Origin of the sequence: Metallibacterium scheffleri, from assembly GCF_002077135.1 — a bacterium.
Lineage (GTDB): Bacteria > Pseudomonadota > Gammaproteobacteria > Xanthomonadales > Rhodanobacteraceae > Metallibacterium > Metallibacterium scheffleri.
In genome coordinates, this window is sequence record NZ_LDOS01000005.1 from 1 (window position 1) to 230,686 (window position 230,686).

A 230,686-nucleotide genomic window follows, 5' to 3' on the forward strand; every position below is an offset into this window, starting at 1 on the left:
GCAGGGCAAGCCTCCGCATAGCCCCTATGCACCATGTAGCTTGGATGAGCTGAAGAACAAGGGCTATGCCTACTGGGCCCTTGGGCATGTCCACCAATACGAGATCCTCGCGGAGGATCCGTGGATCGTGTTCCCTGGGAACCTGCAAGGTCTGCACGTCAACGAGCCCGGCGCGCGCGGCGCGGTCATCGTGCCAATCGATGATGGTGCCGTGGGCCGGCCCGAAAGACTGTGCGTGGACGTTCTGCGCTGGACTACGGTCGAGGTCGATGCCGCGGGGGCTGCAGGCATCGACCAAGTGGCGCCGTTGATTGGACAGGCGCTGCGAAAGACTGTCGGCGAAGCAGAAGGTCGATATGTCTGCTGCCGGGTAGTTCTGACCGGCCGCACTGCCGCACATGGCGAATTGTTCGCTCGCGGCCAGCAGTTGGCGGCCGAGGTCAAGGCACAAGCCATCGCGGCAGCACCGGACAAGCTCATCATCGAAAAGATCAAGGTTCAGACGCAGCCGATGCTGAGCCCCGAAATCGCGGCACGCGGCGACGCCGTGGCGGAGCTGCAAAAGATCTTCGACGGCGCACCGACGGACCAAGCTTTCCTGGAATCGCTCAGGAGCGATCTCGAGGTCTTGGTTGGCAAGTTACCGCCGGAACTCGCCGACCAGGATCTGCCGGCGGTCCAGTGCGTGAAGGAAGGGCGGCTTTTCGATCTGATTGCAACGGTGGCTCCTGGTGTGCTCGATCGCGTTTCACGGGAGAGCTAAGGATGCGCATCCGCCGGCTTGACCTGACTCGTTACGGCAAGTTCACCAACCAGTCGCTAGATCTGCCTCGCGGCGAGTCCGACTTTCATCTGATCTATGGCTCCAATGAGGCCGGCAAGTCCACAATCCGCAGTGCTGTTGTGGACCTGCTCTACGGGATCAACCGTACGTCACCGTTCAACTTCGTCCACGAATACTCCGAGATGTGTATCGGCGCATTGGTCGAGACCAACGGCGGGTCCTTGGATTTCCGGCGCCTGAAGCGCAACAAGGGTTCGCTGGTGGATCCGGGGGCAAGCCCTTGCCCGATAATGTCTTGGTGCCATTTCTGGGCGGGACCGATCAGGACTTCTTCTTGCGCATGTTTGCGCTAGACCACCAGAACATGGTCAGCGGGGGGCGCGACATATTGAACAGCTCCGGCGACCTGGGTCAGATGTTGTTCCAGGCCGCCGCAGGCCTCGGCAGTCTTCAGGCCATCAAGGAAAAGCTGGAGGCCGAAGCTGAAGGCCTCTGGGGCCCAAGAGCTAAGGAAAGTAGGGCGTATTACCAAGCGCTCGGCCGAATGGATGAAGCCAAGTCCCGGTTGCACGAGGTCCGCGTCACCAGTCTCAAATGGACGACGGCCCGGCGCGCATTGGACACCGCCGACGGCGAGCTAGCCGCAGCGGAAGGCCGGCGCGGGGAACTCCAGAGCTTGTGCAACCGGTTCGAGCGGGTGCAGCGCGTATCGCCCCTGCTGGCGCAGTTGCACGATGCCCAGAAGCGCATCGATGCCATGGGGCCGGTCATTCGGCTGCCCGTCGACGCTGCTGCGACGCTGGCCGCCACCGAGATCGTAATCCAGACGGCGGATGCCCAGGTGCAGATTCACCGGAAGACCGGCGAAGACGCCACGCGCGATCAGGCGAACTTCGCGCCGAACGCACCGATCGTGGCTCACGATGCCGAAATCCGGCGTCTGGCGGGGCTGGTCGCGAGCGTGCAGCTGGCAGAGCGCGACATCCCCAAGCGGGAAGGCGAAGTCACCGAACAGGAACAACTGCTCCTAGATGCGGCGGCCCAGGTCGGGTGGCGAAATATCGCACGAGAAGACGTACCTGGACGGCTTCCGAGCAAGCTCCTGCGCGCTGAGATTGAGGAGTTGCTTGCGCGCCATTCGAGCCTCAGGAATGCCATGGATCTGCGAGCCCACGACTTGACACAATCGCAGACGGTGCTGCAGGCGATTGACGAAGAGGAAGCGGCGCTCCCAGATGCTACTGAGTACCCCGCGTTGGCTGCTGCGCTGAAGCCGGCACAGTCCCTTAACCCTGATGAGCGCAACGATGAACTCGTCGGGGAGGTAGCTGCCGCAACACGCAAACTCAACGAGGCGCTATCGGATCTTGCGCCGTGGAGCGGCGATGCTGCGGCTCTTGCCTCAATGCGACTCCCTGAAATTGCCGAGATACAGCGACTGCTGGATACCCGCAAGCGACTCGAAGCAGAGTTAGACAAAGTGCAGCAGGGTATCGATGATCGGCAGCTCTCCCTGGCAGGACTGGACACCGAACTGATACAGGAGCGGCGCGATCACCGTATCGCGACGGCTAAAGAGTTGTCTATTGCGCGCCAGCAGCGTGATGCCACCTTCGGCCGGATCGTTGTCGGCGAGTTGACCCCTGCATCCCCGCGACAATGTACGGCAAAGAAGTGGAGGCAGCTGACGTCTTGGCCGATCGACGCTACGAGGACGCCGAAGACACGGCGAGGGTCCAGGCGCTTGCCAATCAGTCTGAGAAACTGCGCGCCGAGATCGATCGGCTCATGGAACAGGGCGGACGCTGTGCACGGCAGTTGGCAGACCTGCTAAGTGACTGGGAAGCCCGTGGCTCGGAGCTAGGTTTGGCCGAGATCTCACTGGACCGCGTCACCTCCTGGACACAGCAGCGCACCGTGGCCCTGACCGTCGCTAGTGAACTGGAGGTATCCCGCGGTCGCGCAGCGACGTTCCACACGCGCGGAGGATTGCGCGGCCGCCCTGCGCGCTGAGCTGGGGAAGACAGGCGCCTCGGTCCCACAGGCGAGCGACCTGCCCGGGCTGATTACCCTAGCGGCCGACGTCCTGAACGCCCAGGTACAGAACCGTACCCGCCGCGACTCTGTCGACAAACGACGGCGCGATAGCCGTGCCAAACATCTAGTTGCGCAGAGCGAGGCTCAGCGGACTCGAAAGGACATGGACGGTTGGAAACTGGAATGGGAAACGAAGCTTGCCGAAGCCAAACTTCCAGCTAGTTCCAGCCAGTGGCTGTATCGAAGGCCATGGATCTATTCCGCACGATGGACAGTCATCTGGAGAAGATCCGCGACCTGAAACAGGGACGTATCGGCCCGATGCGCCGCGACATCGGCCAGTTCGATGCCGGGTAGCAGCTCTAGTCGCAGCCTGCGCCACAGATCTCGTTCAAAAGTCATCTACAGACGCGGCCGTCGAACTGGCCGCAAGGCTCGCCAAAGCCCTAGCTGATGGCGCTGAACATGAGCGCTTGAGCGGTGCGATCGCGACTGCCAAATCCAGTTTAGAAGAATCCACTCGAAAGTGCGTCCTTGCACAAGCGAAGCTAAAGCCATTGTTCGATCAAGTGGCCGTGTTCGAAATTGAGGCCTTGCGCAAGGCTATTGAGAAATCTGACAGCGCTCTCGCGCTGGACCGGGAGGTGCACGAATACCGTTCGGCCGCGATCGCCGGTGGCGGCGGTATGGCGTTGGAAAATCTTGAAGAGGAGGTGGCCGGCGTTGATCTCGCACAACTGGAGACGCAGCTTGATACGGCCAAGCGTCAGTTCGCCGACGTCACCGAGGAGAGGGATGATCGCCTACAGCATCGCGCGTTGGCCCATGCCGATTATTCAAGGATCGCGGGTACTGACGAAGCTGCGAAGGCCGAAGCACGAAGGCAGGCGGCGCTGGCGAGATGGGCGCTGCGGCTGACGAGTACATCCGCGTCTGGGCCGGCTCCCGCTTGCTTAAGTGGGCGCTTGAGCGTTACCGCGAGGAAAAGCAGGGACCGCTGCTGGTCACCGCTAGCCAGTTCTTCTCGCACCTAACCAACGGCCATCATGCCAAGCTGCTCGTCGACCCGGGCGACACCCTGCGCCTAATTTCACGCAAGGCGGACGGCTCGAAGGTCGGCGTCGAGGGTATGAGTGACGGCACGAGCGACCAGCTTTACCTTGCGCTACGGCTCGCGGCGTTAGAGCTGCATATGGAAAGCGGCACGACGTTACCCGTCATTGCTGACGATCTCTTGATCAACTGCGACGACGAGCGGGCCGCGTCCAGCCTGAAGGCCTTTGCGCGTCTCGGGCAAAGACTCAGGTGCTCTACTTCACGCACCACAAGCACCTAATCGATATTGCCCGGCGCGCTTCGGATAACCGGGTCAACGTCGTCGAGATCGGATAACAGGCCAAAGGCGCCATCTTGAGACGGTGGCCATCCCGCGCGAGCCGGTGTCGTTTAGCAAGAGCGTCGATCCAAGGGTAAGCGCTCGGCCACTGCACCTGTTATCTGACGGAGTTGCTGTTGCACGCTCGCGTGGGATCACGACGAGGTGCAGCGATGGCGGCGAGCGAGGCGGCGCGGCGGTGGGCGGTGCATGTGCAGCGGTGGCGTGAGAGTGGTCTGACGCATGGTTTGGATGGGTGATTCTCTGCTTCAAAAGCGCGCATCAATCAACCGCTTTCCTCGACACGGATCCGCTCCTCGACCAGGCACTGCACGAATGCATCGCGCGCTGCGGCGTAGTCCAAGCTGGCAGGCCCGTGTTGGAGCGCGGCCTGATGCAGAACCCGAAGGATCTGATCCAGCCGGGTTCCCTCGATACCGATCACATCGAGGTAGGACCGCACCCGACATGGCGTGTGAACGATTCGTTCGACCATCGCAGGATCGTCCATGAACATCCGCAGCCGCTCGTCCCGGAGTATGAAGTCCGCCAGTGCTCCGAGTGCGGTGCGAGGCACCATGGGATCGCACGCCCAGCGGAAGCTTCTGCACCAGTCCGCGACTTCGGCGCGCGGCATCGGGCGCGAGAGAGCATACCCCTGACCCAGATCCGCGCCGAGAATCATCGCCGCTTCCACCAGGCCCGGAGTCTCCATCCCCTCCACGACGACCTTGACGCCGAGATCGTGTCCCAGCCGCGTCAACTGGTTCACGAAGCGCAGCGTCCGCAGCGGTTGCCGCGCGATCTGGCGCACCAGCGTCTGGTCGATCTTGACGCGATCAAAGGAAAGGTGGCGCAGCCGGCTCAACGTGCTGTAGCCCGAGCCCAGATCGTCCTCGGCAAGCTGGACGCCCAGCGCCTTGAGCGCCAGCAGGCCGGACTCGGCCTGCGGACTCTCTTCCAGCCACTCCGACTCGAGGATTTCGAGGACCAAGGTTTCGGCTGGACAGGGATATCGCTCCAGCGCCTCCCGGGTGATGCCCACATAGCGCCGGTCGAGCAGTGCGCGCGACGGGAGGTTGACGGCGATACCCAGCGGCAGCCCATCGGCGTCCCACTCCCGGCGCGCCGCGAGCGCCTGCGCCAGCCCCTGGCGATACAGGATCAGCAGGTCGTCCTCGCCGAATGCCGACAGGAAACGGGCCGGCAGGATCAGACCGTCGTCCTCGCGGATGCGGGCCAGCGCCTCGACCTCGACCGCCTGGCCCTGACGCAGATCGATCACCGGCTGGTAGTACATCACCAGGTCATCGGTCGCCAGCTTGGCGCGCCAGCGGTCACGCAGAAGGTAGGGGACCGCCTCGACACCCTCGAGCTTGGGCAGCAACCGCGCCAAGGCAAGATCCAGCAGGCTCTGCACGTGCAGCAGGAACGCCTGCTGACCCGCGCTGGAGAAGCCGCCCACGAACGGCGAGTACAGGGTCAGCACAGTTTCGGTGGTGCCCTGCGGCATGCGCAGCGGGAGGGCTGCATTGGACCGAATGCCCATGCCCAGCGCCACCTCGCGCCACGTGATCGTGACCGGATCGGTGGCATAGTTGAGCGTGCGCTGGATCTCGCCACTGCGCCAGGCACGGCCCATCGCCACGCCGCCCTCCACGCGATCGGCCTCGGCCCGAATATCCGGGGGCACGCCGCGCTCAACCGCTCGCAGATAGTCGACGAAGGCCTCGCTGCCGGCCACCGCCTCAAACTGAAACCGGCCACTTGCATCCGGTCGCCCGATCGCGCACCCGGCGACTTCGTCGAGGGTGAGCAGGGTATCGGCCACACGCTGGATCAGTTCGAGGTAGCGATCCGCTGACCAGGCGATGGTGCTGATGCGTACGAGAATGCCATCGCGGGCGAGCTGGGCCGCACGCGACCCTTCCAACTGCCACTGGTAATCGAGTGCGAGGCGTCGGTGCATGACCAGCAGCGTGCGTCGGTCGCGACGGGTCAGCGGCGCCAGTTGTTCATCGAGCTGTGCGCGCAAGAGCGCGACGCTCTCGGCAACCCAGGCGTCTTCGATGCCGGCCATGCCATGGATGCGGCCCGCGCGGGTTGCCGCCTGGCGATGGCCATCTTCGCTGAGCGCCGGATCGAGCAGCAGCGTCAGGTGCTCGCGCTGTTTGGCCTTCAGGTGCTCGAACTCCTGCGTGGTGAGCGCGTCCAGGATCTGCGCGGGTCCTGCGTGCTCAGCCAGACGGGCATAGAACGCATCGACGAAGGACTCGGCCCACTCGTGGTGGATGGACTGGATCGGCCCGAGCATGCGCTGTGCCAGCGGTCCATAGGGCAGCAATTCGCTGATGTCGACTTCGACGGGCGACAAGGCAGCCGGCGGCTGCTCAGACACGGGAAAGCTCCACCACTGTGCGCGGGGGGGCTTCTGCGACTTGATCCGATACAGGGCTTGATCGGCCAGGCGCAGCAAGTGACCCGTGTCGGCGCCCTCGTGCAGCGGATAGACCACGATGCCCAGGCTGGCGTGCAGACCCGTGGAGTAGGTGCCGATCACCATGGGCTCGGCCAAGCGCACCCGCATCCGCTCCAGCAGCGGCGTCAGATCGTCGAGGCTCGCGACGTCCTCGAGCACGACGACGAACTCGTCGCCGCCCAGACGGGCGACATAATCGTGGTCGCGCAGGGCGCCTTTCAGGCGCTTGGCCACGTCGATCAAAACCTGATCCCCGGCTTCGTGGCCGAAGCGATCATTGATCGGCTTGAAATCGTCGAGGTCGAGCATGCCGACCGCGAGCAGCAGGCGATGGCGCCGCGCGCGTGCCAGCGCGCCCTCCAGATGATGCTCCAGCGCGCGCCGGTTGGGCAGTTCGGTCAGCGGGTCGTGCAGCGCCAAGTGCTCCTGGCGCTCGTGCTCGAACACCAGTGCCTGCTGCTGATGGAACTGGCGCAGCGCAAGACCCGCCGCCTCGGCAATCTCACCGATGAGGACGCGAAGCTCCGCGGTGAAGGTATCGGGATCGCTTACAACAACCGCGAACACGGCCTCGGGCTCCGCATCCGGCGTGTCGAAGACGGGCCATGCGCCCACCGCGCCGACCCCCTCGAGCACCGCGCCGCGCCATTGCGCCGGAATGGACGCATCGCGCGCGGGATGCACCCGGATCACCGCGGTCCGCGCACTGAAGGCCAGGGTGACCGTGGCACTGGTCGTCCCCTGCGGCTGCTTGGGGGGCAGCGGCAAGACACGGGCCGCTTCAGCCAAAGGCCCCATCAGCATGACGCGACGCAGCGTCGGACCTGGATCGCCTGCGCTGAACACATCGACCGCATCGGCGCCGGCATGGCGCACCAGCGCCTCGGCCAACACCCGATAGATCGACAGCGGGTCGGGCTGCTTCAGCAGCGCGGCCTGGATCTCGCGCTGGGCAGCCTGATAGCGCACCAGCCGGTCCTGTCGATGGAGCAGATCCTGGTGGTTCCAGAAAGCAGCCAGCTCCCGCGCGAGACGCTGGGTCCAATCGAGCAGATCGGGGGTGAAGTGCTCCGTCTCCGACGCATAGACGGACAGCGCCACGTGTCCTCCGTCCTGCGTTCGTGCCGCGGCGACGATGCTGGAGCCAAGCCCGCAGCGCCGCGCCCGATCCGCCCAGGGCGCGAACAGCGGATCGCTAAACGCAGTGAGCAATGCCTCGCCCGTGCGCAGCGCCCGCCCCATCGGCCCTTGCCCTTCGGGTCGTGCGGGATCGGCGGTGAGGGCTAGCGTCGTGACGTAATCGCACGCCGGTCCCGCAACCCCGACGACCTGCACCCAGAGGGCCTCCGGTTCGAGCCGGCCGACCCATACCAGCGGCAGGCCCATGATGTCCGCCAGCGTCGAGGCGACCTGCCCCATCACATCCGATCGCTCACGCGGTGCGTCGGCGTGGAGCAGCGGCAGCGTTTCGGCCACGCTGCGGTAAAACTGGTCGCGCGTCTGCCGACCGGTCTCGGCGCGCTGGCGCTCGATGAAATGGCCAATCAATGCCGCGATCGATTCGGCCAGGCCGATCTCGTCCGCGGCAAACGGCGTCGCGCGTGCCCGGGTGTCGCTGAAGCTCAGGGAGCCGAAGACGGCGCCATCCACCACGATCGGCGTACCAATGTACGCCTCCAGCTGCAGCCCGCCATAGGCCGGATGGCTGCGCATCGGCTCGATCGCGTCGGTCCCGGCATGGGTCAGCGTCTGGCGCGAGGTGACGACCGCCGCGCACCAAGTATCGCCCAGTGGATAGCGATGGCCCGGCTGGATCTCGATCAACGGCGAGTGTCGGTCGAGCACCTCGTAATCGTCGCCCCGGATCCGGCCCACGATGCCGGTCGAAAGCCCGAGTACCCGACAGCCGACGTCCAGGCATGCGGCCATGAAGGCATCCCGATTGTCGAAGTGCTCCACCAGCAGGCGGTGCAGCGCCGACAGGCCCCCATGCAGCGCAGCATCAACAGGGATTGGGGGGCGAGGCATCCGTGGATACTCCCAGAAGTGATCGCACCATCAGGCGGCTTCAAGTCCAGAGTACAAAAATTCACCGGCGATCGCCCGAGCACATGCGCGAGCGCTTCGTTGCGCGCCGGGTATGGATACCGCCTCATGGAATCGGCGCGAGCATGCGATCGCATCGAGATCAGCGGTCAGTGCGCCAGAACGATCGATTCTCGTCGATCACATCCACTACGGCGTTGCCGCCGCCCACAGGCCTGACAACTGCTCCGCCTGCTCCAGCACGGTTTGCGTGGCCTTCTCCTGCATGTCGGGCGGGTAGCCGTACCGGCGCAGGATGCGTTTGACCAGCACGCGCAGGTTGGCGCGCACGGTCTCGCGCCGGGTCCAGTCGATGGTGACGTTGGCGCGCACGATCCTGACCAGCTCGCGGGCGATCAGGCGCAGGTTGTCGTCGCCGAGCACCTTGACCGCGCTGTCGTTGGTTTCCAGCGCGTCGTAGAAGGCGACCTCGTCCTCGGTCAGCCCCAGCTGCTCGCCGCGCTGGCCGGCGGCGCGCACGTCCTTGGCGATTTGAATCAGCTCCTCGATCACCCTGGCCGTCTCGATGGCGCGGTTGTGATAGCGGCGCAGGGTCTGTTCCAGCATCTCGGTGAACGACCGTCCCTGCACCACGTTGCGCCTGGCGCGGCTGCGGATCTCGCCCTTGATCAGCTTCTGCAGCAGCTCCACGGCCAGGTTGCGCTGCGGCATGTCGCGCACCTCGGCGAGGAAGTCGTCGGAGAGGATGGAGATATCCGGCTTCTTCAGCCCCGCCGCCGCGAAGATGTCGACGATCGCGTCCGTGGCCACGGCCTGGGAGACGATCTGGCGGATGGCGTGATCGAGATCGGCCTCGCTGCGGCGGTCTTCGTCGGGTTCGCGGTTGGCCAGCGCCGTGCGCACGGCCTGAAAGAACCCCACCTCGTCGCGCAGCGCCAAGGCGTCGGGATGCGGCACCGCCAGCGCGAAGGCCTTGGTCAGATCAGCGACCGCGCGCAGCAACCGCGGCTTGCCGTCCTTGAGCGCCAGAATGTGCTCCAGCGCGAACGGCAGCAGCGCCAATCGTTCCTGCCCGCTGGCCCTGGGATCGAGCCAGCGCCGGTAGTCGAAGCCATGGAACAGCCCGCGGCAGATCTCGACCTTCTCGCGCACCAGCGCGACGGCCTCGCTCTGGTCGATGGCGGTGCGGCCGGTGCCGCCGGCTTCGGTGTAGGTGGCCAGCGCCTGCTTCAGCTCGTCGGCCAGGCCGAGGTAATCGACCACCAGGCCGCCGGGCTTGTCCTTGAACACCCGGTTGACCCGCGCGATGGCCTGCATCAGGCCGTGGCCGCGCATCGGCTTGTCGATGTACAGCGTGGTCAGGCTGGGGCAGTCGAAGCCGGTCAGCCACATGTCGCGCACGATCACCAGCTTGAACGGGTCCGCGGGATCGCGGAAGCGCTCGGCCAGGTCCTCGCGGCGCGGCTTGTTGCGGATGTGCGGCTGCCAGTCCAGCGGATCGGAGGCCGCGCCGGTCATCACCACCTTGATCTCGCCCTGCGCGTCATCGTCGCTGGCCCAGCCGGGACGCAGCGCGGTGATGGCCTGGTACATCTCCACCGCGATGCGCCGGCTCATGCACACCAGCATCGCCTTGCCTTCCGGAAAGATTTCGCGGCGCTGCTCGAAGTGTGCGACCAGATCGCGGGCGATCGATTGCACCCGGCTGTCGGCGCCGACCACGGCCTCGAGCTGGGCCCAGCGCGACTTCAGTTGCTCGCGGCGCTCGATTTCCTCGCCTTCGGTCACCTCGTCGAAACCGGCGTCGAGCTGCGGGCGCTCGCTGTCTTTCAGCGCCAGCTTGGCCAGGCGGCTCTCGTAGTAGATCGGCACGGTGGCGCCGTCGGCCACCGCGCGCTCGATGTCGTAGATGCTGATGGTGTCGCCGAACACCGCGCGCGTGCTGGCGTCCGCCCGCTCGATGGGCGTGCCGGTGAAACCGATGAACGAGGCCTTGGGCAGCGCATCGCGCAGGTGGCGGGCAAAGCCGTCGATGAAGTCGTACTGGCTGCGGTGCGCCTCGTCGGCGATCACCACGATGTTGCGGCGCTCGCTCAGCACCGGGTGCGCCTCGCCCTTGGCGTCGGGCAGGAACTTCTGCAGCGTGGTGAACACCACGCCGCCGGCGTCCACATCCAGCAGCTTGCGCAACTGCGCGCGGCTTTCGGCCTGCACCGGCGGCTGGCGCAGCAGATCCTGGCAGCGGGCGAAGGTGCCGAACAGTTGCTGGTCGAGATCGTTGCGATCGGTCAGCAGCACCACGGTGGGGTTTTGCAGCGCCGGATGCAGGATCACGCGGCCGGCGTAAAACGCCATGGTCAGGCTCTTGCCGGAGCCTTGCGTGTGCCAGACCACGCCGATGCGGCGGTCGCCGCGCTCGCCGCCCGGTTGATGGCCCGCGCTGAAGCGCCCCGCGGCATCGGCCTGCTGGTTGAATTGCGCGGCGCGCAGGGTTTCCGACAGCGCCACGTTGACGGCATGGAACTGGTGATAGCCAGCGAGCTTCTTGACCGGCAAGCCGTCGCCGCGCTCGAACACGATGAAGTGGCGCAGCAGTTGCAGCAGGCGCTGTCGACTGCACACGCCGGCCAGCAGCACCTCGAGTTCGGTCTGCGTCGCCGGCGCATCCGCCTCGCCGCTGATGGTGCGCCAGGGTTTGAACCACTCGCGCCCCGCGCCCAGCGCACCCAGCCGGGCCTGCAAGCCGGTGGCGATCACCAGCACGGCATTGCTGGTGAACAGCGCGGGGATCTGCTTCTGGTAGGTCTGCAACTGGCGGAAGGCGTGATCCAGCGTGGCCTGCGCATCGGTGGGGTTCTTCAGCTCGATGACCACCAGCGGCAGGCCGTTGACGAACAGCACCACGTCGGCGCGGCGCTCGATGCGCTGCTCGACCACGGTGAACTGGTTGACCGCGAGGAAGTCGTTGCTGGCGGCAGCGTCGAAATCGATCACCCGCGCCTGTGCGCCGCGGATGCTGCCGTCCGCGCCGCGGTACTCCACGGTGACGCCGTCCACCAGCAGCCGGTGCATGGCGTGGTTGCGCTCGATCAGCGAGGGCGCATCGAGGCGCAGCAACTTGCGCAGCGCGTCCGCCAGCGCCTCGGCGGGGAGTTCGGGATTGAGCCGCGCCAGCGCATCACGCAGGCGGCCTTCCAGGATCACGTCGCGGTAGCCGGGATCGCTGCGCTCCGCCTCGGGCATGCCACAGGCAAGATCGGGGCCGTACTTCACCTGCCAGCCCAGGCCGCGCAGCCAGTGCAGCGCGATCTCCTCGACGTCGGCTTCGCTGAGGCCCCGGGTCATGGCGAGCGACCGCGAGTGCACGCGAAGCTACAGGGATCTCTGAAACGCCCTAGGTGTGGCGCGCATGCGTGCGACTTGTTCGATCTCTGCAGGCGGCACTCGGTGCGCTCCATCCTCTGATCTCCGCCTCAGCTCGTCTCAATGATGCCGCAGCCGGAGCCTCGCAGGCACACTCGTCCATCCGGCTGCTGCGAAGGTTTGCCCAAGACGCGCTTTCTGTTCGCGGACCATACCTGCTCCTTCAGGGTCAGGAGAGCATCACGAACCCCCTCCGCATGATTGCGACGATGCCCTGTCTTGAGCGCTTCAATCGTGCCCTTGAGGATCGGCAAGTTCTGCTTGTAGTCAGCAGTGCCCTCGACACCAAAGTAACGAAAATCGTCGCTCAACAGCACCTTGACCCGTGTGTAGCGCGGCGGCTTTCCGAGGTCGTGCTCAAGATGTCCGGCATCTGTGTGGAAAAGTGAACCACGTCGAAGGTGATAGCCCGAACCACGTCGTTCATAGATGCAATCACCCCGCGACCGGTACTCGTCTGTCCAGTATTCACCGTTCCGCACGACCTGCGTAACCAGCGCGATGTAGATCAGGCGGTTGTCAACGTGCAGTGAGTTGGCCGCAAAACCGAAGATCAGGTCGTTCTCGATTGCGCAAGACCGAATCATCGGCTTACAGATCGCCAGCGACAGCAAATCACTCGTGACGCAGGGCGCGCCACCGGAATCGACAGTCATCTTGTAGAAGTAGATGCTGGACATGTCACAAACCTATCGTCAGTTGTTGGTGCGCAAGAGCTCGGGATCCTGCTTGGAAATCCAGGAAAGGAAGCGCGGCGGATCGAGAAATCGTGGCAGGCGGGCGCTGCGCTGCAAGTATCCGTCTTTCACGGACAGGCCACCCCAGACACCCAACAGGTCGCGCCGAACGCGATAGGCTCCGTCACGCCATTCGCCGATCGGGAGGCAGCGCTGCAGCCGGCCCGAGCGGTCCGCTTGTCCGGTCACCACCAGATCGTCGGCGTTACCGGCCAAGATTCGCCGACTGTGTGCGTTGACGTCGCGTCGATCTAGCGGCAGAGTGCGCGCGTCGATCAACTGGTCGACACAGAGCAGCCCGATCAGCGCATAGATAAGGCGCCCCTCCGCGAGTACGTCACGCAGCGCTGCGTAGAACACGACCCAATCGTCGCGCTGTAAGTTCTGGCGGAGCTGCACAGCACGTTGCCCCTGGTCTCCGTAGGTCAGCTGCGCAAAGTCGGGGTCAAGGTGCATGTGTCGATCAGCAAGATGCGCGGGCAGTACGACGTTCCATGAGCTGAGAAGCGGCGTGATCGCTTGATAGGGCTTCTCGTAGCCAGCGTGGACTGGCTTCCCTTCGGGGATTGCCACATACACGAACTCGCCAGTATCACTGCGCATCGGGCCGTTCCATCGGCCCCCGCCCTCACTCAAGTCTGCGCCGACGCGAACAAGAAGGGCGTTCACTTCCGCATGCACAGATATGGGGCACCCATGCTCAGATCACCCATCCGATTTCACGCAGCAGCAAGCCCATCGCGGCGAGAGCGTACTCGGCATCGGCCTCCATTACGGGGCGCGTATCGCGACGCTCCTGTTCATTCGGCTTCGCCCGCGAATGCAAGCGCGCCAGCCCACGCGCACTCCAGATCGCCATCTCGGGCTTGCACTCACAAGAGCGCTTCTCCACCTCGGTAGCGAGCTGAGCCAGATCACTCGTGAGGAGCCGGTCATCCTTGAATTTCGCAGCAGCCCATGTCGCAAAACACCACTGCGCGGCGGCGCGTGCACGATCAACGATGGATTCAGGGGATTCACGATAAGCCGCATTGATCAGCGTATCGATGGTTTCGATCGCCTTGACTCTTCCAATCTCGGGAATCTTCGCCCGATCAACTTCCGGCAGCACGCCGAGTGCGTGGCGAGCCTTGAGTGTTACCAGCCACTCGCCAGTGATGATGTGTTCGCTGGCGATCAACCGCCATGCGGACTCCCACGCGCCGATGGCAATCGGTCGCGACTTCCAACCCGGATGCGCGAGCGGATTGAACTGGATCTGCTCGTACTTGAAGCAGCGCCGTTCGACCCAGGGAGAATCCGCGGAAATGCGACGTCCACCCCACGCGCCCCAGGTTGGATGAGGGGTAACGTTCAGTTGTGCAGGCTGGCACTCAGCGCAGCGCTTGTAAAACCGCCCCCTACGAATTCGCGTGACCGCGTCGAAGGTGTCCTCGCGGAACACAAGCGGTGCATAAGGCATGGCCAAGCTCTGATCGGACTCATCACTCGGGTCGGCATGTGATGCAGCTGCGATAAACGGTGGCGGGTAGATCGCAACCCAAGCCCCACCGTTGCCCTCATACGGATGTTGCATTGCTTCATCGATGGCCAGGAACTTCATGGTGCACGTTCCTTCTTAATCGTGCTGATCACGCGCTACGTGCAGCTCGCCGGAAATCAGCTTGGGCAGCAAGGTGTCGCGAAGGGTGGCGAGGGTGCGGGATTGATGAATGCCCGCAGTGATCCGATCGATGGATGGTTGCATCAGCTCGGCGAATGCTTTGGCGACTGGCTTTGGCGGCAGCACGAGCTCATAGCGTGCCATGTCATTCCAGCTTGTCCGAGGCATCTTCGTTCCAGTCGAGCCAGCGTTGGTGTATTCGACAAACTCGCTGCTCGACACGTGACCGAGGACGAACCCAAACCAATCGCTGCTTGTCGCAGTGAGAACCACAATGTCTGTGGAGCACACGCCGTCGACGGGAGCGACTCCGACTTTGTGGAAATACGGCCGGAGCTTGCCGAAGAGAATTTCTCCCTGCTTGAACACGAACTTGTTGCTTTCCAGCACATCCGCTGTGCCCCACTCGGTCAGCGCTATGCGGCCCTTGGGCATGTGCTCCAGTGCGATGTAAGGGGTGCCATTCTCGATGTCGTTCGGCTGAATGCCCCGCCGCTGGTGATCGGCGACATCCCCGAGGCAGCCAACTCCCCACCCCTCTGGAATCTCGCCAAGATCGGAGTCAACGAAGCGGTCGGGGAAGAGGTCGTAGAAGTGGACGGGCAGTCCGGGCAGCGACTGACCGCGCTGCCAGCGTCCTTCGATCTTGGCGCGCACGGGCTCGAAGTCCACGAACCACGCCTTGAACAGCGCGCGCGCCATGGCCTCGAGCGTCTCGCTCATGCGCCGGTTGAGTTCAATCTTGTCATCCAGCGTGCCGAGGATGTGGGCGATGGCGCGTTGTTCGGGGAGCGGCGGCACATCGAGGTCGAGCATGTAGACGGCAGCCCGAGTGGTAGACGGAATCGGGGAGCCATCGTCGACTTCACCGAGCTTGTAATGCTCGATCGCATAGTAGAGCCACCGCATGTCGAGTTCTGATTTCGGCACGACGTAGTAGGCGGTATCGATGACGAAGAACGGCTCGCGTGAGTACTGCACTCCGCGATATGCCCCCTTGCGCCCGAGGATCACACCTGGGCCCGGCGCCAGTGGTTTAGACGACCAGCCGATCGGGCCATTCGATCCAAACACCCGATATCGTCCTTCGGCTACGTCATGGCCGCGAAGCGCCTTCCCGTACTCCAAGGAAATCTCGTCGCCCCACGTCGAAGCTCGCCACTCACCCGCCATACCCAAGCTCCCTTAGGTTGGCCGCGATGACCGCATCCAGCATCGCCGCCTCGGCCTGTTGCTCGCGCAGTTGTGCAGTGAGCCGCTGCATCTTGTCGGCGAAAGGCTCGCCATCGTCTTCCTGCGCCACGGCGCCGACGTAGCGGCCTGGCGTGAGCACGTGGCCGTGCTTGCGGATGTCTTCCAGCTCGGCGGACTTGCAGTAACCGGGGATGTCTTCGTAAGCGCTGCGCCCATCGACGTCTTCTGGATTGACGTGGGTCTCGCCCCTCCACAGATGGTAGGTGCCGGCGATACGCGCGATATCGGCGTCGGTGAGTTCGCGGTGGGTGCGATCGGCCATGCGCCCCAGCTTGCGTGCGTCGATGAACAGCACCTGCCCGCGGCGGTCGGTAGCCGCGCGCGAGGCCGAACCCTCACTCCCAGCCCCTCTCCCGGCGGGAGAGGGGAGTCTTGATTTGTCGCGGCGCAGGAACCACAGGCAAGCGGGAATCTGCGTGGAATAGGACAGCTGCCCCGGCAGGGCGATCATGCAGTCGACCAGATCGGCCTCGACCAGGGCCTTGCGGATCTCGCCCTCGCCGGACTGGTTGCTGCTCATGCTGCCGTTGGCCAGCACGAAGCCCGCCACGCCCGCGGGGGCCAGGTGGTGGACCATGTGCTGCACCCAGCCGAAGTTGGCGTTGCCCGGAGGTGGCGTGCCGTAGCGCCAGCGCGGATCGTCGCGCAGGCGCTCGCCACCCCAGTCGGAGATGTTGAAGGGCGGATTGGCGAGGATGAAGTCGGCCTTGAGGTCGGGGAAGCGATCGCTGTGGAAGGTGTCGCCCTGTGCGATCTGACCGTCGATGCCGCGGATGGCGAGGTTCATCTGCGCCAGCCGCCAGGTGGTGTAGTTGCTCTCCTGACCGTAGATGCTGATGTCGGCGCGGGCTCTGCCGCCATTGCCGTTGCCATTCGAGTGCGCGCGGATGAACTCGACCGACTGCACGAACATGCCGGACGATCCGCAACACGGGTCGTAGACGCGGCCGTGGTAGGGCTCGATCATCTCGACCAGCAGCTTGACCACGCAGCGCGGGGTGTAGAACTCGCCGCCCTTCTTGCCCTCGGCGCCGGCGAACTGCGACAGGAAATACTCGTACACGCGGCCCAGCACATCCTTGGCGCGGCTGGCCTCATCCCCGACCTTGATGTTGCTGATCAGGTCAATCAATTGACCCAGGCGCGCCTTGTCCAGCGCGGGCCGCGCGTAGTCCTTGGGCAACACGCCCTTGAGCGCGGGGTTGTCGCGTTCGATGCCGGCCATGGCGTCGTCCACGAGTTGGCCGATACCGGGCTGCTTGGCCTGCGCCTTGAGGTGTGGCCAGCGCGCTTCCGGAGGCACCCAGAAGATGGCGTCGCGGCGGTACTCGTCCGGATCCTCGGGATCAGCGCCCTGCGCGCGCTCGGTCTCGAGTTGGGCGTGGCGTTCCTCGAAGGCGTCGGAGATGTACTTGAGGAAGATCAGGCCAAGGACGACGTGCTTGTACTCGGCGGCGTCCATGTTGTTGCGCAGCGCATCGGCGGTCGCCCAAAGCTGGGCCTCGAAGCCGACGGTGGCACCGTCGTCGGCCTCGCGACTGTTGCGGCTGCGGCGGCGCGCGGCGGGCGACGCAGCCGCGGAAGGCGGGGGCGCAGCGCTCCCCGAGGGAGAGCGCACGCCATGAGCTGCGGTATCGTCCGCGTCATCGCCCGGCGGAAGGTCCCCGATGGAGCCGGACGCCAGCGCCGAACGCATCATCGCGGCCACCCGCAGCGAACCCCCGCGGCCGCGACCTCTCTCCACCACACCGGCGGCAACCAGCGATTCGCGCGCGGCCTCGTACGCCGAAACGTCGACGTCGCGTCCGAGCTTCTCGGACAGGCGCCGACGCAGGGTCTCGTTGCCCAGACTACTGCCATCGGTGGGCAGCAGCTGCAGCAGCGCCGTGGCGAGGGGATCGGTGGCTGCGACCATGCGCGGGAATCTCCTGAAGGGATGCGCGCAAGGATAGTCACTCTGGTCGCAGGGGGTGCGACATGCGCATTCTGATCAAGCACGACACCGATTCCACTCTCAAGCCGGCCGCCGGGCATTGGACTGCTTGGGTCGGAAGCGGCATCCTGCCAAGATGCAGGCTTGAGCGCCTCACAGCGCCGGGCCAGACTCCCTCGGTGGCACCAGCAGAGTGTTCAGCGCTCGCCGGAATCGGTGTTCAGCCTGACCGGAACCCGCACTTGTTCTAGTCAGCGTAGCGATAGCTCGGCTAATGTTGGGATCCCGCTAGAGCGCGCACTCCGGTCCGCACATGTTCGTGTTCACCCGTCGAGCCATGCAGCAGATGCTGGACGACATTGCGCCATGGATGCCAGAAAAGCCGCTGAGGGAGCTGCTTGGGCGGCTTAATACCGCTCGAACCAACCGCCTGCCGCAGATGTGGGAGCTGGTTTGGCTCTCCGCGTTGGGGGCGGTTCTGCCGGTCGAGCACGAGCGCGCACTTCCCAATGGAAAGCCTGACCTCTGGTTTTCGGTTTCGGCCGGAGACGTGCTTGTCCCCGTGATCGCAGACATCACGACTCTTTCGGATACAGCGCTGCATAAAGCCAATCCGTTCGAACGGCTAACCGAGGCTGTGCATCATCAGGCGCGTAAGGCCGGCATACATGGAGGCGGATTTCACGTTGCGGTGTCGCATCTGGAAGCGGATGCGAGTGGTACGAAAAAGGTGAAACTCTTGATACCGACCGGCACCGCATTCGAGCAGCTTAACAAGCGATTTCTCGAGCCGTTCGTCCGAAGGGTAGCTACGGCCCCGACGGCGCCACACATGCTAGAAGTGGACGAGCCCGACGCCAAATTTACCGTCGAATACAAAGGGCCAAGCCAGTATTCCGGCGGCTCGCATCGCGCCTACGACGGCGTTTTGAGTCTCGAGAACAATGTCTTGTTCAATCGGCTCACCAGCAAGACCCGTCAGCTCCGAGGCGCCCCTGCAGGCGCCGTCCGAATGCTAGTGGTCTGCGATGGTGATTGCGCGTTAATGCATCGCGACCACCTGCTCGAAGGGTTCAGTGCCCAACAGGTCGCCGAGCACTTCCTACGTGGAAGTCAGACCATCGATCTTGTATTGCTGGTGAGCGTATTCGAGGAAAACGTATCGAGCTTCGCTCGGCGTGGTCAGAGATGCGTGCAGTGCAGCCTGGTTGCCGCACCTTCGGGGCGACCGGCTCATCTCACTTCTGGTGTTGTCGAGGCCGTGAGGCGCGTGTTCGAGGATGCCGTCAAGAAGCTGCCGGAGCCGCGGATGATGCCGAACAATGCTCTGCGGCGTAACCTGGACTCAGAATGGAGCGCGAGTATGGAAGGGGGCTTCGAGGCGGCTGGGGATCGGATCAGGGTGTCGGCGCGCGCTGTGCTTGAGCTGCTGGCAGGTGCAATGACCTACGAGCGATTCGCCGACGTCCATGGGTGGACCGAAGGCCGGTTCGACGTGTTCAGGTCGCGCCTCGCGTCGGGCCAGCTCTTCAGGTCTGCCCGGATCGAATGCTTAGGACCAGGCCATGACGACGATTGGCTGGAGCTCGAATTCGGGCCACCCGACCCAGCTATCAGCGCATTCCGGTTGCCTCGGCGTTGGGATGAACCGGATATCCGCTGAACGTTTGCGATACAGCCTGCACTTTCCAGCAATGGGTACGATTGCCGGTTGGGAAGGATTCGACCGCGGGCTGCAACAATTGGCCGGATTGAGAGCATTTCGGGTGGCCGGTTTGGATCATTAGGGGTGGGCGGTTTCGAATGGAATATGCGCCTTACGCGTCTTCGCGGGTACGACTCGCCAGGCAGTACACGAAGTAGTCCATGGCCAAGAGCACCACAAAGCTGATGAACCCGATCAGCAGGCCCTCGGCTAAACGGTCCGGTGGCCCAAGTCCCCAATGCAGGAAATAAAAGAAGGAGAGGAAGGCAAACGCCAGGAGCACGCGCCCGAAGTCGCGAAGGAACCGGCGGGTGAGTCGGAGCTTGGCGCGCATGGAAGGATTACCTGCTGTGAGCATATAAGAGGACTGCCTGTGTCTTACCGTCAGAATGCCCCGTCGTGCAGAACTCCGACGCTAGGCATCCCAAGCCACCGGTCAGCGCTGTTCAACTGGGTCAAGGCGAGGCAGCAAGGTCGGCTCATCAGCGACGACTGCGCCCTGTCCTGCCTCATCCTTCCGTATGTGGATCGCGGTGTCGCTGCCGGAACTGCTCTGCAAAGCGATCGATGAAATCATCCATGGGTCCCCTGAAGCGCAGGGCTTCCGCCGGCAGCGCGATGCCGAGTTCGCGCGCAATGCTGGTCGCGTACTGGACCTTTGCATCGCTCGGCCGCTTGAGGTCCGCATCGAGGCATTCCGCCAAGCTTGTAGCAAAGGACGTGGCAAGCCGATCCATGAGGCTTTCCATTCGGCCCGAATTCAACGCACGGATGTACTGGAGGGTCCAGGCTTCCAGGGCAAAGTTGTCCAACGGAATCGGGATACCGGTGTCTTCATCGAGCATCAGACGCACTGACATGCCAGGGTCCTCACAGGTCAGGCAGCAAGGTCGCTTGCCACCCATGCTACGAAACTCGTAGTATCGCGCGCAAGGCAAAGTTACGAATCTCGTAGGATCCTCACCTGCGCAGGTTTGCAACGTGCCGCGACGGACCGACGTCCGACTGGTCTTCCAGCGTCGCCTCAAGGAGGCGCGGATTCGGTGCCATCTCTCCCAGAAGGAACTTGGCGTACAGGCAGGCTTGGACGCGTTTGTGGCCAGCGCTCGCATCAATCGCTATGAACTGGGGGTGCACGAACCCGACATGGGCACGATCGCCCGCTTGGCGAGCGCCTTGTCAGTACCCGTCGCCTACTTGTTCGCTGACGATGACCGGCTGGCCAGAATGATCCTGGCGTTCGAACAGCTTCCCGCAATCGAGAAAGACCGCTTGCTGCGGTCCATGGAGCCCGGCGAGTGAAGCCATGACTGTAGCGGGTAGTACGAGGACCCGGGGTGCGCTCCGCGCCACCGCGGCAGGTGCTGCAGGTAACCCTTGCTGCTGGGCGCCGCGGTGGCCGACGGAACGTGCTCGAGCATGCCGAACCAAACGATCCGCCAGAACCCAGGCAACAACGCCGCTGAGTTACCGGTTACGCAGCAAAAGGCAACCACTGCAACAACTTCATCGGTGCACCGCACCACGCGATCGGTCAGGCCGCGTGTGGCGACTTCAAACAGGTTTTTCAAACTGCTCATATACAGCTAGTCGGCCTCATTTAGCAATGCTCTTGCCAGTTGATGGTCGGGCCATCAGTGGGCCATCTTTGACCTGGTAGGCATGCGAACGACCTTTCCCTCAGAAAGCTCGCGCCTCAGTTCGAGTGCCTCAGCCTCAAGCGCTGCAATTCGAGTTCGGGCCTTCGCAAGCGCCTCATCCTTCTTGCGCAGAGTTACTTCAAGATCAGCAACCTCAAGCCTGCTGATGTTGTAGTGGGTGGCCAGCTGCACGTACTCGTGCTTCCAATGATCGACGCGTTCCGTGACCTTGGACCTGACAGACCGACGACCGGTCACCATGAGCTTTCGAATGCGCTTGAGCCATGCATTTACTTCTATGAGCGTTGTGGATTTGTGACTTGCGTTCTGCAGTGTTTTTTGAGAGACGCCCGCTCGCCGACATAGTTCGGCCTGGGAAAGCCGAACACCGGGATAGATTCCCTCATTGGCGTCGATCTCCGCCTCGATCGCAGCCATCGCCTTTCTCAGTGCGGCGACGATTCGGTTGGAGCGAAGATGGGCGTGCTTGCTCGGCCCGGTGGCTGTCTTGCTCATGACGACCCCTTTTTTGCGTTGATGCGCACCAGCTCCTCGACCACTAGAGGGTGCGTCTCCCATTTCGCAAGAACGTCCTTGAATCGCAAAATGTGTGCGACGAGCTGGCCACGCCATTGCTGCTCCGCCATCGGCTCGTCGTCTGCAATTGCGTTCTGCAAGTGCGTGATGATGCGAGCAACCGTGCGGTCAACATTCGCCTTCTCGGCAGCCATCTCCAGGCGATGGTCGCAGTTGGATCTGCAATGTGTGGGATCTGGTGCGCCTTGCTTGCTGTTGCACACACCAACCTGACCCGGCAGCTTTGTGCAAATGACGCCGGGGCGAACCAGTTCCCAATAAAGACCGCCTTCAGTACGATCCCTAGCAAGCTCATCGATACTTTTTGCATCAAGCTTGGTGAGACCACGCAGGCGCGCAAACGTCAAAACGTCGCTCTTGAGAGTCTCTGCGGCCGGTCCGCCAAGCCCATCGACATGACTAATTGCTTCGGCCGCAAACATAATGGTTTGCGCCTGAGCCACTGCCTTTGCCTCTTCGGCGATATCCCGGTTTGAAAGAAGGTAGCCAACAGTCATCTCTGGGTCTTTGTGACCGAAAAGGTCCATCAGCACTTGAACGGCATTAGTGAGAGCAAGCCCGACAATTCTGCCGGTTGTCTTTCTCATGCGGTGTGGGTGGACATTTCGCTCCCGAATCGAATCGTCTGGAAGCAAGTGTTGTAGATCAAATGCCGCCACAAGCCGCTTTAGCCCACCGCCCAAGCCATTCAGGGGAAGGCCTACAATCTGCTGCTTCTGAGTCGGCATCTGAACCCAGAGGTTTCGACCATTGTTCGCAAAGCCGTATGACTTGGAGGCCTGCTGTGCCAGTTGGGCTAGCTTTACCTGTTGCAGCACAGCGACGACCGTCATCTTGGGGGCCGGCCAGTCTCGCTGCTCGCCGTCCTCCCTGAAGATCAGCTTGTAGGTCTTACCCTTGATGCGCCATCCACTGGGATCCTCGACCAGTGCGTCCTGGGTCTGACCCAGTATCTCGCCTTCCCTTGGGCCGCCGCTGACCCCGACTACGAAGACGTGAGCATCCTGGATCAGCGAGATCAACCTCCAACAGTCATTGAGCGCCTTGGGCGGCCACGAAAGCGGACTTCGCTTGCCGTTGAATCCCGCCTTGTATTGCGACTTCAGCCGTAACTCGAACGGGGGTTCGAGCGCGCGCTGGCTATCGTCGGCGAACCACTTCCAAGCGGAAAGAAACTCGCTGCTTGCCGGTCCGAAATGCTTCATTGCTGCGTGGCGCGTGATGTGCGCACGGTAATTGACCGTCGTATAGAGATGCTCAAGCGCCGACAGGAGTACTGGAGCAAGGGTGTTGATGAGCCAAAGGCAACGCCAACCGCATTCGCCGACAAATTTGTCCGGAAGGGCAAGGTAAGGCTGAACCAGCTTAATGTCGGACCGAAGCGCCTCTCGTCCCTTCCTGACCTTCTCAACCTCTATCCGGTCGCGCCGTATGGGCATCCGCACAACATCGGTCAGGAGCTTTCGACGCTGCAGCGTTTCAAAGATGCGGGCGAAATCCCGCTTGCCCGTCCTCGGTACGACTTTGTAAAGATCCGCCAGACTGAGTCTCGCCCAGAAGCGCTTTGAGCCTTCCGCCGGCTTTGCCATCGCCACTGCTGCGAGCCGACGCAGGCAGGATAGGTTTTCGCTGAGCGTAGACGCCGTGCACGGAGCGGTCGTGTTGCCAATCGGGACGAGCCAGCGCAACAGCGTGACGCGCGTAATTGCTATTAGCGCTAAGTCGTTTCCGTTCGTAACTTCACGGAAGTCGGTAATCCGTCTGGACGTCTTCTGAAACGACCCGGCCGGCATGAATTGAGGGGGGATGGCGATCACACCCCATGTCGAACCAAATCCAAGCGCCGTTTGCAGCTTGAGCAGGTTACGGCGCCCCATGAACTGAATCTTCGTCATATCTGCAAGGCGCGCCTGCACCGCTGAGCGCCGCACTTCGGCATCGCTGAACACGAGGCGTCTAGCCTGCGACATGCATCCCCTCCCATTCCAGGGGTTGGTGTCGACCAGCCAAGATTTCCTTGCGCCAGTGCTCGAGATGGCTGGCGCGCTCTATCTGGTCAAACTGCGCGAGTGTTCCGTGGAGTCGAAATTCCTCGTCCTGCAGGTCTTCCGAACGCTCCCAGGCAACGAGTGACATTGCTATGCGCAATGACTCAATCTCAGCCTCTCTCTTGCAGAGGTCGGTCAGACTTTCTGGAAGCACGATGCCCCGCTCGCAGATAGTGCATCGATGCTGGTTCCGGCAGGGATGTGTGCCATCGTTGGTAGGGTCAATATATTTCGGGGGATTCATGCTGTTGACGCAACCCATCCCGAGGTATGTCTTATCTTTGCCACGCGCCCACCGTTCACGCTGCTGTTCGGTGATAACGCCGCGATCGCATAGCGCCCGCAGAATTGCCGGGTCGCAGATTCGGTGTGTTTCGATCTCGCCCCAGAGATGATCCATGAGCTTGCGAACCGAGGCTTCGCTATGTCGCCGCCACGCGCGCGTTGCCAGGTAGCGACGTATCGAACTCATGTTTGAGTGACCGGCCGCTAGTTTCGCAATGACCAGGTTGTAGCCTGACTGGAGAAATTCGTTGCCGATGTAGATGTCGCGGAAATCCGATGCCGTTACATTTCCGATTGGCACCGGCGGCTCCGGAGCGGCCTCATGTGCTTCCTTGGCTTCGTGACATTGCATTTCGTACTTGGCACGATCCGACCGGTTGAGCTCGTCAACCAAGGTCGATAGATAGCTGCTATCCCTGTGCGCGGTGTCAGGGTGATAGTTTTTTTCGTGCAGCAGCTCGACGCTAATTCCACGCAGACTCAACACATAGAGCCACGGGGACCGATGGGCAATTTTTGGCTTGCTGCAGGGAATCAGGCCGGCAGCGATGCCATTGCGAAGTGGCCTTGTTCGCTCGTGCAAACGTGTAATTAGCTGATAGGGAAAGTGGGACGGCTTGCCTCGGCAAATTGTCGTCTGCCACTCTCCGGAGCGGACTTTGAAGCTAATGAGTCTGTAGATGTCCGCTTCTGGTCTGCCAATTCTCGTGGCCCACGCCGCGGTTGAGACATCAATATCGAGCAAGACCTGTGGATTCCATCCGGTCTGAATCAGGAACAGATGGAAGAAGTCCTGAAGTACTGACTGAGTTGGATACAGCCCTGCAATTAGATCCGATATGCCTGTGCCCCTTAAGCTGTAGACCGAACCCAAGGCTCGCTTGCGCCCGTACTTCGTGAACGGCTCGTGTCCAAGCGCCACGAGCAAATCTGCTGCGCTCGGTACCGGATTCCCTGACGCAGTGATCAGTGCTCTGTACGTGGCATGCAGGTCCGCGGCCGTTACGCCGGAATGAGGGCATCGCTCTTCCTTGGGAACTTCGAGCAGATTTCTTCCGGAAGCTGCCAGCTCATCTGCATTACGCCACCTATCGTACGTTGCGTAGACCCGCCTCTTGAGCGCGTGATAGATCCGATGTGCCTGCTCTCTGGTCGCAACGTCACCGAGCTTCTTTTCCGTTTTCCTCAATGTCATCCAGGCGAGTGGATCCAGCCCTGCAAGCTCTCTCGCCGTTTCAAGGGCTATACGTGCGGTCGCGTAATCGGAGTAGGCAGGGGGCTGCTCGGAGCGAAGCCAGAGAGATCCGTGCGCCATTTCCACGTCGGCCAGCGCTTCGATCGGCTCAAGCCCCGCGTTTTCTAGCCTGTCAAACAGCCTCCAGAGGCCTCGAAATGATGCGATCCGCCTAGCGAAGGCGTGGGGCTTGTTGGCTCCGAAATGGAGCGAGATAGCCTCTCTGAGCTGGAGAGCCAGTACGGGCCTTCCGCGAAAGCCGCCAAGCCATTTGGCCGCACCCTTTCCGCGGATCTGGTGAGGCGCGCCGTGGGCAATCTCGGCGAAATCGAGCGGCTCTCCGGCGTAGTCTGCGTGTCGACAGGCTAGAAGAAAGCGACTCTCGTTGGCATTTTGCGGAGGCTTATGCATCACCTGAGCAGCCTTTCTCAAGGTAATCATGCCACCTCAATGGCCCCTGGCCCGTTTGCGCTTCAAACCACGAACGCAGCCAACCCAGATAGCCATTCGTCGTTTCATCAGATATGTGTCCCAACATCGGGCGAATGACGAGCGTAATGTCGTTGTTCGCAGAACCGGTAAGCCAGTCCGCGTTGAGCTTGCCGAGGTCGACACCCGCTGCCTTGATCTTCTCCAGAGTGATGTCAATCAACTTCTGCCCAGCGCAGAAGTGGCGCCCAAGATGGGGTCTCCAGCCTTTCGGGCAGCCCGGGGTCTCGGTCCACGCTCGGTGCAGCATCCGCGTACCAAAGGGCCTGTTTGAGCCCTCGCCAAGGAACAGTTGAGGCGGAAGTCCCATCCGCCTTCTTCGCGACTTTTCATCGGGCGTTTTTGCCGCGCGAACCCATCGTGCGTGTTGCGATGGGCGCTCCTCCAATCGATAGCTGTGGAGCCTCTCCGCAAACGAAATTGGGAGTTTCACCCAGCGGGCAGGTCCGTCTATATCGCTTGGCTGCGCGCGCTTTCCCTTCGTGCCAGCGCGAATGAGGACGTGTACCTTGTCTCCGCGAACGATCCAGTCTTTTCGATCGATCGGAAGCAGGTCCGCGCGCCATTCAACGCACTCCCTGTTGCGAATTCCCGTCTCGAGGATCAGCTCACAACAGAGGCCTTTGACCTTCCCTTTCACTGAATAAACATTCCGAAGCCAACAGCCGACTTCCTGTTGGGTCGGCAGCCAGAACAAGGGCGGGTCCATAGATACGCTTCCTGCGCGCGAGTCGATCTCGGCCACCTTTCCGCGCCCAGATCCTCCTTCCTTTTTGCTTGCCTTCTTGCGACGTCGCGGCACCGCAAATGGTGGCGCGCTCGGATTGCGAACTCCTGCTTGCGAGGTCCAGGCGAGGAAAAGGGTGGCTTCGCTCGCGCGCTGGTTTATGGTCTTTCCATCCAAGGGGCGCCCGGTTTGGCTCCATTCTCCCGTGGTCATTTGCGCTTGGTACCCGCTGATGACGTGCGCCGTGTATTCCGCTGACCGCCAGTCAATTTTTTTGCTCGCACACCATTCAAGGAAGTTTTTGAGTTTTTCTCCCATCGTGCGCAGCGACGCAATCGTCGGATAGCTGAGAGAGCCGCCCAAGCTGGAACTTGCAAGAACAGGAAGGGCGTCTTCGGGTAGCCACTCCAGCAGCGCACGCTCGCGCAGGTATTGGCTTGGGCCGTCCAGGTACTGTCCCGAGTCGTCCAGAAAGAACGGCACGTACGCGACCGACTGAAAGTCGTTTTCGAACATCAACCTGGTGTCGGGAAAGAGCAGCCTCATGGCCCGCGTTCCGCTCCGAATTGCACTACTTCATAGATTGGCAACTTACCCTCTTGGGACCGGCCGTCAACCTTAAAAAGCATGATTTGGCACTGTTCCTAAATCGATCCCGTGCACGCCGGCATGACCATCGGCGTAGAAGGTGATGCACAAGGCCCTCGCCCCGTCCGCAACGGCTTCCTCGGCCATCTCCAACGCGCGTTCGAGCAGCGCAGCCTGGATCGCGCGACGCTCGGTGTTCGCTGCATCCAATGCGTCCACCCAGGACTGCGCCGTGGCTTCATCGGTGCTGCACAGCGCGGCAACCGCCTGGTCCGCATGGCGCACCCGCGAGGCCGCGTTGACCCGCGGGCAAATCTGGTAGGCCAGCGCCTGCGAGTCGAACCGGCCCCGCGTGTACTTCGCCATCGCCTTCCACACCGGCAGCGAACTGGCGCGCATGTGCCGGATCGCGCACTGCACCGCGAAGCGGTTGACCCGGCTGCGCCCGAGGTCCACGCAATCGGCCAGCGTTCCGAGGCCCGCATATTGAAGCGCGTCCAGCATGGAACCGCCCACCGCCGCGCCGCTCTCCCGCAGGACCTTCGCGGTCATCGCCATGACGCACCAGGCCACCATGCAGCCCGCGATGGTGCGGTCGGGGTACGCACTGTCGATCCGCGCCGGATTCACGCAGGCCACCGCGTCTTTCGGACACCCTTCGTCCGGGATCAGGTGGTGATCGGTGACCACGACATCGCTCCCGGCCTGCTTCAGGCGCGTGATGCGGGGGCCGTCGGCCGATGCCTGGTCCGCCGTAATCACCAGTGACGGTCGCGGTTCGAGCGCCAGAATCCGGTCCACCACGTTGTCTGACACCCCGTAGCCGTCCGCAAGGCGGTGCGCGATCACGATATGAAGGCGCTCCACCGGGACCGCCAAGGCCCCGGTCAGCACGGACCACAGGACCGCCGAAGACGACGCCCCGTCGGCATCGAAATCCGTCGCAATGGCGATGATCTCTCCGGTCGTAACGGCACGTGCAATGCGCGCCGCCGCAACATCAATGTCGGGAAGCTGCCCGATGGCCGGCAGATCCCGTAATGACGGCCTGAGCAGCGTCTTGATCCGATCAGGATTCGGCTCGCTAACGCGGCCCGCGAAAAGACGCGCCTGCAGGCTGGACAAACCCGCTTCCCGCGCCGCTTCCGCCGTTGCGCGCTCCGTGCTCCGCTGTCGCCATTGCCTTTTCATGTCCTGAATCCGAACCCGTCCACGGCCGCTGTCTCACCTCCTGAGACTGACATGAAAACCCGATATGGCAAGCCCCATTCGACGCCTTATCCGGACGCCATCCCGGCGTCTTGCCACACGGCAAACATGGTGTATTTCGATTGTCTCGCCCACACCGAGACAACCCCGATGCAAAGCGCTGCCGTTGTCGCTGCCGATTCGCAATTGGATCTTTTCTCGCAGATGATTCTTGACGTACTTGCCGCGCCCAGTGGCGACGCAACAACGGCTCGCGTCGCGCCTGCGACGGCGCCTGCGCCATCCGCAGAGCCGTCGAACTATCACATCCCTGGATCGCTTCGGCTTGGGCATGGCGGCGCCAAGACCAAGTTCCGCTGCAATGTTGAAGCGATCGCGCTGTTGCGGGCGTTGCAGCGTGACTCACGCACCGCGACGGACGAAGAGAAAGCGACGCTGGTCCGCTATGTTGGTTGGGGTGGCCTCCCGCAGGCGTTCAGGCGCCCGGATGGCGGCGTGGCCGATGGCTGGGCCGCAGAGGTCAGCGAACTCGAATCGATCCTGAGTGATGATGAACTGGCCGCGGCACGCCGCTCGACGCAGGATGCCCACTACACGCCCCGTGCCGTTATCGAGGCGGTCTACGCGGCAATGGCGCGCTTCGGCGTCGCAGCGGCCAGCGTTCTCGAACCAGGCTGCGGCGTTGGGCATTTCGTCGGGCTGGCCCATGACGCCCTGCGCGCTTCGCGGTGGACGGGCATCGAACTCGATCCCCTGTCCGCGGATATTGCCAAGGCGCTGTATCCGAAGGCCCGCATCGTCAACGCCGGCTTTCAGGAGGTCAACCTGCCGCGCGGCGGGTTCGACCTCGCCATCGGCAACCCGCCGTTCGGCTCGCAATCGCTATTCGACGCGGACAACCGCGATTTGCGCGGGTTCTCGATCCACACCTTCTTTTTCGCCAAGAGCCTGCGCGCACTGCGCGCGGGTGGTGTCCTGGCGATGGTGGTCAGTCATTACCTGCTGGACAAGCGCGACCCATCGGAGCGCGCGTGGCTGGCTTCCCGTGCACGGTTTCTCGGCGCCATCCGCCTGCCTGCCGGCGCGTTCCGGGACAACGCCTCGACGGATGTCACCACGGACATTGTGTTTCTGCAGAAGGCCGCGCCCAACGAAACCCCCGACGCATCGGCATGGTCCGACGTGGTGCCTGTCGATGACCCGGAAGGCGGTGAGCCGATCTCTGTCAATCGCTACTTCATCGACAACCCGCACATGATGCTTGGCCGTATGGCCCGCGTCGGCGGCATGTATCGCGCCGACCATGCGGCATGCGTCGCGCCGGACGGTTTCGATCTTGCTACGGCCCTTGATGCGGCGGTGGCGCATCTGCCGTCCGCAATCTACAACGCAACGCATAACGTCCCGGAGTCGGCGGCGTCTGCCGCGCAGATCCCGCCTGGAACGCCGGTGTTCGGGCACTACTTCGGCACGGATGGCGCGCTCTGGCGCCGCCTGCCGGATGCGCTGGACGAACTGCGCGCCGAGCCTGTCGATGTAGTAGGGCGCGACCGTGATCGGCTGGCCGGCCTGATGGACCTGCGCGATGGCCTCAAGGCGCTCATGGGCGCCGAGCGCGACGACGCGAACGAGGCGACGCTGGTTTCGCTGCGCGCGCGCCTCAATAGTCGCTACGACGCCTTCTGCCGCAAGTTCGGGCTGCTCAATAGCAACGCGAACGTCAATGCGTTTCGTGACGACGCCGATGCCTTTCTTGTTCGTGCCATGGAGGTCAATTACCAGCGCCTTGACGCCGCAGAGGCCGCACGCGCCAGCATCACCATGCCGAAAGGCCGGAAGACCATCGAGCGCGCCGACAAGGCGGCGATCTTCACCAGGCGCGTGCTGTTCCCGACCATTGAGTCAAAGGTGGATTCGCCGGCAGACGCGCTGGCGGTGTGCCTGAACCAGCGTGGTCGTGTCGAGATTGACGTGATGTCCGACATGCTCGGCATGACCCGCGAGGCGGTGATTGAAGCGCTTGGCGACTGCGTGTTCGAGCGCCCGAACGGTTCCTGGGCGGTCGCTGACGATTACCTCAGCGGCAATGTCAAGAAAGCGCTCGCCGAGGCCAAAACGGCGGCGGCTGCCAATCCACGGTTCGAGCGCAACGTAAAAGCGCTTGAGGCGGTGCAACCCGCCGATCTTGAGCCTGGCGCCATCCATATTGCTGTCGGCTCGCCCTGGGTTCCAGGCGCGATCTATGCGGCGTTTGGTGCCGACAACCTTGGGTTGCAGGATGCGGTCGTAACCCTCGTGGCCGCCGTGCAACACATGGTGCTGACCTGCAACACCAAGGGCTTCGAGCGCTTCGGTACTGCTCGCATGACTGCATCCGAAATCTACGCGAAGTTGCTGAGCCGTACACCGATTATCGTCCGCGACAAAGTGGATGAAGGGAAGTACGTCACCAACCACGCCGAGACAGAAGCGGCGCGCCAGATGGGCGAATCCATCAATGAGGCGTTTGTCGATTGGGTTTGGAACGACGCAGCGCGGCGCGATCAACTCACGCGCATCTACAACGACACCTTCAATACCGACCGTCCGCGCGCCTACGACGGCTCGCACCTGACTTTCCCAGGCAAGTCCGCCGAAATCTCGCTGCGCGTGAATCAGATCAACGCGGTCTGGCGCATGATCCAAGATGGCGTGATGCTGGCCGATCAGGTCGTTGGCGCTGGCAAGACCTATCTCGCCATTGCCGCCGTCATGGAAATGCGGCGCATGGGGCTGGTCAGCAAACCGCTGATCGCTGTCCCTAACCATCTGGTGCAACAGTGGGCGTGCGACTTCATGCGGCTCTATCCCGGTGCGAACATCCTGGCCGTGACGGATGCCGATTTCAGCAAGGACCGCCGCAAGCTGATGTTCGCGCGCATCGCAACGGGCGATTGGGATGCTGTCATCGTCGCCCATTCGCAGTTCACACGCATTGCAGTGCCGCCCGCGTTCGCGGTTTCCTACATGGAACAGAAGGTGTTTGAGTTCCAGCGCGCCATTACCTCGTTGAAGTCCGCAAGCGCTGACGGTCGTATCATCAAGCGCACGGAAAAGCTCATCGAGAGCTACCGCGAGCGCATCAAGGCCAAACTCGCGTCCATCGAACGCGATACGGACGTGACCGACATGGATTCCATGGGAATCGATTGTCTGGTCGTTGACGAGGCGCACGCATACAAGAACCTCGGCTTTGTCACAGCCAAGCGCAATGTGTCCGGCCTGGGGAACCCGGAAGGCAGCCAGCGCGCCGAGGACTTGTTCATGAAGGTGCGTTTCCTGTTCGAGAAGAATGCCGCGCGTGGCGTGTTCTTCCTGACCGGAACACCCGTGTCGAACAGCCTTGCTGAAATGTTCACCATGCAGCGCTACCTCGCGCTGGACGTGCTCGATGAAAAAGGCGTGGGCGAGTTCGATCTTTGGGCGAACACCTTTGCCGAGGAAACTGTCAGCTTCGAGCTGGATTCCTCGGGCCGCGGCTTGAAAGCGAAGACGGTCCTCAAGCGCTTTCTCAATGTCCCCGAAATGATGGCGATTTACCGTCGTTTTGCGGATACGGTCACGATGACTGACCTTCACGTGATGCACCGCCGGGCGACCGGCCAGGAGTGGCCGGTGCCGAAGGTCATGGGCGGCAAGCCAGAAAACGTGATCTGCCCGCCCTCGCCGGCTCTGCTGGGTTACATCGAGAAGTGCGTCATTCCGCGCATGAATGCGGTGTGCGGCGAAAACGGGGCCAGACCCGATCCGAGCGTGGATAACATGCTCAAGATCACGAACGATGCCCGGCTCGCGGCACTTGATGTGCGCCTGCGCCTGCCGAACGCCGCCGACCACGCGGATTCCAAGGTCAACACGGCGATGCGTCGGATTCTTGCGATTCACCAGCAGTGGGCGGGCCGGCGCGGCACGCAACTGGTGTTCTGCGACCTGTCCACGCCGACCGGCGCCGTGGCGAGCGAGCGGACGGCCTACCTGGAACTGGTCGCGCGCGCCAACCAGGGTGACGACGCGGCAATCGCCGCGCTGGACGCCATGAGCCAAGACGTGATTCTGTCGCTTTCCGGTTCGTTTTCCGTTTACGACGATCTCCGCGCCAAATTGATCGAAGCCGGCGTCGCCGCGCATGAAGTTGCTTTCATCCACGATGCCAAGACCGATCTGCAGAAGCAGGCGCTATTCGACAAAGTGAATCGCGGTGATGTCCGCATCCTGATCGGAAGCACATCGAAAATGGGCGCAGGCATGAACGTACAGCGGCGCCTCGTCGCCCTGCACCACCTTGATGCGCCGTGGCGCCCGTCCGATCTTGAACAGCGTGAGGGCCGCATCCTGCGGCAGGGCAATGCCTTCTACGAAGCCGACCCCGGTTTCGAGGTTTGCGTCATTCGTTACGCCACCGAGCGCACATACGACTCGCGGCTCTGGCAATTGCTTGAGCGCAAGGCAACCATCGTCGAGCAAATCCGCAAAGCGAATTCAGACTTGCGCGAGGTCGATGATGTTGTGGGCCAGGCCGCAAGCGCAGCCGAAATGAAGGCCGCAGCAACCGGAGAGCCCCTTATCATGGAGCAGGTCGAGCTTGAGCACAGCATCAGACGCCTCGAAGCATTGAAGCGTGCGCACACGAACCGACTCTATGACGCCGACCGTTCCCTGAAATGGCTTGAACGCGATGGTGGCCCGGATGCGCGCATGGCGGCTGTACTGCCTCGCGTCGCTGCTGCCGAGTCCTATCTTGCGTCAGCGCCGCGTGACCCGTTCGAGATCACTGTAGGCGGAACCCGCTACACCACGTTCAAGGATGGCGCAAACGCACTTGCGCATGCGCTCGCCAAGTCCATCGGCTCGCGCGGTTACTCGAATACTCGAACCCATCTCGGCACGTACCGACAGGCTGAATTGACCCTCGTTGCCACTGCATTCGATCCTGAAATCGAACTTTCCATCGGCGGGGATGTTGGCGTGATCGGCACGGTTTCTGCGGCACCCGACAAGGAAGGCCGCATCAGCGCGGCTGGCATGATCGCCCGTCTTGACCACGCGATTGCCGCGATTGCAGGCTGGCGCGATTCCAAGCGTGAGCTGTGTGCACGCGAGAACGCGCAGATTGCGGACTTCCGGGCGTTGCTGGCGCAGCCTTTCAAGCAGCAGGCCGATCTCGTTGCCGCCAAGGAACGGTTAAACATCGTCATGCGCACGCTGATCGCGCGGAGCGCACCGCGCGCCATGGCTGATGCCGCTGATGCCCCCGAGGCTTTCGAGCATGTCGATCCTGCCGTGATCGCCGCCTGATCGAAGTGCTGGCGCCGCCGATTCTCTCGGCGGCGCCACGCATGCGCCGAGCGCGACTTGCGCGAACGCGATCATGGTGTATGCGTGGGGTGTCCACACCGCACCACTCACACCGGAGTTGCCCCATGAACACGACTGCCGCCCGTGGCGAAACAGCCACGATCCCCGTTGCTTCCATCCACGTCGTTGAAGGATTCAACCCGCGCCGCGCGTTCCGCGAGGACGCGCTGAATGAACTCATCGCCTCGATCAAGGCGGACGGTTTGATTCAGGCGATCACGGTTCGCCGGCTCGATGACGAGTCCTACTCCCTGATCGCCGGAGAGCGGCGGTTGCGCGCCTGCAAGGCCATCGGCTTCGCGGCTGTGCCGGCGCTAATCGTTGATTGCGACGAACACACCGCGCGCACAATGGCCCTCAAGGAGAACACGGTACGCGACGATCTGTCGGTAGCCGAGGAAGCGCTGGCCGCACGCGAGGCAATGGACCTATGCGGCGGCGACCTGCAGGCAACTGCAACGCAGTTGGGCTGGTCGCTGACCCGACTGCAGTCCCGGCTGCTCCTGCTGACCGCATCACCCGACGTTCTGGATGCCGTCGCCCATCGCGCCATCACGGTTGCTCACGCGGAACTGCTGGCCGGGCTTCCGTTCGAGGCGCAGGACAAGCTCTGTACGCGCATCATCGAGTCGAATGTCAGTGTCGCGGACTTGCGTGAGCAGTTGAAGGGCGTGCTCATTCCGCTGTCCCGCGCAATCTTCGACCGCTCCGGCTGTGCCGGGTGTCCGCACAATACCGAGCACCAGCGCAGCTTGTTCGACAACGGCCTGGACGGCTCGTTCTGCAAGAAGAAGGCATGCTTCAATGAAAAGACAATTTTCGTTTTGGAAACGAAGCGTGCGAGTCTGAAAGACGATTTCCAAACAGTTGCGTTCGACAGCGAAAAAGACCCGGCCACCTATACGCCGCTGTCCACCGATGGCGCAACCGGGGTGGGCACGGAGCAATTCGCTGCATGTCGCCAGTGCATGCACTACGGCGCGCTGGTGCACGACAAGCCGGATGGCCGCCAAGGCACGGTTTCAAAACCCGTGTGCTTCTCGGTCGCGTGCAACCGCCAGAAGATCGAGGCGGCGCGTGCGGCCACGGTCGCAGCGGAAGGTCCCAAGGTTGCGCCGGCCAATGACGCAGTTCCCGCTGTGAACGGCCAAGCGCCGGCCAAGGCCGCTGCTGCGCCAAAGAAGGCCGTCGTGCCCTCTGCTGCAGGCGTCGCAAGCGCCACGCGCAAACTCATGGTCCCGGCCTACGAGGCTGCGGCCAAGCAAACGCTGACGCAGGACGCGCGCGTCCCGATTGCCCTCTCGATTCTCGCCATCGAGGACTTGATGAAGGCATCGGGCATGCCGTTCGCCAACCTGCACGGGGCTGGCGCAACCAAGGACCACATCAAGCGGTTGTCCGAGTACGTCTCGAAACCGATGAATGAACTGCTGCCGCTGTACCGGGCGCGACTCGAACAGATGGTGTCGCTGCACCCTGCGAACAGCTATGCGGCCCGCAGCGGCTACAGCGCTGCATCCGCCGCTGCGGCGATCTGCCATGCGTGCAGTGTCAGCCTGTCCGATCACTTCACGATGACCACCGATTACCTGCTCTCGCTGACGCGGGAGGGTATCGAGGCGGTCCTGGACGAAAGCGGCTTCGCCAAATGGATGCAGGCGCAGCCTGACGGCACCAAGAGGCTGAAAGGCATCCTCGCTGAGAAGAAAGCGGCAAGCGTAACGTCGATCATGGCTGCCGGTTTCGACTGGAAGCACTACGTACCGTCCGCTGTTCTGAGTGTTTCCCCAGCAGCACTTGCGGACGCAACGTAACGACTTGCGCCATTCGATTGCTGCTGTAGCTTCAAACCACTCTTTCTACATCGGAGCTTTCCATGACCCTGCTTGCGCAACTGCTTTCCGTGATTCGACCTGGTGACAGCATCACGCTGACACTCAAACGAATGTCCGATAACGTGGAGGTTATCGTGCAGCCCGTGATCGCCAAGGCCGACGATCCCGACCCGCAACTGGCGGGACTCCGCACACTGCTCATCACACCGTTCTACTTCACCGTCGCCAACGGTGGTGATGTGGATGCTGCGTGGGATCAGCATGTCACGGCCAAGACTGATTCCCGCATCGCGGTCATCAGCGCTGAGGATCACTACCTGGCGGCGGTCAATGCAGCGGTCGAGAGCAGCCGAAAAGCCGCGAGCGAGAAAGCCGCGAAGCCCGGCAAGGCATCGGGTGGCAAGAAAGCTCCTGTCGTCGTTACTGAGGCCGGCGAATCCGATGGTGCGGATGACAGCCCCGGCGATGATGACGCCGTGCCCGCGCCAGCAGCGACTTCAACTCCGCCCGTAGCGTCCGCCGCACCTGCTGGGGCTGCGCCAAGCCTCCTTTCCGACCTTGACCTGTGAGTCCCGCCATGACCGAGATCATCCGCGCACGCCGTGTGTTCCGCCACAACTCCACGACATTTCAAGACCCGGCCCCCGATCTGCCGCCCGAGCAGGCGGTGAGGCTCTTCGAGCGTGCGCGCCCCGATATTGCTCACTGCACGCTCGAAGGCCCGGTCGCCGAAGGCGACACGCTGGTCTTCACGCTGGTCAAGCCACCGGCGCAGACCAAGGGCGCGCAGGGCTGATGTCATGTCGCGCCCAAAGTCCGCGTCCACAACCAAGAAGCGCGCCGCGCTCAGCGCAGCGTCCACACCCGCACTCGCAGCAGAAAAGGTGGATGACCTCGCCGCGCTTGATGCTTGGGCTGATGCCTTTCAAGGTGTGCGCTTCGATGAAGCGCTGCACAAGGTGATTGGCCTGTTCATCGTTTCTGCCACCGAACGTCGCAGTCTGCTCGATCCGTTCCAGGTTCCGTTCGCATGACGTGGTTTATCCAGCTACCTGATGCTGCGCTCCGCAAGACTCACTCATCGGTTTACGCGGCCATTCCGCACTTCACGCCGTTGCAGCGATACGCGCTTTCGAGCCGCATGAAAAACCTTGCCCGTGACGGCGTGATCCCAGCGCGCCGCTTGCGGTCGCTGTTTGCGAGCAAAACGACTGGCGCTGATGCGGGCGTGAAGCGCCTTGGTGCCACGACGCTTCGCAACTCATGGTCCGCGTTCGAACCCCGCCCCAAGATACCCGTGCAAGCCGTCACCGTGTTCGATCCACGCTTCGATTCTGCATCCGTGCGACATGATCTGGCTGACATGGCCAAGGCGCTTTATCGACGCGGGTGCCTTGATATTGATCTCGCGCGTCTGAACGCATTGACTGGCCATGCCCTGCATGGTGCCCTTGTGGATGGATTCGACCGCGACCAACTCAATCAGGCGCGGCGACTGCTCGACGCAAGCCCGTTCTCCGTTGGTGCGCTCACTGCCGATTCGCTGCACTGGGAGATCAATTCGGCAGGATCCTGCCTCCTGGATGATTCCGAGCGTGAATCCGATGTACGTGACCGACTATCGTCCTTGGTGATGTTTCCACGTTCCGGCACGCTGGGCGCAACATTTTCCTGCATCGATCTGTCGCAGCCTTGGGCGATGAAACTCTCTGCTGCGTTGGTTCGCTTCTGCGTGCCGTTCTTCTCCATCGGCGCGCCACATGAGTTTTTCTCAGGCTCGTTTTGGGGCAACGCACTCATCGAGACCGTCACGGCGTTTTCCGGGTCGTGTGCGATCACGGAGGACGGAAGCGTTGCGCTTGACCCCGACCTCGTTGAGCACCTGGGCCTTGAGTTTGGTTTTGATGCGCTCGACTTCGATGGTGAAATAGGCGAGCGCGTGCGTGAACAGGTGCGTTACATCAAGACGGTCGGCGCAAGCCCGGCTCTGTTCGATTCCGATCTTGAAGCGGTCGCGTCGCTGCGCGACGAGGCTGCGCGACTCAGTGGTGTCAATGGCCTTGTTTTGCAGTCTGTCGCCTCGCTGCTCGAACGATTCGGTTCCATGCGTGACTCGTTGGCGTGTGACGCCGAATTCGCCGCAGAGTCTCTCAACGAAGAGGTTCCGTTATCTGGCATCCACCTGTTCCCATCGTCCAGCTACGGATTCCATTCGGAATGCGTTGATGAAATCCATCAGCACATGATGGAAATAGGCGGCGATGCTGGCGTTGTTGTGCGCTCCGAGAACGCGGATGCGCTGGCGGGTCTTGCCTCACTGCAGGGCGGGTGTATAGCTGCGTTGTCCGCGTTGCTCGCCAATCTTTCTCAGGAGTCACCATGAGCGCTTCCATCCGCCCCGTCTGCGCATTGCTGGTCCACAAGCAGCGTGATCTCGGAGGCCCAACCGTTGTGACGGCCCACCCAATTCGCGCCGCTGATGACTCGCAGCCGCCGATGCTGGACGCAGGTCGCATCCTTGGCCGCGACGATGTGGAGGAACTGATATGCCTGCTACGCGACCCGGATTCCGGCACGCAAGGCCGTGCGACCTTCTTCCCGCCGAATATCTTGCTGGCATCGCCGTACCGCCTGGTTTGGTTCCAGCCTGCTGCGCGATCCAGGCAATACTGGCGCCGGCCCAATGAGGTTGTACACATCGATGCTGTGCTGCCGCCGCTGGTGTTCACGGCAACCCGCCACGGCCTCTTCGTGGTGGCGCTTGGCAGTAATGACTATCCACGCGAGCACGACGCTGCGTTTCATGCGCCGCTCGGCAATGTTCACGATCACACGGGTGTCTGCTTCGGGAGCGCACGTATTCCGCGAACGCTCGCACCATCCTCGACTCGGGACTGGACCTACGTACTGCTGGGAACCAACTACACCCATGTCAACCACGGGAACACACTGGCTGGCGGCGCGACGACGGATGAACTGGTGGCCTTTTGGAAACGCCGCGAACGTAGCGGGTCGCCCCCTTCTAAACGCTTTCTTGCGCCCACCGGCATGACCCTCGGCCAATGGATCGAGCGTGTTTCCAACCCTGATAGTGACCGCGCATGAGCCTGATCTACGCTGCTGCCGGCATCAGCGCACTCGAAACAGCAACCGCGATGGGCATGCCCGTCGCCCTCGCGCCCATCGACAGTGCGTTCGAGCGTCTACACGAAAACGGGTTGCGCCTCATCGTGGCCGCTGACGGCCTCTACATCGAGGCGCGTTCGTCTCGTCTGTATGCCCTACGCCGTGTTGCTCCATGCGTTACACCGTTCGGATCGGTTGCGGCGCGGCTGCTGCTACGCGCTGGCCCGCTGCCACGCGCCTTGCTGGATACGTTCAGCCAGATGGCGCAGACGGCGCACCCGCGCGAAGCGGCGGCGCTGGCGATCTCACGTGACGGGTCAAGGTATGAACTACACGTCCCGCCAGCGAACGGTCAGGCTGGACGTATCACCTACGACGACACCGGCTATGCAGACGATGACATGGTGTTCGATCTGCACAGCCATGGTCCTTTCTCCGCCGTGTTTTCTGCCACGGATGATGCGTCCGACCGCAGCCGTGGCGTGCCGCATATCAGCATCGTTCTCGGGAATTGCAAATCCCCTTCAACGATTGCGTGCGCGGCGCGCTTGTGCGCCGGGCCGTATCTGCTAAATCTGTCGAAGCAGGACATTTCGGAGATTCTGCAATGAGTTCGCCCTTCTTCATCACGCCACAGAACTTCGCATCCGACCGGAAGGTCCGCGTTGTCGTGGCCGGCGCTGGCGGCAACGGCTCGCAGTTGCTGGACGGCCTTGGTCGACTCGACCGCGCCATCCGGGCGCAACTCGGCGCCGGCCTCGAAGTCACCGTGTTCGATCCCGACACCGTTTCCGAGGCCAACCTGGGTCGCCAACGCTTCGGTGTTCATGACATCGGCTTCAACAAGGCCATTCTCATGGTCCACCGGATCAACGGGTTCTATGACCTCGATTGGCAGGCAGCACCCAGGGCGTTTAACCCGAGCACCCATGCGTCGTTCGATTTGTTGATTGGATGCGTGGACAGTGGCCAATTCCGCCACGCTCTCGGCAAGTTCTGGCGCTCACGGCTCAGCGATTCCCTGTGGCTCGACCTTGGCAATGGCGCAGACTCCGGCCAGGTCGTGCTTGGACATATTGGGAAAGCTGGTTCACGGAGTGACCTGCGGCTACCAAACGTGTACGACCTGTACGGCGACCAGCTTCTCGCTGGCGACCACGACGATATGCCGTCCTGCTCGCTGGCCGAGGCGCTACAGCGTCAACGCTGGTCGGTGAACCCGATCACGGTCAGCGCCGCGTTATCACTCCTTGACGGCCTGTTCCTGCGCGGTGGATTGCAACATCACGGTGCGCTAGTCCGCATTGATCCACTCAGCATCGTACCGTTGCTTGTTGACCCCGAGCAGTGGGGCGCAATGGGCCTGTAGTTCAAAGGTTTCGCTTCGCACTCATCTAATCGCTATAGGAGGTTTGCGCCATTCAATCATTGTGTTTCAATTCTCTCAGCACCATCCCGTATTTCAACCAAGGAGTTCATTATGGAGTTCAGCAACATGACCGATGAGCAGATCGAAGCGTCCATCGCCGCAGGCAAAGCCGAAAAGGATCGGCGCGAGGCCGAGCGGAAAGAATCGGTTGTCAAGCGCATCGTCGATGATGTCGTCAACTCGGGCGCGAACTTCGATGATGTCATCAGGGCCCTGCGTGACGCCAAGGCGGCCATCAAAGCTGCTGCCGGCAACGAGGCGCCGTATCGTAACCCAACCACCGGCGAAACGTGGTCCGGGCGCGGCAAGCATCCGAAATGGATTTCCGATCATGTCGCCAATGGCGGCAACGCTGATGATTTCAAGGTCGCGGCCTGACTTTATTTAGTCATTCATAGATGCCGAAAAGCCCGCTTTGTGCGGGCTTTTTTCGCTCTTGCACGAATTCGACTCTATGGCATGGTGCCTGTGCCTAACGGATGGAGTCCACCGCCATGCTGCACGCGCTTACTACTTTTTTTCTCGCGTACGTCTTCGGCCTGTTCCTGTTCGGAATTGGCTTTCGCCTGATTCCGCGCAGCACCGGGTTTGTGCTGCTTTGCATCGCGCTCTCTGTACTCGCCATAGCGATTCACGGCATGCCGTCGAGCATCGCCTCGCACCGTGCATCTGGTGCGATCGCTGATGGCTTTCTGCTGCTGTCATTCGCCATGAGCCTGGCCGGCATCTGGCAAAGCGCGCGCCACTCGCGCAAACGCTCGCGCTAGCGGTGGATGATTGCCGCTGCGGCGTGGACGTAACTGCTTCCGATGGGCGGCAGATCAGTATCGAGTTCCACGGCCTTGCTGATCATGTCTAGTACCATGTCGTAATAGCGGTGGACACCGGCTGGGTGATAACGTTCTCGCAACACGGGATCACGCAGCGCGCCGATGCACGCAAGGCGTGCCCCCGCCGGCGTCGCCACTTGCATCGCCAACATGTCTCTGCTTGCTGCCGAGACGATCCATTCATCCAGAGCCTTGACCATCAGCCTGACCGCATCGCTCTCCGAATCCTTGATGATGCCCGTCGCAATGGCAATTCGCGCCAGCATGGTCCCGATCTGCTGGATGATCGCTTCCGGGTTCACCTTCTCTCCGAGCGCCCGCAGCGCCTCGATCTTCCCGATACGCCAGGTTTCGGCCTGGGCAAGTTGGGCAGCGATGCCTGTGGCTCGCTGCAGCAGCGTTGCGCACGCGTCGACCGTGCAAAAGCCGGTTCCATCCGATAGCTGCACGCAGGCTTGATCGAACGCCCATTGATCGACCGGGGTAATCACTCCGACATGGCTGCGCAGACGATGGTCGAGAATCAGCAGCATGGCCGCATGGATGATCCGATTGTTGATGCGCCGAGCGTACCGCGAGAATTCACCCGCCAAATCGACGATGGGCACTATCTGCTGGCCCGCATCGAAATGTGCCCAGGTGAGGCTGCGCGTGAGTAGCGCGAACGCGTGCGCGTCGCTGGTGAAACCGCCCACGTTGACCCATCGGGTCGTGATCGATGCGCTGGAGGCATGCTTCAATACCACCGCGAGCGCGATCATGTCCTTGTAGACGCCCATGGCAACGGCGGGCATGCGCTGCCCGTCAATCAGCACGGTCCCCGACTCGGGTTCCGCAGGCGTGACTTCCGCAGCTTTCGCGCCACGCTTTGATTGCACCGGATGCGGTATCACCGGCGCCTTGCAGGCCAGGTGCGCGTGCATGTTGACCTGCACGCAGTCGGGCGCTGCGGCCATATGCTGCGTAAGGAAGGCCTCAAGTGAGGGCGCGCTGATCGCAGCCAGGCTGGCCATTGACTCGTACCGCAGCCGTTCGCTCGGCATGCAATCCGGTGAGATGGCCGTGAGTTGCGGCGGCATCCCCGTCTGAAGCAGCGCGAGCACGCGGTTTCCGACCGTGGATGGCGCTCGGGAGGACAGGACAGTCCAAACCTCTCTTTGCGGCATCACCATCGATAGAAAGGCTTTCGCCCCCAAATCCTGCATCGAAATCTTTTCCATGAAGTAATACCTCCTATTAGCCTAGCGTATCGGATGGAACTGGTTTTGCAAGGCTGTTCCAAGTTGGCTCAATCTGCCTTTGAGAGGCGGATTCGCCGCGTCGCGACTCCTTCGTTCATTGCATGATCCACCGTGGACCCATCCCGGTGACTAGCAATGCGTATGGAAGCTGCTCTTGTCTCGGCGCGCGTGGCCGCCCTTCTTGGCCAAGGTGAATCACTGCATGACGTGCGCGCAAGAATCCCCGGTGCAACCGATCCGGCTTTCGACGCACGTCTGAAGTATGGACAGGCGTTGCTCCGTCGTGCCCCAGGCCTGTTCCGTGGACGTGCCGGCCAAACAACGCTGCGCATACTGGATGCCATCGACCGTCTCCCCTGTCGCAAGCGTCATGTCGCGCTCGCTGCGCTTCTCATCGGCCCCGTCCTGATCGCCTTCTTCGTGCTTCAGCCTTTGATCGAGCACTACCACGACATCGAATGGGTGCGCGCCGCTGCGCCTGAGTCCGCCGTTGCGCAGGGCCTTTCCGACCGGCTGCTCCTGCTTCAGCAGGATGTTGGGGAAATGCCGGCAATGCCGGACGGCATCGCGCGACACGCCAACGCGGCACTGCAATCCGTTCGATCCGCAGAGCATGACCTGAATGGCCTCCAGGTGTGGGGCGGCCCCGGTAGTTCCGTGCATGACACGTATTGGAGCCTCGGAGAACTATCCGGCTCACAACTACACGCCGCCCTTGTGCACGACCGCCCTTTGTTGACCGACGCGCAATACCAGGTTGCCCGCGCCGACAGCGAACTCGCGCTGGCGCGTGAACTGGCTTCGACCAGCAATACGTGGGACGGCGTCAGCAACAACATCCCCGCGGATTTGCCTTCGGATCTGATCCCTGCCTGGACGCAAGCCGCCGGCCAGTTGCATGCGAGCCTCGAAAGCGGGAACGTCAATGCGGTGCACACCGCAGTCGACTCCCTGAAAACTCTCCAGCAGGCAGGCTCGATCGAGCAGACCATCGCCAGCGACCAGAACGCCCTGAGCGGTCCTGCGGCATCGATTGCTGCGCCGATCATTGTGTCAATCCGCAGGGACATCGCCAGCGGTGATGCGTCCGGTGCGAATGCCGGCCTCGCAATGCTTAATGCGTTGGTTGCCCGCGTGCGGTCATCCTACGTGCTGCACATCGCCAATCATGCCGGGATTGACACGGGCATCGTCAGGCGTGACCGACAGAATGGGAAAACGGCCTGCTACGTGGTGGTCGAGGCGCTCAGTGCTCAAGGCGCCCCCGTTTCCATCCCGGTCTATGACAGCGAGCTGTCCAAGTGGGCTGTCGCTCACACCTATGGCGTACAGGTTTCGCTCGCGCAGTACCGGACGTTCATGGATGACAAGGCCACCGGCGCACTTCCTGTCATGGCAGGAACGAAACCACCTGGCGCGCTGAATGCGGCCTATGACTTCCCCGTCATGCGCGGTCGTATCACGGTCTTTTGAGGCTTGCCAAATCACGCTCTTGTTGTAGGTTGGCTCTACACATACCTACACTCTAGGAGCGCGTAATGAATGGCGTTAATCGCTGCATAATTGCAGGCAGGCTTGGTGCTGATGTCGAGTACCGCACGACTGCGTCAGGGTCCGGAATTGCATCCCTGCGCGTCGCCACTACGGCGCGTTGGAAGGATAAGCAGACCGGCGAAATGCAGGAACGCACGGAATGGCATCGGATCAAGCTTTTCGGTCGCCAGGCCGAAATTGCCAAGGAGTACCTGAGTAAAGGTAGCGTCGCCTACTTCGAGGGTTCATTGCAAACCGACAAGTACACCGGCAAGGATGGCATCGAGCGCTACACCACAAGCATCATTGCCAGCGACATGCAGATGCTCGGGAGCCCACAGCACAAGAACGATAGCCGTGAATCCAGCCAGCCGCGTAACGCCGCATCAGGCGGTGGATCGCGCGGTGCCGCCCCTGCTGCTGATGGAACCCGGCGTCAACAGACGGCGACGCGCACGCCTGTTGGCGCAAGTGATGACGATGGCGAATTCGATGACATTCCGTTTTTTGTACGACGCAACACCGAGCGCGTCTAGCCGAATACCTGCGCCGCCGGATGTGCGCGTCCGGCGGCTACACGTTCATCCACGACGCCCGGCAACAATCATCGCTGCCGTCGCCGCGCCAGTTCCGATGCCCAGCACTATGAGCGCGTCGATCGACGGCTTCCTCGTCAGTACAGCGCCTGCCGCGGTCATCGCGCTGGTCAGAAATATGAAGCCAACCAGTATCGCGATACCTCGGCCATAGATACCTGGCACACCCGATCCTGGACCGAACGCACGCGCTGCGATTCGTGCCCTGATTCCGGTGAATAGCAGCGCCACGTAACCAGCAATGATGAGCACCGCCACTTCCGGGTGGCCGTCGACCGCCGTCATTCCCAGCATGAACCCGGCATAGGCGACGGCAAGTGGCACTGCGAACGCTTTCACGATTGGATTCATGCGCGCGTGCTCATGGGTGAAATGCAGGCCTCCGCTGATCGTACTTGCCACTGACTGCGCTCATGCAAGACTCAAGTGTACCCCACCACGGAGACATCCTATGGACTCATTTGCTCGTCGCGCGCTCCCTTCGTGCGAGTCATGCCTACATGAAGTGCAAGAAAGGCTTTATGAGGTTCGCAATGCTCGTGGACAGATTGTTGCGCTGGCCTGCGACCGTTGTTACGCAGCCGCGAGTGCTGTCGTTGCGTCCGTCAACCGCCGCTTCGGCGCCCATTACGTCGATGGCGTCTGTGTGGTTGGACCCATTGGGTCGCCGTCGTACCGAAGTCTGGATGAAGCCAGGTTAATTCTTTCGCGATTGGAGGAATCGGAAAATGGTTAGTTGCGTTTTCATTATCCCGGTGTCAGATTCTGTCACTCCACCCCAACCACTGGAGACGCGACATGGCACTCCCCAATCTGAAAGGCATGACCAAAGCACAGCTCGATGCTGCGATGAAGGAAATCTCCGAGCGGCGCGCCGAAATCGAAAAGGAAACGTTGTCCAAAGTGCGCGAACAGATCGATGGCGTACTCAAGAAAAACGGCTTGAAGCTGGAAGATGTTTTCCCACGCCTTGCCAGGCAGCGCAAAGGCGCTGGATCTTCGGCCGCGGCGAAGTTCAAGTATCGCGACCCGAAAGATCCATCCAAGGTCTGGAGCGGCCGCGGCAAGCGCCCGCAGTGGTTCAAGGACGCGCTGGGTTCAGGCGTGAAGCCCGAGAGCTTGCTCGCGAAGTAATTGCGCGCGCGCCAAGTCGCGCACCTGCAATGGGTGCGCGACTTGGGTCGTCGATATGATCGGCACGGAGCGCTGGGATGTTGCCCGATACCGGGCCTACATCGCGGGTAGCTGCGTCGATGCCACTGGCGTGAAAACCACGCCTCCTCGCCGGCGCTCGCTGGAACTGGACGAGCAAGTGCGATTCTTCGGATTCGTCGATCTTCTTGGCGAACGCAATCCGCAACTTGCCGACGCCTTGCTTGATGTCTATGCGACCGCCAACGGCGGCAAGCGACCCCGTGGCGAGGCTGGGAAACTGCGTGATAGCGGCGTGCGGCGTGGCGTGCCTGACATCGAAATTTGGGCTATTTGCAAAAGGTGGTTGGAATCAGCACTTGGGTCAACCCAACTCGCCTTCCTCGGTCATCTCGACCAAGGTTGGAATGTGGGGTCCGTATTCCACCTGCCGTTGGAGGCCGGTGGTTGAATCTGCGGGCCTTGCCCCTGGCACCCCGGGGGCACTGCCCACCCAGCGTGCATGCTTTGCATACAAGGTCTTGGCCCGAATGACTTCGTAGCTGTAGCCACGACCCATGCGATTCGCAACCTTGATCAGCCCGTTCTGACACTCCGTGAAACCGTTGGTGATGGGAACCGGCGCATCCCAGTAGGCGAAGATGTCCCCGTAGTGGTTGCGAACCGTTCGGGCGAGAGCGTGGAAGGCAGGCAGCCTTCCCGGCGGCAGTGAGTTCTCCCACGCTTCGAACGCCCGCATCGCCTCCGCCTTGCTGGCCTCGTCGTAGATGGCGTAGAAGGCCTCCTTGAAGTCGTAGGCCTCAGCCAAAGCAGGGATGTACTCACGGAGCGCAGCAAGCGCCAACGCCTCATCGCCGCTGAGGGATGCGGGCCGCTTGAGGGTCAGCCAGCGAATCGACTTCTTCACCTTCAGCCGCTCATTTCGGTCGAGCGTTGCCTGATGCTTCTTGCGCTCCGCTTCCAGGGCTTCCGAGGCCATTTTGAGTACATGGAACTTGTCGATCACGAGGCGCGCATTGGGAAAGTAGGGGCCAAACGACTCCTTGAAGGGCCGCCACATGTCCGTGCAAACCCATTCCACCTTCTCTCGCCCTGGCAGATTGCGGAAGTACGGCGTCAGGTGCGCCTTGGTGCGCTTTTCGAGCATGTCGAACACGCTCTTGGTAGCGAGGTTGGTGATGACGCAGCGGCAGCCTTTGGCCAGATTAACTTCGTCGATGCCCATGATCACCGGCGTCTCGTAGCGGACGGTGCTCTCGAGTTCCTTGATCAGATCCAACGCGATGTTGCGGATTGAGCTCACGGCGAGTCCCGTCTGCTGGGCAAGCCCGGTAAAGGTCATTCCCAGGCAGCGGGCGCGCACGGCGTCGACCAGTCGCCGGGTCGCGCGCCTGCGCTCGTCCATGAAAGGCAGCTCCAGCGTCAGGGTCGTGCCGCAGCTTTCGCATCGGTAACGCGGGCGATCGATCTGCAGGCGCACGGGCTGCATCTGCAGGGGGGTATCGGCAAACGCAATCTCCCGATGTCCATGCCGATACAACGGCTTCCCGCAGCTTGGGCATGCGGGCTGGCCCGCCTGGATGACTTCGGCAACGATGACAATGACGCCTTCCTCGCTCCGAAGGTCCACCGGCCGAATGCCCGGCAGGTTCAGGAGGTCAAGCATCGAGGTCGTCCAGCTGGATGGTCTGTCGATCGCGGATCAGCTCGTAAATCAGGTCCGTCAGCGCCGCCATCGCCTGGCGATCGGCCTTCAGCACCTGGGTGGCGAGCTTCTGATGCGAGCTGAGGGCGCGAACGACACCCTGCTGCACGGCCCCCGGCAGGTTGCCCTTGAGGGCTTGCTCGCGGGTGTTGTTCTCCACCTGCGCCATGACCACATCGCTCTCCTTGGCGATCGCGGTGATGTGGTTCACGAACGCGGCCTGATCCCGAAGTGGCGTGGCATCTCCGAACAGCCGATTCAGCCGGTCGATGATCTCTTTGAGATAATGGCGGTCGTCGTCCTTCTTGCGCCCGCCAGGGCCGACCGGTTTGAGGAGCGGTTTCGATCCGGGGTCTGATCCTTCGCCGCCCGCCACGCGAGCCTTGATGTCGAATCCGGACAGCACCAGACCGCGCAAATCGACATGGTCTGGCGGCACACCCTCCAGGCGCTTCTGGAGCAACCGTGCGAACGCTGCGAAGTTTTCGAGCTCGGGGTCCCCGAAATCGATCAATTGCGCCACGTAGCCATAGGTGCGGCAGAACCGGCCTAGGCTGCTCTTGAACCCCATCAGCACGGTGAGTTGCTGGGCGTAATCCTTGCGCTGGTGCTCGGCGGACTTCATACCATGCTCGTCCTGGTTCGCGCGAGCTTTCTCGAAGGCCAGCTCCCAGGTCACGATGGCCTCGCGCAGCATCCTCAGCTTCTGGTTGAACAGCCGGGTGGGCCGCTCGGTGGCCGCGTACAGGGCCTTGTGCTGCGGTTCCTGGGCCTGGGTGATGTCGCGGATGGTTCGGAAGCGCGCCTGCTTGAAGCTCGCCAGGTCCTCGGCCTCGTAGAAGCCCTGGGCGTCGAGGGCGTCCTTGATCTCGTAGACCACATTGGGATCCTGAACGTCCTCCAGGGCGGCGCCGTCGTCGTACTTTGCAAAGGCCGCCCGCACGGCGGCCGGATCGTTGATGAAGTCGATGACAAAGGTCTCGTCCTTGCCGGGCGCCGTGCGATTCAGGCGCGAGAGGGTCTGCACGATCTCGACGTCGTTGGCGATCTTCTTGTCAACGTACAGGGCGACCAGCCGGGGCTGGTCGAATCCGGTCTGGAACTTGTCCGCGACCAGCATCACGCGGTATTCGGGCTTCTCGAAGGCCTTGGCCAGGTCGCCCGCGGCGCCCGGGTTCATCGACTGCTCGGTGAATTCTTCCTTCGGATCCACCACGAAGGCATCCCCTGCCAGGCGCTCATCGTCGGCGTGCATGACCTGCTTGCCGGTGAGCTTGCCGGAGAAGGCCACCAGCGAGCGGATGCCGGCATGTTCCGGGTGCTTGGCGATGTAGGCGTCGAAACCCTTCTTGTAGCGCACGGCAGCGGCGCGTGAACTGGTCACCACCATGGCCTTGGCCTTGCCGTCCAGCCGCTGCGCCACGTTGGCGCTGAAGTGCTCGATGATGAACTGCACCTTTTGGGTGACATTGGTGGGGTGCAGGCTCATCCACTGGGCCAGCGCCCGCTTGGCCACCTTGCCGCTGACGCGCCGCGTGTCCTCCAGCTGCTTGGCGAGGTTAAAGGCCGTCTTGTAGGGCACGTAGCCCAGCAGCACATCGAGAATGAAGCCCTCCTCAATGGCCTGGCGCATCGGATAGCGGTGGAAGGCCTCGGGGGGGTTGTCCTTGCTGGGCTTGCGGCCGCCCCGCGTGCGTCCGAACAGCATGAACGTTGCATGTTTTGGCGTCGCGGTGAACGCGAAGTGGCTGAGGTTCTTCGGCCGCACCCGGGATTTCTGCAACTGCTCCAGCAGCTCATCGACACTCAGCGCGGCTGTGCCGCCTTCCGTAGTCATGGACAGGGCCGTCTGCAGCTTGGCGGCGTTCGTGCCAGTCTGGGATGCGTGCGCCTCGTCGATGATGACGGCAAAGTGCCGATCCCTCAGCTTCGGCTCGGTCACGATCGCTTCCAGCGCGTAGGGGAAGGTCTGGATCGTCACCACGATGATCGGCGTCCCGGCGATCAGCGCCTCGGCGAGCTGCTTGCTTTTGGACTTCGAGGACTTCTGGCGATCGATCGCCGCGATCACCCCGAACTGGTGGTCGATCTGCTTCACCGCGTCCTGCAGCTGGCTGTCCAGCACCGTCCTGTCGGTCACGATGACCACGCTGTCGAAGACGGCCTCGCCGTCGTCGCTGCGCAGCTTGATCAGATCATGGGCCGTCCAGGCGATGGTGCTGGTCTTGCCGGATCCGGCGCTGTGCTCGCACAGGTAGGACAGACCGGCGCCGTGGGTCTTGGCATCCGCGACCATCCGGTTCACCGCATCCCACTGGTGGAAGCGAGGAAAGATCAGGGTTTCCTTCTTGGACCAGTTCCCGTACAGGTCCACCACATCCTTCTTCTCGATGTAGACGAAACTGTGGAAGATCCGCAGCCAGGCGTCGCGCTGGCAGACACGCTCCCAGAAGTAGGCGACGGGGTACTCGCCGTCGGCGCGCGGCGGGTTGCCAGCGTGACCATCCTGGCCCTGGTTGAAAGGCAGGAAGAACGTGTTCTCGCCATCCAGCTTCGTCGTCATCTGGATATCCGAGTCCGACATCGCGAAGTGCACGATGGCGCCGCGCTTGAACGTCAGCAGCGGCTCCCGTCGCCGGGTCTTGGGATCGAGCGGCAGCCGGTCGGCCTTGTACTGCTCCACGGCGGTTGCAGCCGACTGGGTGAAATCGGTCTTGAGCTCGACGGTCGCAACCGGCAGGCCGTTGATGAAGAACCCCAGGTCGATGGCCAGCTCGCGCGCCGGGTGGTACTTCAGCTGGGGCACCACGCGCAGGATGTTCGCCGCATAGCGCTTGAGTACGTCGGCGTTGCGCCGGTCCTCGGGCGCGGCTTCGGAAAGGTCGATGTGGCCGCAGCCAGCGATGGAGAACCCGCGCCGCAGGGCGTGCACGGTGCCGTCCTTCTCCAGCACCTTGGCCAGGCGATCCATCAGCGCACCGCGCGGATCATCCGGATAGTCCTTGCACAGCTTGGCCCACTTGTCCGGCTGCGTGGCCTCCAGCCAGGCGACCAGATCATCCGGGTACAAAGCATGCTCCATGTCGTAATGCCGGGTGTCGCCAAGGAGCCAACCCCGTTTTTCGAGCTGGGCGACGAGGTAGTCCTCGAAGTGTTTCTCGTGGTGTGCGGCCATGGCGCTGCTCCGGATCAATGCAAGGTCTGCGGTCTACCGCAGCACTGTTTGAACTTCCTGCTCGAACCGCACGGGCAGAGATCGTTGCGGCCCACCTTCGGTGAGGCGCGCCGCGCGGGTGCACTGGCCCGCCCGCCCGCGGGGCTCTTCTTGTGTTTCGCCCAGTAGGCATGGATGCCCACCAGTGCCGGCACGATGGCATCCACCCACCGCTGCGGGTCGCCTTCCTGATCCGTGATCTCCATCCCAGTTGCATCGCCCAGGCGCAGGAAGGGCGTCACCAGGCTGGTGCCGTCGGCATCACCTATGGCTTTGAAAACATCCATGGCCCAAAGCGCGGCCCAGGCCTCGGCGTCGAAAAGCTGCGTGGCCTTGAGAAAGCCCTCGCACCACTCCGGCGCACCCCACGCCACGCGGCGGTAGAAGACCGGCTCGAACGATGCGGGATCCTGCTGGAAGGTTCCGATGATCCGGTTTGATAAGCCCATGAGGGTGCTCAACACCTCGTTGGCCTGCTGCTCGCTCTGAAAGGTCACTGCCTCCTGACCCTGCTCGAAGTCCCAGACCCAGGGCAGCCAGGCGGAAGGCAGCACCAGGCCGGGGCCAATCGCCAGCGCGGTCAGCCAGCCTTCGAGCGTGGCGACATCCATGGCTTTCGGCGCGTCATCCGCGGCGAGAAATTCGCCCAGGCGCTGCAGGTCGTCATCGGTGACGGTTTTCATGGGCTGCATCGGTCGTTTTCCCTGTCGGTCAATGCCACGTCGCGCGGGTCGATCTGACCGGTGACGGCGGCAGTAATGAGGGCGGAGCGGCGTTCATGGCTCTTCCACCTGATTGGGGTTGGCGTTCAAGATCACCGTCACCCCAGGCGCCTGAAAAGGCGTCATCCAGCTGAAATCACTTGCAGGTGGATTCAAATAATTCATCGTGATGCGTGGCGACGCTGCATCGATCTCGCTGATGCCATTTCCTATCATTGATTGAAAATAGAAAACATTTGTATTGAAGAAGGCAGCAAACCAACGCCACTTCTCACTGACGCGCTGCTCCTTGTGAGCCAGATTTGACACGATGATTTCTCGATAGTGCCCGTAATATTCCGCCACCGACTTTGATTTGGTTGGCATGTAGTCTGCATGCGGATAAATGGAATCCAGTAGGACCTGCCCTAACTCGTTTTGCGCAAAAATCGCATAACGTGGGCAGTTGGGGTCTCTAATCAATCTGTCCAGCTCTTGCTTTGCCGACTCGGTCAATGCGATCTGTGGATTGTGCGCTGCTTTTTCGCCGTTTACCGCTTCCTGGTAGCCGGTTCCGAGGATGTTGGAATCGGTGCAATAAACATTGCCGACAGCAACGGCGCCGCGCACCAGAAACCCCATGTCCAGCAATGCGTGCGCAATCTGAATGGCCTTGATCGACACGGCAATCAAGGCAGGGTAACTCGAATCATCGGATATTGGAGCCGAGACCACCATACTGTCCGAACAACTCAAACACTTGAGACACAGATCAGCCGGATACTCGGAGTTTCTGCCTTCCGTTGCTATCTCTCCCGGGATCACCTCGTTAAACAATCTGCCCAAGGCGTCCAATTTATCCTTGCAGTTTTCAGCTCCTTCAACAAATTTGGAGAACCCCAAAATATCCAGATAGGCAACTGCATATTTCTGGAATTTCATGCGTTATATCCGCATGCCAAATCAATCTTCCCCGTCACGGCGGCGGTGATGAGGGCGGAGCGGCGTTCTTTGAGGAGGGTGATGCTGCGCTCAGTTGTCTCGCCGAGTCTTTCCATTCGCGCACCACGATGAGATAGGTCAACCAGAATCTCGTCCTGCTCATCAAGTGGCGGCACGCAAACATGCAGATCCCGGAAGTACTCCCAGTACAGTCGCATCCGGAAGTCTGCGATACCTCGCGAGAATCGGCGCATTTCTTCGACAGCCATGGGCGTGCGAAGTAGATTCTCGATATAAGTGCTGCGCAGTTCGCCTGATGGTTCGGCCACGACATAGGCTGGACTTACCAAGCCATCAACTGCGACGGCACCAAACGCGCCCTGCCACGCACGCATCATGTTGTAAGCGAGATCATTTGGCCGGACTCGCTTGTACTTGGTGCGGTCTTCGATCTGGTAGATCTGCCGGTCCCGGTCCTCGGGCGCAAGCTCGTCATCCGTGATCCCGTCGTGGATCGAGATTGAGAGGATTGGCAGCGACGGATCACCGGTTCGTACAGCCTCCCGATAGAGCGACCCAAGCCGGCAGACCTCCCAATGCTCCGGCACCTCCCCGATCCACTCCACGCCGGAATCCTTCATCTTCACGTTCGGGTCGAGGCCCTTGGTGACGGCGTGCGTGATCAGCGCCTGACGCTTTTCCTTCAGCAGCTCGATGAAGCGCGTCTTCTTCGCGATCAGCGCGTCGATGCGGGCGGTTTCGCGGTCGAGGCCGGCGGCGATGGCGCATTGTTCCGCGATGGGCGGGATCGCTGCCCGGTAGTTACGCACAAACTCATCTGGTACGCGCTTGAGTCCGCCGCTGCCGAGCATTTCCGAGGCGCCTGGCCGCCTGAAAGAATCGGCAAACGTCAACGCGTACAAGTAGTCGCGATCAATCGCGGTTGCCCGCAGTACCGTCAGCTCGGTCGTGCCGAAGCCATGACCACCCTCCAGACCACGAATGACAGCGCCTTTACCATTCTCGAAGCAGGGCGTGACCTTGGCGTAGACAACATCGCCTTCCGCGAAGTAGGTGTATCCGCTGCGGCACTCATCGAGCGGCTTGCGCCCGTTGACATCAAGTTCGCCTGCCTCGCCAATAGCCTCCATCGGCAGGAACGGATACTCCGTCTGTTGTCGCTCAAGCTCCCGCCATTCCGGCGCGGGGTTCAGCGCCGCGGCGTGTCGCAGCCGCTTCACTTCCCAATGCTCCGGCACCTTTCCAATCCACTCCACACCGGAGTCCTTGTAGGCTGGATAGCGCTTGTAGTGGCTCATGTCGCGCCCCAGCCAATGTCGCGGAGCAAGAAGCCCACAAGCTGCACCGAGGCCTCCGCGTCCTCCATGCACACCGGCTGCAAGTCTTTACCTTTGGCAGCCTGTCGCTCCCTCTCAGAGGACTTCCCGCGCGCGTGCAACCGATTGATCACCGTAGCCGCACCTGTCAGCCCTTCGCGTTTGTCGGAGTCGTCGGGAATCTTCTTGATCACGTCCTTGAGATCCTTTGCGTTGGCTGCCGTGCCAGTCCAGGCAGCGAGGATGACGCGAGCCGTCTCCCGGCAGACGTCCGCAACGGGTACCGGCTGCTGCCGATGAAACGCGTCGGTCAGTTGGTCCAGTGCCTCCTGAATACGCGCGGCGGCGACGGGGCTGCCGTCACGCGCCAACAGGGTGTCCGCAAGTATCGGCAAAGCTCCAAGGGATGAGCGTGCGCGCAGGGTGAACAGCAGCTCGCCGCTGGAAATGCGCTCAACGGCCACTATGCGCCAAAGCGTGGTGTCTGGAGCTTCGCCAAGCACCAGTTCCATGCTTTCAATGCGTTGTGCGTCCGGGAAATCACCGATTCGAGCTGGCCTGTAGTAGTCGTCGGCCTGCCAGCCACCACCTACGCCAATGTGGGGCCCATAGGGATAGTTGTGCACCCGGTCTGGGCTCAGGATGAGGCTGGACGGATTGGTCAGGACGTACAGGCGGCCTCGCCGGATCCGTGTCACCGGATCAAAGGAATCTTCCCGGAAGAGAGGAGACGGGCAACCCGGCGCGTCATGGGATGGCGGCGACCCCGCCCACGTCGCACGCGTCAGGACGGGCGTCGGGTGGATGGCGCGAAAGAAGTTGCCATCCCCTTCATAGGCCAAGTCTCTACGTAGCGCAAAGTACGAAATCATGGCGTGCCCTCCCGCCAGAGGTCGAAGTTCTGCCAGCCCTGCGGGAACCCCATGTCCTCCCAGAGATCCGGGCGCTCCGCGATCAGCATGCGCATCCGTTCGCGCCAGGTCGATCGTGGGCTGATGATGCGCATCAGCCAGGCCAGCACGGTCAAGGCGTTGTACAGGCGTCTCGCTTGCGCTGGATCGTGCTGGAGTTGCGCGACGAGCTCAGACGGCTTCTTCGGCAACGCGAGAGCGGCCACCACAAGTCGCCTGTTCCACAGCCGAGCGTGATGCGCGCAAACATTGCGGATGTAGGCGAGGTGCTCGACGAAGGAGCCAAAGGGCCTTTCGTGGAGCCCATAGGCGTCAGCGATGGCCTGACGATCGGGGTGGTGCTTCAGGGACCGCAACCACTTGGACAGATCACCCAGCGACAGCGCCTCGCACAGGGCCCAGATCGGCGGTTCCTCATCGCGGTCGAGGTAATGCCGCAGGAAGACCTCTTTCCGGTCGTTGTAGAGCGTTTCAACGCGCCGCAAAAGATCCGGGTGGCTGGCATTGAACAGTGTCGCGTTGCGATGCGCAATCGGCCCGTCCCGGTGCCCCAGGACATAGGCCCAGTGGGTACGAAGGGACACCTCGAAGCGCTCGATCACGTCGTTGATCTCCAGCCGCAGGCGGCGGTCGAAGTCGTAGAGGTCGATGACCGCCTCGAACGTGGTGCCCGGCCGGAATGGATGCTCTCCGACACCGTCGGGCTGCTCGTAGCCCATCCAATAACCGCGCAACCGGTAGTAGTTGATGTGCCCGAGATAGTGCCGGGCCCGGTCCTCGTCGACGATGGTCATGCCGCGCCGACGCAGCAGAGCGATTTGCTCGTCGAGCGTGGTGGCAGGCTTGGCCGGGGCTTTGCGCGGCGTGTTCACGCGCCGACCCAAAATGAAAAACCCGCCAAAATGCGCTTGCCGACCGAAGTCGGTAGAGGCGAGGCGGGCATGGTTAACGGGAAGCATACCGCACTCGTTGCCAAGCGCAAGACCGCGCCGCGAGGCGGTTCAGGCCTCACTCGGTCACCTCGCCCAACAAGGCTGCGATCTCGGCTTCGACCTGCTTCAGGTCAGCGTCGATCTCCTCGAGCTTTCGCGGCGGAACGTACTTGTAGAAGTAGCGGTTGAAGTTGATCTCGTAGCCGACGCGGCCCATGCCCTTGTCTTTGTCGTCGCGGAAGGTTTCGTCGATCCAGGCATCCGGCACATGCGGCAGCACTTCGCGCGCGAAGTAGTCCTCGACGCACTCGGCGAGAGGGACATTCTCGTAATCGGTTAGATCGGGATCGGCAACGGCCTTGTCGTCCGAGTCAAGGACGGGTTCCCCTTCCCGGTCCCGCACGCCAAGCGCGCGGACCAGGGCCTTGACGAAGGTCTTGCCGACCTTGCCCACCTCGGCATCGGCACGCGCCACGTCGGCCACCAGGCGCTCGGCCCAACTGAACGGCTGGACGGAGCCAAGGTGCGCGGCCAGCACGTCTACCCATGCGGCTTGCTGCACGTGCTTGAGCTTCAGCCAGGCTTTCTCCTCGCGGAGCTTGGCTAGGCCTTCTTCGGTGACATGCAGGCGCATGCGCAACGGGCGCAACACCCGGATGCGCCGGTAGCCGAAGGTCCGGTAGTCGAGTACCCGGCTCAGCTCGCCCGGCTCGGCGGCCGCGTACAGGTCCGCAATCTGCCGGATCTGCTCGTCACTGATCTTGCGGCGCTTATTGCCCTCGTTCCGGATGGAGGTCCACAGACCGGTGGCATTGATCAGCTGGACTTTGTGCCGGCGGTGGTCGGGCTTCTTGTTGGAGAGGATCCAGAGGTAGGTGCCGATCCCTGTGCGGAAGAAGATCTCCGTCGGCAGGGCGACGATGGCCTCGACCAGGTCGCTCTCCAGCAGCCAGCGGCGGACCTCTGATTCGCCCGATCCGGCGCCGCCGTTGAACAGGGGCGAGCCGGACAGCACGATCGCGGCGCGACCACCGCCTTTCTCCGGCAGCTCAAGCTTGCTGGCCAGATGCAGCAGGAACAGCATCGAGCCGTCGTTGATGCGGGGCAGGCCCGGACCAAAGCGTCCGTCGAACCCCCTGTCCTTGTGCTCGGCCTCGACCGCCTTTTGATCCTTCTCCCACTTCTTGCCAAAGGGCGGATTGGCCAGGCCATAGTGAAACCGCTCGCCGGCAAAGGCATCGCGTGACAATGTGCTGTAGGGGCCTGCGATGTTCTTGGAGAGGTCGCGGCCGGGATCGCAAGCCAGGGTGCGCAGCAGCATGCCGGCCAGGCACACCGCATGCGTCTCCGGCTCCAGTTCCTGGCCGTAGGGAACTAGTACCGGCGACACCTTGAACCGGTTGCCGTATTCGGCAACATGGCTCACGGCATCCGAGAGGAAACCGCCCGTACCGCAGGCCGGGTCATAGAGCGTGCGGATCAAGCCCGGATTGGCCTCGAACAGCGCGTCGTCCGGGTCGAGCAGCAGCGTGGTCGCCAGATGAACCACGTCCCGCGGGGTCATGAAGTCCTCGGCCCCTTCGTTTACTTCCGCGCCGAAGCGGCGGATCAGGTGCTCGTACAGGTTGCTCATCACCCGGTCGGGGACGACCTCAGGGTGCAGGTCGATGCCGGCGAAGTTCGTGCAGATCTTGAACAGCAAGCCAGCCTTGTCCAGGCGAACCACCGTATTGCTGAAGTCGAACTGCTCGAAGATGACGCGGGCATTGTCCGAGAACCGAGCCACGTAGTCCTGCAGGTTCTGCCGGGTCTTTGTGCCACCCAGCGTGCCCAGCGTGTAGTCGGACGTGTTGTAGAAGGGGTAACGGGTGATCTGGCGCAGGATCAGGTCCGTATCGATCCCGCTGCCCTTGTGGGTCGCATAGGCCGCGACCACGTCTTTTCGAGTCGGATCCAGTACGCACTCCAGACGGCGCAGCAGCGTGAACGGCAGGATGACCTTGCCGAAGTCCGTGTGCTTGAAGTCCCCCCAGAGGTCTTCGGCGTTCTTCCAGATGAAGTCCGCCAGCGAAGCGCCAGAACCGTTGCCCTCGACCATCCCGCTCTCCAACCACTTCGTGTAAGCAAGAGCATAGCAGTCGGGTAGGCGCTGTCAACCACATCTTGCATGTTACGGGACTTAATCTTGGTGCCCGCACACTCTTGCGTTTCTACCACTTTTTGCAAATAGCGGAAATTTGGATCCCGTGCGGTGGCTATCACGGCATGGTGATCGAGATGAAAGCTTTGCGGTCCGGGCGTGCTACGCCAGAACAACGGACTAGGATCGAGCGCTTGCGCGCAAGAGGCTATCGGGCCGAGATTTGTCATGGCTGGATTGCTGCGGCCCGTAGCCTGTGTGACTACCTGTCCATTGCGCCTCCGGATGACGCAGAGCCTGCAGTCGAGCGTCGCTTGGCCGTCGCGCGTGCAACGCGCAAGGAACGCCGGCGAGAACGCCTCAATCGACCTCTTGCAGGAATTGCGTCCTGCGCTAGCTTGATGGCGCCTTCCACTTCTGCGGGGACACCCTGATGTGCGACGAAATCGATACGTCAGTCGAGATCCAGGCGGCACAACTCGACGACGCCATTGCAGCACACCAACGCGCCGTTTCAGCTTCCCAAGCGTCCGAGTTCTGCACTGAATGCGGCGAACCGATCAGCCCACTGCGACAGCGGTTGGGTGCCCACCTGTGCATCGATTGCCAGCATGAATTCGAGGCTGCGGACCGTCTTTACCGCCGCTGACAACGGCGTGGATCAGCTGGATGGCAGGCTCGGAGCGTTGCAACCGACGCTGCCCGGGCTCCGTCCTGCCGGGTTCCTCGCTGTCAGCGACCTTCTGCGCCGCGGCTGGACGGACGCGATGATCCGAGACCTGCTGGGCGCTGCCGACGCCACGGCACGTAACCCGCACTGCGCCCATGGCCACCCCATGCGGCTTTACGCTGATTCGCGCGTCGCGTTTGTCGAACGCGGGCCATCATTCCGTGAACGACTCGCAGCGGCGCATCACAAGCGCGCCGCCGGCAAGGCCGCCGCGCACCGCCGCCGCTCGGAACTGCTGAAGTGGGTCGCGCGCCTGCGCATCGTGGCGCCACCGATCCAGATGCCGCGCCTGCGGCGGATCTGCGCTGACTACTTCAACGCGCTGTCGGACATGGATATCGAGTCTCTTCCCTTTGTCGTCGACCGCGTGGCTTCGGATCGCGATGCGCTGCTGGTGATCTACCTCGCCCTGCAGATGGCGTGCCACGAAGAAGCGCTGGCGCCCTTCATCGGCGCGCCAGGCTACCCCGAAGCGATTTCAGCGATCCGCCTACGGACACTTGATGCCATCGCGACCGCCTACCCGGTGCTCGGCGAGGCGGTACAAGGCGTCCGCCTACGACGCGTAGATCGTGAGATGCTCCGGCATGGAGCCGACGACGACGACGTGCCGCTCGTCGTCCCACGCGAAGTACAGCCGGAACCCGCGCTCGCGCTCGCGCGCTGACGATCCTTGCACGTGCAGGTCAAGGCGATAGGTTCGCTTGCCCCAAGCCACACGGTACTCTTCTCCGTAGTTCCTGCTTGTGGGCGCTTCACCGCATGGCCCAATCTTCACGCCCAACTGCGCCTTGCGCGCTTCGGTCTTCTCGTACGCGCCAGGCTTACCCATGCGCATGTCGCGATAGTCCGTGCCCAGGAGATCGATGACGTCAGCGGCAAAATCGAAGTCCCGGTAAACGGAGCGCTTTGCGGCGGCCATTGCTTTCTTGGTCAAGACCACCCGGGCTGACATTGCCTGGATGACCCATTCTTCAAGATCACCCCATGATTCGACGCTGGGCCGCATGTTTCTCACCTTGGTTTCCAGTTCGGCATTTCGCTCAAGCAAACCTTTGATCTGAGCGTCCGCGACCATCTTGGCGCCGACCCAATCCGCGCGCTCCTGCTTGAGCGTCTGCAACTCCATTCCGAGCTGTGAAACGATGGCTTTTGCGGCCTCGAGTTCTTCCAGAGTGCCCCTAAGCGCTTGTGCGTGAACGCCATCATCGCCATTCGATTCGTTGGTCGGCACCGCCCATATGCGGCTGGCCTGACCCGCGGTCTCACGGTTCACCCTGGACACCGCAACAACACTCGAGATTTCATCGAGGTCCAGTCCATACGTTTGCATCCGCAGCCTGCCCGACTCGATTCTGCTGTAGATGACTACGCTGCCCTCTTGCTGTACGGCCCCCTGCCCCGTCACTTCCGCGCACTTCGCGGCCACAGCATGCGTCCGCACGATGGTCACGTGCGCCCAATGGCCTGAGCGGCTTATCCATTTCTCCACAGCCGTCTGGCGCGCTGCGGCGGCGCGGATGACGATCACCGGTGCGAGCCTATCGGCTGAACAGATCAGGGCCGCCATGTCATTGACGGTGGTTCCATCGGGGTAGTGACCGCCGCACTTGTGAATGCGCCGATCGCGCAGCACGGTGCCACTCTGATAGATCGCCGCAAGCAGCTCATGAGCCATATTGTCGATTTGCTCCCCCACTGACCTCATTGGTTGCGACGCTCGCAGGTGCCACTTTGCTACCACGTCGAAGATCCCTGCGCAGGTCCCCGCGGTGACCTCAACGGTTGTACGCATTGACACAACATGATCGATCGGCTCGACACGTTCGATCACGCTTGCGCCGCCAGCCAACCGGATGCGCACTCTGCGGCGCTGTTCTTTGTCTTCCCAATCGACCTGTGTGTCTGCGAGCGGTTCATTTGCCCCCTTGACCAAATTCAGCGCCCAGGCCGTACATCCGGCGAGTAGATCCTGATCTTCGCCGACGATGACTTGGCCACACCATGAAGCCGCCTCGACCCACGCGCAGGTCAGATGAATCTCCTGCCCAGTCTGCCCAACGGGCACTTGCCGTTCGATGGCTGGCGTTTGAACCGCCTGCAGTTCCGATTCGCTGCCTGCCTTGGCAGAGGCGGTGGATTTCATCTCGCAGGGTTTGGGCTTCCCCCACCGTGTTTGGCGTTCCGCAGCGACCTGCTCGACGCGCTTTTGATCGCTTTTGGCCTTTTGCAGTGCGCGCTCGTGCGCCTGCTGCGCCTGATCTGCGTGCTTTTGCTCGGCAGATCCCGTGATTCCCTTTAACACCTCGGCAAAGGCGGCCTCGTTGAGGCGATCCTGTTCTTCAAGCTCAAGGCGAAGCGCTTCCCGTTTTTCGAGGCTTGGTTCGACAGCTTCCAAGGCCTCAGCGCGCTTCTTGAAGATCAAGGTTGCCATGGCGAAGTGCGCCTGTTGCGTCTTTGCATCATCGCCATAAATCGCCATCCTGATGGCGCTGACGGCGTTCATTCTTATGGTGCTTCTCACCGCGTAACTGTTCTTAATGGAGTCAGGCTCTTGTGCTGCATCGAGAGACCTTGCTGGCTTTACACCATCGGCGCCGAATATCGCCAGGATGTAGTTTTGTTGATACTGCTCGCGCGGGCCGAACCAGGTAATGTTGCTGCATCTGCAGAGCGGTGCTCCATGGCGCTCTATTGGCGATAATTGAGTTATCGCGACTCCAATTGCCGCTGTGAGCTGTTTCACGATGGCGCTTTGCCTGATCTCAGCGACTTCATGGTCTGTTTTTTCGTGCGGAATCGCACCGGCGCAATCCATGTGCGCCATGAGTTCTACCGCCAGATTGTCGGCATCAAGAACGAGATCGTTTCGCAGCTTGGCGAATCCCCTTGCGCTGGTGATGCCGTCCACCAGGGCCGCCATTCTGGCAAAACCCGATAGTCCAGCTTCGTCCTGCGAATTCTTGCCTTGTACTTTTTGTAACGTCGCCGCGACGAGATCAAGGCTGTGCTCGGAGATCGCGATCGTGCGTTCTGTTTGCGCCATGGGCGTGGCTCCTTGTCGTTGCATCGGAGTCTACCCATGCGCGGCTGTGTGGCAACGCCGCAAAAAAATGCCGGCGAAGTCTCCCTCGCCGGCGCCTCGATTCTTCGAGCAGAGCAGCATCGTGATCATAGCATGACCTTGGTTCACCGCCGCTGCTGGCTTGCCCGGCAATGACACAGCACGGAGCGGCCCTTCGACGCCGGCATGCACTCCGTAGATACTGCTGTTGCCCTTTGGCGCCAAGTCTCTTTTCGCCTCTGAGAGGCTTTTCTGGGGTCAGTGACCAAGCTGGTCGGTTCTAAGCTTGGCCGAGGTTTCTTGAAGTGGGTCTCAATGTCTTCAGCCGACACATGGACGGGGCGACTGTTTCTCTTCGACAGGGCGCGGGCGCGGCTTGATCTGCTGCCTCGATCGGCAGCGATGCCGGCAGACATTGGCACGAGCGCGTTCGCACGAGGTCTGGTGGTGCCGTTCAGTCATGAGCCGCTACGCGCAGAGGAAGACGAACTGCTTGAACTCGCTCCGGAGGCCGAAGGGCTCGCTCTGGTCGCCGCCGCCGAGGCACGCAAGACCGTCACTTTGAAGCAGCTCCATGCGCGACTTCGATCCCGCTTTGGTGACCGCGCGACGACCCATGCGGAGCAAGACCTCGCGCGGGACGAACTGCTGACGGAAGCCGATACCAGCATCACCGGACATACGGGGCTGTTCGATCTCCGGCTTGGGATCGCCCTGCTCCCGGATGCGCTGGCGCGTGATGAATGGATCCGCGGCATCCTGCTGAACGCGTGCGCGCTCACGCTTGAGGGTCTGACGCCTCGACTCATTCCCGCGCTGCTCGCATCCTGGGTTCTTGGCGAGACACCGATACCGCCGCCATTCAAGCCTGGACGGTCGATCGCTCTGGAGAGCCCTCTGGATCGGTCGGCATCGTCATTTGATGGATGCCTGGCGACCGCTGACGATATCCAGGCACAGATCGTCGAACACCGCCGCCTGCCGGTCCGAATGACTCTGCGGGATGCGGAGATTGAGTTGGAGCTGCGAGACCCATTCTCGGTTCGCGTTTCCATCGACCACAGTGGATTAAGGACGCTGCGCAAGGAGGCGTCCAGCGCATCCAGTGCTGCGCAGCATCGCGCGTACTTGCAAGCGCTCGCCTCACGACTGCGCACCGTGCTGACCTGGGTCGTCACTCACGTCAGCGCTTCCCCTGACACAGCTCGCTGGCAACACCCTGCCAGCCAGCGTGATGACCTGTTACGCATGATCGGACACCAACATGACGAGATCCTCTGCCATGACGCTTGACCGTTTGTCATCGCACGCCAGCCGCAGCATTGACGCGGTGATTGATTCGGACCAGAGCATCGATGCGGTGAAGCTGTGGAGCTGGCCCGTCATGAAGGCACTCGAGCAGGCGCTGATCGGCGCTTGCAATCCGCTCGCGGCGACGCTGTTCGAGACGTTCCATGCCAACGAGGTGGTGTTCTCCTACGTTGGGCAAAAGGATGGCGGGTCCTGGGTCGAAGTCAGCCATTCCGGCGATGGGATTCTGAAGGCGCTTCCTGCATACGCGTCGCGGCTCTGTGTGGACACTGGCAACGCACTGGGACGTGAACTGACCGCGCTTTCGGTGCGCGTCTCACCGAAATGCGGCTTCATCACCACAGCCACCACGCCAAATGCCGATGCTGGTGACGCTCGCATTGTGGTCGAGTCCTTTTACCGGACCTTCGTTCTGCGGCATCTGTCGTTCATGTGCGGAACGCCACCACCCGTTGGGCAGGGCCTGGTGCTCACCTATGGGCTCGGTCGCATGCGCATCGAGCATGTTCACGCGCCAGAGCACATGGCTTGCGGTCCGGTTGCCGAATGCCTGTGGATCGATGAGATCCAAAAATCCCAACGCATCACACTGGATTGAGTGCGCGCCATGATTCCTATCCTTCTGTACCTGACTTCCCTGCTGCTTTCTTTGGCCGGGCTTGGCTACGCCATCCTATGGCTGCGGCGTTTATCGAAAGCTCTGCGGGAGGCAGCCTTACGTGACGCTGACCTCACTGCCGAGGCGAATCGCATGCAGAAGGCTTCCCGCGTGTCCGCGCTCGAAGCCAGGGCCGCATGGGTGGAGGTCACTGCCGCCATGAGCGAAGCACAACTCATTCGCTGGCTTGATGCATCGCAGCCGGCCAAAGATGCCATGTTGAAAGTTGAGGTTCGGCTATTCCGAGCCATGCGCTACCTCGAGACACACCTCGCGCGCGAGCCGTCGGTTCCACTCTGCCAGGAGATCACCCTGGAGTCGTTGACCACCGAAGATCATCGTGACGCGCGGATTATCACGCTCGATATGCAGCCTGCGCAGACCCCGTCCATCCAGAGCAAGGCCGTCGCACCCATCCGGGTTTCCGCCAGGCGCGTCCCCTTGCTGGCGAAAACCCAGGTGTCCTGATGGTGTGCATACATGGCCCTGGCCGAGACAACGCCGCGGCTCAACGGGTGTCGTCTGCGATGATCGTGTGCCTGCAGCACCTGCAGACCCATCTTTACGCCGATCGGGTTCGGATGGGATTCACGCCATGGCGCACCGCTTGCGCGCTTTCGATCGATCTGCGTGTGAATCAAAGCGCCGTCGGTGAACTGGTCCGCTCGGCATGTCGTTCTGCTTTGAGGCGCGATCTTCCGAATTGCTCCCTGGCGGAGCTGCAGGTTCGTTTCCTGATCCGCTCAGCGCATGCCGTGCCCGATCACGCCTTCATCGGGGCACCGGCGACCGCGCTGGGCTTGCCCTGCACTCAGGTGTTCTGCGCGTTGCCTCCGCCTGAGCGCGCCTCGATCGCGACGGCGTTGCACTTTCGACACTTCCACGCGATTCGTCGCGTGGCGGCCAGTGTCGAGCGACTGCGTGCTTTTGGCGTGATGCTGCACTGGGACTCGCTTCGCGAGTCGATTTCCATTGGCACGCTGCGCGCGGATGACTGTCGCGTAGCGACCCGAACTTCCCCTGAAAATGTCTTTGGATGATAGCTCATGGATGCTTCAACTGTTCGCTCGCAATGCTTTTACACCGATGATCTTGGCGGCGTCTTGTATGTGCTGGCGATGACCGGTCGCGCGGTTACGTGCGTCTGTCACCAGCCCAGTCGCCGCATCCCGCTCGATGTTGGCGCCCGTCGAGCGTTGCTGACCGAATCATTTGCCCAATGGGCGATGCGCGAGTGTCGGTTGGATGAAATCCCTGTTCGTGAGGCGCGCGTCTCGCGCGACCCGACGCATACGATTCATCTGGTGCGAGGTTACGACCTTGCCGCCCTGTGCTCTGCGTCTCCCGCCGTGCCGACTAGCATGACTGCGGCACGCGATGCCACACGGTGTCCGTTGTGCATGCAGATCGCCGCAAGTGCTGGCCAGGCGCCACTACGTGGCGCTGCCGCATGAGTGCGCGGCTCAAGCCATCTGAATGCTCCCAGGATGATGTCGTGGCGGTGGCGTCCAATTGCATGGAAATCAGCCGCGCGTTCGGGCTGGAGCTACTCCAGCGCTTTCATGCGCTCGAGGTGTGCCTGTTCGTCAATACGGCCGGCGGTGTTGTGCTGACGGCGAATTATCGCCGGCCGATCCTGAAGGCGGTTCACGCAATGGCGTTGGCGCTACCGAACATCATGCCATCAGCGCACGTGCTGCCCGAGGCTGTTCTGAATGCCGCCGGCGCACATGTGCTTGCCGAGTGCCATGCGGCGCCAACCAGCTTTGTTGCCTATGCTCATCCGCGCCGGTCGGTGCTCATTTCGGCTCAGGCGCTCGGGTTCGACTACCGACTCATCGAGTCCTTCCTGTCGCGCTGGCATGAGGCGTGGCTGCTTGATCGACTTGCCGGTGTGCGTGAAATCTGCGCGCTTGCACCCTCAGTCCGCTTCCGCATCCGTTTTGCTGGTGATCGCGCGCAATTGTGGTTTGGGCATGCTCATGAGCCTTTTGACGCGGGGTTGTCGCACTGATGAGCAAGCGGTCTGCTACTACGCGGGAGCGCGCGTTCCGCAATTTGGTGCGCGGGCCGAAAAGTGGTACGCTGCGCCCATGGCGTAATTCAGCGACCGCCCGATTGAGGGGCAACAAGATGGCGTTGCAGTCGAACAGTCGACCAAGGCAAACCTACGGCTTTGAAGAGATCGCCGCCCGGGCGGCCCGGATGGCTGAAGTCTTGGAGACCGTCAAAGAGGCTGCGTTACGCCCCGATTCCAAGAAAGTTGCGCCGCGCCTCAATCAGGCACAAGTTGCGAATGTCCTTGGCATCACCAAGTCAGCTTTCCTGCATGGCGTTGACTCGAAGAAGTACCCTTCCGGTCACGCCTTGCCTGGCAAGACGATGTACGACATGGCCGACATGCAGGGCATGGCGCGTGCCGCCGGTCTGCGCCATCAGTACGCGCCTGGTCATGGCATCGTCATGACGGTGGCCAATTTCAAGGGCGGCGTTGCGAAGACATCCACGACCGTGACGTTGGCGCAGTACTTGGCGCAGCGCGGTCTATCCTGCGCAATCCTCGATATGGACCCGCAAGCTTCGGCCACCACGCTGTTCGGCCTGTCCCCCTACCTTGATGTCACCAGTGATGAATCCGTCGCGGCTCTTTTCTATAACGACCCGCCTGATCCCGTGACATTGGCCAGACCCACCTACTGGCCTGGCATCGACATCATCCCGTCCAATCAGCACCTCTACGGCAAAGAGTTTGCGCTCGCCGCAGCTGCGCCTGAGTGGGGCGGCCAGATCTTCGAAGTTCTTGCCGAGCGCATCGAGCCGCTCCGCAGACGCTATGACGTGCTGCTGATCGATACGCAGCCCTCGCTCGGCTTCCTCACGTCGACCGCGGTGTTTGCTGCTGACCACCTGGTGGTGACGGTTCCACCGTCTAACCTCGACTTGGCCAGCAGTGTCATCTTCTGGAGCCTGCTGCGCGACGTCATGGAGCAGGCGCTCAAGGCTGATGGGCACGCGAAGCGCTGGGAGGGCGTGCATGTGCTGCTCACCCGTGTGGACGATACTGACAAGAGCACGCACTTCATCCGCAAGCTGCTCTTGATGGGCTGCGAGGACTGGCTGCTGCCCGATGCAATCCCTGCAACCCGCGTTGCCACAACGGCTGCGAGTGAGTTCGCCACCGTTTACGACATTGAGCGCTACGAAGGCTCTTATCGAAGCATCAAGCGAGCGAGGGAGCTGTTCGACAAAGCCTATGGCCAGTTCACTCATATCCTGAACGACACTTGGGATGCTTGGGAAGCGAATGCTTCCTCTCAAGCTGCTGTTTCTGCACCCGTCGCAGATCTCTCTGAGACAGACGCATCGGTGGAGCATTCCAATGTCGCTGCAGCGTAAGGCAGATGAGCGCATGTTGGAGATCGAGCGCGGCTTGATTGCGCCGAAGCCCAAGCGCCCTGCCCTGCCCGACGGCAGCGCCTCGACCGCCGTCGGTATGATGGTCGGTGAAGCAAATGCCAGCATCCGCGAGCGCATGCATGAAGCGGTTTCGCGTGCGAGCGCACTCGAGATCGAAGTGCAACGGCTCAAGGATGGCACCCCGATTTTTGCGATCAACGCTACTCGCGTCCGACCAAGCCGGTTTGCGGATCGCCACCCAGCCGCGTTCGTAGACGCTGACTTCGAGGATTTGTGCGAACGAATCCGTCTCACGCAAGGCAATTCACAACCCGCCAAGGTTCGCCCTGTCGAGGGCGATCCTGGCCATGACTACGAGATCGCGAGCGGCCACCGCCGTCATGCCGCGTGCCTCAAGTTGGGCCTCCCGTTTCGCGTCATCGTGCGACCGTTTACGGACGATGAACTCTTGCATGAGATGGTCGAAGAGAACATTGGCCGATCCGATCTCACAGCGTTTGAGCGTGGCATTCACTATGCCTCGCTCATCAAGGCCGGCAAGTATCCGTCCGGCCGCGACTTGGCTGCCAAGCTGACATTGTCGGCATCAAGCGTGCAACGTCTCTTGCGTTATGGCGAGCTAAGCCCAGCCGTGATTTCCGCTTTTCTGGACCCGCGCGAAATTCGCACACAGTGGGTCGAGCCTCTGATCAAGGCATATGAGCTGGACCCTGCCCGGATTGAGACTGAGTGCCGAGCAATTGCCGCCCAAGATCCGCACCCTCGCGCTGCCGACGTGTTTCAGCGCCTGGCGGGCGGCAGCTCACACAAAACGATCATTGCGACCGGCGATGCCGTCATCGCTCGCGTGCGAACCATCAATGGTTGCCCAGCCGTCATTTTGCGCAAAGGTGCGCCACAGGCTTTGTTGGATGAGATCCGCGGCGTCATCGAACGATGGGCTAAAGGATCCGGGCCATGATTGGCGCCCTTCCCCATCGTTTGAATACGAACCGAAGCCCAGGCCCAACGCCTGGGCTTCGCCGTTATGGGGTCCGCGAATCACGCCTGATGTGTTCTACACATGCGTTTCAGCCGCGCACTTGCAAACGGCCCTCATCGGCGACAGGCAGGCACTGCAGCGCGGAATGCATTCACTCGGTTTGTCTAGCCTTTGCTGGCGTTCTTCATCCCATGCCCGCTGCTGCGGCTTTGTTCTTGCCCATGACCCAAGCTGGGTCAACGCAGGCAACCAACTCCGCGACCGATCTTATTCGGCCCGTCTCTGACCCAACCTGGGTCATGGCCCATGAATACAGCCCCGTGGCTTTCGCATGGTCTGTCCGCCTGACCCAACCTGGGGCACTACAGCCGCATGGCGCTGCGCCAGCACTTCGTTTCATGGTCGTGTGGCCCAGGACGCGCGGCTTTCACGCCCCTCATCCACTGTCTTCGACCGTGACCCAACCTGGGGCACGCATGTGGCTTGACCCAATGATCTGGGTCACGTCGGGTAGGTTCAGCGCGCAGCTCCTCACGCGATCCATTCGCATGGCCCAACCTGGGTCACTGCACTTCGTGAGCCTGCTGGCCACGGAATGGGGGTGCGTCATGACTTAGCGAGCACGGTCAGCACAGCCATCGCGTGCCCAGAAAGCACGAAGCCCAGCGTTGGCGCGCTGGGCTTCGGGGATGACAGGTCACCAAGCAAATGCGAGGCGCCCGCTTCAGACGGACGAACTCTAAAACGCTTGGCGGACGTCGTCAATGGGTGCGCTTGTCCCAGCGTTTTGGAGTTTCGTCATGCAAACCACCCCGCATGTGATGAACCGCGCACCAGCAGCGCGCACGCACCAAGAGGATGCACAACCATCGTGGAGCGAGCGCTTGCTTCACGTCGCCAAGCTCGATTTGAGCGCCGCAGGAATGCGCGTCCTTCTTTTTCTGTTCGCCAAGGCTGAGGCCACGCAACGCACAGACTGGACGTTCCCTGTGGAGTTCATCGGCGAGGCCCTTGGACTTCACCGCAATACGGTCAGCCGGGCGCTGCTCGAGTTGCAGAAGGCTGGCTATGTCCGCAGGCGGGCAGGGCTCGCGCGTGGCGCGCCTACCCGCACCTATCTATTGCGCACGCTACAGCCTGCTTGCGCTCCTGCAGATCATTGCGTGACCCAGATTGGGTCGCGCCGGATCTCGCTTACGCAGGAAGTCGATCAGAGCGCGCTGATGTTGACCCAGCCTGGGTCACCTCACACAGAGGTTTCCTTGCCTACGCAAGACCCCAGCGCCACCGACCGACAGAGCAACACGCCTGGCGACCTCTCGGACACTGGTGCAGAGCCGAACAGAGACCATGCGCTCTCGCGGGACGAACTGCTTGCGATGCAGGCGTTTTTCATGTCGCTGCCCGCTTGTGTCTCAGATGCTCTTGAGACAGCCAAGTCCCATGCCGACCCGTCCGCACTCAAGATCGATCCTGCCTGGGCGCTGACCGGTCAGCAGGTTCGCTGGCTCGAACGCGCTGTACCAAGGCGCGAGCCCCTGCAGACCCGCGCTCCGAACGCCACGCCACGGGTGGCCAGCGCTGGAGAGTCGATCAAGCCGGAACTCGCAGCCACGCTCCTGGGGTTGCTGCCTGTCTTGCGCGCCTGCGCCGGATCGCACTCTCGCGGCGCTGAATTGCTCGACGAGATCGCGTGCATGGTCGTCGTGGGGGGGCTCGGCCGCGGAGACCCACTTGGCGGCGCCAGGGCCGGCGTGGCGTTGGTGAGGGCAGGGCGCTGGAAACGACCCAAGATGATGTCCGAAGCCTGGCGCGGCGCTGTTCTGCGCAGCGTGCATGGCATTCCGGCTGCGCATTGAGGACGGTGCCATGCACCAGATCGTGTGCGCTAAACCTTACCGCTCTTCGCACTTGAAAGCTCTCTATCCTAAAACCAACCTTCGCGCATGTGCGCGCGTGGAACATCGCTGGTTAGTTGGATATTTAATTGTTCGTAATCATGCACTTAGTAATCCGTGGAACATCCTATCTCGTTGTTCCACGATCAATGCATGGCACTGGCTCTGTTCCGTCATTGGTGCGTCACGACGATCATATCTATTTGGTTATAAAGGCTTTTCGTGGCTTTTGCTTGCACCGCTCCCTGATGGCGCTCCTTGCACCCCGCTCCCGTTGCGTACGCGCACAGTACCCATCTGTTACTCTTGGAGTAGGCCATGAGTAATACCCATGTTGTCCGACCGCGAACACGCGAGCGCGTCCTGCTTGCTCTACAACTCGCAGCACTCGACATCCCACGCTTGTCGTTGATGCTCCAGGTTCACAGAAACACCCTCGAGCGCGAGCTGGACGAACTGGCCTCGCAGGGACTTGTGAAGCGCTTGGGCGCAATCAGGACCCAGCCTCGCCGGCGTCATGCCGGCCGTCGGCCGTATGCCTGGACGTTGGTGGAGCAGGGGCTTGCACGACGGTAATATCATGGTATTACGCTGTTACTCACCAATCTGGACTTTGCCATGAGCAAGAGCGCCGTCATTCCTTCCGCCGATTTCTCGGTCAACCTGGTCTCGGGCCGCGTCAAGCAGGTCAAGCTGGCGCATCGTCGTAACGACTCGCTGAGTTGGGTGGATCCCGCCACGATCAAAACGATTCCCGGCTTCAATGCGCGCGTGCGCACACCCGACTACGAGGCCTACACCGACGCGCTGGCCAGCGACATGCTGGAAAATGGCTACAGGATCTCGAAGCCGGTCACCGCGTTCGTCGCTGACGAGGGTGGCGAGGACGTGATCTACGTCGTCGGCGGCCATACGCGTTTGGAAGCGGTTCGGCGCGCCATCGACCGCGGCGCGGACATCGCCGAAATTCCGGTCCTCTTCCTGCCCAAGACCACCAGTGTCGATGACCTGACGGTCGACCTGATCAAGGACAACGAGGGGCGCCCGCTCTCGACCTACGAGAAGGCGCTGGTGATCAAGCGCCTGGTCAATGCTGGCCACGGCGAGACCGAGATCGCCAAGAGGCTCGGCATGACTGCGACTCAGGTGAGCAACCTCGAGGTCCTGGCTGGCGCGCCGAAGTCCATGGTCAACCACATCATCGCGGATGAAGTGTCCGCGTCGATGGTCATCGAGCTGCTGAAGACCCACGGCTCGAAGGCACCCGAGGTGCTGGAAGAAGCCCTGCAAAAGGCAAAGAACTCCGGCAAGACCAGGGCCAAGCCTGCGGATGCCACGACGCCGGAGAAGCTCTACCTCAAAGCCGTCCGCAAGCAGGTGCCGCGATTGATGGCGGTGGCGACGACTGTCCGATCGGACCCGGGATACGCTTCACTCAGTGGTGAAACCAGGGAGCAGATCGAGGCCCTGTTCGTTGAACTCGAATCCATCAAACAGAGCGCATCCTGAATCATGCCAAGAACCGTCAAGCGAACATCCATCACGGTCGGCAAGACGCTGGCCTCATTCTTCTCGACCGGGCGCGTTCGAGCGCCGAGCGCGTCCGGCCGAATCGAGCGCATGGTGCAGCGCTACGTCTGGATTGCTGATGATCTTGCATCGCGCTTGCCGAGCATGTTTTCGCCAGACGAATGGCGCGTGATATTGCAGACGCTCGAAGGCATCGACCTTGCCGCCAAGGAGCGACGTGACGATCTTGCAGCAGCGCTGCGAGAACGCGCCCGACCGGCGCGCAGCGGTGCGCGTATTGACATGGGATCGCCCGGCTGCGACTTGACCGCGCTTAGTTCGCGCGTCGATGTCATGCGCCAAGCCGAGCAGCTCGCATTGCTGGACATGGCTGAGCGCTTGCTTGCTGACCACGGTGCATCGCCGACGGACGAGGCGCTCCGCGGCTGGCTGGCTCAACAGGGAAACTGACGTGCGGATCGCAAGGGTTGGCGCGTGATGGCGCATTCCATTCTTCGACAGAACGACCAGCGCAAACGGCTCTTGGCCGTGCGCGTCATCGCAGGGCTGGTGATGGCTACCGGCTTCATGGGCTTCATTACGCTACTGACCCTCGGCGCTCCCGGTGCTCACTTCATTCCTGCCGTGATCCTGATGCTGGTGGCCGGTGCGGCGTTGACCGTGCTGCGGCATACCGACCGCGCCGCCGCCGGCGCGCGTGGTGAGGCGATTGCGTTGCGCACCGCGTTGCAGCTGCCGTCCGATTTCACGGTCTTCAACAATGTCCTGGTGCCGGGCAGGGCAGGCGGCCGTCCTCGCGAACTGGATCTTGTTGCCGTCGGCCCGCATTGCGTCTTTGTTCTCGAGGTCAAGCATTACAAAGGCGAGATCATGGGGTCGCGCGATGCGCCGCAGTGGAAGCTCCGCAAGGTCGGCCGCGGCGGCACGGTGTACTACTCGACGGTCTCGAACCCACTGCGTCAGGTCGCCAGCGCGTCGGCTGCCCTCGCGTCCTACCTGAAGTCGCACGGTGTCCGATCCTGGGTGCAGGGCGCGGTGTGCTTCACGCGTAGCTATCCACCACCGCCGATCGCGCCCGGCGCAGACTCCATTCTGGTCACGGCCCCGGAAACGCTGCGCGGACTCCTTGAAAACTGGAAACCGGCACGCGCTGGCCACGACGCCAATGCCGCCGCTGACGCACTGCGGCCCCTGATGGCCCCGGCATGGGTCAATCAGGCTTTACGTTCTCGCCCAGAACTTCGCTGAGAATGGATTTCATCGATGAGTCAATATAGAAAGCTTCCCTCCGCCAACGGTTACCTGGCAGGGCTCGATTGTAACGATGCTTTGTTTGCAGCTGCGGTCAACCTCGTTGCCGATCGTCAGCATAGCGATGCCCTGACTGTTCCTTCGGAGCAGTGGGATTATTTCATGCGCGCCGCTGTGTTTCGTGCCGGGGCTTTCTCTGAACTTGTCTTTTACCTTGGCAACGCCAGGTGCCGCGTGAACACGCAGGGTCGAACCGTCGACTGGCGTGATGGCGATGTTGGACGCTACACCGCCGCAGCGCGCGGCCTATGCACATGCGAGGACCACAACCTGCTGTTCCGCGGGCTGCTTGCGTATCGAGACGCCTTGCGCCGCAATCGCAAGCTCGGTGACCTGATGGAACGGGCGTCGTCTTCGTGGGTCGCCTTGGCTGATCGCACAGGCCATCCGTACGCGGATCTTGCACGGAGGCCACGTTTTCGCATCGTCTGCATCCTTGAATGTCTTGCCGAGTGGTCTTTGCAGCCTGGTATCTGTGAGGACACCGGTGGCTCTGACGGCAGAATGCGTTACTACTCACATCTTGGCCCTGATTTTGTTGAGCAGAGCAAGGACGCTTTTCAAGCCAATGACCTCGTGTTGCACCATCTGTTCCAACCCGGCCATGTAAACGCTTCGAGGTATTCGATTCACAAGGCCGCCTCCGAGGAAGGGGAGTTCGCACTGTCGTATATTCTTGAGCATGGTGTGCTTCTGGATTCAGAGCTGAAACCTATCCATCGTGGACACGACGCCAGCGCCATGTTCCGCTGGGTTCCGAATGATGACGGCACACAGCAAATCCTTGATTGCTATTGCGCCGACTCCAACGGCGTCATGGGCGAGTTGCTTTTCACGCGTCGTAACGCCTGGTTCCTATCGAGCGATCCACAGCTTCTGTATTGCCTCCCTGATCGCAACGGCGGGATTGCTTTTGCGCAACGTGTTCAGCCGATCAGCCATCGCGAAGCTTCCGTTTCCAACGCGGCAGAGCGGCGCCTTGCTGAGCTTGGGATACCGCTGCCGCACAAAGTGCTGGACGCACCTGCCGTTGAGTCGTTCTCGAGCGTACTTCTATCAGTTGATGCAGATGGCGAGCAATTGGTTGGCGCCGTCGCCACATGGGTGGATGGTGAAGGTATTGATCTACTTCCGTCCGATTGCCCGCACTGGCGCACTGATGATGGCGCTACGGTCATCAGAACCAGCAAAGGTCTTGCTCGTTTGACCAATCTCGATCCGTCATGCGATCCGACAGTCGTCGCCCAGGAACTTCGGAAACGCGGTGTGCGCGTCGTTCCTGCGACCGCACTGGACGACCCACAGGTGCCGCTGACCGGAGAGCGTGCAGCGAAGATAAGCAACAAAGTCGAAGTGTTGAAGCGTTTTTTGCCTCAATCGATGCCCGTGTCCATGCTTGATTTGCCTGAAGCCGAATTGTGCTTCGCTGATGGCTCTGCACTACGCCTCGCCATGTTGCCTGACGGCACGGATTCATTCTGGAGTATTGGCGTGGCCTTGGATGTTGGTGGCGAGCGCGTTGAACTTCCTGACCTCGTTGAATCACTTGTTTCTGATCACGCCTTCATGGAAATGATGCGCTCCGACCATGGTGATCTCCCTTGGAGCGTTGCGCTTGCCGATGGCCGGCGCATTCAGATGCCCATGCGCGCCTTCGCGGAGTTGCTTCGTCCTGTCATTGAATGGGTGGAAAGCCTTTCTGCCCGCAGACACCCGCGCATGACGCGCGTGCAGGCCGCGGTTCTCGCGGAGTCTTTGGGTTTGCATAGTGCGCCATCGTTGGACAGCATGCGCAGTGCTCTGCGCGCGGTTATGGATGCCGCGTTGCGTCCGCTCGAGGCCGCGCCGCCTGGGTTCACGGGTGAACTTCGCCACTACCAGCAGATCGGCGTGCACTGGCTGAATAGCCTCGCCAGCGGCGGGTTTGGCGGTGTCCTAGCTGACGACATGGGCCTCGGGAAAACGGTACAGGTGATCGCGCACATTGCATCACAGCGCTGGACCGACCCCGATGCACCGCCATGCCTGATCGTTGCGCCGAAGACGGTCCTGTTGAACTGGAAGCCGGAGTTCGAGCGCTTCGCACCTGGTTTGAAGGTGTTGCTGCTCGATGGCTTTTCGCGCGATTCGCTGTTCGAGCAGATCCCCGCGCATGATGTCGTGCTGACGCATTACGCGCTTCTGCCCCGTGATCGAGAGTTCCTGCGGAAACATCGGTTCTCGCTTGTGGTGCTCGATGAAGCACAGATGGTGAAGAACCCCGCGACGCTTGCCGCCGAGACGCTGCGCAACCTTGATGCGAGCCGGTTCTTGCCTGTCACTGGCACACCGCTCGAGAACCACATGAGTGAGCTCTGGACGCACCTGAGTCTGGCTGTGCCATCCCTGATGCCTGAACTCAAGCAGTTCAGATCCATCTATGAATTGCCCATCACGCGCGGCGCAGACCCTGAGAGGCTCGCCAATCTGAAGCGCATGATCGCACCGTTCATTCTGCGCCGAACAAAGGATCAGGTAGCCACCGAGCTTCCGCCGAAGACCGAGATCGTTGAGTGGGTCGAATTACCTGGCTCCACGCGCCGCCTGTACGAAGTGATGCGTGCGGCGCAGCGGGCAAGCGCTCTGGAAGCCGTTCGCAACATGACCACTGGCCAGGCACAGGTGTTCATCCTGACCGCGTTGATGCGCCTGCGGCAAGTCTGTTGTGATGCGCGCCTTTGCGCCGCGGCCATGCCGCCCGGCCACTCCTTGCCGAGCGAAACGCCGAAGCTTGATGCGCTGATCTTGCTGCTGCGAAAGGCCATCGAGGACGGGCGCAAGATCCTTGTGTTCTCTTCTTTCGCGGAAATGGTGCATCTGATCGCCGACCGCCTCTCGCGCGAACGCATACGCCACGCCTCAATGACCGGTCAAACCACTGACCGCGCTTCTGTGCTCAAGTCGTTCCGCTTCGGTGCTGCGGACGTGCTGGTGATGACGACGCAGACGGGTGGGGTAGGGCTGAACTTGACGGAAGCGGACACGGTGATTCACTACGACCCATGGTGGAACCCAGCCCGTGAGGCACAAGCAACTGATCGCGTGCATCGCATCGGCCAGGATAAGCCTGTGTTCGTGCACAAGCTGGTGTGCTCGCAAACGATCGAGGATCGCATCCTGGTCGCGCAGCAAGCCAAGTCGCAACTGGCACACTCGCTTCTTGATGAAGGCGCCACCATTGCCGACGAGCGCAAGTTGACTGACCTGATTGACCTGCTGGGCGCCAGCGAATCGCCTGACACTGAGGACGTTGCCGCATGAGCCAATTCGTCTGCCGTTTTTGGTCGCTGCCCGGCGCGCCCGGGAAGGGCAGGGTGCACGTTCATGGACTTCCAACTGATGGCACAACGCACGGCTAGATTCAAGATCATGGCGTAGTGGCTTCCTCTCTCTAATCACTTTTCGTCGAGGCCCTTATGAAGCTTTCCCCAGCGTTACCGCCAACGGGCGATGTTCTGATTTATGAATACGGCGCCCGCGTCGATGGCGACTGTTTGCCTGCTGTTGGCGATCAGATCGCGAAGGCGCGACGTCTCTATAACGATCTCGTTGCGGTGATTCGAGGGATCGTTGACGAGATGCGCGGTTTTGTTCTGAAGCATGCTGGCTCCGAAGCATTGGCACTACAGGCACGCATTGACGGGTTGAGCGAAGCCTTCGATGCGGCGCGTGCCGCGAACGACGAAGACCGCATGAAGCAGATCGCTGGAGAGCGTCGCGCGTTGTGGGCTGAGTTGGGCGAACAGGTTAAAGCTGTACGCAAGGCGCATCGCGCCGAGATTCAGGAGCTGTTTCTGAGCCGCATCGGAAAGAAGTCCACATGCGACACCTACCAGATGCGCTGCAAGGCGGTGGGCGACGGCCTTGGATGGGCAACGGCGAATCAAGTGCTGGATGCTGCGCTACAGGCGTTCAAGACGTCATTTCAGCGAGGCCAGGCACCGCGCTTTGCGCGTGGTGAAGAGAAGATCCAGGACACCCTGACGCTGCAATTCACGGCAGCAGGTGGTGTACCGGTGGCGGCGCTGTTGAGTGGCGATCATTCGGAATTGAGCATGGTTTCGAGTTGCGGCCGTCGGAAGTACGGGAGTTTTTCATTCAGGCTCGGCTCGGCGTCGGCTGATACCTATGCGAACGGGACGTGGCAATACCACCGCCCGTTACCGGATGGCGCTACGGTCGGGCTGGCGCGTTTGGTGCGCCGGAGCGTGGGCAAGGACTTCAAGTGGGCACTGCAGTTGATGGTGAAGCGACCTGCGACTGAGCCTGCGATGATGGAGGGGCGCAAACCCTTAGTAGCCGTTCACTTTGGCTGGGCGGGCGACGCAAGTGGTCGGCGTGTGGCCGGGATCACCGATGGCGCGGACCCAGGTGTCGCACGCGTACTGCAACTGCCGGTCGAGGTAGAGGATGGAATCAGGCGCGCAGCTGAATTTCAGTCAGCGCGCGATGAGGCACGCGATGTGATCATGACCACGATCAAGAACATCGCATGGGGCGATGCGGTGGCCTGCCTCGGTGAATCTTCGCAATTCATGCATGGATCCGAGCCGTGGCTTCGCGCTCGCCTGAGCGAGGAACTGAGCACGATCCGGCGCCTACCGGCACAGCACGTGGCGCCGCGTCGCCTGCACCGCCTGTGCGGTCTGCTGCGCGCCACCAACCAGATGCATGACGAACTGGAGGCTTGGCGCAAGCAGGATCGTCTGGCGTGGCAGGCATCGGCGCACATGGCGCGGCGCGCTCGCAATTTGCGCAAGGATTTCTACAGGCGCGTGGCGATTGATCTGGCGCGCCGGTACAGCGCAATCGTTCTGGAGCCGCTCGATCTGGCAGCGGCTGCGCTCAAGGTCAACGAGATCACGGGGGAGAAGACCGAGTTTGCGAAGAAGGCCAGATCGGGGCGCGTCGTTGCAGCGATCTACGAACTGGAGTCATCGATTCGTTGGGCTGCAGCGAAGAGCGGCACGGCGCTACTGGATCTGTCCGGTGCGGAGACGGCAGCCCGTTGCGGGATCTGCGGTGGCGCGTCGCAATCCGACGAATCCAACAGCCAAGTGCTCCACTGCGTCGAGTGTGGCGCGGAGTTGGATCGCAAGAAGAACGGTGCGGCGATAGCGTGGCAGTTCGCGCACGAAAACCTTGATGAAGCGGTCACTGACTTCTGGGCTGCGGTGATCGCGCAGCGCTGCGAGCACGCGGAGAAGACCCGCGAGAAGAAAGCCAAGATGGCTGAAGGACGCAGGCTTGCGCGAACCCTGTCCGCCGGCGTAAGTGCCGTAGGTTCGCGCAATGTTTAACACATTGATCAGCTTTGAAAAACAGATCGGTGTTGGCGCGCACGTCTCGCCCCGAGCATTGCTTGGCTTTGGGTTCGCGGATTCCATGTCCACGAACGAGCGTAGACAACCACTTAACGTGGTAGAGTTTCATCGGCCATCGCGGCGGCCTCGTAGCTGCGACTCAGTGCAGCTTTCATTTAATTTCTCCCGCGCTTGTTTCATCGGCCATCGCGGCGGCCTCGTAGCTGCGACCATGTCGCGATGATCGTAGGTTGCACGAGCGCCGAGTTTCATCGGCCATCGCGGCGGCCTCGTAGCTGCGACCGAGCAGGCCGTGCGCGCGAGGCTGGCGCAAGAGTTGTTTCATCGGCCATCGCGGCGGCCTCGTAGCTGCGACCGGTTGGCTGGCGGCGCAAGCGTGATCGAACGTGTCGGTTTCATCGGCCATCGCGGCGGCCTCGTAGCTGCGACTCGGTTGCGGACATGGGTTCGGTGTCGCTGAAGGGTTTCATCGGCCATCGCGGCGGCCTCGTAGCTGCGACCTTCCAGCCTCTTCGCTGCCTGCCGGAGGCTTTCGAGTTTCATCGGCCATCGCGGCGGCCTCGTAGCTGCGACCCAGAGATGATTATATTGCGACGGCGGCCAGATGCGTTTCATCGGCCATCGCGGCGGCCTCGTAGCTGCGACATTATGTTGTTCGGATTATATTGCGGCAATTGGAGGTTTCATCGGCCATCGCGGCGGCCTCGTAGCTGCGACATTAGTCCATGCCGTGTGCGTGCGCGGGTGATTGGTTTCATCGGCCATTGCAGCGGCCTCGTAGCTGCGACTGAAAATCCGGTGCCGCTTGCGCAGCTCCTTGGGAGTTTCATCGGCCATTGCAGCGGCCTCGTAATTGCGACGTTATAGTTCGAGTTATATTTTGCAGTGAGTTTTGGTCTCAACGCACCGACGTGAGCAGCCGTCACGCCCACGTGATATCCTCCCAATGCGCTGTAGCGCCGGTATCCCCGACCGATTCCGGGTGACATCTACAGGGCGCCACGCGCCGTGTCGTTTCATCCCGGCGCACGCCATGCGTCTCTTTTGCCGTTGTGCGGCCGTTTGCGCATGCGCTCGCCCTTAGAGAGCCCATCCGCAAGCGGTGCTGCGCGTCTTACTGCGGCCTACTCCCGAATCCAGGCGCCTTCCGCCTGCATCGCCACCCGGAGCGATTCCGGGATTTCAGGAGCACATCATGGATACTTTGTCTTTCCCGGCATCGTCAGCCCGGAACCTCCCGATCGCACGCCGGCTGGCTCGCCTGGACGCTGCGATGCGCAAACCCAGTCTCCGACCACGAGCCGCGGTCAACGCTCGCGTCCGGTTCTTCGTCGAGACGATCCGCTGCGGCGTCCGGTCCGATTGTGAACTGAACTCTCTCGGTGGTTTGGTCGAGTCGCACGGTGCGGACACCCTGCTGAGTGAGCGGAGCTACAACATCGTCTTTGAGGATGGCGACATCAGCAACTTGGTCGTGCGAGAGATCGTTCGCATGGCCGACCAAGACCCTTCATTCGAGGCATCCTTGATCGCCACTGGCCATCAGGCATCCCTCGCATACTGGCGTGTGCGCCGGCTCGAGGAGGCGACTGCATGAAGACCACACGCGAGGTGCGCTGCCCGTCATGTGGCAGCCGGCTCATCGCTCACGTTCAAGGCTACCAAGTGATGTCCCTGGTATCCGAGTGGGTGGTCGACGACAACGAGGATGGCGAGCTTGTGCCAAAGTCGTTCGTTGACCTTGGCGTGCCCGACTTCGAGGCCGACTTTGGCGATTCCTGCTTTTGCTGCATGACGTGCAAAGCGGAGTTTGCGTGCGCTGATGAGCTTCGTGTCACGCTGGACATTCGTGTCCCGACGTTCGAGATCGCCGATGTGCTCAGCATTCGCGAAGCGGCCCGTTTGGCGCTCTGCGCATGGCGTACACGCGACTTCCGCGTGCACGAACTGATGGACCAGCTGGCCAAGGCAATCGGCGACCTGGGCGACGACGAAAAGCCGCTCACCGGTTTCGAGTGGCCGGACGCCAAGCTGCAGTCGTTCGATGTCACTTACAGCGATCCAGAAACGCCGGATCTGTTCGAGGTGTTCTGCTGTCGAGCCGAGTCCGAAGAGCACGCGCGTGAGCAAGCACTCAATGCTTACCCGAACGCCGTCGTTCGCTTCCTCACGCCGGTCCGAGAATCCCGCATTGATCTGCGGTCTTCGCGGTAAGCCAGCTGCCGCAGCCGATGAGCCGGTAACGTAAAGCTAAAGCACACATCAACCTTCAACGCCACCCTTACCCGGGCGGCGTTTTTTTTCAGCCCAATCCCGGCAGTCATTCGGCTGGTACGCGAACAGCACTGCGTGCCCACGGCCGCAAGCGTGCACACCGGCCTCAGATGTCGCTGGTTTCTCGATCTGGAACCGGCACGTTCCGCAGCACGTTGGCGGTCGCGGTACGTCCATGCCGCGCTGTGTTCTCGCGCACCACGGGCAGGTTTCGACACGGCTCGGTGAGCTCGCGGCAAGGTACACTGGACCGCACTGATTGCACTGGCAGATCTTGGCCCATTCCGGTGGTCGTTCACCTGATTGAATCAGTCCATTGGCGCGTTTCTTGAACAGCCATGCGATCCTATCTTGATAGGGCATAGCAGCGATCCTTGCCTGTTGCTCTGGCGTCCATCGATCAATGATCGCATCGTCAATTCCTGCTGTGACCAAGCAGCGCCTCAGCTCCTGTTTGCCTGCATGATCGATCATTTGCCTAGCTTTCTCCATGGCTTGCACAAGTCTCTCGCAATGCTATCTTCATCTATGCCAATGACTTGCCATGAGACCTTATGCGATCGGCGTTTTCTGTCAATGACCGCGTGTTGTGGTTCAGCCACGCAAACGTAGCGACCAAGACCAAGAGGCAGCCATGAGCAAGCACTTCCGGATTCACGTTCGCCATGCGGGAACGGCTGACCACGGATGGAGCGAGGAGTACACCAAGGACGTCGTGGACCACGAGTCATGGGCGCGCGAAACGATCAGGAACTTCAACGCAGGGCTGCGCCCAGGCGAGTGCGCGCGCGAACTCCTGCGTGTCGAACTCATCAACAGCACGGCGCGCCCCATCGCGCATGCTTGGTCCAAGCAGAATCTCGTGACCGTGGATCACCATCGTCTGCCGTTCGATCGCATGCAATGCACGCAATGCGGAATTACCGGCAAGCGCTACGGCCTTGGCGTGGGTGGCATCACCCGCGACAGCGCATTCCGGGCGAAGGTCTATGCGCGGTGCGACACCACGCAGGAGCACGTGGAGAAACGCCGTGCGAAGGCCGCATCCGGCCATGGAGAGGGCTGACATGGCCGCCGATGGCATGCTCGCCACGAATGACGGCCAACGCAAGACGCTTGGCCAGTGGATGACGCCGGCATGGGCGGCCGAGGAGCTGATCGCGCGTTACTTCAGCGACCTCTCCGCCTCCGATCATGTGCTCGAGCCCAGCTGCGGCGATGGCGCCTTCCTGTGCGCCGTACCCGATAGCGTGCCGGTCACCGGCGTAGAGATCGATCCTGTCCTTGCCCATCGCGCTGCGGTGCGCAGCGGGCGTGAAGTCCTCGTTGGCGACTTTCTCGAGATCCCGCTGTCATGTTCGCCAACACTGATTTTGGGCAACCCGCCGTTCCAACAGGAGATCGTCCGAGCATTTCTGCGTCGCGCTTGGTCGCTTCTGTCCGTCGACGGCCGCTGTGCCTTCATCCTGCCGGCTTACGTGTTCCAGACGGCCTCGGTCGTAGACGCGCTCGCGGAACAGTGGTCGATCCAGCAGGAGATGATCCCGCGCAACCTGTTCGGGCGCATCAAGCTGCCCCTGTGCTTCGCGCGATTCACGAAAAGCGGTCAGCGCGGGACGCTGGTCGGCTTCGCCCTGTACGGTGAAGCGAACGCCGTTACCTGCCTGAAGCGCCGCTACCGTGCTCTGCTCGCCGGCGGGGAGCGCTCCGTGTGGGCGGCGGTGACCCGTGCCGCCCTTGAGTCTCTTGGTGGTCACGCCGCGCTTGGTGCGATCTATGCCGAGATCGGGGGCGCTCGCCCGACGCCGAACGATTACTGGCGCGAGAAAGTGCGCCAGACCCTGCAGCGCATTGCTTGCCGCGTCGCGCCTGGCGTATGTGACAGGAACATCGAAAAGTGATATTTGATACAGCGCTACGTGATACGTACAAGGAAAAAGCGATGCCAAGCAAGGCCACTTTACGGCGCTGGCTGCCTGAGAAGGGCACTCTCTTCGAGGGATCCACCCGCGTCATCGGTCCCAGCCGGTATGCTGTGACGGGCAGGATTGCGACGCGCAAATCTCCGGCCTCGCAAGATGCCGAGTCATCCTTGGAGCATGACTTCATGCTCCTCGTTGACTTTGATTCGCGTGTTGAGACCTTCTCTTCCCAGCCCATCACTCTTCGATGGGAAGATGATGGTGGCAGACATCGGTACACACCGGATGTCGCTATCCGCTACAGCGCCGCTGCCCTGCGCTGCGACCCCCTTCTGCGGACTACGCTCGTCGAGGTGAAACCCCGAGACGTACTCAAAAGAGACTGGACTGAACTGAGACCGCTGTTTCGTGGAGCCGTGGCATGGACACGCAACCGCAGCATGGCCTTCAAGATACTGACGGAGCGGGAAATCCGCACAGTCTATTTGGACAACGTGCGATTCCTGCAGCGGTTTCGCAGATCCGACTTCGCAAGCAAGCAGGCCCTCGACGGCCCCGTACCACGTCGTGTCAGGACGATGCTGGCTGAACTCGGCGCCAGTACGCCTCAAGCACTGCTGAGAGCCATCACTTCGTTAGAAGGCGAGCAAGCACAGTATCTGCCATGGCTCTGGGCTCACGTTTGTACCGGTTTGATCGGATGCGATCTGAGTCAGCCGCTCACCATGGCTTCCGGCATCTGGCCACTCGAGGTGCAGGGTGTTGTCGCGAGGAATGAAACATGAAAGCGATCACCAACGTCGGACCAGGTGCCATCGTGAGTTCAGGCGGCAAGGCTTACTGCGTCAAGCGTTTCGAGTCCTCAGACAGCATACTGGCGCGTGACCTCACGACGGGTGCAGATCTCACGCTGCAGCTTGCCGATCTCGCATCGAGTTCGATTGACGACAAGGAAACAACGCGCGAAGACCTCGGAGAAATGCCTGACGAAGCATGGGAACGCGCCTGTGAGCATTATCAGATCATCGCCCCGCTGCTTGAGGCGCCCGGTGAGGTCGAAGCCATCCGCTCGGCAGCCCGGACGCACGAAGTCAGTGTCCCGACGCTGTATCGCTGGATGAAGGCTTTCAGGGAGTCTGGGTTGGTATCGTCACTCGTGCGCAAGCGGCGGAGTGATGCCGGATCAGCCAAGATCGACCCGAGAGCAGAGGAGATCATCAGCACAATATTGCAAGAGCGGTTTTTGAAGAGCCAGAAACTCAAGCTCAAGCGGACGTACATGGAAGTCAGCGTGCTATGCCGGAAGGCTGGCGTACGCATCCCGCACGCCAACACCTTTGCGCAACGAGTGCATGCGATCGCGCCTGAGGTTAAGGCTCGCACACGCGAGGGTAGAAACGCTGCCCTGAAGTTTCGTGCTCAGCGCGGGTCTTTCCCTGGCGCTGACCACCCCTACGCCGTATTGCAGATCGACCACACGCCCGTTGACATCATCCTCGTCGACGAAATCCATCGATTACCGATTGGCCGGCCATGGATCACGGTGGCCATCGATGTCTTCAGCCGACTCGTGGCGGGTTGGTACATCTCGTTTGATCCCCCTGGGACGCTGGGCACTGGAATGTGCATCGCAAATGCGATCCTTTCCAAGGAGCAACGGCTGGCAGAGTTGGATCTCGCGTTCCCCTGGCCATGCCAAGGTCTGCCAGTACTTATCCATCTTGACAACGCCAAGGAGTTCCGTGGTGAGACCCTGAGCAGCGCCTGTCAGGAATGGGGGATCCATCTCAAGTTCCGCAAGGTCAAAAAGCCCAACTACGGCGGACACATCGAGCGACTGCTGGGAACGTTGTTGACGGAGATCCACGCGTTGCCAGGCACGACGTTCTCGAAACCTGACAAGAGGGAAAACTACAACTCCGAAGCACACGCGGCCATGACGCTCAAAGAGTTCGAGCAATGGCTCGGTAACCTGATCCTGGGTATTTACCATCAACGGGTTCACTCCATCCTCAATGTCTCGCCGCTCAGGCGCTACCAGGAAGGCATCCTGGGTTCGAAGACACTTCCAGGTATCGGTCAGCTTCCGATCGTCAGCGACCCGGAGAAACTGCGCACAGACCTCTTGCCCTTTGAACGCCGTACTGTGCAGACCAAGGGGATCCAGATCGACAACATCTTCTACTACGCTGATGTACTGCAGCGCTGGATTGGTGCGCGCGAGCCGGGCAAGCTTCGCAAGAAACGCAAGTTCATCGTGCGCTGCGATCCACGTAACATCAGCTCGCAGCTCTTCTACGACCCAGAGCTCAAGCGCTATTTCAGGATCCCCTATCGGGACGTGAAGCATCCCCCGATGAGTCTTTGGGAGCTGCGCGCTGTGCAGCGCCACCTTAGAGAACAAGGAAAGAAGGACGTGGACGAGGACACGATTTTCGCTGCGTTCGAAAAGATGCTGCAGATCGAGGAGTCCGCGAAAACATCGACACGCAAAGCACGTCTCGGGCAGGAGCGGCGACGTCATCATGCTGCAGCTGCGCCGATCACCATTCCAGAGCCAGCCGAATCGCCGCGAGTTGCGGATGCACCATACGACCTCGATCAGATCAGCGCATTCGATGAAATCGAGCGGGTTTGAGTGAGATGACGACCAGCGACGTTGCCGCGCCAAGCCAAAATGAGGAACGCATCCGCGCGATCCAGCAGCGTACTTGGATCGGCTATACGCGTGCGCGCGCCATCCGAGAGCAACTGGAGAACTTGCTGAGCTATCCACGGACGCACCGGATGCCGAACCTCGCAATCATCGGAGAGACCAATAACGGCAAGACCATGCTGCTGCGTAGCTTTGGGCGACGGCACGGACCACCTGAGGATCCCAATGTCGACCACACGACGTTGCCGGTGCTGTTGCTGGATACCCCTGCTGAACCCGATGAGGGGCGGCTGTACCGCAAGATGCTGGAGCGGCTTTTCATGACCACGTCCAATCGCGAGCCGGTCGACTCCATGTTCGCAAGGCTCAAAGTGGTCCTGCGGCATCTCGAGACTCGCATGATCATTCTCGATGAGTTCAACAACGCCGTGGCGGGCACGCCTGTGAAACAGCGACGTTTTCTCAATGCGATCCGCCTGATGGGCAATGAGCTACAGATGCCGATCGTCGCGGCCGGTACACCGGAAGCTTTGGCCGCCATCCAATCCGATCCTCAGCTGGCTAATCGCTTCGAGCCGATATTCCTGCCGAAGTGGAAGCTGGACGCTGAGTACGCGCGCTTCCTGGTGACTGTTGAAAAGACGTTCGCACTGGCGAAGCCCTCGCGCCTAGCGGATCCCCAGTTCGCGCAGCGACTGTTGGATCTCTCGGAAGGTGTCATCGGCGAATCGATGGAGGTTTTGAGGCGCTTGGCCATCCATGCGATCCGCAGCGGCGACGAGTGCATTTCCCCGGATATGCTGAAGCTTGATTTTTTGGCTTCGCTCGGATGGGTGGAACCATCAAAGCGGACTCGGTACCCGGTCTAGGCTAGTGGTGACACAGCTTTTGCTGATACGTCCGCGGCCACAGGAAGACGAGTTGTTCAGCTCGTGGCTAGTCAGGCTTGCCTGGAGCAACGGTGAAAAGCTGCACGTCTTTTGCCGCAACCGGCTCAAGATGAGCCGAGGCACTTGGTATCGGGATCCTGACCGTCTCGCAGGACCAGAGACAATCAAGCTGTCTGCCGCGGCTACAGGTCTCTCGGAAGATTGCCTTCTTGCCACCACGCTTTCCAACTACGAAGGCGCCCTCTACGAGCGGCACGTACGCGACGGTGTTGCGCGTTGGATCATGCCCATTGGCGTCAAGAACCGCAGCCGCTACTTGCACGGGCAACAATGCTGTGTGGATTGCTTACGAGAGGATGCTGCTCCGTACTTCAGGCGATTCTGGCGAGTTGCCTTCATGGTGGCGTGTCCTCGTCACGGGCGCTTGCTGCTGGATGCCTGTCCATCATGCGGCGCGCCGGTCTCATTTCACGAGGGTGATTTCGCGCGACGGTTCACCAGTGATGCCTGCCTTATTACGCGTTGCAGTCACTGCCTGATGGATTTGCGGCAACATGTCGCGCCTGCGGCGGAGCCAGAGTTCGTCCGATTTCAGAGCGATCTGGCGGCGGCGATCACGACACGCTGGTCGGTCCTGCCTGGCGACACCGCCATCTACAGCCTCGCGTTTTTTGATGGCTTGCACCACCTGCTGCGAGTGCTTTCGTCGAACACGAAGACCCGGCATATTCGGACTCTGCTATTGCATGACGAATCGCAGTTTGCGTTCCCGACGCCCTTCGCAACGAGCGCGATGCGCTTTGAAAACCTGCGCGTACACGACCGTTACGTGCTGATGAAGCTGCTGGTACGTGTCATGGCCGACTGGCCATGGCGGTTCTGTGAATACTGCCACCGCGCGCACCTGTCTCGCTCGGAACTTATGGACTACAGGCGACCGTGCCCGTACTGGCTTGAATCTGAAATGAAATGGCATCTCAACAACCACAGCTATCACCCCTCTGTGGCCGAAAGACAGGCGGTGAAGGGTTATCTGTCAGCACATGGGATGTCGTGTTCGACCAATAACGTCGCTCGCTGGCTCGGCGCCTGGTACGTATCGCACGGGAAAGAACGGGGTTTGGCGGAGAAGCCCGCCTGCTGACCACTCCGATCGTCCGCGACGCCCATGGCACGCCGTCATCGCCGCCACGCACCCACGCGCACATCCGCGGCGGCGATTACTACGACGCCCATGGAAGGGCGAGTGTTGCGGGCGGCAGGACGCCTGAAGCGCCCAGCACGTCACACCTCGGCGGTGTTGCCATCGAACACCTGGTGATACAGGGGGATGCCCTCGGCGGTCTGCACCACGCCCAGCAGGAACTGACGGGCGATCAATCCTTCCTTGGCCATGCCGAAGTGGCGCACCTCCCGAGTTCGTCGTCCAGTGCTGCAAGTGGTTGATGTGGCGTGGAGACGATTTGATTTTGACACTACACGGCGGCGGCAGCGGGTTGTGGTGTGGAGGGAGGCTGTCGCCGCCGCTGACGCGTGCGTGGAGACGGCAGCGCCTGCGCATCGGGCAGTGACAGCTCCAGTTGTTCGCACAGCGTGCGGTGCTCGGCACTGATCGCGCTGGTGGCGTGATGCAGGGTGCCGTCCACGGTGACCTGGTGCGCCTGGATCCGGCGCAACTGCTGCAGCACGCGCTCGGGACTCTCCGGACGCTGTCTGGCGCGCAGCCGTGCGCGCAGGTGGCGATGCAGCACCAGGGCCAGAAAGCAGATCGCCGCGTGCGCGCGGATGCGTTCCGGCAGGCGGTGATACATCGGCGCGATCTCGATCTCCTGCTTGAGCACGCGGAAGCCGCGCTCGATGTCGGCCAGCGCCTTGTAGCGCTCGACCACGGCGGCCGCATCCAGGGTGTCGATCCGGGTCACCAGAATCAGGGTGCCATCGAGCGCCTCGGCGCGGGCCATGGCCGCCTCGTCGAGGCTGTAGGAGAACAGCCCGTTGGCGATGTGCGTCTTGACGATGCGCCCGAGCCCGGCGTCCTCGATCAGGCTCCGGATCTGGTGGTAGACCCCGCCGTCGCTCAACGCGCGGCCGCGGGTGCGCTCCCCGCGCTCCTGCGCTTCGAGCGTGCCGACCCGCTCGGCCGCCAGCGTCTCGATCTCCGCCAGCGCCGCCGCGCGGTGTTCGCGCATCGACTGTGCTCGCTCGGCATCCCGGGCCACGATCAGGCGGCGTCCGGCGTGATCCCGGGTCTCCCGGATCCCCGTGGTGTCTTCGGCAAAACCCAGGGCCTGGACGTGGCCGGCATATTCGCCATAACGGCGCGCCGGCACCGCCATGATGTAGTCCACCGCCAGCTCCGGCGCCTCCAGCTGGTCGAGCTGGTCGTGATTCATCAGTCCCCGATCGGCCACGATCACGACCCGCTTCACGGCCAGTCGCGCCTTCAGCGCCTGCACCATGCCCAGCAGGGTCGAGGCTTCCGATACGTTGCCCTTGTGCACGGTATGCAGCAACGGCAACCCGCAGGCGCTCTGCACCACGCCAATGACCACCTGGCGCGCCGGTAGATCCCGGTCCTTGGAGTGACCGACCGCGCGCAGATCGCCCGGCAGATCGCTCTCGCCCTCGGCCCGCACCGTCGTCAGGTCGTAGAACACCACCGACAACTCCTGATCCAGCAGCGGACGCAGCGCTTTGAGCACCTGTGTCTGCAGCGCGTCGGTCACTTCGTCGAGGGCATCCATCGCGCGCAGAAGTGCCGGATGATTGGCCTGCTCGGTGGCGATGCCCGGCATCACCGCCGTCTCCAGCCAGCGCAAGGTGCCCAGCTTGGAGCCTGGATCACACAGCCGATGAAACACCATCGTGCGGATCCAGGGCTCGTGCACAGCACGGCGCGCGCCCAGCGCCCGCCGCAGGGCCGACTCCAGGCCCAGGGATTTCCACAGCTGGGTCAGCACCCAGGTGTCGCCCAGGCTGCGGGCGGGCGCACAGGCGATGCGTGGAGACGGCGCCGGCAACGCCGTGCGCTCCTCGCCACCCACGCGTTGCAAGCCGCGCACCAGGGTCTCGATCTGCTCCGCCGACAGCTGATCGATGCGACCGAAGGAGAACAGCACGCGCTGACGGACGCCGGCGGGCGTGCGGTAGCTCTCGGCGAGCTGCAGGTACTCGCGGGGACCGGAACGGGTTCTGCGCAGGAACATGTGCGCACATTACACGACATCAATCGCCAATTCAATGTCAACTATATAAATGACGTGACACTACACGCCTTTTGCCAGAAAACACCCCGGAAACCCGCGAAACTCCGTCGTTGCCGCGCCAAAAACCGCTCATTTCAGGCCCCAAACTGACGAACTCGGGGCACCTCGCCCAGCTGCTGCGACAAGCCCTCGCTGCGGATCGTCGTCAGATCGTAGAACACGACCGCCAGATTCTGATCCAGCAACGGCCGCAGCAGCGTGCTGAGGACCGCCTCGACGGCGTCCTGGTGCTCGACCAGCGCGTCCATGGCGCGCAACAGGTGCTGGTGCTCGATGGCCTCGACGGAGAATCCCGGCAGACTGACCGTCTCCAGCCAGCGCAGGACGCCCAGCTTGGAATCCGGGTCGCAGAGCCGATTGAACACCATCACCCGCAGCAGCGCCTCGACGTCGATGGCGTGACGGGTGCGCGCGAACACGCGGCGCAAGCGCGAGAACCCCAAATCATTCCACAACTCGGTCAGCGCCCAGGTATCGCCGAGCGCGCGCGGACTCGAAGGTGATGGGCGGCGGGGATGCAGCGGGTAGCGCACGGCCACTCAGGCGCAGCAGGCCGGCGATGACCGATTCCAGCTGGGTGTCCATCTGATCCAACCGCCCGAGGGTGGCGACGGTACGTTGCCTGGGGTGGCCGTCGTCATCGCGGTAGGCCTCGACGAGCTGGACATAGCGTCGGGGGCCGGAGCGGGTGACCTTGATGAACATGCCGTTACTTTACATGCGCATATAACCATGTCAATAGATACATCAATCGAGCATGACGTGCCAATTGTCAGGCTCCGTGTGATTGATGTGGATCCGTTAGAACGGATCACGGTCAGGCTGACCCAAGCGGTCTCCGTGACCTGATTCTGCGTGCCGGCGGCTCGATGACTGACAGTTCGATACCCAGCATTGGGATCGCACGCTAATCAGGTTCGGCAAAGGTCAGATTGGTGGTGATGATGACGCGGAGCTCACTGCATCCACACGAAACGTCATGGGCCCAGAAATCTCGGCTCACGGAGCTTTTGGACACGTAGTATACCAAAGAACGCCATCGCTCTTATAATCCCAACAGGCGATAATTCCCGTACTTTGACCGAGCATCAAAGAGTAACCGCCACCATTCATAGGCGTCACATAATTAGAGCCATTTGAAAAATCGCCATTTATGCTAAGGAAATTGCCGCTTGCGTCCCTAGCACTGCCTCTTTTAAAAGTAAGTTTATTAGTATCCCAATGGGAGAAGCAGAATTGGCCAACGGACCCATTGGCAGCTACCACAGTACCTTCGGTTGGACACCCTCCAAAGTATAACGAAACAGCGTCGTAGACATAACTCTGAGCCTCAGCGAGGTCATTAATGGGAGTACTATTACTTGGGAACATCATATTTGCAGATTCTTGGATTGCAAAGTATAAAGCTTCATTTTTTCCCCATGCATTATCTAGCAGGTTCCAGACATTTGCTTCGTTGTTTCCAACACCCCAATCGGATACCTGATTAGCGACGACGCTCAGCCATGAAAATTGTCGACGGCGCGCAATTTCGGCTCTGGCCAAGGCTTGCACAGCGTCATGGCGCGCGCCAGTCGCGGCAGCATCTCGGCGAGGCGAAAGCGGCGGTTAAAACGGTAGGCGGCCTCGGCCAGATATCGCCGCGCGTACTTGGCCTGTCGCATGGCGTGGTCCCTTGGGGACTTCCGTTGGTCGTAGCAGCCGCTGATCGCCCGTTTGACGTTGCCGAGCACGACGTTGACCCAGCGCGCGCCCTTGACCTCGGTGGCGGCGCGCCCGCCCGCGGTTTCCAACACGGTGTGCGCGTGGTTCAGTTCAACCACGCGCCGGAAGCAGCCCAGGCCGTCGCTGAAGACCTCCGCATCAGGTGCCAGGCGCCGCTGGCCCCAGTCGGTGAGCGAAGCGCTGTCGAAGCTGCGCACCGGTTCGATGACCGCGAAGGTGGGATGCTCCAAAGTCTCGTCGGTGGCCACGGCCACCACGAACGGCTGCTTGTTCTCCGAGCCACGTCCCGGCTTTCCACCGTTGCGTTCGCCACCCAGGTAGGCATCGTCGATCTGCACGAAGCCCGCGAGCTGGCGTGGCTCTTCGCGCTCGGTCATGGTCTGCATGATCTTGTGTTTGAGCTTCCAGGCGGTGTCGTAGCACACGCCAAGGTGCCGCTTCAGTTCCAGCGCGGACATGTTGGTCTTGCTGCCGGTCAACAGGTGCATGGCCAGGAACCATGTTGTCAGCGGCAGCTTGCTGCCCTCGAACACGGTCCCGCTGGTCAGCGTCGTCTGGTGCCGGCAGGCGCGACACTGGTAATACACCCGGCCCGCGCGACGAAACCGCGAGCGCGGCCGACTTTCGCACTGCGGGCAGCGAAACCCCTGTGGCCAGCGCGCTCGGTACAGCGCCCGGTAGCACTTCGCTTCGGTGCCATACCGCTGGATGAACTGCGCCATCGACAACCCCGCCTGGAACTGCACCTGGTTCATGGCCATGTCGGCTCTCCGTCCCGCAACATGACCCAGAGGTTGCGCTCGGTACGTCTCACATCACGCGACAGCCGGCTGAGCGTCGTCGCTAATCAGGGAGGATGATGGATGATCGGTTCACTCGAGCAATGTCGTGCTGAGGATCCTGCTTCGACATTTCCTTGTTTTTCTAAGATCCCATACAACCCAAGCTATGCGCGTCAACTACACCGCATCGAATATGCACGTCAAGTTTTCGATGTATACGATTTCGCAACCAGTGCGGCAATTTCGAACCTTTAGCGCACAACATATTGGATATGCGGCAGATGTATCTCGCTCGGCGCGCGGATCAGCGTGACGGCGCATGGATCACTGCGCGTCAGCCGCGGACTACACCGCGTCGGGGAAGTCCTATGTGTGCGCCGACGCCGATTTGAGCCACGCGCCGGGTTTGCGGTGAGCCGGTTGGAACGCGCAGAAATTCAAGCCTGGCGCCGTGCGCAACTCGTTTGCGATGGCTCAGTCGCCGATCGGCATGTGGCTCAAATCGACGTCGGCGCCAACACGTGTGGAGGGAGGTTGGCGCCGCCGCTGACGCGTGCGTGGAGGCGGCAGCGCCTGCGCATCGGGCAGCGACAGATCCAGTTGTTCGCACAGCTCGCGGTGCTCGGCACTGATCGCGCTGGTGGCGTGATGCAGGGTGCCGTCCACGGTGACCTGGTGCGCCTGGATCCGGCGCAACTGCTGCAGCACGCGCTCGGGACTCTCCGGGCGCTGTCTGGCGCGCAACCGTGCGCGCAGGTGGCGATGCAGCACCCCCGAGTTCGAGCCGTTCCACAAAGGTGTTGAGTCGATACAACCGCCCCCGACCATTCGGGGGCGGTTCTTCTTTGGTGTCCGGAATATGCTGTTGAAGCGACGATTGCACGCGAGCAAAATTCTCAGCATACGCATGGCGAAGCATCGCGACCGTACGGATGCGGGAATTTGGCGTTGGAGCAGCTACGCAGGGAAGGCCTCCTTGCCGTTTGCACGTACATAGGTCAGTGGCACCTTCGGGTTGTTGATGTCCTTGCCGCCGTCGGCGTCACCGATGCGGTCATGGCCGAGGTGAGCGCCTGGCAGGCGCGGCCCCTGGAGCCGCAGTACCCAGAGTGATGTGCTTGCGGCGCAATCGCTCGACCGCAAAGGGTTGGACCCAAGCGGCGGCTGATCAGCGGCGCCATCGAGCTGGCCCGGAGGCACTGCCAAGTCTTCAACCTTTTCGGTTTGCGCCCTGCGGCGGATGGGATGGCACGCCTGCGGATGAATACCGCACGCTCAGCAACCAGTGGCTTGCCTGTTTGACCCAGACATCGACGATGAACCGATCGTTCGCGACGTGGGCAGCGCCCAGCACATCGTGCTGATGAAAACTGACGACCGCCACCGTGCCGTAATCGTGAACCGCCATGCCATCGATGCGCGCGTCCATCGGCTTGTCATGCAGCATCCACTGGATCCACTGCGCGCGCGGAATCGGCTTGCCGGGATCCGCAGCGGCACGCACTTCAAAGTTGGGGGCCAGCATGCCCTCAGCGGCTTTGGATTGCCCCGCCTCCAGCGCTTGCGCGAGCGCCTGCTCGCGATGATAGAACTCGGCCATAGGCCGGGTAAGGAGGGCCACTCGCCCCGGCGATTGAGTGACTGACGCGAATGTAGGAGCCGTGCAAACCAGTACGCCGAGCATCAGCCCCGTCAGGGCCGCCCCCGCGCGTGGTCGATGAAGTCGACGTTCGGCTCGGCGGAACCGCAGGATTACGGGTTGTTTGCTTGATGCATGCACCATAACAGGCCTCCAGGATTTTCAGACGATCAGGACATCGGTGTGCTGCTGCGCCTCAGGGTGACGCCAGAACGATTCGTTGGCGAATCGGCGGAACAGATCCGGCGGCAGGATGGTCTTGCGCGTGGTGGGGCTGACCTTGGCGCGCACGTCATGCAGCCCTGGCGTGCCCGCGCGCTGGTCGAAGGATGCGCCATCATCGAATGCCACGTGCTCGAAGTCATGCTCGAAACGGGGTTCGCCGATGAAATCGTACACCGCGCGCAGTGCGCGCACAGGGTCGCTCACCAGCGTTTCATACTGCAGGAGCATCAGGCGCTGGGTGTGCTCGCCGAAGAAGGCTTCCTTGAGCGCGCGATAGGCGAAGCCGACCAGGCCGTCTTTTTCGGCCAGGTGGTCCACGCGGGCGTAGATGGTGCCGCCCGCCTGGTAGTTGAAGATGGATGAGGGTTGATACTTGTTCTTGCGGACCAGGCGTTCCACGCTGTCGACGATCCAGGGCACCTCGCGCACGCACGCGATGATCCCGGCATCCGGGAACAGCTCATTCAACACAGCGATCTTGGTGCACCACAGGCGGTGGGTATCGAAAACGATGGGCGCAGGGGTCTGTATGTCGTAGTAGTTTTCGATCAGCCCCTTGAGCATGGCCTTGCGATGCGCGTCCGTGATGAACACGGAAAACTCGTTCTTGCCGCTCATCTCCGTCTGCAAGGTGTTGAACAGTCCGGCAACCGGCCCTGTCATGCCGGCGTAGAGGCATGGGTTCTGCCGGAGAATGGCCGAAAGCAGCGTCGAGCCCGACCTTGGAAGACCCGAGATGAAATGGATCTTGCGCTCCATGAATTCCTCGCTTGCGGCATTCTCGAGAAAGCTCGGCGCGGGGGGCCACGGTCGATTGCTGACCGATGCGACGCCGAGCGAAGTGGTGCTAAGGATGGTTCAAATCACAGAATCGTGTGCGTTGGCGGCGGCCATTGCATCATCCGCCGTAGCCACCATAGCCACCATAGCCGCCATAGCCGCCATAGCCGCCGCCGCTGGGTGGCGGAGCGCTTGAGCTGAGGGACAGGGCGCAATAACCACCCGCTGCATTCACCCAATTTTGTTGAATCAGATAGTCGCGGCCGCCCAAGTTCATGTTTGCCGTCGCGCCGTCAGCCGTCGTATAGGTATTGCCGGCCGATGCTCCGAAGTGCCACGCGCACTTGTCGGCGTTCTCCATGCCCTGACTGTCGTACCACGCGTTGCCGTCCGGATCGGTCGTCGCCTCCTCCAGTTCATGCGAGAAGATGCTGGCCATCGCATCGGCACCCGGGTTCTGGTTCGGACTGGTGGTCTGGTTCTGCTGCGGTTCGCAAGAGCTGGCGCACTGCGTGGCCGGGTCGCCCACGAAGGCGTACTTGATGTTGGAACTGCCCACCGTGGTGTTGTTGTGCCAGCCGCAGTACTGCGTGCAGAAGCCCGAGGTTTCATTGACGTCAGGCGACGTCATCACGAAGTAGACCCCGTTGGGATCGTTCGGCAGCGCGCCCGAGGAGATGGCATTGCTGACGACGCTGGCGACGTTCGCGTCCGACAGTTGCGTGCCGAAGGAGTAATTGTCGGTGGTCGAACCGGAGTAGGCGATGGCGTTCTGGATGGGGTTGCCGCTGCCATCCGTGTAGGTCGTGTTGATGTTGAAGTAGGGCGAGCCGCCCAGGTTCTGCGCGAGGTTGGTCAGGATGGTCGAAGCGGTGTTGCCGCTCCAATTGCCGTACCAGATGAAATAGACATCCTTGGTACCCAGCATGACCGGGCCACCGTTGTAGTTGATGCCGTTCCCGGTCGGGACGGCGGCCGAAGACGCCAGTGCCGATGTGGCCTGCGGCTTGCGACAAGCTTGCACACCCCAGCCCTTGCCGCTGGGTACCCACTGATGGGTCTTGCCCTGGCTGCAAAGTGTGCTGGAACTGGTGACATGGGCGATGGCAGCGCCACCGGTGCCCATGAGGGCGAAGCCGATCGCTAAGGCGAGAACACGTTTCCGCTGATTCATGTGACCTCCGATCAAGTTAAAGAAGTTAAAGGAAAGGGGGATTCACGTCCTTGGTCTTGGGTGTAGGTGCGGATGCGGCTTTGGCTTGAGGTGTTGCTCACAGCCGCACGCTGACGGCGCACTGCGACGGCTTGACATCACGACAAGCCCAACAGCCCGATCAATCACCTGAACGCGGACGAAACCCCGAGGCCACTTGTAACGGAACATTGCTGAATGTGACGACATATTGCGAAAAAGTAAATTCGGCGTGATGTGCTGTTAGGTGCGCCCTCGATCTTGGCATAGGCATTTGGCCTCACGGCTGCCTGTCGCGCCTCGATGCCAAGGGGCGTGCTGTAAATCGTGCAACGCACCATACGTTTCATGCGGGGGGTGGTGCACGGCGGCTGGCCCCAAACGCGTTCGCCGTCCCCAAGTGCTGCAGATCCTCCTCGTATTCGCGGGTGATGGCCCGTGCTCGCGCACGATTAGGAATCACATGGGGCGTGATCAGGAGAATCAGTTCGGTGCGGGCATGGGTGTTGTTGGTGCTGCCGAACAACTTGCCGAGGACGGGAATGTCGCTGAGCAGCGGAACCCCGTTGTCGGTCTGCGCGGTGTTCTGCTGGATCAATCCGCCCAGCAGCAAGGTCTCGCCGTCGCGCAGCGCAACCGAAGTCGTGAGCTGCCGGTTCAAGATGGTGTAGTTGCCCACGGCATCTTGCGTACCTGGTTGGCTGACGATCTGGTCGAGATCGAGATAGACGCGCCCACCTGGATTCACGCGCGGACGGACATCCAGCATGATGCCGGTGTCGATGTACTGGACTTCGCCGACGCTTAACGCGCCGGACGTCGAAGTCGTGCCGGTCGTAGGAAGGAGACCGCCGCTGATGTAGTTCTGGATCACCGGGATCTTGTCGCCCACGGTGATGGAGGCCTCATGGTTATTCAGAACGACCAAGGTGGGCGCAGACAGGACGCGCGTGTTGCCAGTTGACTCGAGTGCCTGAACGATGCCCTGGACATTATGCGAGACGAACGAGTAGTAGAGCGCGTCGCTGGCGGCGTTGTACGCCGCGCCGCCGAAACCCAGTGCCGCCGAGTGCTTGCGCCCCAGTTGCGAGCCGGTCGGCGGCGAGCCTGGCTGGGTGCCGACCAGGCCGCCCAAGTACCATTGCACGCCGTATTGCAGATTCCCAGTCAGTTCGACCTCCAGAATCCGCGTTTGAATCTCGACCTCGAGCGGCGCGACATCCAGGCTCTGAATGGCCGGCAGGAGATCCTGCCACTGGCTCTCACTGCACCTCACCAGCAACTGGTTGCTGTCGCGGATCGCGGTGATGTGGATGCCGTTGGCTGTCGAGACCGATACCCGTGCCGGCGTCGAGAGCGGGTTGAGGCCTTGGGCGCTATTCAGTCCGACGCCACTGCCGCCCATGCCCTGCCCCGTGCCGGCCGCGCCGTAGCTGGCGGTGGCGCCCATGGGGCTCCCCAGTTGGACGGGCTGCAGTCCCGGTGCGACCTGGCCGGACGGTGCCGACGTGCCGTTCGTGCTGCCGTAGAGTGAGCTGAGGTCCTCGGCCAGCGAGGTCGCCTTGATGTTCTGGACCTGATACACGTGCAGGGTGGCGCTGTTGGCCGCGCGGTCCATGCGCCGGATCCAGCGGTGGATCTCGGTGAGATAGGCCGGCTGCTGTGAGATGACGACGATCGCGTTGGTGCGCTCGATCGGCAGGAAATGCAACATGCCCGCCATCGGTGTGTTGCTCTTCGAACCGAAAGCAGACTGCAGCTCGGGGAGCAGCGTCTTGACTTGGGCGTGATGCAGCGCATAGACGCCGACCGACATGCCCTTGAACCAGTCGACATCGAAGATGTGGATCGTGCGTGCGTAGTTCGCCAGTTCATCGGGCGTGCCTTGCACGACCAACAGGTTGTGCTGCGGGTCGACCAGCAGTACGGCATGGGGCCGCGCAAACGGAGCCAGCAACTTGGCCATCTCCGCAGCGGCGATGTAGTGCAGCGGAAACAGCTCCGCCTCGGCACCGCTGCTCGGTGCCGGCGCCAGAAGACTGGGGGCGAGCACACCGGCCGATGCGCCGTTCGCAGGGGCGACGACGAAAGTGCCGCTCTGCTCGACCAGGGTGTTGCCGGTCCAGCTCAACAGCATCTCGAGGATGGGCAGCGCTTGCTGGGGCGTCACCGGCGCGGCGGTCGCAAAGGTGATATGGCCATGCACGCCCGGTGCGATCGAGTAGTTGCGCTTGAGCACCTTGCCCAGGATGACCTGTACGACGCCAGCAATGGGTTGATCGTCGAAGTTGAAGATGATCGAACCGTCGGCTGCGGGCGTTGCGGAAGGCAAGGCGCGCGCCGCGGCCGTGTCGATCAGTCCGCGGGTGCCGACTTGGACGTCGGCAGGGTTCGCGGCAGAGGCGCGCTGGATCGCCTGTGGCATCGGCGCGAAGGACTGCTCGGTCGACCGCAGTTCCAGATTCCGAGCGGTCGATGCCGAAGCGGGCTTGGGTTGCGCCCGGTGCGTGGCGGTCGCGCAGCCAGCGAGCGCCAAAACCAGAATCGGCAGGGCAAGGCGGAGTGGTTGAAATGGGCGCATGGGGCGTTGAGCTCAAAGGCGTACGGAGGACGGAATAGGGCGCGAGGACGCGGGCGCGACGCGGGCACCGGGTCGCACGGCGGTCGGGTGCGGCACAGGCGGAGCCTGGAGCTTGGTCACGGGTAGCCGGATCGCGAGGGGATGCGGCGGGATCGGTGGCCGCATCGTCGCGATGGGGGCTGCAGGTGTTTCGGCCGCGTCGGCCGGCGCAGCCACCTTCAGGGCCAGACGCAGGCGCTGGCCGCCGTCATCGAGATAGACGTGATGGGGTTGGATGCCCTGCACCAGCCAGTTCGTTCCTGGAACGAGATCGCCTTTGGACAAAGCAGTCGCACGGTGTGTCCCTACTTGGATCAAGGCCAGCGACAGCCCGGGGGCCTGGACGACGCCGGTCAGGATCGGCGTTCCTCGCATCGTCGGCGCGGAGGCGGTTGCCGCTGACCTTCGATCAGGCTTGCGATCGGAATTGAACAAGGGTGCGCGCGCGTACGCACCACGCAGAGCCAGAGGCATGGGTGCATCCGTCAGCGGCGCGAGCCGGATGGGCCGAACCGGCGCTGGCGAGGGCACCGGGAGGGGAGGCAAAGGCCGCTTTGCCCACCATGCGATGCCGATGAGCAGCAGCACCAGCGCGGCATTGAGGGCCACGAGGCCAAGACGAAGACGTGGGCGGGCCGTTTCACTCATGGGTGCGCGGATGGCTGCCAGAAGCCTTCGACGATCAAGTGCGCCTCGAGCGGACGCGGGATGGTCGCGGGTGTGGTGTCGACCACCGGCGCCTGGTAGGCGTCCAGAGTCGTGATGATCAGCAGCGGATGACTGCCCTCGATATGGGCCAGAACCTTGGCCAGGGCATCGGTGCCGCAACTCATCACCACCGAGAGTCGTGCGGTGCGGTAAGGTGACGATTCGGGATCCTGGGCGTGCAGCGGCGATTCCGAAAGGCTGACGCAGCCCGATCCCTGTCGGGTGGATACCAGCAGGATGCTCTGTACGGTCTGCAACAGCTCGGCTGCAGCGGCATTGCTGGCGTGTGCGGGCAACTCGACGCCCTGCATCACCAGATCGGTGTTGGCGGCTTGACGCATGTGGGCGAGCGCCTGTCCGTGGGCCACGGCCTCGATCGCTCGACGTTCTTCTCGCGAGATGCGCGCCTGCTCGCGGTGGTCGTACCGCAACGGCGCAATGAACAGCGGATCGATGATCCCCAGCATCAGCAGGAGCACGACCCCGAACAGTGCCAGCCAGGCCAGCACGTGCGCCTCGGTGGGCCGGAGCTTACGCATGCCCTGGCTCGGCCAGCGCGCGCAGCGCCGCAACGATCAGAAAGCGTTCCTTGCCGGTCTGGGCATCAGGCTGGACGGTGCCTTCCAGCGACGGATGACGCAGGTAGGGTGAGGCTTTCAGCACGTCGATCAGCGCCGGCGGATCCGGGCTTTCTCCCTGCAGCGTGATGCGACCGGAGTCGTGAATGCTCAGATGCTCGATCCAGGTCGAGCGCGGCAGCCGGTGGCTGAGGTCGTTCAGCAACACATCCATGCGCGGTTGCCGATGCAGGCGCTGGCGCAGAGCCTGCAGGGCCGCCTGCTGTGTCACAAGCGCGTGTTCTGTGCGGCGAATCTGCGCGGCATGCGATTCGAGGCGGTGCAATCGCGCTTCGCTCAAGGCCAGCCGATGGTCCACGGCATGGTGGAGCTCGATGCCCACCGCAAGCGCCAAGCCGATCGCTAGAAACCCGAGGCTGCGATCAATCCGCGCGCGAGGATTCGTCGCGCAGGCCCGCTCCAGATGCGGCAAGAGATTGAAGCCGTGTCGACTCGTGGCGCCCAGGGCGAAATCCACGCCATCGAGCCCAATGCCGTCGGCGCGCGCGCGTTCCAGCCATGGCGTCAGCGCGCTGCGTGGGAGCACAGCCAGTTCGATGGCGACCTTGCCTGCGGGCATGGGCTCCCGGACCTGGACGTCCCACACCACCTGCTCGGGTGTGAACGGGGTCAGGTGCTCGATCTGCAAAGGCATCGCGGAGGACAGCTGGCGCACGGCCGCAGCGGGCCACAACAGGCGCCGGCGCAGGCCCGACGATTCCGGCAAGATCAGGATTCGCCGCACATCGGGGGCATCGATGCTTGTCGCATCCACGTCACGTGTCGAGGTCGGGACGATGCGCACCTGATCCGAGGGATGCGCTGAACCGGGCGCGCAGATCGTCAGCTGGTCCTCGACCGGGACGATCCATGCTTCTCGCGAAGGCGGCAAGAAGCGCCGTCGCAGTGCGACAGGGAGCGGGGCAACGAGGTGTCGGCGCCATGCGTGCAGCAGCGCCGGGCCACGCGAGTGGCGCCAACGCATGGCCAACATGGTCACCCAGCCCTGTGCCGCACCCAGCCCGGCGCGCACGCGCGATCCCTCGATCATAGCCCCCTCTCACGGCCCTCGGCACTAGCCTACACGATGACGACGAAGTTGCGATGCTGCATCGCTGCAAGCGTGGGACTTGAGCCTGAGGCAATTGTCACAGGCTGTTTCGATCGAGCTGAGAGCCTTGACAGGGGTTGACGGCACCATTTAGCGTGCATTTAGAGTGTAAGCACGCGCGCAGTTCAGCACCTTACAGGGGGGTGTCATGAGGCGGATGCAGGGACGCAGATTCGCGTCGGTCTGGGGATTTCTCGCACTGGTTCTGGTCGCGGGCGCTGCGTGGGCATTGGCCTCGTGGGGTTTGCCTGAAAGCGCACAAGTCTGGCTGTCCTCGGACACGGGCGTGGCTCAGTTGGGCGTTTCGTCCGATGGCACGATGGCTCTCTCCACGTTGTTGGCGGGCGGCGGCTGGTTGACGACCGATGCTGCTTCAGGCGGGTTGTGGCTGCTCAACGGCCAGGATCATCTGGTCGCCCTGGGTCCCGATGGGGCGCTGGGAAAACCGCTCGATCTGGCGCCTGCGCTGGGGTCGGCGCAGCCGCTGGGTTTTGCGGTGGATGGCGCGGCGGACGCGGCCTGGGTGGTCACCCCGGACCAGTTGATCGCCGTCGCGCTGGGGTCGGCGCAGATCCAGCGGACCCCACTGCCTGCGGGCGTCGTCGCATGGACCCAGGATGCCGCACAGCACACGCTGTGGCTGGCGAGTGACCATCGCTTGACCGAGTACGACGTGCGCGGCCGGACCATGACGTCGTTGGTGTTGCCCGAAGTGCCGACCGCGATGGCCTATGACGCGAGCTCCGCCCAGATCTGGATAGCGTTCGCGAACCAGGTTGCGCGCTATACCGCGAGCGGGCGGCAAACCCTGCTGACACCGCGGCCCACCTTGGCGGCCGGCCCGATGGCCGCCGATGGCGCGGGCGGGCTGTGGATCGCCGGTCGAACCCACGTGGTCCATCTGGATGCCGAGGGCTACGTGCGCGTCCGCACGGCGGTGATGCCGGAGACTGCTGCATCGGCCGCCTCCACGTCGACGGCGAGCATCCAGGCCTTGGCAGTCGATCCGATCTCGCATGGCGCCTGGGTCAAGACCCCGACCGCGCTGGTCGCGTTGGATGCGGCCGGACGCATCGTGCAATCCGTACCGATCAACGGCCCGATGTCGGCGGGCACCTTCCGCAGCTTGGTACTGCGGGCTGTGCCGCCGACCGGTCCGCCGGCAAACCCAAGCCCCGTCCAGCCGACTCCGCCAGGCGGCATCCATACACCCGCCCTCGCCAACACCCCGGCCCATTCCAGCACCAACCTCACCTCGAACACCGCACAAGATGCCCGCTCTGCAGCGCTTCAGCCCTGCACGCGCGGATCGAGTGCATTGACCTGTGCGCCGAGCACGGCCGGCGCATCCTCCCATCCGCCGGCCCGCATCCTTTGGGTTGCCGCAGGCCATGACCTCTACCAGTTGCTGCCGCCCGCCACGAGTGCGCAAGCGCTGGATCGGCTGCCACGGCCGCAAACCGTGGCGGTCGATCCGACCGATGGCGCACTCTGGGCCTACCGCCACGGCCAGCTGTGGTCGGTGAGTCCGGCCGGCGTGGTCACGGTCGATGTGAAGCTCGCCGAACAGCATGACGACGATCACCGGGCATCTGTGGCCATCGATGGTACCCACGCCATCGTGTGGCTTGCGGTGGGGCGAACGCTGACGCGCTTGGACACCACCGGCAAAATCCTCGGCACGATCTCACTCAAGCACGGTGCGAATGGCATGAGCCTGGATACGGCCACCGGTCAACTCTGGGTCGCCGAACACCATGTGCTCGAAGCCTTCAATCCAAGCGGATCCCTTCTCTTCACTACGACGGTGCATGGCACGGTTCGCGCGCTGAATGCCGATGCCGACCTTGATGCGGTCTGGGTGGCCACGCAGCGCGATTTGCTGCGGTTGAGTGCGACCAGCCAAGTCCAACTGACCGTCAAGATGCACGGCAATGCGGATCGGCACATAGCCGCCGATGGCCAGGGCGGTCTCTGGATCGCCGGCGGATCGATGCTCCGTCATGTCAGCCCAACGGGTGTCATCGGCTTCGCACTGCAGCCGCTTGTCCGCGGCGCGGCTGAGGGCGGCACTATCCGCGCGCTGGCAGCTGATCCTTTGACTCATGCGGTCTGGGTCGAAGGCCGTCATCATCTGGTCGAGGAATCGTTGACCCAGCAGTCATTGGCAGCGATCGACAGTCGCACCTGGTCCCGCATCGACGAATCCGAAAGCCACTCTGATCATGACGACACCCAGCGCCATGCGCTGGGTCCGATGGCGCTGTACGTCGACACGGTTCCGCCCGTGCTGACGCTGGTGGCGCCTCCGGTGGGCACCTATACCAACAAGCCGCAGGTGTCGTTGAGCTTCTCATACAGCGACGTCGGTTCCGGCGTCGATCCCGGCACCCTGGCGATCCGGAACACCGCGACCGGCCTGCCCCTCGCCGTGTCCTGTCAGACCACGGCCAGTACGGCCATTTGCACGCCCGCAAACCCGCTGGCCGACGGCAGCTACGCGCTGAGCGCCACCGTTCAGGACTATGCCGGCAATACCTCGAAGCCGGTGGCGCTGCAGTTCACGATCGACACGGTGCCGCCCACGATCACGATCACCGCGCCGACGCGCACCCTCACCAACCAGCCGGATCTGACGCTGGCCGGCACGCTCAGCAAGATCGCCACCCTGACGGTCAACGGGCAAGCCGTCACCGTCAACAGCGCATTGCAGTTCAGCCTGCCGATCACGTTGACGGAAGGCACCAATACCTACACGCTGGTGGCCACGGATCGCGCCGGCAACGTCACCACCACGACGCTCACCCTCACGCTGGATACGGTGCCGCCGCCGCAGCCGGATCTCGGACTGTTCAACGTCACGGGTCCGACCAACGGCCAGGTCACGGTCACCGGCCAAGCCGGCAGCGTCCAAGGGGGCGATACCGTCACCCTGACCGATACGGTCACGGGCGCGACGGTCACGGTCACCGCGAATGCGGATGGCAGCTTCACGGCGACGCTGGCTGCGGGCTCCTCCGATCCGATCTCGGTGTCGGTGGAAGACCCTGCCGGTAACGTGACCCAGGCGCCCACGACGATCGAGGCCAGCAACCTGCCGCCCAGCCCGTCGAGCGAGGCACCCACGCTTCCGCCCACGGAGCAGGCGCCCTTCGTCGATCAGGTGAGCTTCCTGTACAGCGGCAGCAACCCGATCCAGACCGGCGTCGCGCCCGGGACGATCCAGCCGCTGCGTGTCGCTGTCATCCGCGGTCAGGTGCTGGACCGTGCCAACCAGCCGCTTTCCGGCGTGACGGTCACCGTGCTGGGCCATCCCGAGTACGGTCAGACGTTGACCCGCACCAGCGGCTGGTTCGATCTGGCGGTCAACGGCGGCGGCACCGTGGTGCTGAACTTCACCAAGGCCGGGTACCTGATGGCGCAACGCACGGTCAATGTGCGGTGGGGCAACTTCGCCATTGCGCAGCCGCTGGTCATGATCACGCCGGATCCGGTCGCGACATCGGTGACCTTCGGCAGCGCCACGACGTCGATGCAGGTGGCGCAAAGCAGCGTCCAGGTCGGCCAGAGCGGCACGCGCCAGACGACGGTGTTCATTCCGGCGGGGACCACGGCGACCGAGGAGTTGCCGAATGGCACCAGCCAGCCGCTGACGACGGCGCATCTGCGCGCCACCGAGTTCACGGTCGGCACCAACGGCCCGCAGGCGATGCCGGCGGCGTTGCCCGCGACCTCGGCCTACACCTATGCAGTCGATTTGAGCCTGGATGAGGCTCAAACAGCCGGGGCGACGACGGTGCAGTTCAGTCAGCCGGTGCCGGTGTACGTCAACAACTACCTCGGCATCCCCATCGGTACCAACGTGCCGGCCGGTTGGTACGACCCCACAGTCGGAGCATGGAAGGGTTCGACCGATGGCGTGGTGCTGAAGTTTCTCGGGGTCGATGCCAACGGCGATGCCGAGGTCGACCTGACCGGCAGCGGCACACCGGCCACGGCCAGCCAGTTGAGTGCCTACGGCATTACCACCGCGGAACTGGCGCAGATCGCCAAGACCTTCACGCCGGGGCAGAGCTTCTGGCGGGTATTGGCGCCGCACTTCACGGACTGGGATTACAACTACGGCTACAACCCACAAGCGGGCTATCTACTGCCGCCACCGCCGCAACCGACCCCCCCACCGAAGGCGAAGTTGCGCGATACCCCACACGATCATGTCTGCACGGGCTGCCAGATCGATGCCGAAAACCAGCGTGTCGGCGAAACCATACCGATTGTGGGTACACCCTATGCCCTGCACTACGAAAGTGCCACGCCAGAGAGTATCCAGACAGCCACGATCAACTTCCCCGTCACGACGGCGAACCCGCCAGGACCGGGGGTTACAAATCTGCTCTCGACGATCCAGGTAACCGTCGATGTTGCTGGGCGCAGCATCGTAAAGAACTTCGATCCATCAGTACCCAACCAGTCCTTCACCTATACGTGGGATGGGCTGAATGCCTACGGGCAGCATGTCGATGCTCCGACCACGGCGACCATCTTTCTGGCTTATGTCTGGAAAGAGTCCTACGGTGCGTTCGTCGGCGGCACGCCGGGTGCCAATCAGAGTTTTGCCTTACCGGCCGGCGCCATAATGACCGGCTATGCCCATGTGGATGACACGGTTGCGTCCACTCGGCGCTGGACTCAAGTGCTCTTTGCGGGAACGCAATCTCCCTTGGGCTTGGATCGCTGGTCGGTCACACATGTCAACGCGTATGACAGTTACCGTGGTGTGCTTTACAAGGGTGATGGTTCGGTACTCAGTGGCCAGAGCTTCGGCAATAGCGAGTTGGGGGTGAACTTTGCAGGCGAAGGTGTGGCTCACAGCGGTAGCGCAACGGGTGACGGTGGCCCAGCGACACAGGCAACATTTTGGGATCCTGCTGCAGTCGCAGCAGCTCCCGATGGGACTGTTTACATCTGGGACTCGCAAGATTATTGCATTCGCAAAGTGGATCCGACCGGCATCATCACGACATTTGCCGGTATTTGTGGGACCTATTCAAATGGCGAATCGTTCACCCAAACCCCTGTGCCAGCGAATACGATAGCGATCAATACTCAACAGAATTACAACATGGCTATCGGACCTGGTGGCAGTCTCTACATTGGTGATCAAAACGGCATTGTAAGAATCACGCCTGCCGGCGTTGGAGCGCTCATCGCAGGGGGTGGAGCTTTGGCACAATTGGCGAACTTGCCCAAAGCCGGAGCAAGTGCTCTCGGGGCATTTATCGAAGGCTCCTTCGTAGTATCTAGGAGTCATTCGATCTACTTCATCGGGTATTACACAGGCCATGTATGGAAGATTGATCAAGATGGAATTTTGAGTATCGTTGCAAATAACGGTTTCAGCTACAATTATGGCATTCGCGGACTTACCTTGTCAGAAGACGGAAGGCCCATTTTTGCCATTGCAACTCCCGAGGGTGGTCAGGTCTGGGAGGTCAATCCGCAGGGTCAGCTTGAGCTGCTTGCTGGGTTCAATGGCGGTCAATACACACCCTATTCCCCGCTCCCTTCACTTGCTTCCGATACCTCACCAGATGTTTATACCTATTTGCCTGAGCCTTGGGGTTTGGCAACAGGGCCACATGGAAGTATCTATTATTCTTATGATTATGGCCCTGTACTGCGCTTAGACCCACAAGGATGGATTCGCTGTGTTGTCGGGTGTGGGCCTATCCAGTACCCGAGTTCGATCCCTTTTCCAGCGGGTGGCATAGCAGCAGAATCGATTTCTCTTGATGACCCATTCTCTCAGCAAGACTTTGCTGTCGGACCCGATGACTCGATCTATGTCGCTGAATTTTACCATGACCGTATTTTGAAGGTCAGCCCTGCGTTTCCCGGACTGACCTTGGGAGAGTCCTACGTGGGCTCTTCGCATGGACACAAACTATACGTGTTCAATACCGTAGGTCAGCATGTCGAGAGGGTCTGCGCTGTTTCGTGTGGTGGACAAGACGCTTGACGCAGGGTAACGGACTGGCGTTCGATGCGCAGCTTTGCGAGCGAGCGTGCGATGACGGATGCGATGACGGAGTTGTTCACGGCGGCGTTGGGACTGGCGACGCCGTGGCGCGTCAAGGCCGTGCGCTTCGCGCCGGAGACCCACGAGATTCATTTTGATGTGGTCTGCGAGGCCGCGCGCCTGACCTGTCCGCGCTGTGCTGCGCCGGAGCAGCCGATCCACGACCGGCTGCATCGCGATTGGCAGCATCTGCATTTCTTCCAGTACCGCGCCCTGATCCACGCCGAGCTGCCGCGCGTGCGCTGCGGCGTGTGCGGAGAACGGGGCGACCGCGAGGTGCAGCAGGTGCCGGTGCCGTGGGCGCGCGAGCGCAGTGGCTTCACCCTGTTGTTCGAGGCGATGGTGGTGACGTTGGCGGGGATGTCGCGGATGCCGGTGCGGCGCATTGCGGCGTTGCTCGGGGTCCGCGATGCGCGGTTGTGGCGCTCGCTGGGGGCGCTGGTCGATGCCGCCTATGCCCAGGCGGACATGGCCGGTGTCGAGGCCGTGGGCATCGACGAGAAGCACGTCGGTCGCGGCCGGGTGGTGACCGTGGTGCACGATGGCAGCGCGGCGACCCGCGGTCGGGTGCTGCATCTGAGTGAAGGCTGCAAGGCCGAGAATGTCGGCGTCTTCGTGGAGACCCTGAAGGCGCACGGCGGCACCCCGGACGCGATCCAGCGCTGCAGCATGGACATGGCCAAGAGCTACCTCGCCGGCGTCCGCAAGCACCTGCCGCAGGCCTTGCCGTGCTTCGACCCGTTCCACCTGATCAAACTCGCCAACGAAGCCGTGGACGCGGTGCGTCGGGCCGAGGTCGCGCAGGAGCCGGCGCTCAAGCGCACCCGCTACCACTGGCTCAAGGATGCCAGCGACTGGACCCGCAAGGAGATCAACCTGCACTGGCTGCGCCACTCCGGCCTCAAGACCGCGCGCGCCTGGCGCTTGAAAGAACGCTTGCGCGACATCCTTGCCTGGCGTCGCCATCCGCAGGTGCCGGTGCTGCTGCTGATGGACGGCTGGATCCGCTGGGCGCGGCGTTGCCGGTTGCCCGCCTTCAAGCGTCTGGGAAAGACCTTTCAGACCCATCTTGAAGGCATCCGCAACATGCTCGCCCACGCCACCACCTCCAACGCCGCCGCCGAATCGATCAATGCCGATATCCAGGGCGCCATTGCCCGCGCCCGCGGCTTCCGCACCTTCCGCAACCTGCGCACCATCGTCTACCTGCTCAAGGCCCGACTCGACTTGCCGGCTTCACCATTCCAGCCGGTCATAACCTGAACATTCCACACGAAACGGCATGGACCCTGTCGAGACCTTGGATGCATTGACTGGCCGGCCGATTTATACATTCCAGTACAGCAGCGATGGGTTGCTTACAAGCCTGGCTGATGCTGAGGGTCGCGTCACGACGATTCAGCGCGACGCACAAGGCAATCCGATCAGCATCACGGCGCCTGACGGGCAAATCACGCAGCTCTCGACTCAGACAGTAGGGGGTGCTTTGCACTTGTCCTCGGTTACCAATCCTGCCGGCGACACCTGGAAAATGGGCTACGACCCAACGTCAGGCGTGCTGACTTCGTTCACTGATCCGAACAACAATATCGAGCAATACAGCTACGACAGCAACGGCTTCCTGAGCAAGGTTGTTGATGCCAACGGGGGCGGTTGGACGCTGTTGCGCACCGGATCCACCGATCAGAGCGGTCCGTATACCGTCACGATGACTTCGGCGATGGGGCGGACCTACAGCTTTGCGGTTTCGCAGCAAAGCGATGGCAGCAATTTGGATGTTGCCACGGCACCAGACGGGACCGAGTCTTCGCTCGACATCACGCCGAGCGGCCAGCACACCACGACAGCCGCGGATGGCACCGTGACGACGGCGCAGCTCTCCGCAGACCCACGTTTCGGCCTGATGTCTCCGGTCCCCAGTAGCGTGACCATCAAGACACCGTCCGGTCTCACTTGGACTGGCGGCGAGACCCGCACCGTTAACCTGCAATCGCCTTCAAACTTGCTCAGCCTCACCAGCTTCACGGAGACGCACACGGTCAACGGCGAAACCTGGACCTCGGCTTACAACTCCGCAGATTTGACTTGGAATCTGTCCACACCGGCTGGGCGAACCTCGAGCGTCACCGTCAACAGCTTGGACCTTCCCGTTGAAGTCTCCGTGCCCGAAATTGCCCCGGTCACGATGACCTACGACAGCGCCGGGCGTATCCTGAGCGAGAGCCGCACGAACGGAACCAGTACACGGACAACCGCGTTCAGCTATTACCCCAGCGGGCCGTCGAAAGGTTGGCTCGAGTCCGCTACCGATCCGACTGGCCAGACAGTGAGCTACCAATACGACCCGGCTGGTCGCGTCACGCAGGAAACGCTGCCCGATGGTTCCGCCGTGGGTTTCACCTACGATGCCAATGGCAATCTGACCGCGCTGACGCCGCCGGGTGAATCCGCACATACCTTCAGCTACGACGCGGTCAATGACACGACCAGCGACACCTCGCCGACGGTGGCGGGCCAAACCCCGCTCGCCTTCCACTATGCCTACAACCTCGATCGGCAATTGACCGGCATCACGGAACCCGATGGCAGTAACGTGGCGCTGGCTTACGACAGCGGCGGACGCCTCAGCAGCGTGACATTGCCTGGCGGCAGCGTCTATCAGTACGCCTACACGACCAAGACCGGTCAGGTCGCATCGATCACGGCTCCGGGTGGCGAGTCGCTGGATGAAACCTGGGACGGATTCCTGAACACGCAAACACAGTGGGCGGGTCCAGTGGCAGGCACGGTGAGCCGAACGTTCGATGACAACTTCCGCGTCAGCACGCTGAGTGTCGATGGAACCGCGACGAACTATGGCTACGATGCCGATGGCCTGCTGACTCAAGCCGGCAGCTTGGCCGTGACCCGGGATGCACAGAATGGCCGTATCACCGGCACGACCGCCGGCGATGTCAGCACGGCGCGCACTTACGATGGCTTCGGTGCCGTTGCATCGCTCGACACCAACACCGGCACGACGCCGCTCTATCAGGCGAGCTACACCCGTGATGCCGATGGCCGCATCACCCAGGCGGTGGAAGACCAGAACGGCGTGACCACAACGTGGAGCTATACCTACGACAGCCGCGGCCGATTGTCCACAGTCAGCGAGAACGGCAGCGTGATCGACACCTATGGTTACGATGCCAATGGCAATCGCATCAGCGTGAATGGCCAAACGGTGGCCACCTACACCGCCGATGATCAACTGACGTCTTACAACGGGGTGCCGTACACCTACGCTGCGGACGGCAGCTTGGCCAGCGCTGGCTCGACGACCTACCAGTACGACGCCTTGGGGCACCTGCTGGAGGTGAAGACGCCTACTGAGACCATCACCTATACCTACGACGGCCTGGGCCGACGGGTGGGCAAGTCGGTCAACGGCACCTTGGTGCAGGGCTTCCTGTACGCCAACGGCATCAACCCGATCGCTCAGCTGGATGGCCTAGGCAACGTCGTCGCGACCTTTGTCTACGGCACACGGCCCAACGTGCCGGACCTGATGCTCAAGGGCGGCGTGACCTACCGGATCATCAGCAACGAGCTGGGCAGCCCGGTCGAGGTGGTCAACACCGGTACCGGCGCGATCGTGGAGCAGGTTACCTATGACCCGTGGGGCAACATCACCAGCGACAGCAACCCCGGCTTCCAGCCCTTCGGGTTTGCCGGCGGACTGGTTGACGCGGACACCGGACTGGTGCACTTCGGGGCGCGGGATTACGATCCGGTCACCGGGCGCTGGACCACGCGCGATCCGCTGAGCTTCGGTGGCGGCGACACGAACCTGTATGGGTATGTGCTGCAGGATCCGGTGAATCTAAGCGACCCCCTCGGGTTGATTAATGTTGTAGCGCAAGTGGGCGGAGCTGGCTACATGGGAGTTGGTGGCGAAGGAGCACTTGGTGTGTATGTTACCGCCACGACTACATTTCCCTATGTTGATGCCGGAGTGTATGCGACCCTTGGCGGCGGCGGCGGTCAGCTGCTCGGTGGGGCTGTGGAGGGAGGCTTAGTCAAAGGAAATGAAAGCAACATCAAAGGCGTCAACTGGAATGCTGAAGGCGCTCTTCCAGGGTTATCGGGTGATTTAATGTTTGCGAATGGCGAGCCTGCAGGCGTTGTGTTTGGTCCCGGAGCTGAGGCTGGGGGTGCAGTAGGTGTAACAAAAACATGGGCATTCGGTCTCAACGACCTTGGTAATTGGCTTGGAGGGGCGCTCTATGAGCACTTTCATCCCTATAATTCTAACTTTATGTTCATGGGATGTAACAATGCGAGACCTGTAAAATAAATTGGGCGACACAAAAATGATAAACTATAGGAGTGCTTCTATATATCGAAAAGGCTGGATGGCTCTAGCCGGCGCAATGTTGTTTTGTTTTATATTCGGTATTCTATTCATATACGTTTCTATATGGTTTGGCATTCCGTTTTTTGTGGTGGTCTTTGGTGCCCACTTTGTCCTTAAGAAAATTGTTTGTCCGAACTGCGGAACTTCAGTTCTATATCAGGGTTCTATAGGAGGAATGGCAATTGAGGGAGGCTTCATCAGGAAGAAGTGTCAAAGATGCGGCTGGGATTTAAGAAAAAATCCGTGATTGGAAACGATAGGACCGCCGCAAGGCGCTCACTCTACGGCTACGACGCCAACGGCAACCGGGTGAGCGTGAACGGCACGTCCATCGCCCGTTACAACGCCGACGATCAGCTGGTGCAGTACAACGGCACTTCGTACAGCTACGCCTCGGATGGCAGCCTGGCCAGCGTCGGTTCGACGACCTACCAGTACGATGCCTTGGGGCACCTGCTCGAGGTGAAGACGCCAACTGAGACCATCGCCTATACCTACGACGGCCTGGGCCGGCGGGTGGGCAAGGCGGTCAACGGCACCTTGGTGCAGGGTTTCCTGTACGCCGATGGCCTCCACCCGATCGCCGAGCTGGATGGCAGCGGCAATGTCGTGGCGACCTTCGTGTACGGCACCCGGCCGAATGTGCCGGATCTGATGATCAAGGGCGGGGTGACCTACCGGATCATCAGCGATCAACTGGGCAGCCCGGTCGAAGTGATCGACACGGCCACGGGTGCTGTCGTCGAGCAGATCAACTACGACGCGTGGGGCAATATCACCAGCGACAGCAACCCTGGGTTCCAGCCGTTCGGGTTTGCCGGTGGCCTGTACGATGCCGACACGGGACTGGTGCACTTCGGGGCGCGGGACTACGATCCAGTCACCGGGCGCTGGACCACGCGCGATCCGCTGGGCTTTGCGGGCGGCGACACCAACCTGTACGGTTATGTGTTGCAGGATCCGGTGAATGCAGTGGATCCGTTTGGGCTTTGGCAGTTTACTCTCGAAGGCGGATTGGGGGTGGGTGGCCTTATTACCTTTGGCGATAATGGGGGGCAGTGGAATTTAGGATTGTATCTTGGTGCTGCAGAAGGTGCGACCGCCAGTCTGAATCCAGAGGATTCCGGGTGTCACTCCAGTGGTGTCCATGTCAGAATAAAAGGCAACGCGAAACTTGGGTTCGGGCCAAATCTGGATCTTTCAGCAACTACGGGGATGCAAAATTCCTCGGTTGAGCTAGGAGGGAGGGTTCCGGGGACTCCACTAAACCTGGGTGTTGAGGAAAAAAATGGCCAAATTAATTCCTCTATCCAAACTAAGATTACTTTTGGTGAGTCCGGGTTTCTTGGGGCCGGCGGTACGGTTTATTTCTAGCTTTTAGGAGGAGTTGCGAATGAGATGGCTGGTATTGCGAATCTTTATAACGGCTATAGTGGCTTGGGAGCTGGTATCTCTATCTACAACAAAGTCCAATGTCAATTGGATTGCTTGTGCTTTGATCTCGGTTGCTACGGGTCTGGGTACCTTTATTTGGTTTTCTTATGCGAACAGTAATAACAAGGTCGATTGGTCTCGTCCATTTTCTCTTACGGAGCCATTTCTTCCAATGATGGCTCATCCGTTGCGTTACTGGATATTGGCGGCTTTTGTTCTTTCGGTGGGCGGTTTCCTTTCTCTTTTTCGGCCGATAATAGTCGGTAGCGCTCCAACGGCTTTAGGCGGGACTTTTTTGGGTATGGGCCTATCTATTTATTTGGGAATATCTCTTGTGAGGGTGCTGGTAAAGCCGTGACGTCGGTAGTTCTCTGCCCTGAATCGGCCACGCTGGCCCGCGATGCCGGCGGGCGGATCACGCAGGAATTTGAGGATGTCAACGGCGCCACGATCACCTGGGGCTACACCTACGACAGCCGCGGGCGGCTAACCACGGTCAGCGAGAACGGCAGCGTGATCGACACCTACGGCTACGACGGCAACGGCAATCGCATCAGCGTGAACGGCCAAACGGTGGCCTCCTACTATGCCGATGGCCTCCACCCGATCGCCGAGCTGGATGGCAGCGGCAATGTGGTGGCGACCTTCGTATACGGCACCCGGCCGAATGTGCCGGACCTGATGATCAAGGGTGGGGTGACCTACCGGATCATCAGCGATGAGCTGGGCAGTCCGGTCGAAGTGGTCAACACGGCCACGGGCGCTGTCGTCGAGCAGATCAGCTACGACGCGTGGGGCAAGATCACCAGCGACAGCAACCCTGGGTTTCAGCCGTTCGGGTTTGCCGGTGGCCTGTACGATGCCGACACGGGGCTGGTGCACTTCGGGGCGCGGGACTACGATCCGGTCACCGGGCGCTGGACCACGCGCGATCCGCTGGGCTTCGCGGGCGGGGATACCAACCAGTATGGGTATGTGTTGCAGGATCCAGTCAATTCATTTGATCCCTATGGGGCATTCGTATTGCCAATGCTTAATCAGGGTTTTGTTGACTTCACTGCAGGATTTGGGGACTCGCTAGTGAAAGCGCTCACATTTGGCTACGGTGATCTGGCAGAGACACGTCAGATTCTGGGCATTGACGGTGCGAATGAATGCAGTGCCTTTTACCACAGCGGCGCCGCCTCGGGTGCTGCATATGGCACGGGCCTGGAAGCTGCGGCATTAGCGTACGCGCCGGCCGCTGTTGCAGCATACTCAGCGTCCGGCGGCCGAGCGGCACTGCTCGCGGGCTCTTTGTATATTGGCAATGGCGGTGGTGACTTGGCCAGCTACATGGCAGCACAACAAGAGGCAAGCGCTATTGGTCTTACCGTACAGTATGATATAACCACCACGCCTCTATGGCTGAGTCCATAATGATGGTACCCCAAAAAATTAGCGCCTTACAACTTGCGTCAGAGAAATATGAAAGACGCGAATATGCTAGTGCAATCGAGCTTCTCGAGCCCCTCGCGAAATTAGGGGATGTTAAAGCTAAAAGTTATCTAACGGAGATTTATTGGCGAGTCGAAGGTTATAAAGATCTGAGACGAGCCGCACTGTTGCAAAAAGAATTGAATGATAACTATGAGTCAAATACAATGGCTTATGAGCTAGGAATCTTCAGGGAAGCACTGATGTTGCTAGAGGCATCGGACGATCCTAATAATGGTAGATTAAATAGTCTGTTTATGAGTTTGAAGAACTCACGCAACGATCGTAACTTAGTGCTTGCTGCAAGTATGGCCAAGAGTGATAGAATTATTGAGCAAAACCGCGACAACCCGCTTGCTCTTTATATGAAGGCGTTCGCACGCGCATCACGGCTCGATCAAAAAATTCGGATTCTCGGCTTACTGGTATTCGAAATCTTCAGCCCATCGAAGAACGCCGTTGTGGTTTACCCGCGTCCAAGAAAATGAACATCACGATAGCTCGCCGGGCCATTAAATTTTTTGTTATATTAGCGATGACGCTGCTTGCCGGGATATTGATCTACGCAGAATTTGCCAGATCTAATTTTAGCATTCATTGTGTGTCAGGTGACTACGACTATGGTTGCAATGCCCCCAATCTGAATATTGTGCTGGTGACTATCATTGCATACATTGCAGCCATAATCTTTATTTTACGCTGGAGATCAAAATAGAAAATCTTACCGGATCATCAGCGATCAATTGGGCAGCCCGGTCGAAGTGGTCAACACGGCCACGGGCGCTGTCGTGGAGCAGATCAGCTACGACGCGTGGGGCAATATCACCAGCGACACAGATCCGGGCTTCCAACCCTTCGGCTTTGCGGGCGGCCTGTACGATGCCGACACGGGACTGGTGCACTTCGGGGCGCGGGACTACGATCCAGTCACCGGGCGCTGGACCACGCGCGATCCGCTGGGCTTTGCGGGCGGCGATACCAACCTGTATGGGTATGTTTTGCAGGATCCGATCAATTTGGATGATCCCAGTGGACTATTCTTATGGCCTCCTGATTAGCGACGACGCTCAGCCGGCTGTCGCGTGATGTGAGACGTACCGAGCGCAACCTCTGGGTCATGTTGCGGGACGGAGAGCCGACATGGCCATGAACCAGGTGCAGTTCCAGGCGGGGTTGTCGATGGCGCAGTTCATCCAGCGGTATGGCACCGAAGCGAAGTGCTACCGGGCGCTGTACCGAGCGCGCTGGCCACAGGGGTTTCGCTGCCCGCAGTGCGAAAGTCGGCCGCGCTCGCGGTTTCGTCGCGCGGGCCGGGTGTATTACCAGTGTCGCGCCTGCCGGCACCAGACGACGCTGACCAGCGGGACCGTGTTCGAGGGCAGCAAGCTGCCGCTGACAACATGGTTCCTGGCCATGCACCTGTTGACCGGCAGCAAGACCAACATGTCCGCGCTGGAACTGAAGCGGCACCTTGGCGTGTGCTACGACACCGCCTGGAAGCTCAAACACAAGATCATGCAGACCATGACCGAGCGCGAAGAGCCACGCCAGCTCGCGGGCTTCGTGCAGATCGACGATGCCTACCTGGGTGGCGAACGCAACGGTGGAAAGCCGGGACGTGGCTCGGAGAACAAGCAGCCGTTCGTGGTGGCCGTGGCCACCGACGAGACTTTGGAGCATCCCACCTTCGCGGTCATCGAACCGGTGCGCAGCTTCGACAGCGCTTCGCTCACCGACTGGGGCCAGCGGCGCCTGGCACCTGATGCGGAGGTCTTCAGCGACGGCCTGGGCTGCTTCCGGCGCGTGGTTGAACTGAACCACGCGCACACCGTGTTGGAAACCGCGGGCGGGCGCGCCGCCACCGAGGTCAAGGGCGCGCGCTGGGTCAACGTCGTGCTCGGCAACGTCAAACGGGCGATCAGCGGCTGCTACGACCAACGGAAGTCCCCAAGGGACCACGCCATGCGACAGGCCAAGTACGCGCGGCGATATCTGGCCGAGGCCGCCTACCGTTTTAACCGCCGCTTTCGCCTCGCCGAGATGCTGCCGCGACTGGCGCGCGCCATGACGCTGTGCAAGCCTTGGCCAGAGCCGAAATTGCGCGCCGTCGACAATTTTCATGGCTGAGCGTCGTCGCTAATCAGGTATGGCCTTGGGAGAGCCCTGTAACGGTGGAAGGCGGAACGCAGGCCCAACAGCAGGTAATTCAAGCCGATGCCCGCCTCATATTCTCAACGCCGCGGGGGCAATGGTTGATGCACGAGATAGTTGGCCCTTGGTATGACCACGGAAACCCGCAGACCATCTATCTTAACAGCCAGCATAATGATAGTGCTTTATTAGGCGATGGCGTTGTGAATATAGACCCGAATGATCATCCTTGCATTAACACGACAGAAGGTCGCCGTCCCGCATCGACATTGAGGATTCTCGCTCATGAACTTGGGCATTCAGTAACGGGTAGAGGTGATGACGGCCCGGGTATGATGAACAACATAACCTGGAACGAAAATCCCATCATGATGGAGCTTGGACGACCACCCAGAACCTCATATTACTGAGCATATAGTAATGAAGTATTTTTTTTCAATAGTGGGGTTCGCAGTTATAGGCATTGCGATTGCTGCGTGTTCTCAAGAGCATGTTGCGTGTCAATGGGATGCGAATGCCACAAAATCATGGCCGTTAAAATTAAAAGATGCGAAAAATGACGCAAAAAAAGCATATTTGCGCGGAGATTTCAGATTTATTGGAATCAACGGATATACTTTGCAGGTGCCTGGAATCAGTTACGCTAACATTAAAAATTATGATTACGGCACTGTAATTGTACCTGGCACAAGTGATGCAATATGCGACGCCAAGCAAAAACATTTTGTAGAAAATGCGACACTATATGCTAAGAAATATAATCAAGAAATACTATATCTGTTGAAGCGCGGCGGAGATTGACCAGAAACCAATGGATTGCGCGGTGAGGTGATACTCAAGGGCGGGGTGACCTACCTGTCAGGCTCCGTGTGATTCTATCTTGCAGCGTGTCTGGCGCCTGAGCGCGGCGCGTGATGCGATGAGTGAGCAGTTTGAAAAACCCGTCTTGAACTCGCCATACGCGGCCTGATCGATCGCGTGGCGCGGTGCACCGATGAAGTTGCTGCAGCGGTTGCCTTTTGCTGCGTCCTGATTCTCGTTTTCCCTTGCTCCAGGTGCACGTTCCCTGTGCCCTGACCGCCCGAGTTCGACACATTTTTGCGCAACTGATTGATTCGCCTATGTTGCGATGGTGGAAATTGGCACTACAGGGCGATGTCGAAGGGTTCTTTGGTCGGGGTGTCGAGTTGAAGTTGGTCGAACAGAGCGAGCTGCTCGGGGCTGAGGTCGGTCAGGCCGCTGGCGGTGCCCTGACCGGCGATACGCACCTGGTGAAGCTGGATGTGGCGTGCGATTTCCAGGGCGCGCTCCGGCGAGTAGGCGCTGCCGGAGGCCTTGAGTTGCATGCGCAGCAAACGGTACAGCACCCCCGAGTTCGACACATTTTTGCGCAAGTCATTGATACGCCAAGGTTCATGCGATCGAAATTGGCACTACAAGGCGATATCGAAGGGCTCTTGGCTGGGGATGCCGAGTTGAAGTTGGTCGAACAGAGCGAGCTGCTCGGGGCTGAGGTCGGTCAGGCCGCTGGCGGTGCCCTGACCGGCGATACGCACCTGGTGAAGCTGGATGTGGCGTGCGATTTCCAGGGCGCGCTCCGGCGAGTAGGCGCTGCCCGAGGCCTTGAGTTGCATGCGCAGCAAACGGTACAGCACCAGGGCCAGAAAGCAGATCAGGGCGTGGGCGCGGATACGTTCGGGCAGGCGGTGGAACACCGGGGCGATCTCGATCTCGGACTTGAGTACGCGGAAGCCGCGCTCGATGTCGGCCAGGCTCTTGTAGCGCGCGATCACTTCGGCAGGATCGAGGTCGCTGGTGTTGGTCACCAGCAGCAGCTTGCCGTCGTTGAGTTCGGCCCGCTTGAGCGCGGCCTCGTCCTCGGTGTAGGCGAACCGGTCGGACTGCAGGTCGACCTTGATGATCGATCCCAGATGGGCGTCGCTGACGGCGCGAAACAGCCATGCCTTGGCGCCCGAGTCGCTCAGGCGCCGACCCTTGAAAGCGGCGCCGGCGTCCTGGGCATCGAGCTTGCCGGCGCGTCGCTCGGCTTGCTGCGTCAGCATCTCGATGGTCTGGCGCCGCGCGGCGCTCTGCTGTGCAGCCGCCTGAGGGTCGTGCGCCCAGATCAGGCGCAGGCCCTGCCAGGCGGTCTCGCCGATGACCTCAGCCTTGGCCTGCACGCCGTGCTCGGCCTGCACGGCGCCGAGGATCTCGTTGAACTCCCCATAGCGGCGCCCGGGCACGGCCAGGATGAACTCCAGGGGTTGTGCCGTCTTGCCGATGCGTACCGTCTGCAGCCACTCCAGGTTGTCCAGGCTGAGCAGCCCGCGGTCGGCCACCAGCACGACGCGCTTGACCGGGTACAAGGCCAGGATCTCGTCAACCACCGCATGCAGTGTCGGCGCCTCGGCCGTGTTGCCCTCCCAGACGCGGTGCGCGATGGGCAGGCCTTCCGCAGTCTGCACGACCCCGAGCATGACCTGGCGGCGGATGCCGCCGTCCTTGGACAGGCCGAACTGGCGGATCTCGCCGGGCATCTCGCTGTGCCCCTCGATGCCGATCGTGGTCATGTCGTAGAACACGATCGACAGATCCTGGTCGACCAGCGGCCGCAACAACGCCGCCAGGGTGCGCTGCATCGCCTCACTGCGCTCGGCCAGGGTGTCCATGGTGCGCAGCAGGCGCTGGTGCGTAACCGAGGCGCTGTCGACTTCGGGCACGCGCGTGCCTTCGAGCCAGCGCAGCACGCCGAGCTTGGACGTCGCATCGCTCAGGCGATTGAACACCATCACCCGCAGCAATCGCTCGGCGTCGAAGGCGCCGTGGGCATTGCGCAGGACACGGCGGAACGCCGCGTCCCAGCCCAGCTTGTGCCACAGCGCGTGCAGCATCCAGGTGTCGCCCACCGCCAGCGCCGGAGCAAAGCGCACCGAGGGCGCCTGCGGCTCCTCGCCGTCGATGACGCGGTGCAGACCGCGGATCAGGGCGTCGGCCGCGCCGGTGCGGACCTGCTCCAGGCGACCCAGCGTGGCGACGACGCGCTGGCGGGAGACGCCATGGTCATCGCGGTACGCCTCCACGAGCTTGACGTAGTTGCGCGATCCGGAACGCGTGAGCTTGACGAACATGTCGCCACTCTACCGCATAAAAGAAGCCTACTGAGCCTACTCTGCGAAATGACGTGTCACTACAGCATGGCCGCTTCAGACGAGCCCAAACCCTTGTCGCCACACACCTTCAGAGCAAAATCTCCGCTCGTAGACGTCGAACTTGGGGGTACTGGCTGGTGGATGGCTTGGCCGACCACGGCTATCCGATGAAACTGGTCAACACAGCCGCGGTGCCCCAGTACGACGGGCTGAAGTACGGCGGGGACGAGAGCGATGCACATCACCTGGCACACCTGATGCGGTTGGGCATCCTGCCCGAGGGCTACATCTACCTGCGGGAAGGGCGGGGGGTGCGTGACCTGCTACGACAGCGCTTCATCTTCGTACGCCAGAGCGTCAGCGCCATGCAACGGGTGCAAGGAGCGTGGGCGCGCTACACCGGGCAGTGTCTGTCTGCGAACGCGTTCCGCCAGCTCACCGACCACGCCATTCGGCAGGCGTTTCCGGACCCTTGCGTGCGCATGGCCGTGTGCGCCCAGTAGCGTGTCTGGCAGGGCCTGGAAGAGCAGGTTCAGCAGGTGGAAAAGCAAGTGCTGGCCGTTCGATACCAACCGCGCAGACACGCAGCACTCACTACAAACTGTCGACCAGCAACCGCCCGAAAGCTCAAGGCAAGAGCATCGTGCGGGTAGGCTTGACGGAAAGTCTCTTACGGTTCCCCAAGGCAGACTTCGACCGCTACTTCGTTGCGTTCGCCAAGTTGGGGCCGCTGGTGCACTACGATGGCGCCAAGGGGCAATCGAAGATCGCGGTGCTGGCCGGGAAGGGCAAGATCGTCACCGCGAACTATGTGGCCCATGCGGAGTTTGCACATGGCACGGCCGAGATCGATCTGGGCCTGATCCGGGAGCAGGGGCACTGGAAGATCAATGCCTTCCACGTCAACTCGCCGTTGATATTCTAGGGATACTTGAGGGCCGCCCTTGTGGGAGCGGCCCCATCCTCCTCTCTGCTCCGCCTCACCGCCATGATCTCGGTGAAGTCGCTGACGTTGGTCAGCGCTCAGTACCGCACAGCCACCAGTGCAACCTTTCAGAAATCAGTCGCGCCCCCAGTCCAAGACACGATCGCGGAGCGCCGCAGCGTCTCCGGGAATCAACCGAACGGTCGTTTGGAACCGATCGACGCGCTTGCTCGCGCGAATGGCCGCTACATCTATGCGCACGACACCGCTGCCCCAGTTACCGCTGAATGCGCGGGCACCTTGAATGGACGATGGCAACGATGAGAGCTGACTGATCATGGTTTGATCCGATCCCGAATGGACCGCGCCGCGCACCAGCGCCGGCGCGAATCGGGGATTGGGAGATGGGCGCCCGGACCACAGGGTCAACGAGGGTTCGATTCGCCGGAACAGCGCACCACTGATGTCCGGAATGCCGCGCAGACCGCCGAGGGTGACAAAGGGCCCATGGCCCCGGGAATCGCTCGCTGGCGCCAGCATGCCAATCTGAAGCGGTACGTGACGCCAGCGAATGATGGCCCGCGCGAGCACGTCGGCGTTCGTCGGCGGGGCGCCTGCAGCCTGGAATAAGCCACGCAAGGTATCTTGCGACGCACTGTTGAGATCCACCAGACCGCTGACATCGGTGCAGCGGAGGTGCAGCACGAAGCCGCCGAAGGCCACGACGTAGCGCCGGCCATCCGGGATCCAGCGGGCTGCCGTATTGGGCGTTTGCAGCGCCGCCACTGCAATCATGGCGCCTGCTTCGGCAGCGGCGTGCGCCTGAGTCCGCGCCAGGGTTGTCTCCGCAGCCAGCGCCGCACTGCGCGCCTGCAGACCGTAAGCGCCCAACAGGAGCGCCAGGATGGCCATCGCCCAGAGCACCAGCAGGAGCGCGAAGCCGCGGTGTCTCATGACGCGTTCTTGCGGGCATAGAGCCCGTTGGCAAACTGCGTGGCTTCCGGATCGAGGTGCAGTGCGATGACTTCCGTGGGCCATAGCGGGTTGTGGATCGCGATCCGGACGCGCTGCGGCAAACGCCAGGGCCAAGGCCAGTGCGTCAGCCAGCCGGTCGGATGCCCCTGCGGATTCAACCCCTGGTAGGCCAATGCGCCGGTTGCAAGGGGCAGCAGCACCTGCGGGGTTCCCGTCGGTGTCGGCGGATGCCCGATCCGGAGTGCCGCGAAGCCGATGACCAGGCGACCGGATTCAGTGGACGCCGCTGCCCGATTGAGAAACGACACTTGGATGCGCTGCGGGCCGGCGACGCCCAGCGCCGCCGGCAACGTGCCTGCGAACGCCATGCCCTGCGGTCCACCGAAGAACGTCAGGGGGCGCCCTTGCGGTCCGACCGTCCAGGTCAACGGCAACGCCCGCCCGATCTCCTCACGCAACACGGCCTGCACGGCATCGACCTGCAATCGGGCATCGACCTGCTTGCCGCCGCTGCGCACCGCGCGGGTGGCCACGCTGAGGGTGCCCCAGACGGCCACACTCAGCACCGCCAGCAAGGCCAGGGCCAGCAGGATCTCGAGGAGCGTGAAGCCGCGCGCTTTCATGGTGCGGGCGGTGCCGCGGTGAGCGGCGGTGCCGGCCGCAAGGTTTCGAACTGCGCGTGGTGGCCATGCCAATGGAGTTGCAAGCGGATGGCGAGCAAGGGACTTCCACCCTGTGCGAAGTTCAATCCGGGATCCTCTGAAGCGTACCAAGGCGCAATGGTCATCTGCCAGGCGTAGCCTTGCTGCGTTTGTCCTTGGTACGCGCCGGGTTTCAGGGGAATGGGTCCACCGACTTCGGCCAGCAGCGAGCGCGCGCGCAGTGCCGCGCCGGTCGCGCCTTCGGCATGCAGATCCAGTTCGGTGGTCTCGCGCAGCACCTGCAGCAGGATGACCAGCCCGATGGCGGCCAAGGCCAAGGCGCCGATCATCTCGATCAGCGTGAATCCGCGCGTGCGTACCTCAGTGTGTTGGTAGCGCATGGACACGGACCTGCCCGGTCAGCCAGGCGATTTCCACGGCCCAACGCTGGTGCCCGCGCGCCAGAAGAACTTGGCCGCCGGTCGAGGTTCCGTTGGGAAAGAACCGGATGCCGGCTGTGGACGCCGTGACCTGCTCATGCAGCGCGGTGGTGACTTGGAGTGCCGTGCCCGTCGGCAAGCTCGCATGGGGCAATCCGGGGGCCTGATAGCCCGGATGGGCCAGGTCCAACTCCAGTGCTTCGCTATGCCGTTGCGCCATGGCTTGTGCGCGGGTCCATTGCAAGGCTGCGGCGAGATCGTGTGCGGCTGTCGGCAGCGCGTTGCGACGCAAGGAGCCGCCCAGCGCCATGCCGCCCACCGCCAAGGCGATGCCGAGCAGCACGATGACCGCCATCAGCTCGATCAGCGTGAATCCATGTTGTCGCACGCGGCCCACGGCTACTGCCAACTGCCGACATCCTTGTCGTAGCCCGTGCCTCCGGGTTTGCCGTCGGCCCCATAGAAGATGAGGTCATATGGGCCGTGCTTGCCCGGTACCCGGTAGCCGAATGCATGGCCGAAGGGGTCCACCAGTTGCGAGGGCTTCAGGTAGGGCCCTTGCCAGTCCGGGGTACTCGGCGGCGCCTTGAGCAGCGCCCGCAAGTCAGGGGGAGGCGATCCGTTGTCGAGGTCGTAGTTGCTGATCGCCTGCTCGATGACCGCCAGTTGCGCCTTGCCAGCGTCGTAACGGCCCTTCTCGACGTTATGTCCGACCGCCTGCACCACGATCACGGCCACGATGCCGAGCAACACGATGACCGCCAGCATTTCCATCAGGGTAAAGCCGCCGGATCGCGCGGGTGTGCGCGGGTGACTTGCCCTGCCGAAGCGGGTCCGGCGACGCAGGCAGCCTGCGGCGCTCGAAACGCTCTGCCGCACGCGTGACGATGGAACTGGATTGAACGTGCTGCTCGATGCCCTTGATGGGAACACGACACTCTCCCCGAAGAATCCTTGGCCCCAATTGATCAATGAATGCCGCTGGTGAGGCTCAGCAGCGGCAGCAGAATGGCCAGCATGATCAGTCCGACCAGAAACGTCATCAAGACCGTCAAGGTCGGCACCAGCGCCGCCAGCAGACGATCGATGGTGCGCCCGGCATCGGCTTCGAACGTGTCCGCCAGTCGCAGCAGCAGGGCATCGAGCTCCCCCGACTCCTCGCCGACCTGGATCATCGCCAGTGCGACGCGCGGCACCCAAGACGCATGGGTGAGCGCTGCGGCCAGCGCATGCCCATCGCGGACGCGCTCAGCCGCCTGCTCCACGTCCACGCGGATGGCGCGGTTCGTGGCGACCTGGGACGCGATGGCCAGCGCCGACAGCAGGGAAACCCCGTTGCCGGTGAGTGTCCCGAGCGTGCGCGCGATGCGTGCCATTTCGATCTTGATCAGCAATGGGCCGAGCACACGCATCTTCAGCAGGCGGCGATCCAGTGCGAGGCGCGCGGCGGGATTCTTCAGTCGTTGGGCGGCAAGGATGCTCAGCGCGACCAGACCCAGCAGGACGGCCCAGCCCCACTGCTGCAGGAACTGCCCGAGTGCCAAAACGCCGACCGTGATCCAGGGCAGCGGCACGCCCATGCCCGCGAAAATGGGGACGAACGACGGTACGACATAGGTCAACAGCAGGATCAAGGCCCCCAGCACGCCGACCAGCAGGAAGGCTGGATAGACCAGGGCATTCAGAACGGTGCCGCGCAAGGCCACGGTGCGCGCCAGATGGGTCGACAGACCGGTCAGGGCGGTGTCCAGATGGCCGCTGGCTTCGCCGGCGCGAATCAGGCTGGTGAAGAGCTTGGAAAACACCGCGGGCTCCGCATCCAAGGCGGACGACAACGTTGCTCCGCCACGCACGCGCTCGCGGATGCGTTCGATCATGGTCCGCGCCGAGGCGGTCTCCGGCAGCTCGATCAGAAGACCCAACGCGCGATCCAGGGGCTGGCCTGCGCGCAGCAAGGTGCCCAGCTGCAGCGCGAACTCGGCCTGTCCGGCCAGATCCAGGGTGCGGGGCCGGATCCAACGCGCTAAGCCTCCGCCCCGCGCCACGGCCGGTCGGGCCTCCAGCGGCATGTGCCCTGAATCGTGCAGGCGCGCGAGGGCGTCCTCGATGCTGTCGGCCTCGATTTCGCCGCGCTCCAGCGCACCGCTCGGAGCGACCGCACGATAGCGGAATCGCGCCATCAGGACTCCTGCGTGACGCGAAGTACCTCTTCGATCGTGGTCTCGCCGGCGAGGGCTTTGACCAGACCATCCTCGAACAGGGTGCGCATGCCCGCCTGCCGCGCAGCGTGTTCGATCGTGACGGCATCGGTACGACGCAGAATCAAACTCCGGATGGCGTCGGTCAGCGGCAGGTACTCCAGCACCGTCATCCGACCTCGGTAGACGCTGGCCGTCGGGTCGAGGTCCTTCCGCGGTCGGCGCAAGAGAACGGGACCGGTATTCGAAAAACGTCGCAGCTGAAACGTCTCGACGACGTCCTCGGGCGCCTGATAGGTCTCGCACGCAGCGGGATCGAGCCGCCGCACCAACCGCTGCGCCAGAATGCCGTGCACGGTCGAGGCGAGCAGGTAATCTTCCACCCCCATATCCTGAAGCCGCGTGATGGCGGCCGCGGCGCTGTTGGTGTGCAGCGTGGAGAGGACCAGATGGCCGGTCAGCGCGGACTGGATGGCGATGCGGCAGGTCTCCAGATCGCGCATCTCGCCGACCATGATCACGTCCGGATCCTGGCGCACGATCGAACGCAGGGCCTGCGCGAAATCCAGACCGATACTGGGCTTGACCTGAATCTGGTTGATGCCATCGAGCTGGTATTCGACCGGATCCTCGACGGTGATGATCTTGCGCTCCGGGCGGTTGAGCCGGCTGAGCGCCGTGTACAGCGTGGTGGTCTTGCCGGAACCGGTGGGTCCGGTGACCAGCACGATGCCGTTGGGACGATCCAGCGCCTGCAGGAAGCCATCGAGGGCAGGCGGCACGAAGCCCAGCGCACCAAAATCGAACTGGATGCTCTCCCGGTCGAGCAAGCGCAGCACGACCGACTCGCCGAAGCTGGTCGGCATGCAGCTGACGCGCACATCGAGCGCCTTGCCGGCGATGCGCACCATCAGGCGCCCATCCTGGGGCAGGCGTCGCTCGGCAATGTTGAGGCGGGCCAATATCTTGATGCGCGAGATGACGGCCGCCGCCAGGCGCGCCGGCGGCGCTTCGACCTGGCGCAGCAGGCCGTCGACGCGATACCGCACCGTCAGATGATCCTCGAAAGGCTCGATATGGATGTCCGAGGCACGCTGCTCGACAGCCCGCTGGATCAGCAGGTTGACCAGCCGGATGACCGGGGCTTCAGACGCGAGATCGCGCAGGTGCTCGATGTCGCCGGTGTCGCCGTCCGCGTTCTCTCGGCCCATCGTTTCCACGATGCTGCCGAGTGCCGAGCGCCCTGTGCCATACCAGCGTTCCAGCAAATCCTCGATTTCGTTACCCAGCGCAAGGATCGGAACGACCGAGCGCCGCGTGGCCAGCGCGATCGCCTGGAGCGGGTACGGGTCGGCCGGATCGGCGATGAGCACGTGGATATGCTCCGGATCCGCGCCGAGAACCGCCACGCGGTGCGCTTTCTGGAAGCGCAACGGCAGCAGATCGATGCCTTCGGGCGCCGCCGGTGGTGCCGAAGTGGGGTCGAAACGGGCGGCGGGCAGCACCTCCGCCCAGGCCTCGATCAGATCCCGCTCGGCCAACAACCCCAGTCGAACCAGGAGCGAGGACATGGTGCCATCGCCGGATTCCGCGAGCAGGCGCTGCGCGCGCGCGACGTCGCTCTCCTTCAGGCGGCCGGCGGCGATGAGCTTCTGCACGACGACGCTTTCCTGCGTTCGCGCATCCGTGGTCGACAGCAGTGCCGATACGCTCATGTCGGCGCGCATCATGAGTCGCAATGCCGCGTGGATTCGGAACGCTGCCTATGGGCAGTGCCGCGATTGCGGCAACAGCCCGGGCGGCGAAAGAGTCCATCGTGGGGCGGGTGCATGGAGTGCATCAGCATAGGGTGCCCATGCTTCCGCAGATCGCCCGCCGTGGGTGGTGTTGCACACTCACGCATGACACTCGGGCGCTGGACCGGTGGCGAGATCGGAGACGAAGCTGGGAATATCGGCAGGAACACCCTTCATCATCTCGACATGTCCGTCTGCGGCTTTGCTGCAGTAAAGCAGGGTCGGCGTACCCACCGCCCCCATGCGCGACATCAGCTGGTCATTGGCCTTCACCGCGGCAGCAGCTGCCGGCGTGGGACTGGTCCTGATGCGGTAGCCGCCCTCTTCGATTGCCGCGTCAAAGTGCGTTTCATCTTGACCGATGGCCTTGAGCGGATCAGCTGAAGACAGGATCGACATCGCACGTTGAGGACTGTCACGCTTGACGATGCCGACCAGCACGAAGCGGATGCGCAACTTGCCTGCGCGGACCTCGGGCGTGAGGGCCCGATACAGCCGGTTGCAGAAGATGCAATTGGGGTCGATGAAGAACGTCAGGATGGGGCCTGATCCGGGTGTCAGCGCGCTCATGGAAGCTGGCTGCGTGGCGGCCTGCAGGGCAGTCAGGGGACTCGTCCGCAGATTCTGCGCGACCTCGGCCAGTTCGTTGAGGTTTTGGCCCTGCGCGTCGACGAGATTGCCGATGAGGACAGCCTTCGCGTTGGGCGTGGCCCAGATGATCGAACGTGCGGAACCCTTGGCCACCAAGGCCACCACGATGCCCTCGAGACCATCGGGTCCCGGGAAGACCGAAAGGGCGCGCGCGCGGCCGTGGCTGGCACCCGATACGAGGTCTTGCGCACGCGACAGCGAAATCAGAGCGGTTCGTCCACTTGAGTAAGTGCCAGCCGAAACGTTGCTCGAGGCCAGCAAGAGGATCGCGGCGATGCCGAGAAACGCAAAGTGCAAGCCACCCCCCATGACTGACACGATCCGCATAGAGCCCCTCTCCAGTTTGAAGATAATTCCTGGCTCGATATTGCCACAATTGGCTTTGATCTTGATGCCCTGGATCGCGCCGACGCGGTCAGCACGCGTTGGGGCCAGCCATCGTTCAAGCGCTCGAACGACTTGGCACGGCAGGGTAAGAAAACCCAAGGACAGCGTGACCGTTGAGGGCGCATACGTCGGTGCGCGCACTCGATACACATGTTATTCACGCACGTGGCGGATGCAACGAAACCATACCTTCAATCCAGGCATCTTGATCGTTCAAAGGCCGCTCTGCGTCGCCACTCGAAGTTTGCCGTCCAAGATGGCACTTGCTCCGGAAGCAGTGGCGGCGACAGCGCAAAACCCTGTCCTGCATCAGCCCCCAGGGTGCAGGCCCGCTCCACTCGGTCTTGGGTCTCCAGCCCTTCCAATACGGTGCGCAAATGCAGGCTCCGAGCCACTGCAACGAGGGCTTCAAGGAACCGGGGCTGGTGATCGGTGTCGAGATCGGCCAGCAACTGCCGATCGAATTTCACACTGTGGAATGGCAGGTTACGCAGGCGCCAGAGATTGCTGTAGCCGGAGCCGAAGTCATCCATGACCAGTCGCACGCCCATCGTGGCGAGGTGCTGGATGGCGATGTCGCGCATGGCCGTGGTAGAGGTTTCCTCATCCTCCAGAAGCTCCAGCATCAATCGTTGGGGGGCAATGCCGGTCGCAGCCAAGGCATCCTGGATCCAGCGAACGCAGTCGGGCTGGACCAGGACCGAGGGAGGCAGGTTGAGCGTCAACGCCAGAGGGAGCGATTGCGCGTCCCACTGCGCCAGCTGGCGCAGCCCCATGCGCAGCCCGAGTACGAAAAGACGGTTAAGTTCCGCGCGGCCAAACCCTGCGAGGAAGGCCGAAGGCTGAATCAGAGGCTCCGCACCCTGTTCGAGACGCGCCAGCGCTTCGACGGCGACCGGTTGGCCGGTCCGCAAGTCGACGATAGGCTGATAAACCATTTGCACGGCGCCACGGCTGAGCAACTGCAGATGATCGCGGCGCATCTCGGCCGGGATGATCTCGGCGCGACTGCGCCGTCCGAGTTCGACGTAGGCTTGTGCGAAGACCTGGCGCAGCGCCTGCAGGAACAGTCGCGCCGATTCGGGTTCGAACTGTCGTGGCCATTGCCCATAGAGTGCGAACACCGCTGCGGCCTGGCCGCCCAAGTCATCGATCGGAAAGGCCGCCGAAGCGTGGATACCAACCGAGTGAGCGGCGGGCGCCCACGGTGCTGCGCCCGTGTCGATCAGATAGGACGGATTGGTTTCGATCGAGCGGCTGCGCCAGGCACGTGCTTGGGGCGAGTGGCCGAACGTGCTGCTCGCGTCCAGCATCAGCGATCCGACGCGAAGCCTCCGGATCGCCTCCAGGTAGGGCATGAATCCCGGCGAAGTGAATTCATAGACGATTCGCGCCTCGCTGTCGGGACGGCCGAGCGCGAGAGCCACCAGGCCAAGGCGACCCGAGAGTCGCCGCATGGCGCCCGTCACGAACTCCGGCCAATCGGTGGCTTCGACACGCCACTGCTCGAGCGCGACGATCAAGCGATGACGGACGAGTGCCAATTGGCGCTGGCCATCGATTTGCGCCTTGAGTTCCTCACGCATTCGCGCAGTCAGAAAAGTCGCCAGCTGGCTGCGCCGTTCGCGCGCCCAAGGCAGCTGTGCAATGGCTCGGTGCAGTAAGCGGAGTGTCAGCCACATCGCCTCGACGGAGAGACTGAGCGGGAGACCCATCAACTCAAACCACTGCCCGATCAGGTGCGCACGTCGCTGCTGGCGCCGACGCGTCAGTCGCGGCGAATAAACCCCAAGCAGGTAGCGTTCGGCAAATCGCGCCGGATCCACCAGACCTTCGCGTTCGAGAAGCGCAAAGGTCTCACGTCCTTGCGGGTCATCATCCAGGACGGAACGGATGGAGGCGGCCGCCTCGCGCATGGCGGGCATGAGCACTGCGGCAGCGGCGCGCAGTTCAGCGCGCACCGGTTGAGCATACGGATCCACATCCAGCAGAACAACGCGTGGCCGATCGGCAATTGTCTCATCCGCTCGGGATGCTTCACCTACACCAGGATTCGGCAGTGATTCCGGCATGGTGCGTGCCTCCGGGAGGCATTGCAGCACCCGGCTGTTGCGCGGACAAGTGCGGCGCAGCCGATTCAGTGCGGTTTCTTGCTCGTCGCTTGTGTCGAATTGTGAAAACTCGGCGGGTTGTGATCGACGTATCAGCCTCGTTTGGGCAATGGCCTACGATGATCGGCGCAAGGCCAGCGGATGCGGTACCCGAAGCAAGGAGTTGAGTGACCCATCAAAATCGAGACGGTGAAGTAGCCATTGAGTTTGTCATGTGCGCGAAGAATTCTTTGGTGCTGGCTCGGAAAGTTGATGCGAGGGTATTGGCACTGACGACCAAGCCAAGAGGCTGCAGGGAGTCCTGTCATGAACGATTCCGTGAAATTTCCGACACCCTATGCCGTGGCCGTGGACTGGGATGCCCCACATCTCCAGACGCTTTTGCAGCGTGTCGAGTCCTGGCGACTGGATCAGCGCGGCGATCACGCGCCACAAGAGGTTCAACTTTTCATCGGCTTAAATGCGATGACCAGTCGCCCCGGGCTGCTGGTCCGGGTCGGTGATGACACGTTGGTCTTGCAGACCACGTTTCCGTTGCACGTCGGCGAGCGCATTCGCGTCGAGCGGCATTGCATCGATTCGGTCCAGTGTGTCTGGGGCGAAGTGGAGCAGAGTCGTCCCGGACGACGCCCCGGCGATGCGGCGCAGGGCATTCAGATTCAACGCTTGCGACTCTTGGCGCAGAGCCACTGACGGAGCTACCCTGCGCGGCGTCAATACGTTTTCGCGCGGGGGTCACGGGTAAGGCGAAGCCGAGGGCTTTAGTTATGTGAGCCGCTCGAAGCGGCTTGGGCTGGGTCGCTGACACGGCCCCTCTGGTATGGCCACCCTACGGTGGCCGGCCTATCTCAGTAGTTGAAGCTGTTCCACCCGTCGATCCTCTGCCGCTTGATTGCAGATGTATGCGCCTACCGCTGCCGAGCGTGAGCAGCACAGTGCGGCGGCGATGCAATGATCCTCACGTGTCGAAGTCCTGCATGCTCGGTGTATCGTAAAGATCGCCGAGGTATTGTGCAGATGCCGTTCCGGCAAACATGCGACACCGTTGCTCACGGCAGGTTTCCTCTGATGGCAGCGATCATGCATCGTCGCATTCGATAAGGAGCAGGAAAACCATGACGAGCTCTGATCATCCTGATGCGTCAGCACGGTTGACCGAACCGGCACTCTGGCAGCGCGCTATTGAATGGTGTGTGGTCGTTCCCATCGTGATCGTGATACTTCACGTCATGCCGCAAATCACCCAGGGCACCATCAGCTGGGGTGCGGCTGCGGTATTGGGTTGCGGTAGTTTTGTGCTGTACAGCGTGTTGCGCGCGACGGTCGCCACCGGGCTCCACTATCCAAAGACTTCTTGGGGCTACGCCGCCCGGATCTTCGCGATTGGGCTGCTGGGTGCTGGCGTCGGTGGAATCGTCAACACAATCGTTCGGTCTCCGGGTCTTCAGACGTCGTTGACGCTGGCGATTGTGATCGGCATGGTCGGCGCCTTGCCGACACGCCCACGTCGGCGAAGTTGACGCGAGCCAGCGCGCACGCGACATCGTGTTTGCCGGCCATCGTGCGTGCCATCCATTCTTCCACAAGATCGCAGTGGAACCGATCTGATTCGCGCGCTCCGCAGGGCGCTCGACGCGCGACCCATTCACAGCATGCCCAGCTGCCTGCCTCGGCCCGGTGTGGTCCAGTTGCATTCTCCGCGGGGTTCTGCCATTGAGTCGCCGCCAAAGCGCTGAGAGCGCTCAGTCGCGGCGGCCGTGCATGGTGTCACGCCAGGCGGGAATGGCTGTGGCATAAACGGTTTCCACCCGTAACCGGGCCGTCCATTTAACCCTCGCCGCGTCGTTCTGCGGCGTCCCGACCGTGCCCTGTGCTACGCGCGGGCACTCTGTCACGCCGCCTTGCACGCGGCCTACTTCCGCTGCTGTGGACCGACGACGAGGCAACTCTTGGGTTGGGCTACCCGGGTCAAACGCTGCTGGCTGGCCAGCAGGCCAAGGGCGCGTCGCTCAAGGACCTCTCCATCTCCCAATCTCTTGGGCTCTGCTCAAACGCACGACTCTGCAACAAGACGGGGCTGGCGCCGAGCGATCCCTGCGCAGGCTCTTCGACGCTCGAGCCGCAGTCTGATTGCCGGGTAGTCAACGGCGACTGGAAAGCGTAACGCTGCGAGCAGCGACCGAAGAGAAGCCTCGGCGGGCTGACGCCCGCCGCCTATGGCGAATTTCGGAAGGTCCAGCGACGAAAGCAGGGATCGCCCCTGCCTTCTTCGTCCATGCCTGGCACGCCGCTTATTGGCGCAGACCGATGCGACGTCGCCGCATGGCTTCCGCAGCGCCCAGCGCGGCCAGTGCAGTCAGGCTGAAAAGGCCGAGTCCACCGCCACCGCCACCCGACGCGGGCGGTGGCGGGGGTACCGCCGCGGTCACCATGCGCGTGGCGGTCGTGCTGGTGTTGAAGGCATTGTTGGTGCAGGTCAGCGTGGCGGTGTAGGTGCCGGCCGTGGCATAGGTCACGGTGACGCTGCTGCTGGTGGAGGTGCTCGGGCTGGCGCCGGTGCCGAAGGCCCAGGCCAGCGCGGTGCTGCCCGGCGCGCCATTGGCCGAGCAACTGCCGCTGAAGCTGACCGTGCCGCCGGGCTGGATGCTGGTGTTGTTGGCGGCAGGCGCACTGATCGTCGCCAGGGGCTTGGGTGCGATCGCCGCCGCCGAGTTGTAGGCATTGACCAGTCCGTAGCCGTACACGCCATTGGGGTTGCCGCTGCCATTGCTGGCCGAGCTGGTCAGCGCCTGCGCACCGGCCTGCAGCATCGCGGAAGACGACAGCGTGCTGCTGGGGAACGCGCTCTTCAGCAGGGCCAGCACGGCGCCGGTGGCCTCGGGGGTGGCCGAGGTGCCGCAGAAAGTCGCGCTGGGCGGCGTGGTGTTGTTGTTCTGCCCGAAGCCGCCCACGCCGGTGACGTCGACGCAATCCACGGCGGTGAAGTCGGGTTTTTGTATCGTGCTGGTGCCGGTGGAAGGCTGCGAGAAAGAGATCGGACCTTCCGAGGCATACGGTTCGATGGTGAAGTTGCTGGCCGCGACGTTGGCGGCGCTGATCGCCGTGGTGGTCAGTTCATACGGCGCCGGCAGGGCCGACTGGCCGTAGATGCTGCCGACCGGGTTATTGGGGATCAGCTGGAAACTGTGGTTGTTGGCGAAGACCAGCACCTTGAGGTTGGCTCCCGGCGTGCCGTTGCGCATGTAGATGTGCAACTGCAGCGTCTGCGTGCTGCTGCCGTTGTTGGTGTACTGGTTGCCCTGCACGGGCTGCGGTCCGGGCGAGGTCAGCGTGCCCGGGCTGCTGCCGAGATCGCAGTAACTGGGCGACGGCGCTGCCGTGGAGGTGGAAACCGGGCCGGCATTGATGCCCATGCTGCAGGCGAGGATGTTGCCGCTGGTGTCGGTCAGGAATACGTCGTAATCGTTGGGGTCGTTGGTCGCGCTGCTGCTGAGTGGCCAGGTATCGTCCCATTCCACGACATACGTCACCGTGTCGCCTGCCGCGACCGGGAAGCTCATGTAGGGCAGGGGATTGCCGGCGGTACCGAAGTTCTGCGCCTGCGTGTAGGTGTAGGCGTCGGTGGTGCTGGTGGGTGAGGGGCTGATTTTCGTGCTGATCGTCATCGGGTTCCAGGTGCCCGACCAGAATTGCTGCGCATCGTTGCCGGCCGCGGTCAGCAACTGGATGTTGGGGTGCGCGATGGCGAAGTTCTGCACCGCGGTGGCGAAGCGGCCGTTGCTGAACATGGCGACACCCGGAAATCCCAGGTCATCGGCGATGATGGTCGGACTGAAGCCGCCATTGCCGGCCGCGAAGTCATTGAGGCAGGTGATGAAGTCGGCATCCGTGGCCGGGCCGCAGAAACCCAGCCCCGCGCCGGGCGCCATGTCGTAGACGATTTCCATCATCGCCGCGCCTTCGTTGCCGCTGCCGCCGCCATTGACTGCGGTGTTGACATACGGTGCCGGACTGGTGGGCAGATCGCCGGTGCTCTGGTCCTGGGTGATGTCGCTGGAAGTGCTGCCGCTGACCGTGCCGACGCCATCCGAGATAATGCCCACCGAGATGCCGGAGCCGTCGAGGCCGGTGGCGGTGCGGAACTGCGCGGCGCCAAGCAGCTGGTCGCCCTGCGTGTCCACCGAGCCTTCGCGCGGCCTGGCGCCGATCGGCGCCAGATTGCGCGCCGGCACGGCGTAGCGCGGAATGGTGATGCGCGCGACTTGCGTCATGGCGGCGATCCGATACAGCGCGCTCGCCGGCACCCATGCCTGCACCACGCCCAGTTCAGGGCTGGTGAGGATGCGCGTGGCGCCCAGCGCTTGCAGCGTGGCCGGCGCCGGCGCGCCTTGCTGCGCGTCGTAGTGCAAATACACCTGTACCTGGCCGTTGCTGTTGAAACGCGCGGCCAGCGGCGAAGGTCCGTAGGGCAGTTGCTGCGCCGCGAGCGCCCGCGTTTGCAGGGTGTGACCTTCCGTGGTGCCCGCCGTGGCGGCGATGCGCGCGATTTGCGGCGACAGTTTCGCCGCCACTGCGGGTACGGGCGCGGTTGGCGCCGTGGTCGGTGCCATCGCGGCACTGGCCAGCAGCGGCAACGCGGCCAGGATCAAGGTGTACTTCAGTCGATGCTGCATGGTGGTGCCCCCCTTGGGCATGTCCGTCAGATTTTGACCAAGCCTGGCGTGGTCGACGGGGGCCAACACGACATCCCTGTCTGACCATGCGGTTGCTGCGAGTGTACCTTGCCGGCGGACTGCCGGCATCAGTGGTGTGCAGCACCCCGCCGGCGCGAATCGTCGCTGCGATGGAGCATGTGGCGAACTAGAATCCAAGATCCGTCACGCCCCGCGTCCTCGGCATCGACGCATTGAAGACCACAGGCGCGTAGCGCGCGCCGATCGCCAAAATCGAGAGGCGTTCTCGGTCATGGCCAGCCTTGCGATGAAGGAGTTGTGCAGGTGGACACATGGCATTCCCGGATCGAGCCCGTGCTCAATGCCGTCTTGGGGCAACGTGATCGGTACACAGCAGATCACTGCGGGCGCGTGGGTGCGCTTGCCTTCCTTCTCGCCAGAGCGCAGGCACTGCATCGCCCTCATCGCGAGGAGGTCGTTCTGGGCATTGCGGCGCGCTGGCATGATGTTGGGAAGATCGGGTTGCCCGATGCGGTCCTGTTCAAGGCCGGCCCACTGGATGCCGATGAATGGACACTGATGAAAACCCACAGCGTCCGCGGCGCAGAAATTGCCCTTGCCTACGAACATCTTGCCTTCCGTCATGACGTTGCGCTGGCCATCCGCCACCACCACGAGCACTACGATGGCACGGGGTATCCCGATGGATTGCGGGGCAAGGCCATTCCACTGTGCTCCCGGTTGATTTCGGTGGTCGACAGTTACGATGCCATGACCACGCAGCGCCCGTACAAGGCCTCTCGTTCACACCACGAGACGATGTCGGTTCTCGCAAGTGAGCGCGGTACCAAGCATGACCCTGAGATTCTGGATGTGTTCCTGTCACTCGCCTCGCAGTGGCGGTGACGTGACGACGAAGCTGTAGGCTCTCTACTTGCGCTATGCCAAGTCATCGGACTCGCGGGTGGCCGGCATCCTTGGAAAATTAACCTCGGGCGCGCCGGATCTCCAGCCAGTGCGCGAATTCTGCTGCGGGGAGCGGGCGCGCCAGCAGATAGCCCTGCACCTCGTCACACGCGAGTTCGCGCAGATACTGCAATTGGGCGTCGGTTTCGACGCCCTCGGCAATGACCTGCAGATTGAGCCCTCGTGCCATGGCCATGATGGTGCGCACGATGCCGCAGATCTTCTCGTCGGCCGGAATGCCGGCAACGAACGATTGATCGATCTTGAGGAAGTCGGCAGGGAGGTTCCGGAGGTGCGCCAAGGATGAGTAGCCCGTACCGAAATCGTCGATGGCCACGGCGATGTGCATGCCGCGCAGTTCTTCCAGCAGGGCGCGTGCCCGAATCGGGTCCGGAAACATCATGCTTTCGGTGATCTCGACCATGAACTGATCGCCGGGCACGTCATGCGTCTTCAGCGCATCGCCGATCGCCCGCACGCAGGCGGCGTCGTGAAATTCCCGCGCCGACAGGTTGAAGGCCATGCGCAAGTTGAGGTTTCCTGCGGCTTGCCAAGCCTTCCATTGACGGCAAGCTTCATGGGCGACCCAGCGCCCGATCGGCACGATCAAGCCGGTTTCTTCCGCCAGTGCGATGAACTCGAGAGGTGGCATCAGCTGGCCGTCCGGCTGGCGCAGCCGGATCAGCGCCTCCACCCCCGTGATGCAGCCATCCATCAAGCGGACAGTGGGCTGGTAATGCAGGACAAAGCCATCGTGTTCAAGTGCCTGACGCATCAAGGCGGTTTTGGTGAAGATCGTCGTGGCCGTCGTGCCCAAGTCGCTGGCGAAAAACTCGAACCGGTTGCGGCCGCCCGCCTTGGCGCGATACATCGCCATGTCGGCGGCCTTGAACAAGCTTTCCGGGTCGAGGCCATCGTTCGGGTAGAGGCTGATCCCGATGCTGGCGCTGGTTGCAATCTGGTGCTCGCCATCCGCGAAGGGCTGACCCAGACTTTCCAGCACGCGTTGCGCGACAGCCGCAGCGCCCACGGGCGTGTCGATATCTTCGACGAGCACGGCAAACTCGTCGCCGCCCAGGCGTGCCACCGTATCCATGTCGCGGATCGCGCCGCGCGCCACTTGCGCAACCCACTGGAGCAGCCGATCGCCCGTCGGGTGGCCCAGGGTATCGTTCACCTGCTTGAATCCGTCCAGATCGAAGAACAGCAGGGCGACATGGGTCCCGCGGCGCTTGGCTCGATGCAAGGCTTCCTGCAGGCGATCGTTGAACAGCGCCCGGTTCGGCAGATTCGTGAGCAGGTCATGGTGTGCCATGAACTCGAGCTGCTGGCGCGCCAGCTGCGTTTCGGTGACGTCGCGGACCAGACCGAAGATGCCGACGCCGGTTCCGGCGGCATCGCGGACGGGACTGCATTGGATCTCATAGGTCAGTCCCCTGAACGCGGTCACCGTCGTCGACCGCTCGCCTCTCAGCGCCTGTCCGACTGCGCTGAGGATGTCCGGAAACTCCTTGAACAGGTCGTATGCGCAGTGGCCCAGGAGCTGCGTCGAGGTTAATCCCGCCGTTTCCATGGCTTTGCCCGCGATAAAGGTAAACGTTGCGGACTCATCCAGAATGAACAGCGCGATCGGCGCCTGACTGAACACCACGTCCAGGCGTGTCTGCGTTTGCTCGAGCCGCGTGGCGATATCCTGCAATGGACTCAGGTCACGGTAGATGCTGTAGAACGCCACGACGTGGCCGTCATGAACGATCGGTGCCGCCAGAATCGAAACCGGCAGTACCGATCCGTCCTTGCGGCGTCGCAAGGTCTGGTGTTCGGCATCCATCCCGGTCAATGCGGTTCGATTCAAGCCAAGCGCTTCGGCTCGCAGCGACTCAGGGACGATCAGCGCATCGATGTCCTGACCCAGAGCCTCCTCTGCGTCATACCCGAACAGGGTCTGGAACTTTGGATTGGCGACCAGAACCCTGCTGGTCTGGTCGAGGACGACGATGGCCTCGGGCGAGTGATCGAACAGCGCCTGCAAATAGGACTGATCCATCGAGGATCCGAACGCGCCGCGCGAGCGCGCCGTGGGGGTGCTGCGAATACGCAGTGCGAACCGTTGCGTGCCAGCCCTTCGCAAGGCACCGATCGTCATGTGGGTGCGAATTCGGGAGCCATCGGCCCTCACAACAAATACCGGCCATTCCGCGGTGACATCGCCTTTATTGGCCTTGGCCGCCTGGATCAGGGCCTTGGCACCCGGTGCAACGTCGCGCAGCTTCCGGCCGATCAGCGCTGCTCGTTCGAGGCCGAGGATCTGCTCGGCTTGCGGGTTGCAATCCTGAACGATCGCACCATCGGTCAGCAGCCAACCGTCCACTGCATGCTCGATGGCCAAGCTCCGCCAATCATCCGACTCGGGTGGGATCGCATGCATGCAGCCAGAACTCCTTTCAGGTTGGGCCGAGCGCAGCCGTGGCGCCCACGACAAATCCCGCGCGCCCGATGCGAATGGCAGGGCGCTTGCGGGATCAGCGTGTGATTCAGCACTGATCGCGATGGTGGTTCGATTGTCCATGACTCACCTTTCGGATCGCAAGCGATTGACCGGAGCCATGGGCAAGTTGCCGCAACTTGGATTACGGATGAGCGTTCTCTCTGGTGTCGGTCTCGAAGACGCGCTGCGGATACTCGTGGCATCCGAGATACTCGATGTCATTGCATGATGACGTGCAGCTTCGTCGCACGCCCATGCACTGGTGATTCGGCGCCAGCGCATCCGGGCGAACAAGGTGTTCACTGCCATCGTCGCCAAGGTGAGCCCCACGAGCACAAGTGCCAGATGCCCGTCGAAGAAGCGGGCCACCAGCGCGGGTGCGCCTAGCACCAAGAACGTGGCAACCTGTGCATAAAGGTAGTGATTCGCCAGTGCGGAACAATCACGTCGCAGCTGATCCATGGCACACTTCCAAGGAGATCTATATGATCGGTGGCGTATACCAGACGATCTGCGCCACTTGCGTCGTGCCCGGGAGCGCCCTCTGACCTTGGTTCACAGTGCGGATCTGGAACTGCGACACGCTCCGCAGATCGGCTCTCCCATGGAGCGCTACCGCCATCCTGTGGCTGTCGTCACGACGGTTTGCAAAACGTTGCAGCAGGGTGAGCCCGCCGCGCATATGCTTCGCGCCACTGCGGATGCCCGGCGAGACGGGCATCGGTCTCGGGGTGAATGAGGTGTCGCATGACCGTGAATGGTTCGAGTACCGAAGGTGGGTTCAACGTCGAGACGCTGTCCGCGCCGAGTGCCGCGGGTACGGTCTATCGCATTGCTTGCCCACGCATGCGGGATCTGGCATCCATGGATATCCAGGCGTTGGGCAGCATGCTGGCGACGCTGATCGAGGCGGTAGACCGCGGCGCGACATCCAAGGCCACGATCGTGCTGGATGTGCTCGATTGCAACATCGTGCCGCTCTACGTGGACTTTGCCATCGAACATCTGCTGGAGCGACAAGTCCGCACGGGAGTGATCGTGGCGTGTGACGGCTCCACCAGCCATGACGATGACTCCACCTTGCCCAAGGCGCTGCGTGTCAACGTGAGCGCGGCCAATCGCCAAGGCTCGTTGTGGAACCCATTGCGTCAGCGATGGGTACCCGCCCGACTGGGCATGGATGACGGGGCGCTGGATCTGGCTGGAACTCGCGCCGGCCATCGAGCCGACTCCACAGCAGGGGGAGTCAAAAGCGACGGCATATGACACGGTGAGCACACGTGATTGCCTTCGCCCGCTTGGCGATGGCATCGCGAGGCGCTTGGGCCCAAGCTGCCGTGTGCTTGTCGGCCGCCTTGCTGCCCGCGACCACTCGTCTTGGATCGAGTCGGTCGGATCTGACGATCGCCCGGGAGATCCATCAGCGCGGATGCAATGCGATCACGGAAACCGGCGAGCTCGGGTGCCGATGGTTTTGATCGTGCGGCGCGCAAGCTTGCCGAGTCGCATCCAGGCGTGCCCTTCGCGGGTGGCGATGGCGCAGTGAAGTGCGCGGCCGTTTGGGCAGGCCCGCTGGGCCGGCCGCGCAGGTTCAGCCGCAGCGCCCGCTACACCCGATGGAAGCGCTTGGGATTCCAGTCACGCCGATCGCGCCGGCCCCACGCAGGCACAGGACCGGAGCAGCGGCAGTCGATGCGCCTCGTGGGGAAACCGCACCGCCGCGCGTGATTGTTCCGGCCCTACAAAAGCCCATGACACGACAGCCGAGAGGGTGGGGAAGCTTGTGGCTCTCGAGCAGGTCGCCCTGCGCCGGCCCGTCTTGCGGTCGATGGCGACGCGGTGGTGCTGGATCTCTGCCGTGAAACCGGATGCGATCCAGCGCACAAAGAATACGTATGCAGCCTGCGCCGGGTGCCGCGTCGCGGATTTAGCATGCCGGCATCGTGGCGGCGCCTGGGGGTGCGCAGGCGGTTCCGCGCGCATAAGACTAAGGACGACATCCGGTTAATCCGGAGCTGAGCCGCCGCAGAGCGGTGCGTGCCCGACCATGATGACCGGGAGGGAGAGCCGATGGCCAACCGACATTGAGGGGAAATAGCGATGAACCGTCAACACGACCATCACAGCACCCGGCCTTGGCACTGGGCATCTTTGTTCATACTCATTCTGCTGGCCGGGGCGCTGCTCGGCGCCAGCGGCCGGGCGCTGGCCTGCGGGAACAACAACGTCGTCCATTGGCGTGAGATATTCCACGACCAGGGTCCGATGTTCGACAGCAATCCGCAGCCCGCGCCCAACGCGTCCGTCACTCTGACCCTGCGCGTCTGCTACCACGACATCACCAGCGCCAACGTCGTGTACTACGATGCCTCGACCGGCACGACCACTTGGGTTCCGATGAGCTGGGCGTCGACCGATCCGACCGGCCAGTTCGACTACTGGCAGGGCACGATCAGCGACGTGGGCAGCTCGGAGCTGCAATACTGGTTCCAGATCAACGACGGCACCGCCACCGCGTGGTACAACGCCGCCGGCGTCAGCTCCACCGAGCCGGCAGCCGCGAGTGCGGACAACTTCTACATCATCCCGGGCTTCACGACGCCGGACTGGATGAAGAACGGCGTGGGATACCAGATCTTTCCCGACCGCTTCTACGACGGCGATCCGGGCAACGATGTCACCAGCGGCCAGTACAGCTACGGCGGCTGCGAAACGGAGCAGCACAGCTGGAGCAGCGGCTACACCAGCGTCGAGGCGAACGTCAGCGGCTGCAACAGCGAGGTATTCTTCGGCGGAGATCTGGTCGGCATCCAGGACAAGCTGTCCTACATCAAGCAGACGCTCGGCGCCAACATCATCTACCTCAATCCGATCTTCGAGTCGCCGACCAATCACAAGTACGACACGGCGGATTATTACACGGTCGATCCGGCGTTCGGCACTAGCACCGATCTGGAGAATCTGATCTCCGCCATCCACAGCAACAACAACGGGCCCGAGGGCTACCTCATCCTAGACGGGGTGTTCAACCACACCGGCGACACGAACTGCTGGTTCGGGAAGTCCACCTACGGTAACGAGACCTGCAGCGTGACGGGCGCGTACCAGTCGCAGTCCAGCCCCTATTATGACTATTACACGTTCCAGACCTGGCCGACGAATTACTACGACTTCCTGGGCATAGCCCCCAATGGCATCCCCAGCATGCCCAAGCTCGACTATGGCGCCAGCGGGTCCGCCGTGCGCTGCCAGATCTATGCGTGCAGCAATTCGGTCGTGCAGACCTATCTGCTGCCGCCTTACGCCATCGACGGCTGGCGTCTGGATGCGGCCCAGTACCTCGACGCCGGCGGCAACAGCGGCAGCGACGCCACCAATCACCAGATCATGCAGGAGTTGCGCACGGCGGTGAAGTCCGTCAATCCCAACGCGGAGATCCTCGGCGAGTATTGGGGCGATGCATCGGCGTGGCTGGATGACGGCACCGAGTGGGACAGTGCCATGAATTACAACGGCTTCACGCAGCCGCTCTCCGAGTGGATCTGCGGCGAGGACGAGAAGGGCAACTCCGCTTCCATCGACACGGCCCAGTACGCCACCTGGCTGTGGGACACCCGTGCCGATCTACCGTGGAACGTGCAGGAGGTCATGACCAACGAGCTCGGCACGCACGATACGGAGCGCTTCGCCCAGCGCTGCTCCGCGACCAACGGCTGGGGGACTTACGAGGGACTGATCATGCAGTTCACGTACGTCGGCACCCCGATGATCTACTACGGCGACGAGTACGGCATGATGGGCGGGAACGACCCGGAGAACCGCCGCACGTTCGATTGGGCGGATGCCACCACCGCCAACGCCGGAGTCGCGCTCACTCAGAAGCTGATCAGCCTCCGTACGCAGTATCCCGAGCTGCGCACGGGCTCGTTCATACCGCTGGTCCCCGACATGATCGGCGACCTGTACGGCACCACTGGGATATACGCCTTCGCACGCGTCGATCAGAATCATCGACTCGTGGTGGTGCTCAACGACACCAGCAGCACCCAGTCCAACGTGGCGGTACCGGTCTGGCTGGCGGGCGACGCCATCGGCTCGACCGTCACCGATCTCATTTCCGGCACTCAGTACACGGTCCAAAACAACGGCGGCAGGGGGTACGTCAATGTGACCATCGACGGACACTATGGCGCCATCCTGGCCCAGTAACGGTGAAGTGCTGCCGGTGGCGGGGGCGTCGATCGCGTCGGCGCCCCGCCCGGGCGATTTGGCCGTGGCGCCGTGGAGCTCGATGCAAGCAATGGTGTTGGCGGCCCGCAAACAGTGCGAACCAGTAAACCTGCTGAACCAATATTTGCCTCGCGCCGCATGAAACAATTCTTGGCGCGCACCAACAGGTATGCGACGGTGTGGCGGTTCTGCGATGCGATGTGACGGCCCAAGACTGGGGCACTGGTTCATGTCTTCCGCAATCGAGTGAAGCCATCATCGCTCCAGCCTTCGCTGCCGACGCCGTGATGCACGAAGAACAGCCCGTCGGGATCGTACTTGCGTTTCACCGCCGCCAGCCGCGAATAGTTCGAGCCCCAGTAGGCGTGTTGCCAGTCGGTGTCGAAATAATTGCTCTCGGCAACGTAGGCGCCCGCGTGCGGAGCGATACGGCGTAGCGCATCCATCGACGCGGTGACCTTGGCAGCCTGCTCGCGCACCGCGCTGTCTGCCGGCGCATGAAAAGGATTGCCTGGCAAAGGCGGCGGCCCGCCGGCGGCGATGATCGCCAGTGCAAAGGCGCTCAGCACGGCCGGATTCGTCACGGTGTCACGCGCCGCCGCGATCTCGGCGGCCGGCGCGCCGGCCAGCCCCTTGTTGCAGTGCAGTTGTACCTGCCAGTGACTGCTCGCGCTAAACAATGCCTCGCAGAGCTGTCGGCGATGCGCCGAGTCGAGCAAGCTGGCCGGCAACCACGCCGATTCGAAAGCATGCCAATACACGCCCACCTGACCACCGTCACCGGGCCACCAGGCATGCCAGGGCGGCGCGCCGGGACGCGGGTCGGCGATCATCGAACCCGGCGAGTGCTGCTCGCGCCAAGCGACATCCCACCAGTGCCGCGCCGGTCCGCTGCCGATGCTCGGCACTTCGACCAGCGCATAGTCGTGCGGCGATTGCACCACCCAGTCGAAGAACGGTTGCCACACCGCCTGTGCTTGCGCGCTGTCGAGCCCTTGCGAGACCATCGAGATGTGGAGCGTATGGTCCGGATCGAGTTTGATCTGCTCGCCCCAGTGCGGATTGAGTAGATGCTCCGCGTAGAAATCCACGAAGCGGCCGATCAGCGCGCGAAAAGCCGTCGCGGATGTCGCCTTGATCTTGGCGCTAGCGCCGCCGAATTGCTCCGGCAGCTCGCGCGTGCGCAGGGTCAGCCGGGTCACCACGCCGAGACTGCCACCGCCACCGCCCTTGATTCCCCAGAACAGGTCGGGGTTCGTGCAGGCGTTGGCGATGCGCACCGCGCCATCGGCGGTGACGATCTCGGCTTCCAGCAGTCCGGCCGCGGCGGTGCCGTAGTTTTTCGAGAAGCTGCCGAAGCCGCCGCTCTGCACCAGTCCAGCGACGCCGACCGTGGTGCAGCCGCCGCCCTGCACATAACGGCCCGCCTGCGTGGTGACGGCGTGATAGGCGTCGGCCCACATCGCCCCCGCCGCCACCGAGACCGCCGGCTGCGGTGCCTGCCGCCCCTCGCAGCCATGGCCGACGAAGGCGTCATGCAGGGTGATGGCGTTCATGTGTCGCGTCCACACCAGTAGCGAATCCGCTGCATCGGAGGTGCCTTGGTAACTGTGACCGCCGCCTTTGACCACCAGCCGCAAATTGTGTTTGCGCGCGAAATCGACCGCCGCGACCACGTCAGCGGCGCCGTTTGCAGTCACTGCATAGACGCTGGGTCGCGAAGTCCATGCGCGGTACCAACCCGAGCTCTGCGTCAGCCCCGGCTGGTCGCCGACGTAGAACGGATTGCGCAGTTCGGCAAACACCGCCTGGCACGCCGCGCTGCCGGGGGCCTTGAGGCAGGTCTGCAGCGCTGAGGGCACGTGCACCTCGATGAGCCGGCCGCCGACGGCTTGCCGCAGTTCTTCCCACTGTGCCGCTGTTGGCCAGCCGCGATCGCCAGGACGCACGTGCGAGCGCAGCGCGGCCGTCTGTGATCCAGCCCATGCGGGCGCGAGCAGGCGCGAACCGAGCAGCGGCAGCAGCGAAGCAGCAGCGGCGCCCTGCAAAAAACGGCGACGATCCATGAGTCCTCCCGGAGCAGCGTGCGAGCGATGCCCCCAGACTGCCATCGCGCCGCGCGCGCGCAAGCCTTATGTGACGGGCGGGACCGAGGCTGACGCGAGCGGGATGACGCCGCGCAGATCGGCGGGCAGTGCGTCGCGGTAGCGTCGGCTGAGCAGCAGGGTGCTGCCGTCGCGCAGGTGCAGCTCGGCGTCGCCGTGGGCGCGCGGGGTGACGCTGACGATCTGGTCGGCGCGCAGCAGATGGCCGCGATGCACGCGCAGGAACTGCGCCGGATCGAGGTGCTGGGCCAGCCGCGCCAGCGGCGTGCGCAGCAGGTAACGGCGTTCGGCGGTATGCAGCTCGACGTAATTGCCGCAGGTCGCCACGCGCAGCAATTCAGCCAGCGGCACCACGATGCGCCGGCCGCGATCCTGCACCACCAGCCGCGGCGGCGGGGCGGCGGGCGACCATGCCGCGCGCAGGCGCCGCACGTCCTCGTCGGCCGGCCATGCATCCGCTTCGGTCAGGCGGGCACGAACCCGGGCCAAGGCACGCGCCAGGCGTTCGCCGTCGAAGGGCTTGAGCAGGTAATCGATCGCGGCCACCTCGAAGGCGCGCAGGGCATGCTCGTGATAGGCGGTGGCGAACACGATCAGCGGTTGCGGTTCGGGCAGGCGGCGCAGCAGCGCGAAGGCGTCATCGCGACCCAGTTGCACGTCGAGGAACACCAGCGCCGGGCGCGTCGCGCGCAGCAGCGCCAGCGCGCTGGCCACGTCCTCGGCCTCGCCGACGATGCGCACATCGACATGCGCGGCCAGCAGACGCTTCAGCCGCGCGCGTGCCGGGGCCTCGTCCTCGACAAGGGCGACCTCAAGCATCGGCCGGCTCCAGCGGCAGCTTTACCGCAACCAGGGTGCCGCCCTCGGATTGCACAGTGATCTCCAGCGCAGCGCGCTCGCCGTAGAGCAGCCGCAGCCGCTCGCGCACATTGGCCAGTCCAATGCCCTCGCGCCCGGCGCGGTAGCCCGCACCGTCGTCACTGACCGCACAGTGCAGTTCGCCGGCCGCGCCGCGCAGGGTCACGCTCAACGTGCCGCGTCCGTCGGCGAGGCCGTGGCGGAACGCGTTCTCGACCAGGGGCTGCAGCAGCAGGCGCGGCATGCGTGCCATCAACGCCACGGGATCGGCGTCGATGCGTACCTGCAGGCGGCCGGGCTGGCGCTCGCTCATCAGCGCGCAGTAGCTGCGCAGCCAGGCCAGTTCGTCGCGCACCCGCGCATGCGGGTTCTGCGCGCCGGCCAGCACCGCACGCAGCAGGTCGGCCAGCGCCACCAGCAGACGATCCGCGGCGTCCACGTCGTCATGCATGCGGCTGGCGATGGTGTTGAGCGCGTTGAACATGAAGTGCGGCTCGACCTGCGCGCTCAGTTGCGTCAGCCGCGCCTCGCTCAGCTCGCGCGCCAGACGCTGTGCGTCCAGCTCGCGCTGATGGTGCTTGCGGCGCGTGCGCAGCCAGACACACGCACCGATGATCACCGCGTAGGTGATCACGTCCTTCTGGAACTCGTAGAACAGCGGCGCCACGCCGCCGAAGTTGTAGAGCGTGCCGGCCAGCGCATAGACGATCTTGCGCAGACCGACCATCGCAGCCACGTGAAGCATGGAGAACGTCATTGCGGCCAGCGCATGCAGCGGCAGATGGCGCAGCGTGCGCCCGCCGCCAAAGGGAAAGCGCGCATCGAAGCGGAACACCAGCAGCGCCAGCGCGCCGATCGTCAGCGTGCTGCTCAGCTCCCAGGTCAGCGGCTGCCACAGCGGCAGCGGCGGCACGTCGCCGCGATGACCCAGGGCGCTGTTGATGCCCAGCCACAGGCCCAGCAGCAGCCAACCGGTGAGGTAGAGCGCATATTCCAGTAACCGCCAATGGATCCTGATGTCAGACAGACGCTTCAATCGGTCCCCCGAGTGCGACAAATTTTCCGGCAATTGATTGATTCACTACTGTCCGGTTAGATGAGCCATGACGAGCCTGAGAGCAAGTAATGGCGCGGGTTTGCGGCCGATTTCATTTGGTGCCGATTTGAATCCTGGTTCTCAAAAAGTAGGTAGTTTCTCGGGATGGACATCGCCGAGGAGTTGCCGTGAATGTTGGAAAGACCCTGTTCGCGCAGATCATGGAGTTCGTGCCGTGGACCAGCTTCGCGCGCATCGTGCAGCGCCATGGTGGCAACTCGGGCGTGCGCACGCTGTCGTGTGCCGAGCAGTTCCGCGCCATGGCCTTCGCTCAACTCACCTGGCGCGAGAGTCTGCGCGACATCGAGGCCAGCCTGTCGGCCAATGCCAGCAAGCTCTACGCGATGGGATTTCGCTCGGCGGTCAAACGCTCCACGCTGGCCGACGCCAACGCGTCGCGCGACTGGCGAATCTGGTCGGACCTCGCGGCCTTGCTGATCCGGCGCGCGCGCAAGCTGTACGCGAACGATTCGCTCGGCGTCGATTTGGACAACACGGTCTATGCGCTGGATTCCAGCACCATCGATCTGTGCCTGAGCTTGTTCGAGTGGGCGCCGTTCCGCTCGACCAAGGCGGCCATCAAGCTGCACACGCTGCTGGACCTGCGCGGTGCGATCCCCGCCTTCATCCACATCAGCGATGGCAAGCTGCACGACGTGAACGTGCTGGACATGCTGGCCTTCGAGCCCGGCGCGTTCTACGTGATGGACCGCGGCCATGTCGATTTCGCGCGGCTCTATACCCTGCACCAGGCCGGCGCCTTCTTCGTCACGCGAGCCAAGTCGCCCATGGATGCGCGGCGCGTGTACTCCGCCCCCACCGACCGCAGCACCGGCGTCATCAGCGACCAGCAGGTGATGCTCAACGGCTACTACTCGGCCAGGAAGTATCCCGAGCATTTGCGGCGCGTCCGATTCAAAGACCCCGAGTCCGGCAAGACGCTGATCTTTCTGACCAACAACACGGCATTGCCGGCGCTGACGATTGCCGCGCTCTACAAGAGCCGCTGGCAAGTGGAACTGTTCTTCAAGTGGATCAAGCAGCACCTGCGCATCAAGAAGTTCCTCGGCAACAGCGAGAACGCCGTCAAGACGCAGGTCTGGTGCGCCGTGGCCACTTACGTGCTGATCGCCATCGTCAAGAAGGAGCTTCAACTCGATGCCTCGCTCTACACTTGTCTACAGATCCTGTCGGTCTCGGTCTTCGAGAAAACCGAGATTTCATGCGCCTTGCAGGCCGACGACACTGCAATCGATCTGCCTACAAGCGCTAGCCAATTGAATTTGTTCAACATATTGCGTGCGCTGCACGTTTTCCGCCATCCAGAATGCCCGAATCCCGCCACCCAGTATGCTCAGATACCACCACCAAAAATTCGGTATCCGGATTTTAAGTGTGGGATCGGTCGATTTCGTCAGGTTGCTAGTGTAGTGTTTGACTCTTGATGGAACTTAATTGCGCTACCGATCTCCAATGCTCTGCATTTGGTTTGCATTGGAGAGAGGAATTGCGAGTTGCCCCGGGAATCGAGTTGACGGACGAACAACATAGCGAGCTGGCCAGACTGGCGCGTTCCAAGCGCACCAGCGTCAGGCTGGCGCAGCGTGCGCATATTGTGCTGCTGGCTGCGCAGGGTCTTCAGAACAAGGAGATCGCCAAACAACTTGGCATCGGCCGCGTGCAAGTTGCGCGCTGGCGCGAGCGCTACCTGGAGTCTGGACTGCAAGGCATCGAACGCGACCTGCCGCGCGGCGCGCCGGCGGTGAAGGTGGACGTGGCCCGGTTGGTGGAATTGACCACGCAGAGCGCGCCCGCAGCAGCCACGCACTGGAGCACGCGCAAGATGGCTGCGGTTCTGGAGGTCAGCCCCAGCACCGTGATGCGCCACTGGCAGGCCAACGGCCTGAAGCCACACATCGTCCGCGGCTTCAAGGTCTCGCGCGACCCGAAGTTCGCCGAGAAACTCGAAGACATCGTCGGTCTGTACATGTCCCCGCCCGAGCACGCGCTGGTGCTGTGTTGCGACGAGAAGAGCCAGGTGCAGGCGCTGGATCGCACCCAGCCCGGACTGCCGCTGAAAAAGGGGCGCGCACAGACGATGACGCACGACTACGACCGAAGTGAGTCCCTTTGGGACAAGCGCAACGGCACGACCACGCTGTTCGCCGCACTCAATGTGCTGGACGGGCAAGTCATCGGCCAGTGCCAGCAGCGCCACACGCACGCACAGTGGCTGAAGTTCCTGAAGAAGATCGACCGCGAGACGCCCAAGGACAAGACGCTGCACCTGATCGCTGACAACTACGACCGAAGGAAGTCCCCGTGGGACGCCACCCACAAGCACCCGGTGGTGCAGGAATGGCTGGCCAAGAACCCGCGCTTCAATATGCATTTCACGCCGACTTCAGCGTCGTGGCTGAACATGGTGAAGGGTTTGTAGCGCTGCTCGGCCATCCCCTGCGCTCCGCGACCGTTAGCGCTTCCGGCGCCGCGAGCCGAACGTGGGGTGGCCGTCGAGCGGTGCCAATAACTCGTCGTCGGGATCCTCCGGCTCCTCACTCCGCCCTGCGTGGTTGGGCAGGTATTCCAGCTCGTCCTGGTCAGTGCAATGGAGCAAGGTCAGGGTCTGGTCGTACTCGGGCAGGAAGATGCTGGACTCTTCCAGTTCCACATCGCGCCAACCGTCGAACCACACATCTCCTGCACTCGTCAGGGTGCCGTCGCCTTCGCGCGTGGATCGCAGGGTGTGCGCAGCCGAGCCAGGCGGCAACAGTGTGCCGGTCGGGATGTAGCCGTTGACGGCGCGCAGGGCGGAAGAACGGATGGCGTGGCGGACGTGTCCGTTTTCGCCGAGCACATAGGCGCAGGGTAATCGATTCGTAGCCACCAGTCGCGAGGCCACCGCTTCCCGCGACGCAAAGCAGTCACTGGCCAGCTGATGCACGGTCGCGAACGTCAAGGGCAAACTCGCGGCCCTGGCCAGGAATAACCGGTATGGCAAGAGCACTTCAGCGGCGAATACGTCGCAGCAAATTTCCGCCGGCGGTCGCCGCGCATAACTCCATTCGGGGGCGTGCCCATGTTGCGAGGGCAGGCCTAGCACCACATGCGCGATCTCGTGACATTGCGTGAACCGCCGGCGCGCGGCGCGATCTTGTGCGTTCAATGTGATGATCGGGCCCTTCGGCGTGGTCATCGTGTAGCCGGCTTCGTCCGGTTCGAGATCCTCAAGCAGCACCTTGGCACCGACCCGGGCGACGTACAGGCCCAAATCCACGGGTAGCGTGGAGACACCGATCTCCTGCACAAACTTCCGCGCCCGTAGCTCGGCCTCGAACTCGTCCATTACTCCTCCATAGCGCGCTTGGCTCGTTTGGCCCGATTCAGCCATTCCGCAGGCGTGGGCCGGCCCGAACTGCGATGCACGACCGACACGGCGATCGCCATAATGTCCGGTGTCACTTCCGCATCCCCAAAAGCCTCCATCGCCAAGGCGGGTTCGACGGCGTTGTTTGCGCGCAGGAACTTGAGGAGGGCCAGCTCGTGGGGGCTGGGTTTGAGATGCCGGCTCAGGCGAAGAAAAGTCTCTTCGGGAGGCGGTTCTTTATCGCCACGCTCAATTTTTGAGATGTAGGCGTGATCGACTTCAGCCAGCGCGGCCAGATCCCGCAATGAAAGTTCGCGTCGCTCGCGCAAGGTGCGCAGCACGGCACCAAATGCCGACTCAGCCACGACGGGGCTTGACGCTGAATTTTGGTAGGCGTACTGTTGTCTGAACTAGACCACAGTCGCAAAGGAATGGGCTTAAAATGGCTTCTATTGGGCTCATACAGTTTTGGTGGTGTGGTGTCTGGTTCAGGCTACGCAGTATTGCACAGGCTTCATTGACTGACAACGACGATGAGGATACTCAGATGAGCGCTGATTCCATTGATTTTTTCATCCATGTGGGCCACCAGCCGCCGCGGCTGGTCGAGGCCCGGGACGACGATCTGCTCGAGGCGGTACTGTGGCGAGAGGGGGTCGCGCTCGACGCGGACGTCCACATGATCGTCGGCGCCGACGACGAGGAGGAAGGCGTCGACGCCGAGCCGCTCGCACCCGGGCTGACGGTGGGTGGCGCGGGACTGAAGCGCCACGGACACTTGCACTGCCAGCGTTGCCGCCGCATCCAGGTCAGCGTGAACTACCAGAGCCGGACCGAGCAGGAGACGTTCTCGCCCACCGCGCCTATCCGACGGGTCCGGCGCTGGGCGCAGAAGATCTTCGGCCTGACCGGGCCGGCCGCCGGCGACTTCGTGCTGCAGCTGTGCGGCTCCGACGTCGACGCCGGACTGCAGCAGCGCCTGGCCGAGTTCGTCCGCGACCACACCTGCTCGGCCTGCTTCGACTTCAGTAAAGAAGTCACGCCGCAGGGGTAGGGCCATGGAACCGGCGCAGCAGATTTTGATGTCGCACCTGCAAGCCCCGGAGTTCACCTCCGGGGCCGCGGAAGGGTGGTGGGGGCACGTGGTCGATAAACGCGTCGTATGGCCGCAGGTGCTGCTATGGATTGCCGCCCCCGAGCAACCCAATGCCCCGGACCGCTTCTACGTCCGGCTGGATTTCGCGGGTTACCCCAACCAGCCGCCGACCGGGAACGTCGTAGATCCGGATACCTGGGAGCCGACGCCTCTGACGAAACGACCCAAGGGCCAAGCCAATAGCCGCTTCGCGAAAGTGATGCGGGTGGACTGGGAAGGGGGCCGAGCGTTCTACCACCCGTTCGATCGACACGCCACCTCCAGCCATACGGACTGGGCGACGAACAACCCGCGCAAGCGATGGACGCCCGCGCACACCGTGACGCACTGGCTGGCCGAATTCCACGCCTTGTTCCAATCCGAGGAGTACGTCGGTGTCTGATCAACCGCAATTGACGATCTCGCGCTGGATCTGGCGCCGCCTGATCGGTGAGCTGCACCGCCGCGGCCAGGAGCGCCGCGAAAGCGGTGCCTTCCTGCTGGGCGTCCGCCAAGGTCCGCGGGCTAGCGTGCGCGATTTCTGTTGCTACGACGAACTGGATCCCAGCGCGCTCGACGATGGCTACGTGACGTTGCACTCGCGGGGCCTGAAGGCGTTGTGGGCGCAATGCCGCGCACGACAGCTGGACGTGGTGGCTGACGTGCATACCCATCCGGGACCGGACACCCGCCAGAGCACGCTGGACCGGCGCCACCCGATGGTTCCCGTCGACGGTCACATTGCGCTGATTGTTCCGAATTTCGCCCACACCACTCGCTGGCGTCTTGATGGCGTCGGCGTCCATGAGTACCTGGAAAACGGGTGGCGCAGTCACGTAACGCCGCAGGACCTGTTGCGCCTGAGTTGGTGGCCCTGATGGACGTGGATTCGTTCTCGCGGATCGACAAGTTGCTCATCGATACCCAGCAGGTCTCGGTGGAAGACGCCCAGCAACGTCGCACGGCGTGCCGGGTCGACCTGGTTTGCGGACCCGAGGTGGCGCACTCGCGCACGTTGCAGGCAGCCGCAGCGACGGTGTTGCGCATGGCAGCCCGCTGCTATCCCGGCGCCGTGACCTTGCTGGCGTCTCCTGAGGTACGCCAGGCACTGCAGGCCGCGGCGAGTCCGGCCGGGTTGCCGGCTTCAGCGCTGGCGACGACCTCGGCGCGCTACATGATCGCCCTGGGCACGACGACGTGCGGGCCGCAGGCCCTGCAGGTCAGTTTCGACGGCTGGACCGCTCAGGTTGCGCCCGGCAGGGACAGCCGCTTAGCCGAACACGAGGGCAACCCGCTCGCGGGCGTCTTGGCCGGCGCGCTGGCTGTCTCGGAGACCTTTCTGCATTTCGCCGGCGTCGCCGCCGAGGCCACGCATCGGGGCGTGACGCTGTCGTTGTGGCAGCCGGGCAAGCGACACGCGGACCCGGGGCCCGCTTTGGCGTACTTGCCGTCGCGCGCCTGGCTCGTGGGGCTGGGTCATCTTGGCCAAGCTTATGCGTGGGGCTATGCGTGGCTGCCCTTGGCTCCGGGGCCCGCGCCGGAGCTGTGGCTGGCCGACGACGACAAGCTGGTCGATGCCAATCTGGAGACGGGCGTGCTCAGCGAGCGCAATCGTCTGGGCGACTACAAGACCCGCATCGTGTCGGCATGGCTGGAGGCTCGCGGGATCCAGACGCGGATCATCGAGCGCCGGTTGGGGACCGGTGTCCGGTTGGAGCCGGAAGAGCCGCAGCTAATCCTAAGTGGCGTCGATCGCAACCGGGCACGGCACATCCTGGCGGAGGCCGGGGGTCGCCTGGTGGACGCTGGGCTGGGCGCCACTGCCAGCAATTTCGATACGATCGCCGTGCGCGCTTTCCCCAATCCGCGGTCTGCAGCCGACCTATGGCCTTTGGACGTCGCCGCCAGCCCGGCGGCGGAGCGGCTGGCCGAGGACAACCCGGCATACGCCGCCTTGTCTGCCGATCGATGCGGCCGTGTCCGTCTGGCCGAACGCGCCGTCGGCGTGCCCTTCGTGGGGGCCGTGGCCGCCACTTTCGCTTGGGCACAGGCGCTGCGTGATTTGCATGGGGGCGAGCACGTCACCGACCTCAAGCTCAAGTTGGCTTCACCGGGCGACCTCGAGGCCTACGGCCGTCCCGGTATCGCCAATGACCTGATTAACGTGCCCTACCTGCCAGCGGCCCGAGCCGAACCCCATTCGGGCGCCTGAGCGAGCCTCGCACAAGGCGCCAGGCTCTCCACGCCGCAGCCGGCCGCCGTGTCAGACCGTGTGCGAGAAAGTCACCGGGACCCCTTTTAAACGAAATTAAATGGTGTCAATATCCCAGTAAGCGAAATCGAACCCGGGAGTTGCCATGACGCCATTGTCCAAGGATTCCATCCCCGCGCTGCTGGTGCACGACCTCCCACGGGAACTGGTGATGGGTGTCGAGGACGCCTTCAACATGGGTGCCCTGCGCGCCTACGACTCATCGCGCATGATGGCTGACGGCCACTTGGCGCACGTGCTTGGACAACAGCGCCACTTCGAAATGAACGAGGCCTTCCACAAAGCGCTCCAGGCCGCGGACGCGCGGCCGAGCCCGATCCGCGGCAATGACATCATTACTGGCCGCGCAGGCATCTTCACCGTGGGCCGCTTCAACATCCCAACGGGCTTTTGGATCAACGGTCGGCGCAGCCATACCCGCCGACAGATGTCGCTGGTCAACAAGGCGCTGGTGCCGCTGCTGCAGCCCTCCTTGTTCGAGCAGTACTCGCGGCCGTCGAACGCCGTGGTGTTCTTCGTCGCCTGTTTCTCGGGGTCGGTGCGCGTGCACCCGCACGGGCCGGTGTCGATCAACATCGCGGTGCCCGACGATGAGATGCGCGGGTGGTTGTTCCGCGAGCCGCTGTCGGTCTTCCTGCAGCGCTACGAGCCGATCGTGAGCGAGTCGCAGCTCGATCTGGCCAAGCCAAAGCTCAAGAAGGGCAGGGACTCGGCGAGCGACGGCGGGCAGGCATGAGCCGGGGGGGAGTCCAGGGCTTCCAGGCCGAGCGCCTGAGCCAGGCGCTGGCGGCGCGTCGTCTGAGCCAACTGCAGCTGGCCGGGTTGGTTGGCGTGTCGCCGGCGACGGTCAGCAAGTGGCGCGCCGGTAACCAAGCGCCCGAGCGTGACGCGCTCGAACGTCTGGCGAGCGTGGTGAACGTGACCCCCGAGTGGTTTACGCGTGCGCCGTCGTCGAAGGTGTTGCTGCCGTTTTTCCGCAGCAATGCCTCTGCGCATGTGGCAGCGCGGGCCATGCTCGAGGCGCGCATGGAGTGGGCGCAGGACGTGGCGCTGGCGTTGTCAGAGTTCGTCGACTATCCGGCGGTGAACCTGCCGGTGCGCACGTTCGTCGACCCCGACCAGATCACCTCCGACGAAATCGAAGTTGCCGCGGCCGAATGCCGCGAGCTGTGGCGTCTGGGGCGCACGGCTGTCCAGGATCTGGCCTTGGCTATCGAGGGTGCCGGCGTCGTACTGATCCGGGAAGAGACCGGCATTTCCCAGATCGAAGGCCTGTCGGCCTGGAGCGAGGCCTTGGGTCGCCCACTAGTCTTGCTGTCGTCTGACAAGGACAACGGCTATCGCAGTCGCTTTGATCTGGCCCATGAGCTGGGCCATCTGATTTTGCACCGACACATCGCCCGCCCGACCGAACGTGAGCGCTACAAGCAGTTGGAGGTGCAGGCACACCGGTTCGCAGGCGCCTTCTTGCTACCGGCGGAAACCTTCAGCAGCGAAGTACGCACGCCGGTGACGCTGGACGATCTGCTGCTGCTCAAGTGGCGTTGGGGCGTGTCCGTGGCCGCCATGGTGATGCGTCTGCGCACGTTGAAGATTCTGGACGAGGACGCCGCCCAGTTGTTGTTCAAGCGGCGCTCGGCGCGGTGGGGAGCCAAGGCCGAACCGGGCGACGGAGATCGTGCGCCGGAGCAACCGCGCCTGCTGCATCGAACGATCGAGTTACTGGTTGATGAGAACGTGATGCCGCGCGAGGCGATTCCGCGCCATATCGGCTTGGCGGCGCACGACATCGAAAAGCTCGCGGGACTGCCGGAAGGCTACTTCCACAAGACGGGAACCGTGGTGCAGTTCGCGCGCCTGCGGCCCGCGAGCTCGGACGTGGTGGTCCCGTCAGCTGGCAATACCGTCGTACCCTTCCCGTCGACCTTCAAGCGATGATCGCCATGGAATCTCTCCTGCATCGGACGAACGACCCCGCGGCTGCGCTGACCTGTCCGCCCATCGTACCGTCGCGCGAAATGGCGGCCTACGAGGCCCTATGGACGCGGAAGAAAACCTCCTTCAAGACTCTCGCGGAGTGCTTTCGCAGCAACCCGCAATCGACACCCTCGGAGTTGGTGAGCGACGAAGAGATCAACACTCATTTGTCGTTGGTCATGGAAAAGATCAGCCAAGCCAACATCAGCGACTTTGGGATCCGCGTCCACGGTTCGACCGATTACCCCGAACGCTTGCGAGATGCGGCGCATCCGGTGGAGCTGCTCTACTACCGCGGCTGGTGGGATCTGGTCGACGCACCCAAGCGCATTGCGATCGTGGGTTCCCGAAATGTGTCCGAAGACGGCGTACGCCGGACCCGCAAGCTGACGGGGCTGCTGGTGAAGGCTGGCTACACCATCGTTTCCGGCTTGGCCAAAGGCGTGGACACTGTGGCACACACCACAGCGATGGCCTATGGCGGCAGCACTATCGCGGTTATCGGCACGCCGATTACCCAATCGTATCCACCCGAGAACCGTCAGCTGCAGGAGAAGATCGCCGAGCACCACCTCCTGATCAGCCAGGTACCGATCTGTCGCTACGCCGATCAGGACTACCGCAGCAACCGGCTGTTCTTCCCGGAGCGCAACGCCACAATGTCGGCGATCGCGCAGGCAACGGTCATTGTCGAAGCCAGCGATACCTCTGGCACGTTAGCGCAAGCGCGCGCGGCCTTGCATCAGGGCCGCAAGCTTTTCATTTTGGACAGCTGTTTTCTCAACCCGGATCTGAGTTGGCCGCGGCAATTTGAAGAACAAGGCGCAATTTGCGTCACCAGCGTCGACGACATTCAGGCAGCCCTTGAATAGGCGCGTTCTCGAAGTCGATGCCCTGGCTCTTCCCGATCATCACTACCTGGATGCGGGAGACACGTGCTACTACGCTGGCGAGTACACGGCGGGCGAGAACCACGCGTACAGCGACACCAATCAGCTGATCCTAAACCTCAAGAAGTCCGTCGACCGGCGCGGGCGTCCCGAGTGGCGATACAAGGAGCAGGCCATCACGCAAGCGGCGGCGATGTTTCGCGCCGCGTTGAATGAACGTGCCCAGCTGATCCTGGTTCCGGTGCCGCCCTCGAAGGCGCTCACGGATCCGGCGTACGACGATCGCATGCTGCGTTTGCTGCAGCAGGTCAGTGTGAATCGACCCTACGATGTACGTGAGCTCGTCATTCAGACTTACTCCACGCCCGCCGCGCACTTGGCCGATCGACGGCCAACGCCCAACGAGCTCGTGGCGATCTACCGCTTGAATGAAACCTTGGCATTGCCCGAGCCCCAGACGATCTTTATCGTCGATGACGTGTTGACGACCGGCTGCCACTACAAAGCGGTCAAGCAACTCCTGGCCCGCCGATTCCCGAATGCAGCCATCTACGGCCTGTTCGTGGCCCGCCGCGTGCCCAAGTCGGTCGCCGATGCATTCGAAGCCCTCGAGTAACCTGAGACTGCCATGTTGCTCGTCCTGACGTCCCCCGATGCCCTGCTGAACGGCGGCGTGCCCGATCCCGTGCTGGTAAAGGTGTTGGCAGATGCCAAGGCGGCGGCCCATCCGGTGGGGCTGATCTCCAACCACGCGGAACCTGCTTGGTTTGCTGCGTCGTTCGGCGGTACTGGGGTACAGTTTCTGCACACACCGGGTCGCCAGTCCGGCACGATCATCTCGACCAATGCCACGAAGTTCGGGCTCAACCCCTTCGATGCGCTAGTGGTGGCGGTCAAGGACGTCGATGTTCAGATGGGCAAAAACGGCGGGGCGATCCTTGTAGCCGCCGGCTGGTCGACGAGTATGCAGGTTCAGGCGCTGGGCATCCGGATCGCGAATCCGCAGGAACTGGCTGACGTCATTGCCCTCACCAGTGGCTGGGCAGGCCAGTGGTGGTACACGGGCACCACACCGCAATACAGCGTGCGCGCCTTGTCGGACCTGTCGGGATTCGGCAAGGCGGTCACCCAGGCGGACTTTGCCAAGCGGCTGACCACCACCGTCAAGAACGGTGGCGCCCGGTTGAACTCATTACTCACCCTGACGGCACGCTCGTTGCTGATCGACGGTTGGGGAACGCAGGCCGATCAAGTTTGGGCGGTGTATCCGTCCTCGAGCAGCACGAACAACGACAGTGAAGTGCTGTCGGACTTCACCCATCGCCTGCGCACGACCGTGTCGCGCGTGCGCATGTGCAAGAGGGGCGAACCGTTGTTCATCCGTCACACGCCCTCGGTCAAACGGTCCCGCGGTGGGGGAGGCGATCGCACTGATCCGACGGATCAGTTGCTGACCGTCCTCTTAAATCCGTTTTACAAGACGAACGGTCGACTGAAGAACAAGCACGTCGTGGTCGTGGATGACTGCATGACCTACGGGGTGTCCTTTGGAGTGGCGGCCGCGCTGCTGCGCAAGGCTGGAGCCAAATCGGTGACCGACGTTGCTCTGGGCAAGTTCGGAAATCAATTGCGGCACTACGAGATCGACATCTTGGGCGATCCATTCAAGCGCCTTACCACGAAAGATTTTAACCTTATTAAGTCCGTACACTTCCCCGGCGGCGCGACCAATGCCGTCCCGCAGGCTGTACTTCAGGCCTTGATCCCAAAATAGACGCCGACGTACTCTCCGCGAAATCGGGGTAGAACCCCTCCGGTTGGTACTCGCGTGCGGTGAGAAACGGGCTTACTATAGGTATCGGAAAAGCCATTTCGCAATAGCCGCAGGTGGACCAAGGATGCAGGAGCATGAGTATGCGTTGCTCGGTGGAATCAACCGGGCCAAAGTAGGGAGGTATCTGAGCCTAACGGCCGCCTCCGTTTCGGCTGGAATCGTCTTTGTACTTCTCACTGCTGCAAATGTCGCCCAAAAGTTGGCTCCTCGTCGTTTCCTGTGGAGCCGGCGGGTCTGAGGGATTGAGCTCTGCGGCGGTGTTCGGCACGCTGCGCCGATGGGCAACAATCGAGTACGGCCCTTCCGTCGAGGTGCTGGTCCGGCAGCTCGAAGCGGGCGCGTTCGAGTCGCGCAGGCTGACAGCGACCATGGCGCCAAACCCGCACTACGTGGGGTGCGAAATCTTCCGATCCCGCGGTGTGTAGGATTTCCCCGACGCCATGTCGTCCTCGACTGACGTGCTGCCATCATCGCGCGCACATCGAGCACACCCCATCACCGCGCACGCGCGCGCTGCCCTTTCAACGCGTTGCGCGCCCCAGGTGCGCGACACTCGACCGACTTACGCAATCGTATTCGCGCAAGGATTGACTCTGACGTCGATCCTGCCTTTTGCTCGGCGCGTCACGCAGTGTGCGCAGGGATACGGATGGACGCAGCCGCCAACGCCGCTGGATCGGAGGGAACCGGCAGCCTGTTCCGGGCCGAGGCGGTGCGCGCGCATCAGGAGACGTGGCTGGGTGAGATCCACATCGCCACGCCGCCGCGGCGCTGGATCGTGGTGAGCGTGGCGCTGCTGTTCACCGGCGCCATTGTCGCTTACCTGTTCCTGGGCCAGTACACACGCCGTGAGACCGTGCCCGGTACGCTGGTGCCGGCAGCGGGTCTGCTCAATCTCAGCGCGTTGCAGTCGGGCTTCGTGCGGCAGACGTTCGTGCACGTCGGCCAGAGCGTGCGCGCGGGCCAACCGCTGCTGGAGATCGACGGCTCACCCGCCAGCGCCGCCCTTGGTTCGGCGGCGACGGTCGAGATTGCGCAACTGCGCGACGAGCAGCTCAAACTGCAGGGCGACCTGATCGACCAGCGCGGACTGGCGCAAAGCCAGGCTGACGCGCTGCGCAGCCATGCCACCGCGCTGGACGCGCAGCTCGCCCAGGTGAGCGGCGAAATCGCGCTGGAACGGCAATCCGTGGCCAGCATCGAGGCGTTGCTGGCCCGGATCGAGCCGCTGGGCAAGAAGGGCTATGTCTCGGCGCTGGAGATCCAGCAGCAGCAGCTCGCCGTGTTGAGCGGTCGTTCGCAACTGAAATCCCTGGTCGGCCAGCGCGCGGCGCTGCAGTCGCAGCGCAGCGATGCGCGCCAGCAGTTGGCGCAGGTGCCGCTGCAGATCGCCACCCAGCGCCATGCCACGCAGAACCAGCTGGCGCAACTGCAATCCACGCTGGCGCAGGTGGAAGCTCAGGCGCGGCAAGTCGTGCGCGCGCCGCGTGCCGGCATCGTCTCCGCGCTGGTGGTCAAGTCCGGCATGTCGGTCAGTGCGGGCGAAACCATGCTGAGCATCGAGCCCAGGCACTCGAAGCTGGTCGCCCAGTTGCTGGTGCCGAGCAGCGCCATCGGCTTCATCCACCCCCGTGAGCCGGTGCTGCTGCGCTACCAGGCGTTTCCCTACCAGCAGTTCGGGCTGCGTCACGGCACCGTGACCGAGGTCTCGCGCAGCGCGCTGGACCCCACCGAGGCGGCCGCCTTGCTGGGCGCGCCGGTCAAGGCCTCGTTCTACCGCGTGCTGGTGGCGCTGCACCGGCAGACGGTGCGTGCCTATGGCCGCTGGCGGCCGCTGCAATCCGGCATGGCCCTGACCGCCGACGTGATGCTGGACCGGCGCCCGCTGATCGACTGGATCTTCCAGCCCTTGTTGGGCATGAAGCAGCGCATCGACGCCGAGGGCAAGGCGTGACCGCACCCGTCGATCCCAGCCGCGTGGCCGGTGGCGATGGCAACGCCGCCGCGTTTGCCGGCGCACCCGAGGGCCCGGGCCGGCGCGAGATCCCGCGCACCGAGCTGCACTTCGGCTGGGGCCGCAAGCTGCCGGTGATCGTGCAGAGCGAGGCCGCCGAGTGCGGCCTGGCCTGTCTGGCCATGATCGCCTGCTACCACGGTTACGAAACCGACCTTGCCGCCCTGCGCCGGCGCTTCTCGCTGTCGCTGAAGGGCGCCACGCTGAGCCGCCTGATCGACATGGGGCAAGCGCTGGGACTGCACGGCCGCCCGGTACGCCTGGAGCTGGAGGAGCTCGACCAGCTCAAGCGCCCGTGCATCCTGCACTGGGGCCTCAACCACTTCGTGGTGCTCAAGGAAGTGCGCCGGGGCGGTGTGGTCATCCACGACCCGGCGCAGGGTGCGCGCACCGTGCCCTGGGCCGAGGCCGGCCGGCAGTTCACCGGCGTGGCGCTGGAGCTGAGCCCGCACGCCAACTTCCGCAAGGCGCGCGAGGTCGATCCGTTCAACTGGCGCGCGCTGATCGGCCGCATCCACGGCCTCAAGTCGGCGCTGTCCGAGGTGCTGGTGCTGGCCCTGCTGCTGGAGATCCTGGCGCTGCTCAGCCCGTTGTTCACGCAGGCCATCATCGACCAGGTGCTGGCCGATGGCGACCACAGCCTGCTGACCGTGCTCGGCATCGGCTTCATCCTGATGCTGCTGCTGCAGGCGGCGGTCAGCGCCCTGCGCAGTTGGACGGTGATGCGCTTTGGCACCAGCCTGCACCTGTCCTGGGCGGGCAACGTGTTCAGTCACCTGCTGCGGCTGCCCGAGGAGTACTTCGCCAAGCGGCACCTCGGCGATATCGTCTCGCGCTTCCAGGCGGTGCACGCCATCCAGCACACGCTGACCACGCGCGTGGTCGAGGTGATCCTCGATGGCCTGATGGCGACGCTGACCCTGGGCGTGATGCTGATCTACAGCCTCAAGCTCAGCGCCATCGTGCTGGGTGCCTTCCTGGTCTACGTGCTGGTGCGCGTGCTGTCCTACCGCGTGCAGTTCGAGGCCACCAGCCAGCAGGTCATTGCCTCGGCGCAGCAGCAATCGAAGTTCCTCGAGGCGGTGCGCGGCGCCACCACGATCCGCCTGCACAACCAGTCGGCGGCGCAGTCGGCGCGCTACATGAACGCCACCACCGACACGCTCAACCGCGGCCTGGTGGTGCAGAAGCTCAACCTGATCTTCGGCTCGGCCAACACGCTGATCTTCGGCCTGGAGAACACCGCCATCTACTGGGTCGGCGCCTTGATGGTGCTGGGCGGCGCCGACTTCAGCGCCGGCATGCTGATCGCCTTCACCATGTATGCCGGCATGTTCACCAGCCGCGCGTCCAGCCTGGTCAACTACGCGGTGCAGGTGAAGATGTTGCGCCTGCAAGGCCAGCGCCTGGCCGACATCGTGCTGACGCCACCCGAGCGGCATGTGGAGACGAATTACGCCGGGCCTGCACCAGCGCCTTCGATCCAGGTGCGCAATCTGGGCTTCCGCTATGCCGAGGGCGAAGCGTGGATCGTGCGCCATCTGGATCTGGACATCGCCGCGGGCGAATCGGTGGCCATCGCCGGCCCCTCCGGCATGGGCAAGACCACGCTGGCCAAGCTGCTGCTGGGCCTGCTGGAGCCGCAGGAAGGCGAGATCCGCATCGGCGGCATCGAACTCAAACGGTTGGGCAAGCGCGCCTATCGCGAGATGCTGGGCGCGGTGCTGCAGGACGACACCCTGTTCGCCGGCTCGATCGCCGACAACATCAGTTTCTTCGACGTGGAGGCGACGCCGCTGCGCATCGAGGCGGCGTCGCGGCTGGCGCACATCCACGAGGACATCGTGGCCATGCCGATGGGCTACCACAGCCTGGTCGGCGACATGGGTTCGACCCTGTCCGGCGGCCAGCGCCAGCGCGTGATCCTGGCGCGCGCGTTGTACCGGCGCCCGAAGATCCTGGTGCTGGACGAGGCCACCAGTCATCTGGACCTCGCCACCGAGCGCGCGGTGAATGCCGCGATCCAGCGCCTGCGCATCACCCGCATCGTGCTCGCGCACCGACCCGAGACCCTCGCCAGCGCGCAGCGCGTGATCGACCTTTCAACACTCAGGGAACCTGCAGGTCCACACCCCGCGGGGCTTCACGAATCGTCGCGCGACCCTGGCGTGCGGCCCAACGAGGAGAAGTGCGATGCGTGAATTGCAGAAGTCCGAATGCGATCTTGCCTGCGGCGGAACCCAGCCGATCAAATATATCAACGGCCCCGCTCCTGGCACCACCGTGACACCTCTGCCCGGCCCGATAGTCACCGGATATCCGCTGCCGCCGATCAACTTCAATACTGGCACTGGAAGCTCAGGCAATAATTCTTACAATAATGGGACCGGCAATGCGCCGGGTACAATTATTAACTGTGGCGCGACTTTGACGGGAACACATGATGTATATGACACAACATTGACCTCGAAAAACACGAATTACAACAATCCAGGGGATATCTCTTCAGGGCTTTTCGCGGAGCGTCATGGACAAGACGGGTCGTTCAATGCTGCGAACGGCAATATCATTGCTGAGTTCCCTAGCGAGCAAGATGGAATGTATGCATTGGGGTGCCTGCTAGATGGCAATTACGGCACCAACTCGATGGCCAATTTCGCAAGTGCATATCTTGGGGAAAACGCATCTGCGACGAAAATTGCAAACTACACATCAGCCGTTGAGCAATACATGACATCATTCGGTTATACAAACTTCCAGGCAGATTTTAATTCTATGAGCAACGACGAGTTCAATACGCTCATGGATGGCATAGCATTCGCCGAGGGGATGAGTAACATGCCGCCCGTTGGAAAGCAGGGCTGGACGATGCATGGCGATGGAGGGTGCTGACATGACGCATAACAAAAGCAGAGTTAATCTAGCTACAAGCGCCAAGCCCCATTCCTGGTGCAATCAGATCGCACGCGCTGCGGGCGGATTAATGATTTTGCTATCGTCTTTGTCTGCCGTGCTGTACCCCATCCCGGCGCTTGCCAGCTATGCAATGCATCAGACATACCAGTATCCGACATACCATGATTCGCGAGCTGTAAGTGTGCCAAGCTTCAAGTCCGGAGTCTGTGTGCATGGCACCATAGAGAAGGGCCATTTCAGCATAGCCAAGTTGGCGACCCATCAATACTTTTTCCTGCATCTTGACAAACCGATCAACGTGATGCCACCAGTGAGCAGAGATCCAGCATTTCTGAACCCTTATTTCCATACATACGACATAGGCCTGTTGATGTCAATGCAATACACCAAACTTGCATCCAGCATTACTCACTCGCAGAACAAGAAAATATCTCTTACAGGCGAGATCCAGATAATCATGATGGGAGGAGGCGAAAGTCAGCCACCCCTCTCAATTTTTTTGGACGTGTCAAAAATCGGTGGGGCTAACAAATGCGCATTGTGAATGATCATGAGACTCCAGTGACGGCGCCAGCGCGTGATCCTGGCGTGCGCGTTGTACCGGCGCCCGAAGATCCTGGTGCTGGACGAGGCCACCAGCCATCTGGACCTCGCCACCGAGCGCGCGGTGAATGCCATCCAGCGCCTGCGCATCACCCGCATCGTGCTCGCGCACCGGCCCGAGACCCTCGCCAGCGCGCAGCGCGTGATCGACTTATCGCAACTCAGGGAACCTGCAGGTCCACACCCCGCGGGGCTTCACCAATCGTCGCGCGACCCTGGCGTGCGGCCCAACGAGGAGAAGTGTGATGCGTGAATTGAATTGGAAGGAAAAACTACTGGTTGTGGGTGGCACTGCTTCCGGAGGCGGTCCGTTACCCACAGAGACGTTGCCGCCAACCGTAGTCACGGCACCATACTACCCAACGGGCGGTGGTGGCGGTGGCGGATTTAGTGGCCCCCCTTCGATGCCAACCACACCAACCACAAGCGGGCCGACCTCGCCGCCGAATTCATTGGTGGCATTAGGGCTTGATGCCCATGACCTCGGCGAGAAGCTTTACAATGCCATCAAGTATGGCGACTTAACTCCAAATGAAATAGCGGAGGATATATATACAGATCCTAATGCTGATATCCCTGACTTAACGTGGGGCGAATCAGTCTCTATGGCGAGTGACATTTATGCTGGTGAATTAAGTTTTGCTTGGCAGAGTGGCAGTGCTTTCGGCAGCCTGATTTACGACAACCTGCCAATTAATGTTCAACAAGATATTGGCAACTTTGAAGGTAGTGCCTTTACGACAATTGATAGCTGGCTTCAGGACATAGATAACGACTACAACAATTCAATTGAAGCACCGACGCCACCTCCATATAAAACACAACCTCTCCCTAGCCTGCCTGACCACGCTGAAAACCCATGAAGCAAGGCTGTACAATACCTGATTACCAAGCTAATCCATCCGCATTTTGCAGCTGGTACGGCGTCTGGGTGCGGGTGGTAACATAGATGAAGCATGGGATCAGGTCGCGCCGCCTGAATCGGTGGCTGAATCGGTGGCTGAAGTTGTAGCAGAACTCGGAGAGATGACTTTGCAGGTACTTGGCCTTCAACGCGTGGTACGTACCGTGCAGGGCTTGGCGGCGTCTGGTGCGCGGTGATGGTGGATCCACTACGCCAGAGTGGTCTCGCGGAAGCCCGGCACATCGCTGTGGGAAAGCCAGTGCTCCGTGATCTGCACGGCAGCCACGCAGTGCGGGGTGCTGTTCGGGTTGCCACCACCGGTGGAGTCGCCATGGTACTCTCCGCTTCGGTAGGCATCGCCCAACTGGACGATGCCTACCAGGGACTTGGCGGCATTGCGCTAGATCATGATCTGCATCAGCTTGTCCTTGATCAGCCACGTGCTATTGGCGTTGACGCTGAGATGCCGCCGATGCGAATTCAAGGCCGAGAGGCTGTTCTTGTGCAGGATCAGCGAGTCTTGACGTTTGCAGCGGTTGCATTGAAGCTGAGACCGAGCGCTCAACTGACAGTGGTCGGCATACCAGCAGCGCGGCTAAGAGACCCACCATGCCAGCGCGTGCCCACGAAGGCGCCCCGACATTTCACCTCGCTGCCGCAGCGCTCGAAGAAAGTCAAGCTCATGTCAGATTGGGGCGCTTGCAACCGACGAAACCGGTCAATTGGATCGCGCTTTTAGATATATATCGCGAGATCAGGTGGTTACGCGCTACGGCGCGCACGTATAATAGGCAGAGACAAATAGGTAACCAAGAACATATGAAAAACACTAACGGGCTATTGATCGCAGTGCTTATTGTGGTTGTGGGCATTAGCTCAGAATTAACACACGGCGCTACGCGGAAATTGCTCGAATATGGCCTTATGCTTCCAACTCTAGTATTGTTCATTATTCCTCCTAGCGGCGCTTGGCACTTTTTGAAGACCTCACGCGTCAGCAACGCATCAACGTTGCAACTAATAGTTATCAGAGGGATTAGCATCACTGCCATAGTGTTCGTTATATTAGGTATTGGATACGCAATAATTCATTAGACGCTTAAGCCATGTTTAAGCCATCTCCACGCCTTTGAGGTTATCGCGTGAATAAAGAGTTTGCAAAGTTTATTGGTTATTTATTACTATCCAGACTCTATTTACCATCAGTAGCGTCGGCCATGGAGCCAACTCGGCCGGCGGAACATAAAACTGCACTCTCTATGTACAAAGCTCCGCGCCACGACCGATCTGTAAATTCGCGGCCCGTGCACGTTTATCAACCGAATATTATGCGACAAATGGAGTATGACCTAGCAAATGATCGAATCGGCAGATTAATTAATCAAGCGCAGCAATGTTCACGAGCCAAGCCGGGTTCTCAACGCAATGCAGATGAGCGCCTATGCGAAGCAGTCCTCGCTGGTGCATACGGCACACAGGGAAACTTGGCCAGTGCCGCAAAGGCCGAGCTTAAATTGGACCCAGGCGGGATAAGCATGACCTTATTTAAGACCGGCGCCGGTACATACGGTGCGTATTACGTCAGTAATCCGAAGCTGTTATTTGGCACGAAGAATCCAAGTTTCGATGTCAGTCGACCGACAATAATTAAATGGGCTGCATCTCTCTGCCCTGGCTACAATAACGCTGTTGTTGGCAGAATAAACGGTAGGAGCGAGTGCATAGGTATTGACATAGGAAGTCCAGCATCGAGCTTAAGCAGCAATACAGCGTCAGCAACAAGGACACAAATATTCCGGACAGATGGGCTGCTTACTGACTTTGCTTCGGACATCGGACAAGCGAACAAAGTGCAATTACATAACGTAATGATTCGGCACCTGTTCCTTGTCGTAATGCCAAGGAAAGATACAGGGCGAACACAGAACCTACTAGGGCTCAATTCCATAATGCACTTCAAGAGTGTTGGCTTTACAACAAAAGGTGTGACTATCGACAACGTAATATCCGGGCTTCATTGTAGTGCTGCGCTTCAGTTCAGCACATCATCGCTTCCGGCAATTAGGGGCATAATGCTCACGGGCAGCATCAATGGAACCGCAGTGCATTTGATCGCCGACAGTGGTTTCAATGGTCCACTCCTCTTATTCAGCAGGCGACTTGTTAATGATCGACAGCCTGTGCTGGGGTACGCCCTGGTGAACAAAAAGGCCACTGGTAATCGAGCGCGTACGGCGATGTATCGCGTTTCGTTTAGCTTAATGGGCAACAACATCGGACCTACTTTAGCACCTCTTGTCGATAGGCCGTTCGCTAATTTCTCTGAATCCAGTTCAATCGATGGTTTAGTTGGTCTCCCAGTATTGGAGCGCCTTGGAATTACCTTTGACTTTGCAAATCGCAAGATTTGCACAGCTTATCAATGATCAGATCGCGTTCACAATTGGCCTCTAACTGATGAATAATTAGGCTGGTCTTTTATGATAACTTCTCGACTAGGCAATACCTGTATCGTATATGTCTGAGGTTAGCAGATAATACGTGCATGATTCTCGGTCAATCATCGCTGACAGTCAGAAGGTTGAAACTTGATTCCGACTCTTTCATATAGCACACCTTCAATCGGTGATCACCTTGGCGCCAACGATGCGACAAACCTTCGAGCGTATTGTTACTTCCCGTCCATGTTCGATTGTACTGGCACTTCCCAATCCATTGATTGAGCCACATGACTTGCATATTGGACCCAATGTTTCGTTACACAAATATTATTTGTGTTGACAAAGCTGGCGATCAGACTATTTATCACTTAAAAGTTCCGCCTTTGCCAACGTATGCTTCTCTCCCGGATCCACTGAGGGCCCAACTACGAAACGTGCAAAATAAACTGATTACGCGACCTGTTCTTGATGTCGTTTCATTTGCTGACTTTATTGATGCCCTAAAGTTGAGACGTTTTACTCACAGGCTTGCAAAGCATTTCCCAATGTCATGTCCACCAAGTAACTGGACAGAATATTCACTCAGTGAGAATCGCATAGTGAGCATGCTAGGCTCATGCTGTCCTTCCGAACCGGCCTATACGCCTCTCATATGGACACTCGAGTTGATTAATAATTCGCTGGGTTGTAGCACTTCTGGATTTAGGGATTGCTGCGTAACCGAGGCAGGCGATGCCGGTTCGCGCTATGTTTATCCTGACGCTAGTGAAATTGCGCCAGCCCTGGATGCGCTCTCTAGCTTTCTGGAAGACGGAACTACACCTTTTGTGTTTAGAGCGATCGTTGCGCATGCCTTTATTGTGGCGGTTCACCCATTTCAAGATGGCAACGGTCGAACTGCTCGTATATTCTTAAATCTATTTCTTCGCAGACACATCCGCGATTTCTATTTCCCACTTAGGGAAATTCAGTGGAGTATTACCGCATATTATTATATTGCCTCGCGAAAAGCCATTATTCTGAATGACTGGCAATTTCTTCTGAATTTCTTTTGTCGGCTATTTGATAAGAGCTTGTTAGGAAGGAACCTTATTTGACTCGATTTGCGGGAGTATCCGGGCAAATTTGCCGATATACAGCGGTGTCGGTGAAGAATTAGCGGGTCCGGAGTAAAAATATGGTGTGATAGCTCAGCAAGGGTGGATGATCCGTGCTCCCATCCCTGGATTCGCGATTGATTGTTAGATTCTTCAGGAGGACAAAATGTCAACCGTAGTTCTTCTCATTGTTATAGGCACCTCGATCTGGGTATGGGTTGACGCGCGCGGTATCGGCGCACGAAAGGGCCTCATTAGTGGCTTGGCAAACATGGGGCCATTTGCCTGGTTTTTAAGCAGCTTGTTCTTGTGGATTATCGCATTCCCAGTTTACCTCGCGAAGCGCAGTGCGATAAGGACAGCCGCGCAAGCTGAGACAGGTTCAGCGCCGCGATCGTCGCCGTCACGAGGTAAGCGGTAACTGTCAGGCTCCGTGCGATTCAATCTCGCAGTTATGCCGGCCCGCCGTCGCAGCCTTCGATCCAGGTGCGCAATCTGGGCTTCCGCTATGCCGAGGGCGAAGCGTGGGTCGTGCGGCACCTCAATCTGGACATCGCGGCGGGCGAGTCGGTGGCCATCGCCGGCCCCTCCGGCATGGGCAAGACGACTTTGGCCACCCGAGTTCGACAGTTCGCGCCCGGAAAAGGTCGTTTTCGAGGAGCGGCCTGAGCAAACAGGCGGGTTCCAGGGGCGTTTTTCTCGCAAGTCGTGTAATGGCACGTCATGCTCGATTGATGTATCTATTGACATGGTTATATGCGCATGTAAAGTAACGGCATGTTCATCAAGGTCACCCGCTCCGGCCCCCGACGCTATGTCCAGCTCGTCGAGGCCTACCGCGATGACGATGGCCACCCCAGACAACGTACCGTCGCCACCCTCGGGCGGTTGGATCAGATGGACACCCAGCTGGAATCGGTCATCGCCGGCCTGCTGCGCCTGAGTGGCCGTCACCCCCACAATCGCAACACGGGCACGTGGGACGACGTGCAGCAGCCCTTGTTCCCGGATCCGCCGGCCAAAGACTTTGTCGTGCTGGCCAAACGCTGGGTCGTGGAACGTACGCATGCATGGAACGAACGCGCACGACGCCTGATGGCACACCATGACCGCTCGGCATGGGCACCGATTGCATGGGTTTGGTTGGTCGAAGCGCGTATCCTCGCTACCAGACTCGTCGCCTGATCATTTTGTCGACACCCTCTGAGCTTTGTGCATCACGCGACCATAGCAGGTGTCTCGAGCACTCTGCGCAGGAGCCGCTCCGGACCATCTATGCCTTTGAACGGCTGCGTGTGCTTTAGACGACCCCAGGAGATTGGTAGATCGCTGATTGCCGCCAGCGACACTTGCTTGGCCATCTGACATGCGTGCAGCGCTTGGGCCAAATAACCAAGGGGTAATTCGGTTTCGTCGCTACTCCAGAGTACGAGAATCGAACACTCTCGAGGCCGCTTGCGCTGAAAATCGATCAGATAGCGCATCCTCCCCTCCGGGCGCATCGATGCAATCAGCGCGAGCCGCGGCTTCTTTCGTTCAAGGTCGATGAACAGCCAGGCCGGCGGTTCATCATCGGGGTCCACTTTACATACGTTCAGTAGCACCTGACGCCAGTAGGCGATCTTAGGCGTCACTCGGATGATCTGTACGTCGGCGAGACCGCGACGCTGCATCTGGAGGAGCAGTTCAGCGGTCTGCAGAAAAGCTTGATCGGCAGCTGTTGGATCCGCGTCAGCAGCAATTTCTTCTTCTGGTAACACGAGATGCCGGCGGCCTGATAACAGTGCTTCGCGGATCATATCCTTCGAAGAAATAAGGTCCCCCGTTGTGACTTTGTCTGAAGAAGGCCGAGGCGGCAGCGGTTGACTACGGCCACTTCTGGTTTCCGAATTCTCGGTAGTGAGTTTGACCGTGGCGATCTTGGATTGCCGGGGGAAGCGCGCGGAGATGTCCTCCACTTCAATTTCCCATGGAGACTCACCCCGGTTGCCCGGACCCTCGACCAAAGTGACCGGGTCTGGCTTAGGGCCTTGCGGCCTGCTCCAGCCCGAAATCGGTCGATTTTCATCGGGATATGAGGACACCCTTCCGTCGTTGTCGCGGAGGTAGTCGATGCGAGCGTATGGAAGGCACCAGTCGCAGGAGATGAGCTGTGTGATCAATGTGCGTACTCGGCCCGCCTGATTGAGGTTCACCACCTCCGCCTTGAAAGTCATCTTCCCGTCGAATGGTGGTAAGGCACGGACAAGCCTACTTTCGCCAGTCGAAGTGTGGCCTGCTGCAAAGAGAAAGACCTCCTGCGCACGTTTCAAGGCACCATCGACAAACGCAAAGATGGCTAGGTGGCGGACGTCAGCATCAAGCATGCGCTTGCGCAATTGAAGGAACGCCAGCCGCTCGGTCAAGGAGGCTCTGGACTTGCTGACGTCCCAGAGATGACGGTCCGGATCCAGGAAGTCGCCAGTGAGCACTGATTTGGTCAGTGGGCTCGATAGCGCATAGAAGAATCGGAATATCTCGATACAGGGGATCAGGTAGGCGTAGTGGTCGCCGATGTGTCCGATGCCCACGAAGAGTGCGTTGGCATCGGGATCGTCCTCAAGGTAATCGGTGACGACGGGGACGATGAGATCGCCGCGGTCATCCCGGTCAAATCGCTTAAACACATGAAGGTTGTCGCGTGAGAGGTCAAGCGACAGAGACTTTGAGTGCACCCACGGATTGTGGTCATGCGGAAGCGCAATGCCATCCTTGAGTATGGTATTGAGGTGGAGCAATGGCATCTCGCCGATGTTGAGGTACCGTACGGCGCGCTCGCCTTTCGATAGGTTCGGCCAACGTGGCAGTTCCCAGAGGTAGGCCTTTATGCGCGGCGATGCGGAAGGCGAAGGAATCCGATCAAGCTTGCCAAACCAGACGATCCGCCAAAACCCCGGTAACGCAAGACTTCCGTGCTTGATATGCGGCATCCTGCCTCTCAAAGAGTGCTGTCAGATTCTTATCTAACACTGGTTTGTCTCAATTAGCAATGTTCCTGTCAGTATGGGCGCTTCCTGAAGCCGAATCCGTTGCAGCAGCGGCCTGAGACAGCGCCAGATCTTGGCTGGAAAGAGAGGAGGCACGTCATGAGTCATCAAGGACGCACCACAAGAGACGCCGGTTCAAACGAGAGTGCGTGAGTTCTACCAGGCGCGCCTGCAGGTGCGCGGTGTTTCTGTTGGGTGGGGTCGCGACAAACGCGGCGCATTCTTCTCAGAGTTTGCTCGCGATGCGCAGGCGGCTTGGGAAGCTGCGCAGTCCGAAGTGCGTGCCCGTATCGTTCACCTCGATGCCGGCAACGCTGCTCTTGTGACGGGGAATCACGATGGGTGACCGCACCGGTATTTCGTGGACGGACGCAACTTGGAACCCGCTACGCGGTTGCTCGCGTGTTTCGGCCGGCTGCGTGCATTGCTATGCCGAGACCGTGGCGGCGCGCTTCAGTGGCCCCAGGCAGCCCTACGAAGGTCTGGTGCACGCGAAAACCCGTGGATGGAATGAGCAGCTGCGTTTCGTGGAGGGTGCGCTGGACCAGCCGTTGCGGTGGTCCAGACCGCGCCTGATCTTCGTCAACAGCATGTCGGATCTATTCCATGAAAACGTGCCGGACGAATGGATCGACCGAATCTTCGCCGTCATGGCGTTGGCACCGCGTCACACCTTCCAGGTTCTGACAAAGCGACCGGAGCGGATGCTGTCGTACCTGGGTGAGCGCACGGACAACCGCGAGCACGCCATTGGAGAGCAGATGCGGGTGATCAGCCGTGGCCGCAATCCGGGACTCCCGGAGCTGCCGCTTCCGAACGTCTGGCTTGGTATCAGCGTGGAAGACCAGTCCGCGGCCGACGGCCGGATTCCCCTGCTGCTGCAGTGCCCGGCCGCAGTGCGCTGGCTGTCGTGCGAGCCGCTGCTGGGGCCGGTCGACCTGCGGCAAGCGTGCACGTTGCGCCAGTGCACTGACCCCTACGGTGTCTCTCACTGCGGGATGGTTTGCGATCTTGACTGGGTTGTGGTCGGCGGCGAGTCCGGCGCCGGCGCGCGCCCCATGGAGCCAGCATGGCCTCGGGCGTTACGCGACGAGTGCGCGCAGGCGGGCGTTCCGTACTACGAAGATACACGGATGTTTCGCCCCCTCCGGCCCGGATGCGTCGCAGAGGGTCGTGAGGTGATTGGCCGTATCGAATGACGGGTCTCGTTCCGCTCTTTTATGACTCCGCTGCAATTGTCCACGAAGGTGAACATGTGACTGAAGCACCCACCACCTACATGACGACGCTGCACCTGAAAGTGCGTGCGGAAGCGTGGCCGTGGCTGGACCAGGCGTCGCGCGAGGTCAATGTGGTGTGGAACTGGGGCAACGCCACCAGCGCCAAAGCCGCACGGCCGTTCGCCGGCAAGGCGAAGTGGCTGTCTGGGTTCGATCTGGACAAACTGTCCGCCGGTGCGACGAAGTGTTTCGACCAGATTGGCGCGGACACCATCCAGCGGGTCAACGGCGAGATCGCGACCAAGCGCCGGCAGGCCCAGTGCGCGAAGCTGCGCTGGCGGATCAGCACCGGCTCCAAGCGAAGCCTCGGCTGGGTGCCCTTCAAGGCGGCCAGCATCAAGCGCACCGGTCGTGGCGTGACGTTCTGCAAGAAGTCGTTTCGCGTGTTCGAGGCCGAGCGGCTTGAAGGCGTGACGTTCGCCGATGGCTCGTTCGCGCAGAATGCCTTGGGCGAGTGGTTCCTCAACATACCGGTCAAGCGGCCGATCGTTCGCGATGTCGCCCCGCGCGAAGCGGTGGGCATCGACCTTGGGCTCAAGCGGGTTGCCACGACCAGCGATGGCGCGCTGCTGGATGCCGGCGCGTTCTACCGTGACATCGAGGATAAGATCGCACAGGCCCAGCGCCGGGGGCACAAGCGGCAGGCGAAGCGGTACCACGCCAAAGCCGCCAACCGCCGACTGGATGCGCTCCACGTGTTCACCAGCAGCATCGTGAAGGACTACCAGCACATCGTCGTTGGCGACCGTGAGCAGCCTGAAGCTGGCCAAGACACGGATGGCGAAGTCCGTGCTGGACGCCGGCTGGGGGATGCTCAAGACGCAGCTGCAGTACAAGGGCCATCGGGCCGGTCGCAGCGTCGAGATCGTCAACGAAAGAAACACCACGCGAGCATGTTCCAGCTGTGGCCAGCACACCGGCCCCAGCGGTCTAAGGCAGCTCGTTGTAAGGGAATGGACTTGTGAGTGCGGTGTCACTCACGACCGCGACATCAACGCGGCCAGGAACATTCTCCGGCTCGGGTGCGAGCCGCCGTCTGCGGGAACGAGATACCCATCGCCCTCACCGCCGAGCCAGCAAGCAAACGCGTTGCGAGGCAGGATCAGTGAGGACGACGGGTAGTCATGAGCACCTGTTCAAGCAGTGGGGCGAGTGGGCGCCGGCGGATGGGAATGACGGGCTGTTGCGGATCGGCAAGCGCAAGGCCGGCAGCTTGCTTGATGGCGTCGACCACAAGGCATGGCCACAGCAAGCCAACGGTCAAAAAGCGCTTACAGGGAGCCAGACTCTAGCCCCATCAGGTAAGGCCGCTCTTGCCTCGGCGTTTCCTGAATGATCCAGCCGCACAGGCCCAAGAATAACCACGTGCTCGCCGTCCGCGGTGGTCACCTCCCGACATTTCATTCGCGTGTCCATGACCAGGTCAGCTGTCGCAGTTTTCTGTGCAAACTGACGCAAAGCCGCTGCGACCTCTGCCTGCTTGCGCTGCATACCTGACTCATAGCGTGATGCCAGTTCAGAGCGTGAACGTTCGTCATCCCATGTGATTTGCACATCGGGATGCTCGACTGATTCGCCTCGGTATATGGCCACAACCGGCGGTTCGTTGGTGTACCCCTCCGCATCCATTCCAAGCTCATCGTTCGAGCATGGTGCGCGCCGGATGTGTATGGGAATGCTTTGCGCCGCTGTATCTAGCGTTGCGCCCATGAATGGCGTGGCACCGTCCCATCCGCGAAGGATCTTTGCCCGGATGATGCCAAGTGCGAGGTGCCTGGCACTGCGCACCGCCTCCACGGCGGCTTGCTCGGCTTCCTGGTGCGTCGCATGGGCGCTCGCGTGCCTTGAATGGCGACCCGTTCCAAGCACCACAACATAACCCTGTTCGTGGGCACGCACGGTGGCTTCGCGGCACTCGGTCCACCACCGCCTTTCAGCCTGTTCGACCCGTTCTCGAGCCTCACGCTCGGAATGAATTGAACGTGGCGCCCATTTTGCCAAGTCCTGTCGTGGCCCTGTTTGTTCGTTGTTGTTCATGCCTCTTGCGCTGGCGCAATCCTGTGTTAGTCAAGGTTTTGCATTCAATGGGTAAGCCCATGAGCACGTTAAGCAAACACGGCACCGAAGTCGGTCGCATCGAAGGCCTGTCATCCGTCACGGTATACATGAACGACGGGACCGTGCACAAGGACAGCGGCAATGGCTGGCGCTGCGCCGGACGCGTGCGTGAATGCCTCACGCCGGCGGATGCCTATGAACGGGCCGCGGAGCGCGAGGCCGCACGCTATGAGCTCGCACCATGCCTTGCCGCGTATCGCAGGCTCCTGCACTCCACTGTGCCGCAGCATCGAGACCGACGCCGCCTCCATGTGTCCATCGCTCAACACGCTGGCCGCGTCGATGATGTACTGACTGACAGCCTCGAGGTGCTCTGCCTGCATCTTGATGAAGCGGATCTCGCGACACTTTGCGGCGCCTATCGATTGGCACACTTCGAGGCCACTGAACTCTTGCATTCGCGATCCTGATGCCGCTGCCATTCACGTCATGACTGGCTGCAATTTGCAGGCGCTTCGCATGCCTCACCGGTCTTGCCCTACGCCGTTTCCATGGCAGCATCCTTCTGACCTCGACCACGCCACCCGGAGCTTCCTATGGCATCGCCCAACATCGATCGCATTCTTGTCGATGTATCGACTTTCATGAAGTCCATTGCAGACGGTTGTCATGCCAATCGCAGTGAGTCGTTACAGGATCACGCGAAATCCATTGCGCATCGCATTGAAGGCCTTGATATGAGCAGTTTTGAGCCCGTATTGACGCTGAGCACTGCGCATATCACGGAGGCCGACGACGTAGCGCTCCGCTCCGGTTTCTGTCCGCCAACCAGTTTTATCAGCCAGTCCGGTGATTGCGGTTATACGCTGGTCGTCATTGATGCTGACACTCAACCGGCTGATCCAGATCCAGCGCCAGGCTTGGAATCTGTCATCGAAAAGGCGAGGGCATTGGGTTGCTCACGTATCCGTTTCGACAGTTGCGCGTCAACCATGTCGGATCTTCCCGTTTACGAGTGGTAGTCCAAGGAGTATTCGCCATGCCTGGATCCAAGAAATCATCCCGCCTGTCTGATCAGCAAACCGCATTGCTTATCTCTCTGTACTCAGAGATCCGAAGCGATGAGCACCCAGGTCACCAGTCGATCGAGTGTTCGCCCGAGGAAAAACAGAGCGCGTTGGCTTTATCGCGCCGAGGCTATCTGGTCGTGAATGACGAACCCAATGCCTATAGGAGCTTCACCGTGTTCATGACGGCTTCCGGCATTGATGCGGCCAAGCGCTTGGCTACAGGAGCTTCTGATGCGCCCTGATTCGATGGACCGCACCGCGTCTGCTGCCCAGACTGCGCCCAGAATGGCGATTCCCGGCCCCGGCGAAATGGTTGTTGACCTGTTCGCCGGCGGCGGTGGCGCCAGCGAGGCCCTGCGCCAGGCGCTCGGCCGTGATCCCGATATCGCCATCAACCACGATGCCATTGCGCTCGGGTTACACGCTGCGAACCACCCGTCCACGCGCCATCTGCGTGAGGACATCTGGCAGGCTGACCCATTGGCCGAGGTTGGTGTGCGTCGAGTGGGCTGGTTACATGCGAGTCCGGATTGCACCCACTTCTCGCAAGCCAAGGGCGGTCAGCCGAGGTCAAAGGCCACGCGCTCGCTGAGTTGGGTCGTGCTGAAGTGGGCTGGCCGTCTTGCCCGCGCGGGCCGAGCGCCGCGGATCATCAGCCTTGAGAACGTCGCGCAGATCCTGCAATGGGGTCCCCTGGTTGCCAAACGCGACAAGGCTACTGGCCGCGTCCTCAAGATCGGCGTCGACGGCAAACCGTCGGGCGTTGCGGCGCTTGGCGAGCGCGTGCCGGTATGGGAGCAGTTCCTGGTTCCCGATCGTCGCCACGCCGGGCGCACATGGCGTCAGTTTGTACGTGCGCTCCAGTCGCTGGGTTATGCGGTCGAATGGCGCAAACTTCGCGCTTGCGACTACGGGGCAGGGACCACGCGCTTGCGGCTCTACATGGTGGCGCGCTGTGACGGTCTCCCGATCCGGTGGCCGGTGCCGACGCACGGTGAAGCGCACGGGTTGCATCCTTACGTGACGGCCGCCGACTGCATCGACTGGTCGGTGCCTTGTCCGTCCATCTTCGATCGCAAGAAGCCTCTGGCCGAGGCAACGTGCCGGCGCATCGCCAAGGGCATGCGCCGCTATGTGCTCGATGCGGTCGAGCCGTTCATCGTGCAGTGCGCCAATGCATCGGCAAATGGCGTTGCGACCACCAGCGATCCACTCGGCGTCATCACCGCGTGGCCCAGGGGCGGCTCCCATGCATTGGTGGCCCCGACGCTGGTACAGGCCGCGCATGGCGACGGGCAGCCAGGGCGCGCCCAACGCTGGGGTAGTGGTGCGCATGCAGTCGATGATGCGCTTGGCACAATCACCGCAAGCAACGGGCATGCGATCGCCGCCGCGCACCTGGTGAAGTTTCGTTTCGATAGCGACGGCGGCCCAATCGACGCGCCACTTCCCACCATCACCAGCGGCGCTGGTGCCGCGCGGCCTGCCGGTGCAGCTCACGCCATGGGCATCCTGACGGCGTTTCTCGAGCAGGCGAACGGGGGCTTCTACGATGGCGCCGGACACGACCCGCGAGCGCCGCTGCCAACCATCTGCGGCACTGGCAGCAAGCAGCGCCTCGTGAGTGTACACATGGCCAAGCTCCGCGGCACAAGCCACGCGGCGCCCGTTGATGCGCCGCTGCACACCATCAGTGCAGGCGGAGAACATCACGCTGTCGTGGAGTGCACGCTCAACCCCGATGATGAAGCTTCAGCGCTTCGTGTTGCGGCATTCCTCATTCGATACCACAGCGAAGGCGGACAACTTTCAGAACTCGACAAGCCGCTCTCGACCGTGACCACCCGCGACCTGTTGGCGCTGGTCACAGTCACGCTGCGTGGCGTTCCCTACGTGATTGTCGACCTCGGGCTCCGCATGTTGCCCCCGGCCGATTTATTCCGCGCCCAGGGCTTTCCACCGGAGTACGTCATCGATCGAACTGCCGATGGGCGCGTGCTGAGCAAGAGCGCCAGTGTGCGGCTTGTCGGCAACAGCGTCAGTCCGCCTCCAATGGCTGCGATCGTTCGCGCCAATAGTCGTGACGTCGATCAGATCGAAATCATGGCCGCCTGAGAACGTATCCATGCGTCCACGGAAGAAACCAGCGCTGTGCGCAGCCACCGTCGAAGCGTTGCTCACGTCCATGCTTGATTGGCCTGTCAATTGGGCCGATGACGAATCGCTGGTACCGCTTGGCCGCATCCTATCCGCGGTGTTTCGCGATTTCATGAACGACCTGATTGCTGGCGGCGCGTCACGGACGACACTCCGCCGGCATCGCGGCGAGCTGTTCAATCTCGGATACGAGTGCCTGCGCGCCGTGAGTACCGGTCAACTGCCTGGGAATGATGGCGCCTGGTCCATCCTTGAATCCTTGATCGATGACTGCGGCGGGCCGCTGCTGTCATCCCGCTTTGCAAGCGAGTCTGACCAGCGCGTGTTCGATGCAACATGCCGAAAGCTTCACAAATGGATTGGATCACGCAAGGCGTTGGCGCCTGGCCCTGTGGCTTGCCAAACCGAGCGCGGCACCAAGCAAGACCACGACCTTTCCCTGGATGCCGACTGGAACTTGACACGCGTTGTTTCGGTGACCTAGAGTCCGCCCACTGGCGCAAGTCACCGCGACTTGGATATCCCCTGTCCACGCCAGTGAGCCTCTTGTGCGGTGCGCACGCCCTTGAGGCAGCCCTATAACCCCTCGGTCGAAAGGCCGGGGGGTTAACTTTTGCATGGTACCATGCAAAATTCTTGCTCGCGGAATAGGAAGGTTTTTGGTCACGGTATGATCTGTGAGTCCGTGGCGCTCCCCCTCCTGTGCGGTGGAACGATGCGCCCACATGTTCCCGAGCCAAACCAACTTGCTTGCTTCCTGCACGGCGTATTCGGCTGTTTCGGCGCCAGTCGGCCGCACCCGTGATTTCCTACCTAATTGCATCACCCTGCGCGATTGGGCGAATTCATGCTCCTCAATATGCCCGTGCAAGCATATGGCTCGCGTAGGGTGGGGTGGCGCACCAGCCCTTAATTCGCATCCGCTGGCTGCCGACGCCCGTCGACAACCCCTTGCAGGATGCGTCCGAGCGAACAGTCCACGCCAGCCATGAGTCACAGCGCAGCGAGCTGCGCGGCGGCCGCGCGCAAATCATTTCAGGCCATGACGGCCCATTGATGTGAACACGCGGAAACTGCCCGAAGGCTCAAATCGCGCAACCAGCAGCAGTGCCCCCTTGCCACACGTCGGCGGCGTGCGATCGTGGTCGTGGGCATCCACGCCCGTGACCCAAGCCAAGGAGTACGCACCATGCAGCTGCAAGCCCATCCCGATCCGTTCAACACCGCGCGCATCGCCCAGTCCACCATCGAGGCGCTGCGAGCCACCCGCCAGCCGCCTGACCTCACCCACACCGCCGTTGGCGGCCGCGACAATGGCTTCGTCGATGCCTGGGCCTACGGCGCGGAGGACGATCGACACTACCTCATCGCCTACGGTAACGCCGATGTCACGCACTACGTGGCCACCGACAGCGCCGACCACCTCGAGCGCTGGCTCCTGCCGCGGATGAGTCACGGATGACGAAGACCCCGCTGGCCATGAGTCACTGCGGAGCGTGCCGAACGGCGGTCGCGGGCCAGCCAGCCCAGGCGTTGCGCGCGAGCGAGGCGGACGTCCGGCGGGTATCGCGTCGTCGTCTCACGCCGTGCGACAGGTTCGCGGTTGAATGACGCCATGAGCGAAACCGTGCCCACCATCGAGCGTGCGTACCGCATGCGCGTGTACCCAAACCGGGTCCAGGCGCGCCATCTGGCGCAGCTCGCCGGCGCGGCGAGGTTCGTGTGGAACTGGGCGCTGGCCCGGCGCAGTACGGCGTACCGCGCAGACGGCACCCGGATCAACTGGGTCGCGCTGAGCCGCGAGCTCACGCAGCTGCGCGCCGCACCGGACACGGCCTGGCTCGGCGCGCTGCCGCGCGAGCCGTTCAACCAGGTCCTGCGGGACCAGGAGCGCGCCTTCGCGTGCTTCTTCGCCCAGCGCGCGAAGTACCCGCGCTTCCGCCGCCGCGGCGTGCTGCGCGCCGAACCGCCCGAAACGCCGGTTTGGAACCGGCGGAGAGGACGGGACGTGAGACTCAGACTACCTTACGATCACTCGCCCTTCTGGCTGCAGCTACCACCCATCCAAGGACGCAAACCCCATGAACTTCAACTTCCGTCGCGCGATTCTGTGCCTCGTGCTCGCCGCCCTGCCGGCGCTGGCGCTGGCCACCCCACCCTCAACCCATCTACAGCCCGGACTGTGGCAATTCCACTATCACTCGCAGGTCACGATGGACGGGCACGCGGTTCCAGCCATGAACCAGAGCGCGCAGCAATGCATCAAGGACACCGACCCAGCCAAACTGCCGCTGATGCCCAAGCTGCCAGCCAACATCAAATGCACGGCGCCGACGCTGCAGACCAGCAACATCGGCTACCACGTGACCATGTCCTGCACCGCCACGGAGCCCAATAACATGGTCACGCACCTGCATGAGTCTTTCGAGATCTCACCCAGCGACCACGGCAGTCAGATCCGTTTCGATGGCACCGTGCACCAACGCATCACGGGCGCGCCGATGCCGATTCCCGCCGCGCTGGTGAACATTTCGGCCCAAGGTCACCGCATCGGGCAGTGCCCGGCATCCATGCACTCCGCATCATGACCAGCGAAGCACCCAACGTCGTCGCCATCGCGCAACGCATGGTGCTGGCCGTCGATGAGTTCATTGCTGCGTTGCAAACTCTCGGCGTCACCATCACCGGCAACGAAATGTGGCTGCTCGAGTCGCTCCCGAGAGAGCTCGCGGAATATGTGTCGGTTCAGGTCCGCGGCGAACACCAGGGTGGTACATTGCTGACCGTGCGCGTGCCAACTGCAGAGTTGCCTCGCTGGCGAGAGCGCTTGCCCGACCATATCGCGGCGCAGTATCAGTGCAGCCGTGGCGAAGCCGTGACATTCCTTGCCTGGCGCAACCACCCCGAGCTGATTCCAGACATCCAGTGCAACCACCCAGGGTGTCGGAATACTCGAACCTGCAGTCCGTGGCCGTTCTTGCCCAGCGATGTCGCCACGATCATCAAGCGGGCGACCTCGGAACTGTGGTACTGCCATGTGCATGCCCACAAAGGATTGCAACAGGATGGCGCCGTGTCAGACCACGTCGCAGACATCTTGACGCGGATGCAAGAAGCCCCGGGCTCCAACTCAACTCAACTCGGCATCACCAAACTCGTCGGCAAATTCCTGGAGTTGGAGAACTTGGCTATTCGCCGCGTGACCGGACGCGGCGTGGGGGCTATGTACCACTGGACGATTGCCGATCTCGGCGCGCAGATTCTGAGCAAGCGTGCCGCGCTCCAGGAATGAACCATGATCAGAGGCCGTCGGCACACGGTTCGCCTCAACTACGCGGACGTGCGGTCCAACACGCCTGGCGACCACAACGCCAGAATGCTCAACCCCCTGCGGCAATGGCCCAACGATTGGACTTGCGACCGCAACCGCACTCCCAAACTGCGCGTATTTGCGTCAGCACTGCGCGATCTCTTCCATCGGTGCCTGCTGGATCAGATCCAGTGCCGGCGCTCACCCAGCACCATCCGTCGTCACCGCAACGAACTGCATACGCTCGGCCACGAGTGCATCCGATCACTCACGGTCGGCGCGTCACGCCGCGTTCCGGCTGATGCGCGTTCCTACCTGGTTTCGCTCGAGCTCGACCAAGGCGGCCCGCCTCTCAGCTTCAGAAACGCCACCCTGCGCGACCAGATCCAGTTCGACACAACCTGTCGCGTCCTTGCACGCTGGATGGCGCGTCACGCCTGATCGGCGGTCTGCAACTCAACCACTCAGGGAACGGCGCGGCCTGATCTCGCGTTCCGCTCCCTTGGCATCACGGCCTCACCGCGATCGCAGCAGGGCAGGGCATGCCCAGTCCATACCGCCATAGGAGCGTGCGCATCTTCGTTTCAGCGATGATTGCGCGATGACACCGCACCCAACCCACCCGTTGCGGCCCGAGATCGGAGGCCGCTACCGCCTGCGACTGTATCTCGGCGGCGAGGTCATAGCCGAGATTCTCGACATCGACCTGCGCCGCGGACTGATCTATGCGCGCGTTCCTGATGGCCACGTTTCAAGCTGGACCCGCGCCATGTGGCGACGCGATTGCATCGCGCGACTTCGTTGATCGCGCAGGCTCGCTGGATTACCACGCGCCCTCGAGCCAAGCCGCCGCCACTCCACCCTGGAACACCCTGCGCCACCCGCCACGGCAGCAACTCATACCTAGACCGACTTCAGCTCGTTCTGCTCACGCCATCGCATGATCTGGATGCGCTTCACATCCGCCGGCACGCACCCCACCACCGCGTCCCGATCGAACGCCGTCGCCAACGCATACCGCATCCCCTCCACACCGGCTTCCACCGGACGCCGCATGACCCACTCGCCCCACGCTTCCCGCTGCGCAGCCACGTCCTCGGCGTCCATGCCGACCGCCTGCATCCGGCCCAACAGCCCGCCCAGCGCCAGCAACGCCACGCCGTAGCTCCGCCAGATCTCCACGTGGCGCTTGCGCTGTGGCTGAATTTGCAGCCGCTCCATCTTCCGCGAGAACTTCATGCGTCCCATCACCTCCGCAAGTCCCTCGGCCCACGTCAACTCCACCAGCCGGTCCACCGCTTTCGCTGCCCCCTCATCATCCACCAGCCAGGTGATCGTCTCGAAATACGCCTGGATCCACCGCGGCCCATGACCCATGAGATACAGCGCGGCCAGCACCCGGTCCGCCACATCGGACCGCAGCCGTCGCACCCGCGCCAATCCGGCCTGCGCCGCGTCCGACCACCGCTCGAGCTGCTCCATGCGCATCCCGTTGCATTCCGGCGAGTCGAGCTTCAACGGACGCAGCGATGGCCCCACAATCCTCCGCCACTCTGCCTCATCCCGTTCCACGTTCATGCCTGCACCCCGCGCGCCGCGCGCCACCGCTCCTGTGCCTGCATCGCCCAAGCGCTGATCTGCTCCGGTTGATCCTCGTACCGATCTCCAGCCCACGCTTCCCGTAGCCCCAGCACCAGCTCCACAGGCCTCCTGATCACCCCATCCACCAGCCAGTCCACCATGGCTTGGCCACGGCCATGCCAGAACGTCTCATTCTTGCACGGCGGTAGCTCATGCGTCGCAAAACACGCCTTTTCTCCAGCCGGCACAGGACCCACCGTTTCGGCGAGTTCAAACGCCGCCAAAATCTCGCCCGCCGCCAGAATCGCCGCACCAAGCTCGCCCCGGTCGGCACCCTTCCGATGCGCCACCCCATTGAGCCCTTCCGGCACGTTCGCCAGCACGTACAACATTGTCCGCGCACCCTCCGTGATGTTCCAACCCGGAACCGAATACCACATCACGCCAATCTCTTCGTGCGCCCGAGCGAAAGCCTCCGCCAAACCCCAGATCACACCGTGATCCAGTACCTCCAGCCCGCCCAGCATCCCGAACAGCAAGCCCAAATCGCGCTCAGCCACCCGCTGAATGCCCGCCCAAGCCGCCTCGCTCATGCCCAACGCATCCTTCACCTGCGCTGCATAGGCACTCACACTCGGCTCACACCCCAACGCCTTGCGTACGCGATCCCGCACCTCCGGTATCCACAGCGCCCCAAGCGCTTCATGCTCAGCTGACAACGCGCTGTACGCTTGCTCCTGCTGCACGGCATCAGCCAATACCTTGGTCGATGGAATCACGCATCCATAGCCCCAGGCCCTCATTTCCATGTGGTGCAGCGAAAGGTCCCAGCCCCTCCCTGCCGCTGCCATGACCACATCCCTGCACGCATGCGCCGCCTTGCTGATCAAGTCACCACGATCCTCAATGCCCCACGCCGTCTTCATCACGTCCTTGCGCAACATCCCCACCACGTTCGGACTCACCGCCACACCCTGACGCTCGGCCGCTGCTCGTATGCAGCGCTTCGCCAACTCTTCCAGCTTCACCGCCGCTTCAACACACGGCAGCTCTGTCCGATCGTTGTACGTGGCCTCGTCCGACAATCGCCAGTCCGGATCCTGCCCAAGCAACTCAGCCCGCACATCGTGCACGCTCTGCTCAGACGTCCCTCCAAGTATCACCACACCATGCGGATCCTCACCAGGCGCCACCAAGTGAACATCCATCGCCTTGGCAATCTCACACGCCATCCGCGTCAACTCCTGATTCTTCTTGCTTCTCACGCAACTTCCTCCTTGGGTTTCACTTCTTCACGATCACGCCCGTACGCCGGCAGATGCTCCACCATGCGTCGACCCCACGCCGTATCCAGCAGCCGATCATCCAGCAGCGTGATCCGACCCGTATCCGTGACTGACCGAATCAGGCGCCCACAGGCCTGCACCAGCCGCCGGTGCGCTTCAGGCAGAGCTACCTCGCCAAACACCGATCGCCCCTGCGCCTGCATCCACGCATCCCGGGCACGACTCACCGGATCATCCGGGGACGCAAATGGCACCTTCACGATCACAACGTGCCGGCACAGATCTCCGGGAAGGTCGACACCTTCCGCCAGCGTGGCCAGTCCCAGCATGATCGACCCCTCGCCAGCGCGGACAACCTCAACGTGCTCCCTCAACAAAGCCTTCAACGGCCGATCACCCTGCGCCCGTGAGATCACCCTCAACGCCGGCGGCAATCCATCCCGGATCGCCTCCATCATTGCCCGGCTCGCACACAGCACCAGCGTCGCCTCACCAGGGTCCACACACTGCCCCAGTTCCCGTAGCACCGCTTGCATGTACCGTGCCTCGTCCTTCGGTTGCACCCCAAGCCGCGGTATCCGAAGCACGGCCGCTCGCTCCAGCTCAAACGGGGATGGCACCGTCAACGTACGGTAGCCATCCACACGGTCAATGCCTGACCGCCTCACGAAATGACCGAAATCACCCATCGAGCGCAGCGTCGCCGACGTCGCCACCGCAGCAGCAGCACGCTTCCATACCGCCCCAGCCAGCCACCCCGACACATCCAACGGCGCCGCCATCACCTTCACCACGCCTTTCCCGTCACGCTCGGACCAGATGGCACCAGGCACTCCTTCAGCTATCTGCATCAGGAGCTCCGAACACTTCTCCACCGCCGACACAAATCCGTGGGCATCCCCAATCAGCCTGGACACCTTTCCAGCCACTGACGCGTCTACCACGCCTGATCCAACGGCCTTGTTCATGTCCTCCGTCACCTTCTCCAACTGACGCTTCAGCTCGATCGCCGCACCCAGCAAATCCGCCAGCTTCTGCAGATGCCTCACATCCTCCCGTGACAGATCCGCCTGCGTCGGTTGGCCGTACACCCGGCCGTACCGGACCCGGTGCGTCTTGGCGCTATCCTGTGCCGGCAGCTTCGCCTGCACCAAGCGGTCCAGTTCCGCCAATCCTTCCGTGATCCTGGCAATGGCGTCCCCACGCTTCCCAGCGCGCTCCGGACTCGCGTGCTTGCGCATCAGCCCTTCAACCTTGCGCAGCGAACCCTCCAACTCATGGACCGCCTTCTTGTAGCCGGCCAGCACCAGCTTTCCCGACGCCGCCTCAATCGCCGCCTCGGGCAGCTTGTGTGCCTCATCCACAACCAGATAACAGCCCGACAGGTCCGGCAGCACCGCGCCACCACCCAGAGCTGCATCCGCCAACAACAGGGCGTGATTCACCACCAGAACATCCGCATCATCCCAGCCGCGGCGCGCCACCACGAATGGGCAGCGATGGTAATTGCGACACGCCTGGCCCGCGCAGGCCGGCGCCGTCGTCGTCACCAAAGGAATGACACGCTCAGGCACATGGTCAGGCCATGAATCCAGGTCGCCATCCCATGACCCCTCACCCTTGACCCGCGCGGCCAGCATTGCAGCCACCAGATCCACCTCTTCCAATTCCGGCTTGAAAGGCCACGCCTCCATCGGCTCATCAACGAATCCAAGGTTCGTCTGCGCTTGATCCTTGCCGTCCAACAAGGCTAGGTTCCGATCACAGACGTAGCGTGCGCGACCTTTCAGGATTCGATGACCAAACTTCACCGGCGCAATAGCCACAAGCGCACGCAGATCCCGTTCCAGTTGGGATTGCAGCGCAACCGTCGCAGTCGACACCAGCAGTTTCCGGTTCTCAACACGCTTCACGGCTGCTATACCAGGGACAAGGTAGGCCATCGACTTTCCAACGCCCGTCGGCGCATCGATCGCCATAGCACTACCGTTTTCCCCGTCATCCGCCGCAGCTGCGGCCTGCAGCGCATCGGCTATCGCCGCCACCATCCGGTCTTGCTGTGGCCTACGGACAAAGCCAGGCCATCCGGTCTGGATGGCCTGGAACCACGCCTTAAGGTCGGCGACTGTTTCAGTGCTGAGCTTCATGCCTTGATCGTCTTCAAGTGAACGACGTGGCCCTGCTTCGCCCATTCCGCCTCGAGCTGCTGGCGCAGGCGCACCTGCGACGGCAGAAGAGGGCGGTGCCCCGCGCGGATGGCCGCCATGGCGTCATATTGGCCTACCTGCTCGAGCACAGCGTGCGGGTCGCGCACGAATGCATCCCAGCTGCCACCAAGCTTTTCCACGCCCGCCAGCTTGTACAACTGTCGAAGTCCTTGCATCTGGTCCATATGACGCTCCTTGTGTGTACTACTCCGGTACCTTTCTTCTAGCACGCGTTGCAATTCTGGCAAGTGGTCCGTTTTGTTGTTCCCGCAGCACGCTATCGCCACTCGTTCAGTTTCCATCACGCACTTTTGTCGACCACTCGCGCCACTGTTTCTACTCATTAGTGGCGCGAGTGCCTTTCTTGTCTACCACTCGCGCCACTATGTTCGTTCAGCTAAATCACCCATGGGTGCCGAGGTTTGTGCGCCTCAATGCACCGTCTTCATGCGGCGGCACGCATGGTTGAATTGCGCTCAGGGTGTGCGGTACTGGTGGCCGCAGAGCGCGTGGATGGACGTTGTTTGTATGCGCGCGACTACATTGGCTGTACGCGGTTATACACAGGCCCACACGGCCTCGCTGGGTCCGTGTGGGGCCGTAGTACTTCGCGCGCACTCTGGCATTACGGTTCTTCGGCCTCTGTGGGCACGTGTCGGCCCCACCGAGGCCGTAGCGCTTGGATCCAACCGCAGCGTCATGTGCGCTCTATCCGCGTCGGCCCCTGTGGGGCCGTGTGGGGCCGCGGTGTTCGTTGGTATGCCGCCTCTTCGTAACCAGCGGTGCCCTGCCGGCCCCTGCCGGCCCCTGTCACATTCGGAACCGCTCGTTTGCCCTCTGAGAGGTATTTCCGTAGCCGGTGGTGACGCTTTCGCCTGCTAGGCTGTTCGCGACCCTTCATGATGGAGCTGAAAGCAATGCACGTAGGACTCGACATTGGCTATGGTCAGACCAAGATCAGCTTCACGTCGGATCAGTACACGCCGGCGCGTAATTTAGTCCTTCATTCCGGTGCCGCCCCATTCGGGCTTTGTCCGACCGGACTTGGCAGCGGTGAGGCGCGGACCGAGATCGTCCGCGTGACGGTTGATGGCCGCGAATGGGGTGCTTTCGTCGACCCTGATGCCATCGCTGGCGGAGTGAGCTATCTGAACGAGGATTTCACCCGAACAGAAGCCTATCTCGCCATATACAAAGGCGTCCTATCGATGCTTCGTTCCAACGAAGTCGACCACATCGTTACCGGGCTCCCCGTCGAACACATGCGTGATGACGAACGCGTGCACGCCTTGCAGTCACGCCTCTCTGGAAAGCATGTCATACGCGACGGCCACATTGTGAATGTCAAGCGCGTTGAAGTGATTCCGCAAGCCGTTGGCGCCTATTACGGCGCCAGCGATACGGTCCCTGCGGCCAGTGTGAAATACGAGACGGTCTTGGTGATCGATGTTGGGCACTATTCGGCGGACTGGGTGTATCTGGTCGATCAGGCCGTTCGCCGCGAGTTCAGTGGATCGAGCTTCCGCGCTGGCGCCGCGGTGCTCCAGGACGCAGCTGCATATATAGATAAGGAGTGCGGAGTTCCGGTCACGGCGGAGCGTCTGTTCAGAATTGTCCGGGATGGCGCGGACGTCGTGAGTATTGCAGGGAAGCGCATTGATGTGCGGGATGCCGTCGCTCATGGTTCGGCCACCGTGTCCGAGTTGGTGCTGAGCAAGATCAAAACCTGCCTGCGTGAAGCCGGCGCAGTGAGCATGGTGCTGCTGACCGGCGGTGGCGCGAGGTTCTTTGAGGAGGCAACCAAGGCGGCCTTTGGGCACGCGCGGATCGTCGTATTGCGGAACCCAGTGATGGCGAACGCGAACGGATTCCGTCTGTGGTCGATGCGGCCAGGGATCTGACATGAGCCGACTCATTGTGGTGAAGGTTGCAGTGCCTGTCGATGCGCCGCTTGGATCTGCGCTCACCAAACTGCCTACACGTATGCGTGCAGGATTTCTTCGTGTGATGGCCGAAATTGGCCATCAGAATCAGTCGGGCATGCAAACGCCTGCGCTTGAACCGGCGACTCGCGCTGGGACGGAGCGCGACGTGCGGGATCCGGCTTCATTGCCGCCAGATCAACCCGATGCCATCGAGTTGCGGCGAGCGTGGTAGACGGACTTTCTATGCGCGCGGGTACGCTGCGGTACACGGTGCGCGTTCTATGCGGTGCATGGATCGCATCGGCGGTTTTTGCGTGCGGCTATGCGATCACTGCTTCTTCGAACTTTGATCTGCGGCATATTGCCGCGGGATCGGTAGTGAATTCCCATGCGCAATGGCTGCCGCCGTTAATGGTGATCGGCCATGCAGCGCACGGCCGCTCTGGCGCTGCACGGGAATCCACAGCAAACGACGAAGCTGTACAGCGACACAGGGGAAGTGGGGGCAACGTGACGAGTGCATCGCCGGTTGGCCCGGTTGTTGCTGCTGGGAATCGTGGATTCGCTACGCTGACGTCCCCTGATATGCAGACTCGCGCCCAGCCGCTGCCAGCCAGCGTCAATCTTGGCCCGAAGGCGTCAGTTTGGCGCCAAGCAGGGCGGCGCTATCACGTCGATCCGCTCTTGCTGTATGCGATCGCGCTGGTGGAAACCGGCCATGCCACTGGTGAGGACGAGGTTGCGCCGACACCCTGGATTGTGCGAATCGATGGGCATGTGATTACCGGAAGTGAGTCCCATGTCTGCAGTGCAATCAGGCTGGCGCAGGTTTTCGGGAAGCCGATCCAGGACGTTGGAGTGATGCAGGTGTACTTCCCTATGCATCACACGGCGGTGCGGAACCCGCTCCATCTGATTGAGCCGCGGACCAACATCATGGAAGGCGCGCGGATCCTCGCGCAGTCCTTGGGTTCAAGCCAGGACACAATTCTTGGCATTGGGCACTACCACTCGTATGCTCCGTCCAAGGCATACTCATACGGGCGTGCCGTCTACACTGTTTGGCGTCGCCTTGAGGAGGTGGAACGAGGCGGCTACAGTCTTGCTGAGACATCAAGCGCTGAGGAGCAGAGGGGGAACTAGGATATGTGGTCACTGCAACACATCGAGATGTATCGAGAGCAGCGCGAACTGACGCATGCATTGCTGCAGTGCATGTCTGGTCTTGCGAGTGATGGAGTACAGATCCCTAGTGTCGTGAACTTATCGGGGCGTGGCGTTGAATCGTTTCTCGCCGCGCCTGGCGAAGCGCACGCACTCTGGGCTGAGTCGTTCACGACACCTTTTCGGCTGCATGGGGTGGAGCGGGCTGCCTTCGAAGTGTCGCGTCGGCCGCTGCAATTGGCGTTCGCCCCGCCCAAGGAACAGTACGCGCATTTCCAGAGCCTGCTGAGCAGCTTCGTCGTAGGAGCGCAAAAGGCGAGCGTTGACCCCAGGCTGTGCAACCTCTTTTATGGCTTGACCGAAACTGAAGCACGCGCTGTTCGCCATCTGTCAGCTGCGAGTCTGATGTTGCTGGCAAGTCGCATCCACATCCGAATCGACGAGAAACAGGTTCAGTGTTTGCAGCAGGCATTACCACTGTCTGCTCGCGGCCTTCAGCGATCCACGGCGCAGCAGCTGGTGCTTGCAGTCACAGGCTCCGGGATGGCGCAGCGCGAAGCCCGAAAGCAGCGGAGCAGCGCCGGTGAGTCAACCTCGCATTCCTGCGAAACTGGCAAGAAGATCAGGGTCCGCGCTGATGAGATCAGGAACTGTCTGCTATCGCATGAGGATACGACGCACATTGCCGCGCTCGCGCACTTGCACGAGAAAGGCGTGAAAAGGCCGGGGTTGCACGGGATGCGTGGCATCAACAAGGCCGCGCTGATGCTGTCCGGAGTTGGAGTCAAGCCTCCCCAGCGCGGCAACGCGCTGAGGTTGGGTATGGAGGAGCGTGCTTGCGCGCGAATGGCGGAGTTGAAGAAACGGTCATTTGCACAACATGCCTTGCTGCTGGTGCAGCTTTACAGGTCGCTTGATCCCCTCGCGCAGCTGGAAATCGCTGTAGATCCGTGGGCGTTCGCCGTTGCGTCGGACATGCTGGATGCGGTCTCGCGCAAGCACCACCTGAACATGTACCACCAGTACCACATTCTGCGGGCCTACAACGCAGGTTTGATCGAGATCGCGACCTGCGCGACGCATCAGCTTGAATACCTTGTCACATCGGATGACGCCGAGTTCAGCATCGATAGCGCGTGCCCAGCCTGCGAGCTGGCACGCGGCGGAGCGTACGATGGCACGGATGAATGGGATGGCGTACAAGCTGGCATGGTGGCCTCTGCGTAGCGCTTGCAGCGTCGGCTTGAGCCTTGCAGCATCGATCGAATTAGCCTCTGAGAGGGCAATCCATCTCAGGTCTGGTGATGCCTGATTGCTAGGATGCTGCCATGGGTTACTAGGGATCGATGCACATGGTGCTGAAGTGGTTATTGATACCTGCGATGGTCGCGGTGGGCGCGATGCTGGCACCACATGCGATAGCGCAAATTGATCGGCGGCCGCACGGGTGGATCTGGTACACGCCCACGCCGCAGCCGTCCCGCCCGGTGAAGCAAACGACTTCTGAGCCCGGCACAGAAGCTGCTGCCAAACTGGCTGGACCCAGTCAATGGTCGACTGCATGGATCCGCGAGAAATTGCCACGGCTCCGGGATCTCGCAATACAGGATCCCAGCGAGAAAAATGTGCGCGCGTATCTGCTACTGCAGCATCTTGCCATGGACAGGGCCCAGCGGTTCGCAGAAGTGTCGATGATGGTGACACAAGGGGACCCGACGCTCGACGAGAACACGCGCTTTCCGCTGGCGTCCGCCGCGGCCCAGGCCGGCGTCGAAAGCGCCAAGCAAGGTTTGGTGAGTGCGATTCAGGTCTTGGCCAAGACCACGGGCCTGTACTTTTTTTTCTCGTCGACCTGCGAGTATTGTCACGCCGATCTCCCTGTGCTCAGGACCTTTGAACTGGAGAGCGGGATGAAGATCGTCGGCGTGAGCCTCGACGGCCAGCCGATCGACAATCAACTGTTCCCGAATTACTTGATCAACTCTGATCAGGCGCAGCGCTTGGGTGTGCAATACACGCCCGCATTCTTCCTAGTGCATCCGCCGAATCTGAGCGATGTTGTGCAGATCGGGCAGGGCTATCTGTCATTGCAGCAACTCGAGCAACGGATTGTGGAGGAAGCCTACTATCACGGCTGGTTGTCGCCGGCGACGTATCGCGAGACACGCATCGCATCGCCGCTGTACCAGGCTGGCGTCAGCCCTCGAGACCAGCACACACTCAGCAGCAAGGACGCGGCTCTGATTACCTCGGTGGTGGGTTCATTGCCACCGCGCGATCACAACGGCAGGACGCTGGGAACGCCCACGTCATACTCCGGCCTGGATGGCGCCAGTCCGAACGCAGATCCACAGGAATCGCATGTTCCGCAAATGACGGAGTGACGCGCCATGAGGTATTTGACCAACAACCTACTTTCTTTCGCCGCCGCAGCGGCGTTGACGGTTGCCTCTGCGCCGGCATTTGCTGGACTGCAGGGGCAGCTCAACACGATGTTCGGTGAGATGTCGGCGACGACGAACCCGCAGGTGGTGATGGATGCGCGCCGCGGCGTGATTACGGGTGGCGCTTTTTCGATGCGCTCGCCGATCGTCCCGATCGGTATGAATGCCATCAACTACACCCCGCCCGGGATCACGGCTGGCTGCTCTGGCATTGATGCGTATGGCGGCAGCCTTTCGTTCATTTCCGGACAGCAATTCGTGCAGTTGCTACGGTCGATCGCAGCAAATGCGGAAGGATTTGCCTTCCAGCTCGCGCTGTCATCGATGTCGTCTCAGATCAGTAATCTGTTGTCATCTTCCGAAAGTCAGCTGCTGAGTCGTCTTACGCAATTAAAGAATTCTTGCGAAGCCGCGCAAACTGGATTGAATGTCCTTGGTATCAACCAGTCGAGTGTCAATCAGGCGGCACAGAACATCGAAACGTCCATGGGCATCGCGACTGACTCCAATGCGGCCGCAGTGGCCAATACCCCCCAATCGCCAGCTGTACAAACGGTTGCCAGTACGCCGGCCGCGAAGCTGATCTACCACAATGTCATGTGGGATGCGTTGAAGGCGTACAACTTCGCCAATGCCTATGGCGAGAGCACCGACGCTAACACATATGACGAAGAAATCATGTCGCTGGTGGGGTATGTAATTACATGTAATCCGAATACTACGCAAAACTGCGCGCCGTCATCGACGACCGCTGGGCCAACAGGGGGCGTTGGACTGATCATCGGCCAGCCAACCCTGCGCCTCGAAGATCTTATCTACGGGTCTACTGACCCACAAAGCGGAACTGGGAAAAGCCAGTATTATGTCTGCGGCGATACAACACAGTGCATGAGTGTTTCTACATCCAATTGGACTGGCACCGGGGTGTTATCTCTTGTTCAAACAGAGCTTGGCACTTCCAATTCGCAGGGGTTCCTCGGTGTGCTTTTGCAGAATGACCCTGCAGACCCGCAAGTCACGGCATTTCTCTCATCCGCCGGCCCCGTAGGCGTAGAAATCGAACGGGTCGCAAGAGCAAATCCGATTGAGGCCTATCCGTATGCAGTGGCTGTTGCTCAGCCGATCGCGATTCAGGTCGCCTACAATGACGCGCTCTCATTACTCAGCGCGGCAGCGCGCACCATCAGCGGTTCCTCGGAGATCGGTGCAAAGCGGCAAATGGCGTTGATTGATTCTGCAGTCGCTCGACTCGGCAAGGATTACCAATCAATGATGAACGAGCAGAAAATCAATACGGGTTACGGAACGTTAGCGAGCCTGTATATGCAGACTACGAGTCTTAAACCTGGCGCGCCGAACGGCGCCGGGAGTTTGTGATGTACCACATCATATCCATTGGCGATGAGGCATTTCTTTACAAGATCTTCCAGTTTCTTGCGATGCTCAATTCGTCTGGCACGGACCTGTACGCACGACTTGGACTTCTGTCGGCGTTGATCGGCATCATTCTTGTAATCCTCACGGCAATTACGAGCAACGGCCGTCAATTCCCGATTGGCGGATATATTGTTGCCATTGTAATGTTCCTTGTCTTCTTCGGCCAAACTACGAGCGTTGAGCTTGAGGATTTCTACACCGGCCGTACCGACATCGTCCAGGACGTACCACTCGGTACGGCCATTGTCGGGTCCATTGTTTCGCAAGCCGGCGTCGCAATTATCACTTATTTTCAGACGGGAACGTCCGTTCCTGGTTCATCGACACTTTCACCACAGTATGCACTTGATGCTTTGATGGCGTATCGAAATCTGTCTGATGCGTCGTCGTATTGCGGTTTTGGCACGACGGAGATGTGTGATTGGTCCAAGACTTTCCAAAGTTATGTGGCTAATTGCGTGCTTCCGGAGTACAAATTGCATAACGGATGGTGGAACGGTGACCCCAAGACGTCATCCAATTTGCTCTCAACTTTGAATGTTCCTGACCTCGGCTTTGTTACTAACGACTATCTTGGCACAAATCCCGGTACAACCAGTACGGGTCAAGTATCCGATTGTTCTAATACCTACTCCGACCTAAACCAAACGTGGAATAACTCGCAGACTGGAATCGCTGCCGCATTCAGTGGGCTTTTGAAAATCAACACGATGAACGGTGATACCCCGGCTGACGAACTTGGAAATGCGTTTGCCGCGCTAGGCAATCAGACAACCCAACCTGGTCAACCGAGTGGCACGTCGGGCAATCTGCCGAGTCTTCTGCAGCAAGCATCGCAGAATGGCGTTCAGAGTGTCGAGAACGCAGTGGGAGCCAATCTGCTGGCGCGCGGCCTGGCGCAAGGCTTTCGCGACGCCAACCAGGTCGGCGAGGCCGGGGTCATCGAGTCCGCCGCCAATCAGCGCAACGTGCAGTTCGCGGCGCAGAGCACGCTGTTCACGCGCACGCTGCGCGCCACCATGACGTTCTTCGAGGGCGTTATCTATGGCCTGGCGCCGTTCCTTGCGTTCCTGATCCCGCTGGGGCCGATCGGCTTCCGCTACGCGGGTCGCTATCTGCAGCTACTGGTCTGGCTGTTCCTGTGGATGCCGCTGCTCAGCTTCGTGAACCTGTTCGAGATCATGTCGGTGTTGCGTGAGATGAACGCGCTGCTGCCGGCGATCGGCAACGCGCCGCTGATTTCGGCCATCGGCCTCAACCAAATCGAGTACACGGTCAGCGACTGGGTTGGAATCGGTGCCTACCTCACAACGGCAGTAGTTGGTTTGTCCGGATTCGTTGTATTTGGTTCAGTGGCTGCATTCCAGGGCATTGCTGCGGAGGCCAACGCACCGACGAGCCTTGATCCAAGCATGATAGCTCCTGACATCATGAGCACTGCGCCGCCGATGCAATCGGGTGCGCAGTATTCGGCAAGTGGTGGTTCCGCTTTATCGCTGCATAACGCCGCACTTCAGGAATTCAGCGGGTCTAGCAAGTTGCAGGAGAAGGCGATGTTGGCCATGTCTGCCGCGCGCACCGCAGCCGTGAAACTTGGTGTGAGTGGCAAAGAAGCGGCCTCGATGGGTCAGTCGCAGTTGCAGAATTTTTTTGAGGATCAATTGTACGGTAACACATCAGCCATGACGAATGGCGCTACGGTGAATGCTTCGGATAGGAACGCCGCAACACTTGACGGATCGAGATCAAGCGTTGGCTCTACTGCCGTAACCACAAATGTTGGTGGCGGGCTGAAGGTTGGTGGCACTGGCGCCAAAGCTGGTATTACCAATACTGGGCAAGATATTTCTAACAGAACCAGGGATCTTTCCAATGCACAGGCAACGACGATAGGGAAGGATGCCGGATATAAGACCGGGCAGACTCGCGCCTTGTCTGTTGGACAGAAGGGATCGGAAGGCTCTCAGTCTAGTCAGTCAATTTCTGCTGAGAGAACTAAGATCGCGCAATCCGGGTTGAACGATTTGCAGACCTACTCAAGATCCATGGAGATGTCGCACGAAGTTGGCTCGTCAATGCGGGTGCCGATGAAACAAGCAGCGTTTTCATTAGCGTCGAATAGCGGCGCCCTGGATGCGGCCATTTCGGTGGCTCATGGCCTCGATGCCAATGCCTATGCATCAAACTACACCGCTTACGGTAATACATTCCCCGAAGGCCCGCAAAGGGAAGCTGCAGCCGCGCTGTCGACGCTCAACCAGGTGGCAAGCCTGAATGACTCTCGATCTGCAGAGGCAATGAATGGTCTGGATAATGCGCTTTCATCGACGCCAGGTTGGTCATCGATGGACACAACAGGCGTTATCAGTTCTGTCGAAGGAGGAATGGCATCTGGCCAGCGTCTTCTCGGCGACGTCCAGGCAGGAACGAATGGCATTCCTGGTGAAACTGCTGGTTCAGCAGGTTTGCCCACTGACCCAGGGCAAATTGGGCGTGTCGGTTCTGGGGCTCACGCTTTGTTTGATGAACGCGCCAGCGATCCCGTATACAATGACCTTCGCGATGCGTCCATGTTTGAGCAAGGTGGGCTTTTGGATAAGTCGTATAGTGCAGCCGACAATTTGATGGACACTAAGGGCGAAGGCGCGACGATATGGGGCGCATCTATCCAAGGTGGCTCGGCTGGTATGGACTACGCTCCCGGGCTGTCCCGAGATGCCGCCGCAATGGAAGGCGCGGCATCACTCAGCAGGACGGCTGCCGGGTTTGTCGTTAAAGAGCAGCAACTTAATGCGCCGCTCTTGCCGACTGTTGAGGCGCAACCGCCGCCGAATGATGAGTAGTGCGAATGCAATTCGCCCATTGTAGTCAACAATGGGCGAATCATGAGACGGTTTCGGAATTGTGGCTGTCGAGTTCTAGCAGATCCCGAAAGGTTTACCGTGAACGTCAACCAAAGCGCCTTGGACCATCGGTGCGCCGGTTGCCGGGTTGACTAACATGCCAGTCTCGTCATCTGAATCGTCATTCGAATCGAACCAATTTGCGTAACCCATGCTGGTAGTGGATCTGGATGTACTGGATCCATCCCACGAAAGACCGTGCGCCTCAAGTTTCCGCGTGGTCACGACATAGACGATACCACCGATAACGGCTGGGACGATGAATGCTCCCGCGATGATGATCTCCGCGATGTCCATTTGACTTGCCTCCTCTAAAGGTTAACGGCGGCATCCTACCACCAGGACCGGCTGCTGACCGGTTCCTGACCGAGCCGCTCCGATGAGTTGCGGTGGAAGCCGTTTCGACTGCTGGCAGCTCGTCATGGCAGTGCCCCTTGGCTGCCTGACCGTTGCTTGATTCTTGGCGGGGCTGGCGGCACACGCGCTCAAGGCGAGCGCGCTGATGGTGATGGCGACTACGCAAAAACGGTGCATGGTTGCTTCCAGCGTGGGTGGTTGTTGGGCTCGTTGTATCACGTGCCGCGACTGGCGCAAGTGCTGCGTGCGGGGTTGCCTTTTTCTGCAGCTCTGTTTTGACCTCTGAGAGGTCAATCCGCCGCTGGTGTGCCCTGCAGCTTCCGGCAGACTCTGCATACCGTATGAGTGGACCTCTGGTATGGAGCCGATTGAACTGCCTACGCACTTGGATGATCCGAAGACCTTTCTGATCTTCAGCATGGACGACGTGTTGATCGTCGGTGTCGCCATGATCATTGGTCTGGCGACGCACTTGCTCGGATATCTGCTGCTTCTTGCGCTGGGCATGATGTGGGTCATGCGGCGTTTCCGTGGTGCCGTCCCAGATGGACACCTGCAGCATCGGCTGTACTGGTACGGCATTCCGCTCGGAAACGGCCACAGCCTGATCAATCCTCTGATCAGGAGATTCGTCGGATGAACGCGGAGAAGCTGCACACCTCGCACGCCAGCTTGATGCAAGACAACCGCTACCTGCGCGTGATCACGGTCGCCTTGTCGATGTTGACGCTCGCTCTCGGGTTTGGACTGGTTTTCCGCAAGCAGATCGTTGTGATCGTGCCTTCGAATGACCTCACGAAGTCGACCTACACCGCGACTTCGGCGGATCAAGGAGCGCTTTCTTCGTGGGGTCTCTACATCGCAACGTTGGTAGGGAACGTGACGCCATCGAATGGAGATTTCGTGGCGAACGAACTCGGCCACCTGTTGGCGCCGTCGATCTACAAACAAGTGATGTCCTCGATCTCGGACCAGGTTTCGAAGATCCAGCAGGACCAGCTGACCTTGCAGTTCTCGCCATCCGCTGTGGCCTTCAACCAGAACAAGGATGAGGTTTCGGTCGATGGTTGGCTGACTACGACAGATTCCCACGGTTCTCAGCACCGCCAGGAACTGACCTACCACGTCTACTTCACCGTGGTGAATTACCAACCGCATGTAGTCGGCCTGACGACTACAAACGGCAGCATCGTCATAGGCCAGTGAGCGAGTTGAGGAATAGTCGATGAGGATCATCAAACCCATTTTCTGCTTGGCTGTGCTGCTCGCGCCAGTGATTGCAATCGCATCACCGCAGACTGCGGCGGCGCAGACACAACTGCAAGTTGTTCATGGCGGTGGTGCGTCGTTTCCAGGCACGCCTCTGCAGCCGTCTACTGCATCGCAAGGCGTTCCAGTGAGCGTCATGCGCGGCGTGGATGCAAATGCGGATGTGCTCAAGCCGGAGCATTTCACGATTAACGCAGCGCCGAATGCGATGGTTCGATCGGTCGTGAGCCGATCGTTTCTCAACCGCATTGTCACGCCGTTCAATCACCCCATCATCAAGACGACGTCTCAGGTCAAGGTGGACACTGTGGGGCAATCGGTCTTCGTATCGATCGCGCCTACCCAAATGGACCCGATCGTGCTCTATGTCATGGATGAAGGCGACAGCAATGACTCGATCGCCTTGATGCTGATGCCTCACGCTGTTGGTCCTGTCGAGATTGACCTGAAGCAACCGACTCTGCTTGGCCGTAGACCGATGGTGTTCAACACCAAGAAGGCCGGCCAGTGGGAGCAGCAAGCGCCATACACGGACCGATTGATCGACGTAATGCGTACGCTCGCGAAGGGCCTTGTGCCGCCGGGGTACGCATTCCGCGTGTATCGGACGGGTGACAACATGCCGTCGTGCCAGCAGGCCGGCCTGTCCATCGTGCCGCGGCAGGTGATCGATGGACAGACGCTCGAGGCGTATGTGGGCGCCATGACCAACACCACGACGGCACCGATCGAATTCAACGAGGGGAACTGCGCGCACAACGATGTGCTGGCGGTTGCATCGTGGCCCGGCCCACTGCTGCAGCCCGGTCAGAGCACCGAGGTGTACATCATCGTCAAGCGGACCTCGATCCCCTATGGCGATGAAGCGCGCCCATCTGCCTTGCTGCAAGGAGCACGTTGATGTTCGGGAAGAAGAATTCCAGCTCAACGGGCAGCCAAGCGCAGCATCGCAAGGGCCTCAATGCCAAGCAGAAAAGAAATCTGTTCCTGTACGTGGGTTTCGCCGCCGTTGTGTTCATCGCGTGGGCGCTCTCGCGGCCCGGCGTGCTGTCGCAGCAGAACGCCCCCGTTAACGCAAAGAATCTGCTTGGCAGTGCCAGTTCGCACGAGTTAGGCGTTGCGTCGATCAACAATCAGGTCGCGCACCAGAGCGCGGAAATCGCGTCACTGAAACGCGCCATTGCGAAGCGCGTTCGATCGCAAACACCAGGGTCAGGGCAATACAACAGCGCCACTACTTCGGCCACGACGGTTCCGCCTCCGCCGCCCGTGCCCGTGCCCGTGCCTTCAACGTCAGGCGGCGCCGTCGCGGTGCCGTACGCGCAGCTCCCGCCATCAGGGCAAGCTGCGGCACTCGCCGCCACGCAAGCGCCCAGCATCGAGACCATCGGTGCACCGGCCAGCGCTTCGTCTGCCACGACGACTCCGAATCAAGGCGTGACGGCACAGACGCAGGCGAAGGTTCCGAAGATCTTCTTGCCGGCGGGGACGATGCTGACCGGTGTGCTCTTGACGGGACTGGATGCGCCGACGGGTCGCAATGCTTCGTCTGAACCGATACCGGTTCTGGTGCGCATCAAGGAAGACGCAATCCTGCCAAATGAATACCGCGCTGATTTTCGAGAGTGCTTCATCGTGGCCAGCGGCATTGGTGACCTCTCGAGTGAGCGCGCTTACTTGCGTGGTCAGTATCTGTCGTGCGTTCGCCGGGATGGTGGCGTTATCCAGGCACATGTCCAGATGTGGGGTACTGGTTCCGACGGATTCGCAGGCCTGCGTGGAACGCTGGTGAGCAAGCAAGGTACTGCCATCGCGAGGGCGCTGATGGCGGGTTTCGCGGCGGGTATTGGCCAGGCTTTCACACCGCAGCAGCAGACCGTCATTGCCGCGAATGGAAGTCCTTACCAATCTCCTCCATTGGGCGTCGCAGGTCGCATGGCTGCGTTCGGTGGCATCTCGTCGGCAGCCAATCAAGTAGCGGCCTTCTATCTCAAGATGGCTGAGTCCGAGTTTCCTGTCATCGAGGTATCCGCAGGACAGCCTGTGACCTTCATCGTGGAGAAGGGCGCATCGATTCCGATGCTCAAGGAGAAGACGTCGTGATGATCAAGACTCTGCTGCGTGTGGTCGCCACTGCGGGTTGCCTCGCGCTGGTCGGGTGTGCGAGTGACCCTTATGTGTGCCCGGAGCCGTCCGGCGTTGCGTGCATGAGCGCGAGGCAGGTCTACAAACTGACCGACCCGCCGGGCAAGGCCGGGATCGAAGCGGCCGAGGGCATCTTGCGTAATCCAAAGACAGGGAAGCTGATCCATCCAAAGGACAGCAAGACATTCAGAGAAGACCAGGCTGAAGACGACGGCCGGGTTGCGAATGCGTCGATCCAGGGCGCGGCATTGCCATTGCCGCACACCGGCAACGTGATCCCTGTCGTTGAGCCACCGCGCGTGATGCGGGTATGGATCGGCCCATGGGTCGACAGCCACGGCAACCTGCACATGGCGCAGCGCGTGTACACGCAGATTGTGCCGCGCCGTTGGTCGATCGGCACGCGCGAATCCACGCGCCCGGCGACGTTTTTCCCGCTCGATGCGATGCCTTCGAGTGCCCCATCCAAGGCCCCGCCGAATGCGCCTGCTGTCGCAAACGGCACGGATTGATCCAAGTCAGGACGAAGCCTTGAACCGTCGTGAGGATCGCGGCGGACAGCAACAGGACGACGAAACCCATGGGAGAAACTGAAATGAACGTGTCGAAGAAGAAGCTGCAGGCTGCGTACGGCAAACTGTTGCTCGCCATCGCCATGGTGCTGCTGTCGGTGACGCCGGCACTGGCCGGCACGACCGGCGGTGGTTCCAATCCGTTCGGGTCGCTGATCACAATGTTGATCGGCTGGCTGCAGGGCGGGCTTGGTCTGCTGCTGTCCATCGTGGCGGTGATTGTTGGTCTGGTCGCTGGCGTAGCTCGCGGCTCTATCGTCGGTGTTTTGACGGGCTTTGGCGTGGCCATCGCCGCTTACTGGAGCCCATCCATCCTGCAAGGAATTTTCGGTGCCACGGTGCATCTTGCGCCTGCATTCCGAACCGTTGCTGGGTTCTGATGTACCTACGAACCGCTGGAGGATCCAGCGGTTCTCTAAAGCGTTTCGAGGATCACGATGGATAAGCGCTCTTCATTCGATGGACTGCTGGAGATGGCGGTGAAGCCGCTGACGACGGCTGTCCGCTTGTTCTTCGGCACAGCCTTCGAGCCGCACTTCGAGGACGAGGTGATGCCGCAATGGCTGCAGGCGGTCGCCTACATCGATGAGCACGACCTGTTTGTGCTCGACTCGGGTTCGCTGGGATTCGCGTTTATTGGCTCGCCGATGTCTGGGGTTGATGCGAGTATGGCGGACAAGCTGGGTGGTGTTCTGCAGACGCAGATGCCGAACGACACCGTTTTGCAGTTCGCGCTGTGGACAAGCCCCGATATGGAGCAGTCACTGGGCTCGTATGCGATCACGCGGAACACTGCCAGTGGTCAATTTCTTCAAGGTCTGCGCGACGAGTTCATCGATTTTTTCCGGCAGGGAACAGCGTCGAGTGTCATCAAGGGCCAAGACGTCAGGCTACGTGATGCAAAGCTGATCGTGACGGGCAAGGTTCCTGTGCACGGAGAATTTGGTCCAGATGAAATCGCTAAGGTCACCGAACTGCGTGACGTGATTCACGCCGGGTTGAATGCGTGTGGTCTGCATTTATCGCGCATGAAATCGTCTACGTATTTGCGCGTGATGCAAACGGTGTTCAATTGGTCGCCTGGTGCAGCGTGGCGAAAGGCTCCGGAGTCTGAGCCGAACCCGGACCTCCCGTTGACCTCGCAAATCCTCGACTACGACACTGATGTGTCTGTCGACACGAAGGGCATGACGTTCGGAAATCGGCACATTACTGTGTTGTCGCCGAAGTTTTATCCATCGCGTGGCTGGTTTGGCATGGCCTACGCCTTTCTGGGTGAGGTCATGTCGGGCTCGCGCGGACTGCGCGAACCAACATGGATGTGCTTGAATCTGTGGTTTCGTGACCGCGAAGCGGAAGCAGCCTCGATTTCGCGGGAAAGCACTTGGATTACGCACCAGGCGAGCACGCCGCTGGCGCGGTTTACGCCACAGCTCGCTGATCAGAAGCGGTCGTTCGACCTGGCCACGGCGCAGATTGGGCAAGGCGATCGCATCGTTCGCATGCAGTTTGGCATGGCGCTTTTCAGCGCATCACACGACGATGCTGTCGCGGCATCTGCAAATGCCCGTGCCTACATGCGCGAGTTCGGCTTTCAAATGCTGTCTGACAGTTTTGCCGTCGCGCCAATCTTCGCCAGTTTGATGCCATTTGGAACGGACGTTGGTTCAGCCAAAGTCTTGCAGCGGTTCCGACGCACGACGTCGCGCGCTGTTGTCGGCATGCTACCCATCATGTCCGAGTGGCGCGGCACTGGGTCACCGCTATTGCCCATGGTCTCCAGAAATGGGCAGCTCATGATGGTGTCGAATTGGGATTCGGACACCAATTACAACATCGCCATCGCCGCGGAATCGGGCTCCGGTAAGTCGTTCTTGGGCCAGGATCTGATCGTGAACGGCCTCATGCAGGGCGAACGCTTTTGGGTGGTCGACAAGGGCAAGAGCTACCGCAACCTGTGTGAGCAGGTTGGCGGCATGCGGATGACCTTTGGCAAGGACTCGAAGCTCTGTCTGAATCCGTTCTCTATCGTCTCCGACTATGACGAAGACGAAGACCTGCTCTGCTCGCTGGTTACCGCGATGGCTGCACTCACGGAACCGCTTAGCGATCTTCAGTCTGCGGAGCTGAAGAAGATCATGCGTGCCGGATGGAACCAGCTGGGCAGCGAGAAGATGTGCATTGACGCCATCGCCTTGCTCTGCATCAAGCATCCGGACAATCGCATCCAGGACGTTGGGCGCCAGCTCTATCCATTTACCCGCGAAGGGAGTTATGGACGCCTGTTTTATGGCAAGAATAACTACGAGGCGAATAACCCGCTCATTCTGCTCGAATTGGACGATCTTGAGGGCCGCACGCACTTGCAGCGCGTCGTGCTGCTGCAGCTCATGTTCCAGATCCGTCGTGAAATGAGCAGGCTGCCTCGCGGTTTGCACAAGTACCTGATGATCGACGAGGCTTGGGAAATCCTCGCTTCGGGGTCGGTCGGTTCGAACGAAGCAGATCCGGTTGCCGACTTCATCGGGAAGGCGTACCGACAGTTCCGCAAGCTGGGCGGCGCGGCGATCACGATTACCCAGTCCGTCAGCGATTTCTTCATCAACAACGTCACACGCGCGATCTACGAAAACAGCGCCAACAAGTGGCTGCTTGGACAGCGCAGCGAGTCGGTGGAGGCGTCACGCCAGAGTGGGCGATTGGACCTCGGCGATCACGGTATCCGCCTGTTGAAGAGCGTCCACACGGTACCTGGCGAATACTCGGAGGTGTTCCTCTACACGCCGGCTGGTTACGGCGTCGGTCGCGTGATCACGCCGCATGTCACAAGGAAGCTGTTCTCGACGCGACCCAGTGACATCGAGGACATCGCTCGCCTGCGTAGTCAAGGTCTGTCGCTCATGGAGGCGGCGCGGCGCTTGAGCGTTGGCGATGCAAATGCGATGAACATCGTCAAAGGAGATGCACGATGACTTCCGATGAAAGCGGTGTATCGAACAGCGTTGATTCCGTACCAGCAGAGCAGGGCACCGGCGCCGCACAGAACCGCATCCCGCATGGTCTTTCGTCGATGGTGATCGGACTCGCCGTCTGGTCTATCGTTGTTTCGTCGGCCGCGTCGTATGTGACCTGGCGTGTGCTGGAAAACCAGAGGACTGCGGATCTTGCGATGCGTCCTCCCGTCGTGGTTCTGAACAGTTTTGGGTGGATCAAGCACGCAGGCAGCGGCCACACGATCGAACAGCGTTACGTGAGCGGCGCGGAACGGCTCAAGGGCGTCATTGCGGAGCTGCGCAAGCATGGTGCCTTAGTGCTTGATGAAAGTGCCGTGCGTGCCGCTCCACCACAGGTTCTGCTGAAGACACCGAGGCGGTGATCACGTGGCAACCACGGCCGTCTCGACCAATCCCGCGTGGCAGATCCGGTTCTGGATCAAGGTCAGCGCCGGTCTGCTGGTCATGGCACTGGCGTTACTGTACGTGCTCAACAACTGGCGCGTCGGATTCAGCAACGAAGCCATGCAGTCGGTGGGGGCCGGCTGGTTCCTGGTTCATCTTGAACCTGATTACAGTCCTGCGATCGGGACATACGCGGTTTTTCATGTTGGGAATGGTTTGCAGGGCTTCCGGCCAGGCACGCTGTTCGTGAAGCTTGTCGTCGGCGGCCCTGGTGCATTGATTCACGTAGGGGTGAATAAGACCACGGTCAACGGCAAGGTCGTGGCCGGGTCGCTCGACAGCCTCAGCGCGCTGCATCTGAGTCCGAACCAAGTTGTTCGCACATTCATCGTGCCGAGGAATGCGTACTTTGTCGTCGGGACGCGCCCCTATTCGTACGACAGCCGCTACTGGGGCACGGTGCCTGTTGGCGCGTTCGTCGGTAAGGCGTACCTGCTATGAACGGATGCCGATCACTCGGGCAACGTGCAAGGTTTGCGGCGGCGGTCATGCTCGCGTGCCTGTGTTCGCCAGTGCTTGCGCAGGATGCGTCGCTGGCGCAACAGGCGCAGACCCATGCGAAGACGGAAGCTGCTGCCGCGGCGGCGCTGGTGGCCAGAGCAAAAGCGGTGCAGTCCGCGTACTCGGCGAGCCACACGCAGTCGCTGCAAGAGACGGTTGCCGCAGCCAACAAGGCCAAGCTGACCTACTTACGCCAGATCTATAAAGAGCAGGGCTATCGAGTGCCCAACGGCCCGGCGATAGCCAAAGGCACTCAGATCCTTGTTTTCGCGTCCAAATCGATGCCCGATGGTGACATGCGGGGCTTGCTCGAGGATGCCTATCGCACGCCCAGCATGCGCGTGGTGTTCCTCGGTGGCGAGCCTCATTCTGGCGTGCCCGGATTGGTGAACTGGTTGCGGCGTGTAGGTGCAGGCCTGAAGCACTTGCCGGCGATCGAGATCGACCCACCTGCATTTGCCAAGTATCACGTTCGCTGGGTTCCGGATGCGGTCGTTGTGCATGACGGTAAGGAGTTGGCGCGCGTGGCTGGTGTTTATCAGCCACAGTGGATCATGAGTCACGTTGGGGCCAAAGGCGGCGATCTAGGCGCCTACGGGACGCTTTACCGCCCGGTTGAGGTCAACATGGAAGCCGTGATCAAGGGCCGGATCGCCGCGTTCAACTGGAAGTCCTACGTCCATCGTGCCGTGCATGATTTCTGGCGCGACCAGGTGTTGCCGCTTGTTCCCCATGCCACGCATCCGAAAACGTATCTGATCGACCCAACGATCACGATCACGCACAACATCACGCTGCCAAACGGGACCATCCTCGCGCGGGCTGGCGAGCGCGTGAATCCTCTGCAGCACATGGTGTTCACGTTGCACTTGCTGGTGATCGATGCATCGAGCGCCCCGCAGCGCGCGTTCGCGAAAGCCTTCATCGATGGACACCAGGATGATCACGTCGTCGTGATGAGTACCGCTGTCCCGTCCACATCACGGCACGGGTGGAAAACATGGGCTCAATGGTCGACTGCGATCGATCATCGACTGACGTTGTACTCGCATGCCTATGCGCAACGCTTCAAGATTCAAGGCACGCCATCCATCATCGAGGGTGACGGCACGTACTTGAAGGTCGTGCAATTCGCCAGGGACAAGAAGGGGGTGTGGCATGCTGCTGCTTCGTAGGCATGTCCGGCAATCGATCGTCATTGGCAAGGACGAATCGATCGAGCTGGTGGTACTCAATGTCGGGATGGGGCGCGTTGAGATCGGCGTGATCGCGCCACGAGATGTGCCTGTGTATCGCAAAGAAATCAGCCCATGCACACTCGCTAAACGAGGTTCTGCTGATCTCGAAAAGCCTGCAAGTACGGGTAAGGAATCATAAGATGAAACGGCTATCTGGCATCGTGCTGGTCGCGCTGATCATGTGCTTCGCGGTGCTTGCGCCGGTGCGGCGGGCAGATGCTTCTTCAACCTGTCCGAGCGCCGGCGGCGCTGGGGCCGTGTTTTCGAATATCTGCGTCGGCTGTCTTTTCCCCATCACGATTGCGGGCGCTGTAATCGGCGGGAGCCCGGCGGATGTCCCTATCGGCGCCGACATGAGTCCCGTCTGCTTTTGCAAATCGTTCATGGGCATCCCGATTCCTGGCATCACGATTGGCATGTGGATTCCGAAGCGTGTTGTGGAGTCAGTGCGAAATCCGTACTGCTCGCCGACCCTGGGCGGGTCGCTTGGCGGCAGTTCGGGCAGCGTGTTGGGTGGCTTGGCACACGGACTTCTCGGCGGTGACGGCGTATCAGCGGTGAAAGCCGGTAAGTCGCAGGGTTTCCACAATGTGCACGTTTTCCTCTATCCCATCGGCGAGATCATCGGCGACATGCTCTCGACTGCATGCCTCTCCGATGCTTCAGGGCCTGGCCTGATCTATGTGTCGGAACTCGATCCAAGCTGGAACAACGACCAGCTCGCTGAACTGATGACGCCGGAGGCGTCGGTTTTCGCGAACGAAGCCGCGGTCGCTTCTTGTATGGCGGATGCGGCCGCGTCGAGCACATACCAGCCGATCCCTTCGATGTACTGGTGCATGGGGTCATGGGGGACCAGCTATCCGTTCGACGGCGCGACGACTACCAGCGACGCGGTGCGGCAGAACTCGCTTGTGACGGCAAAAGCTGTCGCGAGGCTCCAACGATTCGGGTTGATCTTCAAGACGATGGGCCCGGATGCGGTTTGCAACGCCTACCCGGAGCCGGTGCTGGTCAAGAACCAATACAAGTTTCAGCAGTTGTGGCCGTTCCCGGAGACCACGAGCGATCACTGGATGGGCGCTGATCCGAATCTGTGGGGCGAATGGCGGCATGCCCCGATCGTTGGAGAGGACTATGTCACTTTGAACTGGCAGTTTTCGAACTGCTGTTTGTACTGATGGAACTGACGGGTGAGGATCGCCACTCATGCGCGGAGAAGAAAGATGAAAATGCATTACGCCACACTGGGTGTGATCCTCGCGGCCCTGGCCGGAGCGTCTGTTGCACAGCAGACGCCGGCGCAGCTTGGCAAACCCACGACTGCGATGCAGGTCAAGGCGGCGAGCGCGATCGGGCTTCGTGCCTATTTGCCGTTCAACGCCATGTCGAACACAGCGAAGAGCGCGACGGCACCGACGCCCATTAAGGTCCAGATGGGGACTTTCGACGCCGCGACGCAAACGGTCGTGTTGCCTGACGGTGTGCGCATCCCGATGAATGAGCTGTCGCCCAACTACACGGCGAACACGCCGGCCGCGCTGGGCGCCCGCGTCAATCCAGGCAATCTGCAGGCGAGCGGGCAAGCTGCGACAGAACGCATGGCCGGCTCGGGTGACATTAACGCGCAGGCGTGGCGTACGAGCACACAAGCTGGATCAATGGCTGGCGGCTACGGTGCGCAGACCGCGCTGCTTGGTCAAGCCGTCCAGCCCGTGCAAGGCACGCCGGGCGCGCTGGGCAGCATCGGCCTGAGCCCGAATCTCTACTTCGTTGGGGCGCAGGATGTCGTGCTTGTCGGCGTGGACCTGACCGGCGGGTATGGCCCCGCACAGGTGCGCTATGAGACAACGGGCGCATCGCTGCCGCCCAACCTTTATAGGCCGGTGTCCGGCACGTTGACCTGGCCGCGTGGGCAGGGTGGCGTCCGCTATATCGCCGTGCCGGTTGCTGCCTCGACGATTCAGGCGGCACGGGCGACTGGCGAGATCGACTTGACGCTGTTTGGTGCGAGCGGTGCCGAGCTATCGGGCGCCAGCACGGCGCGAATTGTCGCTGGCGAAGGCGGCGGGGGCGTCACCCTCCCGGGTTGCGGAGCTGCGGGATTGAACTGTCAGGGACAAACGAGCCCAGGGGCAGGGACAGTTGATCTAAAGCCGGTTTCGCCTTCCGTGCCGGTGAAACTGCCTGGCACTGGTCCATGCGTTCAAGCTGGCGCTCAAGCTGGTAAATCGACTGTTTCAATCGCGTGCCCCTGATCACCAGCGGCCTCAACTCAGAGCGAATCTTCTGGAGGGCCGCCTCGGCTTCGCGTACCGCTTGGTACTCGGATCCGTGTGCATGCTCGAGCAGAGATTCGATGCGGTAGCCCGTGGCTGTGAACATCGGAATGTCTTTGGTGAGGAAGGTGCGTTTTCCATCGACGATTTTGAACGTTTCGATGACCCGCCACGAAGCGACTGGCACGCAAAGTTTGTGCCGGCGCCGAACGATCAGCCCGATACCTGATCGGATTCCGCGTTTTCCCGCGGTCGCTACGAACTGTCTCATGTCTACCAGGCGTCTACGGGAGAACTCGGCCTGGACCTCTGCAACGGCGTCGGCGAGCCGGTCGATTTCAATGGAGATGGCGGCCAGGTCTTCTCTGGCATCAACCAATCGCGTCTCGAGGGATGCTTTGCGGAGCTTGGCCTTGGCAGCCTGTTGTTTATGGCTGTCCTTTTTCTTGGTGCGGCGTTTCCGATCCATGACGTCCAAGAGCAATGTGTGTGATCCGATTATGCGTTGGCTGTGTGATCGGCCATGAAGCGTTACTGCTTCTGAGAGGCGTTTTTGCGCCTGGCTTGAATGCTTCGCTGCTTTATGATCGGCAGGAACAACGAGAGGCTGGGAAAAGTGTCGACACGGAGCACGTTCTGGAAATTATTGAACATCCTGTGGCCGCAGGATGATGACGATGCACGAAAGTCGGACCCAATTGCTCAGCGCGCTGAGTTAGGCATGGGATCTGTCCGTCCCGTGCATGCATTCTCAGAGTGCGTCGGCCCCAACGGCACTGCGCGTGCGATACCCGTGCCTGCGATCGTCGAGCTTCTTAACCCGAAACTGCTGGAACTGCAGCATGAACTTGGCTTTGACGACGAGCGTTTTTCGCGCGTGGTCATGCCAATGATTCGGCGGTATGTCGGCTGGACACACCTATTGCCGGCAAGCGCCAACCATCACCATTCACGTCTTGGTGGGCTGGCGAGTCATGGCATCGAAGTAGCTACGCTGGCCGCACGGGCTACCCATAATTCTGTTATGGACTTTGACCCAAAATTCATGCGTGACCTAGAACTGCGGTCCAAGCGCAGAAGCCTATGGCCGCTCGCGGCTGCGACCGCCGCCATGCACCATGACATTGGCAAGCCTCTGATCGACTTGCTGGTAACCAGTACTGAAACGGGGTCTCTGTGGAACCCATTTGTTGAACCCATCGATGCATGGGTAGGGCGCGAGCACGTCGAGTACTACGCGATTCGCTGGCGTCCAGGTCCACGATTGAACAGGCATGAGGCCTTTGGCGTGTTGCTGATGGGCCAGATCGCCGGGCATGAGGTGTTCGGTGAATTGAGCGGCTTTGGACGCGACGTCATGGAAGCGGTTGTGATCGCAGTGATAGGAAGCGAGAACGACTCTTTCGGCCTGTCGCAGATGGTTGCCGCGGCCGATGCCGAAAGTTCGAAGACTGACCGATCACGGTTGAGCGAGTTCTGGTCGGAAGGCTCGTTGATGTCCGATCCAATCGTGAACCGCTTACTTGAATCAGCAAACGCGCTGCTCAAACGACGCTCGTGGGTTGCGAACGGTCCTGGTCATCCCATTCTGCTTTCGGAACAAGGGGCTTACCTGATTTGGCCGAAGGCTTTCAACTCGATGATGAAAGAGTTGCAGCAGCAACAGCGGGCCGTCGGTGTCCCGAACGACCCGGTTGAGGTCGCGCAGATGTTCGTGCGTGCAGGCGTTGCCAAGCCACGAATTCTTGCTAACGGCCAGCCGTCGGCGCTCTGGGCATTGGCCATGCCAGAGCAGGCCGAGAGCGGCGCCCACGCCGGCGGAGGCTCGCCGTTTGATGCGTTTGTGGACGCCATGAGGCAGACATCCCAGGCGCTCCTCATCCCGGACCCAAGTCCGATGCTGTCAGGCGTCGCGGTCGCAACTCCGATGGCGGTTCGTCTCGCTCCAGAGCCTGGTGCGGCGGTAATCGCCGATTCACATCCAGTAATGGCTGCGGAAACTGCCGGGACTGGCGTGGAAGCATTCGCTTGCGACGCGAATGAAACGCATGGCGCTGGCGTCATTCAACCGGCTGCTCCCGAGTTGCAGCGAGAATCGGCAATCGAAGCCGAAAGCACTAAAAACCTGGCCAGGTCGGGATCATCGACTGGAAATCAATCGCTCGAGGATGCTCCGTTGGACGAGCCTGGCGTCGCTATGCCTGATCCCGATGACAAGACTTCTGCATCAGATGATGTCGTTTCTGGTGCCGAGAATGTGCTGAAGAGCGTCGGGATGCTTGGCGCTGCCTTGATAGATCTGGCACGCAAAATCGCTGCTGATCAGAGTTTTCAGGCCAACGAGTATGTGTGCGAGCGGCGCAACGGCCCGCTGTTGGTCCGGTGGCCCAACGCAATCAAATGTGTCTCGAGTGATGTACGCGACATTGCGGACGAGATTGGGAACCACCCTGAGTATCTGTCCAACTCGCTTGATGGACGTGAGCTGCCATCCGGCGGATTGACCTACAGCTATGCGGTGCGCGGAAAGGCATGGAATGTGATCGCGCTGAACAGCGAACTCAGTACCGCGTTTTCAACCATTGCAAGATCAGGTCGACCGAGTTCCCCATGAATGAATCAACCATCAAGCAGCGTTATCTGCACCCGTTCCGGCATCACTACGAGCGTTGGCCCGCCTTGGCATGGTTTGGTGCTGGGATGCTAATGGTTGCCCAGATGCTGACCGCGGATGCGCCGCGTCTCGTCCTCGGTGTGTGCGCGCTGGTTTGCTTCGCGATTTCGGTGCCGTGGATGAAGCGTTGGTTTCGCCTGATGGAGACCCTTGAGCGCATGCAGGAATGCAAAGTTCAAGCAATTCCATACTCGCACTTTGACAGGGATGTTCATGCTGACAACTCGAAGATATTCGCAGGATGGGGCTTCGACTGGAACCAGCATGAAGCGCAAATGGCACACGAGGTGATACTGGCAGACCCGAAGAATATCCAACAGGCGTACGACGTCGAGTCACCAGGGCAGTCGTGGATCCACGGGATCAGCGTCGACGAAGCGGCGATCTACTTGCCAGTCGCCGACGAACACACACTGATTGTCGCGATGACTCGCTGGGGCAAGACGGTCCTATTCAGGCTTTTGATCGCGCAAGCTGTGCGCCGTGGCGAAGCGGTGATCGTGCTCGACCCAAAGGGCGACAAGGGGATGCGCGCCGCGACAATGCAGGCGTGCCACGAAGTTGGGAAGGATCTGCTGGAGTTCAACATGGCGTCGCCGGCAACGTCGGTTCGATTGGACCCTATGCGAACATTCGACGACGCATCCGAGTTGGCATCCCGTGTGGCAGCGCTACTGGGGCGCTCCACAAAGGACAAGGCCTTCACGGATTTCAGCTTCATGGTGCTGAACAACGTGTGCAACGGGTTGCTGTTGTGCCAGAGGCGACCGACACTGGTTTCCATCAAGCGCGTTCTGGACGGGGGGCTGGAGCAGCTCCTGTCTCAGGCGATCATTGCCTACTGCAACAGGGAACTCGCGCCGGGATGGGACGCTTCGCTGGATGGGTATCGGCGCTCGATTCAAGCGCGGCGCAAAAAGTCGTCTGGCTCATCCGAGAACGAGGCGTTGATGTTGACCCCCGACGAAGAAGCCAAAGCGCTGACTAATTTTTACCGCGAAAAGGTTTCGCACGTTCGCGGCAGCTCCGAGCTCGATGGCCTCATTGCAACGGTCGAGCATGACTCGGAACATCGTTCGAAGATGCTGACCTCCCTGATGCCGGTATTGACCAAGCTCACCAGTGGACCGTTGGCACGGCTGCTTTCGACCGATGAAACCGACCCTGGCGATACACGCAAAATCACCGACATCGCGCGCGTTATTGAACAGCAACAGGTGCTTTATGTCGGTTTGAACGCTCTGGCGAACGAAGACGTCGCCAATGCCATCGGCGAGATATTGATGGCCGATCTGGCTGCGGTTTGCGGCAGCCGCTACAACTATGCGACAACCAGAAAGGTGGTCTCGATCTACATCGATGAAGCGCCGGAGTTGCTGAATGCAGAACTCATCAAGTTGTTGAACAAGGGCGGTGGCGGTGCATTCCGGTTGACGCTTGCATGCCAGGTCATCAAGGACATCGAGGCGCGGCTCGGCAGTTCCGCAATGGCCGAGAAGGTCATCGGCAACATTGCAAATTTCATATTCGGACGTGTCACCGCAGAAGAGTCCCAGTCGTTCTTCACCGAGCGCCTTTTGAAAGTGCCGATCAGGTCACTTGAGCACTCGCGCACTGTTTCAACGCAAACCATGGAGCCCATGGAGTTCACATCCTCTCAGGGTGAGAGGCTGTCGGTTTCGATGGAGCCTCCGATCGACCCCGCGATGCTCGGATGCCTGCCCAAGTTGCAGTATTTCGGCTTGATTGGGAGCCGCCTCGTGAAGGTGCGTATTCCAGTGCTCGTGGCTGATGAAACATAATATACAAACAAGGCACGCTGATGACACGTGGACCCATCCGTGAAGTGAATGCCATAGATGCTGATGATGTGTTGGGCTCTGCGTTTACACAGCCAGAACTGTGGGTCCCGGCCCTGATTGAGCAATGTGAACTGAGCGCGGTCTACAGCCATTGGTCGCGCATGTGGCTTGACATGCCAGCATTTTTATACAGGCTTGCGCACTTTCTTTCGCAAGTGATCGTAGTCGACGCGGCTCCGGTGATCGAATCGTGCATCATTGCTGGCGGCATGGTGATGCGTCGCTGGGAAATGGATGGCAATTCAATCCGCATCGCCAAGCTCGGCGTCCGAGCAATGCTTGAACGTGCATTTGATGCATCGAGCGTTGAAGTTGTTATTGATGGTTCGCCTTGGCTTCCTTACAAGCACGGCCCCATCACGCCAATTCTTGCGGCATTGAAGGATGCAAAGGTTGAGCTTCGCAAGCGTTCTCCCGATGCAATACGACGTAGCCAGATGGAGCTTTCCGCAGCTTTTAGCCGATACGTCTATACCGGTGTCTGCGTCCGCACGCTACGCTGTGATTTTGTCAGTTTAATGGAGCTTACATAATGCCTTCTCCGCGCAAACAGACCATGCCATTGGCTGGCCAAATCATCATTGTATTTGTTCTCCTGGCCGGCCTCTTGCCGATGGTCGGGTCCAAGTTCATCGATAGCCAGATCATCAAAGAGCAAGTGATGATCCTGCGCTGGTTCGGTCCTGCCAAGGGCATGGAAATCGATGAGCGTGCATCATCATGGTTTAACGGATGGGCCGTGAATTCCGGCCTTATGCGTCATGCGATCGAAGGTTCGGCCAAGAGCAAGCTGAGTAGCCTATTCAAAATGGCGCATGGCGCAGGGTCGCCGAAGCCGGCCGCGGTAAGTAACTGCTCTTCGAAAGCTGGTTGTGCATCCGCGCCAAGTATCGCCATAGCGGGCGCGCCAGCCGCTGCGGTGCCTGGGCAGCAGACGCAACAGCCATTGGGTGCGGCCGCGGACGGCTCTCCCATCGTGCATCATTTGTACCTTTGGTGGATCACGGCTATCTTCGCGCTCGCGTATTTTGCGCTCCTGCGTTTGTCCACGCTGATCGCATGGCTACCTGTGTTATTGCCAATCATGATCGCGTTGCTGGTGCAGGCACACGCGCAACGGAAGCTCAAGTGGTACAGCTTCGGTGGTATCTCTGCGCGGCAATACAGGATGGGCATACGAATGAGCGGTTGGATGCTGGCCATTGCCATGGCCCTTTTCTTCGCGCCTGGTGCGTTGCCGCCTGTGGCGGTTGAACTGTGTCTACTGCTTTCGACTTCAGGCTTTGCGCTGATGTTGGCCAATGGCCACAAGCCTGCCTAGTGCTGTGCCACGGACACCGTCGCGTCTGCAAGGCCCATCTCCGACAGAAATACGCTTTCCCGCGTCTCGCGGCTCGCCGAGTAGGACATGATGAGTCGATGCTTGCTGCGGGTCATGCCGACATAGCAGAGCCTGCGCTCCTCGACCACCGGGCTCTGTGTGTGAGGCAGCACTCCCTCGCGCATCGAAGCCATCCAGACGTTGTCGAACTCAAGGCCTTTCGATGCGTGCAGTGTGAGCAGCGCCAGACGGGATTGATTCTGCTTTTTGTCTTTCTGCTGCCTCATGGCTTGCTCGATCGCTTGGTAGATTGTGCGGATCGACCCGCGCATGCCGTTGAGGATCTCGACGACGGTGCGTAGCAGGAACGGATCCGCAACCACGTCGCCGCTCATGGCAACGATACTGGCGGCAGCGCTGATGAACGCGGCCGGTTCCTCCTGCACGGCAGTAAGCAGCCTGGCATAAGCTGGCTGCAGGTTCTGCCAAACATCCAGGTCATGCTCGGAAAGCGATACTACCCAGGCTTTGTTGCGTGTGATGGCCGCGAGGTTGCCGCCAGCTGCGTGGAGAACCGTACGGGCCGAGTTGACACCTTCGTACGTCATGCCGCAGGCGGCCATCGGCATGGTCGCACCAACGATGTCGCCGGCGACGACAGAGCCCATGAGCCCGCGCATCAAGCCGGGCACGCCGCCCGACCAGATCGAGCCGTCCACACCACCGGAATAATCGATGCCGGCGCTGTAGATGGCGGTCTCGATAGCGCGCAGCAAACCTCTTGTGCGCGCCAGGACGGCCCATGACTGGTCACCCGCGGCATCGGCTTGGATGACGCGTATCATGTCGGCAACTTCTGCTGCCAAGTTCGGAAAGTCCCTACGCTCGACGATGCCGCGGCTGGATGATGCACTGGTGATCCGCTTCGGTATTCTGGCCGGATTGTTGCGAATCAGACGGCTGGCATGCGCGACGATGGCCGATGGGCAGCGATAGGTTGTATCAAGCGTGATTTGCTCCGCCCTCGTGTAGTCAGCGAAATGCATCATGCCGTCATACCCACGTGCATTGCGGAACTGGTAAATGCTTTGGTCGTCGTCGCCCACGCATGTCACAAGGATGCCCCTGTCGGCGTGCGCGAGAACCCAGTCGATTTGCATCTGGTCTGCATCCTGCGCTTCGTCCACCAGCAGGTGCGTCACAGTGAGCGGATTCAACGCACCGGCCTGCATACCTTGGACGGCGTACTCGATGATGTCGTCGAAATCGAGCATGCGCTGGGCGCGCAGCTGGGCCTGGTAGTGGTCAAGCGCTGCTCTGACAACTTCGCCGTCGGCTGTTGGCGGGATGTGCCCGCGGTTAGCCTTGACGTAGGCCATTTGTTGGCGGAGATCGTGCCGTTTGATGCGCGTCCTGAATCTCCTGACGACGTGCTCCCACGCTTTGGTGATGAGTACATCACTGTGGGCTTCAGTCGCGATCGTGAATGGCCTTTTGCCGTTGGCGTAGACCTCAAACTGTTTGAGCGCGAGTTGGTGGAACGTGCCGGAGAGCACTCTCTGTGCAGCGCTGGATCCGGCGCTGTTTGCGACACGCGAACGCATTTCCTCGGCTGCCGCCCTGGTGAATGTCACCATGCCAATCTGGGCGTGGGCGGACAGCGTGAGGATGTGCTTCGCACGTTCGATGAGTGTGTGTGTCTTCCCTGATCCGGGGCAGGCAACGATTAAACAATGCCCGTGCGCATCGACGGCGCGCTGCTGCCCCGGATTGAGGGCCATGTGTCAGGCTGCGTCCGAAGTCGCAGCGGCGCCGGCGTCTTCCGGCTGGACTTGGGTTGCGCCTTCATCGAGCACCGATTCGGCCTTGGTACGGCGTTTGCTGCGTGGCAAGGGGCTCATTTCAGACTCCGCCATGTGCGGGTCTTCCGCGTGCAGTTCGGCTTCGCCCATATCGGGCGTCTTGTCGGTATCGATGCCCGATTCGACCACATCGCTGATGATGGCGTCGGATTGCCGGACCACGGCCTCGGCTGCTTCGCGTTCGGCCTGCACCGTGCTCTCGTTGGCGCGCCGCTCGGCCTCCGCACGATCACGACGGAGCTTCGCGTAAGCCTTGGTGTGAATGATGTAGATGCTCTTGGCCAGATTGATCGAACGCGTGCGCAGCCGGAAATTGCAGCGCTTGAAGTCGACTTCATCCATGAACCCTTCCATCCAGAGCCTGGCGTAGTTGGTGATCAGTTGGTCAGCGGCCTGAATGCACTCGATGAACTTGCGCACGCGTGGCGTATAGACGCGGACGGCCTTCTCTTCAATGCGGTTGTGACCGCCAGAATCGAGCGGGCGAAGGTTGTCCTCGAGCATCTTGGTTGCACGCGCGGACTCGCCTTCGATGTAGGCAGAAAATGCGGTGAAGTCTTTATCGACCTGCTTCATGACGACACGCCATTCGTCATCGTCACGCGTGATGATCGGAGCGATGCGCTCGAGCTGGAACAGGGCGAATTGCACCGGGTGATACGTCCGGCTGAACGCGATCTGGCTCGGACGGTTCCTGAGCTTGACCGCAACTTCAAGGTAGAACTCACTCGAGCGAGGCTCGAAATAGAACCCGTCCCTCTTACGTCCCGCGGACGTGGCAAAGGCGTTGATGCGACGCGGTTCTTGGGGCGCGGCGAAGCGCGCTGAGTCATCAAGTGCTTCGGACGTGTGGACCGGCGCCACGGCTTCTGCGTTCATGCTGTGAACTCCCATGTAGGTGGTTGTGCAACCTTGCCACGGCCGCAGCCACCACCGGCCATGAAATGGCCATTGAGAGGCAAATCGGGGTTATTGCTGATTGACAAGGCCGTACTTGTGGCCTTGACTGACCGGAAAGCGATGGCGATACTGGGCTTGCGGGTACGCCCGCCGAGTGGGTCGCTCGCTTCCTGACTCCGCCTCTGTTGTTGCCGGGTTTCTCTGCAGGCTCGCGCCGCGCCGTAAGTACGTAGCCTCGCGCTGCATATTTACGAGGCGGCGTGCCCTTTCGCATGCCTGGCCTACCTCCTCCGATCTTTTCCCGCCCGCTGAGAAGCGGCGGCGGTGCGCGGCCGATGCGCGTTTTTCAGGCTTGCAGGAATGCACATTCGTGCTTCACTGCTTGTGGAGGTGTCGATGACTGACTTGAATCTTGTGATGATCGAAGGTCGCCTCGGCGATGACCCGAAGATCTCGCGGCAGGGCAAGCGATCGCATGCCCGGTGTCGCGTCGCCACGAATCGCCGCTGGAAGGGCGATGATGGCGAATGGCATGAGCGCGCGACCTGGCATCTCGTGGTTGCTTTTGACGTGGTAGCCGAGCAGATCGCGTTACTCCGAAAGGGCGACGGTATTTTCGTTCGTGGCGAGCTGAATGTCCGCGAATACGTCGCATCCGATGAGGCGGTGCGGTATGAGCATCAGATCGTGGCTCATGATGTGCGCTCGCCGTTGAAGATCCTGGTCGCCGGTGCGGAAACGCCGCGTCAAACGGCCACCCCTTCTCGCAATGAGCAGGGGCCAGCGCGTGTTGGCAGAGCTTCGGCGAGTAGTCGCGATGCCCAGCAGGCGCGCTATGAAACGCCTGCGCCGGTACGGCAACGGCCTGTGCAGACACGGCCTGACGCGCAACCACCGCGGCCAAGCACTACGCCAAGGGCTGAAGACGAACTCCCCGCGGAGGACGTGTTCGGCGATCTCGAACAATTCATTCAATCTGGAGGTGACCAATGAGCCAGCAACAAGGCGTCATCAAGTTGCTCAATTTCCGGGATGGCGAGTACGTGGAACAGCCCTACAAGCTGTTTTCGGTGCGCCTGCCCGAGTTTCTCAAGCGTTTCCCCCCTGACAAGGGTTGGCGCGTTGTGCGCAGCGTGCAGTCGGCGTGCGAGTTGTCGCCGGTCCTGACCAAACTGCACGAAGCTGCGATTACGGCCGGCAAGTCGCCTGAGTCGCTAGGCATCCCGCCAATCCCAAGTGGTTTTGTGATGACCGCGAGGCTTCTGGATTCGCAGGGCAACGAGGTGGCTAGCGGTTCGGCATTCTCGATGGGCTTGGACCTGCAGTACGCAGTCCAGTCTGCACGTACTGGCGAAGGCGATGTCCTGCGCAAGGACTTCGAGGCGGGCGAAACGGCTGCATTTCAACGTCTGCTCGCCGCTGTTGGCCTTGGTGGCGACGTGCTGGATGCTGATGAGTCACATACGATCAAGGATATGGGCAAAACGCCGCCTGCGTCGATTGCTCCAGTATCGACCACCACCCCGGCCCAAAGTGGCAAGACTCGCAAGTCACAACCACAGGCTGCTGGCGGCGAAGCAAGCCTGTTGGGCCAGGTGAACGCCGTGCCGTGTGCGCCAAAACCTGGCTGCAACACGATGTTGGCCGCGTCAGCGGGCAACGAAGTGAGTGTGGTCGAGGTCGGCGGCGGCGCTGGTGTTGTAGGGCGCGGCGGTGTCGATCGTGCTGGTCAAGCGCAGCTGCGGAGCATGCAGCAGCAGATCGGGCGCATCGCCAAGCAGCTGCGCGTTGATGCAGTGCCTGTTGTCACGCTTGACGAAGCGACCGCCGAGCTGGCACGCCTCGGCGATCTGGTCAAACAGGCCGCGGGCAAGAGCTAAAGCCGCTTCAAACGGCAATCCCAACCGGGAGTCCAACCTCCCGGGTTGGGCTCCTTCCATTTACAGAAGGAGTAGGCGATGGATGCGATTTTTCTTAGCCCAACAGCGACGTTGAAATACGAAGATTGCGGGCACCAGTATTACCTGACGAACGTCCTCAAAATCCGAACGGCACAAGTCGGTCATGCGTTGCCTTTCGGCAAGGCTGGGCATCTGGCTTGCCTGGCTTATATCAAGGCTCAAGCGGAAGGCAGGGAGAACCTGGATCCGGTTCCGATCTTTCGGGAAGCGTGGGAACGCGCGTTGGCCACCGAGGTCATCGAGTTCAGCCGCTATTCGCCGGAGGAACTGATGGTCATCGGGACCAACCTGGTCAAGGCGTTTCCCGAGGCGTGGGCCGCGACAGGGTGGCGCGCGCTGACCAACGCCAACGGTGCGTTGGTGGAGGCCAGGATGCGTGTCACCGTTGGGGATGGCGTCGTCCTGTCCGGTGAAGCCGATATGCTGATCGAGGACAGGGATGGCCGGATTGGCGTGCCTGATCTCAAGTTCCCGGCAGCCAAAGCGTTTGAAGGCTTTGCCATGGCCTCGGATCAGCTCACGGCCTACAACATCCTTGTCAATGCCCACCTCGCATCGCTCGGGCTGAAGAAAAGGGTGGAATGGCTCGGCTTTCTCGAGGGCCTCAAGAAGAAGTCTGTGGAGTGGACTCACCAGACCTCTCCCGCACGTTCTGATGCCCAGATGGAAGCCTATCTCAGGAAGCTTGTTTTTCTTGCTCGATCGATCCGCGAGGGGCACTTTCACAAGCGCAGCGCTGCGGCATTCAATTCGCCGTGCAGTCTCTGTGATATGAGGAGCCTCTGCCTGAGTGGCTCGGCCGATGGTCTCGTTCTATCGGATGATGCGAAACAGGCCTTGGGCATGACGCCCGAACTTCCGATGGTTGCCTGATCATCGGCGGCAACATCCTGAACGGCCAATCCCTGCGGGGGTTGGCCGTTTTTGTTGGTCTATTCGTCGGACCCCGCTTTTGCCTCTCAGAGGAATATTCGTCGCCAGGGTGCCTCCGCCCCGCTGGCATAGTTCCTTGGCACGCGCCGTCTGGCGCGCAGGACACATTGGCGAGGAATCCCAACATGATTGAGCAAGGCCCGAAGGTCAGGCTGACTTGGATGCTGGCACTGAGCGTGATGGCTGCGCTCACGCTGGTGTCCATTGGCGCGCAAGCCGCAGGCGAAACGTGGAGCGCGCCGGTCAACGACGCTACGGGCAAGCCTGTGCCCATCGTCCTTCCTGCAACCACGTCCGGTTTCGAGCACGCGGAGCCGGCGGCATCGTCAACGGCGGCGGCCCCACACGCCATGCATGTCAGGCGCGCTCCCGCTTCACCATGGCGGGCCGTGCCCGACAAGGCCGCGCCCTCTGCGCTGCCGGATACGATGACGCGCGCGACGGGCACCGCGGGGAACCATGGGCAGACCGGCGTACCGGACGGCGTGACCGCGCTGCCGCAGATACCCGCTGGCGATCTGCTGGTCATCACCGCGCGTGCACCAGCGCGGGCGGCGCCACTGTCACGACGTGAACTCGATGTGCTGAACGCTCGTGTCAAGCGCGTACTGACGCCCGCTGGACATACCACTGTGTCGTACGCGTCCCATTCGATCACGGTCAGTGATACGCCGGCTGGCGAGCGCGGCGTGGAGGGCTACCTGGCACACATCAACAGTCGCCCTGCTGTGTACGGTTACCGGGTCCGCTACCACGTCGAGGCACCCCAGGTGCCCTTGTCGGGAGTAGCCATGTCTACCCCCGCGACGCCGCCGTTCATGCTGAAGCCCGGCGAGACGCTATCGCACGCGCTCGCACAGTACGTCGCGCTGCACGGCTGGAAGCTGGTGTGGAGCATCAAGAACGACTACGTGCTCTCTGATCCATTCCCGATCCCTGGCCGCGATGACGTGATCTCCGGGGTGAGTTATGTGGTGAAGGCATACCAGGCGCAAGGCGGATTGCTCGGGGATGCGCCTGTGTTTGCCGTGCCCAACCACGTCGTGGTGATCAGGCCAATGACTGTTTCGATGGAGCAAGCGCGATGAAGAGGATTTCCACCTCGATGAGGGTGCTGACAGTAGCTGTCACCACGGCACTGCTGAGCGCGTGCGCGACGATGCACGCCATCAACAAGCAGTCCCTGGTGCAATACCATCAGACGTTGCACCAGACCGATCGAGGTCTGCTTGCGATCGGCAAGAACGTCAAGCCTGTTGGAGGTCCGATTATCTCGGACTTGCCTTATGTGTCCACGACGTCGATTGCACACCGCAGCAACCTTCCAAGCCTGTTCGATGAACGCGCGACGCTCAATGCGCCATTGGGCGAGGCAGTCGCCAGCATCTTGAATACGGTCGAGGCGCGGACGGGCATCACGATCAACGCGGATCCCGACTTGCTGCAGCACACGGTGAAGCAAGGTGACGCCCGTCAGCCTGCGACGATGGATGCAACGCTGGCGTTGCCGCCGCTCTCGAGCCTCGCCGGCGGCTCGACCGCGCGATCGAGCGTCTCTATCGATTATCAGGGCACGGTCAAGGGCATGTTCGATGCGATCGCAAACGCGCTCGATGCGCGCTGGAGCTATGACCGCGACAGCAACACCGTGCACCTCTATCGCTACGAGACCCGGGCATTTCATATCGACACGATCCCCGGTGACGCGAGCACAACCGACACGGTTTCAAGCGGCGGCATGAGTGGTGGTGTCCAAGGCGGGCAGGGACAGACCGTTCGCGTTGATCAGGCGCAGAGCAGCACCGTTTTTGGCGGGAAGCTGTCCGTTTGGGATTCGCTGGCGGCGAGCATCAAGCCCATGCTTTCGCCAGCAGGAACGATGGTGCTATCGGAACCCACGGCGACGATCACGGTGCATGACCGTTGGAACCGCGTGCAGGCCATCGGGCGCTTCATCAGGAAGATGAACGCGATTTTGGCAGAGCAGGTCGAGGTCAATATCGCGGTCTATCGCGTACAGGTGAACAACCAAGACAATCGCGGGATCAACTGGGGCCTGCTCTATAACGCGCTCGGCCAGCAAGCTGCAGATGCTGGCCTGACGATCGCAACGCCTCGGCCCTCTGGAACGGGTCTTTCTTCATTGGTCATATCGGCGCCGAATGCGCGTGCGAACGGCAATGCCACGCCGTGGTCTGGCAGCCAGTTCTTCATCGATGCATTGAGCACGTTGGGCAAGACCAGCGTCGTCACGAACGCAAGCGTGGAGACGGTGAACAACCAGCCGGCGCCGGTCAAGGTGGTGCAAACCACGACCTATCTGGCGCAAACGACCAGCTTGTACACCAACGGTGTTGGCGGTGGTAACACTGGTGTCGTTGGTGCGGGCGCAACCCTGACGCCGGGCACGGTCGAGACGGGGTTCAACATGCAGGTACTGCCCAGCGTGCAGCCCGATGGCCGCCGCATCCTGCTGCAGGCGATGATTTCCATCTCAACGCTCGACAGCCTTAATAGCTACACCTCTGGCGGCGAAACGATTCAGGAGCCGCAGGTCAGCGCGCGGACCGTGTTGCAGCGTGCCTGGCTCAAATCCGGCGAGTCGTTGGTCCTGGCCGGCTATCAGGACACTGAGGCCGACAACACCACACAAACACCACTGAGCAAATCGACCTGGTGGTTCGGTGGCAACCGCAATGTGCAAAACACGCGCGATGCACTGGTGATCGTGATTACGCCGGTCGCCATGGCGGCCAAGAGCACGTTCTGAGGATCGGAACATGAGCGAGAAGAAACCGATGAATAAGGCACGGAAAGTTCTCTTGGCGACCGTGGTCGCGCTGGCGCTGGGCGGCGGCGGATTCTGGTATGCACAGAATGCCGGTCTGCCGGGAAGCGTGAATGGCGCGCTTGCGCGCCCACAGATGACGCTGTTCCGGCGTCCCATGGCTAGCGGGATCGCAAAGGTCAAGGCAGCCGTCGCAGCACCAGGCCCCGCATCGACTGCAACTGCGAGTACGACCGCATCCCCAATGATTGCGCATTCGATTGACGCACAGATCAACCCCGGCGCGCAGGCGGCTGCGCCGCATGCGGTGGCGATGATGAGCGACGCCGCAGCGCATGGCGCTGTTGATCGCGCGGGCAACGATAACGCTGATGTAGCCGTCGTTGACCCTTCATTCTTCGAGAACGAATCGATGCTTCAACGCCAGCTGCGCATTCTGAAGCTCAAGGAACAAATCAGCACGATCCAGGCGAAGCTGGACAAGATCAATGGCGGCGCGCCCGCGGTCGCTGCAAAGGGGCCGACGGTCACGGTTGCAGCCGCGCCGCCCACGCCAGGTGGGGCCGATGCGACAACGAAGACCGTATCGAGTGTGTCGCTGCCCACACTGCCGGCGTTGCCACAGCCGCCCGAGTTCACTTTGAAGTCCGTTCTCGGTGTGGGCAGTCAATACACGGCTGTGATATCGGCCCATGGCATGAGTCAGGCCGTTCATGTCGGTGACCATCTAGGTCACGCCTGGACTGTGACAAGCATTTGGCCGCGTCATGTCGTGCTGACGCGTGGTCATGACACCAAGATCGTTCGTCTCGGAGGCTGACCGGTGCGCATCGAGCACATTGGCGATCGCGACTACGCCTTCGGTCTGACCTGGATTGCTGCACGTGACAGCGCGGTCGAGGACATCGAGGCGCACCGCGGTGCTGCTGCCTCCAAAGGCTTCGTGGTTTACACGGAACTGGTGGGTCATCGCGCTGCGCCGCCGTCGGATGTTGCCATCTCCGAAACGCGATCGCACGTGCTTCGGTTCCGGTCTCGCGCGGACGCCGAGCGAGTAATTGGTTATGCCGTGCAGGACGCGAAACCGGGGAAGGCGGTGTTCCCCTACGCGGCTGGCCTTGCGGCGTTGAAACAGGATGGTCTCTATATCGCTGCGCTGTCGGACAACCAATTCTGGTACTGCGGCGTCAAGAACGGCGTTGTGGTTCCCGACACGGACCACATCGGCACGCGCGAGCTGATTCGCGGCAACGTGCAGACGATGAGTCAAGGCCTGGACCTGCCCGTGTATGCGGGGGCAGGTGCCACGATCGAAGGGTCGAAACCATTCGATCTCACGAAAGCGTTGCACGGCGTCCGCTTCAAACCGCTGCGCCCAGTGCAGCAGGAGCGCAAGCCGGTCATGCCGCTGGTGATCCTGGCCGGCGGCATCGTGCTGCTTGGATTTGGCTACCACGTCTTGTTCCCGCCTAAACCCAAGATCACGCCGCAGCAACAACAGGCCATGCTCAGACAGAGCTATGTCAGTTCGGTGCAGTCCAAGGTGGGCGCCCTTCCGCTCGATGGTGCGTGGGTGCTGGATGCGTTCAATTTGGCCCGCGCGGAACTCCCTCCATTCATTGCGGGCTGGACGCTGCAGGGCGTGAACTGCCTGCCCCAGAACTGCACAGCGATCTATTCGACGGACGGCCATCACACGTTCGCGCTTTCACCACTCCAAGCGCGCTTTGGCAAGGCCGCAGTCCAGATGATGCAGAACGGGCAGAGCCTGAGCGTGGCGCTGCCGCTCCATACGCCACTGCGCTCGATTTCGCTTGCATCGCTGCAGTCGGCGCGTCCGACTCGCGTGCCATTCATGGACTGGGTTGGCGCCGTCCCTCTCGCGATGGATGGCGGCGAGATCGATGGCCAGCTGCTCAGCGCGAATTTGCAGCAGCAGCTCAACGGCACTCAAGCCGGCATGCCGCCGTTGTTCTTCGATGAGGCTGCCGTCAAGGGCGAATTCTTCCTGGACCGGATCGCGCTGACCAACATCCTGCATCGCGGGCAACGAGGCGGATTCACGCCGACGAACTTTGCATTTTCATACGGGCTCGGCCGCGTCCCGGCGTCCTGGCGCGTCACGTGGGAGCGCCTGCATGGCTGACAACAACCTCCCAACGACTAACAGCGCGGTGATCCCAATCAAGGCCGTGGGCCGGCTTGGCGACCGGCTGGTTGCAACCGGGCGTTTTACGCGGGAGTCGATGGACGCACTCGCTGCGCAGGCGAAGCTCTCAGGAACGCTGCTGGGCGAGTACCTCGTTGCGAAGCGACTGATCAGCCGCGCGGATATGTATGAAGCGCTGGCGCCGGCGCTACGGCGCATCCATATCCGATCCGTGCCTGAACTGCCGGAGTGGGATCTGCTGTTGAACGATGCCGGCGCCGTGCTTGGTGGGCAGGAGCGTCCGAGTTCTTCGGAGTCGCTGGCTCTCGGTTCAAGCACTGACATCGCGCGTGGCGATCGTCGCTTCTTCGTCTTGACAACGGAAGATGCGCTGAAGGGCCACCAGCATGTCGGGCTTTACGCCCGTGCGACGAAGGATGGCTTCGCGGTACGTGGACTGCTCGTCGCACATGACCGCTCCGTGCTGGATGTGGTGCTTTCTGAATGGACGAAGCGCCGCGGCTCTGTACAGAGCCGTTCGGGTGCCAACGACGGCGAAATGCACATCCAGTGGGATCGCATTGTCTACGAAGCCTACAAGCTCGGGGCAAGCGACATCCACCTCAAGATTCGCATGGGCAAGGGTGAGGTGAAGTTCCGCATTCACGGTGATCTCGAGTTGCATCCCATCTCGCTCACGGAAGAAAAGGCGATGTCGCTCGCGCTGTCCATGTACAACACGATGGTCGACGCGGGTTCAACGGGCGATGGATTCAATCCACGCATCACGCAAGATGCGGTGGTCACACGCACCTTTCCCGAGGGCGACGTGCGTTTGCGCTACGCCGGCCTTCCCATCGAGCCAAGCGGGGTTTACATCACGCTGCGCATCATTCCGATCGGCGTCGAAGTGAAACCGAAGTCTCATGCGGAACTTGGCTATTCGCATGATCAGTGTGAGTTGCTTGAGCGCATCTTTGCACGATCGAGTGGCCTGATTTTGTTCCTCGGGACGACCGGCTCGGGCAAGAGCACCAGCATGGCGCATTCTCTGATGCGCGTCGTTGCAGAGCGGCCGAACAAGTTGCTTCGCACCGTCGAAGAGCCGGTTGAAATCATCATTCCTGGGGCCTCGCAGACATCTGTTGTCAGACAGAAAAAGATCGAAGGCAGCGAGAAAGTCAACGAGTTCGTCGAGGTGATGCGCTCCCTGATGCGCTCGGACCCCGACTACTTGATGGTCGGTGAAATCCGTGATCCAGATACCGCTAGTCTCGCCATCCAGGCAGTGCGCTCAGGACACCTGTGCGTATCCACGCTGCATTCCGATGGCGCGCCGATTGCCTACGATCGCCTCACTGGCCTTGGCACGCCACGTGGGGATATGGCCAGCGTCGGCTTGGTCGCTGGCTTGATTTACCAGCGTCTGGTGCCGGTTCTGTGTTCGCATTGCAAAGTGCCAGCGGCGCACATCGCGAAAGCGCCAGGAGAACATCAAGCTGTCCTCTGGCGTCTGCAGCGTTACCTGACACACGATAACTTCGAAGGCATCTTTTTCAAGAACCCGATCGGGTGCAAGCAGTGCCACGGCCGCGGTGTCGTCGGCCGCACCGTTTGCGCCGAGATTCTGGTCCCCACGCCGAAGATGATGCACGCGATTGCTGTCGGCGATTCGCATGCCCTGTGGACGGAATGGCGCGCCTCGATCGATCTGAATGATCCGCATTGCATGCGTGGTCGCACCGCGTTCGAACACGCCCTGTCGAAGATGCGACAGGGCATCACTTCACCTGTTCATGTCGAACAGGAGTTCCGCTTCCTGGATGAAACGGTGTTCGAGTAATGGCCAAGCAATCCTCTCTTGATCAAAAGATGGACCGCGCCGCATTTAATTTGCGACGTCGTGGCGCGTTCTATGCGGATATGGCGGCCTTCATGGATTCTGACATCCCGCCGTTTCAAGCCATCGAGAAGATGGAGTCGATCGCGCGTCGGCGTCGCGGGACGGCGCGCATTGCGCGGATCTATCGCAATGTCATGCGGGAGTTGAAAGGTGGTCACCCGCTGGCACCTTCGCTCGCGCCATGGGTGCCAGGAAATGAGGCGGTGATGCTGGTTGGCGCCGAAAAGGCAGGCCCCGCCGTACTGATGATGGCGTTCAGAGAGCTTTCGACTCTGCTGGATCGCCAGCAAAAGGCGCGTTCCAAACTGAAGTCAGCACTCATTGCGAACGGCTTGGTGTTCGCCGTGATTCTCGGCGTGATCTTCGAAGTCGTCAAGATCATGGTGCCGGAACTGGTGAAGAGTGAAACAAAAGGAATGGTTGCTCAGATGTCGTTCGCGCCCTATTTCTTTGCATTCGGTGAGGGCGTCATCAGCTACGGCTTGTATGCCGCTGTGGCCGTCATCGCGCTGGTGCTATTGGTTTGGTGGTCGCTACCCAACTGGACTCGAAACTTCACCTATTTGAGTCGGCGCTGGTTCGACAACCATTTCGCCCCGTGGACGATTTACAAGCGCTCGCAAGCAACGTTTTTCCTCTCGACGACTGCAGCCATGATGCGCTCTGGCATTCCTCTCAAAGTGATTGCCTCGGATATGTTGCCGTTCGCGTCGAAGTGGATGCGACAGCATCTGAAACGCGTGCTGGTCGATCTCGAAGGCGGTCGAACGGAAGTTGAAGCACTTGGCGGCGGCATGTTACCGACTGACACCGGTGATCGACTGCGCATCTATGCGCTGATGAAGGACTTCACGGCGATCATGACGCGCCTATCGGAAGACAATTTCGTCATCTACGAAAAGACGATTGACGGCATCAGCGCACTGATGAAAACACTTTCGATTTTGGTGCTAGGGCTTTTCGCGGCATCGCTACTGTTTTCGATTTTCGATTATTCGAATGCACTTCAAGCTTCCGTCAACGCCATGCGCTCAGCGGCGGGAGGTTAATCAACGCATGGCCTTTCCAACCCTCAACAAGGAGTACCACCAGTGAACGTGTATCGCATTCGCAATCCTCAGAAGAAGCGCGCTCTGGGCCAGATCTCGATCGAGTATGTGATCGTGATTGCCCTGGTCGCGCTGGCCCTGGTCGGCATCATCATCTACGCGACCCGCGGCCGTCACGAGCAGAACGTCAACGCCGAAGCGTCGAACCTGACCACGATGGTCGGTGCCGTACAAAAGCAGTACAACACCGACCCGAACGGTTTTGCCAACGTCACCGCGCCGACCATCATCGACAACGGGGATGTCCCATCGCAATTGGTACAGGGCACCACCATCGTGTCCGGTTTCGGCTCCCCGATCACCGTGGCGCCGGCAACGACCTATGCGGCAGACGATTCGGTGTCATTCACCTACGATGTGCCGCCGGATGAGTGCTCGAACTTCGTTCAGGCTGTGGCGAGTGACTTCGTGACCATCAGCGTGGGCGGCACCGACGTGAAGAACGTCGCCGGCGGCGTGCCGACGGTCAGCAATGCCACCCTGGGTACGCAGTGCTCGTCGACGGCCGGCGCGCAGGTGCCGATCATCTTCACGGCTACCCGGTAATCGTCATGCGCCCCTCGCGTCAGAACGGTCAAGCCCTGATTGGCGTTGTGATCGCGATGGCGATCATTGGCCTCGCGCTGGTGCTACTCGCCCAGCGCGAGCGCCAAGATTACTACAGCGGCCTTGCCAACGAGCAAGGCGCTGCGCTTGCGCAGTTCGGAGTCGCCTTGCGCGGCTACATCGCCAACGTTCAAGGCGGTTCTCAGACATTGCCCGGGAACCCCTACACGGTCGCCGGCGTCAACTGGCTGATGCCGCCGGACTGCGGCGGCTTGGCTACCAATCCGGTGCAGGGCTACTTGCCCTGCAGCTTCAATGCGGGTGCTGTGGGACCGTCGTACACCACGACGATTACACAGACGCCGGCCACCAATACCATCGAGGCGCGCACGTGGTACATGGCGCAGCCCGAAGGCAACAGCATCACCAGCAAGGGCCGGATGGCGGCGCAAATCGTTTTTTCGGCGTTGGCCCAGCAGACGCTGCCGATCAACGGCATGTTTCTGACAGCCTTTGCGAACAGCCCAATCAACGCGACCGCGGCCGCCGCGCCCAACGCGGTTAATCCAGCGGATCTGGGCCGCGTAATGCTCGTCGTGAACAATTCACCGAGCAACGATATCTGGCTGCGCGTGGACGGCACGAATCAGATGCTCGCTGATCTGAATATGGGCGGTTTCTCGATCAAGAATGCCGTCAATGGCAGCTTTTCTGGCAGCATCCATGCACAGGGGACTGGCCAGTTCGATAACGGTCTTTCGGTCACAGCGGGAACCGCTTATTTGAAGGGTGGTACCATCACACCGGACGTCAAAGTCACCAGTATCAACGAGATGGCTTCGGAGGCCATCTACAATGCCGAGGTACTGACTGGTAGCACGAGTTACACCGTACCGATGCCGAACTGCAGCCTTGCCAACAACGGCAGTAGTTCGCCTGCGATTTACGTCGCTTTGCAGGGCACTGGATCGCCAGAGGGGCATGGTGATGCATTGTATGAAAGCCATGTTCAGGTTACGGCTTCCGGGTCGAATTGGATCATCACGCCTGTCGTCGAGGCAACGAAATTCACGTTGTCTGGTTCGTCGAATGGTACGAACTTGTTCGTGAACCTCAACAAATCCATTTCGACGGTCAATGCGACGGATCAGACGATCTTGGTCATGACCAAATGTCGCTGACCAGAGAACACGTTGCGGAGGCACCGCGCGTATGACACTTGCGGAACGCATCCGGATTCAATCCTTTCCTTGAGGGGCGCACTATGAACAAGATCATCGATAAGATCGTCAAGATGACCTTCTTGACGGTCGCATTGCTATACGCTGTGCCGGCGTTCGCGCAGGCGGCGCCCGCCGGCGCCGGCAGCACCGGCAACTTTCCCGTCATCACCGTTCCACCGCCGCCGATGAGCGCGGTCGCCAATCAGCCGACGCCAGGCGCCGATAGCACACTCTGGTCCAACGGAATCCCTGGTCCACAGAGCAGCAGCGTGACCATTCCTCTACCGCCATCCGGTGGTGGCGGTGGGGGTGTGGGTGGCGGCGGTTTTGTATGCACGCCAGGCCAGGCGCAGGCGTGTGCAAGCAATTCCTGCCCGGCCGGGTATACGGGGCTGGTCGCCACGTCCAGGACTTGCACGGGGTCCGGCACGTGGCCCGCCACGTGTACGCCGACGGTGGCGATGATTGACGCCAACCCGACGGCGTATGGTTGCACGCCAAACGGCGGCACATGCACGCCGGGCGCGACAACAGTCACACAGACTGCCCAGTGCCCGAATGGCTATGAGACAGCGTCCGGCTCACCGAGCTTCACGCAAACCGCGACTCAAACCACGACATGCCCTGGCAACGTCATTACAACTGGCGCTTGGTCGCCTGCGGCGTCGCTGGCATGCCCGGTACCCGTTGGTTCTGGTGGTGTCACAAGTTGCTCTGTTCAATGCCCAGTGCAATGCCGTGTGACTGGCGTCGTTTCCGGGTATCGCACCTGGACACAAGAGTGGGCTGGTGGCGGCGGGTCGGGCTGCCCGGCCGGAGGAACGTCTACCGGGTCAAGTTGTTTGGGGACGAGCTCGGTTTGCCCTACTAGCCTTATGCAGTGCACTGGAACCATGAATTACTCGTACACCAGCACGACAGGCTGCCCTGTGACATCGGGTGGTGGTACAGGATGCACCCTGGCCCAGGTCAATGCGGGTACGTGCACAACCTGCTCGCGCACTTGTGGCAGCACCGAATCCGGCATTGCCACGTGCCGAACCCACAACATCACCGCGACGACGTGCTCGTACTGGAGCTATTCCGGCTCAAGCTGCCCTGCCGGCGCCACGGGTGGCACATGGCGCGCGGGTCTTTGCCCATGATGATGTAAGGAACGTCCTGGTCCGCGGCTCCTTTTAGAGCCGCGGCCTTGTTTGGGCTTGCCAGAACCCGAATGTGTGCTTTATTTGCTTTGACTCACTCTTTCGGTGAAGTCGTTTCAGCAACCACACATCGCAAGGAACCGCATCCATGAATCGTCGTCTACTCGCCGCCGCAATCGCTTCCGCTCTCGCGCTTTCCCTGACTGCCTGCTCAGGTGGTGGCGGTGGTGCCAATGTACGGCCGAGCAATCCGCCGCCGCCCTCGACCACGCCCTCGCCGCCGCCGCCCACGACGGTCTACTCCTACCCGGCCTATAACCACCTGGTGCCGACGGGCGCGCTTACCGCGCAGCAGGCGGGCTACACCGGCAAGGGCGTGAATGTCGGCATTCTCGATTCCGGTGTCGATCCGAATCTGGCCGACATGCAGGGTCGTATCACGTGGTTCCAGGGTTACGGACCGAACAACACGCTGACGACGACGACGCCTAGCGATCCAGTTGGTCACGGCAGCGTTGTGGCCCAAATTCTCGGTGGTTCGGCGGCCGATGGATTCCCTGGCGGTGTCGCCCCTGACTCGAGTCTCTATATCGCACAGGTTTGCGTGCCGAATGGCTCGACGGGCCAGTGCACTGCTTACTCGCGCGCCTATTCGGATATGACGGCGCTGGGTGTGCACTTGTTCAATCAGAGTTTCGGCGCCCTGATCAGCACCTTGGCGTCAGGCGGTGCGCCGGTTGTCGCGCAGGAGATCGATCAGGAATACGCCGGTTACATCGCGCAGAATCTTTTTGTGTGGGCGACTGGCAACGATCCGGCCAACAGCAGCGACATCAATATCGAAGCCGATGCGCCTTATTACTACCCGGCACTGCAGCCTGGCTGGCTGGCCGTGGTCAACGTTCAGGTCAACAGCGCCGGGCAGGTAACCACGCTCGACCCAACTTCTGCTCAGTGCGGCAACGCCGCCGAGTGGTGCATCGCAGCGCCCGGCACCGTCCAGTTTCTGGGCATCCCGAATACGATGTTCTCGGGCGGTGGCGGCAATGGCACGTCGTTCTCGACAGCCATCGTGACCGGCGTGGCGGCGCAGATCTGGCAGGCCTTCCCATGGTTCTCACCGGCCAACCTGACCGACACGATCCTGACCACGGCGACGCCGCTGGGCACGGGTCCGTATCCCAATGCCACCTATGGCTGGGGCGAGGTCAACGCCGCTGCGGCGGTCAACGGCCCCGAGCAGTTCGCCTTCGGCGCGTTCGATGCGGACATCGGTAGCGATTCCAGCACCTTCAGCAATGCCATCGGCGGCGCGGGTTCGCTGGCGCTGACTGGCGGCACCGGCACGCTGACGCTGAGCGGTGCCAACACCTATTCGGGCGGCACCACGGTTGATTCTGGGAACCTCTGGCTGTCCGGCTCGCTGGCCAGCAACGTCACGATCGACGGCGGCAGCTTCGGCGGCCCCGGCACGATCAATGGCAGCGTGACCAACACCGGCGGCACGCTGATCAGCCAGGCCGCCGTGGGTGGCCAGGGCCTGACGATCACCGGCAACTACACAGCCAACAGCGCCAGCACGACCGCGATCGCGCTGGGCAACCCGCTCACCGTGGACGGCAGTGCCAGCCTGGCCGGCATCCTCGAGATCCTCGCGCCGGCCACGACCTACACGCCGACCAGCACCGAGACGCTGATCAACTATGGCAGCGAAACCGGCAGCTTCGGCTCGCAGACGTACGGTGCCGGCGTGTACTGGACGGTGAGCAACCTCAGCTATGGCAGCACGGCGCTGACCGCGACCGTCACCGCCAGCAACGTCGCGCAGGCCTCGGCGCTGTTGCCCGGTGTCGATGCGGTCACGCTGGCCACGGCGCAAGGCGTGCAGGGTGCGTTGCAACAGGCCAACGGCTGGAACGCCGCGCAGCGTGCTGCGCACGCCGGCTTCCTGGCCAACGCCGCGCAGTTCCTGGCGGCGCGCACGGCCTCGCAGGCCAACGCGAGCCTGGCCAGCCTCTCGGGCGAG

General features: G+C 61.6%; 190 protein-coding genes, 10 pseudogenes and 1 CRISPR repeat array (1 of these 201 cut by a window edge). Of the genes and pseudogenes, 134 read left to right on the plus strand and 66 right to left on the minus strand.

The window, feature by feature from the left end:
- The 3 genes and pseudogenes from Mschef_RS17805 to Mschef_RS15370 form a co-directional block, all read left to right on the plus strand.
- A partial coding sequence (locus tag Mschef_RS17805) for a metallophosphoesterase family protein (protein ID WP_242426569.1) occupies positions 1–763 on the plus strand: 763 nt, incomplete at its 5' end.
- 2 nt (positions 764–765) lie between these two features.
- Positions 766–2,618 (plus strand): annotated as a pseudogene (locus tag Mschef_RS15360) (AAA family ATPase).
- Positions 2,619–3,722: 1,104 nt separating this feature from the next.
- The gene (locus Mschef_RS15370; protein ID WP_081130111.1) at positions 3,723–4,157 is read left to right on the plus strand and encodes an ATP-binding protein; all 435 of its coding nucleotides are present in this window, start codon (positions 3,723–3,725) and stop codon (positions 4,155–4,157) included.
- Between the two features lie 325 nt (positions 4,158–4,482).
- On the opposite strand, the gene Mschef_RS15375 is transcribed toward Mschef_RS15370, so the two are convergent.
- From Mschef_RS15375 to Mschef_RS15405, 7 genes are all read right to left on the minus strand, one after another.
- Positions 4,483–8,703 carry an EAL domain-containing protein gene (locus tag Mschef_RS15375; RefSeq protein ID WP_081130112.1) on the minus strand — a complete coding sequence of 1,407 codons (4,221 nt, stop codon included), beginning with the start codon at positions 8,701–8,703 and terminating at the stop codon, positions 4,483–4,485.
- 207 nt (positions 8,704–8,910) lie between these two features.
- Positions 8,911–12,066, minus strand: coding sequence for a type I restriction endonuclease subunit R (locus Mschef_RS15380; RefSeq protein ID WP_081130113.1), 3,156 nt, complete (start codon positions 12,064–12,066; stop codon positions 8,911–8,913).
- A 128-nt stretch (positions 12,067–12,194) separates the two neighbouring features.
- Positions 12,195–12,824 (minus strand): Nmad2 family putative nucleotide modification protein, encoded by a 630-nt coding sequence (locus tag Mschef_RS15385; RefSeq protein WP_081130114.1) that lies wholly within the window; start codon positions 12,822–12,824, stop codon positions 12,195–12,197.
- Between the two features lie 15 nt (positions 12,825–12,839).
- Entirely contained in the window at positions 12,840–13,562 is a 723-nt protein-coding gene (locus Mschef_RS15390; protein ID WP_339325996.1) for an Nmad3 family putative nucleotide modification protein, read from the minus strand.
- A gap of 19 nt (positions 13,563–13,581) precedes the next feature.
- Positions 13,582–14,484 (minus strand): hypothetical protein, encoded by a 903-nt coding sequence (locus Mschef_RS15395; protein ID WP_081130116.1) that lies wholly within the window; start codon positions 14,482–14,484, stop codon positions 13,582–13,584.
- 15 nt (positions 14,485–14,499) lie between these two features.
- On the minus strand, positions 14,500–15,717 hold the full coding sequence (locus tag Mschef_RS15400; RefSeq protein ID WP_242426570.1) for a restriction endonuclease subunit S: 1,218 nt from the start codon (positions 15,715–15,717) through the stop codon (positions 14,500–14,502).
- Positions 15,707–17,260 carry a class I SAM-dependent DNA methyltransferase gene (locus Mschef_RS15405; protein ID WP_242426582.1) on the minus strand — a complete coding sequence of 518 codons (1,554 nt, stop codon included), beginning with the start codon at positions 17,258–17,260 and terminating at the stop codon, positions 15,707–15,709. Before Mschef_RS15405 ends, Mschef_RS15400 begins: the two co-directional genes overlap by 11 nt.
- 784 nt (positions 17,261–18,044) lie before the next feature.
- Between Mschef_RS15405 and Mschef_RS15410 the strand changes: the two genes are divergently transcribed.
- On the plus strand, positions 18,045–19,394 hold the full coding sequence (locus Mschef_RS15410) for a hypothetical protein (RefSeq protein ID WP_081130118.1): 1,350 nt from the start codon (positions 18,045–18,047) through the stop codon (positions 19,392–19,394).
- 154 nt (positions 19,395–19,548) lie between these two features.
- Here Mschef_RS15410 and Mschef_RS15415 read toward each other — a convergent pair whose 3' ends face one another.
- Both Mschef_RS15415 and Mschef_RS15420 read right to left on the minus strand, forming a co-directional pair.
- Positions 19,549–19,770 carry a hypothetical protein gene (locus tag Mschef_RS15415; RefSeq protein WP_081130119.1) on the minus strand — a complete coding sequence of 74 codons (222 nt, stop codon included), beginning with the start codon at positions 19,768–19,770 and terminating at the stop codon, positions 19,549–19,551.
- 175 nt (positions 19,771–19,945) lie between these two features.
- Positions 19,946–20,296, minus strand: a complete 351-nt coding sequence (locus Mschef_RS15420) for a hypothetical protein (protein WP_242426571.1) — start codon at positions 20,294–20,296, stop codon at positions 19,946–19,948.
- A 121-nt stretch (positions 20,297–20,417) separates the two neighbouring features.
- On the opposite strand from Mschef_RS15420, the gene Mschef_RS15425 reads away from it, so the two are divergent.
- Complete coding sequence (locus Mschef_RS15425) at positions 20,418–20,738, plus strand: helix-turn-helix domain-containing protein (protein WP_081130120.1); 321 nt, start codon at positions 20,418–20,420, stop codon at positions 20,736–20,738.
- A gap of 332 nt (positions 20,739–21,070) precedes the next feature.
- Here the strand turns inward: Mschef_RS15425 and Mschef_RS17355 are convergent, their stop codons facing one another.
- From Mschef_RS17355 to Mschef_RS15450, 5 genes are all read right to left on the minus strand, one after another.
- Positions 21,071–21,592, minus strand: coding sequence for a hypothetical protein (locus tag Mschef_RS17355; protein WP_136256463.1), 522 nt, complete (start codon positions 21,590–21,592; stop codon positions 21,071–21,073).
- Positions 21,589–23,622 (minus strand): site-specific integrase, encoded by a 2,034-nt coding sequence (locus Mschef_RS15435; RefSeq protein WP_136256462.1) that lies wholly within the window; start codon positions 23,620–23,622, stop codon positions 21,589–21,591. The genes Mschef_RS17355 and Mschef_RS15435 overlap by 4 nt, the downstream gene beginning before the upstream one ends.
- Before the next feature lie 7 nt (positions 23,623–23,629).
- Positions 23,630–25,681: a hypothetical protein gene (locus Mschef_RS15440; RefSeq protein ID WP_136256461.1), complete on the minus strand. Its 2,052-nt coding sequence runs from the start codon at positions 25,679–25,681 to the stop codon at positions 23,630–23,632.
- Complete coding sequence (locus Mschef_RS15445; protein ID WP_081130124.1) at positions 25,644–27,002, minus strand: site-specific integrase; 1,359 nt, start codon at positions 27,000–27,002, stop codon at positions 25,644–25,646. The genes Mschef_RS15440 and Mschef_RS15445 overlap by 38 nt, the downstream gene beginning before the upstream one ends.
- Positions 27,003–27,074: 72 nt before the next feature.
- A complete protein-coding gene (locus Mschef_RS15450; RefSeq protein WP_081130125.1) occupies positions 27,075–28,235 on the minus strand; it encodes a DHH family phosphoesterase in 1,161 nt (386 codons plus the stop codon).
- A gap of 51 nt (positions 28,236–28,286) precedes the next feature.
- Between Mschef_RS15450 and Mschef_RS15455 the strand changes: the two genes are divergently transcribed.
- The 11 genes from Mschef_RS15455 to Mschef_RS15505 all read left to right on the plus strand — a co-directional run bounded on the left by Mschef_RS15455 (position 28,287) and on the right by Mschef_RS15505 (position 40,804).
- Complete coding sequence (locus tag Mschef_RS15455; RefSeq protein WP_081130126.1) at positions 28,287–33,587, plus strand: helicase-related protein; 5,301 nt, start codon at positions 28,287–28,289, stop codon at positions 33,585–33,587.
- A gap of 125 nt (positions 33,588–33,712) precedes the next feature.
- On the plus strand, positions 33,713–35,461 hold the full coding sequence (locus Mschef_RS15460; protein ID WP_168708928.1) for a PRTRC system ParB family protein: 1,749 nt from the start codon (positions 33,713–33,715) through the stop codon (positions 35,459–35,461).
- A gap of 62 nt (positions 35,462–35,523) precedes the next feature.
- On the plus strand, positions 35,524–36,051 hold the full coding sequence (locus Mschef_RS15465) for a hypothetical protein (protein WP_081130128.1): 528 nt from the start codon (positions 35,524–35,526) through the stop codon (positions 36,049–36,051).
- An 8-nt stretch (positions 36,052–36,059) separates the two neighbouring features.
- Positions 36,060–36,278, plus strand: coding sequence for a PRTRC system protein C (locus Mschef_RS15470; protein ID WP_081130129.1), 219 nt, complete (start codon positions 36,060–36,062; stop codon positions 36,276–36,278).
- A gap of 88 nt (positions 36,279–36,366) precedes the next feature.
- On the plus strand, positions 36,367–36,516 hold the full coding sequence (locus tag Mschef_RS17815) for a hypothetical protein (RefSeq protein ID WP_168708927.1): 150 nt from the start codon (positions 36,367–36,369) through the stop codon (positions 36,514–36,516).
- On the plus strand, positions 36,513–37,865 hold the full coding sequence (locus Mschef_RS15480; protein WP_136256459.1) for a hypothetical protein: 1,353 nt from the start codon (positions 36,513–36,515) through the stop codon (positions 37,863–37,865). Before Mschef_RS17815 ends, Mschef_RS15480 begins: the two co-directional genes overlap by 4 nt.
- Entirely contained in the window at positions 37,862–38,587 is a 726-nt protein-coding gene (locus Mschef_RS15485) for a hypothetical protein (protein WP_081130132.1), read from the plus strand. Before Mschef_RS15480 ends, Mschef_RS15485 begins: the two co-directional genes overlap by 4 nt.
- On the plus strand, positions 38,584–39,219 hold the full coding sequence (locus Mschef_RS15490; protein WP_081130133.1) for a PRTRC system protein A: 636 nt from the start codon (positions 38,584–38,586) through the stop codon (positions 39,217–39,219). The genes Mschef_RS15485 and Mschef_RS15490 overlap by 4 nt, the downstream gene beginning before the upstream one ends.
- Positions 39,216–39,977 (plus strand): PRTRC system ThiF family protein, encoded by a 762-nt coding sequence (locus Mschef_RS15495; RefSeq protein WP_081130134.1) that lies wholly within the window; start codon positions 39,216–39,218, stop codon positions 39,975–39,977. The genes Mschef_RS15490 and Mschef_RS15495 overlap by 4 nt, the downstream gene beginning before the upstream one ends.
- Before the next feature lie 111 nt (positions 39,978–40,088).
- A complete protein-coding gene (locus Mschef_RS15500; RefSeq protein WP_136256458.1) occupies positions 40,089–40,415 on the plus strand; it encodes an H-NS histone family protein in 327 nt (108 codons plus the stop codon).
- Positions 40,416–40,531: 116 nt separating this feature from the next.
- Positions 40,532–40,804, plus strand: a complete 273-nt coding sequence (locus tag Mschef_RS15505; protein ID WP_136256457.1) for a hypothetical protein — start codon at positions 40,532–40,534, stop codon at positions 40,802–40,804.
- Here the strand turns inward: Mschef_RS15505 and Mschef_RS15510 are convergent.
- On the minus strand, positions 40,801–42,087 hold the full coding sequence (locus Mschef_RS15510) for a hypothetical protein (RefSeq protein WP_136256456.1): 1,287 nt from the start codon (positions 42,085–42,087) through the stop codon (positions 40,801–40,803). The two genes, Mschef_RS15505 and Mschef_RS15510, sit on opposite strands and share 4 nt — an antisense overlap.
- Before the next feature lie 156 nt (positions 42,088–42,243).
- Here Mschef_RS15510 and Mschef_RS15520 point away from each other — a divergent pair, with 156 nt between their 5' ends.
- Positions 42,244–43,581 (plus strand): DUF6384 family protein, encoded by a 1,338-nt coding sequence (locus tag Mschef_RS15520; RefSeq protein WP_136256455.1) that lies wholly within the window; start codon positions 42,244–42,246, stop codon positions 43,579–43,581.
- Between the two features lie 65 nt (positions 43,582–43,646).
- The gene (locus tag Mschef_RS15525; RefSeq protein ID WP_081130139.1) at positions 43,647–44,177 is read left to right on the plus strand and encodes a single-stranded DNA-binding protein; all 531 of its coding nucleotides are present in this window, start codon (positions 43,647–43,649) and stop codon (positions 44,175–44,177) included.
- A 45-nt stretch (positions 44,178–44,222) separates the two neighbouring features.
- On the opposite strand, the gene Mschef_RS15530 is transcribed toward Mschef_RS15525, so the two are convergent.
- Positions 44,223–44,588 (minus strand): hypothetical protein, encoded by a 366-nt coding sequence (locus tag Mschef_RS15530; RefSeq protein ID WP_081130140.1) that lies wholly within the window; start codon positions 44,586–44,588, stop codon positions 44,223–44,225.
- Between the two features lie 447 nt (positions 44,589–45,035).
- On the opposite strand from Mschef_RS15530, the gene Mschef_RS15535 reads away from it, so the two are divergent.
- A complete protein-coding gene (locus tag Mschef_RS15535) occupies positions 45,036–45,371 on the plus strand; it encodes an H-NS histone family protein (protein WP_081130141.1) in 336 nt (111 codons plus the stop codon).
- 55 nt (positions 45,372–45,426) lie between these two features.
- A complete protein-coding gene (locus Mschef_RS17360; RefSeq protein ID WP_136256454.1) occupies positions 45,427–45,840 on the plus strand; it encodes a hypothetical protein in 414 nt (137 codons plus the stop codon).
- Here the strand turns inward: Mschef_RS17360 and Mschef_RS15540 are convergent.
- The 8 genes from Mschef_RS15540 to Mschef_RS15575 all read right to left on the minus strand — a co-directional run bounded on the left by Mschef_RS15540 (position 45,754) and on the right by Mschef_RS15575 (position 57,229).
- Positions 45,754–47,055, minus strand: coding sequence for an ISL3 family transposase (locus Mschef_RS15540; protein ID WP_081130142.1), 1,302 nt, complete (start codon positions 47,053–47,055; stop codon positions 45,754–45,756). The genes Mschef_RS17360 and Mschef_RS15540 overlap by 87 nt on opposite strands.
- The gene (locus tag Mschef_RS15545) at positions 47,048–50,269 is read right to left on the minus strand and encodes a type I restriction endonuclease subunit R (RefSeq protein WP_081130143.1); all 3,222 of its coding nucleotides are present in this window, start codon (positions 50,267–50,269) and stop codon (positions 47,048–47,050) included. Before Mschef_RS15545 ends, Mschef_RS15540 begins: the two co-directional genes overlap by 8 nt.
- A gap of 14 nt (positions 50,270–50,283) precedes the next feature.
- Positions 50,284–50,991 carry a UPF0149 family protein gene (locus Mschef_RS15550; protein WP_168708926.1) on the minus strand — a complete coding sequence of 236 codons (708 nt, stop codon included), beginning with the start codon at positions 50,989–50,991 and terminating at the stop codon, positions 50,284–50,286.
- Between the two features lie 93 nt (positions 50,992–51,084).
- The gene (locus Mschef_RS15555; RefSeq protein ID WP_136256453.1) at positions 51,085–51,951 is read right to left on the minus strand and encodes a hypothetical protein; all 867 of its coding nucleotides are present in this window, start codon (positions 51,949–51,951) and stop codon (positions 51,085–51,087) included.
- Entirely contained in the window at positions 51,948–53,270 is a 1,323-nt protein-coding gene (locus tag Mschef_RS15560; protein ID WP_081130145.1) for a restriction endonuclease subunit S, read from the minus strand. The genes Mschef_RS15555 and Mschef_RS15560 overlap by 4 nt, the downstream gene beginning before the upstream one ends.
- Complete coding sequence (locus Mschef_RS15565; protein ID WP_081130146.1) at positions 53,267–54,160, minus strand: hypothetical protein; 894 nt, start codon at positions 54,158–54,160, stop codon at positions 53,267–53,269. Before Mschef_RS15565 ends, Mschef_RS15560 begins: the two co-directional genes overlap by 4 nt.
- Positions 54,157–55,158: an Abi family protein gene (locus Mschef_RS15570; RefSeq protein ID WP_081130147.1), complete on the minus strand. Its 1,002-nt coding sequence runs from the start codon at positions 55,156–55,158 to the stop codon at positions 54,157–54,159. Before Mschef_RS15570 ends, Mschef_RS15565 begins: the two co-directional genes overlap by 4 nt.
- A gap of 49 nt (positions 55,159–55,207) precedes the next feature.
- Positions 55,208–57,229, minus strand: coding sequence for a type I restriction-modification system subunit M (locus Mschef_RS15575; protein WP_081130148.1), 2,022 nt, complete (start codon positions 57,227–57,229; stop codon positions 55,208–55,210).
- Positions 57,230–57,704: 475 nt separating this feature from the next.
- Here Mschef_RS15575 and Mschef_RS15580 point away from each other — a divergent pair, with 475 nt between their 5' ends.
- Both Mschef_RS15580 and Mschef_RS17370 read left to right on the plus strand, forming a co-directional pair.
- Entirely contained in the window at positions 57,705–57,920 is a 216-nt protein-coding gene (locus Mschef_RS15580; RefSeq protein WP_081130149.1) for a TraR/DksA C4-type zinc finger protein, read from the plus strand.
- Positions 57,883–58,668 carry a hypothetical protein gene (locus Mschef_RS17370; RefSeq protein ID WP_136256451.1) on the plus strand — a complete coding sequence of 262 codons (786 nt, stop codon included), beginning with the start codon at positions 57,883–57,885 and terminating at the stop codon, positions 58,666–58,668. The genes Mschef_RS15580 and Mschef_RS17370 overlap by 38 nt, the downstream gene beginning before the upstream one ends.
- Here Mschef_RS17370 and Mschef_RS15590 read toward each other — a convergent pair.
- A complete protein-coding gene (locus Mschef_RS15590) occupies positions 58,558–61,047 on the minus strand; it encodes a hypothetical protein (RefSeq protein ID WP_081130151.1) in 2,490 nt (829 codons plus the stop codon). The two genes, Mschef_RS17370 and Mschef_RS15590, sit on opposite strands and share 111 nt — an antisense overlap.
- Before the next feature lie 333 nt (positions 61,048–61,380).
- Here Mschef_RS15590 and Mschef_RS15595 point away from each other — a divergent pair, with 333 nt between their 5' ends.
- The 22 genes from Mschef_RS15595 to Mschef_RS15695 all read left to right on the plus strand — a co-directional run bounded on the left by Mschef_RS15595 (position 61,381) and on the right by Mschef_RS15695 (position 86,421).
- The gene (locus tag Mschef_RS15595) at positions 61,381–62,358 is read left to right on the plus strand and encodes a hypothetical protein (protein WP_136256450.1); all 978 of its coding nucleotides are present in this window, start codon (positions 61,381–61,383) and stop codon (positions 62,356–62,358) included.
- Entirely contained in the window at positions 62,348–62,974 is a 627-nt protein-coding gene (locus Mschef_RS15600) for a hypothetical protein (protein WP_081130153.1), read from the plus strand. Before Mschef_RS15595 ends, Mschef_RS15600 begins: the two co-directional genes overlap by 11 nt.
- Before the next feature lie 9 nt (positions 62,975–62,983).
- Positions 62,984–63,502 carry a hypothetical protein gene (locus tag Mschef_RS15605; protein ID WP_136256449.1) on the plus strand — a complete coding sequence of 173 codons (519 nt, stop codon included), beginning with the start codon at positions 62,984–62,986 and terminating at the stop codon, positions 63,500–63,502.
- 59 nt (positions 63,503–63,561) lie between these two features.
- Positions 63,562–64,074 carry a hypothetical protein gene (locus tag Mschef_RS15610; protein ID WP_081130155.1) on the plus strand — a complete coding sequence of 171 codons (513 nt, stop codon included), beginning with the start codon at positions 63,562–63,564 and terminating at the stop codon, positions 64,072–64,074.
- A gap of 6 nt (positions 64,075–64,080) precedes the next feature.
- Positions 64,081–64,488 (plus strand): hypothetical protein, encoded by a 408-nt coding sequence (locus tag Mschef_RS17980; RefSeq protein WP_139789408.1) that lies wholly within the window; start codon positions 64,081–64,083, stop codon positions 64,486–64,488.
- Positions 64,485–65,048 (plus strand): hypothetical protein, encoded by a 564-nt coding sequence (locus Mschef_RS15615; protein ID WP_081130156.1) that lies wholly within the window; start codon positions 64,485–64,487, stop codon positions 65,046–65,048. The genes Mschef_RS17980 and Mschef_RS15615 overlap by 4 nt, the downstream gene beginning before the upstream one ends.
- Positions 65,048–66,430 carry an AAA family ATPase gene (locus Mschef_RS15620; protein WP_081130157.1) on the plus strand — a complete coding sequence of 461 codons (1,383 nt, stop codon included), beginning with the start codon at positions 65,048–65,050 and terminating at the stop codon, positions 66,428–66,430. The genes Mschef_RS15615 and Mschef_RS15620 overlap by 1 nt, the downstream gene beginning before the upstream one ends.
- Positions 66,414–67,412: a ParB/RepB/Spo0J family partition protein gene (locus Mschef_RS15625; protein WP_168708924.1), complete on the plus strand. Its 999-nt coding sequence runs from the start codon at positions 66,414–66,416 to the stop codon at positions 67,410–67,412. The genes Mschef_RS15620 and Mschef_RS15625 overlap by 17 nt, the downstream gene beginning before the upstream one ends.
- Positions 67,413–68,233: 821 nt before the next feature.
- On the plus strand, positions 68,234–69,292 hold the full coding sequence (locus Mschef_RS15630; RefSeq protein WP_168708923.1) for a helix-turn-helix domain-containing protein: 1,059 nt from the start codon (positions 68,234–68,236) through the stop codon (positions 69,290–69,292).
- A gap of 657 nt (positions 69,293–69,949) precedes the next feature.
- On the plus strand, positions 69,950–70,840 hold the full coding sequence (locus Mschef_RS15635; RefSeq protein WP_081130160.1) for a ParB/RepB/Spo0J family partition protein: 891 nt from the start codon (positions 69,950–69,952) through the stop codon (positions 70,838–70,840).
- Positions 70,841–70,843: 3 nt separating this feature from the next.
- On the plus strand, positions 70,844–71,311 hold the full coding sequence (locus tag Mschef_RS15640) for a hypothetical protein (protein WP_136256447.1): 468 nt from the start codon (positions 70,844–70,846) through the stop codon (positions 71,309–71,311).
- 27 nt (positions 71,312–71,338) lie between these two features.
- Positions 71,339–72,109: a nuclease-related domain-containing protein gene (locus Mschef_RS15645; RefSeq protein ID WP_081130162.1), complete on the plus strand. Its 771-nt coding sequence runs from the start codon at positions 71,339–71,341 to the stop codon at positions 72,107–72,109.
- A 15-nt stretch (positions 72,110–72,124) separates the two neighbouring features.
- Entirely contained in the window at positions 72,125–75,472 is a 3,348-nt protein-coding gene (locus Mschef_RS15650; protein ID WP_081130163.1) for a DEAD/DEAH box helicase, read from the plus strand.
- A gap of 155 nt (positions 75,473–75,627) precedes the next feature.
- Entirely contained in the window at positions 75,628–77,511 is a 1,884-nt protein-coding gene (locus Mschef_RS15655; RefSeq protein WP_081130164.1) for a hypothetical protein, read from the plus strand.
- Positions 77,512–77,637: 126 nt separating this feature from the next.
- Positions 77,638–78,395: a CRISPR direct-repeat array (repeat unit 37 nt; unit sequence GTTTCATCGGCCATCGCGGCGGCCTCGTAGCTGCGAC).
- Positions 78,396–78,730: 335 nt separating this feature from the next.
- Complete coding sequence (locus Mschef_RS15660) at positions 78,731–79,132, plus strand: hypothetical protein (protein WP_081130165.1); 402 nt, start codon at positions 78,731–78,733, stop codon at positions 79,130–79,132.
- Positions 79,129–79,749 carry a hypothetical protein gene (locus Mschef_RS15665; RefSeq protein ID WP_136256446.1) on the plus strand — a complete coding sequence of 207 codons (621 nt, stop codon included), beginning with the start codon at positions 79,129–79,131 and terminating at the stop codon, positions 79,747–79,749. The genes Mschef_RS15660 and Mschef_RS15665 overlap by 4 nt, the downstream gene beginning before the upstream one ends.
- A 694-nt stretch (positions 79,750–80,443) precedes the next feature.
- Complete coding sequence (locus Mschef_RS15670) at positions 80,444–80,875, plus strand: hypothetical protein (protein WP_081130167.1); 432 nt, start codon at positions 80,444–80,446, stop codon at positions 80,873–80,875.
- Between the two features lies 1 nt (position 80,876).
- A complete protein-coding gene (locus Mschef_RS15675; RefSeq protein WP_242426572.1) occupies positions 80,877–81,710 on the plus strand; it encodes a class I SAM-dependent methyltransferase in 834 nt (277 codons plus the stop codon).
- A gap of 41 nt (positions 81,711–81,751) precedes the next feature.
- Entirely contained in the window at positions 81,752–82,516 is a 765-nt protein-coding gene (locus Mschef_RS15680) for a TnsA endonuclease N-terminal domain-containing protein (protein ID WP_081130168.1), read from the plus strand.
- Entirely contained in the window at positions 82,513–84,369 is a 1,857-nt protein-coding gene (locus Mschef_RS15685; protein ID WP_081130169.1) for a Mu transposase C-terminal domain-containing protein, read from the plus strand. The genes Mschef_RS15680 and Mschef_RS15685 overlap by 4 nt, the downstream gene beginning before the upstream one ends.
- Positions 84,370–84,374: 5 nt before the next feature.
- Positions 84,375–85,256, plus strand: a complete 882-nt coding sequence (locus Mschef_RS15690; RefSeq protein ID WP_081130170.1) for a TniB family NTP-binding protein — start codon at positions 84,375–84,377, stop codon at positions 85,254–85,256.
- A 7-nt stretch (positions 85,257–85,263) separates the two neighbouring features.
- On the plus strand, positions 85,264–86,421 hold the full coding sequence (locus Mschef_RS15695; RefSeq protein WP_277921496.1) for a TniQ family protein: 1,158 nt from the start codon (positions 85,264–85,266) through the stop codon (positions 86,419–86,421).
- Positions 86,422–86,561: 140 nt separating this feature from the next.
- On the opposite strand, the gene Mschef_RS18315 is transcribed toward Mschef_RS15695, so the two are convergent.
- The 13 genes and pseudogenes from Mschef_RS18315 to Mschef_RS15745 all read right to left on the minus strand — a co-directional run bounded on the left by Mschef_RS18315 (position 86,562) and on the right by Mschef_RS15745 (position 99,882).
- On the minus strand, positions 86,562–86,687 hold the full coding sequence (locus Mschef_RS18315; RefSeq protein ID WP_277921497.1) for a hypothetical protein: 126 nt from the start codon (positions 86,685–86,687) through the stop codon (positions 86,562–86,564).
- A 65-nt stretch (positions 86,688–86,752) separates the two neighbouring features.
- Positions 86,753–88,483 (minus strand): IS1634 family transposase, encoded by a 1,731-nt coding sequence (locus tag Mschef_RS15700; RefSeq protein ID WP_210772043.1) that lies wholly within the window; start codon positions 88,481–88,483, stop codon positions 86,753–86,755.
- Between the two features lie 140 nt (positions 88,484–88,623).
- Positions 88,624–89,248, minus strand: a pseudogene (locus tag Mschef_RS15705) (IS1634 family transposase); the annotation flags it as partial.
- Positions 89,249–89,542: 294 nt separating this feature from the next.
- Complete coding sequence (locus tag Mschef_RS17380) at positions 89,543–90,088, minus strand: hypothetical protein (RefSeq protein ID WP_139789409.1); 546 nt, start codon at positions 90,086–90,088, stop codon at positions 89,543–89,545.
- Entirely contained in the window at positions 90,043–91,029 is a 987-nt protein-coding gene (locus tag Mschef_RS15710) for an IS1595 family transposase (protein WP_081130172.1), read from the minus strand. Before Mschef_RS15710 ends, Mschef_RS17380 begins: the two co-directional genes overlap by 46 nt.
- 495 nt (positions 91,030–91,524) lie before the next feature.
- The gene (locus tag Mschef_RS15715; RefSeq protein WP_081130173.1) at positions 91,525–91,821 is read right to left on the minus strand and encodes a hypothetical protein; all 297 of its coding nucleotides are present in this window, start codon (positions 91,819–91,821) and stop codon (positions 91,525–91,527) included.
- Positions 91,822–92,260: 439 nt separating this feature from the next.
- Positions 92,261–92,734, minus strand: coding sequence for a nuclear transport factor 2 family protein (locus Mschef_RS15720; protein WP_136256438.1), 474 nt, complete (start codon positions 92,732–92,734; stop codon positions 92,261–92,263).
- A 117-nt stretch (positions 92,735–92,851) separates the two neighbouring features.
- Complete coding sequence (locus Mschef_RS15725; protein WP_081130175.1) at positions 92,852–93,673, minus strand: sulfotransferase family protein; 822 nt, start codon at positions 93,671–93,673, stop codon at positions 92,852–92,854.
- A 139-nt stretch (positions 93,674–93,812) separates the two neighbouring features.
- Positions 93,813–94,868 carry a hypothetical protein gene (locus Mschef_RS15730; protein ID WP_081130176.1) on the minus strand — a complete coding sequence of 352 codons (1,056 nt, stop codon included), beginning with the start codon at positions 94,866–94,868 and terminating at the stop codon, positions 93,813–93,815.
- 364 nt (positions 94,869–95,232) lie between these two features.
- Positions 95,233–97,467, minus strand: a complete 2,235-nt coding sequence (gene gspD / locus Mschef_RS15735) for a type II secretion system secretin GspD (protein ID WP_081130177.1) — start codon at positions 97,465–97,467, stop codon at positions 95,233–95,235.
- 12 nt (positions 97,468–97,479) lie between these two features.
- Entirely contained in the window at positions 97,480–98,154 is a 675-nt protein-coding gene (locus tag Mschef_RS17385) for a type II secretion system protein N (RefSeq protein ID WP_136256439.1), read from the minus strand.
- Positions 98,151–98,753 (minus strand): type II secretion system protein GspM, encoded by a 603-nt coding sequence (gene gspM, locus Mschef_RS15740; protein ID WP_136256440.1) that lies wholly within the window; start codon positions 98,751–98,753, stop codon positions 98,151–98,153. The genes Mschef_RS17385 and gspM overlap by 4 nt, the downstream gene beginning before the upstream one ends.
- The gene (locus tag Mschef_RS15745; RefSeq protein ID WP_081130179.1) at positions 98,746–99,882 is read right to left on the minus strand and encodes a PilN domain-containing protein; all 1,137 of its coding nucleotides are present in this window, start codon (positions 99,880–99,882) and stop codon (positions 98,746–98,748) included. Before Mschef_RS15745 ends, gspM begins: the two co-directional genes overlap by 8 nt.
- Positions 99,883–100,090: 208 nt before the next feature.
- Between Mschef_RS15745 and Mschef_RS15750 the strand changes: the two genes are divergently transcribed.
- From Mschef_RS15750 to Mschef_RS17400, 10 genes and pseudogenes are all read left to right on the plus strand, one after another.
- On the plus strand, positions 100,091–105,961 hold the full coding sequence (locus Mschef_RS15750) for an Ig-like domain-containing protein (RefSeq protein WP_136256441.1): 5,871 nt from the start codon (positions 100,091–100,093) through the stop codon (positions 105,959–105,961).
- A gap of 24 nt (positions 105,962–105,985) precedes the next feature.
- On the plus strand, positions 105,986–107,284 hold the full coding sequence (locus Mschef_RS15755) for an ISL3 family transposase (protein ID WP_242426573.1): 1,299 nt from the start codon (positions 105,986–105,988) through the stop codon (positions 107,282–107,284).
- 19 nt (positions 107,285–107,303) lie between these two features.
- Positions 107,304–110,357 (plus strand): RHS repeat domain-containing protein, encoded by a 3,054-nt coding sequence (locus Mschef_RS15760; protein WP_081130181.1) that lies wholly within the window; start codon positions 107,304–107,306, stop codon positions 110,355–110,357.
- 276 nt (positions 110,358–110,633) lie between these two features.
- Positions 110,634–111,791 carry an RHS repeat-associated core domain-containing protein gene (locus Mschef_RS15765; RefSeq protein ID WP_081130182.1) on the plus strand — a complete coding sequence of 386 codons (1,158 nt, stop codon included), beginning with the start codon at positions 110,634–110,636 and terminating at the stop codon, positions 111,789–111,791.
- Between the two features lie 19 nt (positions 111,792–111,810).
- Positions 111,811–112,209, plus strand: coding sequence for a hypothetical protein (locus Mschef_RS17390; protein WP_136256442.1), 399 nt, complete (start codon positions 111,811–111,813; stop codon positions 112,207–112,209).
- Positions 112,206–113,270 carry an RHS repeat-associated core domain-containing protein gene (locus tag Mschef_RS15770; protein ID WP_081130183.1) on the plus strand — a complete coding sequence of 355 codons (1,065 nt, stop codon included), beginning with the start codon at positions 112,206–112,208 and terminating at the stop codon, positions 113,268–113,270. The genes Mschef_RS17390 and Mschef_RS15770 overlap by 4 nt, the downstream gene beginning before the upstream one ends.
- Positions 113,270–113,815: a hypothetical protein gene (locus tag Mschef_RS17395; RefSeq protein WP_136256444.1), complete on the plus strand. Its 546-nt coding sequence runs from the start codon at positions 113,270–113,272 to the stop codon at positions 113,813–113,815. Before Mschef_RS15770 ends, Mschef_RS17395 begins: the two co-directional genes overlap by 1 nt.
- A gap of 216 nt (positions 113,816–114,031) precedes the next feature.
- Positions 114,032–114,385, plus strand: a pseudogene (locus Mschef_RS15775) (RHS repeat-associated core domain-containing protein); the annotation flags it as partial.
- 82 nt (positions 114,386–114,467) lie between these two features.
- Positions 114,468–115,454, plus strand: coding sequence for an IS1595 family transposase (locus Mschef_RS15780; protein WP_081130172.1), 987 nt, complete (start codon positions 114,468–114,470; stop codon positions 115,452–115,454).
- 444 nt (positions 115,455–115,898) lie between these two features.
- Positions 115,899–116,279, plus strand: coding sequence for a hypothetical protein (locus Mschef_RS17400; RefSeq protein ID WP_136256605.1), 381 nt, complete (start codon positions 115,899–115,901; stop codon positions 116,277–116,279).
- A 344-nt stretch (positions 116,280–116,623) separates the two neighbouring features.
- Here the strand turns inward: Mschef_RS17400 and Mschef_RS15785 are convergent.
- Together Mschef_RS15785 and Mschef_RS15790 are read right to left on the minus strand one after the other, a co-directional pair.
- Positions 116,624–116,845 (minus strand): annotated as a pseudogene (locus Mschef_RS15785) (IS1634-like element ISCARN23 family transposase); the annotation flags it as partial.
- Between the two features lie 66 nt (positions 116,846–116,911).
- Complete coding sequence (locus Mschef_RS15790) at positions 116,912–118,606, minus strand: IS1634 family transposase (protein WP_081129830.1); 1,695 nt, start codon at positions 118,604–118,606, stop codon at positions 116,912–116,914.
- A 167-nt stretch (positions 118,607–118,773) separates the two neighbouring features.
- On the opposite strand from Mschef_RS15790, the gene Mschef_RS18200 reads away from it, so the two are divergent.
- A complete protein-coding gene (locus tag Mschef_RS18200) occupies positions 118,774–119,130 on the plus strand; it encodes a hypothetical protein (RefSeq protein WP_242426574.1) in 357 nt (118 codons plus the stop codon).
- Positions 119,131–119,282: 152 nt separating this feature from the next.
- On the plus strand, positions 119,283–119,552 hold the full coding sequence (locus Mschef_RS15800; protein WP_136256604.1) for a hypothetical protein: 270 nt from the start codon (positions 119,283–119,285) through the stop codon (positions 119,550–119,552).
- A 135-nt stretch (positions 119,553–119,687) separates the two neighbouring features.
- Here the strand turns inward: Mschef_RS15800 and Mschef_RS15805 are convergent, their stop codons facing one another.
- The 9 genes from Mschef_RS15805 to Mschef_RS15845 form a co-directional block, all read right to left on the minus strand.
- Positions 119,688–120,506, minus strand: coding sequence for a type II secretion system protein GspK (locus Mschef_RS15805; protein ID WP_168708981.1), 819 nt, complete (start codon positions 120,504–120,506; stop codon positions 119,688–119,690).
- Positions 120,503–121,150 (minus strand): prepilin-type N-terminal cleavage/methylation domain-containing protein, encoded by a 648-nt coding sequence (locus Mschef_RS15810; protein WP_081130189.1) that lies wholly within the window; start codon positions 121,148–121,150, stop codon positions 120,503–120,505. Before Mschef_RS15810 ends, Mschef_RS15805 begins: the two co-directional genes overlap by 4 nt.
- Positions 121,147–121,569, minus strand: a complete 423-nt coding sequence (locus tag Mschef_RS15815) for a prepilin-type N-terminal cleavage/methylation domain-containing protein (protein WP_081130190.1) — start codon at positions 121,567–121,569, stop codon at positions 121,147–121,149. The genes Mschef_RS15810 and Mschef_RS15815 overlap by 4 nt, the downstream gene beginning before the upstream one ends.
- Positions 121,550–122,017 carry a GspH/FimT family pseudopilin gene (locus Mschef_RS15820; protein ID WP_136256603.1) on the minus strand — a complete coding sequence of 156 codons (468 nt, stop codon included), beginning with the start codon at positions 122,015–122,017 and terminating at the stop codon, positions 121,550–121,552. The genes Mschef_RS15815 and Mschef_RS15820 overlap by 20 nt, the downstream gene beginning before the upstream one ends.
- Positions 122,008–122,454 (minus strand): type II secretion system major pseudopilin GspG, encoded by a 447-nt coding sequence (gene gspG, locus Mschef_RS15825; RefSeq protein WP_277921503.1) that lies wholly within the window; start codon positions 122,452–122,454, stop codon positions 122,008–122,010. The genes Mschef_RS15820 and gspG overlap by 10 nt, the downstream gene beginning before the upstream one ends.
- Before the next feature lie 122 nt (positions 122,455–122,576).
- Positions 122,577–123,788 (minus strand): type II secretion system F family protein, encoded by a 1,212-nt coding sequence (locus Mschef_RS15830; RefSeq protein WP_081130193.1) that lies wholly within the window; start codon positions 123,786–123,788, stop codon positions 122,577–122,579.
- Positions 123,788–125,533: a type II secretion system ATPase GspE gene (gene gspE, locus Mschef_RS15835; protein ID WP_081130408.1), complete on the minus strand. Its 1,746-nt coding sequence runs from the start codon at positions 125,531–125,533 to the stop codon at positions 123,788–123,790. Before gspE ends, Mschef_RS15830 begins: the two co-directional genes overlap by 1 nt.
- A gap of 168 nt (positions 125,534–125,701) precedes the next feature.
- Positions 125,702–126,781 (minus strand): thioredoxin fold domain-containing protein, encoded by a 1,080-nt coding sequence (locus Mschef_RS15840; RefSeq protein ID WP_136256602.1) that lies wholly within the window; start codon positions 126,779–126,781, stop codon positions 125,702–125,704.
- Between the two features lie 50 nt (positions 126,782–126,831).
- Entirely contained in the window at positions 126,832–128,712 is a 1,881-nt protein-coding gene (locus Mschef_RS15845) for an EAL domain-containing protein (RefSeq protein ID WP_081130195.1), read from the minus strand.
- Between the two features lie 345 nt (positions 128,713–129,057).
- Here Mschef_RS15845 and Mschef_RS15850 point away from each other — a divergent pair, with 345 nt between their 5' ends.
- Together Mschef_RS15850 and Mschef_RS15855 are read left to right on the plus strand one after the other, a co-directional pair.
- Positions 129,058–129,444 carry a hypothetical protein gene (locus Mschef_RS15850; RefSeq protein WP_081130196.1) on the plus strand — a complete coding sequence of 129 codons (387 nt, stop codon included), beginning with the start codon at positions 129,058–129,060 and terminating at the stop codon, positions 129,442–129,444.
- Between the two features lie 422 nt (positions 129,445–129,866).
- Positions 129,867–130,271 (plus strand): hypothetical protein, encoded by a 405-nt coding sequence (locus Mschef_RS15855; protein WP_136256601.1) that lies wholly within the window; start codon positions 129,867–129,869, stop codon positions 130,269–130,271.
- 771 nt (positions 130,272–131,042) lie between these two features.
- Here Mschef_RS15855 and Mschef_RS15860 read toward each other — a convergent pair.
- On the minus strand, positions 131,043–133,424 hold the full coding sequence (locus tag Mschef_RS15860) for a PKD domain-containing protein (protein ID WP_081130198.1): 2,382 nt from the start codon (positions 133,422–133,424) through the stop codon (positions 131,043–131,045).
- A 354-nt stretch (positions 133,425–133,778) separates the two neighbouring features.
- On the opposite strand from Mschef_RS15860, the gene Mschef_RS15865 reads away from it, so the two are divergent.
- Positions 133,779–134,330: an HD-GYP domain-containing protein gene (locus Mschef_RS15865; RefSeq protein WP_206780163.1), complete on the plus strand. Its 552-nt coding sequence runs from the start codon at positions 133,779–133,781 to the stop codon at positions 134,328–134,330.
- A 79-nt stretch (positions 134,331–134,409) separates the two neighbouring features.
- Here Mschef_RS15865 and Mschef_RS15870 read toward each other — a convergent pair whose 3' ends face one another.
- Positions 134,410–136,818 carry a sensor domain-containing protein gene (locus Mschef_RS15870; protein ID WP_277921500.1) on the minus strand — a complete coding sequence of 803 codons (2,409 nt, stop codon included), beginning with the start codon at positions 136,816–136,818 and terminating at the stop codon, positions 134,410–134,412.
- Between Mschef_RS15870 and Mschef_RS17825 the strand changes: the two genes are divergently transcribed.
- From Mschef_RS17825 to Mschef_RS15885, 3 genes are all read left to right on the plus strand, one after another.
- Positions 136,817–137,107, plus strand: a complete 291-nt coding sequence (locus Mschef_RS17825) for a hypothetical protein (RefSeq protein WP_168708846.1) — start codon at positions 136,817–136,819, stop codon at positions 137,105–137,107. The two genes, Mschef_RS15870 and Mschef_RS17825, sit on opposite strands and share 2 nt — an antisense overlap.
- Positions 137,108–137,742: 635 nt before the next feature.
- Positions 137,743–138,144 (plus strand): hypothetical protein, encoded by a 402-nt coding sequence (locus tag Mschef_RS15880; protein ID WP_136256281.1) that lies wholly within the window; start codon positions 137,743–137,745, stop codon positions 138,142–138,144.
- 834 nt (positions 138,145–138,978) lie between these two features.
- Entirely contained in the window at positions 138,979–141,087 is a 2,109-nt protein-coding gene (locus tag Mschef_RS15885; RefSeq protein WP_081130203.1) for a glycoside hydrolase family 13 protein, read from the plus strand.
- Between the two features lie 248 nt (positions 141,088–141,335).
- Here Mschef_RS15885 and Mschef_RS15890 read toward each other — a convergent pair whose 3' ends face one another.
- From Mschef_RS15890 to Mschef_RS15900, 3 genes are all read right to left on the minus strand, one after another.
- Complete coding sequence (locus Mschef_RS15890) at positions 141,336–143,174, minus strand: FAD-binding oxidoreductase (RefSeq protein WP_081130204.1); 1,839 nt, start codon at positions 143,172–143,174, stop codon at positions 141,336–141,338.
- Positions 143,175–143,240: 66 nt separating this feature from the next.
- Positions 143,241–144,032: a LytR/AlgR family response regulator transcription factor gene (locus Mschef_RS15895; RefSeq protein ID WP_081130205.1), complete on the minus strand. Its 792-nt coding sequence runs from the start codon at positions 144,030–144,032 to the stop codon at positions 143,241–143,243.
- Entirely contained in the window at positions 144,025–145,107 is a 1,083-nt protein-coding gene (locus Mschef_RS15900) for a sensor histidine kinase (RefSeq protein ID WP_081130206.1), read from the minus strand. The genes Mschef_RS15895 and Mschef_RS15900 overlap by 8 nt, the downstream gene beginning before the upstream one ends.
- Before the next feature lie 188 nt (positions 145,108–145,295).
- Here Mschef_RS15900 and Mschef_RS15905 point away from each other — a divergent pair.
- Positions 145,296–146,459, plus strand: a pseudogene (locus tag Mschef_RS15905) (IS4 family transposase); the annotation flags it as partial.
- A gap of 215 nt (positions 146,460–146,674) precedes the next feature.
- A pseudogene (locus Mschef_RS15910) lies at positions 146,675–147,598 on the plus strand (IS630 family transposase); the annotation flags it as partial.
- Positions 147,599–147,640: 42 nt separating this feature from the next.
- Here the strand turns inward: Mschef_RS15910 and Mschef_RS15915 are convergent.
- Together Mschef_RS15915 and Mschef_RS15920 are read right to left on the minus strand one after the other, a co-directional pair.
- On the minus strand, positions 147,641–148,513 hold the full coding sequence (locus Mschef_RS15915) for an ImmA/IrrE family metallo-endopeptidase (RefSeq protein WP_168708847.1): 873 nt from the start codon (positions 148,511–148,513) through the stop codon (positions 147,641–147,643).
- A complete protein-coding gene (locus Mschef_RS15920) occupies positions 148,513–148,899 on the minus strand; it encodes a helix-turn-helix domain-containing protein (RefSeq protein WP_081130208.1) in 387 nt (128 codons plus the stop codon). The genes Mschef_RS15915 and Mschef_RS15920 overlap by 1 nt, the downstream gene beginning before the upstream one ends.
- 182 nt (positions 148,900–149,081) lie before the next feature.
- On the opposite strand from Mschef_RS15920, the gene Mschef_RS15925 reads away from it, so the two are divergent.
- The 20 genes and pseudogenes from Mschef_RS15925 to Mschef_RS17830 form a co-directional block, all read left to right on the plus strand.
- Positions 149,082–149,588 carry a hypothetical protein gene (locus tag Mschef_RS15925; RefSeq protein ID WP_136256282.1) on the plus strand — a complete coding sequence of 169 codons (507 nt, stop codon included), beginning with the start codon at positions 149,082–149,084 and terminating at the stop codon, positions 149,586–149,588.
- A 4-nt stretch (positions 149,589–149,592) separates the two neighbouring features.
- Entirely contained in the window at positions 149,593–150,072 is a 480-nt protein-coding gene (locus tag Mschef_RS15930; RefSeq protein ID WP_081130210.1) for a DUF7665 family protein, read from the plus strand.
- A gap of 10 nt (positions 150,073–150,082) precedes the next feature.
- Entirely contained in the window at positions 150,083–150,547 is a 465-nt protein-coding gene (locus Mschef_RS15935) for a Mov34/MPN/PAD-1 family protein (RefSeq protein WP_168708848.1), read from the plus strand.
- Entirely contained in the window at positions 150,547–151,881 is a 1,335-nt protein-coding gene (locus tag Mschef_RS15940; RefSeq protein WP_081130212.1) for a hypothetical protein, read from the plus strand. The genes Mschef_RS15935 and Mschef_RS15940 overlap by 1 nt, the downstream gene beginning before the upstream one ends.
- A 145-nt stretch (positions 151,882–152,026) precedes the next feature.
- Complete coding sequence (locus tag Mschef_RS15945) at positions 152,027–152,677, plus strand: alpha/beta hydrolase (protein ID WP_081130213.1); 651 nt, start codon at positions 152,027–152,029, stop codon at positions 152,675–152,677.
- Positions 152,674–153,879, plus strand: coding sequence for an XRE family transcriptional regulator (locus tag Mschef_RS15950; protein ID WP_081130214.1), 1,206 nt, complete (start codon positions 152,674–152,676; stop codon positions 153,877–153,879). Before Mschef_RS15945 ends, Mschef_RS15950 begins: the two co-directional genes overlap by 4 nt.
- A 5-nt stretch (positions 153,880–153,884) precedes the next feature.
- Complete coding sequence (locus Mschef_RS15955) at positions 153,885–154,790, plus strand: DNA-processing protein DprA (RefSeq protein ID WP_081130409.1); 906 nt, start codon at positions 153,885–153,887, stop codon at positions 154,788–154,790.
- Positions 154,783–155,424 (plus strand): hypothetical protein, encoded by a 642-nt coding sequence (locus tag Mschef_RS15960; protein ID WP_081130215.1) that lies wholly within the window; start codon positions 154,783–154,785, stop codon positions 155,422–155,424. The genes Mschef_RS15955 and Mschef_RS15960 overlap by 8 nt, the downstream gene beginning before the upstream one ends.
- A 12-nt stretch (positions 155,425–155,436) precedes the next feature.
- Positions 155,437–156,582, plus strand: coding sequence for a phosphoribosyltransferase (locus Mschef_RS15965; protein WP_081130216.1), 1,146 nt, complete (start codon positions 155,437–155,439; stop codon positions 156,580–156,582).
- 709 nt (positions 156,583–157,291) lie between these two features.
- Complete coding sequence (locus tag Mschef_RS15975; protein ID WP_081130218.1) at positions 157,292–158,596, plus strand: HlyD family secretion protein; 1,305 nt, start codon at positions 157,292–157,294, stop codon at positions 158,594–158,596.
- A gap of 89 nt (positions 158,597–158,685) precedes the next feature.
- Positions 158,686–160,857, plus strand: a complete 2,172-nt coding sequence (locus tag Mschef_RS15980; RefSeq protein ID WP_425486746.1) for a peptidase domain-containing ABC transporter — start codon at positions 158,686–158,688, stop codon at positions 160,855–160,857.
- Complete coding sequence (locus Mschef_RS17415) at positions 160,850–161,548, plus strand: hypothetical protein (protein WP_136256283.1); 699 nt, start codon at positions 160,850–160,852, stop codon at positions 161,546–161,548. Before Mschef_RS15980 ends, Mschef_RS17415 begins: the two co-directional genes overlap by 8 nt.
- A 1-nt stretch (position 161,549) precedes the next feature.
- Positions 161,550–162,116: a hypothetical protein gene (locus Mschef_RS17420; protein ID WP_136256284.1), complete on the plus strand. Its 567-nt coding sequence runs from the start codon at positions 161,550–161,552 to the stop codon at positions 162,114–162,116.
- Between the two features lie 33 nt (positions 162,117–162,149).
- Positions 162,150–162,428, plus strand: a complete 279-nt coding sequence (locus Mschef_RS15985; RefSeq protein ID WP_081130219.1) for a P-loop NTPase family protein — start codon at positions 162,150–162,152, stop codon at positions 162,426–162,428.
- Positions 162,421–163,038, plus strand: coding sequence for a hypothetical protein (locus Mschef_RS17425; protein WP_136256285.1), 618 nt, complete (start codon positions 162,421–162,423; stop codon positions 163,036–163,038). Before Mschef_RS15985 ends, Mschef_RS17425 begins: the two co-directional genes overlap by 8 nt.
- 1,183 nt (positions 163,039–164,221) lie before the next feature.
- Positions 164,222–165,505 (plus strand): hypothetical protein, encoded by a 1,284-nt coding sequence (locus tag Mschef_RS17430; RefSeq protein WP_136256286.1) that lies wholly within the window; start codon positions 164,222–164,224, stop codon positions 165,503–165,505.
- Positions 165,506–165,807: 302 nt separating this feature from the next.
- Positions 165,808–166,617: a Fic family protein gene (locus Mschef_RS15990; protein ID WP_081130220.1), complete on the plus strand. Its 810-nt coding sequence runs from the start codon at positions 165,808–165,810 to the stop codon at positions 166,615–166,617.
- A 486-nt stretch (positions 166,618–167,103) separates the two neighbouring features.
- Entirely contained in the window at positions 167,104–167,286 is a 183-nt protein-coding gene (locus tag Mschef_RS18205; protein ID WP_081130221.1) for an ATP-binding cassette domain-containing protein, read from the plus strand.
- Positions 167,287–167,394: 108 nt separating this feature from the next.
- Positions 167,395–167,574 (plus strand): annotated as a pseudogene (locus Mschef_RS18210) (IS1634 family transposase); the annotation flags it as partial.
- Positions 167,566–167,802, plus strand: a pseudogene (locus Mschef_RS17830) (IS5-like element ISCARN14 family transposase); the annotation flags it as partial. The pseudogenes Mschef_RS18210 and Mschef_RS17830, both read left to right, overlap by 9 nt.
- A 32-nt stretch (positions 167,803–167,834) precedes the next feature.
- On the opposite strand, the gene Mschef_RS16005 reads toward Mschef_RS17830, so the two are convergent.
- Positions 167,835–169,586 carry a hypothetical protein gene (locus tag Mschef_RS16005; RefSeq protein WP_136256288.1) on the minus strand — a complete coding sequence of 584 codons (1,752 nt, stop codon included), beginning with the start codon at positions 169,584–169,586 and terminating at the stop codon, positions 167,835–167,837.
- A gap of 395 nt (positions 169,587–169,981) precedes the next feature.
- Here Mschef_RS16005 and Mschef_RS16010 point away from each other — a divergent pair, with 395 nt between their 5' ends.
- From Mschef_RS16010 to Mschef_RS18490, 3 genes are read left to right on the plus strand one after another with little or no spacing between them, the layout of a single operon-like run.
- Complete coding sequence (locus Mschef_RS16010; protein WP_081130224.1) at positions 169,982–170,842, plus strand: DUF5131 family protein; 861 nt, start codon at positions 169,982–169,984, stop codon at positions 170,840–170,842.
- Entirely contained in the window at positions 170,839–171,888 is a 1,050-nt protein-coding gene (locus tag Mschef_RS16015; RefSeq protein ID WP_081130225.1) for a transposase, read from the plus strand. The genes Mschef_RS16010 and Mschef_RS16015 overlap by 4 nt, the downstream gene beginning before the upstream one ends.
- Entirely contained in the window at positions 171,788–172,045 is a 258-nt protein-coding gene (locus Mschef_RS18490; protein WP_425480070.1) for a zinc ribbon domain-containing protein, read from the plus strand. The genes Mschef_RS16015 and Mschef_RS18490 overlap by 101 nt, the downstream gene beginning before the upstream one ends.
- Before the next feature lie 138 nt (positions 172,046–172,183).
- On the opposite strand, the gene Mschef_RS17435 is transcribed toward Mschef_RS18490, so the two are convergent.
- On the minus strand, positions 172,184–172,960 hold the full coding sequence (locus Mschef_RS17435; RefSeq protein WP_136256289.1) for a hypothetical protein: 777 nt from the start codon (positions 172,958–172,960) through the stop codon (positions 172,184–172,186).
- A gap of 59 nt (positions 172,961–173,019) precedes the next feature.
- Between Mschef_RS17435 and Mschef_RS17440 the strand changes: the two genes are divergently transcribed.
- From Mschef_RS17440 to Mschef_RS16060, 11 genes and pseudogenes are all read left to right on the plus strand, one after another.
- Positions 173,020–173,451, plus strand: coding sequence for a hypothetical protein (locus tag Mschef_RS17440; protein ID WP_136256290.1), 432 nt, complete (start codon positions 173,020–173,022; stop codon positions 173,449–173,451).
- 126 nt (positions 173,452–173,577) lie between these two features.
- On the plus strand, positions 173,578–174,003 hold the full coding sequence (locus tag Mschef_RS17445; protein WP_136256291.1) for a DUF5983 family protein: 426 nt from the start codon (positions 173,578–173,580) through the stop codon (positions 174,001–174,003).
- Between the two features lie 17 nt (positions 174,004–174,020).
- On the plus strand, positions 174,021–174,293 hold the full coding sequence (locus Mschef_RS17450; RefSeq protein WP_136256292.1) for a hypothetical protein: 273 nt from the start codon (positions 174,021–174,023) through the stop codon (positions 174,291–174,293).
- A complete protein-coding gene (locus Mschef_RS16025; RefSeq protein ID WP_242426576.1) occupies positions 174,283–176,166 on the plus strand; it encodes a DNA cytosine methyltransferase in 1,884 nt (627 codons plus the stop codon). The genes Mschef_RS17450 and Mschef_RS16025 overlap by 11 nt, the downstream gene beginning before the upstream one ends.
- 10 nt (positions 176,167–176,176) lie before the next feature.
- Complete coding sequence (locus Mschef_RS16030) at positions 176,177–176,692, plus strand: hypothetical protein (RefSeq protein WP_081130228.1); 516 nt, start codon at positions 176,177–176,179, stop codon at positions 176,690–176,692.
- Positions 176,693–177,397: 705 nt separating this feature from the next.
- Complete coding sequence (locus tag Mschef_RS16035) at positions 177,398–177,670, plus strand: hypothetical protein (protein WP_081130229.1); 273 nt, start codon at positions 177,398–177,400, stop codon at positions 177,668–177,670.
- Between the two features lie 153 nt (positions 177,671–177,823).
- A pseudogene (locus Mschef_RS18495) lies at positions 177,824–177,967 on the plus strand (helix-turn-helix domain-containing protein); the annotation flags it as partial.
- 322 nt (positions 177,968–178,289) lie between these two features.
- The gene (locus Mschef_RS18215) at positions 178,290–178,796 is read left to right on the plus strand and encodes a DUF3617 domain-containing protein (RefSeq protein ID WP_081130230.1); all 507 of its coding nucleotides are present in this window, start codon (positions 178,290–178,292) and stop codon (positions 178,794–178,796) included.
- A complete protein-coding gene (locus tag Mschef_RS16050) occupies positions 178,793–179,500 on the plus strand; it encodes a hypothetical protein (RefSeq protein WP_081130231.1) in 708 nt (235 codons plus the stop codon). Before Mschef_RS18215 ends, Mschef_RS16050 begins: the two co-directional genes overlap by 4 nt.
- Positions 179,501–179,503: 3 nt before the next feature.
- Entirely contained in the window at positions 179,504–179,959 is a 456-nt protein-coding gene (locus tag Mschef_RS16055) for a hypothetical protein (RefSeq protein WP_136256293.1), read from the plus strand.
- A 160-nt stretch (positions 179,960–180,119) separates the two neighbouring features.
- On the plus strand, positions 180,120–180,323 hold the full coding sequence (locus Mschef_RS16060; protein WP_136256294.1) for a hypothetical protein: 204 nt from the start codon (positions 180,120–180,122) through the stop codon (positions 180,321–180,323).
- A 98-nt stretch (positions 180,324–180,421) separates the two neighbouring features.
- Here the strand turns inward: Mschef_RS16060 and Mschef_RS16065 are convergent, their stop codons facing one another.
- Genes Mschef_RS16065 through Mschef_RS17455 form a run of 4 tightly spaced genes read right to left on the minus strand, consistent with a single transcriptional unit; the run spans position 180,422 to position 184,777 of the window.
- Complete coding sequence (locus Mschef_RS16065; protein WP_136256295.1) at positions 180,422–181,096, minus strand: hypothetical protein; 675 nt, start codon at positions 181,094–181,096, stop codon at positions 180,422–180,424.
- A complete protein-coding gene (locus Mschef_RS16070) occupies positions 181,093–182,364 on the minus strand; it encodes a hypothetical protein (protein WP_136256296.1) in 1,272 nt (423 codons plus the stop codon). The genes Mschef_RS16065 and Mschef_RS16070 overlap by 4 nt, the downstream gene beginning before the upstream one ends.
- Positions 182,361–184,532 (minus strand): helicase C-terminal domain-containing protein, encoded by a 2,172-nt coding sequence (locus Mschef_RS16075; RefSeq protein WP_168708852.1) that lies wholly within the window; start codon positions 184,530–184,532, stop codon positions 182,361–182,363. The genes Mschef_RS16070 and Mschef_RS16075 overlap by 4 nt, the downstream gene beginning before the upstream one ends.
- A complete protein-coding gene (locus Mschef_RS17455; RefSeq protein WP_136256297.1) occupies positions 184,529–184,777 on the minus strand; it encodes a hypothetical protein in 249 nt (82 codons plus the stop codon). The genes Mschef_RS16075 and Mschef_RS17455 overlap by 4 nt, the downstream gene beginning before the upstream one ends.
- A gap of 714 nt (positions 184,778–185,491) precedes the next feature.
- Here Mschef_RS17455 and Mschef_RS16085 point away from each other — a divergent pair.
- From Mschef_RS16085 to Mschef_RS16110, 7 genes are all read left to right on the plus strand, one after another.
- A complete protein-coding gene (locus Mschef_RS16085; protein ID WP_081130238.1) occupies positions 185,492–186,493 on the plus strand; it encodes a ParM/StbA family protein in 1,002 nt (333 codons plus the stop codon).
- 1 nt (position 186,494) lies between these two features.
- Positions 186,495–186,749: a hypothetical protein gene (locus tag Mschef_RS17460; protein ID WP_136256298.1), complete on the plus strand. Its 255-nt coding sequence runs from the start codon at positions 186,495–186,497 to the stop codon at positions 186,747–186,749.
- An 11-nt stretch (positions 186,750–186,760) separates the two neighbouring features.
- Positions 186,761–187,660, plus strand: a complete 900-nt coding sequence (locus tag Mschef_RS17465) for a lysozyme family protein (RefSeq protein ID WP_136256299.1) — start codon at positions 186,761–186,763, stop codon at positions 187,658–187,660.
- A 3-nt stretch (positions 187,661–187,663) separates the two neighbouring features.
- On the plus strand, positions 187,664–188,908 hold the full coding sequence (locus Mschef_RS16095) for a hypothetical protein (RefSeq protein ID WP_081130240.1): 1,245 nt from the start codon (positions 187,664–187,666) through the stop codon (positions 188,906–188,908).
- A gap of 125 nt (positions 188,909–189,033) precedes the next feature.
- Complete coding sequence (locus Mschef_RS16100) at positions 189,034–190,065, plus strand: conjugal transfer protein TraF (protein WP_168708853.1); 1,032 nt, start codon at positions 189,034–189,036, stop codon at positions 190,063–190,065.
- Positions 190,066–190,071: 6 nt separating this feature from the next.
- Positions 190,072–191,502, plus strand: coding sequence for a conjugal transfer protein TraH (locus tag Mschef_RS16105; protein WP_081130242.1), 1,431 nt, complete (start codon positions 190,072–190,074; stop codon positions 191,500–191,502).
- Entirely contained in the window at positions 191,502–194,405 is a 2,904-nt protein-coding gene (locus tag Mschef_RS16110; protein WP_081130243.1) for a conjugal transfer protein TraG N-terminal domain-containing protein, read from the plus strand. The genes Mschef_RS16105 and Mschef_RS16110 overlap by 1 nt, the downstream gene beginning before the upstream one ends.
- Before the next feature lie 75 nt (positions 194,406–194,480).
- On the opposite strand, the gene Mschef_RS16115 is transcribed toward Mschef_RS16110, so the two are convergent.
- A complete protein-coding gene (locus Mschef_RS16115; protein ID WP_081130244.1) occupies positions 194,481–194,762 on the minus strand; it encodes a hypothetical protein in 282 nt (93 codons plus the stop codon).
- A 418-nt stretch (positions 194,763–195,180) separates the two neighbouring features.
- Here Mschef_RS16115 and traL point away from each other — a divergent pair, with 418 nt between their 5' ends.
- From traL to Mschef_RS17470, 13 genes are all read left to right on the plus strand, one after another.
- Positions 195,181–195,462: a type IV conjugative transfer system protein TraL gene (gene traL / locus Mschef_RS16120; RefSeq protein WP_081130245.1), complete on the plus strand. Its 282-nt coding sequence runs from the start codon at positions 195,181–195,183 to the stop codon at positions 195,460–195,462.
- Entirely contained in the window at positions 195,459–196,028 is a 570-nt protein-coding gene (locus Mschef_RS16125; protein ID WP_081130246.1) for a TraE/TraK family type IV conjugative transfer system protein, read from the plus strand. The genes traL and Mschef_RS16125 overlap by 4 nt, the downstream gene beginning before the upstream one ends.
- A 19-nt stretch (positions 196,029–196,047) precedes the next feature.
- Positions 196,048–196,992 (plus strand): TraK domain-containing protein, encoded by a 945-nt coding sequence (locus Mschef_RS16130; protein ID WP_081130247.1) that lies wholly within the window; start codon positions 196,048–196,050, stop codon positions 196,990–196,992.
- The gene (locus tag Mschef_RS16135) at positions 196,992–198,194 is read left to right on the plus strand and encodes a TraB/VirB10 family protein (RefSeq protein ID WP_081130248.1); all 1,203 of its coding nucleotides are present in this window, start codon (positions 196,992–196,994) and stop codon (positions 198,192–198,194) included. The genes Mschef_RS16130 and Mschef_RS16135 overlap by 1 nt, the downstream gene beginning before the upstream one ends.
- Entirely contained in the window at positions 198,194–198,748 is a 555-nt protein-coding gene (traV, locus tag Mschef_RS16140; protein WP_081130249.1) for a type IV conjugative transfer system lipoprotein TraV, read from the plus strand. Before Mschef_RS16135 ends, traV begins: the two co-directional genes overlap by 1 nt.
- An 83-nt stretch (positions 198,749–198,831) precedes the next feature.
- Entirely contained in the window at positions 198,832–199,188 is a 357-nt protein-coding gene (gene traA, locus Mschef_RS16145) for a TraA family conjugative transfer protein (RefSeq protein ID WP_081130250.1), read from the plus strand.
- 57 nt (positions 199,189–199,245) lie between these two features.
- Positions 199,246–201,780, plus strand: coding sequence for a type IV secretion system protein TraC (gene traC / locus Mschef_RS16150; RefSeq protein ID WP_081130251.1), 2,535 nt, complete (start codon positions 199,246–199,248; stop codon positions 201,778–201,780).
- Positions 201,777–202,184, plus strand: a complete 408-nt coding sequence (locus tag Mschef_RS16155; protein ID WP_081130252.1) for a hypothetical protein — start codon at positions 201,777–201,779, stop codon at positions 202,182–202,184. Before traC ends, Mschef_RS16155 begins: the two co-directional genes overlap by 4 nt.
- A gap of 4 nt (positions 202,185–202,188) precedes the next feature.
- On the plus strand, positions 202,189–202,707 hold the full coding sequence (locus Mschef_RS16160; RefSeq protein WP_081130253.1) for a S26 family signal peptidase: 519 nt from the start codon (positions 202,189–202,191) through the stop codon (positions 202,705–202,707).
- Positions 202,708–202,754: 47 nt separating this feature from the next.
- The gene (locus tag Mschef_RS16165) at positions 202,755–203,942 is read left to right on the plus strand and encodes a TrbC family F-type conjugative pilus assembly protein (protein ID WP_168708854.1); all 1,188 of its coding nucleotides are present in this window, start codon (positions 202,755–202,757) and stop codon (positions 203,940–203,942) included.
- Positions 203,926–204,144 (plus strand): carbon storage regulator, encoded by a 219-nt coding sequence (locus tag Mschef_RS16170; protein WP_081130255.1) that lies wholly within the window; start codon positions 203,926–203,928, stop codon positions 204,142–204,144. Before Mschef_RS16165 ends, Mschef_RS16170 begins: the two co-directional genes overlap by 17 nt.
- Position 204,145: 1 nt before the next feature.
- Positions 204,146–205,186, plus strand: coding sequence for a TraU family protein (locus tag Mschef_RS16175; protein WP_168708855.1), 1,041 nt, complete (start codon positions 204,146–204,148; stop codon positions 205,184–205,186).
- Positions 205,187–205,231: 45 nt separating this feature from the next.
- Entirely contained in the window at positions 205,232–206,263 is a 1,032-nt protein-coding gene (locus tag Mschef_RS17470) for a hypothetical protein (RefSeq protein WP_136256300.1), read from the plus strand.
- 64 nt (positions 206,264–206,327) lie between these two features.
- Here Mschef_RS17470 and Mschef_RS18500 read toward each other — a convergent pair.
- A pseudogene (locus Mschef_RS18500) lies at positions 206,328–206,753 on the minus strand (hypothetical protein); the annotation flags it as partial.
- A gap of 177 nt (positions 206,754–206,930) precedes the next feature.
- On the opposite strand from Mschef_RS18500, the gene mobH reads away from it, so the two are divergent.
- Genes mobH through Mschef_RS16200 form a run of 4 tightly spaced genes read left to right on the plus strand, consistent with a single transcriptional unit; the run spans position 206,931 to position 212,141 of the window.
- Positions 206,931–208,898: a MobH family relaxase gene (gene mobH, locus Mschef_RS16185; protein WP_168708857.1), complete on the plus strand. Its 1,968-nt coding sequence runs from the start codon at positions 206,931–206,933 to the stop codon at positions 208,896–208,898.
- Positions 208,895–210,760, plus strand: coding sequence for a conjugative transfer system coupling protein TraD (gene traD / locus Mschef_RS16190; RefSeq protein WP_168708858.1), 1,866 nt, complete (start codon positions 208,895–208,897; stop codon positions 210,758–210,760). The genes mobH and traD overlap by 4 nt, the downstream gene beginning before the upstream one ends.
- 20 nt (positions 210,761–210,780) lie before the next feature.
- Positions 210,781–211,353 carry a hypothetical protein gene (locus Mschef_RS16195; RefSeq protein ID WP_136256301.1) on the plus strand — a complete coding sequence of 191 codons (573 nt, stop codon included), beginning with the start codon at positions 210,781–210,783 and terminating at the stop codon, positions 211,351–211,353.
- The gene (locus tag Mschef_RS16200) at positions 211,353–212,141 is read left to right on the plus strand and encodes an IncC plasmid conjugative DNA transfer DtrJ family protein (RefSeq protein WP_081130261.1); all 789 of its coding nucleotides are present in this window, start codon (positions 211,353–211,355) and stop codon (positions 212,139–212,141) included. The genes Mschef_RS16195 and Mschef_RS16200 overlap by 1 nt, the downstream gene beginning before the upstream one ends.
- On the opposite strand, the gene Mschef_RS16205 is transcribed toward Mschef_RS16200, so the two are convergent.
- Complete coding sequence (locus Mschef_RS16205; protein ID WP_081130262.1) at positions 212,138–213,922, minus strand: ATP-dependent helicase; 1,785 nt, start codon at positions 213,920–213,922, stop codon at positions 212,138–212,140. The two genes, Mschef_RS16200 and Mschef_RS16205, sit on opposite strands and share 4 nt — an antisense overlap.
- A 3-nt stretch (positions 213,923–213,925) precedes the next feature.
- Entirely contained in the window at positions 213,926–214,882 is a 957-nt protein-coding gene (locus Mschef_RS16210; protein ID WP_081130263.1) for a hypothetical protein, read from the minus strand.
- A gap of 417 nt (positions 214,883–215,299) precedes the next feature.
- On the opposite strand from Mschef_RS16210, the gene Mschef_RS16215 reads away from it, so the two are divergent.
- The 12 genes from Mschef_RS16215 to Mschef_RS16275 form a co-directional block, all read left to right on the plus strand.
- Complete coding sequence (locus Mschef_RS16215; RefSeq protein WP_168708859.1) at positions 215,300–215,896, plus strand: single-stranded DNA-binding protein; 597 nt, start codon at positions 215,300–215,302, stop codon at positions 215,894–215,896.
- Positions 215,893–216,783 carry a hypothetical protein gene (locus Mschef_RS16220; protein ID WP_081130265.1) on the plus strand — a complete coding sequence of 297 codons (891 nt, stop codon included), beginning with the start codon at positions 215,893–215,895 and terminating at the stop codon, positions 216,781–216,783. Before Mschef_RS16215 ends, Mschef_RS16220 begins: the two co-directional genes overlap by 4 nt.
- 78 nt (positions 216,784–216,861) lie before the next feature.
- A complete protein-coding gene (locus tag Mschef_RS16225; RefSeq protein ID WP_081130266.1) occupies positions 216,862–217,737 on the plus strand; it encodes a PD-(D/E)XK nuclease family protein in 876 nt (291 codons plus the stop codon).
- A gap of 221 nt (positions 217,738–217,958) precedes the next feature.
- Positions 217,959–218,885, plus strand: coding sequence for a TcpQ domain-containing protein (locus tag Mschef_RS16230; protein ID WP_168708860.1), 927 nt, complete (start codon positions 217,959–217,961; stop codon positions 218,883–218,885).
- A complete protein-coding gene (locus Mschef_RS16235; protein ID WP_081130268.1) occupies positions 218,882–220,567 on the plus strand; it encodes a hypothetical protein in 1,686 nt (561 codons plus the stop codon). Before Mschef_RS16230 ends, Mschef_RS16235 begins: the two co-directional genes overlap by 4 nt.
- 10 nt (positions 220,568–220,577) lie before the next feature.
- Positions 220,578–221,405 (plus strand): hypothetical protein, encoded by an 828-nt coding sequence (locus Mschef_RS16240; RefSeq protein ID WP_136256302.1) that lies wholly within the window; start codon positions 220,578–220,580, stop codon positions 221,403–221,405.
- 3 nt (positions 221,406–221,408) lie between these two features.
- A complete protein-coding gene (pilO2, locus tag Mschef_RS16245) occupies positions 221,409–222,731 on the plus strand; it encodes a type 4b pilus protein PilO2 (protein ID WP_081130270.1) in 1,323 nt (440 codons plus the stop codon).
- A complete protein-coding gene (locus Mschef_RS16250; RefSeq protein ID WP_081130271.1) occupies positions 222,724–224,577 on the plus strand; it encodes a GspE/PulE family protein in 1,854 nt (617 codons plus the stop codon). Before pilO2 ends, Mschef_RS16250 begins: the two co-directional genes overlap by 8 nt.
- A complete protein-coding gene (locus tag Mschef_RS16255; protein ID WP_136256303.1) occupies positions 224,577–225,686 on the plus strand; it encodes a type II secretion system F family protein in 1,110 nt (369 codons plus the stop codon). The genes Mschef_RS16250 and Mschef_RS16255 overlap by 1 nt, the downstream gene beginning before the upstream one ends.
- Before the next feature lie 42 nt (positions 225,687–225,728).
- The gene (locus Mschef_RS16260) at positions 225,729–226,292 is read left to right on the plus strand and encodes a type 4 pilus major pilin (RefSeq protein ID WP_081130273.1); all 564 of its coding nucleotides are present in this window, start codon (positions 225,729–225,731) and stop codon (positions 226,290–226,292) included.
- 5 nt (positions 226,293–226,297) lie between these two features.
- Positions 226,298–227,473, plus strand: coding sequence for a hypothetical protein (locus Mschef_RS16265; protein ID WP_081130274.1), 1,176 nt, complete (start codon positions 226,298–226,300; stop codon positions 227,471–227,473).
- A 1,335-nt stretch (positions 227,474–228,808) separates the two neighbouring features.
- A protein-coding gene (locus Mschef_RS16275; protein WP_081130276.1) for a S8 family serine peptidase crosses the window boundary here: on the plus strand, positions 228,809–230,686 show its 5' portion. It continues 915 nt past the right edge of the window; 1,878 of the gene's 2,793 nt are visible here — the first part of the coding sequence; its start codon is at positions 228,809–228,811; its stop codon lies beyond the right edge, outside the window.

Coding starts and splice junctions, on each gene's coding strand:
- Mschef_RS15370 (WP_081130111.1), top strand. CDS start 3,723: ATGGGCGCTGCGGCTGACGAGTACATCCGCGTCTGGGCCGGCTCCCGC.
- Mschef_RS15375 (WP_081130112.1), bottom strand. CDS start 8,703: ATGCCTCGCCCCCCAATCCCTGTTGATGCTGCGCTGCATGGGGGCCTG.
- Mschef_RS15380 (WP_081130113.1), bottom strand. CDS start 12,066: ATGACCCGGGGCCTCAGCGAAGCCGACGTCGAGGAGATCGCGCTGCAC.
- Mschef_RS15385 (WP_081130114.1), bottom strand. CDS start 12,824: ATGTCCAGCATCTACTTCTACAAGATGACTGTCGATTCCGGTGGCGCG.
- Mschef_RS15395 (WP_081130116.1), bottom strand. CDS start 14,484: ATGAAGTTCCTGGCCATCGATGAAGCAATGCAACATCCGTATGAGGGC.
- Mschef_RS15400 (WP_242426570.1), bottom strand. CDS start 15,717: ATGGCGGGTGAGTGGCGAGCTTCGACGTGGGGCGACGAGATTTCCTTG.
- Mschef_RS15405 (WP_242426582.1), bottom strand. CDS start 17,260: ATGGACGCCGCCGAGTACAAGCACGTCGTCCTTGGCCTGATCTTCCTC.
- Mschef_RS15410 (WP_081130118.1), top strand. CDS start 18,045: ATGTTCGTGTTCACCCGTCGAGCCATGCAGCAGATGCTGGACGACATT.
- Mschef_RS15415 (WP_081130119.1), bottom strand. CDS start 19,770: ATGCGCGCCAAGCTCCGACTCACCCGCCGGTTCCTTCGCGACTTCGGG.
- Mschef_RS15420 (WP_242426571.1), bottom strand. CDS start 20,296: ATGTCAGTGCGTCTGATGCTCGATGAAGACACCGGTATCCCGATTCCG.
- Mschef_RS17355 (WP_136256463.1), bottom strand. CDS start 21,592: ATGAGCAAGACAGCCACCGGGCCGAGCAAGCACGCCCATCTTCGCTCC.
- Mschef_RS15440 (WP_136256461.1), bottom strand. CDS start 25,681: ATGATTACCTTGAGAAAGGCTGCTCAGGTGATGCATAAGCCTCCGCAA.
- Mschef_RS15445 (WP_081130124.1), bottom strand. CDS start 27,002: ATGAGGCTGCTCTTTCCCGACACCAGGTTGATGTTCGAAAACGACTTT.
- Mschef_RS15450 (WP_081130125.1), bottom strand. CDS start 28,235: ATGAAAAGGCAATGGCGACAGCGGAGCACGGAGCGCGCAACGGCGGAA.
- Mschef_RS15455 (WP_081130126.1), top strand. CDS start 28,287: ATGAAAACCCGATATGGCAAGCCCCATTCGACGCCTTATCCGGACGCC.
- Mschef_RS15460 (WP_168708928.1), top strand. CDS start 33,713: ATGAACACGACTGCCGCCCGTGGCGAAACAGCCACGATCCCCGTTGCT.
- Mschef_RS15465 (WP_081130128.1), top strand. CDS start 35,524: ATGACCCTGCTTGCGCAACTGCTTTCCGTGATTCGACCTGGTGACAGC.
- Mschef_RS15470 (WP_081130129.1), top strand. CDS start 36,060: ATGACCGAGATCATCCGCGCACGCCGTGTGTTCCGCCACAACTCCACG.
- Mschef_RS15480 (WP_136256459.1), top strand. CDS start 36,513: ATGACGTGGTTTATCCAGCTACCTGATGCTGCGCTCCGCAAGACTCAC.
- Mschef_RS15485 (WP_081130132.1), top strand. CDS start 37,862: ATGAGCGCTTCCATCCGCCCCGTCTGCGCATTGCTGGTCCACAAGCAG.
- Mschef_RS15490 (WP_081130133.1), top strand. CDS start 38,584: ATGAGCCTGATCTACGCTGCTGCCGGCATCAGCGCACTCGAAACAGCA.
- Mschef_RS15495 (WP_081130134.1), top strand. CDS start 39,216: ATGAGTTCGCCCTTCTTCATCACGCCACAGAACTTCGCATCCGACCGG.
- Mschef_RS15500 (WP_136256458.1), top strand. CDS start 40,089: ATGGAGTTCAGCAACATGACCGATGAGCAGATCGAAGCGTCCATCGCC.
- Mschef_RS15505 (WP_136256457.1), top strand. CDS start 40,532: ATGCTGCACGCGCTTACTACTTTTTTTCTCGCGTACGTCTTCGGCCTG.
- Mschef_RS15510 (WP_136256456.1), bottom strand. CDS start 42,087: ATGGAAAAGATTTCGATGCAGGATTTGGGGGCGAAAGCCTTTCTATCG.
- Mschef_RS15520 (WP_136256455.1), top strand. CDS start 42,244: ATGCGTATGGAAGCTGCTCTTGTCTCGGCGCGCGTGGCCGCCCTTCTT.
- Mschef_RS15525 (WP_081130139.1), top strand. CDS start 43,647: ATGAATGGCGTTAATCGCTGCATAATTGCAGGCAGGCTTGGTGCTGAT.
- Mschef_RS15530 (WP_081130140.1), bottom strand. CDS start 44,588: ATGAATCCAATCGTGAAAGCGTTCGCAGTGCCACTTGCCGTCGCCTAT.
- Mschef_RS15535 (WP_081130141.1), top strand. CDS start 45,036: ATGGCACTCCCCAATCTGAAAGGCATGACCAAAGCACAGCTCGATGCT.
- Mschef_RS17360 (WP_136256454.1), top strand. CDS start 45,427: ATGATCGGCACGGAGCGCTGGGATGTTGCCCGATACCGGGCCTACATC.
- Mschef_RS15540 (WP_081130142.1), bottom strand. CDS start 47,055: ATGCTTGACCTCCTGAACCTGCCGGGCATTCGGCCGGTGGACCTTCGG.
- Mschef_RS15545 (WP_081130143.1), bottom strand. CDS start 50,269: ATGGCCGCACACCACGAGAAACACTTCGAGGACTACCTCGTCGCCCAG.
- Mschef_RS15550 (WP_168708926.1), bottom strand. CDS start 50,991: ATGAAAACCGTCACCGATGACGACCTGCAGCGCCTGGGCGAATTTCTC.
- Mschef_RS15555 (WP_136256453.1), bottom strand. CDS start 51,951: ATGAAATTCCAGAAATATGCAGTTGCCTATCTGGATATTTTGGGGTTC.
- Mschef_RS15560 (WP_081130145.1), bottom strand. CDS start 53,270: ATGAGCCACTACAAGCGCTATCCAGCCTACAAGGACTCCGGTGTGGAG.
- Mschef_RS15565 (WP_081130146.1), bottom strand. CDS start 54,160: ATGATTTCGTACTTTGCGCTACGTAGAGACTTGGCCTATGAAGGGGAT.
- Mschef_RS15570 (WP_081130147.1), bottom strand. CDS start 55,158: ATGCTTCCCGTTAACCATGCCCGCCTCGCCTCTACCGACTTCGGTCGG.
- Mschef_RS15575 (WP_081130148.1), bottom strand. CDS start 57,229: ATGGTCGAGGGCAACGGTTCTGGCGCTTCGCTGGCGGACTTCATCTGG.
- Mschef_RS15580 (WP_081130149.1), top strand. CDS start 57,705: ATGTGCGACGAAATCGATACGTCAGTCGAGATCCAGGCGGCACAACTC.
- Mschef_RS17370 (WP_136256451.1), top strand. CDS start 57,883: ATGAATTCGAGGCTGCGGACCGTCTTTACCGCCGCTGACAACGGCGTG.
- Mschef_RS15590 (WP_081130151.1), bottom strand. CDS start 61,047: ATGGCGCAAACAGAACGCACGATCGCGATCTCCGAGCACAGCCTTGAT.
- Mschef_RS15595 (WP_136256450.1), top strand. CDS start 61,381: ATGTCTTCAGCCGACACATGGACGGGGCGACTGTTTCTCTTCGACAGG.
- Mschef_RS15600 (WP_081130153.1), top strand. CDS start 62,348: ATGACGCTTGACCGTTTGTCATCGCACGCCAGCCGCAGCATTGACGCG.
- Mschef_RS15605 (WP_136256449.1), top strand. CDS start 62,984: ATGATTCCTATCCTTCTGTACCTGACTTCCCTGCTGCTTTCTTTGGCC.
- Mschef_RS15610 (WP_081130155.1), top strand. CDS start 63,562: ATGATCGTGTGCCTGCAGCACCTGCAGACCCATCTTTACGCCGATCGG.
- Mschef_RS17980 (WP_139789408.1), top strand. CDS start 64,081: ATGGATGCTTCAACTGTTCGCTCGCAATGCTTTTACACCGATGATCTT.
- Mschef_RS15615 (WP_081130156.1), top strand. CDS start 64,485: ATGAGTGCGCGGCTCAAGCCATCTGAATGCTCCCAGGATGATGTCGTG.
- Mschef_RS15620 (WP_081130157.1), top strand. CDS start 65,048: ATGAGCAAGCGGTCTGCTACTACGCGGGAGCGCGCGTTCCGCAATTTG.
- Mschef_RS15625 (WP_168708924.1), top strand. CDS start 66,414: ATGTCGCTGCAGCGTAAGGCAGATGAGCGCATGTTGGAGATCGAGCGC.
- Mschef_RS15630 (WP_168708923.1), top strand. CDS start 68,234: ATGCAAACCACCCCGCATGTGATGAACCGCGCACCAGCAGCGCGCACG.
- Mschef_RS15635 (WP_081130160.1), top strand. CDS start 69,950: ATGAGCAAGAGCGCCGTCATTCCTTCCGCCGATTTCTCGGTCAACCTG.
- Mschef_RS15640 (WP_136256447.1), top strand. CDS start 70,844: ATGCCAAGAACCGTCAAGCGAACATCCATCACGGTCGGCAAGACGCTG.
- Mschef_RS15645 (WP_081130162.1), top strand. CDS start 71,339: ATGGCGCATTCCATTCTTCGACAGAACGACCAGCGCAAACGGCTCTTG.
- Mschef_RS15650 (WP_081130163.1), top strand. CDS start 72,125: ATGAGTCAATATAGAAAGCTTCCCTCCGCCAACGGTTACCTGGCAGGG.
- Mschef_RS15655 (WP_081130164.1), top strand. CDS start 75,628: ATGAAGCTTTCCCCAGCGTTACCGCCAACGGGCGATGTTCTGATTTAT.
- Mschef_RS15660 (WP_081130165.1), top strand. CDS start 78,731: ATGGATACTTTGTCTTTCCCGGCATCGTCAGCCCGGAACCTCCCGATC.
- Mschef_RS15665 (WP_136256446.1), top strand. CDS start 79,129: ATGAAGACCACACGCGAGGTGCGCTGCCCGTCATGTGGCAGCCGGCTC.
- Mschef_RS15670 (WP_081130167.1), top strand. CDS start 80,444: ATGAGCAAGCACTTCCGGATTCACGTTCGCCATGCGGGAACGGCTGAC.
- Mschef_RS15675 (WP_242426572.1), top strand. CDS start 80,877: ATGGCCGCCGATGGCATGCTCGCCACGAATGACGGCCAACGCAAGACG.
- Mschef_RS15680 (WP_081130168.1), top strand. CDS start 81,752: ATGCCAAGCAAGGCCACTTTACGGCGCTGGCTGCCTGAGAAGGGCACT.
- Mschef_RS15685 (WP_081130169.1), top strand. CDS start 82,513: ATGAAAGCGATCACCAACGTCGGACCAGGTGCCATCGTGAGTTCAGGC.
- Mschef_RS15690 (WP_081130170.1), top strand. CDS start 84,375: ATGACGACCAGCGACGTTGCCGCGCCAAGCCAAAATGAGGAACGCATC.
- Mschef_RS15700 (WP_210772043.1), bottom strand. CDS start 88,483: ATGTTCCTGCGCAGAACCCGTTCCGGTCCCCGCGAGTACCTGCAGCTC.
- Mschef_RS15710 (WP_081130172.1), bottom strand. CDS start 91,029: ATGGCCATGAACCAGGTGCAGTTCCAGGCGGGGTTGTCGATGGCGCAG.
- Mschef_RS15720 (WP_136256438.1), bottom strand. CDS start 92,734: ATGCTCGGCGTACTGGTTTGCACGGCTCCTACATTCGCGTCAGTCACT.
- Mschef_RS15725 (WP_081130175.1), bottom strand. CDS start 93,673: ATGGAGCGCAAGATCCATTTCATCTCGGGTCTTCCAAGGTCGGGCTCG.
- Mschef_RS15730 (WP_081130176.1), bottom strand. CDS start 94,868: ATGAATCAGCGGAAACGTGTTCTCGCCTTAGCGATCGGCTTCGCCCTC.
- gspD (WP_081130177.1), bottom strand. CDS start 97,467: ATGCGCCCATTTCAACCACTCCGCCTTGCCCTGCCGATTCTGGTTTTG.
- Mschef_RS17385 (WP_136256439.1), bottom strand. CDS start 98,154: ATGAGTGAAACGGCCCGCCCACGTCTTCGTCTTGGCCTCGTGGCCCTC.
- gspM (WP_136256440.1), bottom strand. CDS start 98,753: ATGCGTAAGCTCCGGCCCACCGAGGCGCACGTGCTGGCCTGGCTGGCA.
- Mschef_RS15745 (WP_081130179.1), bottom strand. CDS start 99,882: ATGATCGAGGGATCGCGCGTGCGCGCCGGGCTGGGTGCGGCACAGGGC.
- Mschef_RS15750 (WP_136256441.1), top strand. CDS start 100,091: ATGAGGCGGATGCAGGGACGCAGATTCGCGTCGGTCTGGGGATTTCTC.
- Mschef_RS15755 (WP_242426573.1), top strand. CDS start 105,986: ATGCGCAGCTTTGCGAGCGAGCGTGCGATGACGGATGCGATGACGGAG.
- Mschef_RS15760 (WP_081130181.1), top strand. CDS start 107,304: ATGGACCCTGTCGAGACCTTGGATGCATTGACTGGCCGGCCGATTTAT.
- Mschef_RS15765 (WP_081130182.1), top strand. CDS start 110,634: ATGCGGCTGGGATTTAAGAAAAAATCCGTGATTGGAAACGATAGGACC.
- Mschef_RS17390 (WP_136256442.1), top strand. CDS start 111,811: ATGAGATGGCTGGTATTGCGAATCTTTATAACGGCTATAGTGGCTTGG.
- Mschef_RS17395 (WP_136256444.1), top strand. CDS start 113,270: ATGATGGTACCCCAAAAAATTAGCGCCTTACAACTTGCGTCAGAGAAA.
- Mschef_RS15780 (WP_081130172.1), top strand. CDS start 114,468: ATGGCCATGAACCAGGTGCAGTTCCAGGCGGGGTTGTCGATGGCGCAG.
- Mschef_RS17400 (WP_136256605.1), top strand. CDS start 115,899: ATGAAGTATTTTTTTTCAATAGTGGGGTTCGCAGTTATAGGCATTGCG.
- Mschef_RS15790 (WP_081129830.1), bottom strand. CDS start 118,606: ATGTTCGTCAAGCTCACGCGTTCCGGATCGCGCAACTACGTCAAGCTC.
- Mschef_RS15805 (WP_168708981.1), bottom strand. CDS start 120,506: ATGAGACACCGCGGCTTCGCGCTCCTGCTGGTGCTCTGGGCGATGGCC.
- Mschef_RS15810 (WP_081130189.1), bottom strand. CDS start 121,150: ATGAAAGCGCGCGGCTTCACGCTCCTCGAGATCCTGCTGGCCCTGGCC.
- Mschef_RS15815 (WP_081130190.1), bottom strand. CDS start 121,569: ATGCGCTACCAACACACTGAGGTACGCACGCGCGGATTCACGCTGATC.
- Mschef_RS15830 (WP_081130193.1), bottom strand. CDS start 123,788: ATGGCGCGATTCCGCTATCGTGCGGTCGCTCCGAGCGGTGCGCTGGAG.
- gspE (WP_081130408.1), bottom strand. CDS start 125,533: ATGCGCGCCGACATGAGCGTATCGGCACTGCTGTCGACCACGGATGCG.
- Mschef_RS15845 (WP_081130195.1), bottom strand. CDS start 128,712: ATGCCGGAATCACTGCCGAATCCTGGTGTAGGTGAAGCATCCCGAGCG.
- Mschef_RS15850 (WP_081130196.1), top strand. CDS start 129,058: ATGAACGATTCCGTGAAATTTCCGACACCCTATGCCGTGGCCGTGGAC.
- Mschef_RS15855 (WP_136256601.1), top strand. CDS start 129,867: ATGACGAGCTCTGATCATCCTGATGCGTCAGCACGGTTGACCGAACCG.
- Mschef_RS15860 (WP_081130198.1), bottom strand. CDS start 133,424: ATGCAGCATCGACTGAAGTACACCTTGATCCTGGCCGCGTTGCCGCTG.
- Mschef_RS17825 (WP_168708846.1), top strand. CDS start 136,817: ATGCAGCCAGAACTCCTTTCAGGTTGGGCCGAGCGCAGCCGTGGCGCC.
- Mschef_RS15870 (WP_277921500.1), bottom strand. CDS start 136,818: ATGCATGCGATCCCACCCGAGTCGGATGATTGGCGGAGCTTGGCCATC.
- Mschef_RS15880 (WP_136256281.1), top strand. CDS start 137,743: ATGGATATCCAGGCGTTGGGCAGCATGCTGGCGACGCTGATCGAGGCG.
- Mschef_RS15885 (WP_081130203.1), top strand. CDS start 138,979: ATGAACCGTCAACACGACCATCACAGCACCCGGCCTTGGCACTGGGCA.
- Mschef_RS15890 (WP_081130204.1), bottom strand. CDS start 143,174: ATGGATCGTCGCCGTTTTTTGCAGGGCGCCGCTGCTGCTTCGCTGCTG.
- Mschef_RS15895 (WP_081130205.1), bottom strand. CDS start 144,032: ATGCTTGAGGTCGCCCTTGTCGAGGACGAGGCCCCGGCACGCGCGCGG.
- Mschef_RS15915 (WP_168708847.1), bottom strand. CDS start 148,513: ATGGACGAGTTCGAGGCCGAGCTACGGGCGCGGAAGTTTGTGCAGGAG.
- Mschef_RS15925 (WP_136256282.1), top strand. CDS start 149,082: ATGAGCGCTGATTCCATTGATTTTTTCATCCATGTGGGCCACCAGCCG.
- Mschef_RS15930 (WP_081130210.1), top strand. CDS start 149,593: ATGGAACCGGCGCAGCAGATTTTGATGTCGCACCTGCAAGCCCCGGAG.
- Mschef_RS15940 (WP_081130212.1), top strand. CDS start 150,547: ATGGACGTGGATTCGTTCTCGCGGATCGACAAGTTGCTCATCGATACC.
- Mschef_RS15945 (WP_081130213.1), top strand. CDS start 152,027: ATGACGCCATTGTCCAAGGATTCCATCCCCGCGCTGCTGGTGCACGAC.
- Mschef_RS15950 (WP_081130214.1), top strand. CDS start 152,674: ATGAGCCGGGGGGGAGTCCAGGGCTTCCAGGCCGAGCGCCTGAGCCAG.
- Mschef_RS15955 (WP_081130409.1), top strand. CDS start 153,885: ATGGAATCTCTCCTGCATCGGACGAACGACCCCGCGGCTGCGCTGACC.
- Mschef_RS15965 (WP_081130216.1), top strand. CDS start 155,437: ATGTTGCTCGTCCTGACGTCCCCCGATGCCCTGCTGAACGGCGGCGTG.
- Mschef_RS15975 (WP_081130218.1), top strand. CDS start 157,292: ATGGACGCAGCCGCCAACGCCGCTGGATCGGAGGGAACCGGCAGCCTG.
- Mschef_RS17415 (WP_136256283.1), top strand. CDS start 160,850: ATGCGTGAATTGCAGAAGTCCGAATGCGATCTTGCCTGCGGCGGAACC.
- Mschef_RS17420 (WP_136256284.1), top strand. CDS start 161,550: ATGACGCATAACAAAAGCAGAGTTAATCTAGCTACAAGCGCCAAGCCC.
- Mschef_RS17425 (WP_136256285.1), top strand. CDS start 162,421: ATGCGTGAATTGAATTGGAAGGAAAAACTACTGGTTGTGGGTGGCACT.
- Mschef_RS15990 (WP_081130220.1), top strand. CDS start 165,808: ATGACTTGCATATTGGACCCAATGTTTCGTTACACAAATATTATTTGT.
- Mschef_RS16005 (WP_136256288.1), bottom strand. CDS start 169,586: ATGCCGCATATCAAGCACGGAAGTCTTGCGTTACCGGGGTTTTGGCGG.
- Mschef_RS16010 (WP_081130224.1), top strand. CDS start 169,982: ATGGGTGACCGCACCGGTATTTCGTGGACGGACGCAACTTGGAACCCG.
- Mschef_RS16015 (WP_081130225.1), top strand. CDS start 170,839: ATGACGGGTCTCGTTCCGCTCTTTTATGACTCCGCTGCAATTGTCCAC.
- Mschef_RS17435 (WP_136256289.1), bottom strand. CDS start 172,960: ATGAACAACAACGAACAAACAGGGCCACGACAGGACTTGGCAAAATGG.
- Mschef_RS17440 (WP_136256290.1), top strand. CDS start 173,020: ATGAGCACGTTAAGCAAACACGGCACCGAAGTCGGTCGCATCGAAGGC.
- Mschef_RS17445 (WP_136256291.1), top strand. CDS start 173,578: ATGGCATCGCCCAACATCGATCGCATTCTTGTCGATGTATCGACTTTC.
- Mschef_RS17450 (WP_136256292.1), top strand. CDS start 174,021: ATGCCTGGATCCAAGAAATCATCCCGCCTGTCTGATCAGCAAACCGCA.
- Mschef_RS16025 (WP_242426576.1), top strand. CDS start 174,283: ATGCGCCCTGATTCGATGGACCGCACCGCGTCTGCTGCCCAGACTGCG.
- Mschef_RS16030 (WP_081130228.1), top strand. CDS start 176,177: ATGCGTCCACGGAAGAAACCAGCGCTGTGCGCAGCCACCGTCGAAGCG.
- Mschef_RS16035 (WP_081130229.1), top strand. CDS start 177,398: ATGCAGCTGCAAGCCCATCCCGATCCGTTCAACACCGCGCGCATCGCC.
- Mschef_RS18215 (WP_081130230.1), top strand. CDS start 178,290: ATGAACTTCAACTTCCGTCGCGCGATTCTGTGCCTCGTGCTCGCCGCC.
- Mschef_RS16050 (WP_081130231.1), top strand. CDS start 178,793: ATGACCAGCGAAGCACCCAACGTCGTCGCCATCGCGCAACGCATGGTG.
- Mschef_RS16055 (WP_136256293.1), top strand. CDS start 179,504: ATGATCAGAGGCCGTCGGCACACGGTTCGCCTCAACTACGCGGACGTG.
- Mschef_RS16060 (WP_136256294.1), top strand. CDS start 180,120: ATGACACCGCACCCAACCCACCCGTTGCGGCCCGAGATCGGAGGCCGC.
- Mschef_RS16065 (WP_136256295.1), bottom strand. CDS start 181,096: ATGAACGTGGAACGGGATGAGGCAGAGTGGCGGAGGATTGTGGGGCCA.
- Mschef_RS16075 (WP_168708852.1), bottom strand. CDS start 184,532: ATGAAGCTCAGCACTGAAACAGTCGCCGACCTTAAGGCGTGGTTCCAG.
- Mschef_RS17455 (WP_136256297.1), bottom strand. CDS start 184,777: ATGGACCAGATGCAAGGACTTCGACAGTTGTACAAGCTGGCGGGCGTG.
- Mschef_RS16085 (WP_081130238.1), top strand. CDS start 185,492: ATGATGGAGCTGAAAGCAATGCACGTAGGACTCGACATTGGCTATGGT.
- Mschef_RS17460 (WP_136256298.1), top strand. CDS start 186,495: ATGAGCCGACTCATTGTGGTGAAGGTTGCAGTGCCTGTCGATGCGCCG.
- Mschef_RS17465 (WP_136256299.1), top strand. CDS start 186,761: ATGCGCGCGGGTACGCTGCGGTACACGGTGCGCGTTCTATGCGGTGCA.
- Mschef_RS16095 (WP_081130240.1), top strand. CDS start 187,664: ATGTGGTCACTGCAACACATCGAGATGTATCGAGAGCAGCGCGAACTG.
- Mschef_RS16100 (WP_168708853.1), top strand. CDS start 189,034: ATGGTGCTGAAGTGGTTATTGATACCTGCGATGGTCGCGGTGGGCGCG.
- Mschef_RS16105 (WP_081130242.1), top strand. CDS start 190,072: ATGAGGTATTTGACCAACAACCTACTTTCTTTCGCCGCCGCAGCGGCG.
- Mschef_RS16110 (WP_081130243.1), top strand. CDS start 191,502: ATGTACCACATCATATCCATTGGCGATGAGGCATTTCTTTACAAGATC.
- Mschef_RS16115 (WP_081130244.1), bottom strand. CDS start 194,762: ATGGACATCGCGGAGATCATCATCGCGGGAGCATTCATCGTCCCAGCC.
- traL (WP_081130245.1), top strand. CDS start 195,181: ATGGAGCCGATTGAACTGCCTACGCACTTGGATGATCCGAAGACCTTT.
- Mschef_RS16125 (WP_081130246.1), top strand. CDS start 195,459: ATGAACGCGGAGAAGCTGCACACCTCGCACGCCAGCTTGATGCAAGAC.
- Mschef_RS16130 (WP_081130247.1), top strand. CDS start 196,048: ATGAGGATCATCAAACCCATTTTCTGCTTGGCTGTGCTGCTCGCGCCA.
- Mschef_RS16135 (WP_081130248.1), top strand. CDS start 196,992: ATGTTCGGGAAGAAGAATTCCAGCTCAACGGGCAGCCAAGCGCAGCAT.
- traV (WP_081130249.1), top strand. CDS start 198,194: ATGATCAAGACTCTGCTGCGTGTGGTCGCCACTGCGGGTTGCCTCGCG.
- traA (WP_081130250.1), top strand. CDS start 198,832: ATGAACGTGTCGAAGAAGAAGCTGCAGGCTGCGTACGGCAAACTGTTG.
- traC (WP_081130251.1), top strand. CDS start 199,246: ATGGATAAGCGCTCTTCATTCGATGGACTGCTGGAGATGGCGGTGAAG.
- Mschef_RS16155 (WP_081130252.1), top strand. CDS start 201,777: ATGACTTCCGATGAAAGCGGTGTATCGAACAGCGTTGATTCCGTACCA.
- Mschef_RS16165 (WP_168708854.1), top strand. CDS start 202,755: ATGCTCGCGTGCCTGTGTTCGCCAGTGCTTGCGCAGGATGCGTCGCTG.
- Mschef_RS16170 (WP_081130255.1), top strand. CDS start 203,926: ATGCTGCTGCTTCGTAGGCATGTCCGGCAATCGATCGTCATTGGCAAG.
- Mschef_RS16175 (WP_168708855.1), top strand. CDS start 204,146: ATGAAACGGCTATCTGGCATCGTGCTGGTCGCGCTGATCATGTGCTTC.
- Mschef_RS17470 (WP_136256300.1), top strand. CDS start 205,232: ATGAAAATGCATTACGCCACACTGGGTGTGATCCTCGCGGCCCTGGCC.
- traD (WP_168708858.1), top strand. CDS start 208,895: ATGAATGAATCAACCATCAAGCAGCGTTATCTGCACCCGTTCCGGCAT.
- Mschef_RS16195 (WP_136256301.1), top strand. CDS start 210,781: ATGACACGTGGACCCATCCGTGAAGTGAATGCCATAGATGCTGATGAT.
- Mschef_RS16200 (WP_081130261.1), top strand. CDS start 211,353: ATGCCTTCTCCGCGCAAACAGACCATGCCATTGGCTGGCCAAATCATC.
- Mschef_RS16205 (WP_081130262.1), bottom strand. CDS start 213,922: ATGGCCCTCAATCCGGGGCAGCAGCGCGCCGTCGATGCGCACGGGCAT.
- Mschef_RS16210 (WP_081130263.1), bottom strand. CDS start 214,882: ATGAACGCAGAAGCCGTGGCGCCGGTCCACACGTCCGAAGCACTTGAT.
- Mschef_RS16215 (WP_168708859.1), top strand. CDS start 215,300: ATGACTGACTTGAATCTTGTGATGATCGAAGGTCGCCTCGGCGATGAC.
- Mschef_RS16220 (WP_081130265.1), top strand. CDS start 215,893: ATGAGCCAGCAACAAGGCGTCATCAAGTTGCTCAATTTCCGGGATGGC.
- Mschef_RS16225 (WP_081130266.1), top strand. CDS start 216,862: ATGGATGCGATTTTTCTTAGCCCAACAGCGACGTTGAAATACGAAGAT.
- Mschef_RS16230 (WP_168708860.1), top strand. CDS start 217,959: ATGCTGGCACTGAGCGTGATGGCTGCGCTCACGCTGGTGTCCATTGGC.
- Mschef_RS16235 (WP_081130268.1), top strand. CDS start 218,882: ATGAAGAGGATTTCCACCTCGATGAGGGTGCTGACAGTAGCTGTCACC.
- Mschef_RS16240 (WP_136256302.1), top strand. CDS start 220,578: ATGAGCGAGAAGAAACCGATGAATAAGGCACGGAAAGTTCTCTTGGCG.
- Mschef_RS16250 (WP_081130271.1), top strand. CDS start 222,724: ATGGCTGACAACAACCTCCCAACGACTAACAGCGCGGTGATCCCAATC.
- Mschef_RS16255 (WP_136256303.1), top strand. CDS start 224,577: ATGGCCAAGCAATCCTCTCTTGATCAAAAGATGGACCGCGCCGCATTT.
- Mschef_RS16265 (WP_081130274.1), top strand. CDS start 226,298: ATGCGCCCCTCGCGTCAGAACGGTCAAGCCCTGATTGGCGTTGTGATC.